The organism is Sanguibacter gelidistatuariae (assembly GCF_900096585.1).
Classification (GTDB): domain Bacteria; phylum Actinomycetota; class Actinomycetes; order Actinomycetales; family Cellulomonadaceae; genus Sanguibacter; species Sanguibacter gelidistatuariae.
Window position 1 is genome coordinate 566,772 of record NZ_FMYH01000001.1, and the last position, 227,747, is coordinate 794,518.

Consider the following 227,747-nt stretch of genomic DNA (forward strand, 5'->3'; position numbering starts at 1 on the left):
GACGAGGCGGGCGATCGCGTCGGCCGCCTCGCGGACCTTCGCCTGCCCCTCCTCCTCGGAGGACTGTGCAGCGTGCACGACGCAGTGGCTCAGGTGGTCCTCGACGAGTCCGATGCTCACGGCCTGCAAGGCCTTGGTGACCGCGGAGATCTGCGTGAGCACGTCGATGCAGTACGTGTCCTCGTCGACCATCCGGGCGATGCCGCGGACCTGCCCCTCGACGCGTCGCAGGCGCTTGAGGTAGTCCTCTTTGCTTCCGGTGTATCCGGCCATGGCGAGCCTCCCAGGGGTGTTGTCGTCTGCCTGCACAACACGATACCCCCCATGGGTATTCCTTCGAGTAGGACCTGCGCGGACGGTTGATGGCCGCGCCGCCACGGGCGTAGCGTTCGCCGAATGAAGATGATCGCTGCCTACTTCGGCCTCGCGGACGACGGCGCCCGTGTCCGCCCGGGCGCGTCCGTGGCCATCTCGCTGATCCTCTCCCTCGCGGTGAGCCTGGGGCTGCGGGTGCTCCTCCCCGGCGCGAGCTCGGTGCTGCGGCTCATCTTGTGGGTCGTCGTCATGCTGGTGATCTTCCGCTGGGCGGGCAGCAACGCGGCCAAGCAGCGCGAGAGGGCGCGCGGACGCCGCGACCGATGACGACGCTCGTCGTGCAGGATGGCCTCAGGCGCGCCAAGATCGAGGGGAATCGCCCCAGCGGCACTCTGACCAGGCTTTGACCAGGCACAGGAGCACCTCATGACCGAGCCACTCTTCCCGTCCTTCTCCTCTCTCGCCAAGCAGGTCTGGTACTGGCCGGTGATCCGCGGGGTGATCGCGGTCGTCTTCGGCGTCGTCGCCCTGGTCTCCCCGATCGGCACCGCGGTCGCGCTCGCCGTGATCATCGGGATCTTCGCAGTGGTCGACGGCGTGGTGGAGATCGTCGACGGGATCCGCTACCGCGACTACGGCGGAGCCGGGCTGCGGATCGCGATCGGCGCGATCACGTTGATCTTCGGTCTGCTGGTGCTCGTCTGGCCCGGGAAGACGTTGACGGTGCTCATCTACCTCGTGGCGATCTGGTCGATCCTCGTGGGCATCTTCCAGTTCGTCGTGAGCTTCATGCTGCGTTCGATCCCGGGCAGCGGCTGGGGCTGGGGCGTCTTCGCCGGCCTCGTATCCTTCCTCTTCGGTATCCTCGTCATCGCTCAGCCGAGCGCCGGCCTGACCACGATCATCTGGATCATCGGCATCTATGCGCTGATCATCGGCCTCGCCCTGATCGCGCTCGGCCTGCAGATCCGCAGCCTGGGCAAGCGCGCGGCCGAGCTCGCGCTCTAGCCACCCGGCATCTCACCCGCCGGATCACCCACTCAGGCACCGCACCAGGGGTGCCGACGGGGTGGCGCGGTGCCATGCTGGAGAGTGAGCCTGCCGACGCCGGCCCAGAGCCAGCGAGGTGACCATGGACCGCGATCCGACCGCCACAAACCCCGAGTTCTATCACGTCGTGTTCGAGAACGACCGGGTCCGGGTGCTTGAGTACCGGGACGCCCCGGGCGACCGGACCGACCCGCACCACCACCCCGACTCGGTCCTGTGCGCGCTGAGCGACTTCACCCGTCGGATCTCCGTGGACGGCCACGCGGTCGAGCTGGGGCTCAGCGCCGGCGAGGTGCGCTGGCTGCCGGCCCAGGTGCACACCGGGGAGAACATCGGCGAGACCCCGACGTACGTGCTCCTCGTCGAGCTCAAAGAACCCGCGGGAGCGTTGACCGGGGCGCTCGGCCCCGAACGGCAGCGCTGACGGCGGCGTTCGCCGATCGGAATTCAGCCCTGCGCCACTTGCCTGCGCACGGGATCAGGACTGCCCAATCATCGCTGCGCCGCAGCCGCCGCTTTCGCCGCCCCTGGCAGCGCCTCGAGGATCTTCCCCACGGCCGTGTCGTCGTGGGCGGACGAGACGAACCACGCCTCGAAGACCGACGGGGGGAGCGAGACCCCGGCGTCGAGCATGGCGTGGAAGAACGCCGGGTACCGGAACGTGTCCGAGGCCTGCACCTGGGCGTAGGTGTGCACTCCTGCGGCCTCGGCGAAGTCGCCGAACATGACCGAGAAGAGGTTGCCGGAGTACTGCACCCGGTGGGCGACGCCCTCGGCGTGCAGCGCGGTCGAGACGGCCGCGCCGATGACGTCGGCCACGGCGTCGACCCGGGCGTAGACGCTCGCGTCGGCGGCCTGCAGGGTCGCGAGCCCGGCGGCGACGGCGACCGGGTTCCCGGACAGGGTGCCGGCCTGGTAGACGGGGCCGAGCGGGGCGAGCTGGTCGAGCAGCACGGCCGGGCCGCCGATCGCGGCGACCGGCATGCCGCCGCCGACGACCTTGCCGAAGGTGAACAGGTCCGGGGTGTAGCTGGCACCGAGGACCGACGTCTCATACCCCCACCAGCCGCTCGCGCTCACCCGGAAGCCGGTGAGCACCTCGTCGAGGATGAGCAGCGCGCCGTGCGCGGAGGTGATCCGGCGCAGGCCCTCGTTGAAACCGGGGGCGGGCGGCACGATCCCCATGTTGGCCGGCGCCGCTTCGGTGATGACCGCGGCGATCTGCGAGCCGTGCAGGGCGAAGGCCTCTTCGACCGCGCCCAGGTCGTTGTAGGGCAGGACGAGAGTCTCGGCGGCGGTCGCCTCGGTGACCCCGGCCGAGCCGGGTAGCGCCTGCGTGGCGACCCCGGACCCCGCCTCGGCCAGCAGGGAGTCGACGTGCCCGTGGTAGCAGCCGGCGAACTTGATGATCAGGGGCCGGTCGGTGGCCCCGCGGGCGAGGCGCACCGCGGTCATGGTCGCCTCGGTCCCGGTCGAGACCAGACGCACCCGCTCAGCCGCCGGGACCCGACGCCGGATCTCCTCGGCGAGCTCCACCTCGCCCAGGGTCGGCGCGCCGAAGGACAGCCCGCGCGCGGCCGCCTCCTGGACCGCGGCGACGACGGCGGGGTGGGCATGGCCGAGGAGCGCCGGACCCCACGAGCAGACGAGGTCGACGTACTCGTTGCCGGCCACGTCCCGGATGTAGGGACCTGACGCCGACGCGATGAACCGCGGGTCGCCGCCGACCGACCGGTATGCGCGGACGGGGGAGTTCACCCCGCCGGGCAGCACGCCCTGGGCTCGCTCGAAGGCCAGGTGGTTCGCTGCGTCGTCGTGCATGTGAATCCAATCCGCGGTGGTGGGAAGAAGGAAGACGGCGAGGGCTAGCGGAGCCAGCCGGCGAGTTCGGTGGCCCAGTAGGTGAGGATGATGTCCGCGCCGGCGCGCTTGATGCCCAGGACGGACTCCTCGATCGCGGCGCGGCGGTTTATCCAGCCGTTGGCGGCCGCCGCCTCGATCATCGCGTACTCGCCGGAGACCTGATAGGCGGCGACGGGCACGTCGGACTGCGCGGCGACGTCGGCCAGAACGTCGAGGTAGCTCATGGCGGGCTTCACCATGACGATGTCAGCGCCTTCGAGCAGGTCGAGGACGGTCTCGCGGCCGCCCTCGCGGCGGTTCGCGGGATCCATCTGGTACGTGCGGCGGTCGCCGTCGAGGGTCGACTCGACCGCCTCGCGGAAGGGGCCGTAGAAGGCGGAGGCGTACTTCGCGGAGTAGGCGAGGATCGCGGTGTCCTGGAAGCCCGCGCCGTCGTTCGCGGTGGACTCGTCCAGGCCCTCGCGCACCGCGGCGACCTGGCCGTCCATCATCCCGGACAGGCCGAGGACGGTCGCGCCCGCGCTGGCCTGGGCGATCGCCATGGAGACGTAGCGCTCGAGGGTCGCGTCGTTGTCGACCCCGCCGTGGGAGTCGAGCACGCCGCAGTGGCCGTGGTCGGTGAACTCGTCGAGGCAGAGGTCGGCCATGACGACGAGGCGCCCTTCCGCGGCGGCGGCTGCGATCCGGATGCCCCGGTTGAGGATCCCGTCCGGGTCGTCCGCGCCGGTCCCGGTCGCGTCGCGCACGACCGGGACGCCGAAGAGCATGACGCCGCCGATCCCCGCCTCGGCCGCCTCGCGGACCGCAGCGGCGAGGGATGCTTCGGTGTGGTGGACGACGCCGGGCATCGAGCTGATCTCGACGGGCTCGGTCGCGCCCTCCTTGATGAACAGCGGCAGCACGAGGTCGCGCGGGTGCAGGCGGGTCTCGGAGACGAGGGCGCGCAGGGCTGGGGTGGCGCGCAGGCGGCGGGGACGGGTCATGATTCCTCCGGTGTGTGAGGGACGCCCGGGTGGCGGGGGGAGGGGTGGGTCCCCTCTTCGAGTATCGCGGGGTTGCCCGCGGCGTCCAAAAGGCCTGTCGGGGAGGCCGGTGGGTCGGGTGCTGCGGCTGGTGTGACGGACGGCGCCGACGAGTTGGTCGTCGCTGGGCCAACCGCGGCGAGCAGCGCCGCGAAGAGCGCGTCGTCGGTCGCGGCGCCCGCGACCGAAGCGATCACCTGCCCGACGCCGCTCGCAGCCTCCCGGGTCGGCTCGCCGATCGCGACGGCCAGGACGTCCGGGCGCACGCCTAGCTGGGCGGCGACCTCCCGCGCGACGCTGCCCGAGGTGAGCACGACGGCGTCGAAGCCGCCCGCGCGCCACCGCGCCACGACCTCGGGGGGAGCGGGGTGGGAGACGGTCCGGTACGCGGTGACCCGGACCGGGAGGTAGCCGAGGGTGGTCAGGCCGTGCTCGAGGGTCGGGCGCGCGAGGTCGCCGAGGGGGAGCAGGACGCGGGGGGAGGGGATCGCGCGGGTGCCGTCGGACGGGCGATCTGCGCGGGGAGCGGCGTCGGGCCAGACGGCGAGCATGCCCGTCGCGGAGTTCTGCGGGGCGACGAGGTCGGCGGTGATCCCGTGCGCGGCGAGGGCGCGCGCCGTGGCCGGTCCGACTACGGCCCACCGGGCGGCCACGGCGAGTCGGCTGAGGGGAGAGGGGGCGGGGGAGCGGTCGTCCGCGCGACATTCGCCGTCCCGTTTCGCTTCGACGCGCTGTGCGGACGCGGCGAGCTCGTCGACCGCGTTGACGCTGGTCACCGCGACCCAGGCGAAGGCACCGTCGGCGAGCTGGGCGACGGCATCGTCCAGGGCTGCGCGCCCGGCGTCGTCGATGGCCTGCCGGGAGATCAACGGAGCGACGACGGCGACGCCGCCCGCGGCCTCGACGCGGCGGGCGAGCCCATCACCCCGCCCGGGCGCCCGGGGGATGAGGACGTGCCGTCCGGCCAGCGCTGAGGGATCGGTGTCGGTCACCGGTCCAGTGTCCTCCGGTTCGCAGGGAACGAGAAGCGGTCCGGGCTGCGCAGGCTTGGCGGACTGCCCTGTCTACCGACCCCGTGAGGCGCACGGGGCTGGCAACCCCACGGCGGGTGGATCGCCGCCGGGGTGGGGGAGGTCAGCCGGAGAGGGGGTTGACGGCCTGGGCGGCGAGGAGGGCCCACGCCGTCGTGCCGGTGTGCAGGGAGGCGTACAGGCGGTCGCCGAAGCCCGAGTCGGCGTCGTCCGACGACGCGGCGGGCACCCCGTGACCGTCGGCGTGCGGACCCTGGGACTGGGCGGCCCAGACGTTGGCCAGCAGCAGGTCCGCCCGAGCGCGGTCCTCGGGCCGGGCCGCCGGGGTCTGCGCCCGGGTGAGCAGCGCCGCCGCGAGGTGCGCGGTTCCCTCCAGCCAGACGCCGTCGGCCGCCGAGCTGGCTCGCACGCCGGTGAGGCCGGTGTCCTGGGTCAGCAGCTTCTCCCACGCCCAGTCGAGCGCGCCCGCGAGCTCCGGGTCGCCGAGGGCGAGGAACGTCCAGGTCTGGGCGTCCGCGGGCACCGGCTCGACGACGGGGGTCACGCCGTCCAGGTCCGTCCCGATGAGGAGGTGCCCGGGTCTCCCGTCCCCCACATCCACCCGCCACATCGACCGCACGAACCCCCGAGCAGCCTCCGCCATCTCGCTCCACCCCGCATCCCCGGTGACCCTGGCCAAGCGGGTGAAGAACGCGACGCTGTCGGCGTTGTGCTCGGTCGACCGCCAACGCAGCGGGGACCCGTCCTCGCCGACGCCCCCGGCGAACCCGCCCGACCCGCGGGAGTCGTAGGCGACGGCGCGGACGAACTCAGCAAGTCGAACGGCTGCCGTCAGGAAGGTCCCGTCACCCGTGTCCGAGAACAGTGCAAGGAAGGCCAGGCCCGCCCAGGCTTGGTTGCCGGTCGTCGCGGCGGCGGAGTGGACCCGCGGAGCGCCCGCCTCGTCGAGGGCCCGAACGCTCGCATAGGAGTTCCGCAGCCGCCCGTCGCCGGCCGGGTCGCGCTCCTGGAGCAGGCACAGCGTCCGCCCGATCTGCTCGGCGCGGCGCCGATCAGACGGTCGACCACGGGCAAGGTAGGCGAGGACCACGAGCGCGCAGTCGTAGACGAAGGCTGAGTCGAAGCCGATCGCCTCGAGGTGGCCACCGCTGTGGCTGCGGGGCAGTGAGCACGCGTTGGGGGCGGCCGCAGGTGTCAGCCCGTCGAGGAAGACGTACCCCGCGGCGACTGCTTCCGCTGACGACGTGGCTGGAGCGGGCATGGGGCTCAGGCTAGTCTCGAAGTGGACGGGAACGGCGCCAGAGCAGAAAAAGGGCATAGCAGACGCGGAGGAGCGACTTGACGGACAGCCGCTACACCATCCTTGTCGTCGAGGACGATCCGGACGCCGCAGGCTATATGCGGACCGTCCTGGAGCGCAGCGGCATGGACCCGCACGTCGTGTCCAACCCGCAGGCAGCACTGGCCCTGCTGAACTCGAAGACCTTCGATCTCATCCTGACGGACATCGAGCTGCCGGGAATGACCGGCCTTGAGCTCACAGAGCGGGTGAAAAAGACTCGACCCGACCTTCCGATCGTCGTCATGACCGCGCACGCGACCCTCGACTACGCGGTGAACGCGCTGCGGCTGCAGGCCGACGAGTTCCTCTTCAAGCCGATCCGCAAGCCGCAGCTGGTCGAGGTCGTCACCCGCCTGGTCGAGCAGGCCCGCGCCGCCGCACGGCCGACCAACATCGTGCTGGCGATCGGAGCGCACCCCGACGACGTCGAGATCGGCGTCGGTGGCACGCTCGCCGCGCACCAGGCTGCGGGCGACCAGATCGTCATCCTCACGATGAGCCGTGGCGCGCGCGGAGGAGCGGTCGACAACCGCCAGGACGAGTCGCTCGCCGCGGCCGAGCTCATCGGCGCGCGACTGTTCCTCAACGACCTCGAGGACACCCGCATCTCTGCGGGCGACCCCACGGTCGGGATCATCGAGCAGGTCGTCGCCGAGGTGCACCCCACGATCGTCTACACCCACTCGAGCAACGACCGCCACCAGGACCACGTCGCGGTGCATCGCGCGGTGTCGGTCGCCACCCGCCGGGTCCCGATGTTCGCGTGCTACCAGAGTCCGTCCGCGACGGTCGACTTCCGCCCGAACAGGTTCGTCTCGATCGACGGGTTCACCGACACGAAGCTGGCGCTGCTGGCGTCCTTCGCCTCGCAGGCGGGAATCCGGGACTACCTGGCACCGGACTTTGTGCTCGCGACGGCGCGGTACTGGTCGCGCTACGGCGGCGGCGTGTACGCCGAGCCCCTCGAGGTGGTCCGCGACGCGACCGGGCTGCGCGCCAACGCCACCAGCCAGGCCGTCGGCCACGCAGCCACCAGCCTGACAACCCCCACAAGCACGACGAGCGAAGCAGAAGGAAGCGTGCTGGATGACTGACGTCCTGGTCACAGGAGTGGGCGGTCCCGCGGGGGTCGCCATCGTGCGTTCCCTCGCGGCGACCGACGCCCGGGTCCACGCGGCCGACATGGACGTGTACGCGAGCGCCCTCTACCTCGTCCCCGCCAACCAGCGTCACCTGGTCCGCCCGGGGCTTGCCCCCGACTTCGTCGACCACCTCCTCGCGCTCTGTGAGCGGCTCGGCATCGACGTCCTGTTCCCGACCGTCGACGTCGAGCTCGTCCCGATCGCCCGGCGCCTCGCGGAGTTCACCGCCGCCGGGGTCACGGTTGCCAGCCCGTCTCTGGCGACGCTGGAGAACACCCTCGACAAGTACCGCCTCGCCCAGGCCTGCGCCGGGCTGGGCGACGTCGTGCCGCGCACCGAGCTGCTCGGGGCCGCCTACGACTGGGACTACCCGGTGATCGTCAAGCCGCGCTCGGGCAGCGGCTCGCGGGGGGTGCACCTGGTCGAGGACGAGGCCGCCCTGCGCGCCCTGGGGACCGACGAGCAGACGATCGTCCAGGAGAACCTCCCCGGCGAGGAGTACTCGGTCGACGTCATCGCCGACCTGGCCGGGACCGTGCTGGCCGCCGTGCCGCGCTCGCGGCTGCGCGTCGACTCCGGGGTGGCCGTGGCCGGTCGGACCGTCAAGGACGCCGGCCTCGAGGAGACCGCGACCCGGGTGGCCCAGGCGATCGGGTTGACGACCGTCGCGAACGTCCAGCTGCGCCGCCGCGCGGACGGTCGACCGGCGCTGCTCGAGGTGAACCCCCGGTTCCCCGGCGCGATGCCGTTGACCATCGCGAGCGGGGTGGACATGCCCAGGCTGTGCCTGGACATGGTGCTCGGGCGCGCGCTGCCGGACCGGCTCGAGTTCCGCGAGCTGGCGAACGTGCGCTATCTCGAAGACGTCTTCCTCGACCCCTCCGACGTGCTCACCGCTCTCACGTCCGCCGCCGCGCTCGCAGAGCGCGACGACGCCCACGCCGCCGCCCCGGCCCAGCCGTGATCTCCCTCGCCCAGGACCACCACGTCCACTCCACCTACTCCGACGACGCGCGCAGCACGCTCGCGGAGAACGTCGCCGCGGCGTCGGCCCGGGGCGTGGCGGTGCTGCGCCTGGTCGATCACGTCCGGGTGAGCACGACGTGGGTGCCGGAGATGCTCTCCGCCGTGGCCGAGCTCGTGATCCCCGAAGGGCTGACGGTCGAGACCGGCGTCGAGGCCAAGATCCTCGACGCCTCGGGCGCCCTCGACCTGCCGCCCGGGCTGGCCACGCACCCGGGGCTGGGGCGCGTGCTTATCGCCGACCACCAGTTCCCCGGGCCAGCCGGCCCGCTCAGCCCGCGGGTGGTCCGTGACTCCCTCACGACGCCAGAGCGCGCGCGCGACGCCGTCGACACCCTCGTGGGGGCCACGGTCGGTGCCATGAGCCAGGTGGACCGCGGCCAGCTTGCGCACCTGTTCTCGATCCTGCCCAAGATCGGCCTGACCGAGGACGACGTCACCGACGAGCACCTCTCCGCGATCGCCGCGGCGGCGCTGGCCACCGGGACGCTCGTGGAGGTCAACGAGAAGTGGGCGTGCCCCTCGCCCCGCGCCGTCCGTGCGCTGTCCGACGCCGGTGTGCACCTCGTGGTGAGCACCGACAGCCATCACAGCGACGACGTCGGGGCGTACACCCGGGTGCCCGCGATCCTGCAGGCTGCGCGGGAGGGCTGATGGAGGTCCTGGAGTCCATCGCTACGTGGATCTGCTTGGTCTTTGTCGCAACCGGAGCCGTTACCGTCGCGGCGGGTGCCCTCCAGTTCCTCATCATCCCCTTCCACGGGGTGCGCAATCACTACGACCGCACGGCTGCCTACTTCCCGCGGGTCGCCGTCGTCATCCCCGCGTGGAATGAGGGCGCCGTCATCGCCGCCTCGATCGACCGGCTCATGCGCCTGGAGTACCCGCCCGAGTCCCTGCGGGTCTACCTGGTCGACGACGCGAGCACCGACGACACCCCCGACGTCGCTCGGGCGAAGGAGCTCGAGTACCCGGGGCGCGTGGTCCACCTGCGCCGCGAGGTCGGCGGGCAGGGCAAGTCGCACACCCTCAACCATGGCATCCGCGAGATCCTCACCGACGACTGGATGCAGGCGCTGCTCATCATGGACGCCGACGTCATCTACACCCCGGACTCCATGCGCCTGCTCACCCGCCACCTCGCCGACCCCGAGGTCGGCGCGGTCACCGCGTACATCAAGGAGGGCAGCGCGGACCCGAACTACATGACCCGGTTCATCGGCTACGAGTACATCGCGGCCCAGGCCGCCGCGCGACGTTCGCAGAACGTGCTCGGCGCGGTGGCCTGCCTGGCCGGCGGCGCCCAGCTGCACTCGCGGGAGAACCTCGAGGCCATCGGCGGGGAGATCGACATGACCTCCCTCGCGGAGGACACCTTCACGACCTTCCGGACCCAGCTCGCCGGGCGCAAGGTCGTCTTCGAGCCGCACGCGATCGTGCTGGCCGAGGAGCCGGGGACGGTCGCGGCCCTGTGGAAGCAGCGCCTGCGCTGGTCTCGCGGCAACGTCCAGATCACCAAGGAGTTCAAGCGCCTGTGGTTCCGGCCCAGCCGCGACCACAACCTCGGGGCCTTCACCTTCGGGCTGTTCTGGTTCGCGATCCTGCTGCTCCCGGTGTCGATGGTGCTGACGTCGGTGGGCCTGGTCGGGCTGTTCCTGCTCGACAGCGAATTCGCCCGGATCATCTTCGAGGCCACGTGGTTCCTCGCGGGTGCGACCTACGTCTACATCACGGCCCTGACCGTCATGATCGACGGCGGCACCGGGCGCCGTTCCTGGCGGGAGGCGCTGTTCTTCCCCGGGGCGATCTCGCTGCTCGTCATGATCACCGCCTTCGCGCCGGGCCTGGTCGAGCGGCCGCTCACCCAGCTGCTCGGCTGGGACCTCTTCGACACGGTCGGGTGGACGCTCTTCGCCTACGCGTGGATCTCGGTCTCGATGCTGGCCGCCTGGCTCATCAAGCGGGTCGAGCAGACCCGGGCGGGACGGTGGCTCGCGCCCGGGCTGGTCTACCTCGTGGGGTACGGCCCGATCCTCTGCGCGATCACCTTCGACGCGTACATCAAGGAGTTCCGCGGCGCCGCACAGGTCTGGGACAAGACGGAGAAGACGGGACGAGTGAGGACCTCATGAGCCGACGTCCACAGCCGGCCCGCGCCGACGAGGCCACGCGCCGGGCCGACGCCGAACGTCGCCGCGACAAGCGCCGCGAGCGTCTGCTCATCGTCAAGGCACTCGTCGCGCTCGCACTCGTCGCCGTGGTCGTCGTCCTGCGGGAGATCTACTTCTAGTCCCGCCCTTGCCCGACGACGCGGCCCGGGCGGCCGAGACCGCCCGGGCAGGTGGGCCTTCAGTAGGTGAAGTGCGCGACCCGGTCGCGGAGGTCGACGGACAGGCCGGCCAGCTCGTTGACGGCGGTCCCCATCTGGCCGACGATCTCCGAGGAGATCGCCGCCGCCTCGGCGACGCCGGTGATGTTGGCCGCTATCTCGGTAGACCCGGTGGCCGCCTCGGTGACCGAGCGGGACATCTCGTTGGTGGTCGCGGTCTGCTCCTCGACGGCGCTGGCGATCGTCAGCTGGTAGTCGTTAATCAGCGCGATGATCGTGGAGATACCGCTGATCGCCTCGACGGCCGAGGATGTCTGGTTCTGATTCGTAGAGATCCGCCGGGCGATGTCCTCCGCGGCGCGGGCCGACTCCTGGGCCAGCTCCTTGACTTCGCTGGCCACGACCGCGAAGCCCTTGCCCGCCTCGCCGGCCCGGGCGGCCTCGATCGTGGCATTGAGGGCGAGCAGGTTCGTCTGCTCGGCGATCGAGGTGATGACCTTGACGACGTTGCCGATCTCCTTGGAGGAGGCGCCCAGATCGGCCACCGTGGCACCTGCGGACTCGGCCTGGGAGACGGCCTGGTTGGAGGCCTTGGCCGCGTCGTTGGCGTTCTGGGCAATCTCCCGGATGGAGGCGCCCATCTCCTCGGCGCCGGCCGAGACGGTCTGCACGTTGCGGCTGACCTGCTCCGCGGCGGCGGCCACGACGCCGGCCTGCACGCTGGTCTCCTCCGAGCCGGAGGCGACCTGGAGGTTGGAGGCGGAGAGCTGTTCCGCGGCCGCGGCCACGGCCTGCGCCGTCGCCGCGACCCCGGTGAGGGTTTCCCGCAGTGAGGTCTGTGCGGTTGTCAGCGCCCGGGCCATGTCACCGATCTCGTCCCGGTTGGTGACCTCTGCGCGAACGGTCAGGTCGCCGTCGGCCATGGCCTCCAGGGAGATCTTGACCGCGTTGACGCTGCGGCGGATGGCGTTGGCGACGTACAGGCCCAGCATCACCACGAGGGCCAGGCTGATCGCGACGGTGATGACGATGATCGTCTGGTTGCTGCGCGCCGAGGTCTCGGCCTGCTCGACGACCGTGGCGACGAAGGCCTTGCTGTCGGCGTCAGCGGTGGCCAGGTCCGTGACGAATGTGTCGACGAGCGGTTGGGAGGAGGAGGCCCGGACGGTCTCGAGGAATTTCCGGTCGCCGCTCATCGCGGCCGGCAGGAGCTGGGTGTCCCGGACCATGGTCCACTCCTCCCAGCCGTCGAGGAAGGCCAGGAACGCGACGGGAGTGAAACCCTGGTCCGCCGCGTAGTCGAGCATCTCGGTCGCGGCAGCCTGGAGGTCGGCGTCGGCTGCCGGAATCTGGTTCTTCCAGTACTCGCGCTTCTCGTCGTTGTCGGCCGCGCCCACCTGAGCCACGAGCATCCGGGCGTTCGCCTGGCGTTCCTGCACGGTTGCGATCGCGGCGGTCTGGCGGGTGTTCACGGAGGCGATCGAGCGGGCGTCGTTGGCGATGGCGTTCATCCCGGTGAAGGCCAGTGCTGCGATGACGACCGTAGACAGGGCCAGGACGGCGATGACGGCGAGGATCTTCGTGCGCACGGACCTGTCCTTGACGAATGACAGGGCGCCCCGGCGTGGGGTGGGACGATTCGGCGCGGGGACCCTCACGACGTGACCTCTTCTTCCAGGCGACGTGCGCTCCGGTGCGACGTCGTGCACGTTCCCTATCGGGACCGCCGCTGACTTCATGAGGGTGCCTGGTGCCCTGGCTCGCCGTCCGCGGGCGGTCGGGCGACCGCCGCCGGATGGGCGTGCCGCTGGGGCGGTCAGATGAAGTCGGCCGCACCCAGGGCGAGGAAGTGGTCGGCGACGCCCTGCCCGAGCGTGACGGCGCGGGCAGTGTCGTTGTCGGCGACGTCGGTCGTCCCGCCGTGGCGCAGGTGCTCGGAGCCGTCGGGACGGGCCACGATCGCACGGAGCGAGAGGACGCCGTCGCTCACCGAGGCGTAGGTGCCCACCGGGGCCGCGCAGCCGGCCTCGAGGCGGGCGAGCAGGGCGCGCTCAGCCGTCACGGCGAGGTGGGTGCCGGGGTCGTCCAGGGCGGCGAAGGCGGCGGCGAGGGACTCGTCGGTCGCGAGGTCGCCCGTGCGGCACTCGACGGCGAGCGCGCCCTGGCCGGGGGCCGGGGCCATCACGTCGAGGTCGATGAGCTCGGTCACGGCCGCGCCGCGACCGAGCCGGTTGAGGCCGGCCGCCGCGAGCACGACGGCGTCCAGGTCGCCGGGGCCGGAGGCGTCGATCCGCCCGAGGCGGGTGTCGACGTTTCCGCGGATGTCCACCACGTGCAGGTCGGGGCGGGCGAGGAGGAGCTGGGCGGCGCGGCGCGGCGAACCCGTGCCCACGCTTGCGCCCTGTGGCAGGTCGGCGAGCCGCAGGTGCTCCCGCGAGCACAGGGCGTCCCGGGGGTCCTCGCGCACGGGCGTCACGTAGGTGAGGCCCTCGAATGCCGCGGTCGGCAGGTCCTTGAGGGAGTGGACCGCCACGTCGCAGCGCCCCTCGAGCAGCGCGTCCCGCAGCGCTGTGACGAACACCCCGGTGCCGCCCATCTGCGACAACGACCCGGTGAGCACGTCGCCGTCGGTCTTGATCCGGACGATCTCGACCTCACGCCCGGTGAGCCGGCGGATCTCGTCGGCGACGATGCCGGTCTGGGTGAGGGCGAGGGTGCTTGCTCGGGTGCCGATGCGCAGGGGCTGGTGAGAGGTCACCACCCTAGTCTGCTCTTCTTGGGCGAGGGAGGCGAAATTCACAATGGAAATGCTTCTTGATGGGAAGAAAAGACCTGACAGATTGTCTCTTCCGTGTCACACAGGTGACCCTTTGCTCAAATTCAAGGTATTCAGGCGACATTCAGCCGACGTGCAGAATTCTGGGCGTGGGGCACGACGGCGGCCAGTCCCGTCCCGGCCACCCAGGCCCCGGTCACGGTGAGGCCGGGCAGGCCCCGGTCGGCGAGCGCGTCGACGTCGGCCAGCAGCCGGGCCACCCGCTCGCGAGAGGCCGGAGTCGGTGGCGCGAGGGCGTCGTCCCATGCCGTGACGAGGGAAGACAGTATCTGAACGTCCATTACGCCGTACAGCTCACCGAGGTCCGCGACCGCCTGGGCGACCAGCGCGTCGTCCGCCGGGGCGGTCGCTGAGTCAGGCTGCGCAGCCCCCCCGCGTCCATAGCTGAACCGGACCACATGCACGTCCTCGCCGAAGGACTCGTCCAGCCGGCTGCGCAGCCAGGGCCACTTCGCCGAGGCGTGGGTCGACGCCTTGGCCCCCACGGAGGTCCCGGGGGCCACCAGGATGCCGGTCCCGCGCGGGACCGCACCGAGGGCGGCGGACCGGACCAGCAGCGTCACCAGGCGGATGTCTGTCCCGCGGGCAGGCTCGGCGTCCCCGATGTCGACGAGGTCGGTCAGCAGGGCCTGGGTGGCACGGGCGGAGGCGGCCAGCACGACGCGTTCGGTCCGCAGCACCTGCCCCGGGCCGGTGCGCACGAGCCACTCGTCGCCGTCGCGGCGCAGGGTGAGGGCGGACGTGGCCCGGCGGATCTCCCCGCCGCTCGCCTCGATCGAGCGCTCCAGGGCCGTGACAAGCTGGTTCATCCCGCCGGGTATGCCCCGCACGGCCGAGCCGGCCGGTGCCTGGGCCCGCAGCGCCCGGATGGCGCCGGTGAGGGACCCGGTGCGGCGGTACGCGGCGAGCAGGCCGGGGGCGACGGCGTCGACGTCTAGGAGCGCGGGGTCGGTCGAGTGCACGCCGCCGGCCACCGGGGTGACGAGGCGGGCGAGCACCCGGGTGCCCAGCCGGGACCGCACGAGGGCGGCCAGGTTCGAGGCGTCCACCCGCTCGGCCGGGAGCACGGCGTCCAGGCTCGCGCGGAGGGCTCCGAGGAGGCCGATCGCCCGCCGGGTGTCCGCCGCCCAGGGGTGGCCAGGGATGCCGAGCACCCCGGCGGCGGGCAGCGGGAAGGCGCGCGCGCGGCGTCGGCCGATCGGGGTGTAGCCCCAGGCGGACAGGGCCGCGGGGCTGACGATCTCCAGGCCGAGCATCTCCACGAGCGAGCCGACGACCCCGCTGCGCGCGGCGAAGGACTCGGCCCCCACGTCCACCCAGACCTCCGCGCCCTCGGCCGCGAGGCGGCCCTTGGCGAGGTAGCCACCGCACTGGTCGGTCGCCTCCAGGACCACGGGCAGCGCTCCACCCTCGACGAGCAGGTGCGCGGCGACGAGGCCGGCGACGCCGCCTCCGACGACGACGGCGTCGACGCGGCTCGCGGCCTCGTCGCTGAGTCCTCTGGGCTGGTTCATGACGGGTGGACCTCTCCGCGGTGCTGGCAGGGTCAGGCGGTGTGGACGGGGTCGTTCCTCACCCGATCGTCGCGCTCAGGCGGAAAGTGAGTGGACGAGCTCGACGATCTTCGTCAGCACGGCAGGATCGGTCTCCGGGGGCACCCCATGACCGAGGTTCACGACGTGGGCGGGCGCGCTGCGGCCACGCACGACGACGTCGCGGACATGGGCCTCCAGAACCGGCCACGGGGCCGCGAGCAGGGCCGGGTCGATGTTGCCCTGGAGCGGCACGGTGCCCCCCAGCAACCGGTTCGCCTTGTCGAGCGGGGTCCGGTAGTCGACGCCCATGACGTCCGCGCCGACGTCGTGCATGGCGGTGAGCAGGTGCTCGGTCCCGGTTCCGAAGTGCACGACCGACACCGGCAGGTCCTTGACGTGGGACAACGCGCGTTCGGAGGACGGCGCGACGTGCTTGATGTAGTCGGCGCGGCTCAGGCTCCCGGCCCAGGAGTCGAAGAGCTGGGTGGCGCTCGCCCCGGCGAGGACCTGCCCGCGCAGGAATGCCCCGGTCACGTCGGCGGCCCACTCGGTCAGCCGCGCCCACGACGCCGGGTCGGCGTGCATCATCGTCCGGGCCGCGAGGTGGTCGCGAGAGGGGCGACCCTCCACGAGGTAGGCGGCCAGGGTGAACGGCGCGCCGGCGAAGCCGATGAGCGGCGTCGAGCCTAGCTCGGCGACGGTGAGGGCGACGGCCTCACGGATCGGGGCCATGGCCTCGTCGGTGAGGGGCGACGAGACCAGGCGGTCCACCTGGGCGGGGGTGCGCACGGCCTCCCCGAGCACCGGCCCGACGCCGGGGACGATGTCCACGTCGACCCCGGCCAGGCGCAGCGGGATGACGATGTCGGAGAAGAAGATCCCGGCGTCGACCCCGTGCCGGCGGACCGGCTGGAGTGTGATCTCGCTCGCAAGCTCGGGGCGCAGGCAGGCGTCGAGCATGCCGATCCCCTCGCGCAGTTTGAGGTACTCCGGAAGGGAACGTCCTGCCTGGCGCATAAACCAGACCGGTGTGATTTCGGGGCGCTCACCACGGAAAGCGCGGATCAGGGGTGCATTTGTGGTGCGGCCGTCGACAAGGGGGTGCGTGCTGGGGAGGTTCACCCTTCGATTCTGCCTTTGGAAGCAACAATGTTTAAATCGAATCGCTGTGGTTCTCATGTCGTTGACCGCAAGCCACCACGAGCTTGACCTCGAGGCGCTCGAGCAGCTGTCATCCGGCGCGCACTCGATGGGCACTTCAGCCGTGCAGGCGTGCGAGATGATCACCGGTGCCGTCGTGCTCGCGACGTGCAACCGGTTCGAGCTGTACCTGGATGTCGCTGACGGGGCTGGCCGGTCCGCCACCTCGACGACCATGACCGAGCGTGACCTTGACCACGCCTCCGGCGAGGTCGCCCGCCTTGTCGCCGCTGCGTCTGGCGTGAGCGTGGACGCAGCCCGCTCCGCCTTCACCGTGCGCAGCGGGCCAGACGTCGCCGCACACCTGTTCTCGGTGGCCTCCGGTCTCGACTCGATGGTCGTGGGCGAACGAGAGATCGCCGGCCAGGTGCGTCGCGCCCTCGACGCCGCCCACGCCGCCCGCACGACGAGCGCCCGGTTGGAGCGGCTCTTCCAGGGCGCCGCACGCACCTCCAAGAAGGTTAGCCATCAGACGCACCTGGGGGCGGACGGCCGCTCAGTGGTCTCGGTCGGCCTCGACCTCGCCGAGGCGATCATCCCGCCGTGGGGCCAGACCCGAGCGGTGATCGTAGGCACCGGCGCGTATGCCGGGGCGAGCGTCGCCGCGCTCAGGGCTCGTGGCTGCGCCGACCTCTCGGTCTACTCTGCGTCGGGGCGAGCGGAGCAGTTTGCACAAGCACGTGGCATCGACGCCGTCGACGACCTCGTGGAGGCACTGGGTGACGCCGACCTCGTGGTCTCGTGCAGCGGCGCGGGAGGCGGCCGCGCACCGCGCGAGGCTGGCGGCGACGTGAGGGGAAGCGGAGTCGGGACCAGCGGTGAGGACGACTCCTCCGCGCTCGGGTACATCTTGCAGACCGCCGCGGTGGTTACTGCCCGCGAGCGGGCCGCCGAGCGCGTGGGGGAGGAGATGCCCGAGCGCCCCCTCGTGATCCTGGACCTCGCGCTGCACCACGACGTCGACCCCCAGGTCGGCGACATCGATCACGTGCTCCTCATGGACCTGGGCACCATCCGCGGGCACGCGCCCTCGACGGCCTCCGAGCCGGTCCGTGTCGCCCGGTCGATCGTCGAGGATTCTGTCGCTGACTTCCAGGACCGAGAGGCCCTGCGCGCCGCAGATCAGATCATCGTCGCGCTGCGTGAGCGCATCACCGCCGAGGTCCAGGCCGAGATCGAGCGTTCGGCTCCCGCGTTCTCCTCGCCCGCCGACGTCACCGCGCACGAGCGGTCCTTGCGCCGCCTTGCCGGAGCGCTGCTCCACCGAGGCATCATTCGCATCCGCGAGGCGGCCCGCAACGGCGAGGCGCTGGACGACGTCGCTGCGGAGACCATGACAGTGGTGTCGTTCAGCGGAGCGGTCGGTGGCGCGGCCACCGCCTCGACCAGCGGTATGGAGCGCGTGCGCACGGCGAGCTAGTGTCCCGCGCGGTAGTTCGTTGTAGAAATTGTTTGAGGGACTCGAGGAACACCTCGTGCCTGCTCGGGGTAGGCGGCCAGCGGGACGGGATCTGCCCGTGATCCACGACGCGATCGTGCGGGCTGTCCGCTGACCTGGGTCAGGGCAGTCCGAGCACCCGGCGGGCGTTGCCCGAGTACACGCGCTCGAGGAGGTCCCGCGGCAACCCCGACCCCGAGATCGTCCAGCGCCCCTGCGGTGGGATCTCCTCGGCCGAGTAGTCGAAGGACTCGTCCGTGGTCTCAAGGAAACTCACGTAGCGCCGCACCTGATCCGCGGTGAGCGGGAATGCGTCGGTCCCGAACAGGAAGCGGTCGGGGAGGTCGGCGATGAGCCGGGCGAACCGACGCGGCTGACGCCCTATCTCAGCGAGGCGCCCGCCCAGGTCGACCACGAGATTCGGCGCCCCGCGCAGCAGGCGCTCGACGTGGTCGAGGTCCTCGGCGACGCACCCGACGTGCGCGCCGACATACTGCGTGCCGGGTGTGGCCGCGAGGAGGGTCGCGAACGCGTCGAGCAGGCGGCCGAAGGTCGGGAAGCGGGCGGAGTCGGCGAAGGACCAGTCGGGGCACCCGAACAGCTCGTCGACCCGTTCGTTGCATCTGTCGAGCGGGTCAAAGAACGCCTTCGGGTCGGCCACGTGGATGAGGACGGGCATCCCGAGGGTCCCGGCGAGCCCGAGCGTACGGATGACGCGCGGGTCGTCCGGCAGCACGAGCGTGCCCGTCGCGTCACGGACCTCGAGCCCGAGGTTCTTCCACACCTTGAGCCCGCGGGCCCCGCGCGCGGCGCCATCGCGGAGCTGGTCCGCGATCGCCTCCTCGCCCCCGGGCCCGGCCAAGAGCGTCCAGTCGACCTGGCAGAACGTGAGGAAGCGGCCGGGGTGGGCGCGGTCGTAGCGGTCAAGGTTCGCCTCGAGCTCGGTCCCCCACATGCCGTCGAGATTGACGACTGCCGCTAGGCCCGTCGCGTCCATGAGCGCGAGCAGTGCGTCGACGTCCGGGGTGCACCACTCGCCGTCGGTGAGCCAGCGGCCGAGGTGGTTGTGGATGTCGATGGCCGGTACGCAGGTGCGCTCGACGGGTGTCCGCGCGGCCGTCAGCATGCTGCGGGGCGCCCAGTCGACGAGACGCAGGTCGGCGTGGACGGCGGAGGACCGGTCGTCCGATCGAGGGTCCATGCCGGCCGCGAGATCAGTGTCGGGCGCGAAGGGAGAGGTGCTCATGAGGCTCCGTCGTGGGGAAGGGCCGCTGCAAGAGCGCGGACCGAGTGGATGATCAGATTCGTGCGTGCACCGACGAGGATGCTCCTACTTGCCCCTCGCTTCGATACTATTACGCAGCATGATCAGTTTTATTGATCACTTCGTCCAGTTTCCGTGACACTCGCGCACTAGATGAGCACTATGGAGATCAGTCACCGCCAGGTGGTCGTACGCCCCGAGACTAAGGACGACAGTGAGCAGCACCACTTCACGCGAGATCGCCAGCCAGCCCGACGTCTGGGCTCGCGCCCTCACGGACGCGCACACTGCCGGGGCGGTCCTGGGCCAGCCGGGCGACCGGACCCTCATCCTCGGCTGCGGGACCAGCGCCTTCGTTGCCGAGTCTCTCGCCGCGCTGCGTGAGGCGGCCGGACAGGGGGAGACTGATGCCGCCTACGCCTCCGAGTGGCGTCCGGGCCGTCGGTACGACCGGGTGGTCGCCATTAGCCGCTCGGGGACGACGACCGAGGTGGTCGACGCGCTCCGCCTCGTCCCGGACGGTCCCGTCAGGGCGGGCATCCTGGGGGTCGCAGGCACGACTCTCGACCTCGCGTGCGATGAGTCCCTCGTCCTCGACTACGCCGACGAGTCCTCCGTCGTCCAGACCCGGTTCCCGACGACGGTCCTCGCCCTCGCACGGGCGTCGTTCGACGAGGACCTCACCGGGCTCGTCGAGGAGGGGCGCACGGCCCTCGCCGCACCGCTCCCGGTCCGGGTGCAGGACTACGACCACTTCGTCTTCCTCGGTACTTCGTGGACCTACGGTCTCGCCCAGGAGGCGGCCCTGAAGATCCGTGAGGCTGCCCAGGCGTGGTCGGAGTCGTACCCCGCCCTCGACTACCGCCACGGACCCATCGCGGTCGCCCACCCGGGCACGCTCGTCATGCTCTTTGGGGCCCTCGACCGCGCCCTTGCAGCGGACATCGAACGGACCGGCGCGCGCGTCTGGCACATCGACGCGGACCCGCTCGTCCAGCTCCTCCAGGCCCAGCGTCTCGCGGTCGAGCTTGCCGAGAGCCGGGGCCTGTCCCCCGACAGGCCCCGCCACCTCACCCGTTCTGTGGTGCTCGACTGACCCTCCAAGCACCGCCCGCCCCTCTCAGACAGACAGGACAACGATGTTCATCTCTCGATCTCGGCACCTCCGGCCGGCCACGACGGTCGCGCTCGCGACCGTCGTGGCGCTCACCACGCTCACAGCGTGCTCCTCGTCTTCACCTGGAGTGACGACCCTCGACACCTCGGCCGACGTCACCCTCACGTGGTGGACGGGTCAGGCCGACCAGGCCCAGACGATCCTCGAGGGCCTCGCCGACGAGTTCGAGGCCGCGCACCCGAACGTGACGATCAAGGTCTCCTCGGGGGCGCCGTCGACCGAGGACCTGCTCCAGAAGATGTCGGCGTCGTTCGCGGGGGGCACCTACCCCGACATCTCCTATGCGTTCGGTGCGTGGGCCAGCGAGCTCGCGCACTCCGGCCGCACGCTTGACATCACGGAGAAGGTCGTCGACCCAGACGTGCGGTGGGACGAGTTCTCCGGGGCAGCACGCGAGACCGCGCGGCCAACGGGCGAGGCGACGATCGGCTTCCCCGCGGTCGTTGACAACATCTCCCTCATCTACAACACGACAGTGTTCGACGCGGCCGATGTCGCCTACCCGACCGAGGACTGGACCTGGGAGGACTTCCGGACCGCCGCCAAGGCCCTCACAGACCCCGCGACAAACACGTACGGCTACGGCTACTCAGTCTCGGGCTCGGAAGAGACCACGTGGCAGTTCTGGCCGCACCTGTGGCAGAACGGCGGGGAGATCCTGTCCGAGGATGAGACGACAGCGGCGTTCAACTCGGCCGCGGGCGTCGAGGCGTTAACCTTCCTCCAACGGATGGCTGTCGATGACGCGTCCGTCTACCTCGACCAGACGGACACCAAGTTCACGCAACTGTTTGCGAGCGACCGCATCGCCATGATCACGTCGGGCCCGTGGGCGCTGTACGACATGGGCGTCGCTGGGACGTCCTACGGTGTGGTCCAGCTCCCTGGGACCGACGGGGACCACACGACCGTCTCGGGTCCGGACCTCTGGGTCCTGTTCGACCACAAGGATGCCAACCGCGAGCACTGGGCGTACGAGTTCACGAAATGGCTCACAGACTCCGCGCAGGACGTGCGCTGGAACGTCGCCTACGGCAACCTCCCGCTGCGAGCGAGCGAGATCGACAGCCCTGAGTTCATTGCACAGGCGGAGGCGATGCCCGGGCTCGACGTCATGGCCGCGAACGGCGCGAACGCGACCCGGTCCCGGCCGACAGTCTCCGGCTATGTCAACCTCTCGGAGGCGATGGGGACAGCGATCTCCCGTGTGCTCCAGGGGCAGGGCGACCCGCAGTCCGCGCTTGACGAGGCGGCCGACAAGGCTACCGCCGCGCTGGCGGACTAGTGGCTGCCGTCGACACCCGGCAGGCCGAGCGGGACACCGCCCGGCGCCGCACCCACCTGGGCAGCTGGGGCTTCGTCGCACCGGCGATGGTGGTCGTCCTCGGCCTCTCGGTGTTCCCGGCGGTGTGGGCGTTCGTCCTCTCCCTCCAGGAGTGGAACGGCTTCTCCGACGCCGTGCCCGTCGGGCTCGACAACTACCGGGCGATGATCGATGACGTCGACCTCGGCGCGGCCGTCGTCCACACGGTCGTCTACACGGCCCTGTTTGTGCCACTCTCGGTGTTCCTCGGGCTCGGGCTGGCGATCGCGCTCAACCGCAAGGTTGTGCTCGTGGGCATCTACCGGACGCTCATCTTTCTGCCGTTCGTCGCTTCGGCAGCCGCGACGGGCATCCTCACGACGTACCTGTTCAACCCGCAGTTCGGCCTTGTGAACAACCTCCTGCGCGTCCTTGGCATGCCGCAGCAGGGCTGGCTCGAGAACCCCAGCCAGGCGATGGTCGTCATCACGATCATGTCGTTGTGGAGCCAGGCGGCCTTCACGACGGTCATCTACCTCGCCGCTCTCCAGGACGTCCCGGCCGAGCTCGTCGAGGCGGCGCGCATCGACGGAGCGAACCGGTGGCAGGCATTCTGGCACGTGACCTTCCCGCAGGTCGCCCCCGTGACGGTCTTCGTCACCATCTGGCAGACGATCGGCGCGATCCAGCTCTTCGACCTTGTCTACACGACGACCCGTGGCGGCCCGCTCGGGTCGACCAAGACGATCGTCTACTACCTGTGGAGCAAGGCGTTCAAGGACCTCGAGTTCGGGTACGCCTCGGCCGTCGCCTACGGGTTGTTCGCCGTGACGCTGCTCATCACGATCGCCGTGACCCTCTTCTCCCGACGCAGCAAGGTGAGTGCCTTCTGATGACTCTTCTCTCCTCCAAGCCTCAGGCAGCGTCGGTCCCCGCCGTCGACGCCATACCGCGACGGCGCAGACGTCACGGGCACGGGTGGTGGCACCTGCTCATGGCGCCCGTCGCGATCATCTTCGCGACGCCGTTCATCCAGATGTTCCTCACGTCGCTCACGCCAGCGTCGCAGATCAACACGTTTCCGCCGCGCTTCTTCCCATCTGAGCTCACACTCGAGGGCTATGCCAAACTGTTTCGAGAGTCGGACATTTTACACTGGATGGGCAACACGATCCTCGTGTCGAGCGTCGCGATCGTCTCGCACCTCGTGCTGTGCTCCCTCGCGGGCTACGGCTTCGCCCGGCTGAAGTTTCCCGGGCGAACGTTCGGGTTCTTCGCGATCGTCGCGACGATCATGATCCCGACCCAGCTGCTCATGGTTCCCACCTACGTCCTGTTCTCTCGCATAGGGATCATCGACACTCTCGCGGCTGCGATGGTCCCCTGGCTCGCGTCGGCGTTCGGGATCTTTCTCATGCGCCAGTTCTTCCTCTCGCTCCCGGCCGAGCTCGAGGAGGCCGCGGTCCTCGATGGGTGCTCCCGCCTCCAGGTGTTCTGGAAGGTCGTCCTCCCACTCGCCCGACCTGCCCTGGCTACGCTCGCGATCTTCACGCTGCTCGGATCCTGGAACGACCTCGTGTGGCCACTCATCGCGATCAACGACCCAAGTGCGTTCACTCTCCAGCTCGGCATCACGAACTTCCAGGGTGCGCGCCGCACCGACTGGTCCTTGCTGATGGCGGGCAACGTCGTCTCGACGCTCCCGCTCATTCTGTTCTTCCTGTTCGCCCAGAAGCAGTTCATCGCGACGATGACCTTCTCCGGAATCAAAGGCTGACCTCGTATGACACCGCACCCCAGCGTGCCCGGATCCCTGGGCGCCCCCGCACCCGTGCTCGTCGTCGGCGACGCCAACGTCGACCTCATCCTGCGCGGGGACGTCATCCCACGCTTTGGCCAGGCCGAGCAGCTCGCCAAGTCCGGCGAGCTCGTGCTCGGCGGGTCCGCGAGCATCGTCGCCGCGGGCCTGGCCCGTCTCGCCGTGCCGACCACCATCGTCGCCCGGGTCGGGGACGATGCGTTCGGTTCCTTCACGCTCGACGCCCTGCGCGGGCACGGAGTCCACGTCGATGCGGTCGAGGTCGACCCGGTCGTCCCGACGGGGCTCTCTGTCATTCTCTCGACACCCGACGACCGCGCGATCCTGACGGTCCTGGGCACGATCCCGACGCTGACACCCGACCGCGTCCGCGCAGTCGCGCGCGGTGTCCCCGCCGGGGACGTCCGGGGCCACGTGCACGTCGCGTCGTACTTCCTCCAGCCGGGCCTCGCCCGCGGGCTCGCCTCCCTCCTGGCCGACCTGCGTGCGGACGGCCTGACCACGAGCCTCGACACCAACTGGGACCCCGCGCAGGTCTGGGCGGGCCTCGACGAGGTACTCGCGCACGTCGACGTCCTCCTGCCCAACACGGCCGAGCTGCGGGCCATCGCCGGCGCCCTTGGAGGCCCGTCCGAGGACGACGACGCGTGCGGGTCCTTCCTCGCGTCCCGCGGTCCGCGCGTCGTCGTCAAAGACGGCGCCCGGGGCGGATGGTCGATCGGCCCTGACGGCGTCTGTGCGGACGCCCCAGGGCTGAGCGTCGACGTCGTCGACACGACGGGCGCGGGGGACAGCTTCGACGCGGGCTACCTTGCGGCCTGCGCGTACGGTGTCAGCGACGAGGTGACCCGACTGCGCTGGGCGACGGCCGCGGGATCGCTGTCGACGCTTGGGACGGGCGGGACCGGGAGGCAGGCGACGCTCGACGAGCTCGCGCAGGCCGGCGTCTGGTGATCTCGGCCGTCGCGGCGAGCCCGGTGCGCGATCCCTGACCGCCCGGCCGGCCGCTGGGTGGTCAGGGATCGCGTGCGTCAGGCCTCGACGACGTGGACCTCGACCCCGGCGTCCCGGATAGCGTCGAGCGCATCGGCGTCGGCGCTCGAGTCGGTGACGAGCACGTCCACCTCGGCCAGGTCGGCGACCTTGGCGAGCGTGACGCGACCGACCTTGGACCCGTCGGCGACGACCATGACCCGCTCGGCGTGCGTGACCATCGCGTGATTGGTACGGGCCTCGGTCTCGTCGTGCGTCGTGGCGCCCCCGCGCACGCTGATCCCGTCGGTTCCGAGGACGGCGGTGCCGACGTTGATCGCGTTGAACGTGTTCTCCGCGAGCCCGCCAACGGCCTCAAGCGAGTTCGACCGGACGATCCCGCCGGTAATGATGACCTGGAGGTTGCTCCGAGAGGCGAGCTCGGTCGCGGTTGTGAGCGCGTTCGTCACGATCGCGAGGTTCGGCCGCGTGGCCAGGACCCGGGCGACGGCCGCGGCCGTCGAGCCCCCGCTGATCGCGACCGAGTAGCGGCCCTCGGGGAGCAGCTGGGCCGCGCGCTGGGCGATGAGGAGCTTGGCCTCGCGATAGTGCGAGTCGCGCAGACGTACGGGCAGCTCGTGGGCGGCGTCGAACGCGCGGACCCCGCCGTGGGTGCGCACGAGCAGGCCCTGGTCCTCCATATCGACGAGGTCGCGACGCATGGTCGCGGGGGAGACGCCGAGCATCTCGACAAGGTCCGTGAGGCGCACGATCCCGGCCTCGTTGATGATTGCCAGGGCCCGGACCATGCGCTGCGACCGCTTTGAGGAGATGGCATGAGGTGCCGCACCCGGATTGTGGGTCATGAGGACTCCTCCCAGAACGACGAGAAGTGATCATTCAAAGTGACCACCTTTCACGAATATTGATCATATTCTTGCACGTCTTGAGCGGAACCGTGGAAGATCGCTCCATGGTCAGGATCGCATTCATCGGCGCCGGGAGCGTCGTCTTCACCCGCCAGCTCGTCGCAGACCTTCTGCGCTATGACGAGCTCTCCGACGTGCACCTCGTGCTGCACGACATCGACCCCGCCCGCCTCGTGGCCGCCGAGGGGTCCGCGCGACGGATCGACGCCCAGCTCGGTACCAGTGCGACGGTCACTGCCACGCTCGACCGCCGGACTGCGCTCACCGGCGCCGACTTTGTCATCACGATGATCCAGGTCGGCGGCATCGACGCCACGATTACGGACCTCGAGATCCCCGCGCGCCACGGGTTGCGCCAGACGATCGGCGACACGACGGGTGTCGGCGGGGTGTTCCGTGCGCTGCGCACCTTTCCCGTCCTTGAGGCGATCACGGCCGACATGCGCGAGGTGTGCCCGGATGCCCTGCTGCTCAACTACACCAACCCGATGGCGATGAATGTGTGGTGGGCCTCGGTCGTCGCCCCCGACATCCAGGCCGTCGGGCTGTGCCACAGCGTGTACTGGACGGCCCACGATCTCGCCGAGGTCGTTGGTATCCCGGTCGAGGAGACCCGGTTCCGTGCCGCCGGCGTCAATCACCAGGCATGGCTGCTTGAGTGGACGCATGAGGGGCGGGACCTCTACCCGACGCTGCGCGAGCGCATCCTCGCGGATCCCGGGCTCGAGCGGCGCGCACGCGTCGAGATCTTCCGGCGCATCGGCTACTACCCGACCGAGACGAGCGAGCACTCGGCCGAGTACCTGCCCTGGTTCCTGCGGTCCGACGAGCAGATCGAGCGATTCCGAATCGAGCCACTCCAGTACATCGACATCAGCCGCGAGAACGTCGCCGACTTTGAGAGCACCCAGCGGCTGCTCTTGACCGATGCACCGGTGCCGCTCGAGGAAGGCGCGAGCGAGTACGCGCCCCAGGTGATCCACTCGATCGTCACCGGGACGCGCCGGGAGATTCACGGGAACGTCATCAACCGCGGGCTGGTCGACAACCTGCCCGAGGGTGCGGTCGTCGAGGTGCCGTGCATCGTCGACGGCGACGGGCTCGTCCCCGTCCCGATGGGCGCTCTGCCCGCGCAGTGCGCCGCGCTCAACCGTCCCTACTTATCGGTTGCCGAGCTCACCGTCGAAGCGGCGCGCACGGGCGACCCCCGGCTGCTGCGCCAAGCCGTTCTCATGGACCCGAACGCGTCGTCGACGCTTACACCTGAGCAGATCTGGATCCTGTGTGACGAGCTCGTCGTCGCACACGGCGACCTGCTGCCCGAGCCACTGCGTGCCCCCCTCCCGGCGAGCGCGCTGTGATCCTGCCCTAGCAGGCAAGGTGCCCGACGTCGCAGCCCGCTCACCGAGACCGTCGCCATCGTGGCGCGGCAGCCATGACCCTGGACCATCCCACCGAGCTGCAAGGGACATCATGATCCTCACCGTCACACCAAACCCCGCGCTCGACGTCACCTACTACGTCGACCAGATCCGCCTCGGCGAGGTGAACCGGGTCCGTACGACCACCGAGATGCCCGGAGGCAAAGGCGTCAACGTCGCCCGGGTGCTCGTCCAGCTGGGTACGGCAGCGACGTGTCTCGGTTTCCTCGGCGGCGATGCCGGTGAGACCCTGTCCCGGCTCCTTGAGCCCAGCGGGGTCGCCCAGGCTTGGCTGCGCACCGAGCGGCCCACCCGGCGCACGGTCGCTGTCGTCGACGCCGTGGAGACCACCCTCTTCAACGAGGCCGGTCCGAGCGTGGACGCCGCAGCCTGGGACGACCTCATCGCCCTGATGAGCTCGCTCGTGAGCGCTGGGGATGTCGTCGTCGTCTCCGGGTCGATGCCACCGGGAACGCCCTCGACGGCCTTGCCTGCGATGATCGCCGCCGCCCACACCCGCGGGGCCCGGACGCTCGTCGACACCTCGGGGCCGAGCCTGCTCAGTGCGGCAGAGGCAGGCGCTACCCTGCTCAAGCCAAACGATGTCGAGCTCCTCGAAGCGACCGGGGCCACCGATGTCGTCGCCGGAGCCCGTGAGCTCCTGGAACGCGGCGCGGCCTCCGTCGTGGTGTCGTGCGGGGCGCGCGGCCTGATCGCGATGACCCGTTCTGACTTGTCTGAGCATGGCTGGCAGGTGCGCCCGGCCGAGCAGCTCACCGGCAACCCGACCGGTGCGGGCGACGCTGCGGTCGCGGCACTCGCACAGGCCCTCGTCGCGCTGGCCGCCCCCGGTGCGACGCTCGCCCAGACCTTGCCCGCCCACCTGGCCGACGCCGTCGCGCTCTCGGGAGCAGCCGTGCTGTCCCCGACCGCCGGCTCGGTCGACCTGTCTGCCTACGCGCGCATGCGCGCGCTCATCACAGTGGAGAAACGTCATGACGCTTGTTGACCTCGCATCAGTGGCAGGAGAGTGCGCTCGGGAGCAGACCGGGTTGGGCGCGTTCAACGTCGTGCACATCGAGCACGCCGAGGCATTTGTCGCTGCCGCGGAGCGCGCGGGGCGTCCCGTCGTACTCCAGGTGAGCGAGAACGCGGTGGCGTTCCACGGCTCCCTCGCCCCGCTCGGTGCTGGCGTGCTCGCTGCCGCCCGCTCGGCGCGGGTGCCCGTCGTCGTGCACCTCGACCACGCCAAGGACACCGCCCTCATCGCCGAGGCGATCGCGTTGGGCTTCACCTCGGTGATGTACGACGGCTCGCACCTGCCCTACGAGCAGAACCTGGCGGCCACCGCTGCGGTCGTCGCGCACGCCCACGCCCGCGGGGTCAGTGTCGAGGCCGAGCTCGGCGAGGTGGGCGGCAAGGACGGGGTGCACCACCCCGGAGCGCGCACCGACCCGGACGAGGCAGGGCAGTTCGCCGCAGCCACCGGTATCGATCTCCTCGCCGTCGCCGTCGGTTCCTCGCATGCGATGACCACCCGCGGCGCGCGGCTGGACACCGACCTGATCACGGCGTTGGCCGCCGCGGTTCCGGTGCCACTGGTGTTGCACGGTTCCTCCGGTGTCAGCGACGAGGGTATGCGGTCGGCGATCGCTGCCGGCATCATCAAGGTCAATGTCTCCACCCACCTCAATACGATCTTCACCGCCTCCGTGCGCGACTACCTCGAGGCCAACCCGGCCGTGGTCGACACTCGGCGCTGGTTCGCCGCCGGCATCGAGCCGGTCGGCGTCGAGGTGGAGCGGCTCTTGGGCAAGATCTACGTCGGACCACGAGAGGTTCTCGGCGCGGGACGCTAGCTGGGGGAGGGGCCGCCGACGCGGTACTGGCCCTCGTCGTTGAGGACCGTGATCGGGATCGAGAGGTCTTCCCCGCCTGAGGTGAAGGTGCACTCGAACTCGGTTCCCTCGGTGGCCTCGATCCCTGCTGGGCACCAGACGTCTTCGACGTCGGTCAGGTCGAAGTTCGTGGAGAGCACCTCGGCGACGCCCTCGGCGACCGCGGCGTCGTCGAAGGTCGCTGGTCCGGTCAGAGTGCCTGTGGCCAGGAGCGTCGCGGTGACGGCGACGACGCCCGTGATGAGTGCGGTCACGATGACGGTAGGGGCCTTCCCGGTCTTGCGCGGGCGCGACGGCGGTGCCGCATACCCCGACTGCTGGAAACCGGTCTGCTGCGGGGCGCCATAGTGCTGTGGCGCGGCCGGCTGCCCCTGGTTCGGCCAGCTGGCGGCGGGGTAGCCCTGCGGGAACTGCTGACCGGGCTGCTGAGGGGTGCCATAGGGCGGCTGCGGAGCCGGTCGGTTCCACGGCGGTCCGGACGGCGGGTTGGTGCTCATGACAACTCTCCTAGAGCATCGTAGAACGCAGATATTCCGGACTCGTCGATCACGGTCACGTCCGTGGGGTCGGGCACCGCGGGGAAGTCCTTCTTCGTCGCGCTGCCGGTGATCTCGAAGCCGACCTGCACCACGAAGTCGTCGACGCCGTCCGTTCCGCGGACCGTGCCGTTCATCTCCATCTTGATGAGGTTGCCGTCGGAGTCTTGCCAGACGCTGACCGGGATGAAGGAGTCGAGCATCTCCGGGGTGAACTGGTCGGAGATGCCCGCTGGGATGTCGAGCAACGCGGCCACGGAGACCACAGCCGCGAGCGTGACCTCGGTCTCGGAGTGCACAGTGCCGTCGTCGTCGGTCTGCACGGAGCGGCGCATCTGCGCACCGAAGGTGGACTCCTGCGTCACGCGGATCGCCTCGCGGATCTCGCACATCGTCTGGAACCCCGTGATGAAGCACATGGTCCGCAGCGCGGCGGCAAACTCGTTTTCGCCCGGGGCGCCGTAGATGGTGGGGGTCTCGACCCACTCGGTCGGGGCTAGAGAGGAGTAGGAGTCGCCCAGGAGCAGGTAGTCCGAGGCTTCCCCGCCGATGTGCAGGGTGTCGAGGGTGAACCCCGCCTTGGAGTCCGTCTGCCGCACGAACACCGACGCAGGGTTGCCCCGGACGGCGACGACGGACTGCCCGCCGGCCTTGTTGTCGCCATGGATCGCGTGGGTGTAGGCCACGCCGGTGACGTCGGTACGCGCATCGGTCGTGAACGGGCTCGACTCGGCGATCCGCTCGTCGAGCAGCGTCATCTGCGCGTCGAAGTGCGCCGCAGCGCGTGCATCGACGGCGTCCCAGTCCGGGAAGGCCGCGCCGGTCACCGGTTCGCTCGAGCACCCTGCGGCCAGCGCCAGGACAAGAGCGGAGCCGAGCAGGGCGGCCGCGCGGCTGCGTCGCAGGGCGGGTGCAGCCATCACAGGCCTCCGATCTCGGTGAAGATCTGCAGGGCGCTCTCGCCGAGTGGCGCCGCGCCGATGAAGTCGTAGCCCCGGTAGGACGTCGTCGCGACGAGGTACCCAGAGCCGGAGACCGGGTCGTAGTTGGTGAACCACCCGCCCCCCGATGCCCCCTGGGTCATGTCGCAGCTGAAGGTGTAGGTGCCCCGCATCCCGGGGTCCCACTGGGAGGTGGCGCAGTAACGCTGCGAGAGGCCGTCGAAGGGGGGCGCGCTCGGGTAGCCGGTGACCAGCAGCTCCTCGGCCGGGACGCCGAAGGCGATTCCCTGCCCGCCGGTGACCTCCTGGATCTGCTGGCCCTGGTCGTTCGCTCCCATCACCAGGAACGCGAAGTCGTAGGCCCAGCCGTCGCCGACGAGGCCAAACGTCTCGTCGATCTTCGCGGTGTCCAGGAAGGTCTGAGGTGCGATGACGGACTCTGCGTTCCAGGCGCCGTAGGGCATGACGGCCGTGTTGTCGGCGTCGGCGGGCACGAACCACATGTTGGTGCCCCAGTCGTCCGCGGCGAAGTCCCATACGCAGTGCGCCGCCGTGGCCACGACCGACCCGGAGGCGGAGTTGACGACGGAGGCGGAGCACACTCCGTCCCCGTCGGAGAAGGACATGTAGAGACGGCCCTGGGTGGACGCGGCCAGGCCCGTCGCGGCGAAGAGTTCGCCGGCCGAGGAGTCGGGGACCTGGGGGCCGTCCGGGCTGACCGGTCCGGTTGTCGGGTCGATGACCACGCCCGTGGCGGCGTCGGGGGGCGCGTCGAAGGTGCCGGAGCCGTTGTCGCCGGGATCGGTCACCCGCGGCTTGGCGTTCTTGCGACGGTCCTCGGTCCAGTAGTCGTTGACGTCCTGGGCGGACTCCTCGTAGTCGTGGCGCAGCGAGACCGTGTCGGAGTCGATCGGCGGCCCGATCTGGGAGTTCTTGGCCCCGGCGACCGCCTCGCCCGAGATCACAGTGGCGCACCCCGCGGTGAGCATCGTCGCGGTCAGCAGTGCGCAGGCGAGGGCGGCCGACGCACGTGCGCGACGGGTCGAGGAGGGGGAGTGCTGCGGCATGCCCAAAATATGTCACGGATCGTCGAGGCTACCTGACCATATGGGCAGGAGTCCCCATCTGAGCGGTGACCTGCTCAATTGGATCGAAAGCCGTGAAGCGCCGAGGGTCGGCGTTCAGGCGATGGCGTCGAGCAGCCCGGACGTGATCGCCAGGTAGGCGGCGCAGGCCACGGTGATCACGGCCAGCAGCCCGACGAAGCGCCAGGCGGTGCGGCGTCGTCGGGCACCGGTCACGGCGCGGTGCAGCCGGCCGAAGCGCGATTGCAGGTCCGCGGTGTCGATCGCCGGCGCGGGAGCGCGGTGCCAGGTCCGGGGCTCGATCGCCGCGGCCCGCAGCGCCTCGAGGTCCCCGGCGGGCAGCGCGGGTCCGCGCCTGGCCTGGGCGCGCAGCGCCCGGAGCATGCCAGACGACGTGACGACGGCGACCGAGGCAGGCTTCTCCCGCACGACCATCTGCTTGGGGTCGACGACGACGATCATCGCGGACGCCGTGACCGGCCGGCCCACGGCGGCCGTCAGCAGCTTGGCGGCTCGCGCGGCCTCGTGCTCGGAGTTGCGGATGTACGGCTTCTTCTGGCCGGCGACGAGAAAAGCCTTGCCGGCTACCCAGACGCGCTGGGTCCCGTGGTTCTTCGTGTTGACCGTGACCACCCCGGCCGGCCCGACCAGCACGTGGTCGATGTCCGAGGTCCCCGCGCCGACCGGGACCGCGTGCAGCACCATCCACTCCGGCCCCAGCCGAGTAATGAGCCCCGCGACCCGGATCTCCCCGACGGCGCCCAGGTACCAGGGGCGGGCGTCCTCGGTGAGCGGGGACCGGCCGGTCAGCCGGGCCCACCAGCCGCGCTCGGGCGCGGACTCCTGCGCCCGCAGCGCCTCGACCATGACGGACTGCCCGGCAACGTTGCCGGCGAGCGTGCCCGACGACGCGCTGCCAGCCGCGCTGCCCAGTGCCGTGCCTGCGGCGCTGCGCGACGCCGAAACGCCGGCCGCGCCGTCGCCGCGCCCGGCTGCGTCGGGAGCCTCGCCGGTCGTCACAGGTAGTCGGCGACCAGCTGCTCTGCCAGGCCCACGTAGGACCCGGGGGACATGGCCGCGAGGCGCGCCGCGACGTCGTCGGGCAGGCCGAGGCCGGCGACGAAGGTGCGCAGGTCGTCGCCGTTGATCCGCTGCCCGCGGGTCAGCTCCTTGAGGCGCTCGTAGGGGTTCTCCATGCCGGCCACGCCCGCGACGGAGGCGGCGCGCATGGCGGACTGGATCGCCTCACCGAGCACCTCCCAGTTGCCGTCGAGGTCCTGGGCGAGCAGGTCGACGTTGACGGCGAGGGCCTTGAGGCCGCGGCGCACGTTGTCGATCGCGAGCAGCGAGTGGCCGAAGGCGGGGCCGATGTTGCGCTGCGTGGTGGAGTCGGTGAGGTCGCGCTGCATGCGGCTGGTGACCAGGGTCGCGGACAGGGTGTCCAGCAGCGCGCAGGAGATCTCGAGGTTCGCCTCGGCGTTCTCGAAGCGGATCGGGTTGACCTTGTGCGGCATGGTCGAGGACCCGGTCGCGCCCGGCACGGGGATCTGCTTGAAGAAGCCGAGCGAGATGTACGTCCACACGTCGGTTGCGAGGTTGTGCAGGATGCGGTTGAAGCGCGCCACGTCGGCGTAGAGCTCGGACTGCCAGTCGTGGCTCTCGATCTGCGTGGTCAGCGGGTTCCAGGTCAGGCCCAGGCCCTCGACGAACGCCTTCGACACGGCGGGCCAGTCGGTCCCGGGGACGGCCGCGACGTGCGCGCCGTAGGTGCCGGTCGCGCCGTTGAGCTTGCCGAGGTACTCCGCGTTCTCCACCCGGCGCACCTGGCGGCGCAGGCGGTGGGCGAGCACCGCGAGCTCCTTGCCGACGGTCGTCGGGGTGGCCGGCTGGCCGTGCGTGCGGCTGAGCATCGGCACGCCCGCGTGCTCGCGGGCCAGATCGGCGATCTGCTCGACGAGCGCCCGGGCTGCGGGCAGCCAGACCTGTACGACGGCGCCGTGCACCATGAGCGCGTAGGACAGGTTGTTGACGTCCTCGCTCGTGCACGCGAAGTGCACCAGCTCACCGACGCTGGGCAGCACGGTCGACTCCCCGAGGATCCCCGGGGCGGCGGCGAGGCGACGCTTGAGGAAGTACTCCACGGCCTTGACGTCGTGGACGGTCTCCCGCTCGATCTCGGCCATCTCCGCGATCCCGGCGGCGCCGAAGTCGGCGACGACGGCGCGCAGGTAGATCTTGTCGGCCTCGCTCAGCTGCGGCGCGCCGGGGACGATCGGGCCCGCGGGAGTGCCGTCCGTCAGCGCGATCAGCCACTCGACCTCGACGTGCAGCCGCTCCCGGTTGAGGGCCGCCTCGGAGAGGTGGTCCACGAGCGGCGCGACGGTCGCACGGTAGCGCCCGTCGAGGGGCCCCAGGGCGATGGGCGGGGTGACCTCCGCCAGGACGGCGCGGGCGGACTCGAAGGGCGCGGGGCGCGCAGAGCTGTTGGGCATGTCGCCATTCTTCCATGACCGGCTCGGCCGGCGGCCAGGTGTTCCGTGGCCGGGCTGTCCGCGGGGGTGCGGGGACTGCGGGCTGCGGGGGGCTGGGGGACAGCACGGCCACAGGGACGGATCTGACGGGTCCCGTCCACAGGACCCGCTCCGGCCCGGGCGGGCGCGCATCCGCTCGTCCTATCGTCCACTCCATGACCATCCCCCTCGACGTCGCGACCCTCCGGGCCCGCCTCTCCCTCATCGACACCGACCTCGCCGACGCCGACGCGGCCCTGGCCAGCGCGTCCACCGCAGACTGGGTGTCCACCTCGGCGGACCTGTTCCGCGGGGAGCTCAGCGAATCCCAGCGGTGCATCACCACGATCGGGGTGAGCGTCGACTCCGTGCGGTCGGCCCTGGACAGGGTCGTGTGATGAGCGACGACCAGTCGATCGACGACCACTCGATCACCCTCACCGTCACCGGTGGCGCCGGTGGGCAGGCGGCCAACACGGCCGACATCGCCACGGCCGCGGGTTTGATCGCCGCGGCCGCGGCGCACCTGGCGGACGCCCGTCGCCGGTGCGCGGAGGTCTCCGCGATCGTGCTGGCCGGCTACCTGCAGCACTGCTTCGACTTCTCCCCGACGCGGGACCCCGTCCGCGGCATCTACCTCAAGGGGGCCGCCGACGCCGCGCAGCTGCTCGGCTCCGCGCTGCTGGCCCAGGAGCACCGGCTGCTCAGCCTCGACCGGCGCACCCGCACCGCCGGGCAGGTGCTCGACGACGCAGAGCAGTCGGTCATGAGCGGGATGTGGAATGCCGCCCGCACGGTCGACGGCTGGGACCTGAGCCCGCTTGCCTTCGGCCGCACGGTGGTGGTTGGGGGAATGAGCGTCCCCGGCGGCTCGTTCCAGGAGCGTTTCGTCGCCGGGATCGGGGCCGGGATCGGCAAGTACAACCCGTCCCGCAACTTTCTTCGCCCGCCCGGCATCGCGGACGGAGCAGTCGTGCTGGCGCGCCATGCGTCCTTCTACTCCGGGTGGACCTGGCCCTCGACCACGCTGCACCTGCCCGGAGCGCAGCCGGAGCCGCCGCGCGACCTGCGCCCCGGGCACCTCACCGAACGCCGGGTCATGGCGGCGCCAGTGACCTCGGTGACCGGCGCGACGGCGGAGATCAACAGCCTCCCCGCGGAGACGATCGAGATCCAGAAGATCCCCCACGACGACGGATCAGTGACCTGGGGGGTGTACATCCGAGGGATGGATGACCTGACGATCGGCTCCAACAGCCCGTTCAGCCTGGAGAACAATCTGGTCCTGGCCCAAGGGGAGCGCAGCACCGGGATGGACCTGGTCGAGTCCGCGATGCAGCAGGCGGGCATCCCGGTGGGCGCGGCGGTCGGCCTCTACGGGCACAGCGAGGGCGGCACGGTCGCGGTCTCGCTGGCCGGGGACCCCACCTTCCGGCGCCGCTACGACGTGCGGAACGTGGCGACGTTCGGGTCGCCGACGGCCGGGATCACGCTCAACCCGCCGGTCCCGATGCTCAGTGTCCAGAACCAGGACGAGGTGATCTCCAGCCTGGCCGGCGCTGCCCCTCCAGACTCCCCTGAGCGCGTGACGATCGCAGCAGACCTGCCGGGCGGACCTGACCTGCCGGGTATCCCTGGACCCGAGCGCGCGCACAGTGCGCACAGCCTGACCACGCACGGCGAGGTCCTCGACCTCGCCCTCGCGCGTGGGGTGCCCGGGGTAGCCGAGGCCGTGGAGCAGCAGAGCGCGGTCCTGGGGGACGCGGGAGTCGTCGTCATGCCGGCGGGCACCCCCGAGGCTGGGCGCACGGTCGTGACCCCGCCCGCCACGGTCGAGACGATGTACTTCTCGCCCGGGCCGGTGCTCGGTACTGGGCCGGGGGCGGGCCTCGGGATGGGTGCGGCTGCCGCAAGCCCCCTCCCCTCGGTGTCGGGGGAGGTCTGCCTGCCGGGCTCAGGCTCACCGGTCGTGGGACCCACCCTGGTGACTCCCACGCCGCCGACCCTGCCGGACGGTTCGCTCGACTGGGAGGAGATGAGCCGGCGGGCCGGCGCGATCACGCAGCCGCTCTCGTGAGCGGGCTCAGCGGCGCTGCTGCTGCGGGCGAGCGCTCGGCACGATGACCGAGATGAGCATCGACAGGAAGGAGATGAGCAGCGCTGCCAGGACAGCCCACCAGAAGCCGTTGACCCGCAGGCCCCAGTCGGCGGCCTCGGTGATCCAGGCGGTCAGCATGATCATCAGGGCGTTCACCACGAGGGTGAACAGGCCCAGGGTGAGGATGTACAGCGGGAGGGACAGGAACTGCACGATCGGCTTGACGAAGGCGTTGATCACCCCGAAGATCAGTGCGACCACGACGAAGACGACGATGCGCCCACCGGTTCCCTCGCCTCCGACCACCTCGAAGTGGCTGCCGAGCAGCAGGGAGGTGAGCCAGATGGCGATGGCGTTGACAATGACTCGGATCACGAAGCTCATGGGTCGATCCTGCCATCGATGCCCGTGCGATGGCAGGTAGAGGCATCCGCTCTGGTGCGGGGTCCTGCCCTGGGCGGAGGCCCGCGCCGCCCGGCAAGATGGGAGGATGAGGTCCGTGACTCCTCGCGTCCCCCTCCGCCCCGCCATCAGCGCACTGCCCGCCTACGTCCCCGGGGCCCGCGTGCCGGTGGGCGCCGCGGCGTTCAAGCTGTCCTCCAACGAGAACCCGTACCCGCCGCTGGCCTCCGTCCAGGCCGCGATCATCGACGCGGCGTCGGACATCAACCGGTACCCGGACATGTTCGCGACCGAACTGACCGAGGCGCTCGCCGCGGACCTCACGGCCGGCCTCACGCAGGAGGCGCTCGCCGCCAAGGGACCTGTCACGGCCGAGCAGATCGTCGTGGGCAACGGGTCGGTCGCCGTCCTGGCCCACATCCTGGAGGCCGTGGTCGACGCGGGCGACGAGGTGATCTTCCCGTGGCGGTCCTTCGAGGCCTACCCGATCGTCGTCTCGGTGGCCGGGGGGACGTCCGTCCCGGTCTCGCTGCTGGCCGGGGGAGGGCTCGACCTCCCGGCGATGGCCGCCGCCGTGACCCCCCGCACCCGGGTGATCCTGGTGTGCACCCCCAACAACCCGACCGGTTCGGCTGTGACGCACGCCGCGCTCGAGGAGCTCCTCGAGCAGGTGCCCTCGGACGTGCTGGTCGTCGTCGACGAGGCCTACCTTGAGTTCGTCCGGATGGACGACCCGGTCGACGGGCTGGCCGCCCTTGCCGGGCACCCGAACGTCGTCGTGCTGCGGACGTTCTCCAAGGCCTACGGCCTCGCCGGGCTGCGCGTCGGCTACGCGGTCGCGCGGCCCCGGCTCGCGGCCGGGATCCGGTCGGCGTCCACGCCCTTCGGCGTCTCCCACATCGCGCAGCAGGCCGCGATCGCGTCGCTGCGCGCCAAGGGCGAGCTGCTCGAGCGGGTCGATTCGATCGTCGTCGAGCGGGCCCGGATGGCCGCAGCGCTGCGCGAGCAGGGCTGGGACGTGCCCGACTCCCAGGCGAACTTCCTCTGGCTGGCCCTCGGTGAGCGAACCGCGGACCGGGCCGCCGAGGCCAGTGCGGCTGGGGTCATCGTGCGCCCCTTCGCGGGCGAGGGCCTGCGGGTGAGCGTCGGCGAGCCGGAGGCGACCGACCTGTTCGTCAAGATCGCCGCCGGCTGGCGCTGAGCAGCTGGCGCTGAACGGCTGGCGCTGAGCGGCTGCACCTGACCGCTAGACCTGCCCGGGGTAGAACCCGAGCCGGGCGAGCGGCTCGACGAGCTCGATCTCCTCGTACGACAGGTGCGAGAGCAGGGTGTCGGCCAGCACGTGGACGGCCTCCTGCACGTCGGCGATCCGTGACGGGTCGCCGCCGAGGGCCACGAGCGCCTTGTCCACGCCCTCGAGCACCTCGTGGATCGTGTGGTGCTCGGCCGTGAGCCGGTCGATGACCGGCTCGAGGGCCTCGTCCGCGGTAGCCAGGTGCGGGAAGATCGATGCGTCCTCGAGGCTGTGGTGCCCGGTCACGGTGGTGCAGTACGCCGCGCAGTACGCGCCGAGCGTCCAGTTGTTCTGCCGCATGGTCATCTTGTTGATCTCCGAGCGCGCGCTGCCCACGCTGCGCACCCCCGCGACGACCTGCCCGACGACGTCCAGCAGCGTGTCGAGCTCCGCGCGCAGCGCGTCGTGCACATCGATGAGGTGCTGCCCGACGGCGCGTCCCTGGTCTGTGTAGGCCGCGTCCGGGGTGGGCGGCGTGTAGTGCGGGCGGGTGGCCTCGTCGAAGGGGCGCTGGCTGCTCAGGCGGCGGCCGTCGTCGGGCGTCGGGGACAGGCCGAGGCGGCTGGCCGACGGCTCGGCGGCGGGTGCGCTGCCCGCTGCGGCGGGTGTGACGTCGGCTCCCGAGGTGGCCCGGTTGCTCGATCCGGTGGCCTGCGCCGACGCCGGGTCCTGGGGCTGGACGGCGCGCGCGGCCTCGCGCTCGACCCGGGCCTGCCGTTCGGCGGCGACCGCCTCGCGGACCGCCGGGGCGACCTCCTTGCCGTACTGCTGGATGACGGCGGGGTCGTCGGTGCCCAGGATGAAACCGCTCATGCCCTCGGTCAGGGCCAGCTCGGTGAGCTCGGCTACCCACTGGCTGACGGGGCCCTGCAGGAGCCCGCCGGAGCGGGCGGCGAAGGTGCCGGTGATGTTGAGCAGGCGGCGCACGGCACCAGGCGGGCGGCCCGCAGCGGTGGCGGCCGCGTCGATCGCGGTGTTGCCGCGGGTGAGGTCGCCGGGCTTGAGGTAGGCGAGGGAGGGCAGCCAGCCGTCGGCCGTGCGTCCGGTGAGGGCGAGCATCTTGGGCTTGTAGGCGCCCAGCCAGATGCCGATGTCGTGCGCCGGGGCGGGGCCGCGCTTGGCGCCGTCCACGTGGTGGAAGTCGCCGGCCACGCGTAGGGGCTCGCGAACGTCGTCGGCCCAGATGCCGCGGATGATCTCGATCGCCTCGGTGAGGGCCTTCACGCCCTGCCCGGGCGTCAGGCGGGAAGCGCCCATGGCCTCGATCGCCTCCCAGAAAGCCCCCGCGCCGAGCCCGAGCTCTACCCGGCCGCCGGTCAGCAGGTCGAGGCTGGCCGCCGAGCGGGCCAGGACGGCGGGCTGGCGTAGGGGGAGGTTGGCGACGTTGAGGCTGAGCCGGATTCGCTCGGTCCGCGCCGCGACATAGGAGAGCAGGGTCCAGGAGTCCAGGAACGCCGGCTGGTAGGGGTGGTCCTGGAAGGTCGCGAGGTCGAGCCCGGCCTGCTCGGAGACCTGTGTGAGGGCCACGGCCGCCTGCGGCTGAGCCGCTGAGGGGGTGAGGAATGTGCCGAAGAGCAGGTCGTGGCCGTAGTCAGTCATGAGTGCAGTGGTCCTTGCTCGGGGCGGGCGCGGGAAGCGAATCTTCTAGTTGAACAGTTGCCATCGGTTCTTCTGTTTGAACAATCGCTATCGGTCGAATCTTCCCCCTGACCAGGGATGAGGCTGGACTGGGAGCTCCGGGGGTGAAATTTGTCAGGTGGGTGAATATTGACCCCGGACATGCCGTGCGTGCGGTACTTTATGGGCGATTCGCAAGTCACTCAGGACGGTGCACACCGGGCATCGACCACCAGGGCGCGGGAGCCACTATGTGTGCGGAGCAGTGCGGCAGTGCGGCAGAGACGTCCAGCCTCGAGTTGATGATCGCGACCATTCTTGGTCTCGCCATCCTTGCCCTTGTCCTCATCGCCTACGGGAAGATCATCACCAAGACCGGTAATCCGTGGTGGTGGACCGTCTTCGGGATCGTGCCGATCGTCAACTTCGTGCTGCTCCTCGTGGTGGCCTTCAGGCGGTGGCCGGTCCAGCGTGAGCTGGAGCTCACCCGCCGGGCGCTCGAGGCTGCGACGGGAAGCCCCTTCCCTCCCGGATCCCGTCTGATGAACTACGGCAAGTACCCGATCGGCTCCGGGCTGCAGGGCTACGGCGCTGGACAGGGTTTCGGTGCAGGCCAAGGCTACGCCGGCCAGGCCTACGCGGGGCAGGGCTTCGGAACTCCGCAGGGCTATGCCCCGCAGGGCTATGCCGGACCCAACTATGCGGATCAGTCCTCCATGGACCCGATCCAGCAGCGCGGCAACTTCCCGCAGTCGCCGTCGGGCAACCCCTACGACCCCAGGCCCTGACCCACCCCACCCCACCCCCGCTGAGTGCGGTCGTCTGGCTGGACAAAACGCCCGGCTGGCAGCCATTCGACCGCACTCAGCGGAGGGGGAGGGGTGCCTTCTGGGCGCGAGGACTTTCGACCTACGGTCGCGTAGGTTACGCTGGCGTAGCCTACGTAAACGTAGGTTGGCGGTGCCGGGCGTTTGGGCGCCGTCTCGTCTCTACGCATGGCGCCCGACCCAGCGTCGCGACCGGAGGAGAACGCGTGACTGATCTGCTGCACCAGGCCCACCTGGCCCACGAGTCGGACGCCATCGACGACGTGCCCCTCCAGCTCCTCGCACCCGACGGCAGTCGCGTCGCCGACGAGCGCAACGCGCCCTACCGCGCCCGTATCGCCGACCTTGACGCCGACGCTCTCCGCGGGCTCCTGCGGGACATGGTCCTTGTCCGCGCCTTCGACACCGAGGCCACCTCCCTGCAGCGCCAGGGTGAGCTCGCCCTCTACGCGCCGCTGCTCGGCCAGGAGGCCGCGCAGATCGGCTCCGGCCGTGCCCTGGCTCCCCAGGACATGGCCTTCCCCTCCTACCGTGAGCACGGCGTGGCGTACACCCGCGGCGTCGACCTGCCCCAGGTGCTGCAGCTCTTCCGCGGCATCGACCACGGCGGCTGGGACTCCGAGGCCCACAACTTCCACCTGTACACGCTGGTCATCGGCTCGCACGCACTGCACGCGACCGGCTACGCGATGGGCGTCCAGCGCGACGGCCTCGTCGGGACCGGCGATCCGGCCCGGGACACCGCCGTCATCGCCTACTTCGGCGACGGCGCCACCTCCCAGGGCGACGTGAGCGAGGCCCTCGGCTTCGCCGCGGTCAACAACGCGCCCGTCGTGCTCTTCTGCCAGAACAACCAGTGGGCCATCTCGGTCCCCACCTCCAAGCAGACCCGCGTGCCGATCTACCGCCGCGGCGCCGGCTTCGGGGTGCCGAGCATCCGCGTCGACGGCAACGACGTCCTCGCCGTCTACGCCGCGACCCAGGAGGCTCTCGAACGGGCCCGCACCGGGGGCGGCCCGACCTTCATCGAGGCCGTCACCTACCGGATGGGCGCGCACACCACGTCCGACGACCCCACCCGCTACCGCACCTCCGAGGAGGAGCAGCACTGGCGCGACCGCGACCCGATCGACCGGATGCGCGCGCACCTGGTCGCCGAGGGCCTGTGGGACGCGGAGCACCAGGCCGCGCTCGACGCCGAGGCTGCCGCGCTCGGTGAGCGCGTGCGGACCTACGTCAAGGGACTGGGCCGGCCTGCGGCGTCGTCCATGTTCGATCACGTCTACGCGACCGACCACTCGCTCGTCACTCGCGAGAGCGCCTGGTTCGCCGACTACGAGGCGTCCTTCGCCGAGACCCAGGGAGGCCACCGATGACCGCCGCACCCACCTCTCCAGCAGCCTCTCCAGCAGCCGGCCCGACGACGCTGCCCTTCGCCAAGGCGATCAACGCCGGGCTGCGCGCGGCCCTGGCGGCCGACCCGAAGGTCCTGCTCATGGGCGAGGACATCGGCCCGCTCGGCGGCGTCTTCCGCGTGACCGACGCGCTGCAGGCCGAGTTCGGCGAGGACCGCGTCGTGGACACCCCGCTCGCGGAGTCCGGGATCATCGGCACCGCGATCGGCCTCGCGCTGCGCGGCTACCGGCCGGTCTGCGAGATCCAGTTCGACGGCTTCATCTTCCCCGGCTTCGACCAGATCACGACCCAGCTCGCCAAGATGCACTACCGCTCCCGCGGGCGTCTCACGCTGCCGGTGGTCATCCGGGTGCCCTACGGCGGCGGGATCGGGGCGGTCGAGCACCACTCCGAGAGCCCCGAGGTGCTCTTCGCCCACACCCCCGGGCTGCGCGTCGTCTCGCCCGGGTCGCCCCAGGACGCGTTCACGATGATCCAGGAGGCCATCGCGAGCCCCGACCCGGTGCTCTTCTTTGAGCCCAAGGGCCGGTACTGGGAGAAGGGCGCGGTCGACCTGGCCGCCGGACCCTACGCCCAGGCGCAGATCACCGGCGCCGACCCGGCCGCAGACCCGAACGCCTTCGCGACCCTCAACCGGGCCGTCGTCGCGCGTCCCGGCACCGACCTCACCCTCGTGGCCTACGGGCCGACCGTGGCGACCGCGCTCAAGGTCGCCGAGGCCGCCGCCTCGGAGGGCACGAGCATCGAGGTCGTCGACCTGCGCTCGATCTCCCCGATCGACACCGACACGGTCATCAACTCGGTCCGCAAGACCCACCGCTGCGTCGTGGTCCACGAGGCCCCGACCTTCCTCGGCTCGGGCGCGGAGATCGCCGCGGCGGTCACCGAGGCCTGCTTCTACGAGCTCGAGGCGCCCGTCCTGCGGGTGGGCGGCTTCCACACCCCGTACCCGGTCGCCAAGATCGAGCACGAGTACCTGCCCGGCCTGGACCGGGTGCTCGACGCCGTGGACCGTTCGCTGGCATTCTGACCGGGCGGCGGTCCTGACCGGCCGCCGCCCGACCAGTTCGCCCGCGCCCGCGCCATACTGTCGTTTCCCCGTCGGGATCGACGACACTTGACCTATCTGCCGCGGCCCGCCGCGAGGCCTGACCCGCATCTGACCTGCCTGACCTGCACCTGACCTGCACTGCCGAAGGAGCCACATGCCCACCTTTGAGCGCTTCACCATGCCGGACGCCGGCGAAGGCCTCACCGAGGCGGACATCGTCACGTGGCACGTCGCCGTGGGCGACCCGGTCACGGTGAACCAGACGATCGTCGAGATCGAGACCGCGAAGTCCCTCGTCGAGCTGCCTTCCCCGTTCACCGGGGTGGTTGCCGAGATCCTCGCCGTGGAGGGGACGACGGTCGAGGTCGGGCAGCCGATCATCGTCATCGACACCGACCCGACCGGCGCCGCAGGACCGGTCGATGCCGGCGCCGGTGCGCAGGACCAGGACCAGGAGCCGGCCGCCGAGGCGTCGGACGTCCCGGAGGAGAGCGGGAGCGGAGCCGTGCTCGTCGGCTACGGCGTCGCCACGGCCGGGACCACCCGTCGCGCCCGTCGCGCGACCGAGCCTTCCACGCCCTCCGTGCCCGACGCCGTCGGGCAGGCCGCGGCGCCCGCGCCGGCCCCCGCTCGGACGACCACCGCATCGCCCGCCCCCGCATCGCCCGCCAATGCGCGGTCGACCTCTGCGCCGTCCGCCACCGTGCCGTCCACGCCTGCCGGGCTGACCGCTCCGGCGTCTGCGGCGGTCGCGCCGTCGGCCCGCCCCGCCTCGGTGGTCCCCGCGCTCGTGCACCCGGTCCAGTCGGTCACCCAGGTGGCGCCGCGCCCAGGGACGCTCGCGGTCCGGGCCAAGCCCCCCGTGCGCAAGTTCGCCCGGGACATGGGAGTTGACCTCTCGAGCGTGCACGCGACCGGTCCGGGAGGGATCGTGACCAGGGAAGACGTCCTCGCCTACAGCGCACAGGCGCAGCCGCGGGCCCTCGCCACCTACGTCGACGACGACGCGCCGTGGCTGGCCACTGGCCAGGTGTCCTCCGACGGGCGCCAGACCCGGGTGCCGGTCAAGAGTGTGCGCAAGCGCACCGCCGAGGCCATGGTCGCGAGCGCCTTCACGGCCCCGCACGTCACGGTCTTCCACACGGTCGACGTCACCAAGACCATGCGGCTCGTCGCGCGGCTGCGTGAGGACCGCGAGTTCACCGACGTGCGCGTCACGCCGCTGCTCATCACGGCCAAGGCGCTGCTGCTCGCGGTGAACCGGCACCCGGAGATCAACGCGAGCTGGGACGAGGTGACCCAGGAGATCGTCTACAAGCACTACATCAACCTCGGGATCGCGGCGTCGACCCCCCGCGGCCTCGTGGTGCCCAACATCAAGGACGCCCACCGCCTCGGCCTCAAGGGCCTGGCCCAGGGCCTGGCCGACCTCACCGCGACCGCGCGGGCGGGCCGGACGAGCCCGGCGGACATGTCCGACGGGACCATCACCATCACGAACGTCGGGGTGTTCGGGATCGACACCGGGACCCCGATCCTCAACCCCGGCGAGGCCGCGATCCTCGCCTTCGGCGCGATCCGCGAGCAGCCGTGGGTGCACAAGGGCAAGATCAAGAAGCGCTTCGTCACCCAGCTCGCGCTGAGCGTCGACCACCGCCTGGTCGACGGCGCGCTCGGCTCCCGCCTGCTCTCCGACGTCGCCGCCGTCCTAGAAGAACCCTCCCAAGCCCTCGTCTGGGGCTAGGGAGCCCTCCGCTCTGACCAGCCCTCGCCTCTTCGATAGGTGCGCGATTTCCGCCCCATTTTCTAGGAGAATGGGGCGGAAATCGCGCACCTACGGTTGGCTGGGCGCGCGGTGGGGGCTACCGCTCCTGGGCTGCGGTCCAGGCCGGCTGAGGGAGCCGCGGACAGGGTCAGGGGAGCTGGATCTGCTCGTGGAGGGCGAGCTGGTGGTGGGTGGCGCCCGTCCCGGGTCCGGCCGGGCCGAGAAAACGGTTCATCATGGCGTGGCCGATGTCGTTGAGCGGGGCGTCGTGCACCGAGAAGGTCTGGCACGGGCCGACCTCGCGGACCCAGTCGACGAGGCCGGTGACACTCGACCACGGCGAGTAGAGAGGCGTGAGCAGCGTGTCGATCGCCTGGCCGGGCACCGTGTACGCGTCACCGGGGTGGAACACCACGTCGTCGACGAGGAACCCGACGTTGCGCACCCGGGGGAGGTCCGGGTGGACCACCTCGTGCCACTCCCCGAACACCTTCACCTCAAATCCTCCGGCCTCGAAGGCATCGTCCTGCCCGACGGCGCGCACCCGCCCGCGGTGGGAACCGAGCGTCTCGGCGACGGCCGAGTTGGTCCAGACCTTCAGCGCGGGATCGGCCTCGAGGGCAGCCAGGAGGGTCTCGGCCTGGAAGTGGTCCAGGTGCTCGTGCGTGATGAGGATGGCCGTCGCGGCGTCCATCGCGTCGGGGGCGGTGAAGCTGCCGGGGTCGATGACCAGGCGTGATCCGTCCTTGGTCAGGACGACGCAGGCGTGCCCGTGCTTGGTCAGCTCCATGATCGTGCTCCTCTGCTCCCAACGGCGGATCGCTCTTCACCGTACGCCCGCCCCCGCCCGGGCACCCACGACGGCCGACAGACGATGGACGCAGAAGGTGAAGCCGACCGCAGATGCGTACGGTGCGTGCATTCGTCGACGGTGCGCGTATTCAAACACGCGCACCGTCGACGAATGCACGCACCGTACGGAGGGGCCGGTGATGCCGGGCCGCCGGGTGATGCCGGACCGGTCGGCGGGGGAGCGGTGGGCAGGCCCGGACCGTCGGGACTAGGCGGAGGCCACCCCAACCATCTCGGCGGCCCTCTCGACCGGACGCTCGGCGTCGAGCTTCTTGTAGGCGGCCAGGTCGGTGTAGAGCTCGTCGGTGAGCGGGTTCTTCTTGAGCTTGACGATGCGGTACACCTGGTAGACCGCCACGGCGACGTTGGCTGCGAGGGCGATCGCGCTCACCACGAACAACGCCGTGGTGTTGTGCGATGACTCCACCGAGAACTTCGAGCTGGTGACGAAGGCCGGGAAGGCCATGGTGAACATCATCCAGAAGGCGAGGGTCTGGGCGCGGTGCTGGAGCCAGGCGCCCTTGCGGAGGAAGAACGCGGGGATGGTGCACGAGACGAGCAGCGCGGCCCCGGCGTAGAAGGAGTGGTCACCGACGCAGTTGTAGACGTAGGCGAAGTTCCACAGGTCGTAGGCGATGATCCAGAACCAGAGCATGTCCGGCCAGATCATGTCCCGCTTCTTGTCCCGGGTGATGTAGATGCCCGCCCACCCGCAGATGGTCACCAGGTTGAGGATGCCGGCCACCCCGTTCATGATGTTCCACGACCCGCCGACCATCATGACGCCGTCGACCATGCCGTGCATGCTCGAGACCTGGAAGTCGCGGATGACGGCCTCGAGGATGTTGAGGGCGAGGATCGCGGCCGGGAACATCAGCGCGAACTTGTTCTTGGCCAGGCGCGGGATGTAGCGCAGGGCCATGAAGCCGAGGCAGCCCGCGAGGGCCGAGTAGACCTTGACCCAGTGGAACCAGGTCCCGGTGCTCGACCCGGCACCGGCAGTGTTTGGCCACACGAAGACCGTGAGCATGAGGGGGAGGGCGATGAACAGGCACAGGCCCGCCCACTTGCTGGCCCGGGCGATCTCGTTGGCGAGCATGAGCGCGGCGACGACGGCGACCCACATGAGCGCCGAGTACCACGGGATGGATTCGAACAGGAACATCTTTGTCTCCTAGGACAGGTCGTGCTGTGTGGTGAGCGGGTGGTGCGGTCGGTGGGCTATCGCGGATCCGATCCGGCGCCCTGGCCCAGGCGTAGGGTCTGGCGCACGATCGAGACGAGGCGGTCGTCGTCGATGGTCGGGACGGCGCGGATGAGGCCGACGAGCCCGTAGACGAGCACCGAGAAGGTCTCGTAGACGTTGTCGATCTCGATCCGGTGGCGGCGGGCGTAGGCCTCGACCGTGGTCGAGCGGAAGCAGTCCACGACAGCCTCCACGGCACGGTCGAGGAAGCGGTGGTAGAGCCGGGTGTCGTCGATCCGTGGCACTCCGCCACCGGGGCCGGCGAGGCTGCGGAAGAGCGCGATGCAGTCGGTCAGCGCCTGCTCGATGTTGCCCGTCTCCCGGGCGGCGTCCCACACCCGGATCCCGTCCACGAGCTCGGCGATGTACTCGGCGAGCACGGCGTCCACGAGGGAGTCCTTGTCGGCGACGTAGTGGTAGACGAGACCGCGGGTGACACCCACCCGCGCGGCGACGTCGGAGATGGACGTCTTGTTGATGCCCTGCTCGGCGAAGAGCTCGCGCGCGGCCGCGACGATCTCTCCGCGTCGCTCGTCGGGCGCCTTGACCGTCCGGCCAGCAGTGCCAGCCGCCGCAGTGCCAGCCGCCGCCGTGCCCGACGACGCAGCGTCCGGCGTCGAGGCGTCGCGCGGTGTCGCCATGGTGGGCTCCTTCTAGGGTGGGTGCTGCTCGTGATACCCACCCTAGAAGTCATTGACACACCGTCAATGGGACCTAGGTCTTGGCTTTGCTCAGGTGAGGTCGAGGCCGACGACCTCCCCTGAGCCGGTGAACCCGAGCCGCGCGTAGTACGCCGCCACCGTGGGGACCGCGGTCGCCCCAGGCATGGTCTCGACCCGCAGGAATCCCCGGTCCGCGAGGGCATCGCTGCGCAGGAAGACAAACTCCCCGGGCGTGAAGTCGCGGAACCGAGGGGTCACGTAGTCGAGCGCGATCTGCGCGAGCCCGTCTTCGGCGTCGTGCAGGAGGACGAGGCCGACCGTCTCGTCCTCGTGGAGGATGAGATAGCCCTGTTCGAAGGGCGTGCGATCGGCGTCGAAGTGCGGGTTGAAGGCCGCGATGTCGGCGGCGTGCACGCGCAGCAGGTAGCGCAGGTACTCCTCGCCGGGATCGGCCGCGAGCACCGTGTACTGCGCCGGCGAGTGCCGCGCGAGCAGCAGCTTGCGCAGGTGGTAGACGTTGATGACGGCGAGGCCGACGTTGAGGCCCATCATCGGCCACACCCCGGCGAGGGTGTTGAAGACGATGAGGATGATGCAGCCGACGAGGTTGATGACCCGCAGCCGCACGATGCGGGTCTGCAGCAGGGACCAGACCAGGATCGCGGAACCGACCCATCCGACGAGGTCGAGGAGGCTCATGAAGGAGTCCTTCGGATCACGGCGCCGCGCGCCGGGCTCGGCTCCGATGCCGAGAGCTCGACCTTACCGGGTGCAGGCCGATGCATTGCCGTGGTTGGCCGTCCCGGCCCCTCGGTGCGGCGGACGAACTCCTCACACCCGTCGACGGCCAGTGTGCGCAGAAGGTTACGGTCGATTAACGCGCTGACGCAGCCCCGCGAAACACGGCATCCCTAGCCTCCTGGTAGAGCCCGATCCGCGGGCCGTGATCGAAGGAGGCCGCAATGACTGTTCCGACATCGACATCGCACGACCTCGAGGCATCCGGTGCGCCCGCACAGACCGCCATACAGACCCTCGCGCCCGCCCGCACCCCCGCCGCCCCACCCACCCGCGGCGGCCGGTGGATCGACCACTGGGACCCCGAGGACCCGACGTTCTGGCGCGACGGCGGCCGCAAGGTCGCGGGCCGCAACCTGTGGATCTCGGTCCTGGCGGAGTTCCTCGGCTTCGCCGTCTGGGCGACCTGGAGCATCGTCGTCCCCCAGCTCGGCAACGCCGGCTTCGTGCTGACCGTCGACCAGCAGTTCTGGCTCATCGCCGTGCCGAGCCTGGTCGGGGCGACCCTGCGGATCCCGTACACCTTCGCCGTCCCGCTGTTCGGCGGGCGCAACTGGACGATCATCTCCGCGCTGCTCCTGCTGCTGCCCACCAGCGCGCTCGCCTGGGCCGTGCAGCGCCCGGACACCCCCTTCTCCGTCCTGCTCGTCATCGCGATGCTCGCGGGTGTCGGTGGCGGCAACTTCGCCTCCTCGATGGCCAACATCTCCTTCTTCTTCCCCGAGAAGGAGAAGGGCCGCGCGCTCGGTCTCAACGCCGCCGGCGGCAACCTCGGCACCGCTGCGGTCCAGCTCGCCGTCCCACTCGTCATCGTCTCGGGAGCAGGCATCGCCCTCGAGCGCGCCGGCCTCATGATGATCCCGTTCATCCTGCTCGCGGCGTTCCTCGCGTGGCGGTACATGGACAACCTCACGAGCGCCCGCGCCGACTACCGCTCCTTCGCGGCGGCCACCGGCAACCGGCACACGTGGATCATCTCCTTCCTCTACATCGGCACCTTCGGCTCCTTCATCGGCTACGCGGGCGTCTTCCCGACCCTGCTCAAGAACCAGTTCCCCGAGGTCACGCTGTCGATCGCGTTCCTCGGTGCGCTCGTGGGGTCCCTCGCCCGCCCGCTCGGCGGCATCCTCGCCGACAGGATCGGCGGCGCGCGCGTGACCATCACCGCGTTCCTGGTCATGTCCCTGGGGGCGTTCGGCGCGATCCAGGCCCTCGGCTCGCACAGCTTCCCCCTGTTCCTCTCCTCCTTCCTGCTGCTCTTCGTGGCGACCGGGATCGGCAACGGCGCGACGTACCGGATGATCCCGGCCGTCTTCCAGGCCGGCGTCACCCGCAGCATCACCCGCGACGAAGACCGCGCCCGGGCCCGCAAGTCCGCGGCCGGCTGCATCGGCATCGCCGGCGCGATCGGCGCCTTCGGCGGCTTCCTCATCCCGCGCGGCTTCGCCCTCTCCACCTCCCACGCGGGCAGCCTCGTCCCGGCGTTGTGGGTGTTCATCGGCGTCTACCTCGTCATGGCGCTCACCACCTGGGCCGTCTACCAGCGCCGCGGCGCGGCCATGGCCGCGTCCTCGATCTGATCCATGACCTCCACCCACTGCCCCTACTGCGCGCTCCAGTGCGCCATGTCGCTGGGCCCCGTGCCCGACGCCGTCCCCGCGCCCGCCTCCCACCTCGCCGTGGGAGGCGGGCCGGGGATGCCCGACGGCGCGGGCGAGACGGCCGCAGCTGCGATGGCGGCCAACTCGGCTGCTGCAGCCGAGGACCGTCCGCGCGGCGTCCTCGCGGAGGCGACCATCCCCGGGGGCCCGGCGCGCGTCGTCGTGCACGGGCGGGACTTCCCGACCAACAAGGGTGGGCTGTGCCAGAAGGGGTGGACCAGCGCGAGCGTGCTGGGGGCGGGGGACCGGCTCACCACGCCGCTCGTGCGCGGGGCCGACGGCGAGCTGCGCGCGGCGAGCTGGGACGACGCGCTCGACCTGATCGCCGAGCGTGCGACGACCATCGCCGCTGAGCACGGCCAGGACGCGGTCGCCGTCTTCGGCGGTGGCGGGCTGACCAACGAGAAGGCCTACGCCCTCGGCAAGTTCGCCCGGACGGTGCTGCGCACCGCGAACATCGACTACAACGGCCGGTTCTGCATGGCGAGCGCCGCGGCCGGCGCCAACCGGGCCTTCGGCCTCGACCGTGGCCTGCCGTTTCCGCTCGCCGACCTCGGCGGGGCGCAGGCGGTCATACTGCTCGGCTCCAACCTCGCCGAGACCATGCCGCCCGCGCTCCAGCACCTGGCCGGCGCGCGTGAGCGTGGTGGCCTGATCGTCGTCGACCCGCGGCGCAGCGCGACCGCGACCCTGACCGCAGACGGCGCCGGGGTGCACCTGCAGCCCGTCCCCGGCACGGACCTCGTCGTGCTGCTCGCGCTGTTGCACGTCGTGTGGGCCGAGGGTCTCAGCGACGCCGGCTATCTCGAGTCCCGCACGACCGGGGCCGACGCCGTGCGCCGCTCGGTCGCCGCGTGGTGGCCCGAGCGCGCCGAGCAGGTCTGCGGGATCGACGCCGGGGAGCTACGCCGGGTGGCCCGGCTGCTCGCCGCGGCGAGCCCGGCCGGCGGCGGCTCGGGCGCCTACATACTGACCGGCCGCGGCGTCGAGCAGTCGACCCAGGGGACCGCGACGGTGACCGCCGCGATCAACCTCGCCCTCGCCCTCGGGCTGCCCGGACGGGTCGGGTCGGGCTACGGCGCGGTGACCGGGCAGGGCAACGGGCAGGGCGGGCGCGAGCACGGGCAGAAGGCCGACCAGCTGCCCGGCTACCGCAAGATCGACGACCCGGCCGCCCGCGAGCACGTCGCCCGGGTGTGGGGGGTCGACCCGGCGTCCATCCCCGGGCCTGGCCTGCCCGCCGTCGAGCTGCTGCGCCGCCTCGCCGCACCGGCCGGGGCCGGCACCCCGGCCGGACCGCGGATGCTCTTCGTGCACGGCTCCAACCTCGTGGTCAGCGCCCCGAACTCCACCCGGGTCACCGCGAACCTGCAGGCCCTGGACTTCCTCGTGGTGTGCGACTTCGTGCCGTCGGAGACCGCGCTCCTCGCCGACGTGATCCTGCCGGTCACCCAGTGGGCCGAGGAGGAGGGCACCATGACCTCCCTCGAGGGGCGGGTCATCCGCCGGCGCAAGGCACTCGCGGCCCCACCGGGTGTGCGCTCCGAGCTCGACATCTTCGCGGACCTCGCCGCGCGCCTGGGCTCGCCCGTGCACTTCGGAACCGACCCCGCGAAGGTCTTCGACGAGCTCGCGCGGGCGAGCGCGGGCGGGCCGGCCGACTACTCCGGTCTCAGCCACGCCCGCCTGGACGCCGAGTCCGAGCCGGGGCTGTTCTGGCCGTGCCCCGCGCCACCGGCACAGCCCGCGCGACCGGACCAGGCGCTGGCGCAGGACCGGCCGGCGATCTCGGGTCAGGCGGACCAGGCAGCGCTGCACCCAGGCACCCCGCGGACCTTCCTCGACTCCTTCCCGACGCCCGACGGTCGGGCCCGGATGATCGCCGTCGACCACGTCGGCCCGAGCGACGACCTGCGCCCCGACGCCCCGCTCTACCTCATCACCGGGCGGGTGCTCCAGCACTACCAGTCCGGCGCGCAGACCCGCCGGGTGAGCGAGCTCGCCGCGGCCCAGCCCGGGCCGTTCGTCGAGATCCACCCCGTGCTCGCGCTCACCCTCGGGATCGACGAGGGCGCTCCCGTCCGGCTGGCCACCGCCCGCGGGGCCATCGTCGCGGGTGCCCGGCTGACGACGGCCGTGCGCCCGGACACCGTGTTCATGCCCTTCCACTGGTCCGGCCCGGGCAGCGTCAACCGGATCACGACCGACGCGACCGACCCGATCTCGGGCATGCCGGAGTTCAAGTTGTGCGCGGTCGACGTCAGTCTCGCCGGCGCGGTCGTGCCCGCCCGCGACGCCGATCGCATCTCGGCGCCAGCTCCCTCGACCCGCTCCGACACCCTGGAGGTTCCCCGATGAACACCACCTCGGACCGTCCACCTCGCACGCGGATCGTGGTCGTTGGCAACGGCATGGTCGGCTCCCGATTCGTCGACGACCTGCTCTCGCGCGACGGCGCTGGCCCCGGCCCGGACGCCCGCTTCGAGATCACGGTGCTGGGCGCTGAGGCCTACGAGCCCTACAACCGGGTGCTGCTCAGCGAGGTGGTCGCCGGCAAGGTCGAGGTCGCCTCGCTCGCGCTGCCCGCGCTCGTCCACCCCCGAGCGAGAGTGCACCGCGGCATGGCGGCCGTCCGCATCGACCGGGCGGCCCGCGCGGTGCACGTCGAGGACGGCGCGGCCCACGGCTACGACGTGCTTGTGCTGGCCACCGGGTCGAGCGCCCGCATCCCCGCGATCACCGGGCTGATCGTCGCCCCCGACGCGCCGGCGGCGCCCTCCCTGCCTGGCGCGTCTGCCGGGACGACCGGAACCGCTGCGCCCGTCCTGCCCGGCTGGACCGCCGCGTTGCCCCGCGGCGTGCACGCGCTGCGCACCCTCGACGACGCCCGCGAGATCGTCGCAGCCTGCGTCAACGCCCGGCGCGCCGTCGTCATCGGGGCGGGGGTGCTGGGCCTGGAGGCCGCCTGCGGGCTGGCCCGGCGCGGCCTCGAGGTCACCGTCATCCACGGCGGGCCGTCCCTCATGGACCGCCAGCTCGACGCTGACGCCGGGGCCGTCGCGGCCGCGACGCTCACCGCGTTGGGCGTCGCCCAGCGCCTCGCCGCCCGCACGACCGAGATCCTTGTCACCGACGGGTTGGTGACCGGCCTGCTCCTCACCCAGCCCGACGGCGAGCACCACCTGCCCGTCGACCTCCTTGTCCTCACCTGCGGCACCGTCCCCGAGGCCCGCATCGCCGCCGACGCCGGGCTGCCGGTGGACCGCGGGATCGTCGTCGACGACTCCCTGTGCAGCCCGGGGGACCCTCGGATCTTCGCGATCGGGGACTGCGCGCAGCCCCGCGAGGGCGGAACCGGGCTCATCGCCCAGGGCTGGGACCAGTCCCGGCGCCTCGCCGACCACCTGACAGCGAGCGCGGCCCGCGCGGCCGCCGAGTCCGGCGCCGGCCGGGTGCGCCTCGGCGGCGCGCAGCTCAACCCGGGCCGGCCGAGCATGGCGCTGCGGCTGAGCATGAACGTCATCACCCGGGCGCCGGGGGCGGCCGGCGGCGGCGCAGACCCCGGAGCGGCCGCCGACCTGGGTCCTGCGGTGGCACCCGCCCAGCAGACCCCTGCTCAGCTGCCCCCGGCCCAACCCGCGCCGGAGGCCCCGCGGGGGACCGACGTCGTGCGTCTCAAGGCGGCCGGCCTCGACGTGGTGACCATGGGGGTGTGCGGGGCGCGCCGCGTGCCGGACTCCTCGCACCGCACCGTGCGACTGTCCGACCCGGCCGCCGGGCGGCACGTCGAGGTCGTCGTGGCCGGCGGGTTTGTCATCGGCGCGACGTGCGTGGGCGCGCCGCAGATCGGTGCGGACCTCACGGCCGCGTACACCCGGCGCACCCCCGTGCCCGCGGACCCGGCCTACCTCCTGCTGCAGCCGGTCGCATCGGCGACCACGACGGCGTCGGATCCCACCCACATGCCCGACCGCACGACCGTGTGCCGCTGCAATTCCGTGACCAAGGCGGGCATCGTCGAGTCGTGGCGTGGGGGAGCGCGGTCGGTCGCGGAGGTGGCCAAGGCCACCCGGGCGACCACCGGATGCGGGGGGTGCAAGGACGTGGTGTGCGGACTCGTGGACTGGCTGGCGGCGACCGACCCCGCCCAGGAAGAGGACGCCCCCGCCGAGACGCGCGAGGTGGCGGCCGGAAACCTCACGGGCGCCCGAGGCCCCCTGTGAGCAGAAAGTAACTACAGAGAAACTCCTCACGTACCGGGCAGAAATCCGCGCCTCCTACCGTCGGTGACATGGCTCAGACACTCGCTCCCAGCAAGCACATGGTCGTCGTCGGCGGCGGTATGGTCGCGCAGCGTCTCGTGGAGGCGCTGCGCTCGCGGGACACCGCGAACACCTGGCGCGTCACGATCTTCGCCGAGGAACCACGGTCCCCCTACGACCGGGTGGCCCTCACCTCCTACTTCTCCGCACGCGACCCCGAGGACCTCTCCCTCGGTGACCCCGCCCTGTGGGACGACCCCCAGGTCACTCTGATCAAGGACTGCAAGATCGACTCGATCGACCGGGCGGCCCAGCAGGTCACCGACCGCCTCGGCCGGGTGTGGGACTACGACGAGCTCGTGCTGGCCACCGGGTCGGACGCGGCCGTGCCGCCGATCCCCGGGGCGGACCTGCCGGGCGTCTTCGTCTACCGCACGATCGACGACGTCGCCGCCCTGCGCGGCTGGGTCGAGGAACGCCGGCGCTCCGGCAAGCCCGTGCGCGGCGCAGTCATCGGCGGCGGGCTGCTCGGCCTCGAGGCCGCGGGCGCGCTCAAGGCCCTCGACGCCCAGGCCACGGTCATCCAGTTCGGCACGCACCTCATGAACGCCCAGATCGACCTCGGCGGCGGCGAGGCGCTCAAGCGCCTCATCAACGCCATGGGCATCGCGGTGCGCGTGAGTACCGGCACCAAGGAGATCCGGGCGTCCCGGCGGTCCGGCTATGTGGGCCGCCTCGACTTCACCGACGGCGGGCGCCTCGACGTCGACGTCGTTGTCCTCGCCACGGGCGTCCGCCCCCGTGACGAGCTTGCCCGTGCGGCCGAGCTGCCCGTCGGCGAGCGCGGCGGCGTGGTCGTCGACCTCTCCTGCCACACCGAGGACCCCCGCATCTGGGCGGTCGGTGAGGTCGCGTGCATCGAGGGCCAGTGCATCGGCCTCGTCGCCCCCGGCTACGCGATGGCCGAGGTCGTCGCGGACCGCCTGCTCGGCGGCGAGGCGACGTTCCCGGGCGCGGACACCGCGACCAAGCTCAAGCTGCAGGGCGTGGACGTGGCCAGCTTCGGCGACGCCTTCGCCCGCACCGAGGGCGCCATGGAGCTCGTCTACGCCGACCCGGTCGCCGGCGTCTACAAGAAGCTCGTCCTGTCCGACGACGCCCGCACCCTCCTCGGCGGCGTGTTCGTCGGCGACGCCTCGGCCTTCGCGGGGCTGCGCCCGCTCACCGGCCGCGAGCTGACCGGCGACCCGGGTGCCTACCTCCTCCCCGAGGGGTCCGCCCCGTCCCCCGGCGCCGACCTGCCCGACGACGCGAACGTCTGCTCCTGCAACAACGTCACTGCAGGCACCATCCGCAATGCGATCACCGCCCATGGCTGCACCGACCTGCCGTCGGTCAAGGCGTGCACCAAGGCCGGGACGAGCTGCGGGTCCTGCCTGCCGCTCGTGAAGAAGATCGTCACGACCGAGCTGGAGAAGTCGGGCGTCGAGGTGAGCAAGGCGCTCTGCGAGCACTTCGACCTCTCCCGCGCCCAGCTCTTCGGCGCCGTCCGGGTCACCGGGCTGCGGACCTTCTCCGAGATCATCGCCCGGCACGGGCGCGGCGGACGTGGCTGCGACATCTGCAAGCCCGTCATCGCCAACATCCTCGGCTCGACCGGCCCCGAGCATGTCCTCGCGGGGGAGATGGCTGCGCTGCAGGACACGAACGATCACGTCATGGCGAACATGCAGAAGGACGGCTCCTACTCCGTGGTCCCGCGGATCGCCGGTGGGGAGATCACCCCGGAGGGGCTCATTGCGATTGGCGCCGTCGCCAAGGAGTTCGGGCTGTACACGAAGATCACCGGCGGTCAGCGCATCGACATGTTCGGGGCGCGGATGGACCAGCTGCCGGCCATCTGGACCAAGCTGGTCGACGCCGGCTTCGAGTCCGGCCAGGCTTACGGCAAGTCGCTGCGAACGGTGAAGTCCTGCGTCGGGTCGACGTGGTGCCGCTTCGGCGTCCAGGACTCCGTCGGCCTCGCCATCGAGCTGGAGAACCGTTACCGGGGGCTGCGCTCCCCGCACAAGATCAAGCTCGGCGTCTCCGGCTGCGCCCGCGAGTGCGCAGAGGCCCGCGGCAAGGACGTCGGCGTCATCGCGACCGACAAGGGTTGGAACGTCTATGTCGGCGGCAACGGCGGCTTCACCCCGCGCCACGCCCAGCTGCTCGCCGAAGACCTGGACACCGAGGCCCTCGTCCGGACGATCGACCGCTACCTCATGTACTACGTCCGCACCGCCGACCGCCTGCAGCGCACCGCGCCGTGGATGGAGGAGGTCGAGGGCGGCCTCGAGGGCGTCCGCCAGGTCGTCATCGAGGACTCCCTCGGCATCTGCGCCGACCTCGACGCCGCGATGGCCTCCCACGTGGACACCTACCAGGACGAATGGAAGGCGACGCTCGACGACCCGGAGAAGCTGCGCCGCTTCGGCTCGTTCATCAACGCCCCCGAGGAGACCGACTCCTCCTTCGCTTACGTCTCCGAGCGCGGCCAGCCCCGCCCAGCGACCCAGGCCGAACGCGAGAGCGGCACCGTCCTCATCGCTGGAACCACTCTGGAAGTCCGTTCATGACACTCGACGCCGCACCCCACGCCCTGCCCGACGCCGATCTTCTCGCCTCCGGCGACCGCTGGCTGCCGGTGTGTGCCCTGACCGACCTCGCCCCCGAACGCGGCGCGGTCGCCCTGGTCGACGGCGTGCAGGTGGCGGTCTTCCGCCTCGCCGACGACACGGTGCACGCCGTGCAGCAGCTCGACCCGTTCAGCGGCGCCTACGTCATGGCCCGCGGGATCGTCGGGACCCGCGGCGAGGTTCCCACGGTCGCCTCGCCCATGTACAAGCAGGTCTTCGACCTGCGCACGGGCCGGTGCCTGGAGACGGTGGGCCGTGAACCGGTGAACCTGAGCACGTGGCCGGTGTGGGTCAGCGGCGGCACTGTCTACGTGGACCGCACCGGGGGAGCTGGTGGCGCTGCCGCCGGGGATACCGCCGACGTGGCGGGCGCCGCGTGAGCGTTGCGCTCGTGGCCTGCTCGCACGGCACCAACGACCTCGGCGGACGCCAGGCGATCAGCTCGATCCTCGCCGACGTCCGCGCCCACCGCCCGGATCTCGCCGTCCACGACACGTACGTCGACGTGCAGCAGCCACAGCTCGCCGAGGTGCTGGCGGCTGTCCTGGCGCGGACCTCGGCTGTGGTCGTCCCGATGCTGCTCTCGGGCGGGTACCACGTCAAGGTGGACATCGCCGAGGCGGTGACCAGCGCCTCGGCAGCGCTGGGCCCGGTCGTCGCCGGTGCACAGCCCGCTGTGGGCGCGGGCCGGTCGGCCGCGGTGGCGGCCCCGCCGCTGGGCCCCGATCCCCGGATCGTGGCGGTCCTGCGCGAGCGCCTGGCAGAGGCCGGCGTCCGCGACGACGACTGGGTCGTCCTGGCCGCCGCCGGGTCGAGCGACCCGGGAGCCGCGCGCGATGTCGCGCAGGTCGCCGCGGCGCTGCGGTCCACCCGCACCGGACCTGTCGTGTGCGGCTACGGGTCGATGGCCCGCCCGAGCGTGCGCGAGGCGGTTGACCAGGCCCGCAGCGCCCAGACGATCCCCGGCCGGGCCGTGGCTGTCGCGTCCTACCTGCTCGCGCCGGGGTTCTTCTACGACCGGGTGCTCGAGTCGGGCGCCGACGCCGTCACCGCCCCACTCGCTCCGCACCCCGCTCTTGCACGGATCGTGCTGGACCGGTACGACGCCATGCAGGGTTGAAGGCGGGGTGCCCGCGCCGACTGAGAGTGGCGGTGCGTCGTGGTGCAGCAGTCCCTCCCTTGACCTGCGGTGATGCTGCTGGACGATCCTGGGATCGAACCATTGACCTCTTCCGTGTCAGGGAGTGGAGTGGCCTCCAAACGTGTCTGGTGTCCCGACACGCCGCTAGTCTGCGTTTGCGGCTTCCTGGACCCAACTCGGGCACCAGGTGATTCCTTCGCAGTAAGTCGTGATGACGCCCTTAGAGCTACGGCACGCGGCTGCGCGCGCGGCGGATGAGTAGCCGAGCAGTGCGCTTCCTGACATCGTCTGACCGTCGGGCGCCCCGTGTGAGCGGGACGCCGCACGGGGCGCGGCATTCAGTACGTGAAGCGGGCCACCTGGCTGCGGAGGTCTGTCGCCAGGTCGGCGAGCTCGACGATCGCACCCCGGCTGTTGACAAGCGCGCGCGTCGTCGTCGCGGTGGCGTCCGAGACCCCGGTGATGCTCAAGGCGATGTCGGTGGACCCGCCGGCGGCTTCCGACACCGAGCGTGACATCTCGTTGGTCGTCGCAGTCTGCTCTTCGACGGCGGCCGCGATGGTCGTCTGGAAGTCGTCGATGCTCGCGATGATCGACGAGATCTCAGCGATGGCCGACACAGCACCGGCCGTGTCGGACGAGATGGTCGTGACGCGGCGCGAGATGTCCTCGGTGGCTCGAGCGGTCTCCTGAGCGAGCTCCTTGACCTCGCTCGCGACGACCGCAAATCCCTTGCCGGCCTCACCGGCTCGTGCCGCCTCGATCGTCGCGTTGAGCGCGAGCAGGTTCGTCTGCGCGGCGATGCTCGTGATGACCTTGACGACGTCGCCGATCTCGGCAGACGACGATCCGAGCCTGGACACCATCGACGTCGCGGCAGCGGCGGCAGCGACTGCCTCAGTGGCGACGCGGGCGGCGTCGTTGGCGTTCTTCGCGATCTCTCGGATCGACACGCCCATCTGCTCAGCCCCGGCCGCGACGGTCGCCACGTTCCCGGACACCTCACCGGCTGCCGCGGAGACCGCACCTGACCGGGCGGAGGCCGCCTCGGCGGACGTGGCGATCTGCGCAGCGGTGGTCTTGAGCTCGGTCGACGCTGCGGCTACGGCGTCCGCGGAGGCGCCTATGGCGGCGAACGCTCCACCGACGGTCTCGGCTGCTTCGTTGAGGGCGGTGGCCATCTGGCCGGTCTCGTCACGGCTGGTGGCTGGCACGCGCACACCGAAGTCGTTGAGCGCCATGCGCTGCAGCCCGTCGCGGACGCGGCGGATGCCGGTCATGATCCCGCGTGCCGTGACGACGGCGAGCGCGATGCCGAGGAGGACGGCGAGAAGAGCGACGACCAAGGTGGTGGTGCGGGTGCTGGACGAGATGCTTTCGCGTTCGGTCACGAGCTTGTCGACGCGTGCGTCGACCGAGGTGACGAGCTCGTCCATGCCGCCGGACAGCACGAAGTAGATATCCCACTTCTCGCCCGTCGAGACGGCGTCACCGGCGTCGAGCTCCTCGTCCGCCCAGAGGCCGAGAATATCCTCGTTGTACTCGGCCATCTCGGGCCACGACTCTGCGATGACCGCGAGGCTCGCACGGCCCTCGTCCGTGAGCAGGGACTGGTCGATGTCGAAGACCTTCTCGAACTCGACGACCGCGGCGCGATACGTCTTGACGTTGTCGCCGTCCGGGGCCGCAGCCACGGCGCCGCCGTCGACGCGTGACTTCCACGCGGTGATGTTCTGCCAGTTGGTCGCCCACAGGAGCTGGTACTTGGCGTCGGCGACGTCCATCTGCACGCCGACCGCGGCGGTCACCCGGTCGTCGATATCCTTGACGCGCTCCTGACCGACGAGGGCGACGCCGCTGACCAGCCCGAGCCCGAGGCCCATGAGAGCGACGGTCACGCCGATGCGGGTGGCGATGCTGCGGTCTCGCCACCAGCTGGACGGTGTGCTCGCCGTGGTCGGTGCGGAATCTGTGGTCTTCATGTGGTCGTGTCCTTCGAGTCGGCGGGGCACGACGCGGCGCTCCTGCTCCTGGCACGACCTATCGGCGACGGGGCTCCGCTGATGAGCGAACTGAGCTCGCGTGTTCGGGAGTGCTGATCCGGCCTGTGGAGCCATGCGCTCGCGCATCTGACGCCGCACGCGGCTGAGCGCAGCTCGGCGGGAGGCGTTCGACCGTACGCCTCAGGGCTGTGGCCACCGGTTTCAGGTTCGTCGCCGTTCAGCTGCTGACGCACGGTGCTTGCGCTGCTTGCGAGTGCGACGCCTAGATCACGCTGCTGCGCCTCGCTGAGAGGGTCGAAGACCAGCTCTCGCACCCGTTCGACGTGGCCGGGCGCGCTGTCGACGACCTTCTGCAGCCCAGCCTCGGTCAGCGTGTAGCGCCCGCTGCCGGGGTCGGGGCGTCGAGCGACCCACCGGCGCCGCTCGAAACCGACCATCACCTTCGACAGTCGGGGCTGGCTGCTGTTGCACTGCGCAGCCAGGTGAAGTGCAGGCCCACGGCGTCGTGCGCTCCGGCGGGGCTGAGCCACAGGCGGTCGGCAGTCATCGTGCGGATCTCGTCACCTGTGGACGCTGCGTTACGGCACAGGAGAGGGGGCGTCGCCTGTCGGCGACGCCCCCTCTAGCGCACGATCAGGTCAGGCGCGGGTGCCCAAGCGGCGACGCAGAACGACGAGCGCCGCACCGAGCGCCAGCAGGAGCGCTGCGACTCCGAGCAGCGGTGCCGCCTCGGCGCCGGTCGCGGCCAGGGCTGGCGCCGCAGCGGCCACGGTCGGCGCCTCCGCGATCGTGAGTGCGGCGGCCTGGATGGCCCCCGACTGCTGGCCGACGGCGACGAGAGTGTGCTCGCCGGCCCCGGCCGCGGCGAGCTGCTCGCCGGTCAGCTTGATCTGGGCGACACCGTTGACGACGGGGAACGTGCCGATGAAGAGCTGCTCCGAGAAGAGGTAGACGTCGACATGCCAGTCGCGGCTGTCCCCCCAGGCGAGGGGGGCGAGGCTCGGGAACAGCGCGGCTGTCGGGCCGGGTGCGGGCGCCACGAAGGGCGCGGGGAGGGCGCTACTGCCCACTGAAATACCTCCGCGGCGGAGATAGTCCATCAGCTCAGCGGTGGTGCGCGGGTCGATGGGGGCGCGCACGACGGGTGGCGGCGCCTCGACCGCAGTGGTGAGGCCGGTGGTGACGCTCGTCGTTGCGAACTGTGACAGGGTGCCGGTGACGATGACGCCGAAGCGGCGACCGAGGTCTGCGGGAGCGAGGGTGTAGATCTTGCCGGTCGCCCCCTCGACGAGGTGGCTGCTCGTGCCGTCATGCCAGAACCACTGGTAGCTGAACGCCGTGCCGACCGGCCATCCGTACGTCTCGGCCTCCAACGTGCCGTTGATGAACTGCTGCCTCACCTGCGCCACCCCGTCCATCGGCCACAGGGCGAGAGGCACGATAGGGGCGGTGAGTGCGCTGTTCACGGTCGCCGTCGTCTCATCTCCGCGAATGCCCATGACGGCAACGCCGATCTGCACGCCGATGTCGGGCGACGCGTACACCCGTTGCGTTGCTCCGGCGATGGGTTCGCTCTGGCCGTCGCGGACGGAGAACCACTGGAAGCGCAGCGAGTCCGCGTTCCAGCCCTGAGTGTCGGCAGAGAGCGGCTGGTATTGCATCGGCGTGCCGCTGATGGTGACGGTTCCCGTGACGAGAGGCGGCAGCTCCGGCGCCGGCGCACCGCCGAAGCTCGTGGCAGCCCCGTTCCAGCTCATCGTAGAGAGCGTGGTCGTGGCGCTGGCCGGGACACGGACGCCATAGGCCACAACACGTGGGTTCGACTGCGCGGTGAGCAGATCGAGCACCTCACCGAGCGTTCGGTCCGCGGAGCCGGTCTCAGCGCCGATGTCGCCGCTGAAGGTCCAGCGGTCGGCAAGTCTCACCACGGTGCTGCCCGAGACCGGGTCGACCGGGCTCAACGTCGTGACGGTCTCGTTCGCGCCGAAGGAGACCTGGACCAGGCCGAATGTCGGACCGCTGCCCGCTGCGGTGGTCCAGCCGAAGCTTGATCCGGTGATGGACGCCGAGAAGTCGGTGAGCGGCAGCGGGGACACGAGCCCGTTCAGCAGCTCTGCCTCGCCTCCGATCACGAGCGACCCGGGGGTGTCGGTGAGGGTGTGGCCCGCGTCGCTGGCACCGAGGTGCCAACCTGTTGTGGTCGCGTTCGCGCGGATGTCGGCCGCGGTGACGGCAACCGCCGACTCAGCCTGTACCGGCAGAGCCGCGGCGACGGCCGCCCCACCGACGACGGCCAGAGCGAGGACGAACGCGAGCGCACGTGACGTGTGCCGTGTGCCTGAATGGGCCGCCAGGGGCATGGGTTCCATCGCTTTCGAGAGGCTGGGAAAGGTCGAGAACCAACCTAGCCGCGGGCGCGCTCCTGGCGATGGGAATCGTGGAAACTAGCGACCTAGGTCGCTAGGGTCGGTTGCGGAGGCGCTGTCAGCGCCCCAGCACCCGGTCCAGATAGTCGTTGGCGAACACTCCGGCCGGGTCGAGCCCGTCGGCCAGCGCTGCGAACTCACCCAGCCGCGGGAAGAGCTCGGCCAGCCGTGCGGCGTCGGTCGTGAAGAGCTTGCCCCAGTGCGGGCGCGCGTCGAAGGGCGCCAGAGCGGCCTCGATGGCCGGCAGCAGCGCCTCGACCTCGGTCTGGCGCGGCAGCCAGGTGAAGTGCAGGCCCACGGTGTCGTGCTGGCCGGCGGGGCTGAGCCACAGGCCGTCCGCGGCCATCGTGCGGAATTCGATGATCTGCAGGAGCGGGACGATGCGCTCGCGCAGCGCCCGCACGGCGGCGATCGCGGCGACGGCGTGCTCGCGCGGGACGAGGTACTCGCTCTGCAGCTCGGCCCCGTTGCTCGGGGTGAACTCTCTTCTGAAGTGCGCGAGGCGCTCGTGGCCCGGCCCGGGCACGCCCAGCTGCTCGGAGCAGTTCTCCGCGGAGATCCCCGGCAGCGGGTGCAGGGCCACGGCTGCGCGCCGCGCGCCGAAGAAGTCGTCGCCGTAGCCGAGGTCGCCGGTCTCGCCGAGGGCGTCCACCCGGCTCTTGAGCCACACCTGGTCGGCGGCGTCCTCGCGCAACCGGGTGAACACGCTCACCGAGTACGCGGCGCCGGTGATCGCGTCGAAGTTCTGCTCGAGGCTGGCCCACGGCAGGTCCTGGTAGACGTCCTGGCGGACGTCGAAGGTCGGCTCTACCGCGAGGGTGATGTGGGTGATGATGCCGAGCGCGCCCAGGTGCACCACGGCCGCGTCGAAGGGCACGGGGCCCTCTTCGTCGCGGCGCAGGGTGAGGAACTCACCGGTCCCGGTGACCAGCTCGAGCCCGACGACGGCACCGCCCAGCCCCTGGTTCCCGTTCCCCGACCCGTGGGTCGCGGTCGCGATGGCCCCGGCGATCGAGATGTGCGGGAGGGAGGCGAGGTTGTGGACGGCGAGCCCGAGCGGGAACAGCGCCGCGGCGAGGTCCCCGTACCGGGTGCCCGCGCTGACCCGCACGGTCGGGATGCCCGCGGCGGTGGTCCCCAGCTGCAGGTGACCGGCCGCGACCGGCTCGAGGTCCTCGAGGCTGACCAGCAGCCCCGAGGTGTCGGCGAGGTCGTTGAAGCAGTGCCGGCTGCCCAGGGCGCGCAGCCGGGCGGTGCCCGCCGGAGCCCCCGATGCGGCGTCGGCCATCGCTGCGCCCGCGGCGAGGACGAGGTCACGGACCTCCGCGACCGTCGTCGGGCGCACCACCCCGTGTGCGGAGTAGCTGAGGTTGCCTGCCCAGTTCGTTCCTGCGAGCGTCGCTGCGTGTGTTCCTGCGGACTTCGTCGTCACGTCTGTCGTCACCACTTCTGTGTGTCTGAGCCGGAAATATCCGGAGGCGAGACCATGTCTTCGGTCTGGCGCTGCTCATTCTCGCCCGCCTTGTTGCGCTCCTCAAGCTCGGCCTGGCGCTGCTCCTCGGGGGACGGCGTCGGCTCGGCGGGCGTGGGGTCGCCCGGATCGCTGGGGTCGCCCGGATCGCTGGGATCCGACGGGTCGCTCGGGTCCTGAGGATCCTGCTCGCCCTCACCGCCGCCGTCCGGGGGAGGCGGGTTCTCGAGCGCCTCGCGCTTCTCCCGCGCGGTCGTCTCCTTCTCGACGTTGCGCTCGGCTGCCGCGGTGTCGTCCGGGCAGTCGTTCCACGTCCGGACCTCGTTGGCCTTGCGGTAGAGCGCCTCGGACTCCAGGTACGTCGTGATCGCGAGGTCCTTGTACTGGCCGGGATCGGGTGCGGTGCCGTCGGTCGGGACATCGGCGCCGAGCGCATCCAGGGCGATCTGCTCGCGCTTCATCCGCTCGACGTGGGAGTCCGCGACCGCCTGGGTCACGTCCCCCTTGAGCTCGTGGGCGATCGCGAGGTTCGTCTGGATCGCACAGATGGGGGGGACGTCGCCGTCGGGCAGGTTCGTCATGTCCTCCGGCGCGGCCGGGGCCAGGCCGTGCGCGAGGAACAACGTGGCGATCGCCGCGTCGAGATGGTCGCCCGCGAGCTGCGCGGTGCCCTCGTTGAAGTACACCTTCCACTTCTCCGCGACGTTCCACGTCTGCAGCGTGTGGAAGGAGGACTCGGCGCCGTCGAAGTCGCTCGAGGCGTACTTGTCCTGGGCGGCGCCGGCGATGATCGGGACCGACAACGCCTTCCAGATCACCACGAGGGCGACCAGGATCACCGGGGCGGACCACAGGAGCATCCGCCGACGGCGCGCCAGGCGCTTCCCGCGGACCCGAGCCACCTGGTCGAACTCGTAGATGCGGCGGCGCTCGGCGGCCTGCTGCTCGAGCTGGGCGCGGCGAGCGGAGCGCCGGTCGGCCGGTACAGGCGCCCGGGAGGACGCCTTCGACGGGAGGTCGGGGCTGTTCAGGTCAGGCATGCTCGACTCCGACCTTGCGTCCGAGGTGGGCGCCTCCGGCTACGGCCTCGGCTGCGAGCAGCACGGAGAGCAGCAGGGCGAAGGGCCACAGGAGCATCTGATAGGACGTCAACGACCGGCGGCCGTCGGCGGCGATCTGCTCGGGGTCCAGCCCGGCGATCATCTGGGTGGTCTCCCCGGCGGTCGTGCGGTGGACGAACTCGACTCCGAGCTCGTCGGCGAGGGCCGCGAGCTCGACCGGGTCGTAGATCGACAGGGCGTCGGGGCTGCCGGGGAGGGACTCGTCCTTGAGGTAGGTGCCCTCGGTGCCGTCGCCGGCAGCGGAGAGGGCGTATTCCTTCATCCGCCCGCCTTCCTCGGTGCCGTAGCCCAGGACCGCGCCGCCGTCGATGAGCGGGGCGAGGTCCGCGAAGGACCGGCGGTCGCCGTCAGCGGTGTTCTCGCCGTCGGTCATGAAGAAGACGAGGCGGATGTTGGAGGGGTGCTGCTCGGCCGAGGCGGTCAGCGCCCGGCTGAGCTCGTCGAGCGGACGGTCCACGAGGGAGCCTTGTGAGCGCGCGGTCACCTCACGGTCCATCGTCTGGGTCCAGGACTTCACCGCCCGGGCGTCGGTCGTCAGCGGGAGCTGGCGGCTCGCCTGGGAGTCGAAGGAGATGATCGAGTACCGGGCCCCGGGCACGTCGGCGACGAGGGAGTTGATATCGGCGCGGACCCCGTCCAGGCGTGGGGAGGTGCCGTCGTAGTCTTCGGCGGCCATCGACCCGGTGCGGTCCACGACGAAGAACATGTCGACCGCGGTGATGGACGTGTCCATGGTCGTCCGCGGCAGGCTCGGCCCCACGCCGATGACCGCGACGACGACCACGATCGCGAGCCTGCGCAGCCAGGACCAGGCCTGGTGGCGCCCGGCCGGGCTGTTCTGGCGGAAGCCTTGGACGGCGAGGGTGCCGGTCAGGACGAGCAGCGGGATGACGACGATCACCAGCAGCGCGACGGGCACGAGTGGTTGCAGGATCATTCGCGGAGCCTCCATTGCACCAGGACCAGCCCGACGACGGCGACCAGCACCCAGGCGAACCACGGGCCCGCCTTGTCGGTCGAGGTGACCTCGGGGGTCGCGTCGAGGTCGACCGCCTGCTGGGCCTGGACCTCCTTGACCATCTCGTCGACGGCGGTGGGGTCGTCGCTGTAGTAGTATCTGCCGCCGGCCCCCTCGATCGCGTCCTTGTACTCGCCCGCGTACTGGGCGTCCGGGCCGAAGTCGCCGGCGCCGTAGAGGCCGTTGATCGCGATGCCACGCTCCTGCGTGAAGTCCACGGCCTCCTGGAGCGTGTAGATGGGGGTCCCCATGATCTCGTTGTCGGTCGCCAGGACGATCGAGCGCGAGCGTTCGGTCTCGGACTCGTCGAACTGCATGGCGCAGTTGGCCAGCCCGTCGCCGATGAGCGAGGAGCCTTCCATGGTGCCCATCGTCCCCGCGGAGAAGAGCAGGTACTTGTCGATGAGGTCGTTGTCCTCGCTGTAGAGGACCTCGGGGTCGAGCGCTTCCTTGGCCGCCTCGAGCTCGTCACGGACGAGGGCGTAGTCATCGGTCAGCGGAAACACCGTGCGCGAGGTCGAGTTGAAGATCGACAGGGCGATCCGCTCTCCCTCGAAGCTGTCCACCAGCTCGGCGAAGACGTCGACCATCTCCATGTCGTACTCGATCATCGAACCGGACACGTCGAGGCAGAGCACGATGTCCCGGGTCGCGAGCTTGGAGTTGGAGACCGCGATGTCGACCGGACGGGCCGCGATGAACGCCGACGCGAGCGCCCCGAGGGCGATGGCGGCGATGCCAGCCCACTGCAGGCCCCGGTAGCGGCGCACCCACGAGCGGAACTCGGGGATCTGCTCGACGTAGTCGGAGTTCGCGACCCAGACGGCTTCTTCGGTGGGCTTGATCGTGGGGTTGCGGGCGAAGTACCAGGCGAGGCCGCCCGCGGCCGCGACCACCACGAGCACGACCGCGATGGCCCACGGCCACGCGATCGACGAGGTCACCTGCTCGGCGGCGAGGATGCGGCCGGCGGGGCCAGCGGGGCCAGCGGGGCCGGCCGCGAAGAGGACGGCGCCTGTTGCGGTCACCACGAGGAGATCACGGTCCTGGCGCCGTCGAGGCTCTCGGCGCCGGACTCGGCGGTGAACTTCGAGAACGCCGGCTGGTAGTACCCGGCGATGAGGTTGGCGAGCCGGCCCGCGCCGGTGAGGTGCTCGATGTCGGTCAGGGTCATCACAGACGTGTCCACTCCTCGTCGAAGTCCCGCGAACTCACGCACGATCGAGCTCAGCCGCAGGTGCAGCTCGCGGACGTCGATCTCCTGGGCGTGGAACGCCCGGTCGGCCTCGTCGACCTGGGCCAGGTACGTCAGGCGCAGGTCGACGAAGGGATCCCCGCCGGCCGCGTACGCCGCGGGAGGCGGCGCCTCCGGCAGGTCCGCCTCGGTGCGTCGGTGGCGGGTGTGGACGAAGACGAAGACCAGCCACGCGGCGATCGCGGCGATCAGGGCGATGCCGGTGACGGTCCACCACACGCTGAAGTCGACGGGCGCGACGATGTCATCGATTGGCACGACGTTGCCTCCCCAACAGCTCGATGAACTGGGTGATCGCGTGGTCGGAGCTGTCCGCGATCATCCCCTGGATCTGCTGACGGCGCAGCAGCTCGGCGACCATCCTGCGCCGGGCGAGGACCACCTGGTCCCCGGAGTGCTGGAGGTTGCGGCGCTGCTGAAGGTACGGCGGAAGCTGGAGGTCGGCGTCGACGTCGCGCACCGGCTTGTGGGTGGGGCCGCCGGTGAGGGTGAGCGCGGAGGCGTCCGCGACGGCCAGCACCATGACCTCGTGGCGCACGCGCAGCTGGCGGAGCAGCCGCTCGTGGCCGGGCTCGGGCCGAGCCTCGTCGGTGACGACAATCATGAGGGAGCGACGCTGGAAGGCGTTCATCGCCCGCTCGAGCGGCCGGTTGAGGTCACTGGGCGGGGCGTCGATGTCGTAGGCGTTCGCGATCATGTGGAGCATCACCTCGAGCTCCTGCGTGCTCGAGCGCGGGGGACGCTGGATGAGCCGCTCGGAGTCGCCGGCGACCATGGCGACCCGGTCTCCACGGTCCCGGGCCAGGTAGGCGACGAGCGAGGACATGAACAGGGCAACCTCGGACTTCTCCTGACCGCCGGCGGCCAGGGCCGCCATGTTGCGCCCGGTGTCCACGACGAGCACGAGGTTGAGGTTCGACTGCCGGGCGAAGCGCCGGATGATCGGGATGCCCGCGCGGGCGCTCGACTTCCAGTCGACGTCGCCGACGTCGTCCCCGGGGGAGTAGAGGGACAGGTCGTCGAAGTCCTGCCCGTGCCCCTTGAGCAGGGAGCGGTGGCGTCCCTCGAGCAGCCCCGCGGCGCGGCGCGCGAGGGGCAGGTCGAGGCGAGCCCGCACCTGTGCCAGCCGTGAGATGTCGTTCATGTCGGGTGCCGGTCGCCTCAGGGAGTCGGGACGGCGTCGAAGATCGCGTCGATGAGCTGCTCCGGCTGGACGTTGTTGGCGAGCGCGTCGAAGGTGCGCACCAGGCGGTGTCGCAGGACCGAGTGGCGGACGGCCTTGACGTCGTCGGGAATGACGAAGCTGCGCCCGGCCTGGATCGCGAGCGCCTGCGCGACGCGCATGAGGGCGATCGAGCCACGGGGGCTGGCCCCGACGCGGATGTGGTTGGACAGTCCCTGGATGGGGCGCGGGCCGGAGAACCGGCTCGTGTTGATGACGTCGACGATGTACCGCTTGATCGACGTGTCGACGTAGACGTCGTCGACGAGGCGCTGGAGGAAGCGGACGTCGTCGAGGGAGATCGGCTCGACCGTGATCGGGGCGCTCTGGCGACCGGAGGAGATCCGCTCGAGGATCTCGACCTCGTAGTTCGCGGCCGGGTAGGTGAGGACCTCCTTCATGAGGAAGCGGTCCATCTGCGCCTCGGGGAGCACGTAGGTGCCCTCCTCCTCGATGGGGTTCTGCGTGGCCAGCACCATGAACGGGTCGGGCAGCGGGTACTCCACGCCGCCGATCGACGTCTGGCGCTCCTGCATCGCCTCGAGCATCGCGGACTGGGTCTTCGCGCTCGACCGGTTGACCTCGTCGAGCAGCACGAGGTTCGCGTGCACCGGACCGAGCTGGGTCGTGAACGAGCCGGTCCCGTAGTTGTAGATCTGCGTGCCGACGATGTCGTTCGGCATGAGGTCCGGGGTGCACTGGATGCGGTGGAACGTGCCGCCGACGCCCGCGGCGAGGGTCTCGGCCGCCGTCGTCTTCGCGAGCCCGGGGACGCTCTCCAGCAGGATGTGCCCACGGCTGATGAGCGAGCTCACCAGCGCGGTGCGCAGCGCCTCCTGCCCGACGACGCGCTGATCGAACACCGTGGCGACACGGGCCAGGAGAACCTTGGCCTGGTCGAGGTCGGCGGGGGAGATGCTGCCTTGGCCTGAACTCATGCGGGACGCACCTTTCATCGCTGGTCATCGGGGATCGGTTCAGTATGCCAGCGCGCACCCCGCCTGAGCGGCTCGGCGCATGGACTCAGGTCCCCATCCGCGGTTATCCACCGGGTGCCGGGCAACTTACCCTGGAGGGGTGACGGCAGGCCTGAAGCATGATGTTGTGAAACCCACCCGAGCGCCCCGATCCCTGACCTGGTCGCTGCCGGGTGCCGTGGCGGCGGCTGTGGCTGCGCTCGTCGTCGGCGGGTTGTTCTCCGCGGCCTTCGCGCCTCAGCTCCTGCTCGACCCCGGGACGGTCGTGCGGTGGGGCCTGCCGATCGCCACGGTGGCCTCCGAGCTCGCGATCGCGGTGACCCTGGGTGGCTTGATGCTGGCGGCCTTCGTCGTGCGGCCAGGGGTGGTGCTCAGCCGCACCCTCACCGTCTCCGGGATCGGCGCCGGGGTGTGGGCGGTGAGCGCGCTGGCACGGGTGGTCTTCTCCGGGGCGAACACCGTGGGCCTCTCGCTCGGCAGCGAGGGCTTCGGTGACCAGCTCGGTGTCTACCTCTCCCAGATCCCCTCCGGCCGGGCGCTGCTGGCGATCGCGGTGATCGCCGCGGCGACCGCGGTCCTGGCCCTGCTCGTCTCGACCGCCACGGGTGCGTTGTGGGCGGCCGTGCCAGCCGTCGTCGCGCTTGTGCTGCAGTCCCTCATGGGCCACGCCTCCGGGTCTACCAGCCACGAGCTGGCCGTCTCGGCGATGTTCATGCACCTCGTGGGGGCGGCGGTGTGGATCGGGGGGCTCGCGGTGATCGCGGTGCTGCGCACCCGACGGGTCCTCGACGGCGACGACCTGGCCGTCACGGTCGCACGCTACTCGCCGATCGCCAGCTGGTGCTTCGTCATCGTGGCGATCTCCGGTCTGGTCAACGCCCTGGTCCGGCTCGGCGGCTGGTCCGGACTGAGCACCGACTACGGCGTGCTCATCATCGCCAAGACCGTGTTGTTCGTGGTGTTGGGCGGCTTCGGCTGGGCCCACCGGACGTGGGTCGTGGGCAAGCTGGCGGGTGGCCCCGCCCACGCGACCGCGCTGTTCTGGCGGCTGGTCGCCGCCGAGCTGATCGTCATGGGCGCGGTCAGCGGCGTGGCCGTCGCGCTCGGTGGGACGAACCCGCCCGACGACAACGCCCCGCCCGTCGACCCCACCCCCGCCTACCTCATCACCGGCTACCCGATGCCGCCCGAGCCGACGTTCTCGAGCTGGTTCACCCAGTGGCGCTGGGACGTGCTGCTCGGCTTCGCGTGCGCGGCGGGCCTCGTGGTGTACCTGCGCTGGGTGGTCCGGCTGCACCGGCGCGGCGACTCCTGGCCGTGGCTGCGCACTGCGTCCTGGGTCGTGGGAATGATCGTCATGTTCTGGGTCACCAACGGCGGGCCCGTGGTCTACGGCCGGGTGCTGTTCTCCGCCCACATGCTCCAGCACATGATCCTGGCGATGGTCGTGCCGATCTTCCTCGTCTCGGGCGCCCCGGTCACGCTGCTGCTGCGCGCGGTCCCGGTGCGCAAGGACGGCACCCGGGGCCCGCGCGAGTGGATCCTGGCGATCATCGGTTCCCGCTACGGGCGCTTCTTCTCCCACCCGCTCGTCGCCGCGATCAACTTCGCCGGCTCGATGATCGTCTTCTATTACACCCCGGCGTTTGAGTACGCGCTGTCCACGCACATCGGGCACATCCTCATGACGGTGCACTTCACGATGGCCGGGTACTTCTTCGCCAACGCCCTCATCGGCATCGACCCGGGACCCTCGCGTCCTCCGCACGCCCAGCGCCTGCTGCTGCTCCTGGCCACGATGGCCTTCCACGCCTTCTTCGGCGTGACGCTCATGTCCGGAGATATCCTGCTCGTTCCGGAGTGGTTCGGCCTGATGGGCCGCGAGTGGGGCCCGACGGCGATCGCCGACCAGCAGAAGGGCGGCGGCATCGCGTGGGGCGTGGGGGAGATACCCACCCTGCTGCTCGCGCTCATCGTCGCCGTCTCCTGGTCCAAGGACGACGAGCGCTTCGCCAAGCGCCGTGACCGCAAGGTCGACCGCGAGGGCGACCTCGAGATGGACGAGTACAACGACATGCTCAAGAAGCTCGCCGATCGGGACGGGCGGTCGTAGCCGCGGTCTGCGCGGCCTCCCGTCTCCTCGCCCTTCAGCCGTGCCGGCATCCAGCCGGCCCGGCTCCTGAGTGCGTTGACCCCGGCGAGCGTCGTACGGGGCGTGCTCTTGCATACAGAACGTGCTCTTAAAAGCACGCCCCGTAGACAAGAGCACGCCCCGTATGAGCTCGGGGTGGCGCTGGGCCGGGGGAAGCGTGCGGACTACCGGGGTTCGGCCGCCAGGAGCGCCTCAGCGCCCTGCCCGACGGCGAGCACGGCCGCCGCGGCCGTCTCACCTTCGGGGGCGGGCATCGACGTGTCGCCCAGGTACCAGGTAGCGGACAGTCCGGTCCACGCCACGATCCAGCGCAGCAACCGCCGACGGTCCAACCCCGCGGCCGCGCAGATCACCGACACCTGACGGTCCAGGCGGCCGGGCACGACGGCGATCGCATGGCTCGGGTTGCAGACGATGTTGGTGTAGTCGAAGGCGCGGTCCCCGACGAGGAACTTCGGGTCGATCGCCCGCCACTCAGCGGAGGCGTCGTCACCGAAGTCGATCACGTTCCCGTGGTGCAGGTCCCCGTGCAGCACGACGACGTCCCGCTGGTCGGCGAGCAGCTCGCGGACCGTGGCCGCGGCCCGGCCGAGGAACCCGTCGTGGCCGGCCACCCCGGTCAGCAGGTCCGCGAACCAGCGGTCGAGGGGCACGAGGCCGGCGGGTGGAGGGTCCAGCCGTGACCGCGCATCCCCGCCCTTCGTCGACGCGACCTCGGCAGAAGCGCCCTCCGCAGACGCGCCCTCCGAGGACGGCGCGCCGCCCACCGCGTGGAGCTGTTCGGCGATCTCGCACAGCACCTGCGTCGCCCGGTCGTCGCACGCAATCAGGTCGTCGCACGCAGCCAGGTCGTCGCGGGCCCCCGGGCCAGCTGCCATGGCACCGAGGCTGGCCCAGGCGGTGAGGGAGCGTGGTCCGAGCGCGCGCTCGAGGACGATCGCTGCGTCGTCGTGCAGGAGGACGCGGGCGGCGCCGCGGCCCGCCCACCAGACCATGAGGCGGGCTCCGTCGCGTTCCTCGGCGATGCGGGCGACCTTGAGCATCGCGGGCACGCCGTCGTGGCGCACGGGTAGGAGGTGGCTGCTCGGGGTTGAGAACGGCGCGCCGTCAGGGACCAGTCCCCAGCGGCGCACGTACGTCGCGGGGTCGGGCGGGGCCCATGGGTGATCGGTCACCCGGTCAACGGTAGGCGGTCCGCGCAAGGCCTGGGCCTGCGACCGGAGCTTCCGTGAGCGCTTGCTCTTGTGCACCCTCTCCCCGCGCACGTGATAGGACGGGGGGATGACCCCTGACGACGCGACACCCGCACCGTTCCATGATCTTGAGCAGTACATCGCCCTCCCGCGGCTGAGCGGGCTGGTCCTCGCCCCGGACGGCTCACGGCTCGTGACCTCCGTGGCGACCCTCGACCCGGCCCGCACCGGCTACGTCACCGCGCTGTGGGAGGTCGACCCGGAGGGCCACCGCCCGGCCCGGCGGTTGACCCGCAGCGGCAAGGGCGAGCAGAGCCCGTCCTTCACCGCCGGAGGCGACCTGCTCTTCACCTCCGCGCGGCCCGACCCGCAGGTCGCCGCGGACGACGACACGCCCGCCGCGCTGTGGCTGCTCCCGGCCGGCGGCGGCGAGGCGCGCGTCGTCGCGAGCCGCACGGCCGGGGTGAGCGCCCCGCGCGCCGCCGCCGGTGCACCCGTGGTCCTGGTCAGCTCGGGCGTGCTGCCGTCGGCGACCGACGCCGACCATGACGACGAGCTGCGCGCGGAGCGCAAGAAGAAGAAGGTCTCCGCGATCCTGCACACCGGCTACCCGGTGCGGTACTGGGACCACGACCTCGGCCCGGCCGACCCGCACCTGTTCCTGGGTGCGCTGCCCGGCGTCGGCGGCGTGCAGCTGCATGGGGAGATCCCGGGCGTCGCGGCCATCCCCGAGGAGGTCGACCCGGCGATCACGCTGCGCGACCTCACCCCCGACGCGGGCACCGCCCTGCGGGAGCAGTCCGCCACCTTGTCCGACGACGGCACGACCGTCGTAGCGACGTGGATCGTCGCCGAGTCCGGCGGCGGGCACCGCACGGTTCTCATGGCGATCGACACCGCGACCGGGGAGCGCCGGGTGCTCGTCGACGACGGCGAGTCGAGCTTCGGTTCCCCGCGGATCGCCCCGGACGGCTCGCGCGTGGCCTTCGTCCGGGAGAGCCGCAGCACGGGCGAGCGGGCACCGGCCGTGACGCTCGGCGTCGTCGACCTGCTCGGCGGGCCGACCCACCAGCTCGCGGGTGGCTGGGACCGCTGGCCGTCCTCGATCACCTGGCTGCCGGACTCGAGCGGCCTGCTCCTCACGGCCGACGACGACGGGCGCGGCCCGATCTTCCACCTCGCGCTGGGCGAGGGAGACTCCGCCGGAACCGACGGTTCCGACGTGACCCGCGTGACCAGCGACGACGCCGTGTTCACCGACGTGCAGATCTCACCTGACGGCTCGCGGGTCTACGCCCTGCGGGTCAGCTACCTGGAACCGCCGGTTCCGGTCGTCGTCGACCTGGCCGCCGCGCTGGCGACGGGCGCCCCCGTCCCGGCGACCGCGCTGCCCGGCCCGACGACGTCGCCCACCCTGCCCGGCGTGCTCACCGAGGTGGAGACCACCGCGGCCGACGGCTCCCGGGTCCGGGCGTTCCTTGCCTTGCCGCACGGCGCCGGTCCCGAGACCCCGGCGCCGCTGCTGCTGTGGATCCACGGCGGGCCGCTCAACTCCTGGAACGCGTGGAGCTGGCGCTGGAACCCGTGGCTGCTCGTCGCGCAGGGTTACGCCGTGCTGCTGCCGGACCCGGCCCTGTCGACCGGGTACGGGCAGGAGTTCATCCAGCGTGGCTGGGGTGCGTGGGGCCAGGCGCCCTACACCGACCTCATGGCGATCACCGACGCGGCCGAGGCGCTGCCGGAGATCGACGAGACACGCACGGCCGCGATGGGCGGGTCTTTCGGCGGGTACATGGCCAACTGGGTCGCCGGTCACACCGACCGGTTCAAGGCGATCGTCACGCACGCGAGCCTGTGGGCGCTGGACCAGTTCGGCCCGACGACGGACTCCGCCACGTACTGGGAGCGGGAGATGACGCCGGAGATGGCGCTCGCGAACTCCCCGCACCTCTTCGTGGAGAACATCGTCACGCCGATGCTCGTGGTGCACGGCGACAAGGACTACCGGGTGCCGATCGGGGAGGGTCTGCGCCTCTGGTACGAGCTGCTCGCCAAGTCCGGGCTGCCGGCCGACGCGAACGGGGAGACCGTGCACCGGTTCCTCTACTACCCCGACGAGAACCACTGGGTGCTCAGCCCCCAGAACGCGATCGTCTGGTACGAGGTCGTCGAGGCCTTCCTGGCCGACCACGTCCTAGGAGAGTCCCACACCCTCCCCAAAACCCTCGGCTAACCGTCGCCGCTCCGCTGAGTGTAAGAAAATGTGCGTGTCATAACGGTGTGTCGCGTACAAAATCGTGCACTCAACGGGGGCTTCGGGGGCGCCTGGAGAAGTGGGTGGGTCAGTTGGGGGCGGTGATCTTGTCGTCGGCCTGAATGTCGAACTTGGCGTGGCCGTCCTCGACAGAGGTGACGACGACATCGATACCCAGACGGGATCCCTCCGGCACGCCCTGGTCGGCGAGTCCGTCGAGGATCCGCCAGCAGCGCTGGGTCCCGTCCACCTTCGCCTTGAGGTCACCGTCGCACTCGACCGGGAATGAGTTGCCGGTCAGATCATCCATGGTCGAGGCGACCTGCGTCTCCAGATCGGACTGGTCGATGCTCCCGGAGACGCTGGCGGAGACCGAGCAGGCGCCGAGCGCAGCGGCGACGGCCAGCCCACCCAGGACGGTGAGGGCACGGTGGGTGCGGTGGGTACGTGCGGACATCGTGACTCCAGGTGATCGAGGGTTCTTCAACGTATCGGGCGCCGGAGCGGGCGTGAAGCGAGGACGATGGGGACCTGTGCCCATGCCCATCTCGCGGCTGGCCGGCGCACGGCGACCCATCCAGGCCCTGTGACCAGCAGTAACAGCCCCGAGGCGCGACCGATGCCGGACCCGGACCGTGACGGTGATTGACTGAGGTCGTGACTACTTCACCCCCCGCGACCCACCCGAACCGGCTGCCCCGGGTCCGCGCCTCCGAGCTGGTCGGGCGCGGTTGGCTCAACACCGGCGGGAAGGACGTGCGGCTCGCGGACCTGCGCGGGACGATCGTCGTGCTCGACTTCTGGACCTTCTGCTGCGTCAACTGCCTGCACGTCCTCGACGAGCTGCGCGAGCTCGAGGAGGCCCACCGCGACGAGCTCGTCATCATCGGCGTGCACTCCCCGAAGTTCGTCCACGAGGCCGACCCCGCCGCGCTCGCGGCCGCTGTCGACCGCTACGAGGTGCACCACCCCGTCCTCGACGACCCCGACCTGGTCACCTGGTCCGCGTACACGGCGCGGGCCTGGCCCACACTCGTGGTCATCGACCCCGAGGGGTACGTCGTGGCGCAGATGGCGGGGGAGGGACACGCCCACAACCTCGAGATCCTCGTCAGCGACCTCGCCGCCGAGCACCGCGCCAAGGGCACGCTGCGCCCCGCCGCGCAGGGCGCTGGTCCATACGTGCCGCTCGCGCCGACGTCGGGCACGCTGCGCTTCCCGGCCAAGGCGATCGCGCTGGCGGGAGGCAATTTCCTCGTCGCGGACGCGGGTCACCACTCGCTCGCCGAGCTCCTGCCCGACGGCGAGACGCTCGTGCGCCGCATCGGCTCGGGCGAGCGCGGGCTGGTCGACGGCGGGCCGGACGACGCCCGGTTCAGCGAGCCGAACGGCCTGTGCCTGGTGCCGCAGGAGCTGCGCGAGCGGCTCGGCTACGACGTCCTCGTCGCCGACACGGTCAACCACGCCCTGCGTGGCGTGCGGCTCGCGGACGGTCACGTGACGACGGTTGCGGGCAACGGCCAGCAGTACATGGTCGGGGCCACCGACAACGTGCTCGCCATGCCCGACGCCGGAGCGCCCGAGGGCGGCGCCGTGCGGCAGAAGCTGTCGTCGCCGTGGGACGTCGCCTGGGTCGAGGCGATGGGGGCCTTTGTCGTCGCCATGGCAGGCAACCACTCCCTGTGGGTCTTCGACGACGAGCAGGATTCGATCGCCGTGGTCGGCGGGACCATGAACGAGGGCCTGCTCGACGGGCCGCTCGCGCAGGCGTGGTTCGCCCAGCCGTCGGGCCTCGCGACCGGGCCTGACGGACGGGTGTGGGTCGCGGACTCCGAGACGTCGGCGCTGCGTGTGGTGACCCCGGTCGCGGGGTCGACGCGGGGCGAGGTGGGGACCGTCGTCGGGCAGGGCCTGTTCGACTTCGGTCACCGCGACGGCCCGGCCGACCAGGCGTTGTTGCAGCACCCGCTTGGGGTGGCGGTGCTGCCGGACGGATCTGTCGTCGTGGCCGACACCTACAACGGGGCGCTGCGTCGCTACGACCCCGTCACCGACTCCGTGACCACGGTGGCGACGGGGCTCTTGGAGCCGAGCGGCGTCGTCGTGGCCGTCGAAGGGGACCGGGTGCTGCTCGTGGTGGTCGAGTCGGCCGCCCACCGGCTCACCCGGGTGGCGCTGCCGGCCACCCTGGCCGGCCAGGTGCTCGACGCCGGTGCGCACCGCACGCGGCGCCCCGTCACCGAGGTGGGCCCCGGCGAACTCCTGCTCGACGTCGTCTTCACCCCCGCCGCCGGGCAGAAGTATGACGACCGCTACGGTCCCTCGACCCGGCTGCAGGTCTCGGCCACACCGCCCGAGCTGCTGCTCGAGGGAGCGGGCGACGGCGGTCCGCTCGAGCGGCGCCTCGTGCTGAACCCCGCGATTGGTGAGGGGGTTCTGCATGTGACCGCGCAGGCCGCGAGCTGCGATGCCGACCCGGAGATCGCCTACCCGGCCTGCCACCTGGCCCAGCAGGACTGGGGCGTCCCGGTTCGGCTGGTCGCCGGCGGGCCGGCCACGTTGACCCTGCCGCTGCACGGCTGAAGCGGGCCGCTGAGCCGGGCCGACCGCGCCGCACGGCGGCGGGAAGGGCCGCGCGCCAGCGATGAGAGGATCGGGGGATGGCCTACTCCCTTGCGCTCGTCGACCTCGACGGGACCCTCACCGATTCCGCCCCCGGCATCATCGCCTCGATCACCTACGCCTTCGACACCCTGGGCCTCCCGCGCCCGAGCGAGGAAGACCTGCGTCGCGTCGTCGGCCCCCCGATCGAGGAGAGCGCCCTGCGGCACGGGGTCCCTGGAGAACGGCTGACGGAGTTCGTCACGGCCTACCGGGCCGCGTTCACGGGCGGCGGGATGCTCAACAACTCCGTCTACCCGGGCATCCGGGAGGCGCTCACGACGCTGCTCGACGGCGGCATCCGCCTCGTCGTGGCTACCTCCAAGCCGGAAGTGTTCGCCCGCCAGATCCTCGAGCACTTTGACCTCGACCAGTTCTTCGAGGCGATCTGCGGTTCCACCCTCGACGGCACCCGCAGCACCAAGGCGGACGTCATCGAGCACGCGCTCAAGACCGTGGCGGCAACCGAGGGCGGGTTGCCGCAGGTGTCCGACATCGTCATGGTTGGCGACCGTGAGCACGACATCCTCGGGGCGCGCACCCACGGCATCGAGACGATCGCCGTCACCTGGGGCTACGCCGCCGCCGGCGAGCACGCCGCCGCCCGGCCCCGTGCGGTGGCGTCCACCCCGGACGAGCTCGCCGCCGCGGTCCTCGCCCCCTGACCCCCGATGAGCCCGACCTCGAGGTCGTCAGCCTGGCGCGAGTGCACCCGTCTGAACTGACGTACTCACGCCAGTGACTACCTCAGCCGTGCCCGCCCCGCCCCGCCCCGCTCAGCGCAGGGCGGCGCGGAAGGCTGCCCGGTTGCGGGTGATGTACTCCGACGCTGGGCCCCAGTGGTCGGCGTGGCCGTCGGCGTGGAGCGCGGCCCAGGGTTGCGCGCCGGTGCGTGCGCCGTCGATCAGGAGGTCGTACATCGCGCGGGTGTGGTCCGCGGTGAGCTGGACGAGCTCGGGCCGCAGGTGGGCGCTGACCCCGTAGCCGTCGACGAGGGCACGCAGCCGCGGCCCGTCGACCGCGGGGTCGCCTCCCGCGTGCATCGGCACGAATCCGTGGGCTACGTAGGCGAGGTCCCACAGCCGGGAACCGGGACCGGCGCCGTCCCAGTCGATGATGACCCACCTGTCCCCGTCGCGGACCAGGTTCCATGGCGCGATGTCGTGGTGGCAGATCAGGTCGTCGCGGTCCGCCGGGATGGCCACGTCCCATACCGCTCCCGGCGGCGGGACGAAGGACGCGGTGGCGTCGTGCAGGTCGCGGACGAGGGCGCCGACCCGGGCGAGCTCGGCGCCCGTCATGGCCGGCATGGCGTTGGCCATGGTGCCGGGGACGTACTCGAGCACGTGGCGGTTCTGGTCGTCGATCCCGAAGGACCGAGGTGCGCCGTCGAAGCCGACGTCGGCGAGGTGGATGAGCAGGGCATGAACCGTGGGCGTCGCGGGTGTCGCCGGCTTTCGCACGGTCGCCCCGAGCACGGGATCGGTCACGAGAACCACGCTGGCGGCAACGTTGCCGCCAGTCAGGGTCTCTTCGGAGAGGGACATGGGGCCAGTGTGCCGCACTTGTCCACGTGGTCATAGTCGCCTATGAGCACGGGTGAGAGGGGCCTCCACGCCCGCCCTTGACCTTGACGCGACGTCAACCTCTACCGTCAATGTCATGAAGGAACGCGACTGGTCTATCCAGGAGATCGCCCGAACCGCCGGGACCACGAGCCGCACGCTGCGTCACTACGACGACATCGGGCTGCTCCGGCCGAGCCGGACGGGTGGGAACGGGTACCGCTACTACGACGCGGCGACGCTCGTCCGCCTTCAACGGGTGCTCATGCTGAGGGACCTCGGCCTTGGGCTGCCCGCGATCGCGGTCGCACTCGATTCCGACGACGACGAGGCGCGTGCGCTGCGCACGCACCTGCGGTGGTTGGAGTCTGAGCACGACCGGCTCGACCATCAGATCGCCTCCGTCCGGAGCACGATCAGATCTCTTGAGAACGGTGAAGAACTCATGGCACAGAACATGTTCGACGGATTCGACCACACCCGCTACCAGGGCGAGGTCGCCGAGCGGTGGGGCGCCAAGGCCTATCAGGCTGGCGACTCCTGGTGGGCCTCTCTGCGGGAGGTGGAGCGGTCCGCCTTCCTCGACGAGCAGCGCGCGATCGCCGAGGGCTTCGCGGCCGCGAAGCAGGCGGGGCAGGCGCCGGGCGACGACGCACCGCAGGCCCTGGCCCGGCGCCAGCACGACTGGCTCGCGGCGTCCGCCCACGGCACCGGGCAGCCGGAGATCACCGCGGAGTACTTCATCGGCCTAGCCGAGATGTACGTGGACGACCCCCGGTTCACCGCCGCCTATGACTGGGCAGGCGAGGGGACGGCAGTGTTCGTCCGGGATGCCATGACGGTCTACGCCGACCGGAACCTGTGAGCTGCACCGGCCAGTTTCAGCAGTGGATGGCGCCGAGGTCGGCGAAGAGCTCCTGGTTGAGGCGGAAGGCGCCCTGCGCCTCGGTGATCGCCCGAGCCATCTCCTCCTCGGTGAAGACCAGGGCGTCCAGGCGCTCGCGGTAGACGTCCTTGAAGGGCTTCGCCTTGGGGATCTCGGCGAAGGTGTAGAACGCCAGCCCTTCCGGCCCGACGCCGTAGTGGCGCTCGAGCATGCGCTTGATGATCTGTCCGCCGGACAGGTCGCCGAGGTAGCGGGTGTAGGCGTGCGCGGCATAGCGCGGGAGCGAGGTCGCGCACGCCTCGAGGACGGCCACGTACCGTACGGTCGCGGGCAGCGGGGTGATCTGCGACTGCCAGTCCGGTCCGATGAAGAAGGCGAGGTCCTCGGCGATGGAGGGAGTGCGGAGCAGCTCGTCGAAGAGCAGCGTCTCGCCCTGGGGGAGGCCACGCACGGCGTCGTTCAGGGCCTCGAGTGCCTGGTAGACGAAGTACTGCTGCGCGGCGAGCGCTACGTACGCGGCGGTGTTGAGCTCGCCGCCCATGAGCTTGCTGATGTAGCCGGAGTGCTCGGCGTCCTCGTGCTCGGAGCGGGTGCCTTCCCGCAGTCGCAGGGACAGGGTGGGCTGTTCCGTGGCGAGTGTGGTCACCGTGGGCTCCTCGATCGGCTGGTCGACGGGCTCCCGACGGAGATGACAAGGTGTCATGACGACCTGTCAGAAACGGTACCGCATGAATTTAGGGTTGCCTATCCTAGTGGTCGAGGATTCCGATCTGCGAGACGACGCGGGCGCGACAAGGGCGCGATCGCGCCGTCTGGAGGGGGCCGGCGTCGGGCCTTGTTCAGGCGTTCACGAGGCCCGCGCCGACGGCGCGCAGCACAAACGCCTCGGTCGCCGTGATCGCGGCGTCGCGGGCGGTCTGCTCCTCGGGAAGCTGGCGACCGGACAGGCATGCGTTGACCAGAGCCACCGAGGTGGGGATGTCCTGGTTGGGGAACTCCCCACGGGCGATGCCGGCGGTGAGGATGTCGCGCAGGATCTCCTCGATCACGACGGCATGCTCGCGCAGGCGCTGCTGGGTGCCGCGGGAGAGCACGGTGCGCAGGTCCGGTCCGGGGGCGAGGTGGAAGACGCGCTTGAGCCGGGCTTGGGCTCGGACGTAGGTGCGCAGCTGCTGGAGCGGGTCTTCCACGCCCTCGAGCGAGCGCTTGAGGGTCTCGACGTAGCGCTCGGTCTCGAAGGTGATGAACCCCATGAGCAGGGCTTCTTTGTCGGAGAAGTGGTTATACACCGCGGTGCGTCCAACCCCGGCCGCCGAGGCGATGTCGGCGAAGGAGATGGCGTCGAAGCCGCGCTCGGCCATGAGCGCGGACAGGGCGGTGAAGAGTCGCTGGCGGGTCTGCTCGCGGTGCTCGTGGAGTGATCCACCAATGATCTTCGGCATTCTGACAGTCTCCCACATCGTGTCAGAACGCGCATGGAAGGGTACCCTTCCACGAACCTTCTACGGCCCAGCGAGGGCGGCCGGGCGGGCAGCGCGACGCCTGAGCGCCGCCGAAAGCGTACGCACAGCCGTTTCATACCGGAAACGTCCTGGCATTCTTCGCTGCGTAGCGTGACCAAGATGACAACAGCCTTCGGCGTCACCGGCCCCGACCCCGTAGCAGGTCCCGTGTTCGCGGTGCCGGCGAGCGCGCCGATCGAGACGCTCGCCCGGGCCTGGTACCCGGCCGCCCGCTGGCTCCGTGAGCCCGTCACCGCCGAGGCGGTGGCCGCCCGCACGGTCCCGTTGCGCGGTGCACGGTTCCGCGGCATGTCGACCGTGGCGGAGCCGGAGCCTGGTGAGCTCGAGCTCGAAGACGGCGTCGTGCTCACCGGCCCGAGCCCGCTCCCGCCGGACCGCTACCAGGGGCTCGGCCTGACGGCCCAGCGGGTTGACGTCTTCGGCGTGCGCATCGACGGGGCCGACGCGGCGTCCCGCGCGGAGCGCGAGGTCAGGGTGCTGCGGTGGATGGTCGCGGCCGCCCGGCACGCCCGGGGTGCTGTCGTCGTCGAGGGCGCAGACACGGCGATCCCCCTCGACCCCAGGCGCTCGGTCAACCGGCATCTCTTCAGCGCCCTCACGCTCGACCCCGGCCACGCCCTCGCGCTCGTGCGCACGGTCCTGGTGCAGGCCACGCTCGAGACCGTGGGCCCGGATCCGAGCGCCCCCCAGAACTTCGAGATCGTCACGCACACTCCCTACGACGGGTCTGTCGTCGTGCGCTGCGAACGGGCAGGCAGCCTTCCCCCGGCGTTGCGCACCATCCCCTGGCGGGAGTCCGGCCCCTTCGGCTACTCGGTGCGGTGGTTGTCGGGAGACGCTCACCAGGAGCGATCGGAGAGCCCGTCCCACATGTATCAGATTGCCCGCCACCGGATGGCGCCGGTCGTGGTCGACGTCGTCTCTGTCCTGCGTGACGCGGTCGCGGGCACCGTGCTCGACGACGACGGCTTCATCTGCACGGATCCGCCCGTCCGGTCCCGCTGAGCTCGGCGCGCACCACCGCCAGCACATGAACGTCCGGCGACCTCCGGGTGAACAGGCGTCCCGCGTCCCGAGTTGTCCACAGAATTTGTCCACAGGCCTGTGCGTATGTGGAGAAGTACAGTGCACAGGCTGTGGATAACACTGTGGACAACAGCCCGGGCGATCACCTCCGAACGCCTGTGCGTAGGTGTTTGTACCGGTCCCGCGAACTGCTCGACACGTCGTCCGAGCCTGCGCAATGCCACAGTGAGCCACAGTGAGCGGTGCACCGGCCGAAGGAGGCGGCTAGCCTCGACAGATGAGCAACCTCGAGACCGCGCCGCAGGAAGAGATCTGCGCGGCCGGGCACGCCGGTCCGCGCGAACGCAGCCTCGAGATCCTGGAGCCCCGCCTGGTCCCGCTCGGCGGCCCCCGCGCCATGACCGTCCGGCGCACGCTTCCCCAGCGCCAGCGCAGCATGGTGGGTGCGTGGTGCTTCCTCGACCACTACGGGCCCGACGACGTCTCGACCGGACCTGGCATGCACGTCCCGCCCCACCCGCACACCGGTCTGCAGACCGTCTCCTGGCTGTTCGCCGGCGACGTGCTCCACCAGGACTCCGTGGGATCGGTGTGCATGGTGCGCCCCGGGGAGCTCAACCTCATGACGGCAGGGCGCGGGATCTCCCACTCGGAGCAGTCGCCGGACCCGGCGGCCACCCGGGTGCCGGTCCTCCACGGCGTCCAGCTGTGGACGGCGCTCCCGGCGGCCCACCTGGATGCCTCGCCCTCCTTCGAGCACCATGGCGACCTCCCTGTCCTGCACGCACCGGGCGCCAGCGTCCGGGTGTTCCTGGGCGAGCTGCCCGCGCAGGCGCGCCTCGGCGCGCCCGACGGCCTGCGCTCGCCAGCGACGATCTTCTCCCCGCTCGTGGGCGCCCAGATCGACCTCGCCGCCGGCGCCGAGCTGACCCTTGAGCTCGACCCGACCTTCGAGCACGCCGTGCTGCTGGACACCGCCGAGCAGGTCCTCGTCGACGGCGACCCGCTGGCCCGCTCCGAGCTCGGTTTCCTCCCCGCCGGAGCACGCCAGGTCACGCTGCGCACGCCTGACGCCGCTGCCCGCCTCCTCCTCATCGGCGGCCGACCCTTCGAGGAGGAGATCGTCATGTGGTGGAACTTTGTCGGCCGCACGCACGAGGACATCGTCCAGGCACGTGCCGACTGGGAGCGTCAGCTGAGCGAGCCGAGCGCGGCGGGGATCGGTGGAGAGAAGTCACCATCGCCAGATCCCGTCGACGTGGCTAGGTTTGGCACGGTCGTCGGGTACGACGGCCCGTCGCTGCCAGCCCCGGTGCTGCCCGCCGTGCGTCTGACTCCCCGAAGGAACGCCCCCTGACGATCCAACCGACCGGCCCCGAGGCTTTGGCCGTCTCGATGCCCGCGCCGACCCCGCCGGGTTTCTCGGTCTCCGCGCCCCGGGACCGCTTCGCCGATCTGCTGCGGACTCTCGCGCTCGGTGCCGTCATCCTCGGGCACTGGACCATGGCCGCGATCGGCCGCAGCTCCGCCGGCGAGCTGACGGTCGACAACATCCTCAACATCGAGCGATGGATGTGGCCGATCACCTGGGTGCTCGTGATGATCCCGCTGTTCTTCTTCGTCGGAGGCTTCTCCAACGCGACGAGCTGGAACCGGGTGGTCGAGCGCGAGCGCACCCGCCGCGGTGACGTGCCGCCGACCTTCGGGCAGGCCTACCGGGTGTTTGTCCACCGCCGTCTCGGTGGACTGTTCACCCCGCTCATCCCGTTCGTGCTGCTCGTCGCGGTGGCCGTCGCACTCGCGCTGTGGCTGGGGGCGCCCAAGACTCTGACGCTCACCGTGGCGGTCGTGGTCGTCATGCCGCTGTGGTTCATCGCGGTCTTCGCCGCCCTGGCGCTCATCGCGCCGGTCATGCTCGTCCTCCACGAACGGTTCGGCTGGTGGGTCGTGGCGGCGTTGTCGCTGGCCGCGGTCGCCGTCGACGTGGTGCGGATCGTCACGGACAACCCGTATCCGGGGTACCTCAACTACGTGCTGGTCTGGGGCGTGGCGCAGCAGATCGGCTTCGCCTACTTCGACGGCACACTGCAGCGGATGAGCCGCACCCGAGTCGCGGCGTGGGCCGCGGTGGCCTTCGCCGCCCTGGTCGCGGCGACCGCCTCGTCGATCTGGCCGGAGTCGATGATCGGTCTCTCCGGGGAACGGTCGAACTTCAGCCCGCCCGGGACCGTGCCGTTGCTGTTGACTCTGGTGCAGATCCCGGTCGCGCTCCTGCTGCGCCCGGTCGTCGCGCCGTGGCTGGACCGCCCGCGCGTGGCCGCAGTGCTCGATACGGCGTCGAACAACTCGATGCGCGCCTTCCTGTGGCACCTGCCGGTCCTGGTCGCCGTCACCGGTCTGCTGCTGCTTGCCGGAGTCCCGTTCCCCGACCCGGGCAGCGCGGCCTGGTGGTGGAGCCGGCTGCTCTGGTTCCCCCTCCTGGCCCTCGCCCTGTGGGGCCTGCTCGCCACGACCGATGCGCTCAGGCGGCGGCGTCTTCCTCGCGCCGGGTCCAGGTGACCAGGAACCGCCGATCGAAGGTCGGGCTGCAGCGCAGGCAGGAGACCTCGGAGCGCGGGCGCCGGAACCGGTCGACCTCGTGCCCGCCGCTGCACACGCCGATCCACGGTGCGGCCGGGCGAGGAGCCTCGGGTCCGATGACACGTTTCCCCGAACAGCCCACCTGACGAGCCATGGCACGCCAGCGGGGACCGTGCCCGGCCCCGTGCCCCACGAGCGCGTGGGCGATCTCGTGCAGCAGCGTGTCCGTGACCAGGGGCTCGTCGTACAAGGCCATCAGGTGTCGGGAGACCGAGATCTTCCGGGAGGCGTAGTGGCACGCGCCGGCGCGGCGCCGGGCGTGGTCGAACGTCAGCTCCCAGGTCTGCAGGCCGTGCAGCGCCATGAGCCGCAGGCCGATCTTCCGGACCTCGCCGAGTTCCATGCCGGTCTCCTCCGGAGCCAGGGTCACCGCCGGTCGGGGACCACGCAGAGGACACTATGCGGTGGCGCCGACAGAGTCGTAGTCGCGCCTGTGTGATCGGTGGATAACCGTGGCTGACCCGCGCCCCCCGACGCGGGCCAGCCACTCTCAGCAGTGCCGAACCGTCATAGGGAGACGGTGAACGTCCCCGTCTTGGACTCGCCCGGTTCGAGCACAAAAACACCGCTACCGGCCACGCCGCGCTCGGCCAGGGCGAAGCCGCCGTTGGCGTTCGTGGCGGGTTCGACCGCGAAGTACGTGCGCGCCACTGGGACGTAGACCACCCAGTGGGAGTACACGTCGTCGGCCGTGATGCGGACCTCGACATCCGAGCCGTCGGCGCGCGCGCCCGGGTAGACGATGCGGACCGGGCCGGGAACCCGTCCGGTGAGGCAGTCGTCCACGAACTTCCCGCCGAGCGGGCGCAGGGTCGAGTAGTCGGCGCGGGCCGGCAGCGGGCCGGCCTCGTCGACTGCCATGGCCGACTCGAGCGCGTATCCGCAGGTCACGGGAATCTCGAGCTGCGGCTCGCCGCAGTCGGGCGTGATGCTCCGGACGAAGTACGGGTGGTGCCCGAACCCGGCGGGGAAGGCATCAGCGTCGACGTTGGTCACCGTCGTGGTGACCGTGAGGCCCTCATCGGTGACCGTGTACGTGAGCTCGGTTGTGAACGCCCACGGGAAGCCCATCCCGACGACGCTGCGCGAGTCCAGCCCGAGGCGCACCGAGGAGCCGGTCCGGTCGAGCACCGTGAAGCCGAAGGGCAGCACGGAGCCGTGCATCGCCGTGCCGTCGGGGGAGGTGCGCGGCAGCTGCCACGTCTGCCCCCCGAAGGTCAGCTTGGCATCGGCGATCCGGTTGGACCAGGGGATCAGCGGGAAGCTCGCGCACGACCCCGGGCTGTCCAGCTTGGTCGCCTTGGTGGGACGCAGCAGGTCCCGCCACACGCCGTCGACCAGGACCTTCGCGTAGGCGATCGCCCCAGCCGAGCAGGGCAGGATCCCGACCCGCCACGTGGCCGACTCGAGGTCGACCACGCGGGGGTCGCCACCGGCCGCCGAGAAGGCCGACGAGACGGCCTCCTCGGAGCGGGTGGCAAGGGCGAGCGTGCTCACAGGACGACGGAGACCTTCACGGTCGCCCCGGCGGGCGCGTACGGGACGTGGTTGCCCTCGACGGCGACGCCGTCGACGGTCAGCACACCGCGTGCCCCCGGGGTGCCCGAGTTCACGACGGAGATCTCGTAGGTCGCCCCGCGGGCGGTGCGGGTGACCGTGTACGCGGGGACGTCCGGGCCGATCTGGGGGTCGATGACGAGACCGTCGTAGTCGGGACGCACGCCCAGCAGGTACTGGGAGACCGCGACGAAGTTCCATGCGGCCGTGCCGGTGAGCCAGGAGTTCTTGGCCTCGCCGTGGCGCACGGCCTCCTTGCCCGCGATCATCTGGGCGTAGACGTACGGCTCGAGGCGGTGCACGTCGGAGATGTCCTCCCGGTACGCCGGCGTGATGCGCTTGTAGTAGTCGAAGGCACGCGCGCCGCGACCCAGCACGGTCTCCCCGATGATGACCCAGGGGTTGTTGTGGCAGAAGATGCCACCGTTCTCCTTGTAGCCCGGCGGGTAGGTGGTGACCTCGCCCATCTCGATCTTGTAGCTCGTGTACGCGGGGTACTGGAGCACGAGGCCGTGCTCGGTGCCCAGCATCTCGCCCACGGAGTCGAGCGCGCGCTCGGCGATGGACGGGCCGCCGTCGGCCGGCTTCTCGATGCCGATGCCGGCCATGACCGCGAAGCCCTGCGGCTCGATCCAGATCTTGCCCTCGGCGGTCTCGTCGGTGCCGATCTTGTTGCCGTAGAAGTCGTAGGCGCGCAGGAACCACTCGCCGTCCCAGCCGTGCTCGAGGACGGCCTTGTGCATGTCGGCGATGGCCTCACGGGCCTTCGCCGCGACGTCGGACAGGCCGCGGCGCTCGGCGAGGGCAACGTACTCGGGGCCGATGAAGGCGAACATCGCCGCGATGAAGACGGACTCCGCGACGCCGCCGGCCTGGTTCTCGGTGGTCTGGAAGGACTCGCCAGGCGTGGAGGAGAAGCAGTTGAGGTTGAGGCAGTCGTTCCAGTCGGCGCGCCCGATGAGCGGCAGGCCGTGCGGGCCGCGGTTGTTGACCGTGAAGTCGAAGGACCGGGTCAGGTGCTCGAACAGCGACTCGGCGAGGGACTCGTCGTTGTCGAAGGGCACCTGCTCGTCGAGGATCGAGAAGTCACCGGTTTCCTTGATGTAGCCCGCGACGCCGAGGATCAGCCACAGCGGGTCGTCGTTGAAGCCCGAGCCGACGTCGTTGTTCCCGCGCTTGGTGAGCGGCTGGTACTGGTGGTAGGCCGAGCCGTCGGGGAACTGCGTCGAGGCGATGTCGATGATGCGCTCGCGGGCGCGCTCGGGGATGAGGTGCACAAAGCCCAGGAGGTCCTGGTTGGAGTCGCGGAAGCCCATGCCGCGCCCGATCCCGGTCTCGAAGAACGAGGCGGAGCGGGACATGTTGAACGTGACCATGCACTGGTACTGGTTCCACACGTTGACCATGCGGTCGAGCTTCTCGTCGCCGGAGGTCACCGCGAAGCCGGAGAGCAGGGTGGTCCAGTGGACGCGCAGCGCCTCGAAGGCGGCGTCGGTCTGCTCGGTCGTGGCGAAGCGGCCGAGGAGGGCGTGCGCGCGGTCCTTGTTGATGACCTGCAGGGCCGCGATGCCGGCGGCCTCGTCGGCCGGGGCCCACTTCTCGTCCTCGGGGTTCTCGACGTAGCCGAGCACAAAGACGAAGGTCTTCGACTCGCCGGGCTCGAGGGTGACCTCGAGGTTGTGCGAGGCGATCGGGTACCAGCCCGAGGCGACGGAGTTGGTGGACTCGCCGGCGAAGGGCACGGCCGCCTCGCCGAGGGAGTTGTACGCGCCGACAAAGCTGTCGCGGTCGGTGTCGAAGCCCGCCGCGGTCGCGTTGACGCCGTAGACGGCGTAGTGGTTGCGACGCTCGCGGTACTCGGTCTTGTGGTAGATCGCGGTGCCGTGGGGGCCGGACTCCTCGACCTCGACCTCGCCGATGTTGAGGTTGCGCTGGTAGTTCGTCTGGTCGTCCTGGGCGTTCCACAGGCAGAACTCGGCGAAGCTGAAGAGCTTGACGGACTTCGCGGCGTCGGACGTGTTGGTCAGCGTGACCTTCTGGATCTCCGCGGTCTCCCCGAGCGGGACGAAGAAGAGTGTCTTGACGGACAGGCCGCCGCGCTCGCCGGTGATCTGCGTGTATCCCATGCCGTGGCGGGTCTCGAAGTGGTCGAGCTCCGCCTTGATGGGCATCCAGGACGGGGTCCAGACGTCGCCGCCGTCGTTGATGTAGAAGTAGCGGCCGCCGGCGTCGCCCGGGATGTTGTTGTAGCGGTAGCGCGTGAGGCGGCGCATCTTGGCGTCACGGTAGAACGAGTAGCCGCCGGCCTGGTGGGAGATCAGCGAGAAGAACTCTTCGGAACCGAGGTAGTTGATCCACGGGTACGGGGTGTGGGGGGTGGTGATGACGTACTCGCGGGCCTCGTCGTCGAAGTGTCCGTAACGCATGGGAGTGCCTCTCAGCAGGTGATGGGGGAGGCGGTCTCTCGTCCGAGTGGGAGCGCTTCCACGATGGTGTGTCACGATCATAACGTTCCGTGCCCACAATGCGAAGCGTTAGGTCCCATGTTCGCGCGAGCGGGCGCCTGCGGCCCGGTTTCCCGTGGATCCGCGGCACGAGGTCGTCTATCCAGACAGACGACCCGTGCACAATGGACGACCTTGTGGGTCGATAGGGCCCGCCCGCCGTCGCTCTGCCGCCGCGTTTCCTCGCCGAGGTCGTCACTTTGGCTCCAGTACTGCGGTTCAGACCGAAGTCCTCGACCCAAAGTGACGACCTCGGCCCCCGCGCGGGGCGCTACGATTCGGGCGGATCTGGTTGGACCGGGCGATGTGAGCGGGCGGAGTGCCCGCGCGGGCTCGAGACGTTCGGGGGAACACATGATCGTCGGTACGTCCCAGGGGATGATCCCCGCGTCGATGTCGTCGCGGTACCGGCAGGGCTACGCGGTCGTCGACGTCGAGACGTCCGGCCTCTCGCCCGCCTCCCACCGCGTGCTGCAGGTGGCGATCTCGCAGATCGCACCGGATGGTTCGTCCGAGCGGACATGGTCGACACTGCTCGACCCGGGCTGCAACCCTGGACCCGTCCACATCCATGGCCTCACGCGCGAGCGCCTGGCCGGATCGCCGCAGTACGCCGACGTCGCCGCGGAGGTCGCGGACCTGGTCGACGGCAGGATCCTCGTCGCCCACAACGCCCAGTTCGACTGGAACTTCCTGGCGGCCGAGGCGAATCGGGGCAACGCCCCGTTGACGGTCGACTCCCGCCTCTGCACCATGGCGCTGACCCGCCGACTGGACCTTCCCCTGCCGAACCTCAAGCTCGAGTCGGTCGCCGCCTACTGGGGTGTGCCCCAGCTCGCCGCACACGACGCCGTCGATGACACCCGGGTCCTCGTCGAGGTGCTCCGCCACTCCCTGGTCGCCGCCGACCGACTTGGCCTCGCGCTTCCGCTGACACCCTGCGACGGACCGCCACCGGTCGTGTATCCGGCCGCGCCCGCGAGGCCGCCGTGCCGGTGGGTCTACGCGGGCCGCTGGACGCCGTCCACCCCGCTCGTCCAGGGGATGAAGGTCGTGTTCACCGGCGAGACCCGGATCCCGCGCGAGACCCTGACCGCCCGGGCCGCGGCGGCCGGTCTGGACGTCATGAGCTCGGCGAGCTCCCGGACGTCGGTCGTCGTCTGCCCCGACCCCGGATACCGAACGCGCAAGCTCGAGGCCGCGCGCAGCCACGGGACCCCGGTCGTCTCGGAGGAGGAGTTCCTGCGGCTCCTTGCCCAGGTCGCTCCCGGGACGGACAAGTCGGCTGCGTCGTCGCGCGCGACCATCTCCCGGTGCCCGACGCCGGCCGACACGGTTTCGCAGGTGCCCTCACCCCAGGAGGGGGTGCCATCTCTAGTTGCGCCGTCCCGGGTCGCGTCGCCGCACGTCGCACCACCCTCGGCCGCGCCAGTGCGGCGTGGTCCGTTGACCGGCCATCGGGTGCTCGTCCTGGGCGGACCGCACACGGATGCCGCCGCGCTCCGGACCCGAGTTGGGCTCGCGGGCGGTCAGGCCGCAGCGAACTTCACCTCGTCGGTGACTGACATCGTCGCTCTGGACGGGGCCGACGCCGATCCCCGGTGGCACCGTGGACGTGCCGTCGGACTGCAGTTCCTCGTACCTGAGACGCTGCTGCCTGTGCCGAGTCCCGCTCAGGCGGCCGGTGCGACGGGTCTCGGTGAGGCCGAGTCGTGGCCTGCCGAAGGCGCCTTGGGCACGGCGCGGGCCGGCATCGCAGCGGCCGTTCCTGAACCCGTGGTCCTGCCGCGAGGCGGCGTGGTGGATCTCCCGTCCGGTGACAGCTGGTCGCTGGGCGTGTGCTGGGCTGACGGCGCCGCGACCTACCCCGACGACGTCGCTGAGGTCGACGTCGTCGCCTTCGTGACTGACGACGGCGAGGAGGTCGGCGGAGACGACGACTTCGTCTTCTTCAATGCACCGACCCACCGCTCGGGCGCGGTTGCCCTCGAGCTGGACCTGCCCGGCGAAGTGCTCGTGACCATCCGCCCGGAGGCACTGCCGGCGGCCACCCGACGCGTCATCGTCGCGGCGACCGTCGCCGACGGGAAGGCATTCGGCGACATCGGGCCGATCGAGCTGACACTGCGCGACGACGACGGCGCCACGCTCGCCCGAGCCACCCTGGACGCCGCGACCGAGGAGCAGAGCCTGATCATCGCCACGCTCTACCAGCGAGGTGACAGGTGGCGCTTCCGCGCGGTCGGGCAGGGCTACGCCTCGGGTCTCGCCTCGTTGGCCGTCCGGCACGGCGTGGACATCGACGAGGACTGAGCCCAAAGAGCTCCCAGCCTCGCCGCCTCGCCGCCTCGCCGAACTCGTGAACCAGCCGCCGAACTCGTGAGCCACGGGGGTTCCCACCCGGGAAACGGGCCAGGCTCACGAGTTCGGCGAGCGGCTCACGAGTTCGGCGCCTTGGATGCGGGAACGCAAAAGGCCAGGTCCGAGTGAACTTCTCGGGCCTGGCCTGGCAATCTGGAGCGGATGACGGGAATCGAACCCGCGCTACGACCTTGGGAAGGTCGAGTTCTACCATTGAACTACATCCGCATGTCACAGGTACTGCGTAACCTGTGTGCGTAGATGATCATACCCATAGGACGGGAGCGTGCGAAGTGAGTACGACGCCAGGCTACGGAGAGACCCCACAGGGCTCCGATCCCGAACAGCCCGAGTGGTTGCGCAAGGCCTTCGACGGGCAGCCGTCCGGCAGCTCTCCCTATGGTGCTCCGCAGTACGGCCAGACTGACGACTCACCGTCGAGCCAGAACGGTTACCCCGGCGGCGGCCAGGGCCAGCACGCGGGCTTCCAGGGCCAGAACGCGGGTGGCCAGGGATACGCGGACCCCAACGCCTACCCGCCATCCGGCGGCTACCCCGCTCAGAACGGCTACCCCGCTCAGAACGGCTACCCCGCGCAGGGCGCGTACCCGCCGCCTGGTGGCTACCCCGCCCAGAACGGTTACCCCGCCCCCGGTGGCTACCCGCCTCCCGGCTCACCGTGGGCCCCCGTCGACCCGTACGCGAAGTCTCGCCTGGCCGCGGGCCTGCTCGGGATCTTCCTCGGGGCGTTCGGCATCCACCGCTTCTACCTCGGGTACACCGGCGTCGGCGTGGCGATGCTGCTCATGACCGTGCTGTCCCTCGGGATCTTGTCGATCGTCACGTCGATCTGGGGCCTGGTCGAGGGGATCCTCTACCTCACGGACAAGACCGGCAACTACTCCCGCGATGCGACCGGCCGCCCCCTCCGCGACTGACCGCGTGTCGCCGCCACCCCGCACCGCCACCCGGGACGACCCGCCCACCCCGCACCGCCCACGATCGGCTACCGTGGGCAGGTGCTGCTCTCCGACCGCGACATCCGCGAAGAACTCAACCTCGGCCGTGTTCGTCTCGAGCCTTACGAGCCGGAGATGATCCAGCCGTCGAGCATCGACGTCCGGCTGGACAAGTTCTTCCGGCTGTTCGACAACCACAAGTACCCCTTCATCGACCCGGCCGCCGAGCAGCCCGACCTCACCCGCAGCGTCGAGGCCGAGCCGGGCGACCCGTTCATCCTGCACCCGGGGGAGTTTGTGCTCGGCTCGACCTTCGAGGCCATCACCCTGCCCGACGACGTTGCCGCGCGTCTGGAGGGGAAGTCGTCCCTGGGTCGCCTCGGCCTGCTCACCCACTCCACGGCCGGGTTCATCGACCCCGGTTTCTCCGGGCACGTGACCCTCGAGCTGAGCAACGTGGCGACGCTGCCGATCCTGCTGTGGCCCGGGATGAAGATCGGACAGCTGTGCTTCTTCCGGCTGTCCTCCCCGGCCGAGCACCCCTACGGCTCCGAGCGGTACGGCTCGCGGTACCAGGGCCAGCGCGGCCCGACGGCGTCGCGCTCGTGGCAGAACTTCCATCGCACCGATATCTGAGCGCATGCCCACCGTCCCCGACGCCCTCGAGCTGACCCCGCTGCCGAGCGTGTCCGCGCTGCCGATCGCCGACCTCTACGCCCGCCACCTGCTGGGGGTGAGCGACGACGTCGAGCCGTCCGAGGTGGAGACGCTCGCGCTCGCCCGGTTCGCGGCCGCCGCATGGGAGGTCCCCCCGGTCGAAGAACGGACGGCCACCGGCGGGCGTCTGCTCCCCGGGATGCTGCGGATCTCACGCCACATCCTCCTCTCCGGCCCCTACGCCCCACTCGACGAGCACGGCTCCTCGCTCGGCTTCACCCCCGACGTCGAGATGGTGTATGACGTCGTGTGCCCGCGCGAGCGCGGCGCGGCGCCCCACCCGGGCGGAGACCAAGACGGCCTCGGCCGTGTCTTCGCCGACGCGCTGCCCGTCCGTGGGGAGTGGAGGGTCGCCTCGTGGCTGGTCGCGGTCGGACGCCGGCTCGGCGGGTCGCTGTTCTTCGAGGTGACACCTGGCGTGCGGTCCATGATGTCCCCGGACCCGGCGGTCTCGGTCGATCTGACCGTCTACTCCGACGTGTGGCTGGACCCGGCCGCGGCCGAGCGCGTGTGCCAGGACGCCCACGCCGGTGCCCGGTTGGCCAGCTCCGGGGAACCGTGGGGCGGACCGCCCCCCTCGACAGGGCTCGTCCCAGCGATCGAGAACTCGGATCTGACCCCCGACCAGCTGTATGCGCTCCACGCGCGCGCCGACGCCTTCGACATCGAGGCGCTGAGCACCCCGCAGACCCTGAGCAGCTACGGGGTCCAGGTGGACCTCGGCAAGGACGGCATCGTCTCGGTCGAGGTCGGCGGGATCGAGAAGCCCCCCGTCGTGCTGCGCGGGCTGGACTGGGCGGAACACGGCGCAGTGACCTACGAGGTGCGCTGGACCCCCGTCGATCTCGTCGACTGGCAGCGGGAGATCCCGTCCTTCGACCACCGCCTCGCCCGGACCCGTGCGACCGGGGTCGTGGCCCAGCTGGCCCGGGCGATCTTCGCCGCGGTCGGCGGCGAGGTCGCCGACCAGGACGACTTCCTGGTCGACCCCGAGGACGTCTAGCCCCGCTGCGGCCCGCCCGTCCCGGGGGGATCATGAATTCCATGTCGTGACCGGCCCTTGGCTGTTGATAAACTGCTGATCACACAACTTCACACGCTCGTCAGCCCTGCGTGTGCACCCATAGGTGCCGCCCTGGCCAGAACTGACCGACCACCGCCCCCAAACAGGACGGAGCGGACGTGCTTCTTTTGCTCGTTGCCCACGCTGTCTTGGCACTAGCCGCGCCCGCACTGGTCTCCTGGATGGGCCGCCGCGCGTTCCTGGTCATGGCCATCGCGCCGGCCTCCGCAGCGATCTATGCGCTCAGCTGGACCGGCCGCGTGATGAACGGTGAGCACCCGACCCAGGTGGTCGAGTGGATCCCCACGATCGGGCTCAGCCTCTCCTTCCGCATGGATACCCTGACGTGGCTCATGCTGCTGCTGGTCGGCGGCGTCGGCGCGCTCGTCCTCGTCTACTGCTCGGCCTACTTCGCGGCGTCCGCATCCGGGCTGCGCAAGTTCGGCGGCGTGCTCACCGCCTTCGCCGGCGCGATGGTCGGCCTGGTCACCGCGGACGACATGCTCTTGATGTTCATGTTCTGGGAGCTGACGACTGTCTTCTCCTACCTGCTCATCGGCCACTATCACGAGCGCAAGGCGAGCCGCCGGGCGGCCATGCAGGCGATCATCGTCACCACGGCGGGCGGCCTGGCGATGCTCGTCGGAGTCGTCATCCTCGGCCAGACCTCCACAACCGGCTACAGCCTCTCCGGCCTGCTCGCGAACCCACCGGAGGGCACCGCCGTCACCGCCGCGGTCGTCTGCCTGCTCGTGGGCGCGGCGTCGAAGGCCGCGCTCATCCCGACCCACTTCTGGCTGCCCGCGGCGATGGCCGCCCCGACCCCGGTCAGCGCGTACCTGCACGCCGCCGCGATGGTCAAGGCCGGCGTGTACCTCGTCGCCCGCTTCGCCCCCGCCTACTCCCACCTGTCCGTGTGGGTCACGATCGTCGTCGCGGCCGGATGCGGGACGCTGCTGCTCGGGGGATACCGCGCGCTTCGCCAGAACGACCTCAAACTCATCCTCGCCTACGGGACCGTGTCCCAGCTCGGCCTGATCGTGCTCCTGGTTGGCCTCGGTTCGCAGGCCGCGGCCCTCGCCGGGCTTGCGATGATCGGCGCGCACGCGATGTTCAAGGCGGCGCTCTTCCTCACGGTCGGCATCGTCGACGCCGCGACCGGCACGCGTGACCTGCGCCGCCTCACCGGGGTGGGCCGGGCCATGCCGCTGACCGCGGTCGCGGGCGTGCTCGCGACCGCGTCCATGATCGGCTTTCCCCCGCTTGCCGGATACGTCGCCAAGGAGGCAGCCCTCGAGGCGCTCGTGCACGACGGCGTCCCGGTCGGCCCGTCCTGGTTGGGCACCCTGGTCGTCGCGGCGGTCGCGGTCGGTTCTCTGCTCACGGTCGCCTATGGGCTCCGGTTCGTCTGGGGTGCCTTTGCCACCAAGAAGCTCCCGCCAGCCATCCCGATCGCGCCGTACACCGCGGAGGGGCACGTGGTCGAGACGACGATGATCGACCCGGCGCACATCAAGAGGCAGTCCCCGCTGCTCATCGGTCCCGCCCTGACCCTCGCCGTGCTCGGCCTGGTCACGGCCGCCGCCCCGAGCCTGGGGGAGAAGCTGCTCGCTCCGCACGCCGCGAGCTACGGCGTGGGCGAGCCGGGTCACCTGACACTGTGGGGCGGCGTCGGACCGGCGCTGCTGCTGACCGTCGCGATCCTCGGCCTGGGCGGGGTGCTGTTCTGGCAACGCCGCACGGTCGAGCGCTTCCAGGCCTCGCTGCCGCACCCGGTCGAGGCGGACCGCGTCTACCGCCGGTCCATGCGCCTGCTCGACGACTTTGCGGCCGACGTCACCGCCGTAACCCAGCGTGGCTCCCTTCCCTTCTACCTCGGCGCGATCCTCATCGTCCTGGTGATCGGGCCCGGCGGGGTCCTTCTCGCCCAGACGTCCCTACCGGAGAAGGTCCGGCTCTGGGACAACGCCGCGCAGGTGGCCCCGGTCATCATCATCGTCGTGGCCTCGATCCTCGCCGCGCGCTCCCGACGGCGGCTCAAGGCCGTCCTGATCATGGGCTTCGCCGGATACTCGGTCGCCTTCCTCTTCCTCCTGCACGGCGCCCCGGACCTCGCGCTGACCCAGGTGCTCGTGGAGACCGTGACCCTTGTGGTCATGGTCCTCGTGCTGCGTCGCCTCCCGCCGTACTTCTCCGACCGCCCCCTGGCGATGAGCCGGTGGGTCCGGCTCGGCATCGCGGTCGCGGTCGGCATCGTGGTCATGGGGCTTGCGCTGATCATCCCGGGCGCGCGGATGCACGAGGCAGTCTCGGCGAACTTCCCGGAGGAGGCCTACAAGTTCGGCGGCGGCAAGAACATCGTCAACGTCACGCTTGTCGACATCCGCGCCTGGGACACGATGGGGGAGATCTCGGTCCTGCTCGTCGCGGCGACCGGCGTCGCCTCCCTCGTCTTCCTCAGCCGCCGCGGCGGGGAGATCTTCCGTGCGCAGAACGTCATCGACGACACGTCGAAGACGTACCGCGTGTGGGCCGCCCAGACCGAGGCCGACGCCCCGGCCGGGGTCCCCGCCTTCTACAAAGAGCGTTTCACCGCCCGTGCGGCCACGGCCGGACTGTCCACCGCAGCGGAGATATCAGCCGCCGCGGTCGCGGCAGCCTCGGCCGAGAAGCAGGCCGCACCCCAGCGCCAGCGGGTGTGGCTGCCCGCCGGCAAGACCCTCGCGCCGCTGCGCCGCTCGGTGATCTTCGAGGTGGTCACCCGGCTGCTCTTCCACTCGATGATCATCTTCGCTGTGTTCCTGCTCTTCTCCGGGCACAACGCACCCGGAGGCGGCTTCGCGGCCGGGATCGTCGTCGGCATCGCGCTGATCGTCCGCTACCTCGCGGGCGGGCGGTACGAGCTCGGCGAGGCGCTCCCGGTGCAGCCGGGTGTCCTGCTCGGGACGGGACTCTTCCTCTCCGCCGGGGTCGGGCTCGGTGCGCTGATCCTCGGGGGTGAGGTGCTGCAGAGCGTCATCGTGCAGTTCGACCTGCCGGCCTTCGGCCAGGTCAAGCTGGTCACCTCGCTGTTCTTCGACCTCGGGGTGTTCCTCGTGGTCATCGGGCTGATCCTGGACATCCTGCGTTCGCTCGGCGCCGAGATCGACCGGCAGATCGACATTGCGCTCCCGGAGAGCTCGCTCTTCGCCGCGGTCACGAAGGGCGGCGGCACGACGGCGCCTGCCACGGCCATGCCGACCAGCACGACGCCGGCCGCTCCCACGACACCCGGCGCCGGCGAAGGGAGCCAACCGTGATCGACATGAGCCCCAACATCGTCCTCGTGGTCGCCATCGGCGCCCTGTTCATCACCGGCGTGTATCTGCTCCTCGAGCGCAGCCTGACGCGGGTGCTGATCGGGTTCATCCTCATCGGCAACGGGGCGAACCTGCTCTTCCTCGTCGCCGGTGGACGGGCCGGTGGCCCGCCGATCATCGGGCAGACGCCCGTGGAGGACATGAGCGATCCGCTGCCGCAGGCGATGGTGCTCACCGCGATCGTCATCACGCTCGCCCTGACCGCCTTCATCCTCGCCATGGCCTACCGCTCGTGGCAGCTGCACGGCCACGACGAGGTCCAGGACGACCTCGAAGACCGCCGCATCGTGCGCCTCGCGGCAAAGAACGCCCCGACGTACAACGACACCGACTCGATCGAGGACTCAGAGACCATTGACGAACAGGCAGCCGAGGCTCGTGACGAGACCGGGAACGGTGTCGCGTGAGTGAGTTCACCTGGCTCGTGCCGCTGCCCGTCGTCATGCCCCTGTTCGCCGCGGGGCTGACCCTTGCCCTGTACCGGCACCCGCGCGCCCAGCGGATCATCTCCGTCGTCGCGCTGTCCCTCATGGTGGTGGCCGGCGTCGGCCTGCTGGTCCTGGCGGACTCAGGCCCGGTCATCGTCGACATCGGTGGCTGGGCGGCCCCGGTGGGCATCGACCTGGTCGCCGATCGACTCTCCTCGCTCATGCTCACCGTGTCCAGCACGGTCCTGCTCTGCGTGCTCCTGTACTCCCTCGGCCAGGGCGTGACCGACGGCGACGAGGCCGCGCCGGTCTCGATCTACCACCCGACGTACCTCGTGCTGGCGGCCGGTGTCTCGAACGCCTTCCTCGCCGGTGACCTCTTCAACCTCTACGTCGGCTTCGAGATCCTGCTCGCGGCGAGCTACGTGCTGCTCACCCTGGGCGGGACGGGGGAGCGGATCCGTGCCGGGTCCATCTACGTCGTGGTCGCGCTGCTGTCGTCACTGATCTTCCTCGTGGCGATCGCGATGATCTACGCGGCCACCGGCACCGTGAACCTGGCCCAGCTCGCCCAACGCCTGCCCGAGATCGACCCGGGCGTGAGGCTGGTGCTCCAGCTGCTCCTGCTGCTGGCCTTCGGGATCAAGGCCGCCATCTTCCCGCTCTCGGCGTGGCTGCCGGACTCCTACCCGACCGCGCCAGCCCCCGTCACGGCCGTGTTCGCGGGCCTGCTGACCAAGGTCGGCGTGTACGCGATCATGCGGACGCAGACGTTGCTGTTCACCGACGGGCGGCTGGACACCCTGCTCATGTGGCTCGCGCTGGCCACGATGGTGATCGGGATCCTGGGTGCGGTCGCGCAGAACGACATCAAACGTCTGCTCTCCTTCACCCTGGTCAGCCACATCGGCTACATGATCTTCGGCATCGCCCTGGCCTCCAAGGCCGGGCTGGGCGCCTCGATCTTCTACGTCGCCCACCACATCACCGTCCAGACGACGTTGTTCCTCGTCGTCGGGCTCATCGAGCGCAGAGGCGGCACGACGTCGCTCGAACGCCTGGGCGGGCTGGCCAAGCTCGCGCCCGGGCTGGCGATCTTGTTCTTCATCCCGGCGATGAACCTCGCCGGCATCCCACCGCTGTCCGGCTTCCTCGGCAAGGTCGGCCTGCTCGAGGCGGGGGTCGCCCAGGGCACGCCGCTCGCCTACACCCTGGTCATCGGCAGCGTCGTCACCTCGTTGCTCACCCTGTATGCGATCGTCAAGGCCTGGAACAAGGCGTTCTGGCAGACGCCGCCCGAGGCGCTCCCCGAGGCACTCCTGCCCGGGACGATGGTCGGCCCGACGGCGGCCCTGGTCGGCCTGGGCCTGCTGCTCACCGCGGTCTCCGGCCCGCTCTACGCCTATGCCGACCGGGCGGCCGGGACGATGATGGAACCTTCGAACTACATCGACGCGGTGCTCGACTCGACCGGCCGGGGGCAGGGCGACTCGACGCTGACCACGGACGGCACCTCGCCCGCCGACGATCCCACGTCCACCGACGACGCGACCCAGGGAGGCGACTCATGACGTTCCACCGCCGACGGGCCAAGCTCGCCGCGCAGTGGCCCACGATCCTGTGGCTCGCCGTCGTGTGGGTGCTGCTCTGGGGCGACATGAGCTGGGGCAACATCGTGGCCGGCATCATCATCGCGGTGATTGTCACCGTCGTGATGCCGCTGCCGCCCATCGCCTTCCACGGCCGGGTCCGCCCGCTCGGCGTCCTGGCGCTGTTCGTGCGTTTCGCGGCCGACCTGGTGGTCGCCTCGATCCAGGTGAGCATGCAGGCGTTCAACTTCGGCCACACCCCGCGCGGCGCGGTCGTGGGTGTCCGCCTACGCAGCTCCTCCGACCTGTACCTGACACTCGTGGCCGAGCTCAGCACGTTGGTCCCGGGGTCTCTGGTGATCGAGGCGCACCGGCTCACCGGGATGCTCTACCTCCACGTCCTCGACCTGGAGAGCTACGGCGGCGTCGACAAGGTCCGTGACGACGTCCACGCCCTGGAGGCGCGGGTGCTGCGTGCACTGGCCTCGGACGAGGAGCTCGCGCTGGCCGGGGTGGCACGGACGCGACGCGGACAGGCTGCCCTCGACGCTCAGCGGGCGCTCGAGGCCCATGGCGCACTCGACGTACACGACCGCACGACGAAGGAGCCGTCATGATCTTCGTCGCGATCGTCTGCGCTGCCCTGCTGATGGGTGCGGCCGTCCTGGCCCTCATCCGTGCCGAACGTGGGCCGAGCATGCTCGACCGCACGGTCGCGCTCGACGTGTTCGTCACGGCCCTGGTGGGTGGGGTGGTCCTGGAGTCTGCGATGACGGGGCGGACGGACACGTTGCCCCTCCTCGTGGTGCTGTCCCTGGTCGGCTTCGTCGGATCGGTCACGATCGCTCGCTTCGCCTCGGCAGAGCCCAAGGGCGAGGGCCGGGTGCGCAGCGCCGAGGAGATCGCCCTCGAGGAGGCCATCCGGGAGGGCAGGGAGGTCGACACGTCCATAGTGGCCCCTGCGGCGCGGGACTTCCATGAACCCAAGTACCCCAGCGGTCCGCGCACCGGCGTGGACCAGGACCCGCAGGAGAAGGCAGGGGAGCGATGAGCTGGACGACGGTTGCTGATGTGGCCGCGGGGATCTGCCTCGTGTCCGGTGCGTTCCTCGCCTTCGCGGCCGGCGTCGGCGTGCTCCGGTTCCCGGACCTACTGGCCCGCATGCACGCCGGCACCAAGCCGCAGGTGCTGGGGCTCATCTTGCTGCTCACGGGTGAGGCGCTGCGGGTGCGCAACATGCAGGTCGTCGGCATGCTCGTGCTCATCGCGATCTTCCAGCTGCTCACTGCTCCGGTGGCCGCGCACATGGTCGGCAGGGCCGGTTACCGCACGGGCAAGGTTCGCAGCGACTTGCTCGTCGTCGACGAGCTCACCGCCGACCACTTCCAGTCCGCGGTCCCCACCCCGCGCCCCGAGGCCGACCACGGCCTCGACAACCCCGCCCCCCGCAAAGACTGATGCCCAGCCCCTCCGCCCCGTCCGCTCCCGCCCCGTCCGCCGAACTCGTAAACGGTTCGCCGAGCTCGTGAACTAGGCCGGTTTCCCCGCCAGCTCGGCCTGTGGCTCACGAGTTCGGCGACTGATTCACGAGCTCGGCCGGGGGACGGACCGGGCGGGAGTCGGACCGGTCGGGAGTCGGACCGGGCGGGGGCGGACCAGGGCGCTCCCGACTTTGCCCGGCGCAGGATCCCGATCCGATCCACATGTTTCGGCCGGTGACCCGCGATGCGCGCACGTGTGGCCCGTCGCCTGAGCGACGGGCCACACGTGTCTACGGGGTGTTCTCTGGGTCAGAGCGTCACGGCTGCTGGCCCCATTGTGGGGGCTGCTGGTCGCCGGACTGCGCGGGCGGTCCCCAGGCCTGTCCGGGCTGAGCGGCCTGACCGGGCTGGCCCGCCTGACCTGGCTGCTGACCGGGCTGGCCCGCTTGGCCGGGCTGCTGCCCATACTGCTGACCAGGCTGTTGTCCGTACTGGCTGGGTGCCTGGCCATACTGCTGACCGGGCTGACCGGGCTGACCGGGCTGACCGGGCTGGCCGTACTGCTGGCCCCACGGCTGCTGCGCGCCGGGCTGGCCCGGACCCTGCTGGTAGGAGTCCCACGCCTGTGGCGCACCGGGAGCTCCGGGGCCACCCTGACCGCCGTTGTTGCGGCCCCGGAGCGCGAGCCAGACGACCAGTCCGATGATCACGAGGGCGCCGACGCCGATGCCGCTCCACAGGATCCAGTTCACGCCGTCGGAGTCGTCGGCCGTGTCAGCGTCGGCCTTGTCGGTGGCCGCATCTGTGGCGCTGTCCGTCGCGTCGTCCGCTGCATCTGTCGTCGCGTCGTCGCTGGGAGCGGACCCGCCGGACCCGCTCGCCTCGCCGCGGGCGTCGAGGGTGAGGAGCTCGCCGTAGGTCGCGACCCACGTCACGGTGTTGCCGCTGACCTCGCCGTTGGACTCGAGGACCTCACCGGGGAAGGTGACGCTGAACTGGATGTCCATCGAGTCCGCGATGTCGGCCCCGCCCATGCCCGAGCTGTCGAGCTCGTCCTCGGTGAGGTCCAGCTCGCCAGAGACGACGAACTCGTCGCCTTCGCGCGTGATCGTCATCCCGGATCCGGAGGTCTCGCTCAGCGGAGTGTTGTCGAAGACGAACTCTTGACCGGTGTAGCCGTCCTGCTTGTAGGGGAGGGTCGTGACCTCGGATGGCATGTCCGTGGCGAGGGAGTCCGCCGCCTGGCCCCACAGCTCGTCGGCGGTCATCCCGGCCGCCTCGGCGGCCTCGTCCGAGATCGCCATGATCATCGAGCCGTCGATCGTGTCGTCCTCGTTGATGACGAACGCCGTGTGCATCCGCATGCAGCCGCTCAGCGTGAGGGCCAGCACCGCACCCGCCGCGATCGCTGTGGCTCTTTTCATCGTTCCGCGCGTTCGTCCCACTGTGTAAGCCTTTCGTCCCCGGGGCCCGCTGGCCTCTCCGGCAGGTCCTTCTACCGAACCCTCGCACGGTGGGACCAGGGAAGTCTCGCACCAGAGCGGGTGAGGGTACTTCTCCCCACCTGGCTGACCCGCAGCCCGCGGGCAGTCTCTGTCTGTCAGTCGGTCGCGACGTGCTCCGCGAGCCAGCCGAAGACCTCGGCAAAGAAGGCCGACCGGGCAGGCTCGGGTGAGAGCGTGAGGTCGTGGGCGCCACCAGGGATCACTGCGACGGTCACGTCGTTGCCCAAGCCCGGTGCGCGGGCCTGGATCTGGGCGACGTCGAGCACGCTGTCCGTCGTGGTGATGGCGTCGTGCCAGTTCTTCGCGTCGCCGGAGGCGTCGGAGGTGAGCACGAGGACGGGGCAGCGGATCGAGAGGCCGTGGGCGATCCGGGCGTGGCCGCGGCGGATGGCCCGGAACCAGCCGGCCCGGACCGGGAAACCCTCGTGCGGCTTGAGGGCGAGGTCGTAGTCCCACTCCCCGCCGGTCGCCGAGTGCAGCGCCCGGCCGTAGTGAGGGGCGAGCGAGCCGACCTGCACACGCGGCGCCAACGGGCCGAGGATGTCGATGATCGGTGTGACGACGGTGCGCGTGAACCAGGGCTCGTTGAGGTCGAACCAGGGGCTGTTGAGCACGAGGGCATCGATCACCGGGTCGGCGCCGGGCTGGGTCCGGGCGTCGGCCCACAGGCTCGCGACCAGCCCACCCGTGGAGTGCCCGACGACGATGAGCTCGTCGTGATGCTCCTCGGCGCGGATGATCCGGGCGGCCTTGTCGAGCTCTTCTGCGTAGGCGGACAACCGGGTGACGTAGTTCGGGGTGTGGTGAGGTCGCAGGGACCGACCGTACTTGCGCAGATCGATCGCATAGAAGTCGTAGCCGTGCGCCTCGAAGGCGTCAGCCATGTGGGTCTGGAAGAAGTAGTCCACGAAGCCGTGGACATAGAGGACGGCCTTCCGGGTGGACGGGCGGCCGGAGCGTCGCACGAGGGTCGCGACCACCTCGCCCTCCTCATCGGGTGCCAGGTGGAGGATGCGGGCCACCCAGTCGTTGCCGAGGATGTCAGGCTCCCAGGCGATCTCGGGTGCAGACGGGTGGTGAGCATCCATGGGGGTGGCTCCAGACGGCGTAGCTGCAAGCACGCGGGAAGCGTGCGAATCCAGTGTGCCGGGTCCGGCCGACACCGTGCCACCTGGTTGGGGCTCGGGGCCGCCCAGCAGGGTTACGACAAGTGGCCCGTCGCATGCGACGGGCCACTCGGCTTGCGGTCACAGGCCCCTATGGGCCGCGCTTTGGCTGGGACTACTGGGGCTGGCCCCACTGAGGAGGCTCAGGCGGCTGGGGCTGACCGGGCTGGGGGGCCTGCGGCTGCCCCCACTGCTGACCCGGCTGGGGTGCCTGGCCTGGCTGCTGGGGCTGACCCCACTGCTGTGTCTGGTCCGGCTGGCCCCACGGCTGCTGCCCCTGCTGCGGTGCCTGCTGACCGGGCTGACCCGGCTGGCCCCACGGCTGCTGCCCCTGCTGCGGCGCGCCCGGTGCCTGCTGGCCCGGCTGTCCGGGCTGGCCCGGCTGCCCTGGGTATCCCCAGGGCTGGGATGCGCCGTAGGCGCCGGGGGCGCCCGGCCCGCCGTTGTTGCGGTTGCGCAGGATGAGCCAGACGACCACACCGATGATCACGAGCGCGCCGACCCCGAGGCCGACCCACAGGATCCAGCCAGCGCCGCCGTCGTCCTTCGCGGCCTTGGTGGAGGCCTTCGGCGTCGGCTTGTCGGTTGCCTTGTCCGTCGCCTTGTCGCTGGCTCCGTCCGTCGCCTCGTCCGTTGCCTCGTCGGTGGGCAGCGTTGATCCGCCCGAGAGGCCAGAGGAGGCGGTGTAGTCGAGGTCGGAGGAGCCGTTGCCCGTCCACTCCACGGTGTAGTCGTTGACCAGCGTCCCGTTGTAGTCGGTCACCGGGTCGGGGAAGGTCACCGTCGTGGTGAGCACGATGGCATCGGTCTGCTCAGGCGTGAAGCTCGAGGTCACCAGCGTGATGGGGTACTGAAGGTCGAAGTGCAGGCCGTCGGAGTCCGTGCTGACGACCCCGCGTCCGAACATCCCGACGTCGTCCCCGGGGATGTCGTAGCCGGTGATCTCGACCCCGGCGAAGCCGTCCTCCCGGTAGTCGGTGACCATGAAGTCTTCGATGCCGGGCTGCTCCGCGAACTGATCGGTCATGAGGGCGATGAACGAGTCGGCGGTCTGACCGGCCGTCGCCAGGTCGGTCTCCGATGCCGCCATGACGAGGTTCATGTCGTAGGTGCCGTCGTCGTACACGGCGATGTCCGTGGTGACCTTGCCGCAGCCGGCGAGCGCCATCACGAACAGGGCTGCCCCCGCAATCCAGGCCAGTGGTTTCCTACGCATTCGTGTCTCCTCAGTGTGCCGGGCGTGAGCCCGGTGGTGTAGATCTTCCGCCAGCACTGTTTCACAGTCGATCCACTAAAGTCCTGCCGCTAAGGGGGGAAGGGGAGTTCTCCCCACCCGTTCCCGCGCGTCACTGAAGCCGCCTGTGCGCCGCAGATCGACTGCTCGGATCTCAGGTTGGCCGTCGGGCGAGGCGACGGCCAGGCGACGGCCAGGCGACGGCCAGGACCCGCGGGACCTAAGACCTATCTCCGTCCGAGCCACCATATGTAGTGTTGCAGTCCCGATATAAGCACTACATATGCCAGTCGGGCGTCCGTGGCGACGATCTGGCACACCATCGTCTTCGGCACACCATCGTCCTCAAGGAGCCATGCACTTGTGAAGAACACGTCTTCCACCACGTCTTCCACCACGCCGACCCCAGGCGCAGCGCTCGCCGGGATGATGGTCGCCAAGCGTGACGGCCGTCGGCTCGAGTTCGACGACTCGAGGATCTACGCGGCGCTGGCCAAGGCATTCGTCGACGTGCACGGCGACCTCGACCCGCTCACGCACCGAGCCCTGGCCGGACTCGTGGCGCGGATCAGCAAAGAGATCGGCGAACGCTTCACGGTCGACGTAAAGATCTACGAGATCCAGAACGTCGTCGAGCACGTGCTGCTGGACAGCAAGGAGTACGACGTCGCCGAGGCCTACATCAGCTACCGGACCCAGCGGGACTTCGCCCGGAGCAAGGCCACCGATATCGACCACTCCATCCTCAAGCTCATCGGCAAGGACCAGGCGGTCGTCAACGAGAACGCCAACAAAGACAGCGACGTCTTCAACACCCAGCGGGACCTCACGGCCGGCGCCGTGGGCAAGGCCATCGGCCTGAAGATGCTCCCCTCCCACGTGGCGAACGCGCACCAGAAGGGCGACATCCACTATCACGATCTGGACTATCACCCCTATGCGCCGATGACGAACTGCTGCCTGATCGACTTCCAGACGATGCTCAGCCAGGGCTTCCGGATCGGCAACGCCGAGGTCGAACCCCCGCGCTCGATCCAGACCGCGACCGCACAGATCGCCCAGATCATTGCCAACGTCGCCTCGAGCCAGTACGGCGGGTGCTCGGCCAACCGCATCGACGAGCTTCTGGCGCCCTACGCGCGCAAGAACTTCGACAAGCACCTCGTCGACGCCCGGCGGTGGATCTCTGAGGAGTCCGCGCACCGCGAGTACGCCGAGGAGAAGACCCGCAAAGACATATACGACGCGATGCAGAGCCTCGAGTACGAGATCAACACCCTCTTCACCTCCAACGGCCAGACGCCGTTCACGTCGCTGGGCTTCGGCCTGGGCACCGACTGGTTCGAGCGTGAGGTCCAGAAGGCGATCCTCGCCATCCGCATCGGCGGTCTCGGCAGCGAGAAGCGGACGGCGATCTTCCCCAAGCTCATCTTCACGCTGCGGCGGGGGCTCAACCTCGACCCGACCGACCCGAACTACGACATCAAGGAGCTCGCGCTCGAGTGCGCGACCAAGCGGATGTACCCCGACGTCCTCAACTACGACAAGCTCGTCGAGCTCACGGGCAGCTTCAAGGTCCCGATGGGCTGCCGCTCCTTCCTGCAGGGATGGCAGGACGCCGACGGCAACGACGTCTCCGAGGGTCGGATGAACCTTGGTGTGGTGACCCTCAACCTGCCACGGATCGCGCTCGAGGCGGCGGGAAGCAAGGAGAAGTTCTGGACCATCCTCGACGAACGGCTGAGCACGACGCGTGACGCGCTGCTCTACCGGATCGAGCGCTGCGCGGAGGCGACCGCGGCGAACGCGCCGATCCTCTATATCTTCGGTGCCTTCGGGCAACGTCTGGCCCTCACCGACCCCGTGACCACCCTCTTCAAGGACGGGCGCGCCACGGTCTCGCTCGGCTACATCGGTCTCTATGAGGCGGCGGCCGCCTTCTACGGCGGAGCCTGGGAGGGTGACCCCGAGGCCAAGGAGTTCACGCTCGAGATCCTCCGCGAGCTCCAGCGCAGCGCGGCGGCCTGGACCCGTGAGCACAGCTACCAGTTCTCGGTCTACGCGACGCCGAGCGAGTCCCTCACGGATCGCTTCTGCCGGCTGGACAAAGCGAAGTTCGGGTCGGTCGCCGACATCACCGACAAGGACTACTACACGAACTCCTTCCACTACGACGTGCGCAAGAACCCCACGCCCTTCGAGAAGCTCGACTTCGAGATGGACTACCCCCAGTACTCCTCGGGCGGATTCATCCACTACTGCGAGTACCCGATCCTCCAGCAGAACCCGGCCGCCCTCGGTGCGGTGTGGGACTACGCATACGACCGGGTCGGCTACCTGGGCACCAACACCCCGATCGACCGGTGCTACGAATGCGGGTACACGGGCGACTTCGACGCCACCGCCCGCGGCTTCGAGTGCCCCGAGTGCGGCAACGCCAACCCCGCGACCTGCGACGTCGTCAAGCGGACCTGTGGGTACCTGGGCAATCCCCAGGCGCGCCCGATGGTGCACGGACGCCACAGTGAGATTGCCTCCCGGGTCAAGCACATGCCCGGTGCCGTGGGCAGTCCCGCAGGCAGCAATGCTGTGCCCGACGCCGGCAGCGCGGCCGGGAGCGCCGGCGTCGGGCAGGCCGGGCGTGCCTGACCCGCGTCCGGGACAGTGGCTCTCGGAGAAGCTCAGCCAGCATCGCGTCGCCGACTACAAGCCCGACGTCTTCGTCGACGGCGAGGGAGTGCGGTGCAGCCTCTACGTGAGCGGCTGCCCCTTCGCCTGTGTGGGCTGCTTCAACGAGGCAGTCTGGAGCTTTCGCTACGGCCAGCCCTACACCCGTGAGCTCGAAGACCGGATCGTGGCGGACCTGTCCAAGGACTACGTCCAGGGGCTCACGCTGCTCGGTGGTGAGCCGTTCCTCAACACCGAGGTCTGCTTGTCCCTGGTCGCCCGGGTCCGCGCCGAGCTCGGCGACAGCAAGGACGTGTGGTCGTGGACCGGGTACACCTTCGAGGAGCTCCTGCTCGAAAGCCCGGACAAGCTCGCGCTGCTCGACGAGGTCGACATCCTCGTCGACGGCCGCTTCGAGCTGACCTTGCGGGACCCGGGCCTGCAGTTCCGGGGCAGCCGCAACCAGCGGGTGCTGGACGTCAAACGGTCCTTGAACGCCGGTGAGGCGGTCGTATGGGCGAAGAGCCGCGACAGCGAGCAGTCCTACGAGCAGATCGAGAGGCGCGCGCTGATCTAGAACCGGGCGAGGTCCAGGGGAGGGTGCAGCGCCCCGGGTTGCGTAGAAAGTACGGTGGCGAGACAGAGTTGAGTGGAATACGCTCAAGTTTGAGCATGTTGGCGACAGTAGACATCGGCTCGAACGTCACACGGAGGACCCATGGATCTGAACCTCACCACCCTCGCCCAGGAAGCGCTCGCCGGGGCCGTCCAGGGCGCGACCGCCGCTGGCAACCCCCAGGTGGAGCCCGTCCACCTGCTCGACACCCTGCTCGCCCAGCAGTCCGGCACCACGCCCGGCCTGCTCAAGGAGGCCGGCGTCGACGCCCAGGCGATCGGCGCCGCGACCCGCCGCGCCCTCGTGGCGCTGCCCGCGGTCTCCGGCTCCGCCGTCGTGAAACCCACCCTGTCGCCCGCGATGTCCGCAGTCCTGCAGCGCGCCCGCAAGGAGCAGTCGGACCTCGAGGACGACTTCATCTCGACCGAGCACCTGCTGCTCGGCCTGGCTGCCGCGCCGTCCCCGGCCGCCGACATCCTCAAGAACGCTGGCGCGACCCGCGACGTGCTCGCCGTAGCGGTCCCCGTCGTGCGTGGGGGCAAGCGCGTGACCAGCGCCAACCCGGAGGGCACCTACGAGGCGCTGGGCAAGTACGGCGTCGACCTCACGGAGGCGGCTCGCGAGGGCAAGCTCGACCCGGTCATCGGGCGCGACGCCGAGATCCGCCGGGTGGTCCAGGTGCTCAGCCGCCGGACGAAGAACAACCCCGTGCTCATCGGTGACCCCGGCGTCGGCAAGACTGCCGTCGTGGAGGGCCTCGCCCAGCGGATCGTCGCCGGCGACGTGCCCGACTCGCTCAAGGGCAAGCGGCTGATCTCCCTCGACCTGGCGGCCATGGTCGCCGGCGCGAAGTACCGCGGCGAGTTCGAGGAGCGCTTCAAGGCGGTCCTGGAGGAGATCAAGGGGTCCGAGGGCGAGGTCGTCACCTTCATCGACGAGCTGCACACGGTCGTGGGTGCCGGCGCCGGCGGCGAGGGCGCGATGGACGCGGGCAACATGCTCAAGCCCATGCTCGCGCGCGGCGAGCTGCGCCTGGTCGGGGCGACCACCCTCGACGAGTACCGCGAGTACATCGAGAAGGACCCCGCGCTCGAGCGCCGCTTCCAGCAAGTATTTGTGGGCGAACCGTCGGTCGAGGACACCGTCGCGATCCTGCGCGGGCTGAAGTCCCGCTATGAGGCGCACCACCGGGTGACCATCTCCGACGCCGCGCTCGTCGCGGCCGCCTCCCTCTCCGACCGCTACATCACCGGCCGCAAGCTGCCCGACAAGGCCATCGACCTGATCGACGAGGCCGCCTCCCGGCTCCGGATGGAGATGGACTCCTCACCGACCGAGATCGACGAGCTCCAGCGCGCGGTCACGCGCCTGGAGATGGAGGAGCTCGCCCTGGAGAAGTCCGACGACGAGGCCACGCGCGCGCGCCTCGGTGTGCTGCGGGCCAACCTTGCCGACCGCAAGGAGGAGCTCGCCGCGCTCAACGCCCGCTGGGCCGCCGAGAAGGGCGGCTTCAACCGGGTCGGTGAGTTGCGCGAGCAGCTCGCCGACCTCGACGCACGCGCCGCCCGCGCCGAGCGGGACGCGGACCTGGAGACGGCGTCGCGCATCCGCTACGGGGAGATCCCGGCCCTGGAGCGCGAGCTGGCAGATGCCGAGCGCGCGGAGAGCTCCGAGAACGCCGCCGACGCTGGCGACCGACCCGCACCGCTCGTGGGGGACAAGGTCGACGCGGACGAGATCGCCGAGGTCGTCTCGGCCTGGACGGGGATCCCGGCCGGCCGGATGCTCCAGGGCGAGAGCGAGAAGCTGCTGTCCATGGAGAAGGTCATCGGTGAGCGGCTGATCGGGCAGAAGGCCGCCGTGGCGACCGTGGCCGACGCCGTCCGGCGCGCCCGGGCCGGGGTCTCCGACCCCAACCGGCCCACCGGCTCGTTCCTCTTCCTCGGCCCGACCGGGGTTGGCAAGACCGAGCTCGCCAAGGCGCTCGCGGACTTCCTGTTCGACGACGAGCGCGCCATGGTGCGCATCGACATGTCCGAGTACGCCGAGAAGCACTCGGTGGCCCGCCTCGTCGGCGCGCCCCCGGGCTACGTCGGCTACGAAGAGGGCGGCCAGCTCACCGAGGCCGTGCGTCGTCGGCCGTATTCGGTTGTGCTCTTCGACGAGGTCGAGAAGGCCCACCCGGAGGTCTTCGACATCCTGCTCCAGGTGCTCGACGACGGCCGCCTCACCGACGGCCAGGGTCGTACAGTCGACTTCCGCAACGTCATCCTCGTGCTGACGTCGAACCTCGGGTCGCAGTTCCTCGTCGACCCGCTGCTCGACGCGGGGGCCAAGCGCGCCGCGGTCATGCAGGCCGTGCGGGAGGCGTTCAAGCCGGAGTTCCTCAACCGGCTCGACGACGTGGTTCTCTTCGACCCGCTCGACCTCGACGAGCTCGGCTACATCGTCGACATCCAGGTGACCGAGCTCGGTCAGCGGCTGGCCGACCGCCGGCTGGTCCTGGAGGTCACGGACGCGGCCCGGGAGTGGCTGGCGATCGAAGGCTTCGACCCGGCGTACGGCGCGCGTCCGCTGCGCCGCCTGGTCCAGCGCGAGATCGGCGACCGGCTCGCCCGCAAGATCCTCGCGGGGGAGATCGCCGACGGCGACCACGTCGTGGTCGACCGTCCGCTCGACGAGGCCGACGGCGCGGTCCCGGCCCAGGGGCTCACGCTCGAGGTTCGCGCCTGACCCCATGACAGCAGGGCCCACCGCCTCGGCGGTGGGCCCTGTTTTGTCGCGGGGCGCAGGCCCGGCGGTGCGGTGGTCACGGCGCGGAGGGGGGGAACCGCGCCGTGACCAGTTCTGGGGGCTCTCGGAGCCGTGGGGCTAGTAGGTGAACGCGGCCATGCGCATGCGCAGGTCGCCGGAGAGGCGAGCCAGCTCCTCGACCGAGGTGCTCATCTGCCCGACCACCTCGGAGGCCGTGCCGGCTGCCAATGCGACGCCGGTGATGTTGCTCGCGATCTCGCCCGAGCCGGTCGCGGCCTCGGTCACCGAGCGGGACATCTCGTTCGTGGTTGCGGTCTGCTCCTCCACAGCCGAGGCGATCGTCATCTGGTAGTCGTTGATCGAGGCGATGATGTCGGAGATCTCAGCGATCGCATCGACCGCCCCGGACGTCTCCTGCTGGATCGCCTCGACCCGGCGGGCGATGTCCTCGGTCGCCTTCGCGGTCTCCTGGGCCAGCTCCTTGACCTCGCCGGCGACGACGGCGAAGCCCTTGCCAGCCTCGCCGGCCCGGGCGGCTTCGATCGTGGCGTTGAGGGCGAGCAGGTTGGTCTGCTCGGCGATGTTCGTGATGACCTTGACGACGTTGCCGATCTCCTGGCTCGAGGCACCGAGCTTGGTGACGGTCTCGTTGGTCGAGGCAGCCATGACCGTGGCGCGGGCCGCGACCTTCGCGGCGTCGTTGGCGTTCTGGGCGATCTCACGGATCGAGGCGCCCATCTCCTCCGCGCCGGCGGCGACGGTCTGCACGTTGCGTGAGACCTGCTCGGCGGCGGCGGCGACCACGCCGGCCTGCGCGCTGGTCTCCTCGGACCCGGCGGCGACCTGGGTGTTCGCGGCGGCGAGCTCCTCGGCTGCTGCTGCGACGGTTCCGGCGGTCTCTGTCACCCCGGCCAGGGTTTCGGTGAGGTTGATCTGCGCGGAGGTCAGGGCGTGCGCCATCTGACCGATCTCGTCCCCGTTGGTGTTGTCGACGCGGACGGTGAGGTCCCCGGAAGCCAGGGCGTCCAGGGCGGCCCTCACGGCGTTGACCTGGCGACGCATGATGTTCGCGATCGCCACGCCGACGACGACCGCGAGCACGACGCCGGCCGCGGCGAGGGCGATGAGCAGGATGGTGGCGTTCCTCGCGCGGGAGTCGGCGTCGGAGGAGACCTTCTCCAGCAGCGCCGTCACGTCGTCGGAGACGGCTCTGAGGCCGCCGATCATCGCGTCACCGGCGACGGCCCCCTCTTTGACACGGACCTCTTGGAAGAGGTCGAAGTCGCCTGCCAGTGCAGCGGGAATGAGCTTGGTGCGCTGGAGGTCGACGTACTTCTCCCATCCAGTCCCCAGCGCCTCCCAGGACTCGGGCATCTCCCCGGCGGCAGCCAGATACACGGCGCCGAACGAGTCGGAAACCTTGTCCACCAGCGCCAGCGCCTCCTCGACCTTCGCGGCCTGACCGGGGCGGTCCGCCTCGTCGAAGGTGGCACCCATCTGGGTAGCGGCGTTGCGCGCCACCCAGACGGTGTCCTTGAGGTCTGAGAGCGCACCGCTGACTTCGGTCTGCGTCTTTGCCATCTCGGTCGTGGCGGCGTTGAGGGTGGTCATCGACCCGGCGCCCATAGCTGTCAGGCCCACCGAGACTAGAGCGCCGAGAGCGACGATTGCGAGGACCTTGGTCCTGATGGACCAGTCGGCGAAGCGAACTCTCGACCGCCGACCTTGTCGATCGGTTCCTCGGCCAGCTGACGGTAGTGCACTCATGCGAACTTCTCCCTCAAGAAATCGTGATGTCGACCCCCTATCGAACGGTCGCGGTCCGCCGTGACGCTTTCTGACAAAGTTCACCCGCCGTGCGGGTCAAGTCGGTCATAGCGCCGGGTCGGCTTGCACGTCCCGGGCGCTCTCGGGAGCCACGCGGACACACGAACGGGGCCGGGCGCGGCTCGATGCACGCGTCTGGCCCCGTCCAGGGCTCGATCAGATCAGCCGAGGAGGCTTCCGGTCAGCTTGCCGTCCGGGCTTGCGGCGATGCACAGGCCCTTGCGGTCGCCTTCGCCCCAGGAGTCCTCGCTCGGGGTCCACACGAGGAAGTCGAGGGCCTCCGGCGCGGTGTCGGAGGTGATCGACTTCCCGGGGCAGATCGCCGTGGTCTGCTCGATGACCTTGGCATCACCGGGGAACTTCTCACCGGAAAACTTCTTGGCCGCGACCACCTGGGCGTCGTGGGCGTCTGCGCACGGGACGACGGTCACTTCGGCGATCGATTCGCCCGTTGGCAGTGACAGCAGGCAGTTGCCCACGGTGAGCTCACGTGAGTGCGCGGTGGTCTTGGCGTCGACGTCCTTGGGCAGCGACTCGACGTCAGAGGACGACAGCAGGAAGTACGCCGCGACGGCGAGACTGACGACAACGACGGCGGCGATCACGGAGACGACGATGATCACGGTCTTGTTCCGGGAGCCTGCCGCAGGCGGCTGCGCGCCCCATGGGCCGGGCTGACCGGGCTGGGCGTACTGACCGGGCTGGCCCTGATGCGGGTACTGACCTGGCTGACCCGGCTGGGCGTACTGACCGGGCTGGCCCTGCTGGGCGTACTGATTTGGCTGACCCGGCTGGGCATACTGGCCCGGCTGCCCCTGCTGGGGATATTGACCGGGCTGGCCTGGCTGCTGGGACCGCCCCCACTGCTGACCGGGCTGGCTGGGCGGGGCGTACTGTCCGGGCTGCGCGTACTGCCCCTGCTGTCCCTGCTGTCCCGGCTGTCCCTGCTGAGGAGCTGCCCACGGCTGCGCCGACGCGGGCTGGCCGTACTGACCAGGGGCTGCGGGCTGTGCGCCCCACTGAGCAGGCGGACCGGGAACCGCTCGTGGCTGACCGGGCTGGCCAGGCTGAGCGTACTGTCCGGGCTGCTGCGGCTGTCCAGGGTTCTCCGGGTCGACAGGGCCGGGCGGAGGAGGAGGGACTGAGGTCACGGGGCGCTACCGCCTTCGATCTGCGTCCGGAGAGTGGACGGGTGGATTGTCGTGTCTGAAGACTAGCGCCGCTTCTGTGTGCGGGGGCTCCTCGCTCAGTGCGCTGGGGCGACTGTGTCGTCGCCTGAGCTGCCGGTCACCTTGCCGTACTTGGACTCGGCGAAGCACCACGTCTCGGTGTAGCCCTCGTCCCACAGGTCCTCGGGCGGGACGAGAGGGACCGGGCGCAGATAGGAGAGGGCAGAGTCGGGGAGGGTGTCGAAGTACTTTGTGCAGGCCGCGGTGCCCTCCTGGAAGCTGGACCCCGAACCGGGGTACACGCCGTCGGGCCCGCTCTGCACGGGCACCATGGTGAGCAACTCCCAGTTGTGCGGCTGATCGCACGGCACAACCGTGACCCTGCCCGCGCCGAAGTGCCCGAAGTTCGCGCAGTGGCCCGGGTTGAGGGAGGTGAAGTAGATCTCGGCCGGCTCGGTGACCTGCGCCGGATCTGCGAAGCGATCGCTGCGGTCGCTCAGCTGCACCGCCCACACGACGAACCACACGGCCGCGGCCCACAGCGCCGTCACCAGGACGCCGACGACGATGCCCGCGACGGCCTGGCCCGTGCCGCGCTGGCGCACTCCCGCACGGGCGGCCCGCGAGATCTGCACCAGCGCCGCGACCCCGAGGACTGCGCCGAGGGGCGCGGTAAGCCCGAACATCGCGAAGGGAGTCGCCAGGGCTGCGACGGCGAGCCCGTTGCGCGGGCGGGACGCAGGCGTGCCCGCCTCGCCCGGCCGTGCCGTCATCTCAGCGACCATCGCCCCAGCCGTGCCGTCAGTTCAGCACTGCGTCGCCGACGACGAACGAGCCCGTCATCGTGGCATCGTCCGACGATGCCGCACACAGGTATCGAGTCAACAGCTTGTCGTCCGGGTCAGCCGGGATGATCGGGAGGACGTAGGTGGTCAGGCGCCCGGCGTCCCGACCGGCGATCGCGGTCACCTGCTCGGCGCATTCCAGACCGAGTGCCGTCGTGTCGCCCCACGAGGCCTGCGCATCCTTGCCCAGATCCGCGATGATCTCGATGTCATGGGCGTCGCTGCACGGCACAACCGGGACGCGTTCGCCGGCGCCGTCGACATCCGCGAAGTTCGCGCAGTGCCCCGGCTCGAGCTTGTCAGCGGCGATGGAACGCCCCTCGGAGATGTTCGACGGACTCGTATTGAAGGCGCCCGTCGCGACGAAGACCACGAGGACTGCCGCGGAGACGAGCGAGATCGCGCCCAGCACGATCCCGGTGATCGCCAGACCGCGACCTTTGGCTCCCGAACGACGGATCCTCGCCAGCGCCACGATTCCCAGGATGAGCCCCACGGGCCCGACGACCAGCCCGCAGACCAGCGCGGCGATGGCCGTGCCGTCTGTGGGCGGCGGCATGCCGGGCGGGTAGTACGGCCCGCCGTAGCCGGCTTGGGGAGCGGACGGGTAAGGGACGTTGCCCACCGGAGTTGCGTACGGATCCTGGGGTCCGCCGGCGTAGGGGTTTTGTGGTCCGCCGGAGTACGGCGGTTGCGGTGTGCCGGAGTGCGGCTGGGCGGGGTACGGCTGCGCCGGTGTCGACTGCCCCGGGAAGGGGTGGCCCGGAGCAGGCTGGCCAGACGGCGGCTTGTCGAAGGATGGCTGACCGGGCGGGCCGGAAGGAGCATGTTCGGGAGGCTGGGTCACGGACCCACAGTAACGAATGCCTCTTCGCCCCTGCGGCGGGGACCGCCACGCGGACCTCTCAGTCGGCGATGTCCAGGATCACCGGGACGTGGTCGGAGGCGCCCTTGCCCTTGCGCTCGTTGCGGTCGATCTCCACGGCTGTGACGGCCGTGGTCAGCGCGGGTGACGTGTACGCGAAGTCGATGCGCATGCCCTCGTTCTTAGGGAAGCGCAGCTGCTGATAGTCCCAGTAGGTGTACTTGCGGTCCTCGGGGATGAACTGGCGGCTGATCTCCGTGAAGCCCGCGTTCTCGAAGGCGGCGAAAGCGTCCCGCTCGGGCTGGCTCACGTGGGTCTGCCCCTCGAAGACGGCCATGTCCCACACGTCGGTGTCCCGCGGGGCGACGTTCCAGTCGCCGACCAGGGCGAGCTTGGCAGCCGGGTCCGCCTCGACCCAGCCGCGAGCGTTCTCCTCCAGCGTCCGGAGCCACTCGAGCTTGTAGGGGTAGTGCGGGTTGTCCAGCGTGCGCCCGTTCGGGATGTACAGGCTCCATACCCGCACCCCGCCGCAGGTCGCACCGATCGCGCGGGCCTCCAGAGCCGGCTCCTCTCCAAAGTGCGGCTGCCCCGGGAAGCCGAGCTCGACGTCGTCCAGGCCGACCCGGCTGATGATCGCGACGCCGTTCCACTGGGACAGGCCGAAGTGCGCCACCTGGTAGCCCGCGGCCTCGAAGGCCTCGGTGGGGAACTGGGCGTCCTTGCACTTGGTCTCCTGCAGGGCCAGCACGTCCGTGCCGCTGCGGTCGAGGAAGGCGACCGCGCGGTCGACGCGGGCACGGATCGAGTTGATGTTCCAGGTGGCAAGGCGCATGGGTACCAGGCTAGCGCCGGACCGTGTTCGGCGACGCCGTTCGCCCCTCTCCGCCCCACCACCCGACCGCTCCCTCCATTCGGGGCGTGCTCTTGACTACGGGGCGTGCGTTCAACCGCACGTCCCGTAGTCAAGAGCACGCCCCGTACATCCCCAGGCGCCGGTGACTGTGGCGGGACCGCCCCGTCGGTAGGCTGGCGGCATGGCAACAGCACTCATCACCGGCGCGAGCGCCGGCCTCGGGCTCGAGTTCGCATGGCAGCTCGCCGCCGCCCAGCACGACCTCGTGATCGTCGCGCGCGACACCGAGCGGCTGGACCGGCTGGCCGACCACCTGCGCGCCGCGGCGGGGATCCAGGTCGAGGTGCTCCCGGCCGACCTGGCTGACCGCGAGCAGACCGAACACGTCGCCGAGCGCCTGCGCGCCCTGGACAACCCGGTGAGCCTGCTGGTCAACAACGCCGGCTACGCCGTCGACGAGCCGTTCCTGGGCGGAGACCTGGCCAAGCAGGAAGCCTCCCTCGACGTCATGGTCCGCGCCGTCATGGTGCTCTCGCACGCCGCCGCCGGCCAGATGATCACGCGTGAGCGCGGCGCCATCCTCAACGTGTCCTCGATCGCCGCGCTGACGGCGTCGGGCACCTATTCCGCCAGCAAGGCCTGGGTCCGTGCGTTCACGGAAGGCCTCTCGGTCGAGCTCCGCGACACCGGGGTTACGGCGACGGCGCTGTGCCCAGGTCTGGTGCGCACGGAGTTCCACGAGCGCGCGGGTCTCGACTACGCCCACCTGCCGGAGATTGTCTGGCTCAACGCGGCCGACGTGGTGAGCGCGGCGCTCGCGGACGTGCGCCGCGGCGTCGTGATCTCCACGCCGAGCCTGCGCTACCGGGCGGCCTCGGGGCTGCTCCGGATGCTCCCGCGGTCCGCCATCCGGGCGATCCAAGGGGCGGGCAGCGTGAGCGGTACGGCACGTCCCCGCTAGCCTTTGATCGTGACCACGAACTCGAACGCCGACACCGTCCTGTCCCCGACGCCGCGCGAGCAGCTCCGCGACCTCATCGCCGAGCTCGCCATCGTGCACGGAAAGGTGACGCTGTCCTCGGGCAAAGAAGCCGACTACTACGTCGACCTGCGGCGCGTGACTCTGCACCACCGCGCGGCGCCGCTGATTGGGCACGTGCTGCTCGACGCGCTCGAAGAAGCCGGCCTGGGCACAGCCGAGGTCGACGCCGTCGGCGGCCTGACGCTCGGAGCCGACCCGATCGCGACGGCGCTGCTGCACGCGGCGGCTTCGCGCGGGCAGGACCTCGACGCCTTCGTCGTGCGCAAGGCCGCCAAGGCGCACGGCATGCAGCGCCAGATCGAGGGGCCGGACATCGCGGGGCGCCGCGTCGTCGTCGTGGAGGACACCACGACGACCGGCGGGTCGCCGATCGCGGCCATCGAGGCCGCGCGCGCGGCCGGCGCGGAGGTCGTCGGCGTCGCCACGATCGTGGACCGCGCGACCGGCGCGCAGGAGAAGATCGAGGCCCTCGGGGTTCCCTACCTCTCCCTCTTCGGTCTCGAGGACCTCGGCCTCGCCTGAGGCGGAGCTCCCGATGGACAACTTCCCTTGGATCTTTGTCGTCTTCCTCGTGGTGGCCGTGGTCATCATCGTCTTCGGCGTGATCGGCCAGCGACGACGCCGGGAGGCGAACGCCGCGTGGGCGGCGGCGCGGGGGTGGGCCGTCCTGGAAAACGACACCGCGCTCGCCCGCCGGTGGAGTGGCGCGCCGTTCGGGACCGGGAGCTCGCGCAAGGCGACGGAGATCCTCGCCGGACCGGCCGCGGGCCGGCAGGCGCTGTCCTTCCGGTACACGTACACCACGACGAGCGGGTCGGGGGAGAACAAGTCGTCGACCGATCACGTCCACCACGTGGTCGTGGTCTTCCTGCCGGCGCCCCTTCCGGCCCTGACCATCGCTCCCGAGACGTTTGGCGCCAAGATCGTCAAGGCCTTCGGGGGCCAGGACATCCAGTTCGAGTCGGAGCAGTTCAACTCGCGCTGGCGGGTGACCTCACCGGATCTGCGCTTCGCTCACGACGTGGTGCACCCCCGGACGATGGAGCGGCTGCTGCGCCCAGACGTGGCCGGGCGCACGTTCGGGTTCGTCGGCGACGCCGTCCTCACCTGGTCGGTCGGGGCGCCGCAGCTCGACGTGATCGACGCCAGGGTCGCCGTGCTCAACGAGATGATCGACGCGATCCCGGACTACGTGTGGCAGGACCGGGCCCACCCTCCGAGGTAGACCCGCCGACCGGCGTCGTCCCCTCCGTGGTGAGGCCCCGGTAGGGTTCAGGTCGTATCACCCGATCATGGACCCATGGAGGAGACGGCAGATGAACTTCGCCACCGTTGTTGCGCTCGTAGTTGTCGTCGTGGTGCTCGTGGTGCTGATCTGGGTGGTCAGCGCCTACAACACGTTCGTCCGCCTGCGGAACCTCATTCAAGAGGCGTGGCGCCAGATCGACGTCGAGCTGCACCGTCGCCATGACCTCATCCCCAACCTCATCGAGACGGTCAAGGGGTATGCCGCGCACGAGAGCGGTGTGTTCGAGGCAGTCTCGCAGGCGCGCGCCGCCGCGATTCAGCCCGGCTCCACGCCGGCGCAGCAGGCCGCTCAGGAGAACAACCTGACGCAGGCCCTCGGTCGGCTCTTCGCGGTCGCCGAGGCGTACCCGCAGCTGCGTGCGACGGAGAACTTCGTGGCGCTCCAGCACGAGCTCACCAACACCGAGGACCGGATCGCTGCAGGACGCCGGTTCTACAACGCCAACGTCCGTGAGCTCAACACCAAGGTCGAGACATTCCCGGCCAACATCGTCGCAGGGATGTTCCACTTCTCGCGCGCGGAGTATTTCGAGGTCACCGACCCTGCGGTGCGCGCGGCACCGGTGGTCGACTTCGGTCAGGGCAACGCCTGAGGGTTGTTTTTCCGATGGGGAGTTCTCCCCATCGCCTTCCCCGAGGCGCGCTCGTAGTCTGCGGTGCATGACCATCCACGCCGACCAGTCTTCGCGACGTTTGGCGCCCGCATCCTTCGGGGGACCGGGGCGAGCCGTAGGCACCTCGCACTACACCCTGGCGGCGAACTTCTTCGAGTCAGTCCGTTCGGTCCAGGTCCAGGAAACCCCCGGCAACGACGCCGTGATCGGAGCTCCGAGGACCAGCCTGCAGCACGCGCTGCACACCCCCGTGTCGTACTCGATGGCGCTGGGGACCGTGGCGGCAATGGTCTGCGCGATCGCCGTGGCCGTCGCCACCTTCGGCGCCTGACCGTTCACGTCTCCCTCATCTAGCCCGACCTCCGCACTGGTCAGTGCGGACCTCTGGGCACCGGAGCCCAAGCGCATGTGATCTGCGCCACACGACGCGGCCCCTCATCCCCGACATCGCCCCGATCTGACGATCTTGAGCAGACTGTCACGTACCGAAGGCTGAGCCCTAGGTGGACCTAATCTTGCTTTGGTAAGGCATGCCTTATAAGGTGCGGATCACGAGTGGGTTCTCTGTCGATGGTGAGCGCCCACAGCCCGCGCTGACCAGCGCCGACCTTCAGGAGTCCACCCGGTGTTCACATTCCTCGAGGAGCGCACTCGGCGCTTGCTCGCCACGCTCACGGCTGTAGCGCTGCTCGCCGGGCTGTCCGTGATCGGGATACTTGCGCCGGCGCAGGCGGCCGTCCCGACCAACACCGTTGCTGGCGGCAAGCTCACGTGGGGCGTCATCCAGGACTACCGCACTGTATTCCCGGCGTCGGCGTTCATGCGCAGCGCCACGGACGGGGCGACGTTCGTCAACGACAACGCCGTGTTCCCGGCGTCGACCACCTCAACCTGGGACGGCGTCAGCGGCTCGCTCGCATTCACCGGCTCGGCTCGGATCGGCTACGTGTCCGACACCTCCGGCACCTCCGGCAACTACATCTCCATCGCCTCGCCGACGATCGCGATCAACGGGACGAGCGGCACGCTGTCCGCGAACTCAGTGAGCAAGTCCCACGGGCAAGGCCCGGAGGCCCCCGCTGCGGTTCGCCAGCTGGCCACCCTCGACCTGAAGGACGCAGTCAAGACCGACACTGCGACCACCGTCTCCTGGACGGGCGTCAAGGTGGTCCTCGTCGAAGGCGCGATCGCGGTGTTCCCCAAGATCGTGCTGCCTGACAGCTACGACGCGCGTGAGGCTGGAGACCGCCTCGACGATCTGTCGATAACGCTGGAGAAGTCGACCACGACGACCACGGTCCGCGCGTCGGCGATCTCGAGCGCGGTTGGCTCGGACGTAACCTTCACCGCGACCGTCGAGCCCGCTGCAACGGGGACCGTGACCTTCTCCGGTGGCGGGATTTCCGCCACTGTGGTCACTGTCGTTGACGGATCTGCGAGCTTGAGCACCTCAGGCCTCGTCGAAGGGTCGGCCACCATCACTGCCACCTACAGCGGTAGCCCATCCGCAGCCCCCTCCGACGGATCCGTGACGCACACAGTCACTGCCACGCCCACCCCCGTGTCAGCGGCCTTCCCGACGATCTCCGCGCCCACCACGTCGCTCGGGTCTGTCACCTGGAAGGTGTCATCGCGCACCTGGACCTACTACAACGAGAAGAGCGTCACCGGAGGCGTGACCGTATCCGACGCGAGCGGCTTCACGCTCCCCGTCACCGAGGTCGTCACCTCGGGCACCACCTCTGACCTGAAGCTCTCGGGTGCATTCCGCTTCACCTGGCACAACACCCACGTGACTGGCGACCCGGTCTACTACTGGCTCCAGTTCGAAGACCTCTCGATGACCGTCGACGCTGCGGGCAACGGCACTCTCAAGGGCGCCGTCTCCTGGGACAGTCTCGCCGACGAGATCTCTTCCTCGTCGAAGCAGATCGTCTCGATCGCAACCTTCACCGTGGACCCCGCGACGCTCGTCGGTGACGGGATCGCAAGGACCTCGCTGACTCAGGTATTCACGTCAGAGTTCACCACCTACCTCGTTGCGACCGGTCAGGAAGGACACTTCGTGGCGAGTGGCCCGACGGATGCCAAGGCCGAGGCGAAGAAGGCGGCCCCGCTCGCGCTGGTGCTGAACGGGACCGACGTGCCGGAAACCGGAACCCCCGGTACGGGTACGCCTGGCGCCGAGACCCCCGGTACGGGTACGCCTGGCACAGAGACGCCTGGTGCCGGCACTCCGGTCCCGAGCGCGAAAGGTCAGCTGATCTGGGGTGTCAAGGCATCCTTCACCACCTACATCACCAAGGGCGCAGCCGGTGCGATCACAGTCTCGGGTGGCGCGGCGACGTCCGGCGCGGTCTTCACCTTCAACCAGACCTCGAAGGACTTCAACGGTTCGACCGGCACGGTCGGCTACGCAGGCACGGTCCACTTCACCGGCCACGCCGGCGTGCTCGACCTGCAGCTCATCAACCCGCGGATCAAGATCACTGGGCCCACCACGGCCATCCTCATCGTCGATGTCGTCGGCAAGGCACTTGACGGCGCTTCGGTCACCAACTCCGGCGTCGAGTTCGCCACGCTGACGCTGGACACCCCGACGACCGACGGCGGTGTCACGACGTGGACCAACGCAGCGGCGACCATCACGGCTGCTGGTTCCGAGGCCTTCTCCGGATTCATCCAGGCCGGCACCGCGCTCGACCCCGTCTCCTTCACCATCGGAGCGGACACCGTTGCGGGCGAGACCCCGGTCACACCCCCGGCCACCACCGTCGCCCCGCTCGCCGCCGGCACCTACCCGAACGCCACGGCCAACGTGCCCACCGCCCTCCCGGGTGGTGAGGTCACCGTCACAGGGACCGGTTTCGGCGCGAACACCACGGGCATCGAGCTCGCGGTCTACTCCGTCCGCCAGGTCCTCGCGACCGGCCTCACGGCCGACGCAAACGGCACGGTCACGGCCACGGTCACGCTCCCCAAGAACCTCGCGGCCGGCGTGCACACGCTCTCCTTCGAGGCCAACGGCGTGAAGTCGCAGGTCACCATCACGGTCGAGGCGCCGGCCCCGGCAGCCAAGCAGTGCGTGGCGAACGCGGTCTCGGGCGCGACTCTGAGCTGGGGCGTCAAGAGCTCCTTCCGCAACTACATCACGAGCCCCACGGCCAACGGGTCGATCACCACAAGCGGCGTGAGCGACTCCGGCTCGGCCTTCCGCTGGACGGCTGGGACGGGCAAGTTCAACACCGAGGTGAACCAGGGTCGGGTAGCCTACGCGGGTTCCGTGCACTTCTCGGGGCACGGCGGCCTGCTCGACCTCACCATCTCCAACGTCCGCATCCAGGTGAACAGCGCATCGACCGCGTCGCTCATCGCCGACGTGTCGAGCACCAGCATCGACGGCGTCAAGTCCAACCAGTCCGGCATCGCGCTGGCCTCGCTGAGCCTGTCCGGCACGAAGTCGACGTCAGGCAGCACGGTCACCTGGACCAACGCCGCTGCGTCTCTCACGGCCGCGGGCGCCAAGGCGTTCTCCGGCTTCTACGAGGCCGGTGACGCGCTCGACCCCGTCACGTTCTCCTTCCCGCTGGGAGCGACGGTCGAGTGCGACGCAAGCTCGGGCGCCCTGGCAGCCACCGGGGCCGATGGCCTGGCCGACGCCGCGCTCCTCGCGCTGGCAGCCATGGCCTTCGGTCTGAGCCTCGTCATGGTGGCCCGTCGTCGTCGGCCCCGCGTGAAGATCGGCTGATCTACGCGTAGCTGAACGACGAAGCGCTCCTGTCCGGATAACCCGGGCAGGAGCGCTTCGTCAATCCGCACCGCAGTTAGTTCAAGGAGAGCGACGGGATCCACCATTAACTGCCTTCTCGGGCACGAGGTGCATGCTTGACTTTCGCTACAAAGGGTGCCAAGATCGGCGTGCGCAAAGATGCGCAAGAAGTTCGACTCTGCATTGGAGGCAGAATGGCCCGCAATAATACGCGAAGGACATTGCGGCTCTTTCTGATGCTCACCTGTGTGGGGATTGCGGTGTCTGGCTGCGCAGATAAGGTGACATTCTCTGATGGGGTTGCCAGCAGCCCGTATCACGAGATCTTCGAGCGGGAGCTCAGCGGTCCCCTCAGCGAGTTTCAGAAAGAAATTCTGGCCGACGGCGTGGTGACCGATAGCGAGGTGACGGAAGCTCAAGGCAGATTTAAGTCGTGCTTCGAGGATCTGGGGTATAGCGTCGGCATCGACCCGAACGACGGCAGCTACACCTGGAGCGGCAAGGTAGGAGATGACCAGGCCGTCGTCGAGGCGGCCTACGATGAATGCAAAGAGAAGTTCGTGAGCGCAGTCGGGCCGATGTACTACGATATGAAGAAGAATCCGAAGAACGAGGTCTTCGAAGATCTGATCGTCGAGTGCCTTAAGCGCAATGGCTATATCGATCCCGGCTTCGCAACGAAGATGACCGGAGAAACCATCATCACGCTGCTCACTGACGAAAACTCCGCGTGCTTCCAGAACCCCATGGAATCATGAACCGTGCGGCAGCGATGAAGCGGTTGTCCGCAGGAGTGAAGACCCCGGGAATCATCGGCTCGGTCGCGCTGGGGGCACTGGTGCTTGCCGCCGCCGCTCTGGGCACAGGAATGGTGCTGGCCCCAGAACGCACGCCCGCCATCGCGGCCCAGGCCGCGCCGTTCTCGGCGATCCCCACAGCGAGCGAGACCTTCGACGACGCCCGCCAGGTGCAGGTTCGCGCCGAGATCGCCCCGGAACTGACGCTGACCCTCGCCGCCGCCGGGCGGATCACCCGCTCCACCTGCATCCCCGGGGCGACGATCGGCTCCGGATCGAGTCCGGTCACCGTGGACGACCGTCCCACCTTTGCCCTGGCGACGTCGGTCCCGCTCTGGCGTGACCTTTCTTCCGGGACCAAGGGCGAAGACGTCCGCTCGCTGCAGGAGGAGCTCACCCGGCTCGGCTACGAGGTCACGGCCGACGGGGTCTACGGCAAGGGCACCACGACGGCGATAGCTGCGCTCTCCAAGCAGCTTGGCGTCGCCAAGCCGGCCGGCGCCCTGGCGGTCGCGTCTGTGCTGTGGCTGCCTGCGCCGTCGGTCGCGATCAAGACGTGCCCGCTGGCTGTCGGGTCCGCCTCTCCGGGAGACGTCCCCTTCGCCACGACCGATGGGGGGCTCCTGTCCTTGCATCTCAAGGATGCCCCCACGGGCATCACCCCCGGTGAGCGCGTGGCCAGTTACGCGGGCGTCAGCGCTCCCATCGCGGAGGACGGCTCGATCACCGATCCTGCGCTCCTTGACGCGGTCCGCCGCTCACCCGCATTCATCATGTCGCAGATGCCAGACGCACCGGAGGGCGGTGGTGGGCTCCAGGTGTCCTTCGCCCTGGCCGAGCCGGTCACGGTGACCGTCGTGCCGCCCGGCGCGCTCTTTGCGCTGAGCGCGGGCCGCGGGTGTGTGCGGTCGGCTGGCGCCAAGCTCCCGGTGACCGTTGTGGCTTCTTCCTTGGGCAGGACGTTCGTCACCTTCGAGGAGGGCCAGACGCCGCCCCCCTCGGTCGACCCCGCCCCGGTCGACCCCGGAGCGACGTGCGGATGAGAGCGGTGCTCGGTCACGATCTTGGGCATTCCTTCCCGGGCACGGGCGAGCTGTTCACCGGGCTCGACCTCGAGATCGTGCCGGGTGAGGTGGTGGCTCTGGTCGGTCCCTCGGGCAGTGGCAAGTCGACCTTGTTGAGCATCATCGCCGGCTGGGAGCAGCCGAGGGCGGGGCGCGTCGAACGGCGCGGCATCGTCACGACCGGGTGGGTGTTCCAGAACCCGCACGGCGTTGCGCGGCGCACGGCGCTCGACCACGTGGTCCTGGCGTTGTTGGCGCAGGGAGGCAGACGTCGACTGAGCGAGGAACGCGCACGGCGCATCATGGCCAGCTTCAACCTCGAGAGCGTCGCGCAACGCCCCTTCCGGGCGTTGTCGGGCGGTGAGGCACAGCGCCTCATGCTCGCCCGGGCCGTGGCTCTCGCTCCCGACCTGCTGCTAGTCGACGAGCCGACGGCGCAGCTCGACATGCACACGGCGGCGACCGTCAACGAGGTGCTGGCCAAGATTGCACAGGACAACTCGATCGTGGTGGTCGCCACCCACGATCCGCACACCCGCGACGCGTGCTCACGGGTGATCGACCTGGCCAGCTATCAGGCCACGGGTGTGGAAGGTGCGCTCGCATGACCGGGATGCGGCTGCGTTCGGTCGTCTCCGAGGCGTGGCGCAACACCCGCTCCGGGACCGCGCGCCCGTTGCTGTTCACGGTGCTGTTCCTCATCTCGGTCGGAGCGCTGGCGGGCGTGGACCAGCGCGCCGTGGTCGGGGTCATCCGCGGCGCGCAGGACTTTCGGGACGCGGGAGCGAGCACGCAGATCGTCGAGATGGTCGGGGGCGTCGACGGCGCGCACTGCGCCGCCCTGGCCGAGGTCGAGGGCGTGAATGCGGCGGGTGCGCTGCGCAACGGCGAGCCGGTGCGCGCTCTCTCCCTGCCTTCGACCGACCTGCCGGTCTACGAGGTCACCCCCGGATTCCTGAGCGTGCTGGGCCAGCCCGCACTGCGGGAAGCCACCGGGTTGATGCTGTCCATGGACACGGCCGAGATCTTCGGTGCGCAGGTGCGTTCGACGTTCGCGACCCGGACAGGCTCGGCGACGGTCGCGGCCGTCTTCCCCTACCCCGACGATGGCCGGGGCGGGGGTCTGTCCTACGCCGGCTTGGCCACGGTGCCGGCGACGGGGATGTTTGACCAGTGCTGGGTCGAGGTGTGGCCGCTCACGGACGAGATCGGTCCGCTGCTGCGGCTGGTCGTGTCAACCGCGCCCGACGCCGGCCAGGTCGTCCAGAAGCAGCTCAACTCCCGCCTCGGGACGGACTACGACGCACGTGCGCTGCTCGGTGAACGGCCCACCAGGTTCGCGACCGTCGGTGGGGTGGCCGTCGGTCTGGCGCTGGGTTTCGCCGCAATCCGGCTGCGCCGCCTCGAGCTGGCCGCGGCCTTGCACACCCGGGTCAGCCGCACCGCGCTCACCTGGCAGGTTGTGCTCGAGACCCTCGTGTGGGTCGTCTCGGCCTCGATCATCGCGGTACCGGTCCTGGCGCATCTCGCGGCCTGGGGCAATCCCGAGCCCGCCGGGCCGGTCTGGGTCATCGGGATGCGCGTCGTCCTCGCCGCGGGCGCGGCCGCGGTGGTCGGCGCGGTGACCGCAACCATGGCCACCCGCGAGAGACACCTGTTCCGGTACTTCAAGGACCGATAGTCCTTGCTGGCGACGCTCAGACGCGCTCGATGAGGTTCGCGATCGAGTCGACGACCGTGCTCGGGCGGAAGGGGTACTTGTCCACGTCCTTGAGCTTGGTCGAGCCGGTGAGCACGAGGAAGGTGTGCAGACCGGCCTCGATGCCTGCGACGACGTCGGTGTCCATCCGGTCGCCGATCATCGCGGTCGACTCCGAGTGCGCGTCGATCCGGTTGAGCGCCGACCGGAACATCATCGGGTTCGGCTTGCCGACGAAGTAGGGCTCGCGCCCGGTCGCCCGCGTGATCATCGCGGCCACGGCGCCCGTGGCGGGTAGTGGCCCCTCGGCGGACGGTCCGGTCGCGTCGGGGTTGGTGCAGATGAACCGCGCGCCACCGAGGATCAGGCGAACCGCCTTGGTGATCGCCTCGAAGGAGTATGTGCGCGTCTCGCCGAGCACCACGTAGTCCGGGTCGGACTCGGTGAGGGTGTAGCCCGCCTCGTAGAGCGCCGTCGTCAGGCCGGCCTCACCGATCGCGTAGGCGCTTCCGTTGGGGATCTGGTCGGACAGGAACTGCGAGGTGGCCAGCGCGGACGTCCAGATGGACTCCTCGGGCACGTCGATGCCGGAGGAGTAGAGACGGGCCCGCAGGTCCCGCGCGGTGAAGATCGAGTTGTTCGTGAGGATGAGGAAGGGACGTTCCTTGTCGCGCAGCGTCTTGATGAACTCGGGGGCCCCTGGGATCGCGTTGCCCTCGTGCACGAGGACGCCGTCCATGTCCGTGAGCCAGGACTCGATGATGCGGGTCATCAGGGGATCTCCTTCGGGTCGGTCGATGCCGGGGCTGCAGGAGCCTTGCCGGCCTTGCGCTTGGCGAGCCATCCGCGGCCCACCTCGATGATGATCGGCAGCACCGAGACGAACACGATGAGGACGAGGATGGCCTCGATGTTGTCGTGCACAAAGGTGATCTGACCGAGGAAGTACCCGAGCACCGTGATCCCCACGCCCCACAGGAACGCCCCGATGACGTTGTACGTCACGAAGTGGCGGTAGGGCATCTTCCCGACGCCGGCCGCGACCGGCGCGTAGGTACGCACGAAGGGCGCGAAGCGCGCCAGGATGATCGACCGGCCGCCGTACTTGTCGAAGAACGCGTTCGTCTGGTCGATGTAGGACTGCTTGAAGAACCGCGAGTCCGGCTTGTTGAAGATCTTCGGTCCGGCCTTGCGGCCGAAGAAGTACGCCACCTGGTCACCGGCGAAGGCTGCGAAGAACAGCAGCAGGCAGAGCAGCCACAGAGGGAAGTTGAGCTGATCCTGGGCGACGAGCATCCCGGCCGTGAACAGCAACGAGTCCCCAGGCAGGAAAGGGAACAGCAGCCCGGTCTCGATGAACACCACGAGCACGATCCCGATCAGCGCGTACGTGCCGAAGGACTCGATCAGGGAGTCGGCATTGAGCCAGCTGGGGCCGAGGGCGACGATCTGGTCGCTTGCGGAGAGGAGGGCTGTGGTGATCACGGGCTCAGCCTACGGGGTCACGACCGCGCTCCCCGGTCTGTCAGCGCGGCGTCGGGCAGCCGACACACGATGCCCACACCGCGCCCGCGGTCGCGCCACAATAGAGGCATGACCAGCCCCGCCCCTCGCCTCCCGTTCTCGCGCCCGCCCGCCTTCGTCGCCCCCGGCCGCGACGGCGCGCCGCGCGTCCTGCTGCTCGGCTCCGGCGAGCTGGGCAAGGAGGTCGCGATCGAGCTGGCGCGCCTCGGCGTCGAGGTGGTGGCCGCCGACCGCTACGCCGGCGCCCCCGCGATGCAGGTCGCCCACGCCTCCCGCGTCCTCGACATGGGTGACCCCGTCGCGCTGCGCGCGCTCATCGACGAGGTAGCCCCCGACGTCGTGGTCCCCGAGATCGAGGCGATCGCCACGCAGGTGCTGGTCGACGTCGAGGCGACCGGTCGGGTGATAGTCGTCCCGACGGCACGCGCGACGGCGCTGACCATGGACCGCGAGGGCATCCGGCGCCTCGCCGCGGAGACCCTCGGGCTGGCGACCTCGCCCTATCGCTTCGTGGACACCCTCGCCGGTCTGCGCGCCGCGACGGCCGCCGTCGGCCTGCCCTGCGTGATCAAGCCCGTCATGAGCTCCTCCGGCAAGGGCCAGTCCGTCATCCGTACGCCCGACGACGTCGCGGCGGCCTGGGAGTACGCCCAGACCGGCGGCCGGGTCGCCGCGAGCTGCCCGGGCGGTTCGGGTGGCCCGGACGAGACCGGTGTGCGCGTCATCGTCGAGGGTTTCATCAGCTTCGACTACGAGCTCACCCTGCTCACAGTGCGTCACACGGGCGGCACGACCTTCCTCGACCCGATCGGCCACACCCAGGTGGACGGCGACTACCGCGAGTCCTGGCAGGGCCAGGACGTGCCCGACGTCGTCGTGCGCCGCGCGCAGGAGATCGCGACGGCGGTCACCGATGACCTGGGCGGCTACGGGGTGTTCGGCGTCGAGGTGTTCGTCGTGGGTGAGGAGGTCATCTTCTCCGAGGTGTCCCCGCGCCCGCACGACACCGGGCTGGTGACGCTCGTGTCCCAGGACCTCAGCGAGTTCGCGCTGCACGCGCGGGCGATCCTCGGCCTGCCCGCCGGGGACGTGACGCGGATCGGCGGCCCGGGCCAGGAGGCCGCGGCGTCGTGCGCGGTCCTCGCCGAGGGGGAGGGGGTGCCGGTCGTGACCGGCGTCGAGCTCGCCCTCGCGGTCCCGACCGCGCAGGTGCGGATCTTCGGTAAGCCCTCCGTCTCCGGACGCCGCCGGGTCGCGGTCGCGCTCGCCCGCGGGGCGGACGTCGCCGAGGCCCGCGCGCGGGCCCGCGCCGCAGCCGCCGCCCTGCGGATCGAGCTGGTCTAGATGGCCGCCGAGGGCGCTGCCCCCGTCCCCGTCCCCGTCCCCGTCTCCGCTGACGACGCCGAGCCCCAGCTCGAGGTGGGCGTCGGGCCGTGGCCTGGCGGCGAGGCGGCCTGGCCGCGCACCCAGACGGGGGATCTGGACCCGCGATACGACGCGGAGCTGCTCGCGGCGGGGGACCGGCGCAACGTCGTCGACCAGTTCCGCTACCTGTCGATGGAGGCGATCGTCGCCGAGCTCGACACCCGGCGCCACCCGCTGCACGTCGCGATCGAGAACTGGGGGCACGACCTCAACATCGGGTCGGTCGTGCGCACCGCGAACGCCTTCGCCGCGAGCGAGATCCACATCGTCGGTCGGCGCCGGTGGAACCGTCGGGGTGCGATGGTCACCGACCGCTACCAGCACGTGCGCTACCACGCCGACGTCGCCGCGTTCCTGGACTGGGCGCACGAGGCGGGCGTTCCGGTGATCGGGATCGACAACGTCCCCGGGTCCATCCCGATCGAAGGCTATGCGTTTCCCCGCGAGTGCGCGCTGCTCTTCGGTCAGGAGAGCACCGGGCTGACCGAGGAGGCGCGACTGGCCAGCCGGGACATCCTGCACATCACCCAGTTCGGCTCGACCCGGTCGATCAACGCGGGGGCCGCCGCCGCGATCGCCATGCACGCCTGGGTGGTCCAGCACGCCCAGAACTGAGGGGCCGTTCTGCCCACGGGCCGAACGGCCTAGGCCGGCCGCCCCGGTTTCATGACAAACTTGGTGGGAAAACGTTCAGGTCCCTCTTTCACAGGAGTCTTTCGATGGCTATCGCAACCCCAGAGGTCTACGTCGAGATGATCGACCGCGCGAAGGCAGGCAAGTTTGCCTACCCGGCCGTGAACATCACCTCCTCCTCTTCCATCACCGCAGCCCTCCAGGGCTTCGCCGAGGCGGAGAGCGACGGCATCATCCAGGTGTCGGTCGGTGGCGCGGAGTACGCCTCCGGCGCAACCATCAAGGACCGTGTCACCGGCTCGCTCGCGCTCGCCGCGTACGCGACCGAGGTCGCCAAGAACTACGGCATCACCGTCGCGATCCACACGGACCACTGCGCCAAGCAGAACCTCGACTCCTGGGTCCGCCCGCTGCTCGCCCTCGAGGCCGAGCAGGTCAAGGCCGGCAAGCTCCCCACGTTCCAGTCGCACATGTGGGACGGGTCGACCGTGCCGCTCGAGGAGAACCTCATCATCGCCGAGGAGCTCCTTGAGCTCTCGGTCGCCGCTCGCACCATCCTCGAGATCGAGGTTGGCGTCGTCGGTGGCGAGGAAGACGGCCACGAGGCCGAGATCAACGAGAAGCTCTACACGACCATCGCTGACGGCCTCGCGACCATCAAGGCGCTCGGCACCGGCGAGAAGGGTCGCTACCTCACGGCGCTGACCTTCGGCAACGTGCACGGCGTCTACAAGCCCGGTGCGGTCAAGCTGCGCCCGGCCCTCCTCAAGGAGATCCAGGAGGGTGTTGGCTCGGTCATCGGCAAGGAGAACCCCTTCGACCTCGTCTTCCACGGTGGGTCCGGCTCCACGGCCGCGGAGATCTCCGAGGCCGTCGACAACGGTGTCATCAAGATGAACGTCGACACCGACACTCAGTACGCCTACTCGCGTCCGGTGGCTGACCACTTCTTCCGCAACTACGACGGCGTCCTCAAGGTCGACGGCGAAGTTGGCAACAAGAAGGCCTACGACCCGCGCGCCTGGGGCAAGGCTGCCGAGGCTGGCATGGCTGCCCGCATCGTCGAGGCTGCTCAGCAGCTGCGTTCAGCCGGCCAGAAGCTCGGCTGAACCTGATCACTCCTGATCACGCATGAACGTAGGAAGGCCCCGGTGGAATCCACCGGGGCCTTCCTACGTCGCGGGTGTGGTCAGTCGGTGAGGCGCACGTCCCCGACGGGCTCCCGGAGAGAAGCTGCCTGCGGAGCGGAGAAGTTGTCATCGGTGGGACTGCCTTCGACGATCTCGAGCATGCTCCCGATGCTTGTCACCTCGAGCAGGAACCGCACGGTCGGTGGCGTGTTGAAGATCCGCACCGGCCCCGAGGTCACGGCGGTCAGCCGAGCCAGGAAGGCCACCCCGGTCGAGTCCATGAACGTCACGTGGTGAGCGTCGATCTCGACGGCGAGCATGGACTTCTGGACGTCACGGGTGGCCTGGTTGAGGTCCGCGGCGAGATCCGCGTCGATCTCGCCCGACAGCACGACCCTGGCGTGCGTGGTCCCGACGATCACATGCACGCTTCCTGGCTCGACATCGCTGCTGTTCGCCGCGCCGGTCGTCGCGCGTGACGGTGGACGCGCGGACTGGAGAGGCTGACCAGTGTCAGGGGTGTTAACGTCGCCCACAAATGCTCCCTTCGGCAGATGACCATTGTGTCCGGTGGGAGGGTTATTGGCTAGTACCCAGACGGACGGAAGGAGGCGGGGTGGAATCTCCGACGTGGAGCGCCCAGGCGCCGACCGCCCACGGTCACGGCTCGCGCGACGGTGCGTTCGACCTCGCTGGTGTACGCGACCGAGCCCTCCAGGCCGCCGGGATCGCGACGCTCATCCTCGACCCTGGCCCTGACGTCCCCACGATCGTCTGGGCGAACGAGTCGTTCGCCCAGCTGACCGGGTATCCAGCCGGTGACGTCGTCGGGCTGCCGCTGACCCTCTTGGAGGCGCCCGGACGTGCCGGGTTCGACTTCACGTCCATCCGCGACGAACTGATCCGCGACGACGAGGCACCGCTCACCTGGCGGATGCTCAACGCGCGTGCCGACGGCGGGCTGGCCTGGTGCGAATACTGCGTGGCCCAGGTCCGCGATGACGACGACGTTGCGCGGCATTGGGTAGCCATGGTCACGGACGTGTCCCAGCAGGTGGTCGAGCACGACGAACAGGAGCGGTCGATCGAGGTCGAGCGCGCCGCCCGCACCACCCTCGACCTCGTCTCCCTCGTCTCGGACCTGCTCACGGACCTGGACTACCCCTATGTGCTGCGTGAGGTGGCCCAGCACCTGCAGCACGGCGTGGTCGGGTGGGCCGGCTTCTACCTCAACGACAACGGGCTCGTCTTCTCCGAGGGGATCAACGTCTCGGTGACCTCCTCGGTCGCCTCGAACCGGCTGGCCCGCGAGGCCGGTGTGAGCGTGGACGCGCTCGGCGACTCCCGTACGCCCGGCGACAGCACCGGCCTCACGCAGGTGATCGCCCCCGTCGTCGATCCCCTGCAGGACCTCCTCGAAGGGCTGGTCTCCGGCCCGATCGGCTTTGCCTTGCGCACCGACTACCCGGAGGCGACGGCAGCCCGGGTGCTCGCCACCGAGCTCCGGGTGCGGATGGGTGTCTCCCGCGCCGGCGGTGAGGACGGGTGGCCGGTCGTGGTCGTCCACGCGGTCCCCGGCCGACGCCGCGTGCTCGGGCTGCTCGTGACGACCCCGAACGACCCAGTGTTCGACGGGATCGCCGACGTCGACGCGACGACCATGACTCTGCTGCACGTGGTCGCGCGGCGGGTGGGCATGGCGATCGACAACGTGCGCCTGTATGCGCGCGAGCACCAGCTCGCCGAGACGCTGCAGCGCGCCATGCTCCCCGAGCAGGTCGACATCGCCGGCCTGGACGTGTGGACCTACTACGCGCCGACCTCCGACCACGCCCAGGTGGGCGGCGACTGGTACGACGTGCTGCAGATCGACGACGAGGTCGCCGGGCTGGTCATCGGGGACGTCGTCGGCCACGACATCGAGGCTGCCGCGACCATGGGCCAGCTGCGCTCGGTCGTGCGGTCCTACGCCTTCGAGCTGACGACGCCCGGCCTGGTCCTGGAGCGGGTCGACCAGCTTGTGGTGGGGATGCGGATTCCCCGCTCGGCGAGCCTGGTCTACGGCACGCTGCGGCGGGTAGTGCCCGTTGATCCGGGAGTGCCCGAAGAGTCCGGACGGTGGCGGCTGGAGTACTCCCGCGCCGGTCACCTGCCTCCGCTGCTGGTCCGGGCAGGGAAGGCGTCCCAGCTGAGCGGTGCCGGGGGAGCGCTGATCGGTTTCGGCACCCGCGCCCGAGGGACCGCTGCGGAGATCCTCGAGCCCGGTGACGCGCTGATCTTCTACACGGACGGTCTGATCGAGCGTCGCGACCGGGCGCTGCGAGCCGGCCTCGCAGCGCTGATCGACGCCGCCGAGCACTCGACCGCGACCGACGCAGCCGGGATCGGGGAGGAGCTCCTCGCTCGCCTGGCCGACGCGCCCGAGGACGACGTCGCCGTCGTCGTCGTACGCGTGCCGAATCCGGTGGCCGACGGCGCGCCGCCAGCCATGAGCCCCCGGTCGCGGCGGTGGCTGCTGCCGAGCGAGCCGGCGTCCATCGGGCGGGCCCGGCACGCTGTCCTGCGCACCTGCCAGGCCTGGGATCTAGCCGACGTCGCGAACGCCGAGCTGGTGGTGTCCGAGCTCGTGGCTAACGCGGTCCTGCACGGATGGGGTCACATCGCGCTGCGGCTCTTCGACACCGGGGACGGGCTGCGCATCGAGGTCGAGGACTCCAACCCGGCCCCGCCCGTCACAACCGACGGGCACGCCAACCGGCTGGGTGGCTACGGGATGCAGATCGTCGAGCGGCTCGCCGACTGGGGCTGGCGCCCGAGCGGCACGGGCAAGCTCGTCTGGGCGAAGATCCGCACCTCGCAGGGGTAGCGGACCCACGGCCTCAGGGAGCGGACGGGGGCCGCAACCGCGGCGACCGGGGGGGGAGCGTGCGGGCTACGCGCGGCGCTCGGGCCCGGAGACCGCCGGGACGCCCGACGCCGGGGTCAACGGGGTGCAGCTGTGGTCGGGGTCGATCCGGAACAGCTCGAGCGCCCCGCACACCTCGAGCACAAACATGTCGCGGTCGTCACAGCCGCGCAGCACGGTCGCGCCGCCACGCTTGCGGCCGGAGTCGGCCAGGGAGATCAGGAAGGCGGCACCGGTCGAGTCCATGAAGGTGACCCGGCACATGTCGATCACCAGCAGCTGGCGACGCAGCCCGACGACGCGGGCGGCGAGCTCGGGGAACTGGTCCCGCTGGGCGAGGTCGAGATCGCCTGTGATCACCAGTGTGGTGGTTGCCGGGGAGGTTGCGATCTGGATCATGCCTACAGACTCTAGTCACGGCGATGGGCCCATGCACCTCAGATGACAACGTCTTCACGCGCGACCGCGCGCCCAGCGCGACGCACCAGGCACAATGGCACCCATGAGCCACGCCCCGCACTCCTCCGCTCCCGTCCCCACGAATCCGCCGGTCGGCGGCGCCAATCTGCCCGGCGGTAGTGCCAACTTGCTCGGTGGCATCGCCCCGACCCGCCTGGGCGCCGACCACCCCGACGTCGCCGCGCGCGCCGACGTCGCCGGCGGCCGGGCCGTGGCCGACGTCGCGCGCGACTACCCGTCGTCGTCGTACGTGTGGGCGGTGCTCGCCGAGGGCGCCCTGGACCGCGGCGACGAGGTAACGGCCTACGCCTTCGCCCGGACCGGCTACCACCGCGGTCTCGACTCCCTGCGCAAGGCCGGATGGCGTGGCCAGGGGCCGATCCCCGTCGATCACGAGGCAAACCAGGGCTTCCTGCGGGCCCTGCTCGCGCTCGCCGAGGCCGCCGAGATCATCGGCGAGGAAGACGAGGCAGCCCGCTGCCAGACCTTCTTGCGGGACTCCGGCGTAGCCCCCGACGACGTCGCAGCGCTGCGATAGGGATAGATGGACGGTCGTCGCGAGCTAGCCGATCGCTTCCCTGAGCTCAGGTTCGCACTCGCGTGGGAAGCGGCCGATGTCGACCGTCCACTCTCCCTGGTCGGTGATCGACCAGTACCCGTGATCGAGCGCCCAGGTCCACCCCTCCACCCGACGCGCGAGTGAGATCGGGGTGGACTCGCTGATGCCCGAGAAGGATGTGTATACCGCCGTGGGAGCTCTCTCACCCTCCAGGGCGCTGCAGTCCATGACCACGGGTAGCTGATGCGCGAGGATGAGCAACCACCGGGGCTGCCGGATGTATGGGGCGTCGTAGTCTTCCCCCGGCATGGGAGCAGTAGCAGACTGCCATTCGCGAGTCAGCCTGAGCGCTGTCCGAAGGTCCGGGAACAGCATGAACGGAACGATCCCCTTGCCCACGGCACCGCCGTCTCCGTCGTGCCACGTCCAGAGCGTGCGCGCGTCCTCGGGGAAGGGGAAGCCGAGTTCCGCGGCGATCTCGTCGATCTCAGGGTCCGAGAGGCCTCGGGGGAGGCTCGATGTGACTGTTGCCCTCATGCTTCTCAGCCTGGCTTCATACTCAGCGAGGGCGGACGCCAAGGGTGTTTTCATCTGGAAAGCCCCTTGTGTCGGTGGGCCTCTGGATCGAGTGGGTTGCGATGAACGCTAGCGGAGGTGCGGTATAGATGCCGCAGTTCATACAAATTTCACCCGTCCTGGCGGACCTGGCACGCTCGAGGACGCCTCGTCAGATCGCGGGTTGTTTGCATTGTGAGGCGACGGGCACCAGCGTTGACCAGATGAAACGGTCCCCGCCTGCCAGTGGTGGTGCGGCCAGCCCCGAAGCGTTCTACCGGTTCATCTACTCCACCAGCCACCAGCCACCAGCCACCAGCCACCAGCCACCAGCCACCAGCCACCAGCCACCAGCCCTACCTCGGGCGCCATCGCCGAAGAGCTCAACGAACGCCCCCGAGCAGCCCTCGACTTCTGCACACCACGCGAAGCCTTCGAACAACTCCTCAACGACGACGTTGCTTCCACGCCTTGACACCAAGGAGGATGCAGGCGAAGTGGAAGCACCGGCGCTGCACCAAGGGCAAACGAACGGTAAACTCATCGGGGAAATCGGGTCACTGCCGCCCGGCCCGGTGCACCAGCGCGATGTTGACGCGCGGCGGCGCCCACACACAGGCAGGTTGAAAGTGGGGAATCCATGCCAGCCGTGGTAGTCGTCGGCGCCCAATGGGGAGACGAAGGTAAGGGCAAGGCAACCGATCAGCTCGGTTCTCGGGTCGACTACGTCGTGAAGTTCAACGGCGGGAACAACGCCGGGCACACGGTCGTCGTCGGGGGTGAGAAGTACGCGCTGCACCTGCTGCCGTCCGGCATCCTCTCGCCCGGGGTCACACCCGTGATCGGCAACGGTGTGGTCATCGACATCGAGGTCCTCTACGAGGAGCTCGACGCGCTGATCGTCCGCGGGGTGGACGTCTCCCGCCTGCTCGTCTCCGGTAGCGCGCACGTCATCGCGCCGTACAACCGGACGATGGACAAGATCACCGAGCGGTTCCTCGGCAAGCGCCGGATCGGCACGACCGGGCGCGGCATCGGCCCGACGTACTCCGACAAGATCAACCGCGTGGGCATCCGCGTGTGGGACCTCTTCGACGAGAAGATCCTGCGGGCCAAGGTCGAGGGCGCACTCGAGCAGAAGAACCAGCTGCTCGTGAAGGTCTTCAACCGCCGGGCGATCACGGTCGACGAGACCGTCGAGGAGCTGCTGCAGTACACCGAGCGGCTGCGCTCGATGGTCGCCGACACCTCGCTCGTGCTGAACAAGGCGCTCGACGAGGGCAAGACCGTGCTGTTCGAGGGTGGCCAGGCCACGATGCTCGACGTCGACCACGGCACCTACCCCTTCGTAACCTCGTCAAACGCGACCGCGGGCGGAGTCTGCACGGGATCCGGCATCGGCCCGACGCGCATCGACCGCGTGGTCGGCGTGATCAAGGCGTACACGACCCGCGTCGGCGAGGGCCCCTTCCCGACCGAGCTCTTCGACGAGTGGGGCGCGTTCCTGAGCGCGACCGGTCACGAGTTCGGCGTCACGACCGGCCGTGCCCGCCGCTGCGGCTGGTACGACGCCGTCATCGCGCGGTACTCCTCCCGCATCAACGGCCTGACCGACTTCGTGCTGACCAAGCTCGACGTGCTCACCGGGATCGAAAAGATCCCCGTGTGCGTGGCCTACGACGTCGACGGCGTGCGCTACGACGAGATGCCGCTCGACCAGAGCGCGTACCACCACGCCAAGCCGATCTACCAGGAGTTCGACGGCTGGACCGAGGACATCACAGGCGTCCGGACCTTCGACGACCTGCCCGAGAACGCGAAGAAGTACGTCCTCGCGCTCGAGGAGATGTCCGGCACCCGGATGTCGTCGATCGGGGTCGGGCCGGACCGTGAGGCTACGATCCAGCGCTTCGACCTGATCGACTGACCCCCCTCACGCCCCTCCCTCGCGAACTCGTGAGGGACTCTGCGAGCTCGTGAGCCAGGACCCTTCCCCGCCCGGGAACCGTCCTGGCTCACGAGTTCGCGGGCGGGTTCACGAGTTGGCGGGACGCGGCTTTGGGGCTCGAGTTGGGCGCCTGGGTGGACGTTCGGGGGGCGTCTAGACGTTCGCCGCTAGACTCGGCGGCGTGAAGATTCTTGTCATCGGTTCCGGTGCCCGCGAGCACGCCATCGTTCATTCCCTCGCGCAGGAGGCGCCCGCATCGGGCCCGCACGAGCTGCACGCGGCTCCCGGGAACCCAGGCATCGCCGAGCTCGCCACCCTGCACGCGGTGGACACGCTCGACGGCGCCGCGGTGACCGCGCTGGCCCGGTCCCTCGGTGCCAAGCTTGTGATCGTCGGACCCGAGGCGCCGCTCGTCGCGGGCGTTGCCGACGCGGTCAAGCAGGCCGGGATCGCGGTCTTCGGGCCGAGCGCCGACGCCGCCCGCCTGGAAGGTTCCAAGGCCTTCGCCAAGGAGGTCATGGCTGCGGCCGAGGTTCCGACCGCGATGGCGCACGTCTGCTCGACCGTCGACCAGGTCGCCGACGCGCTCGACGCCTTCGGCCCGCCCTACGTCGTCAAGGACGACGGGCTCGCGGCCGGCAAGGGGGTCGTCGTGACGAACGACCGCCTTGAGGCGCTCGACCACGCCCGTGCCTGCTTCGCGAACCCTGACCGCGGCGGCGACCCGCGCGTGGTCATCGAGGAGTTCCTCGACGGCCCCGAGGTGTCGCTGTTCTGCATCAGCGACGGTGAGACCGTCGTCCCGCTCGCCCCCGCCCAGGACTTCAAGCGCGCCTTCGACGCCGACGCCGGCCCCAACACCGGCGGGATGGGCGCCTACAGCCCCCTGCCCTGGGCGCCCGCCGGCCTCGTCGACCAGGTCGTCGCACGGGTCGCGCAGCCGACCATCGACGAGATGAAGGCCCGCGGCATCCCCTTCGCCGGGGTGCTCTACGTCGGCCTCGCGCTGACCAGCCGCGGCACCCGGGTCATCGAGTTCAATGCGCGCTTCGGCGACCCGGAGACGCAGGTCGTGCTGTCCCGGCTGCAGACCCCGTTGTCGGCGCTGCTGCTCGCCGCGGCCACCGGTGTGCTGGCCGATCTCCCCAAGCTGCGCTGGGCCGACTCGGCCGCCGTGACGGTCGTGGTCGCCGCGAACGGCTACCCGGCGAACGTGAAGTACGGCGACCCGGTCACCGGGATCACCGAGGCCGACCGGGTTGACGGCGCGCACGTGCTGCACGCGGGCACCGCGATCAACGACGACGGTGAGCTGGTGAGCGCGGGCGGCCGGGTGCTCTCGGTCGTGGGTGTGGGGGAGGACCTAGCCGAGGCGCGGCGTCGGGCATATGCCGGGGTCGACCTGATCGTGCTTCCCGGATCGCACCACCGCACGGACATCGCTCGGGCGGCCGCCGCGAGCCAGTCCGCGGGACCTGTGCGATGAGCGCGGGCTTCGACTCCGACACCCCCGAGCTTGAGGGCTGGCGGCACACCTACTCCGGCAAGGTCCGTGACCTCTACGAGCCGGACCTCGCCCACTACGGCGGCGTGCACCCGCTCGGCGACGTCGTGCTCGTCGTCGCCTCGGACCGCGTGAGCGCCTTCGACCACGTGCTCTCGCCCGGGATCCCCGACAAGGGCACGATCCTCACCCAGCTGAGCCTGTGGTGGTTCGACCAGTTCTCCGACATCGTCGACAACCACGTCGTGAGCACCGAGATCTCGACCATGGTCGGCGACGGGCTGGTGCCGGTCGAGGTCGCGGGCCGCTCGATGATCTGTCGCCGCCTCGAGATGTTCCCGGTCGAGTGCGTGGCGCGCGGGTATCTCACCGGCTCCGGGCTCCTGGAGTACCGCGAGAGCCAGTCGGTGTGCGGCGTGCCGCTGCCCGCCGGACTCGTCGACGGGTCCCGGCTGCCCGAGCCGATCTTCACCCCGGCCACCAAGGCCGAGGTCGGCGAGCACGACGAGAACGTCAGCTTCGAGGTGGTCGCCGCCAAGATCGGCGAGGCCGCCGCCACGCGTCTGCGTTCGCTGACGCTGTCGGTCTACGCCCGGGCCGAGGAGATCGCTCGCTCGCGTGGGGTCATCCTCGCGGACACGAAGTTCGAGTTCGGGACCGACCCTGTGACTGGCGAGATCGTGCTGGGCGACGAGGTGCTGACCCCCGACTCCTCCCGCTTCTGGGCGCTCGACGGCTGGGCCCCGGGGCGGTCGCAGCCGAGCTTCGACAAGCAGCCGATCCGCGACTGGCTCGCCTCGCCCGCCTCGGGCTGGGACCGCACGGGCAACGACGCGCCGCCGGAGCTGTCCGACGCCGTCGTGCAGGCGACCCGGGCCCGGTACCTGGACGCCTACGAGCGACTGACGGGCGAGTCTCTGTTCTGAGCGGGCTGGTACGGGCCTGACCCGACGTCCTCCATACGGGGCGTGCTCTTGACTACAGGGCGTGCGTTTGAATGCACGTTCCGTAGTCAAGAGCACGCCCCGTACTTGGTTGTGGGCGGGGTAGGCAGCGTCGGCCGGATGGGCAGGGCCTGCCGGGCGGGCAGGGCGGCGGCGACGTACGGGGGCAAGGGGTTGCGCTATGGGTCGGTGGGCGATATATATCTACTATGACAAATCCATTCCGGATGACTCGCCAGGGTTATCTCATCCTGCTCTCGCTCGTGGGGGAGCGGCGGCATGGCTACGCCGTGATCCAGTCCGTCGTCGAGCTGTCCGCGGGTGAGGTCACGCTCGCGGCGGGGACCCTCTACGGCAATCTTGATCGACTGCTTGCGGCCGGTCTCGTCGAGAGCGCCGGCGACGAGGTGGTCGACGGTCGTCAGCGCCGCTACTACCGGGCGACCGACGCCGGAGCGCAGGCCGCGCAGGCCGAGACGCTGCGTCTCGCACAGCTCGCCGCCCGCGCCCAGCAGGTGCTCGACGCCGGGGCGCGCGGGCTCGGCCGGCGCCCGGCCCTGGGCGGTGCGTGAGGATGGCGACGTCTTCCGCGGGCCGTCTGGATCTCTTCGATCTGTCGGCGCGCCTCTGGATGCGCGCCTACCCGCGCCGGTGGCGCGCCACCTACGGCACGGACCTGCTCGGCATGCTGGCCGACGTCGCGCCCGAGCGGGCGCGGACGGTTCCGGTCCGTGAGGGGCTCGCCGTCCTGCGGGCCGGCTGGGCGCTGCGTTGGCGTGAGCACCCACGGTTCTGGCTGTGGCTGGGCTACCGGTTGCTCAACCGACGCCTGCCGGGTCGCTACCGATACTGGGTGATCGACGATCTGCTCGGGCCGCTCTATGACGCGCGGACCTTTCTGGCCGCCTTCCCGATCTTTTTCGTCCCGATGTTCATGCCCGACTGGTTCCCCGGGGAGTCGAGCGTGCCGCCGGACGGGGTTCTGGGGTTCGTCGTCGTCTGGTGCATCTTCGTGGTGCTCGTGTCCATGGCGTTCAAGTTCTACGCGCGCCAGGTGTGGAACAAGCACATCGGCGGCCCCTACCCAACGGCACTCCTCCCGCTCTGGCACCGCGTCGCAGTGCGCCGGACGGCTCGTGCGGCGTCCCGACAGGTGTGACGCAGCACGCATTTGCCAGGTTAGGGGTCCCATACCAAAGGAAGGTTAGGCATGCCATACTCGAGGCATGTCGTCGACCGCGCAGACCCAGACCATGGAACGCACCGAGCCGGCCTACCGCGTCTTCGCGGTGAGGGTGGCGCGGGTGCAGCGTCTCTCACCGTCCTTCGTCAGGATCACGTTCACCGGACCTGACCTGCACGTCTTCGGGACGGACGGGCTCGACCAGCGGATCAAGGTGGTCCTGCCCACGTCGGCCGGACGCGCTCCGCTGCCCGCCGACTTCGCCGGCGACTCCTGGTACCAGGCCTGGCGAGACCTCCCCGAGGACGAACGGTGCCCCCTGCGCACCTACACCGTGCGGGCCGTGCGCCCCGACGCGGGACTCGGTGAGGTCGACATCGACTTCGTGCTGCACGGCGACGGCGACGGTGAGCACGACGGGCCTGCCTCCCGCTGGGTCGCAGCCGTCCGCCCCGGCGCCGAGAGCGTCCTGATCGGCCCGAACGGCCGCTATGACGGCCCGCCGTCGGGCATCGAATGGGCGCCCCCCGCCGAGGCGACCAGGCTCGTCCTCGCGGGCGACGAGGCCGCCGCGCCGGCCATCACCGCGATCCTCGAGTCGCTCGCCCCCGGCACCCGCGCGCACGCCTTCATCGAGGTCCCCCACGAGGACGACGCCCTCCCCGTCTCTCTGCCCGACGGCGTCCGGCTCACCTGGCTGCCCCGGCACGGCCAGAGCGTGGGGTCCTTCGCCCACGAGCACGGCGTGCTGCTGGACCGCGCGGTCCGCGAGCACATGCGCGGCTGCGCCGAGCCGTCTGCCGCGCCTGCTGTCGAGCTGGAAGACGTCGACATCGACACCGGGATCCTCTGGGAGGTACCAGTCGCCGGCGCGGTCGACGCCGCGGCGAGTGCCACCGAGCTCGCGCTCCGGGGCTGCTACGCCTGGATCGCGGGGGAGGCCGGTGTCATCAAGGACCTGCGCCGCCACCTCGTGCGCGACCTCGGCATCGATCGCCGGTCGGTCGCCTTCATGGGCTACTGGCGTCTGGGCAAGGCCGAGTGCTGACGCTCCCACCTGCGCTGGGACCTGGGGACGTCTCAGGGGCGGGACGAGTCCACCCCCGCGGACGCGGGGACGATAAACTAACCCGCAGCGCCTCATCTGTGCCATGCGATCCACTGCGGACGCTGGTCGGCGCCCTCGCCCGTCACGTGATCAGAACCAAGCACTAGGAGCCCCCGTGGGACGCGTAGTCGTCGACGTCATGCCCAAGCCTGAGATCCTCGACCCCCAGGGGAAGGCCGTTGCCGGCGCGTTGCCGCGCCTCGGCTTCACCGGCTTCCTCAGCGTCCGCCAGGGGAAGCGCTTCGAGCTCGAGGTGGACGGCGACGTCACCCCCGAGGTCCTCGCCGCTGCTCGTGAGGCCGCAGAGCGAGTCCTGTCCAACCCGATCATCGAGGACGTCGTGAGCGTCGTCGACGCCGCCTCGCTCGACACGGTCGCCTCGGCATGAGCGAGGTCCTCGGCGGTGCCCGGATCGGCGTCATCACCTTCCCCGGCACCCTGGACGACCGCGACGCAGCGCGCGCGGTGCGCCTCGCCGGCGGCCAGGCCGTGTCTTTGTGGCACGGCGATGCCGACCTGAAGAACGTCGACGCGGTCGTCCTGCCGGGTGGGTTCTCCTACGGCGACTACCTGCGGGCCGGGGCCATCTCCCGTTTCGCGCCGGTCATGGACGTCCTCATCGACGCCGCCAACGGGGGGCTGCCGGTGCTGGGAATCTGCAACGGTTTCCAGGTTCTCACTGAGTCCCACCTGCTGCCGGGCTCGATGATCAAGAACGAGGGCCTCGCGTTCCTCTGCAAGGAGCAGGCGCTCATCGTGGAGAACGCGGACACCGCGTGGACCCGCAACTTCACGGCCGGCCAGCAGATCACCATCCCGTTGAAGAACCAGGACGGGCAGTTCGTCGCCGATGAGAAGACCCTCGACATGCTCGAGGCCGAAGGTCGCGTCGTGTTCCGCTACGCAGGCGAGAACCCCAACGGTTCACGCCGCGGGATCGCTGGCATCTCCAACGCGGCCGGGAACGTCGTCGGGCTGATGCCGCACCCTGAGCACGCCGTCGAGGCGGGCTTCGGAACGGCCGCTGCTGCCGGACCGCGCGCGGGCACTGACGGCCTGGCATTCTTCACGTCCGTCCTCGGAGCACTCGTCAACGCCTGATCACGCAGCTTGTGCAGGACCTGTACCCCTGGTGGACCTCGGTCGACCAGGGGTACATCTGTCTGCGGGCCACCACGAGCGCCGGATCGTCGGCCCGGACGGCTAGAGCCCAGCGATGAGGTTGATGGTCGCGGCCAGGATGACCGACCCGAACAGATACGACAACAACGCGTGGCCAAGCACCGTCTTGCGGATATCTGAGCTCTGGACGTCTGTGTCTGAGATCGCGAAGCTCATGCCGACGGTGAACGCGATGTAGGCGAAGTCGACGTACCTGGGTGGCTCTTCCTGGTGGAAGTCGAAGCCGCCATCTGTCCCGGTGTAGTACCTGCGGGCGTATCCCAGCGCGAAGAGGCTGTGCAGCGCCATCCAGGACACCGCGACGCTGAACAGTGCGATGGATGCGGTGAGCACCTTGTCGCTGTGGCTGCCACCAGAGGCAAAGAGCATGAACCCCACTCCGACGAGGCTGGCGATGGCCGCCCCGAGCATGAGGAGGTGCGCAACCGCGCGGCTGGGTTCTTCGCGGGTGGCGTGCGCTGCCGTCTGTGTAGCGTCCATGTTGCCGACGCTGAACCAGGTCCATGCGGTGAAGGTGAGGGCGGCCGCCGCCCAGCCGAGGAGTATCGCGAAGCGGTGGTACCCCAGTGTGGCAGCCAGGACGGCGACGGCGACCCCGACGACGGCGGCCACGGAGAGCCGGATGCCAGCGACTGCTGTGTCCGGGGCGGGGGTCTGGCCTGGGGGGAGGTCCTGATCTGCGTGGGTCACGAGGTCAGTCAATCACTGGGCCGCCGGCTGTGCCTGAGACTACCCGGAATGGTCCGGACCAATAATATTGACTCTCTTGCATCACGCGCGCTTTACTCACTACAGTGAACGCCAATGGTCCGGACCACTTTCGATGATCATGCACAGTTGATAGGAGCTGCAGGCGACCCGTGGATGGCAACTACGAGCTCAAGTACGAGGCGATGCGCGCCCAGATAGCCGCCGACATCAGCTCCGGCCTCAAGCCGCACGAACCGCTCCCGTCCGAGCGCAAGCTCATGGCTACCTATGGCGTCTCGCGCATGACCGTGCGCCGAGCTCTCGCGCTCCTGGTCGACGACGGACTGGTCTACAGTCGGCGCGGTTCGGGGACCTACGTCGCCGACCCCGCGATGATCAGCAAGTCCCTCTCGCTGACATCCTTCAGCGAGGACGTGCGCGAGCGCGGCATGACGCCGGGAGCCCGGTCCCAGCAGGTCCGGCGCCTTCCGGCCGAGGCGGATGTGGCGGCGGACCTCGCACTCTCGCCCGGCGCCCCCGTCGTCCACCTCGAACGGGTGCGCACCGCGGACGGGCTCCCGCTCTGCATCGAGGAGGTGTGGCTCCCAGCGGACCTCGTGCCGGCGAACTTCGCCGAGGGGGCCGTCACGTCCCTCTACGACACTCTGAGCGACCTCGGCATCGAGCCGGAGATGGCCTCCCAGACCATCCGGGCCACCGTCGTCAACGTCGAGCAGGCGACCCAGCTCGACGTCGCACCGCACTCCGCGGCGTTCAGCGTCTCGCGGACCACCTACGCCGCGAACGCCCGGCCGATCGAACGCGCCCACAGCCTCTACCGGGCAGACCGCTACGACTTCACGTTCTCGATCCACCGCGGGGCGCGCTCATGACCGCCGTGCGCCGCATCGGCCTCGACATCGGCGGGACCAAGATGCTCGCCCTCCTCGCCGACGAGACCGGCCAGATCCTCGCCAGGAGCGAGACGGCGACGCCGTCCCGCAGCGGACCCCGGGCGATCCTGGATGCCGCCGCACGCATCGTCCGGGAGGTCGCCGGCCCGGGCCTGATCGCCCGCGTCGGAGTTGGGACGGCCGGCATCGTCGATCACCGCACCGGGACCATCCTCTCCGCGACCGATGCCCTGCCCGGATGGGCCGGGACGGAGGTCGCGCTCGAGCTTTCCGCGCTGCTCGATGGGGCACTGGTGAGCGTCGTCAACGACGTCGTCGCATTCTCGATCGGTGAAGGCCGCTTCGGCGCGGCTGCCGGGTACGACAGCTTCGTCGCGGTCACCGTGGGCACGGGGGTGGGCGGTGCGGTCGTCGTCGACGGGACCCCTCTCGTGGGCGCGCACCACCTCGCCGGTCACGTGGGCCACATGGCCGTGCCGCAGGCCGGCGACCGCGCCTGTCCGTGCGGGCGGAAGGGGCACGTCGAGTCCATCGCCTCGGGCACCGCGATGGTCGAGACCTACCGGCTCGCCGGCGGCCACGCGGACACCCTCGTAGACGTCGCGGCGGCCCTGCGCGCGGGCGACGAGCGCGCGGCCGACGCCGTCCGGCTCGCCGGTCAGGGGCTCGGTACGGCGCTGGCCTCGCTGGCCAACGCCGTCGACCCGCGGGTGATCGTCGTGGGCGGTGGTGCGCTCAACGTGGGGGAGCTGCTCCTCGCCCAGACCCGGACCGCCTTCGCCCAGACCGCCCTGGAACCGCTGGTCGGCGTCGAGATCCGCCCGGCGCTGCTCCCTGGCCACGCGGTGGCGCTCGGCGCAACGCTGCTCGGCGAGGCGCGCGCGCCGGGTATTCCCGCGCTCCCGCGGCGCCCGTCCCGCACCGACCGCCTCACCCCCGACCCGAACCACAGCTCACGAGGAGACTCATGATCACGCTCACCTTCATCCCGCTCGACGACCGGCCCGCCACCCGGGCGATCCCGCAGGAGGTCGCCGCGATTGCGGGGGTGAGGGTCGAGACTCCGCCCGTCGAGCTCCGTCCGAACTGCCGGGTGGCACCGGATGCCGAGGCCGTCTCGGCCTGGTTCCGCGCCTCTCGAGCCCGCACGGACGCGGCCGTGGTCAGCCTCGACGCCCTCGGCTTCGGCGGTCTCATCGGCTCTCGGATCGGCCACGAGGACCTCGACGAGGTGCTCGCGAACTGGCGTCCGCTCAAGGAAGCCGGCGGACCGGTGCACGCCGCGATCGTCGTGCCCCGTACCCCGAACAGCCTGGACGCGATGGAAGAGCCCGAGTACTGGAGCATCCACGGTCCGGCCCTGCACGCGCTGTCCGCCCAGCTCGCCTCGACCGAGGACGACCTCGCTGCGGCCCGCCTAGCAGTCGCCCCCGCCGTGCCCGACGACGTCGTGACGGACTGGACGGGCCGTCGCCTGCGCCAGCACACGCTCGCCCTCGCGGCGCTGGGCCTGGCCCAGCGCGGCACCCTCGCCTCGCTCGTGATCGGCGTGGACGACGCCGCGCACCGCTCGCTCTCCGCCCGCGCCCAAGGGGACCTGGCGCGCTGGTCGCAGATCGTGGGGACGACCGACCGGGTGATCGTGCACCCCGGCGCCGACGAGACCGGCGCGGTGCTCGTCGCCCGGGCGATCGGTCAGCACATGGGCACGGGCGGCCCGAAGGTCGCCCTCCGGTGCGCTGACGCCGACGGCCTCGACCGCCCGGCCCCCTATGAGACCGGACCGGTGCGCCTCACCGTCGTGCGCCAGCTCGAGGCGGCCGGCGCCCGCGTGGTCGAGGACGTGGCCGACGCCGACGTCGTCCTCGTCGTACACCCGCCGTACTGCCCCGAGTGCGGGCCGAGCGCCGGCTGCGCCGTCGACCATGCGAGCTGGGCCGGTACAGACCCCACGACCTGGGACTGGGACGGTGCAGCACGCACCGCGGCCGAGATCGACACGCTGCTCGCCGCCGGCCACCGGGTGGCCTTGGCCGACGTCGCTCAGCCCAACGGCGCCGACCCGGCTCTGGTCGAGACGCTGCTGCCCGTCCTGGACTGGTCCCGGCTCGACGGCTACGGCGCCTGGAACACCGCCGGGAACACGCTGGGCAGCGTCGCGGCCCAGCTGGTCGTGACCTACCTCGGCCGGATCGGCGGGACCTTCGACGCCTCTGCACACCGTGTCTCGATCGCCCGTCGAGTGGTCGAGGACTACGGCTGGATGAGCCTCGTGCGGCACAAGGCCCGCATCGAGCTCGGCTCCGACCCCGCCCGCCACGACGCGGTGAGCGGCGAGCACCCGGCCGCTCCCGCGTGGGAGCGGGAGCTCGGCGCGGTCCTGACCGGCAGCGCCGGCCTGGAGGGCCTGGTCGTGGTCCCGGGGAGCCTGAGCTTCCCCTGGGACCGCACCTTCGAGATCGACCTTGTCATCGTCGACCGGACCCAGACCCAGACCCAGACCCAGACCCAGACCCAGACCCAGACCCAGACCGGAGCTGGCCGATGAGCGACGACGCGCTCGACGCGGTGCGCGGGCAGCTCATCGTCTCGTGCCAGGCTGCCGAGGGGGAGCCGCTGCGCGGTCCCGTACACATGTCCGCGATGGCGCTCACCGTCCTTGCCGGTGGGGCGAGCGGGCTGCGCCTGGAAGGTCCCGACGACGTCGCGGCCGTCCGCGCGCTGACCACCGCACCGATCATCGGGCTGTGGAAGATCACCGGGGCGCCGGTCTACATCACCCCGACGCTCGCGGCGGTGCGCGCGGTCGCCGAGGCCGGCGCGGACATCGTCGCGGTCGACGGCACCGGGCGGGAGCGGCCCGACGGCAGCACCTTCGCCGACGTGGTCGACGTCGTGCACCGCGAGTATGGACGCTTGGTCATGGCCGACGTCGCGACCCTCGAAGAGGGCGTGGCGGCCGCCGCAGCCGGGGCCGACGTCATCAGCACGACCCTGTCGGGGTACACCGGCGGGCCGGTGCCCGCCGGACCCGACCTCGACCTCGTCTCGCAGCTCGCGGCCGCGCTTGAGGTTCCGGTCGTCGCCGAGGGGCGGATCGGCTCGCCCGAGGAGGTCGCCGAGGCGTTGCGCCGTGGGGCCTGGGCGGTCGTCGTCGGCGGGGCGATCACCCGACCGGCGCAGATCACCGCGTCATTCGTGGCGGGCACGCGGTAGCTCATCGCGACGACGCGTGCCCGGCCGAGGCCGGGCACGCGTCGTCGGGCATCCGTGCGAGGGCTCAGTCGCGCGGACTCAGGCGCGGAGCGCGATCTCCACGTCCTCGATGAGGTCGAGCGGGTCTTCGAGGCCGATGCTCAGGCGCACGGTCGTCTCCGCGATGCCGACGGCGGCGCGGCCCTCGGGGCCGAGCTTGCGGTGCGTCGTCGTCGCCGGGTGCGTGATGAGCGACTTCGCGTCACCGAGGTTGTTGGAGATGTCGATGACCTCGAGCGCGTCGAGGAAGGCGAAGGTGCGCTTCTTGGCGGTCTCGGGATCCGTGCCCTCGGGGACCGCCAGGTCGAAGGTGACCACGGTCCCGCCGCCGGTCTGCTGCTTGCGGGCGAGATCGTACTGGGGGTGCGAGGGCAGGAAGGGGTAGCGCACCCGGGAGATCCCGGGCAGCGTCTCCAGGTGCTCGGCGACCCTGAGCGCGGCTGCGGTCTGGGCGTGCACCCGCAGCGGGAGCGTCTCCAGGCCCTTGAGCAGCACCCACGCGTTGAAGGGGCTCAGCGACGGCCCGGTGTTGCGGATGAATTTCTGGACGGGTCCGTCGATGTACTCCTTCGACCCGAGGATCGCCCCGCCGAGCACCCGGCCCTGGCCGTCGATGTGCTTGGTCGCGGAGTAGACGACGACGTCCGCGCCGAGGGAGAAGGGCTGCTGCAAGATCGGGGTGGCAAAGACGTTGTCGAGCACGACGACGGCGCCGGCCGCGTGCGCGAGCTCGCAGACCGCCACGACGTCGACGATGTCTTGCATGGGGTTGGACGGCGTCTCGAAGAACACGACGTCGGCCGGGGTGGCCAGGGCGGCCTCCCACTGGTCCAGCTCGTGGCCGTCGACGTAGTCGACCGTGATGCCCCAGTCGGCGAAGATCTCGTCGAAGATCACCACGGTCGAGCCGAAGAGCGCGCGGGCGGAGACGATCCGGCTGCCCGACTTCACGAGGGCGGCGAGGGAGGTGAAGACCGCGGACATGCCGGTCGCGGTCGCGTAGCAGGCCTCCGCGCCGTCGAGCAGGCGCAGGCGCTCCTCGAACATGTGCACGGTGGGGTTGCCGTAGCGGGAGTAGATGAAGCGGTCGACCTCGCCCTTGAAGGCGGACTCCGCTTCGCCGGCGCTCGAGTAGACGTACCCCTGGGTGAGGTAGATCGGCTCGGAGGTCTCCTGGAAGTTCGAGCGGACCTGACCGCCGCGGACCGAGACGGTCGCGGGGCGCAGCGCGCGGGCCGTGGTGGTCTCGTCGGTGGGACAGTCGGCGCCGGGCTCGGGCGTGGTCACGGTCGTCACTCCCCGGCGGTGTAGGTCGTGGCAGGCAGGCCGCGCAGGCGCCAGCCGTTGACCGTGCGGCGACCGGCGGCGTCGGTGTCTCCCTCGAAGCCCTCGAGGATGTTGTAGGCCGGGCCGAAACCGGCTGCGGTCGCGTCGGTCGCGGCGCCGATCGACCGGTTGCCGGAGCGGCACAGGAAGACGATGGGGCGCTCGTCGCCGGGGGTGAGGCCAGCGGCCGCGAGCTCGGCGATGAAGTTCTCGTTCGGGCCGAAGGGCGTGGCCCACTCGATGAAGGCTTCGCGATTGCCGCCGGCGTCGGTGGAACCGAGCGCAGAGGTGTCCGGGACGCCGATCTGGCGCCATTCGCCCTCGGTGCGCACGTCCACGAGGATCGCGCCCGGGTTGGTCTCGAGCAGGTCCCAGGCCTGCTGGGGGGTGAGGTCGCCTGCGTAGCTCATGTGTTGCCTCCGTGTCGTCCATCGGTTCCGGCGGTAGCACCCTCGCCCTGCGTCAGCCACATTCGGGCTGCTCAGGGGGGTTGCTGCGGCGTCGTCGTGCCAGATCACTCAGCCGCTCTGGATGGTGTGTCCCACTGAGCATCACCCCGGACGCCGAATCTGAGACGGTCGGTCCATCATGCGAGACGGTGGGTGGTCGCGGATTGACACCCCTTGAATCGTCGCGAATGCTGAACACAGGTCATGAGTGCCAGCGCAAAACCCCGGTTTGCTGGCCGGCAACCCTCCACCGCGGTGGGGTGCCCCGGGTGAAGACCTGGCCGGAGCCGAGAATGGCGTCCGGCAAGCGCGGGGTCGGCTGCTCCTTGTCGGAGCGGCATGGCGATCCCCACAACTGCACGGAGGATCCTCATGTCTGTCCTGACCCCCATCGAAGCCCGTTCCTGCCTGCCCGTCGTCGGCTCCGACACCCTCGTCCCGCTCGTCGACGGACGCACCGTCCCCTACGCCAACCTCGACTGCGCGGCCAGCGCCCCGGCCCTGCTCGCCGTGGCCGAGCGCGTCACCGCGACCCTGCCGCTCTACGCGAGCGTGCACCGCGGCGCCGGCTACCTCTCCCAGGTCTCCACCGCCCTCTACGAGGCCAGCCGGCAGACCATCGGCGCCTTCGTCGGAGCGCGCACCGACGACGTCACGGTCGTCACCCGCAACACGACCGACGCGCTCAACCTCCTTGCCGGCTGCGTGCCGGCCGACGCCGACGGCCGCGCAGGCCGCGTGCTCGTGCTCGACGTCGAGCACCACGCGAACCTGCTGCCCTGGCAGCGCAGCGCGGGCGGGGCCACCGTCCTGATCGGCGCGGACTCCGTCGCGCACACCCTCGACGCGCTGCGCGCCGAGCTCGCTCGCGCGCCCTACGCGCTCCTCGCGCTGACCGGCGCGTCCAACGTCACGGGGGAGTACCTCCCGGTGGCCGACGTCGTCGCGCTCGCCCACGAGGCCGGCGCGCGGGTCGTGCTCGACGGCGCCCAGCTCGTCCCGCACCGCCGCTTCTCCCTCGCCGCGACCGGCGTCGACTACATCGCCTACTCCGGTCACAAGACCTACGCGCCCTTCGGCGCCGGCGCGCTCGTGGGACGCCGCGACTGGCTCGACGCGGGCACCCCGTACCTGGCCGGCGGCGGCGCCGTGCGCCAGGTCGACCTCGACTCCGTCTCCTGGGGGACCGCCCCGGCGCGCCACGAGGCCGGCTCGCCGAACGTGATCGGCGCGGTCGCGCTCGCCGCGGCCTGCGACGCGCTCGCGGCCCTGCCTGCCGGCACCCTCGAGGCGCACGAAGCATTCCTGCGCGAACGCCTGGTCTCCGGCCTGGAGTCGATCGACGGTATCGAGGTCGTCCGGGCTTGGGCCGACGCCGTCGACCCGGTCGGCGTGGTGACCTTCTCCGTCGTCGGGCACGACCCCGGCCTCGTCGCGGCCTACCTGTCGGCCGAGCACGGCATCGGCGTGCGCGACGGGCGCTTCTGCGCCCACCCGCTGCTCGCGCGCCTGGGCTACTCCGCGGGAGCCGTCCGGGCCAGCGTCGGCGTGGGTACCACGCACGACGAGGTCGACCGGCTGATCAGCGCCCTCGAGATCTACCTGAGCGAGGGCCCGAGCGCCGCGTACGAGATCGTCGACGTGTGCTGGACCGTGACCGGCGACCCGCGCCCGCTCCCCGAAGGCAGCGGCCTGTCCGGTCTGATCGCCACAGCCGCAGCCGGCTTCATCGCCGCCGCCGCAGGCTGCGGCCCGGCCGAGCAGTAACCGGGCAGCCTAAGCCGGCCCGTTCAGGCCGGCCCGTTCAAGCCGGCCCGCTCAGGCAGGCCGGGCAGGCTGGCCGGGCCGCCTCGAGCCGTCGTCGGATCGAGGCCCCGCCTCCCGCTGAGTGCGGCCAAATGGCTGGCTCGTGTCCGGTATGTGCAGCCATTTGGCTGCACTCAGCGGTGGGGTCAGGCGGTGGGGTCAGTCGCGGATCAAGATGCCCAGGTGGGCGGCGAGCGCGGGCGCGAGGTCCTGGAACTGGTCGGAGCTGATCGTGGCGCCCTTGAGGCCGGTGAGCCCGGTGAGGTGTCCGAGCTCGGCCCCGCGCAGGTCGACGTTCTTGAGCTGAGACCGGCTCAGTGTCAGGTGCGCGACCCGGGTCGAGGTGAAGGTCACCGCGGTCGCTTTAACCCCAGACAGGTCGAGTTCGCCGATCACGCAGTCGGTGAAGGTCAGCCCGGCGATGCGGGTGTCGCGCATGTTGAGGTAGTCGATCTTGGTCCCGTGGAAGGCCACGCGCGACCAGTTCGACCCGAAGGCCTGAACCCCGCCGAGGCGGCTCGCCTTCACTGTCACGTCCTGCCAGTCGCCGTCGGAGGCATCGAGGGTGTCCGCGTTGACCGCGGTGAAGGTCGTCTCCATGATCCGGGCGGACTGCAGGTCGGCCCCGGAGAGCTGGGTGCCCTCGAAGGTGCACTCGATCAGGCGCGATCCGGAGGCGTCGACGCCGCTGAGGTCTTCACTCCCGAAGGTGACCCTCTCGATGTAGGCCTCGGGTTCGAGGCGGTCTGAGTCGGGGTCATAGGGGCTGGGAGGAACCATGGGACGACTCTACCCACGGTCCTCCGGCAGAAGTTCATGGCGTCGTCGCCGACTGTTCTCCACAGCGTCACCGATGCTCTTGTCCCGTCTCCGTCCGCTGTGATCTCCTGTGGCTGTGGAGCACAACGTCGCCCTGGAAGGCTACGGATTCCGGCTGGAACCGTTGGCCTTGGCGCATGTCGGAGCGCTGGCTGCTGCCGTCGACGAGGAGATGTGGTCGGGCATGTCCACGCCCACCCCGCACGGCGAGGTCGGCATGATGAACTACATCGAGGACACGCTTGCGCTGACCGACTGCCTGGCCTTCACCGTGATCGACCAGGTCAGCGGTGAGGTCCGGGGGAGCACCGCGTTCTGCGGGCTCTCCCACGAGCAGGGGCGGACCGAGATCGGGCGGACCTTCTACGACCGGCAGGTCTGGGGACGGGTCATCAACCCGGCGTGCAAGTTCCTGCTGCTCGAGCACGCCTTCACCACCTGGGGCCTGTTCCGGGTGGCGCTGCGCGCCGACTCCCGCAACGCGCGGTCGATCGCCGCGATCACCCGGCTCGGCGCGACATACGAGGGGACCCTGCGCGGCTTCCGGCTGGCCCCCGACGGCTCCCGGGCCGACAGCCTGTCCTTCTCGATCCTCGAGCCCGAGTGGCACGGGGTGCGCGCGGGTCTGCTCTCCCGGATCGATCCGTTGCGCCAGATCGTCGGGGCTGAGGACGGACGCGCCGCTGGGTGAGCGTGCGGGCGACCTGTCGTCGCCCAGATTGTTGCACCCGCGCGCCGTCCGTCCACGCGTCCGTCCGCGCGTCCGTCCGCACACCCGGTCACGCTGCTCGAGATCGTCGCCAGCTCCACTGAGATCCACTCGACCCGCGCGGACGGCGCTCTGGCACAGTTGGCCCATGGACCACACGATCACCCTCGAAGGCTTCGGCGTCCGCCTCGTCCCGCTCGCAGCCGCGCACGCCCCAAACCTGGCGGCGATGGTCGACGCCGAGCTGTGGTCCGGCATGTCGGTCGCCGTCCCCGACACCACCGAGGCCATGACCGCGTACACCGCCTCGGCGATCGCGACTCCGGGCCGGGCCGCCTTCGTCGTCCTGGGAGCCGACGACGGCGTCGTCCGCGGTTCGACGTCGCTCTACGACTGGGTGCCGGCACAGGAACGGGTCGAGCTCGGGTCCACGTTCTACGCCCGCCAGTTCTGGGGCGGGGCGACCAACCCGGCCTGCAAGCTCCTGCTCATGCGCTACGCCTTCGAGGAGGCGGGGATCAACCGCCTCGCGTTGCGGGCCGACGCCCGCAACGCCCGGTCGCTCGCGGCGATCACCCGCCTGGGCGCGGTCCACGAGGGCGTGCTCCGCGAGCACCGGATCGCCCCCGACGGGTCGCGGGGAGACACCGTCTACTTCTCGATCCTCGCCCGCGAGTGGCCCGACGTCCGAGACCGCCTCCTCGCCCGGCTGGCGGAGGAGGCCTGAGCTCGCCCGACACCCTCCCCGGCGGACGCCCGACCGTCCAGCGCGTACGGGGCGTGCTCTTGACGACAGGGCGTGCTTTCAAACGCACGTTTCGTAGTCAAGAGCACGCCCGTACGCGCAAGGGCAGGCGCGAGCTCGGACTTGGCTCTGGTTGGGCGGAACCGGGGAATAGGGCTGTGGTGGTGGAGGTTGGGCACTAGTAGTTGAACTGTCAATAAAAACGGGGTGGGTCGTGCTCGACGTCGTCGTGATCGGAGCGGGGCAGGCTGGGCTGTCTGCTGCCTACCACCTGCGTCGGCGGGGGCTCGTGCCCGGTACGGACTTCGTCGTGCTGGATTCCAACGACGGCCCCGGGGGAGCCTGGCGCCATCGCTGGCCCTCCCTCACCCTCGGCGCAGCCCATGGCATCCACGACCTTCCCGGCCTGGCGCTGGGCACCCCGGACCCCACCGAGCCGGCCTCGTCCGTGGTGGCCCGCTACTACGGCACCTACGAAGACACCTTCGATCTGCAGGTCCGCCGCCCCGTGACCGTGCGCGAGGTCCGCGACGCGCGGCCCGAGGAGTACGACGGCCTCGCCGATGTGGCCGAGCCAGGGCCGCGCGGCACCCCAGGGGTCGGCGCCCCGGCACTTCCGGACGCCGCCGAGCAGCCTCCGCTCGTCGTCGTGGGCGACGACGAGGTGTGGGTGACCCGGACCATCATCAATGCGACCGGCACCTGGACCCGCCCCTACTGGCCGCACTACCCCGGCCGCGAGCTGTTCCGCGGCCGCCAGCTGCACACCCACGACTTCTGGTCGGTCGAGGAGTTCCGCGGCCAGCACGTCGTCGTGGTCGGCGGGGGAGCCTCCGCCGTGCAGTTCCTCCTGCCGCTCGCCGAGGTCGCCACGACCACGTGGGCCACCCGGCGCCCGCCCGTCTTCGGCGAGCGCGACTTCGACCGTGAGTGGGGAATCGACGTCGAACGCCGGGTCAAGGAGCGTACGAGCGCCGGGCTGCCGACGCTCAGCGTCGTCGAGGCGACCGGGCTACCCCTCACCCCCGAATACCAGCGCGGGATCGACGACGGCGTGCTTGTCTCGCGCGGCATGTTCACCGGCATCACCGCCGACGGCGTCGTCTTCCCGGCTGCAGGGACACCCGGGACCGCAGGCGAGCCAGCCCAGGAGACCGAGATCAAGGCCGACGCCATCCTCTGGGCCACCGGCTTCCGTCCCGCGGTCGACCACCTCTCGCCGCTGCGCCTGCGCGAGCACGGAGGCGCGATCGCGACCGACGGCGTACACGTCCCGCGCGACCCACGGGTCTACCTCGCCGGCTACGGCTCGGGTGCCTCCACGATCGGAGCCACACGATCCGGCCGAGCAGCAGCAGTCGCGGCCGCCCGAGCGGTCGGCGACCGGACTGCTGCCCCGACGTCCTGACCTCGAGGATCCGACTGGCGCGCAGCTGGCCGCCCACGCCGGCCGCGGTCGGGCTCCCGCGAGTACGTGGACGAACCTGGAGCCCACTGCGCATGCGTCAGGTCGGTGTGACCGTCCCGCTGAAGTGCTCCTTGCCGCTGCGCGCGTTCCAGCCGGAGTACACGAACCCGCCCGCGTCGTCTCCCGTGATCGAGACGGCGACCGTGCCCGGCAGCAGCACCGGCTTCGCGAAGACGACCGTCCATTCGAATGCGCCGCCGCGTCCCGCGCCGCTCTCGGCGAGGGCTCGTGCGGCGGTGTACATCCCGTGTGCGATCGCGCGGGGGAAGCCGAAGGCCTTGGCCGTGAGGGCCGACAGGTGGATCGGGTTGCGGTCGCCGGAGACGGCCGCATAGCGCCGACCGGTCCCGGCGTCGAGGGTCCATCGGGCCGTGGGCATCGGCGGCGTGAAGACCGCCGGGGCGTCGGCCACCGGCGCACCGACAGCCACGGGGTCAGCGTCCACGGGGTCAGCGTCCACAGGGTCGGCGGTCACCCCGCTTCGCTCAACCCCCTTCGCGAGATAGGTCGACACCCCGCGCCACACAACCTCCATGGCGTCCCCGGCCCCGTACCGCGCGGACACCTCTGTCACGAGCTCGACCTGCGTCCCGCGGGGATGCAGTGCCAGACGGCGCGCCCAGGCGTGCACCTCGAGCCGCTCGTCCGCGCGGATCACCCGCGACATGGTCACCGCGTTGGCCAGGTGCACCATCCCGGCGAGTGGCAGCGGGAAGTCGGGGTGAATCATCAGTGCCATGGCCACCGGGAAGGCGAGGACGTGCACAAAGCCGGCGGGCAGCGCGTCGTCGGCCGGTTCGCCGAGCAGACGCTGGTAGCGCAGCAGCTGCTCGGGGTCGGCGACGACGTCGGCCACCCGGTACGTCACGTCCGGCAGGGAAGCGTGGTCCGGCGAGGCGCCCGAGCTCCGCCCGGGCAGCCGCGGCCAGCCGGGCAGCACGGCGCGGGCGTAGAGCCCGCCGAGCTCTGGTACCCCGGGCAGGGTCTTGACCGCCGACGGCCGGCCCACCATGTCCGGGCCCATCACGCCCCCACGAGGTTCTGACCGCAGACCCGCAGCACCTCGCCGTTGATCCCACCGGCCGCCGGCCCGGCCAGGAACGCGACGGCCTCGGCGACGTCGACCGGCAGACCGGCCTGCTGGAGAGAGTTGAGGCGGCGGGCCACCTCGCGGGTCGCGAAGGGGATCCGCGAGGTCATCTCGGTCTCGATGAACCCGGGGGCGACGGCGTTGGCCGTGCCGCCGACGCCGGCGAGCAGCGGCCCGGTGGCCCGGACCATGCCGATCACGCCGCCCTTGGACGCGGCGTAGTTGGTCTGCCCGCGGTTGCCGGCGATCCCGGAGGTCGAGGCGAGCGAGACGATCCGCGGTGACCGGGTGAAGGCGGGCGAGGCGAGCAGCGCCTCATTGATCGTGAGCTGGGCGCCGATGTTCACTGCCAGGACGGAGTCCCACTGCTCGGGGGACATGTTCGCGAGCAGCTTGTCCCGGGTGATCCCGGCGTTGTGCACCACGATGTCCAGCCCGCCGTGGCGCGAGACCGCGTGGTCGATGATCCGTTCCCCGGCGTCCGGGGCGGTGATGTCGAGCTGCAGCGCGGTCCCGCGGACCTCGTTCGCGAGCGCCGCGAGGGCCTCCCCGGCCGCGGGCACGTCGACCACGACGACACGGGCGCCGTCGCGCGCCAGGACCCGGGCGATGGCCGCGCCGATGCCGCGGGCGGCTCCGGTCACGACGGCGACCCGACCCTCGAGCGGGCGGTCCCAGCTGCCCGGGGCCTCACCTGCGACCGAGGACACCGTGAGGAGCTGACCGTCGACGAAGGCCGACCGAGGGGACAGGAAGAAGCGCAGCGCGGCGCCTACGGACGCGGCCGTGAGGTCCACGCCGCCCGCAAGCACGATGCCGTTGCCGGTCGCGCCCGCGCGCAGCTCCTTCGCGAGCGACCGCAGCGCGCCGTCCACCCCCTGGCGGGCGGCGGCTACGGAAGGGGTGTCCGACGACGTCGCCTCGCGTGAGATGGTCACCACGCGCCCGCCCGGGGCGAGCGCGCGCAGCGCCCCGGACAGATCGAGCATGGGCGCGGCGAGGTCGCGCGGGTGCTCGACGTCGCTGAGCACGACGACGACGGCGCCCCACCGGGCGCTCGCCCCGGCAGCCGCCCGGCGGATGTCGAGGTCAGCCCCGCCGTCGCTGGTCAGGATCAGCTGGGCGACAGCGTCGGCGTCGGCGCTCGCAGGGGAGCCGAGCACGAGGACCGGGCCGGGTGCGAACGGTGCGTCCGGGGTCTGACGGCGCAGGACGCCCGGGCGGGGGAGCCCAAGCTTCTTGGCGACGGTCCCGCCGAGGCCGCCGTTGACCAGGGAGACGTAGGAGTCGCTCACAGGGCACCGCCCGTCGTGGCGGCGTCGGCCCCGGGAACGGATGCAGCCGACTCGATGATCGCGGCGACGCCCAGCCCTCCGGCTGCGCAGATCGACACGAGCGCCCGAGAGACCTTCCCTGTCTCGGCGGCGCGGTTGGCCACGAGCTTGGCCGCGGTAGCCACGATCCGGGCGCCGGTCGCGGCGAAGGGGTGGCCGGCGGCGAGCGAGGAGCCGGTGACGTTGAGACGGGACCGGTCGATCGAGCCGAAGGGCCCGTCCAGGCCGAGCTCCGTGCGGCAGTAGTCGGCGTCCTCCCACGCGGCGAGCGTGGTCAGGACGGTCGAGGCGAAGGCCTCGTGGATCTCGAAGAAGTCGAAGTCGTCCAAGGTCAGGGCATTGCGGGCGAGCAGCCGGGGGACAGCGTGAGCGGGGGCCATGAGCAACCCGTCGTGGCCGTGCACGTAGTCCACGGCGGCGGACTCGCCGTCGACCACCCGGGCCAGGACAGGCAGGTCGTGGTCGCGGGCCCAGGCGCGCGAGGCGACCAGGACGACCGACGCGCCGTCGGACAGCGGGGTCGAGTTCCCGGCGGTCATCGTGGCCGGGACCGCAAGGGAGGTGCCGAAGACCGGTGAGAGCTTCGCGAGCTTCTCGACTGAGCTGTCGGGGCGCAGGTTCGCGTCTCGCACGAGGCCCTTGTACGGCGTGACAAGGTCGTCGAAGAACCCGGCGTCGTAGGCGGCGGCGAGGTTCTGGTGGCTCGCGGCGGCGAGGGCGTCCTGCTCCTCGCGGCCGATGCTCCAGGTCGCGGTCGTGATGGCCTGGTGCTCGCCCATCGACAGGCCGGTCCGCGGTTCGTCGGTGCGCGGGGTGGCGGGGGCGAGGTCGGCAGGACGGACGGAGGCGAAGGCCTTGATCCGGGCGCTCAGGCTCTTGGCGTGGGAGGCCTTGAGCAGGGCGCGACGCAGCCCCTCGCTGACCGCGATCGGGGCATCGGAGATGGTGTCGGCGCCACCGGCGATCGCGGACTCGATCTGGCCGAGGCGGATCTTGTTGCTCACCCCGATGACGGCCTCGAGCCCCGTGGCGCAGGCCTGCTGCAGGTCGTAGGCGGGGGTCTGGGGGGAGAGTGAGGAGCCCAGCACGCACTCGCGGGCGAGGTTGAAGTCGCGCGAGTGCTTGAGCACCGAGCCGGCGACGACCTCGCCGATCCGCTCGCCCTGCAGTCCGAAGCGCGCGACGAGCCCGTCGAGCGCCGCGGTGAGCATGTCCTGGTTGCTTGCGTTCGCGTAGGCACCGCCTGCCCGGGCGAAGGGGATGCGGTTGCCGCCGACGATCACGGCCTCGCGGCCGGCGTCGTGCGCGGGCGTGCCGGCGGGAGTGGTGGGTATGGTCGTCGGTGTCTGCGGCCTGCGCGGCACGGTGTCTCCTCGCGTCGTTGCTCGGGTGGTGGTGCGGGTGCGCCAGCTGCTGGGCTCGCGCGACATCTGCGCGGTGTGGCAACGTCGCCGGTGCACCACAACCACGGTACCTGATACTCAGAGTTTCGTATGACGTGCGTATGACGTGCGCGCCGTGCGCACGCCAGCGACGACCTACGCTGGCTCCTGCCCGATCCAAGGAGAGATCATGACCCGTAGCCCCGTCTTGGAGCTTGCCGTGCAGAGCCTCGCGGGCGTACGCGTCGCCGCCGAGGTCGGTGCCGCGCGCGTCGAGCTCTGCGTCGCGCTGGGTGCCACCGGCGGGCTCACCCCGAGCATCGGCCTGCTGGGAGCGGTGGTCGAGACGGCCGCCGCCGTGGCGCGCGAGAGCGGCGCGGCGCACGCCGTCGAGGTCCATCCCCTCATCCGGCCGCGCGCCGGCGGGTTCGTCTACGACGCCGCCGAGATCGACATCCAGGTGCGCGACGTGCGGGCTGCCGTCGAGGCCGGGGCCCGCGGGGTAGTCGTGGGGGCGCTCACCGCCAGCGGTACGGTTGACGCGTCCGCGATCGAGGCCCTGGTAGCCGCCGCCGACGGGCGCGAGGTGACGTTTCACCGAGCGATCGATGCCGTGGCGGACCCCTTGCTGGCCTTGGACGTCCTCTGCGAGCTGGGGGTCACGCGCGTGCTGACCTCGGGCGGCGCGCAGCGCAGCATCGACGGGATCGATCGACTGCGGGCGATGGTCGCGCGCGTCGACGGGCGCCTGCAGGTGATGGCAGGCGGAGGGGTGCGCCCGGTCGACGTCGCCGCCCTCCTGGGTGCAGGGATCGATGCCGTGCATCTTTCTGCGAAGAGGTTTGTCACCGACGCCGCTGGCGTGGGCGGCGGCTCGGACGCCGGTTACGAGGTCACGGACCCCTCGGTCGCCCGGGAGGCCTCTGACGCCCTGTCAGCCGCAGGATCATGCGGCTGACAGGGCGCCAGGCCGTTTGAGGCAGGGCAACGTTCAGATACCAATTCGGTAACGGAGCCCAAGAATTATTTGGATTCGGCACTTCGTTCGTTAGGTTGCCGTACTAAAGCCACATCGAATCAGTGGCTGAAGCGGCGTCGCGGCGTCGCTCGACGAAAGGACCAACGATGATCCGAACTGTGGGCCTCAGGCGAATGCTCCCAGCAGTCGCAGTTGCCTCGTCCATCGCCCTCCTGGCTGCTGGTTGCTCCAGCAGCGACGAGGGCTCAGCCACCGGCGGGGGCGGCGACGAAGGCCGCGTGCTCAACGTCTGGGCTGGAAGCCAGACCCCGATCGTGGCGAACTTCAACCCGTTCATGCCGAACGCCCTTCTGCACGCGACCCAGGGTCCGATCCTCGAGCCGCTGTTCTACTTCAACAAGGTTGCCGACGCTGCCCCCACGCCGCTCCTGGGTAAGTCCTTCGAGTGGAACGCCGACGGCACCGAGCTGACCATCAAGGTGCGCGAGGGCGTCAAGTGGAACGATGGTGAGGCCTTCACGGCCAAGGACGTCGCGTTCACCCTCAACTACCCGATCGCGAAGCCCACGTACGTCGACAACGCCGAGGCGACCGACGACACGACGGTCAAGGTCACGTTCAACGCCCCGTCGTTCACCAACGAGGCCTCGCTGCTGTCGATGTTCATCGTCCCGGAGCACATCTGGAAGGACGTCGCCGACCCCGCCACCGAGACGAACGCGAAGCCAGTCGGCACCGGTCCCTACACGGTCGAGTCGGTCTCTGACGCTGCGTACACGATCGTCGCGAACCCGAACTACTGGCAGGAGGGGAAGCCGGCCGTCAAGAAGGTCCGGTACCTCGCCCTCAACTCCAACCAGACCTCGAGCGACCTGCTCACGACCGGCAAGCTCGACTGGGCCGGCATGTTCTCGCCCGACCCGAGCAAGGTCACCGCGAGCGGAGCGCTGTCGGTCATCAACACCCCGGTCGACCCGACCGTGCTCTACACCTGCTCCAACGCCGAGCTCGGCTGTGAAGGCCCGCAGACCGACGTGGCCGTGCGTCAGGCGATCAACCTCGCCATCGACCGCACCGTGCTCAACGACAAGGCGTGGGCCGGCCAGGCCAAGACGATCTCCCCGACCTTCGCGCTCCTCGGACGCGACGACAAGTGGATCGCCCCCGGCATCGAGCCGGAGAGCCCGCAGACCGCCGACGCCACCGCGGCAGCGGCAGTTCTCGAGGCAGCCGGCTACGCCAAGGGCGCGGACGGCGTCTACGCCAAGGACGGCAAGGCGGTCGAGATGACGCTCTCCTCGGTCGACGGCTGGACCGACTACAACGACGCAGCCAAGCTCATCGCCGAGCAGGCAGCGGCGGCCGGCATCAAGATCACCCCGATGCAGGTGACCTGGGACGAGTTCGCCGACGGACGTTCCTCCGGCAACTACCAGTTGATCATGGGTGGCCTCATCGGAACCGCAACCGCGGACCCATACTCCCTGTACCACGACTGGCTCACGACCGACACGACCACCCCGGTGGGCACGCCGATCGAGTCGGGCGACTGGAACTTCGCCCGGTACTCCAACCCGGACGTCGACGCGGCCATCCTCACCGCTGCCGGCACCCTGGACGTCGACGCCAAGATGGCCGCGTACGCGACCGTCCAGGAGAACATCGTCCGCGACCTTCCGTACATCCCGATCGTGGTCAACGCGACGCAGACCTTCATGAACACGAAGGACTACACCGGGTGGCCCTCCGAGGGCGACCTCTACGCCTTCCCGCCGTCATGGGCTTCTGGGGCAGCCGGTATCGTTCTGGCAAACCTGAAGCCGGCCAACTGACGTGACTCCGTGGAGGAGATTGACGATGAAGGGACATGTTGAACAGTGAAGTACTACGTTCGACGGATCACGTTCTACCTGATCACAGTCTGGGCCGCGATCACGCTCAACTTCGTGCTGCCACGCCTGACTCCCGGCGATCCCGCGGAGATCATGCTGGCGAAGCTCGCACGCAGCGGAGTGCAGATCACGGACCAGCTCGTCAGGAGCGTCAATCTCCTCCTTGGAGGTGCCACCGAGGGGTCTCTGTGGGACCAGTACGTCAACTACCTCGGCAAGATCTTCACCGGTGACCTGGGTGTCTCGATCACGAGCTACCCGGCCCCGGTCGTGGATCTCATCGCGAAGGCCCTGCCGTGGACCATCGGCCTGGTGGGCATCGCAACGATCATCGCGTTCATCCTCGGCGTCGGTCTCGGCGCCTGGGCCGGCTGGAAGCGTGGCACCTGGGCCGACAACCTCGTCCCGGCGACCACCCTCATCCAGTCCATCCCGTACTTCTGGATCGCGCTGCTCCTGCTCTACATCTTCTCGGTGAAGCTGCAGTGGCTGCCGATCTTCGGCGGCTACGACGTGTATTCCTTCGCCAATCCTGAGCTCAGCTGGGCGTTCATCTCCAGCGTGGTGTACTACGGCTTCCTCCCGGCGTTGACGATCGTGCTCAGCTCGGTCGGCGGCTGGCTGCTCGGCATGCGCAACATGATGGTCACCACCCTGGCGGAGGACTACATCACGACCGCCGAGGCCAAGGGGCTGCGCCCGCGTCGGATCTTCACCGCCTACGCGGCACGCAACGCCGGGCTGCCGTCCATCGCTGGTTTCGCGATCTCCCTGGCCTTCGTGGTCTCCGGCTCGATCGTGATGGAGCAGGTGTTCAGCTACCCCGGCATCGGGATGCTCCTGATCCGCGCGGTCCAGGGCAAGGACTACGCGCTCATGCAGGGAATCTTCCTCGTGATCACCCTGACGGTGCTCGCTGCGAACTTCCTCATGGACATCTTCTATGGATTCATCGACCCGAGGGCGCGGCAGAATGGCTGACGAGGACATCCGTGAATCGCTGATCGCAGTTCAAGCGACCGGCGCCGGCACGGCAGACGCAGTAGCAATCGACGAGAGCACCGCGGTGACGGCCCCCGACCGCGCCAGCCGGTTCATCCGCGCCGTACGGTTCGTCCGTCGCTCCCCGAAGTTCGCGCTCGGGGCCGGCATCGTCCTGGCGATCGTCCTGTTCGCGATCTTCGGGCCGATGCTCACCCAGAACCCAAAGTTCTCGGGCAACGAGGCGCTCCAGCCTCCCTCGACCGATCACTGGCTGGGCACGACGGGCCTCGGCTACGACATGCTCGCCCAGCTCGCCTACGGTGCCCGCGGCTCGCTGATCATCGGTGTGGTCGTCGCGGCGATCGCTGTCTCGCTCTCGGTGCTCTTCGGCGTCGTCGGCGGGTACCTGGGTGGCTGGACCGATGAGATCCTCTCGCTCATCACCAACATCATGCTCGTCATCCCGGGTCTGCCGCTGATTATCGTGATCTCTGGGTACATGGACGGACGTACCGTCTGGTTCGTCGCCTTCGTGCTCGGGCTCACCGCCTGGGCGGGATCCGCGGTCGTGCTGCGGCTTCAGGCTCGCTCGCTGCGAAACCGTGACTACGTGGCCGCAGCCCGGGTCTCGGGGGAGAAGGCCTTCCGGATCGTCTTCGTCGAGATCATGCCGAACCTGCTGCCGCTGTTCGCGGCGCAGTTCCTCTTCGCCATGGTCTTCGCGATCCTCGGCGAGGCTGGCCTGTCCTACCTCGGCCTCGGCGCGACCGGATCGATCACCTGGGGCACGATCCTCAACGACGCTCAGGTCGGCATGGCGCTGACCCGCGACGCCTGGTGGTGGTTCGTTCCGCCCGGCGTGCTGATCGCGCTGGTCGGTGGTGGGCTCTCGCTCATCAACTTCAGCATCGACGAGATCATCAACCCCAAGCTGCGCGCCGCCCCGGCTGCGGTCAAGAGCGTGCGCAAGGCGCGCAAGACGGTGCTCAAGGACGACCACGCCGGCACCGCCGGCACGACCGTGAAGGTGGACGCATGAACGCCCCGCTCGACCTGGCGACCACGCCGGGCATCGCCGGCAACTTCGGCGTCGTGGCCGGACAGGAGCCGGTCCTCACCGCTCGCAACGTGTCGATCACCTACGAGGTCGAGCCTCCCGTGCACGCGGTGCGGAACGTCTCGTTGACCTTGCACCGCGGTGAGATCCTCGGGCTCGCCGGGGAGAGCGGCTGTGGAAAGTCGACGCTCGCATACGGCGTCAACCAGCTGCTCAAGCCGCCGGCGCTGATGCGCTCGGGAGACGTGATCTTCCACGACCAGAGCGGCAAGGACATCGACGTCGTCGGCCTCAAGGGGGACGCGCTGCGTGCCTTCCGCTGGGACAAGATCTCCATGGTGTTCCAGGGAGCGATGAACTCGCTCAACCCGGTCATCACCGTCCGGTCCCAGCTCTTCGACGTGTTCACCACGCACCGGCCGGGCATGTCCAAGAAGGAGAAGGAGGAGCGCAGCTCGGAGCTGCTCCGTCAGGTGGGCGTCGACCCGTCCCGGCTGGACAGCTTCGCCCACCAGCTCTCCGGCGGCATGCGTCAGCGCGTCATGATCGCCATGGCCCTCGCGCTCAACCCGCAGGTCATGATCATGGATGAGCCGACGACTGCGCTCGACGTCGTCGTCCAGCGCGGGATCCTGCGCGAGCTCATGCGCCTGCGAGAGACCTTCGGCTTCGCGGTCATCTTCATCACCCACGACCTCCCGCTGCTGCTGGAGATCAGCGACCGCATCGCGGTCATGCTCCGCGGCGAGATCGTCGAGCTCAACACGGCCGCGAACATCTACGCGAACCCGCAGCACGAGTACACGCAACGGTTGCTCGGTTCCTTCCCGAGCCTGACCGGTGACCGCGGGGCATTCATCCGCACAGGCGAGGCGATCTGACATGAAGAACCTTGAAGTCAAGCACGTGGTCAAGGACTTCCGCCTCGCCGGAGGTCGCGGAAAGAAGTTCCGCGCCGTCGACGACGTCTCCTTCACCCTCGAGCCGGGCAAGACCATCGCCCTGGTCGGGGAGAGCGGCTCGGGCAAGTCGACCGTCGCCCGCATGATCGCCAAGCTGGAGGTCCCCACGTCGGGTGACATCATGCTCGACGGCAAGGCGAGCGCGACCCGCGGGCGGGCCTTGGACAGCTACCGGCACGACGTACAGATGGTGTTCCAGGACCCCTTCGCCTCGCTCAACCCCTTCCACACGATCCGCCACCACCTCGAGCGTCCGCTCCGCCTGCACGGCAAGGCCAAGACGACTGCGGAGGTCGACGAGCAGGTCGCCCACCTGCTCGAGCGTGTGAACCTCACGCCGGCGTCTACGGTCGCACTGCGTCGCCCGCACGAGTTGTCCGGTGGCCAGCGTCAGCGCGTGGCGATCGCCCGCGCCCTGGCGCCGGGTGCCCGCTTCCTCATCGCTGACGAGCCGGTCTCGATGCTCGACGTGTCGATCCGGCTCAGCGTGCTCAACCTGCTGGCCCGCCTGCAGCGCGAGGACAACCTCGGTGTCCTCTACATCACGCATGACCTCGCGACCGCGCGTCACTTCTCGGACGAGATCATGGTGATGTTCAAGGGCAAGGTCGTCGAGCGCGGCCCGTCCGACGAGGTCATCATGAACCCGCAGCACGAGTACACCAAGCTCCTGCTCTCGGCCGCACCGAACCCCGAGAACCAGGGGAAGCTGCGCGCCGAGGTGCTTGCCGAGATGAACCTCGGTGAGCAGGCCTCCGACCGCGACCGCTTCGGCACCCGCGGGATGTAGTCCCGGCCGGAGCCGAGGCTCCGACCAGACGCAGGACCGGTAGGACTCAGGCGCGACGGGCAACCGTCGCGCCTGAGTTGCTTGTGGCTCGACGCTCCGCTCAGCATGTCCGAGACCGGCAGTACCTGATACCCTGAGTTTCGTGAGCCCAGCCGCGTCTGGTCCGGCAGCGAAGCCGACCATCAAGCCATCCCCCTCCCCGTCCCCGCACCCCGCCGCGCCAGGGCGGCAGGCTGCCGCGGCAGACCCCGCCCCCGACGGGCGCTCGACCCGATGGGACGACCACCGCGCCGCCCGCCGGGTGGCCCTCGTGCACGCCGCCCGCAAGGCTGTGCACCGCGGTGGCCCGGAGATCTCGATGGACGAGATCGCGACGCAGGCGAAGACGTCCAAGTCCATCATCTACCGCTACTTCACCGACAAGCCGGGCCTCCAGCTCGCGGTCGGCGAGGCCGTCGTCGGGCAGATGCGCGACGCCCTGCGCGAGGCCGCGCACACGGCCACCACCCCGCGTGACTCCCTGCGCTCGATGGTCGCCGTCTACCTCGAGATGATCGAGCACTCGCCCAACGTCTACTACTTCGTCACCCGCACCGCCCCCGGGCTGCCCTTCCTCGACTCGATGAACGAGATCGTCGCGGTCCCCTTCGCCCAGGAGATGAACGCCTCACCGGCCGACGCCGCAGCCTGGGGAGCAGGCGCCGTGGGCTTCGTCCGTGGCTCGGGGGAGTGGTGGCTGGAGAGCCGCAACACCCCCGGCGGACCCACCCGGGAAGAGCTCACCGCGCGCGTCACCGCGTGGCTGTGGGCAGGCCCCGTGGGCGTCCTGGCCAAGGAGGGCCGCAGCCCCAAATGACCTGAACGTTGACCGCCCCCGTGACCCAACAGTCGTCCTTGCCTGCACAAAGGAGTTCAGCATGACCACCGTCTCGGACCGCCCCACCTCAGTCCCCACTGCAGCCCCCGCCGCCGGAGTGTCCGCCCTGGCCTCCGAGGCGGATGCGGAGGTCGACGTCGCCTACCTCACCGACCACCTGCTGGGCCGATGGTCCGAGCTGCGCCAGGTCGCCCGCGGGATCGCAGGCGATCCGCGCTTCGCCAAGATCGAGGGCCAGACCATGGCCGAGAGCCGGGCCCGGGTGCTCAACCAGCTCAAGCTCCTCGTCGAGGAGGCGCAGGTGCTGCGAGCCTTCCCCGAACGACTCGGCGGAAAGAACGACGCCGGCGGGAACATCGCCGGCTTCGAGGAGCTTCTCGCCGCGGACCCGTCGCTGCAGATCAAGGCGGGCGTGCAGTGGGGTTTGTTTGGTGCGGCGATCCTGCACCTGGGCACCCCCGACCAGCACGACCGTCTGCTGCCAGGCGCGATGAGCGTCGCGGTCCCGGGCGCCTTCGCGATGACCGAGACCGGCCACGGCTCCGACGTCGCGAGCATCGCCACGACCGCAACCTACGACGAGCAGGCCGGTGAGTTCGTCATCCACACGCCTTTCCGCGCGGCCTGGAAGGACTATCTCGGCAACGCCGGGGAGCACGGCACGGCCGCCGTCGTCTTCGCCCAGCTCATCACGGGCGGGGTGAACCACGGCGTGCACGCCTTCTACGTCACGATCCGCGAGACCCTGCCCGACGGCGCCGCGGGCGCCTTTGTGCCCGGCGTTGGTGGGGAGGACGACGGGCTCAAGGGCGGGCTGAACGGGATCGACAACGGCCGCCTGTACTTCGACCAGGTCCGCGTCCCCCGCGAGGACCTGCTCGCCCGCTACGGGCAGGTCGCCGCGGACGGCACGTACACCTCGCCGATCGGGAGCCCGGGGCGGCGGTTCTTCACCATGCTCGGCTCCCTCGTCCAGGGACGGGTGTCCCTCGATGGGGCCGCGGGGGTCGCGAGCAAGATCGCGCTGGCCACGGCCATCCGCTACGGCAACGAGCGGCGTCAGTTCACCGGGGCCTCTGAGACAGAGGAGACGGTCCTGCTCGACTACGCCGAGCACCAGCGCCGCCTCATCCCGCTGATCGCCGAGGCGTACGCCGGGCACTTCGCCCACGACCGACTGCTCGACCTCTTCCACGCGGTGTTCTCCGGGGAGATGGACACCCCCGAGTCCCGCGAGGACCTGGAGACGATGGCTGCCGCGCTCAAGCCGATCTCCACCTGGCGGGCGCTGGAGACCCTGCAGACGGCCCGCGAGGCCTGCGGCGGGGCGGGGTTCCTCACCGAGAACAGGCTTGTCTCTCTCCGCGCGGACTTCGACGTCTACGCGACCTTCGAGGGTGACAACACCGTCCTGCTGCAGCTCGTGGGTAAGCGGCTGCTCGCGGACTACGCGGCCGACTTCAAGGCGATCGACGGCATCGGGATGGCGCGGTTCGTCGTCGAGCGTGCGGCGGACACGGTGCTCTACAAGACGCCGCTCGTGCGGGCCACCCAGACGATCGTGGACACCGGCTCGGTCCGCCGCGCCGCGGGGCACCTGCGCGGGGAGACCGCACAGCGAGAGCTGCTCACCGACCGGGTCGAGGCGATGGTCGCGGACCTGGCCACCGCGCTGCGCCCGGCATCCAAGCTCGACCGGGGCAAGGCCGCCGCGCTGTTCAACGCCCACCAGCACGAGCTCATCGAGGCCGCGCGTGCGCACTCCGACCTGCTGCAGTGGGAGGCGTTCACCAAGGCTCTGGCCGACGTGCGCGACCCCGGCACGGTGCAGGTCCTCACCTGGGTGCGTGACCTCTACGGGCTCACGGTGATCGAGAAGAACCTCGCCTGGTACCTGATCAACGGCCGGCTCTCCGGTCAGCGGGCTCGGACCGTCACGTCGTACATCGACCGCTTGGTGGCCCGCCTGCGACCGCACGCGCAGTCCCTCGTGGACTCCTTCGGCTACGGACCCGAGCACATCCGCGCGGCGATCGCCACGGGGGCCGAGCAGGTGCGCCAGGACGAGGCGCGCGAGTACTACCGCCAGCAGCGGGCGTCGGGCGATGCGCCCACGCACGAGAAGACGATCAAGAAGGCGGCGCGCTGACGCGAGCTGCGCTCCAACGGGGTGGGCCTAGGGTGACGACGTGCGTCGTATCCCAGCCCCGGTCCTGTTCGTCGTCTCAGGGGTGACCCAGTACGTCGGGGCGGGCTTCGCGGTCGGTCTCTTCGACGTCGCGCCGGCGACGTCTGTGGCCTGGGCGCGGATCTTCGTGGCCGCGCTCGTCCTGGTCGCCTGGGCGCGGCCCTGGCGGGTGCGCTGGGACCGTCGCCGGCTGCTCGCGGCGATCACCTTCGGCACCGTGCTCGCGGCCATGAACGTGACGTTCTACGCCTCGCTCGAACACCTCCCGCTGGGCACCGCGGTCGCGATCGAGTTCATCGGCCCGGTGCTCGTCGCCGCGCTCACCGGGCGCGGCGCGCGCGAGCGGACGGCCATCGCCCTGGCGCTCGTCGGCGTCGTGCTGCTGGCGGGGGTCACCCTCACCTCCAAGTCGCCCGACGCCGCGCTCGGCCTGGTCCTCATCCTCGCCGCGGCCGCGTGCTGGGCCGGGTACATCCTGCTCGGGCGGCGGGTCTCGGCCCAGGGCACCGGGCTCGCGCCGCTGGCCGTCGGGATGGCGGCCGGTGCGATCGTCTTCGCCCCGTTCACGGCCGCCGCGGCGGCGCCGCTGGTCACCGACTGGGCGTTCCTGGGGGCGCTCGTCGCGATCGCGCTCGCCTCGTCCGTGGTGCCCTACGCGATCGACCAGGTGGTGCTGCGGCGGTTGACCGCCTCGCAGTTCGCGATCCTGCTCGCCATCTGGCCGGCGACCGCGGTCGGGGTCGGGGCGGTCGTGCTTCGGCAGGTGCCGAGCGGGTGGGAGATCGTTGGCCTGGTCTTCGTCTCGGTCGCGATCGCACTCACGAGCAGGCCTGCGTCGACGGTTGAGGTCGCCCGTTCCGCCGACCCGACGTGATGGCCCCATCCAGCGTCCGGTCCCCACCTCGGGTTGAGGCCCGAGCGTACGGTGCGTGCTCTTGACTACGGGGCGTGCGTTCAAATCGCACGCCCCGTAGTCAAGAGCACGCACCGTAGTCGTGGCGGGTGGCGGGTGGCGGGTGGCGGGTGGCGGGTGGCGGGTGGGTCAGGTCGGGTTGCAGCGGGCGACGAGGTAGTCGAGGTAGCTGACGTCGGGGCGCCAGGGTTCGAGGTTCCACGTGGCCTTGTCCGGGGCGCCGAGCTGGTGGCAGCGGAACTGCATCTCCATGACGGACGTGTCCGCGGCGGGCTCGCGGCCCACGACGTCGGCCCATCCGAAGGTCTCACCGGTCTGCCCGGACACGCGCCCCCACGCGGACGGGGTCACGACGAGGGACTCGCCGCCCTCGCGGTTCCCCCATTCCGCCCCGGCGACGACCGTGGTCCCCAGGTGGACGGTCACGGTGAGCGGGTAGGCGGCGGCAGGTGGGTCGGTGACGAGGTCGACGGCGAGGCCAAGTTGGTCGCCGTCGTCGTCGGACGTGCCCGTGTCGGGGACTCGCCAGGATGCGGGCAACGTGGTTCCGGCGGCGTCAGCCACGACCGGAGCGGTGAACCCCACCGTGAGGTCGCCGGAGGGGGAGGCGACCGCGCCGGTGCCGTCGGCGGCGAGGGCCACGGAGCTCCCGGCCTCCACGTCGAAGGCCAGTTGCAGGAGGGGAGCCTCCGCGTCGGCGGGCGCGGCGGCCAGGGTCGTCTCCGCGATCAGCCCGGTGTCGCCGTCCGAGGAGGTCGTCGTGCCAGCCGCGGAACCCGCCGTGGCCTCGGTGGTGGGGTCGCTCCCGGGAGGAGCCTGACCTCCGGCTGCCGGGGTCGAGGTAACCGTGAGGACCGAGTCCTCGCTTGTAGAGGCCCCGTCCGTGCCGGCCGCGACGGAGATCTGGACGGTCGTCGGGGCGCTCGCGGGCGTCTGGGGACCGGTCGTCGAGTCTGCCCCCGCGGTCGCCGACACGCCCGGGCCGACGCTCGGGGTCTGGACAGCGGGTGAAGTTGTGGGTGAACATGCACCTAGAGACAACGCGGCGACGAGCGACACGGCGGCCCATCGACGGGCGGCATGGTGGCCGTCACCACCGCCGTCAGAGTGGCCGTCGGGGAGGTCACCTCGACGGGCGCGTTGGGCCCACGTCAAGCCATCGAGCCGCGTGTGCGATCGAGTCAACCGGGTTCTCCTCGCCGCGTGAGTCGTCGAAAGGTGATGTCGAGTGATCACGGAGACCGATGTGAGCGTGTCTTGGGGCGTGGCGCTCGACGGACCTGAACTCTATGCCGCCGCACGGCTGCTCGACGAGGGGGAACGGCGTCGGGCAGCGGCGCTGCGCGACGACCAGGCGCAACGGCGGTTCGTCTCGGCCCACGCGATGCTACGGATCCTCGTCGGTCAGCGGCTGGACCTCGACCCCCACCTGCTGGCCTTCGCCCCTCGGGGGGCCTACGGCAAGCCCGAGCTTGTCCACCACGCGTTCCGGCTGCACGTGAACATCGCCTCCGCCGGGGACAGGGTGGTCTGTGGGGTCACGGAGTCGGGACCGATCGGGGTGGATGTGGAGTCGCACTCGGTCATCGCCGACGCCAACCGCTTCGGCGAGCTCGATCGGATCCTGCTCACCCCGGCCGAGCGCCGGGTGCTCGGCGAGCTCGAGGACCGGGTGGGTGCACTGACCCGGTGGTGGGTCCGCAAGGAGGCGGTCCTCAAGGCCAGCGGCGAAGGCCTGACCATCGAGCCGACCACGCTGCAGATGAGCGCGCCGGACGAGGCGCCCCAGCTGCTCGGTTGGCAGGGGCGCCCCGTCCCGGCTCTGTGGATGTCCGACCTCGACGTCGGGGACGGCTATGAGGCCGCGGTCGTCGTCGTGACCTGAGGAGCGAGCCCGAGGAACGTGCGAACGCTCTCGACCCCGTGGAGGGTGACCTCGGGGCGCAGCGACTCCGCGCGCCGGTCCCACGCGGTCCGATCGAGCACGTACCGCTGGGAGACGGCGGGGGACCCCTCGCGCGCGACGGCGTCGCGTCCGTTCGGCAGGTAGCCGATCTTGCGGGTCACCCCGTTCGAGCCGGGGTTGTCCTCGAAGGCCGACGTGGTCGCGACCTGCGCCCCCAGTCCCTCGAAGGCGAGGTGCAGGATCATCAGCCGCATGCGGGTGCCGACGCCGGCACCCTGGTGACGCAGGCCCAGCCACGACCCCGTCTCGAGGGCGCCCGCCACAGTGAAGTCCTTCGCCATGACGCTCTGGACACCGAGCACCCGCCCGTCGCGGACGACCGCCAGCTCGAGGGTCCAGTCCTGTGGGGACAGGCGCGACCGAACGCCCCACTGGTAGGCCAGCACGCTGCGCGCGACCTCCTGCGGGGTGCCTCGCGTCCACGGGAAGGTAAAGGGCATGGCATCGGGGGAGTGGACCCCCGCAGCGGCAAGCTCGGCGAGCTCGAAGAGCAGCGCATCGTCGAGATAGCGCAGCTCCAAGTCACCGGAGATGACCCGCACGTCGGTCAGCGGCCACAGGGCGTGCGGCGCTGGCGTGGGGTCTGGGTCTGTCGTGGACGTCATGCTCGAACCTATCCAGGCGCGATTGTCCTGGTCAATCGATATTCGCTGCGGTGGTGAGACGTAGGTCCGGTGCCCGGCACCCCCCGGCTAAACTGGGCTCGTCTCGGCCAGCCGTGCTCCGCCCACGGGCACATACCGATGAGGGATCTGATGACCGCCCCCAGCAAGCCCACTCTTGACACCGTCGAGCACGCATCCGCGACCCCGGACGAGAGCCAGCCGTTCGCCGCGCTCGGCCTCAAGCCCGAGGAGTACCAGCGCATCCGCGACATCCTCGGCCGCCGCCCCACGGCCGCCGAGCTCGCCATGTACTCGGTCATGTGGTCGGAGCACTGCTCCTACAAGTCCTCCAAGGTGCACCTGTCGAAGTTCGGCGCCAAGACGACCGAGGAGATGAAGAAGCACCTGCTCGTCGGGATCGGCGAGAACGCCGGCGTGGTCGACATCGGCGACGGCTGGGCGGTCACCTTCAAGGTCGAGTCCCACAACCACCCCAGCTACGTCGAGCCCTACCAGGGTGCGGCGACCGGCGTCGGCGGCATCGTCCGCGACATCATCTCGATGGGCGCGCGCCCCGTCGCGATCATGGACCAGCTGCGCTTCGGCGCGGTGGACCACCCCGACACCGCCCGCGTGGTGCACGGCGTCGTGGCCGGCGTCGGCGGCTACGGCAACTCCCTCGGCCTGCCCAACATCGGTGGTGAGCTCGTCTTCGACAGCTCCTACCAGGGCAACCCGCTCGTCAACGCGCTGTGCGTGGGCGTGCTGCGCCACGAGGACATCCACCTCGCCAACGCCTCGGGCGTGGGCAACAAGGTGGTCCTCTTCGGCGCGCGCACCGGCGGTGACGGCATCGGCGGGGCCTCGATCCTGGCGTCGGAGACCTTCGAGGACGGCGTGCCGGCCAAGCGCCCCAGCGTCCAGGTGGGCGACCCGTTCATGGAGAAGGTGCTCATCGAGTGCTGCCTCGAGCTCTACGCAGCCAAGGTCGTCGAGGGCATCCAGGACCTCGGCGCGGCCGGGATCTCCTGCGCCACCTCCGAGCTCGCCTCCAACGGCGAGGGCGGCATGCACGTCTGGCTCGACGACGTGCTGCTGCGCGACCCGTCGCTCAACGCCGGCGAGATCCTCATGTCGGAGTCGCAGGAACGCATGATGGCCGTGGTCACCCCGGCCAAGCTCGACGCCTTCTTGGCGATCACCGGTAAGTGGGACGTCGAGACCGCCGTCGTCGGCGAGGTCAACAGCTCCGGCCGCCTGACCATCGACCACCACGGCCAGCGGATCGTCGACGTCGACCCGCGGACCGTCGCGCACGAGGGCCCGGTCTACAACCGGCCCTACGCCCGCCCGGCCTGGCAGGACGCCCTCAACGCGGACACCGTCGTGGCCGCGGCGCTGGCTCGCCCGGAGACCGCCGAGGAGCTGCGCGCGACCGCGCTGCGCCTGCTCGGCTCCCCGAACCTTGCCTCCAAGGCCTGGGTCACCAACCAGTACGACCGCTTCGTCCAGGGCAACACCGCCCTCGCCCAGCCCGACGACGGCGGCGTGATCCGCGTCGACGAGACGACCGGCCTCGGGGTGGCCCTGGCCACCGACGCCAACGGCCGCTACGCCAAGCTCGACCCGCGCACCGGCGCCCAGCTCGCCCTCGCCGAGGCGTACCGCAACGTCGCCACGACCGGCGCGCGCCCGCTCGCGATCACCGACTGCCTGAACTTCGGCTCGCCCGAGGACCCCGACTCCATGTGGCAGCTCGTCGAGGCCATCGAGGGTCTGGCCGACGGGTGCCAGATCCTCGGCGTGCCGGTGACCGGCGGAAACGTCTCCCTGTACAACGGCACCGGTGAGCCCGGGCAGATCAACTCCTCGATCCACCCGACCCCCGTCGTCGGCGTCCTCGGCGTGCTCGACGACGTCTCCCGCGCGACCGGCTCCGGCTGGCGGACCGCGGGGGAGACGCTCTTCCTGCTCGGCACCACGCGCGCCGAGCTCGATGGCTCGGCGTGGGCCGACGTCGTGCACAGCCACCTGGGCGGGCTGCCGCCCAAGCTGGACCTGGCCGCGGAGCGCTCGCTCGCCGAGGTGCTCATCAACGCGACCCGCGACGAGCTCGTCGACGCCGCGCACGACCTCTCCGAGGGCGGGCTCGTACAGGGCCTCATCGAGGCGTGCCTGCGCTTCGGGGTCGGCGCCCGCGTGTCGATCGACGCCCTGGTCGCCCGCGACGGCGTGACGCCCTTCGAGGCGCTGTTCTCGGAGTCCGCCGCCCGCGCGCTGGTCTCCGTGCCGCGTGGGGAAGAGGTGCGCTTCGTCGATGCCTGCGTCGCCCGCGGTGTTCCCTACCTCAAGCTTGGCGAGGCCGGGCACGACATCGACGGCGTCGAGGCGCTCGAGATCACCGGCCTGTTCACGCTTCCGCTCGACGAGGCGCGCGAGGTCCACACGGCCACGCTGCCGGGGATCTTCGGCTGAGCTTGATTTTCTGAAAGCGCGCCAGTTGCGCGTGTCTGCCGAACGGCGGGTCCTCACCGGGCCCGCCGTTCGTGTGTGCCGAGGCGGGACGCAGGCTCAGCCACGCGCTTGTGACGGACAGTCGGCTCGGGCGGTTGCGCGATCTCCTCAGGGACATCGCGCGAGGGGCCGGGCAGGACACCCCGCACGAGGGGATCGGTAAGCCGGAAGCGCTCAAGCAGGGTCTGCACGGATATTGGTCCCGGCGAATCACGGACGAACACCGGCTGATCTACAAGGTCGTCGGAGAGGAAATCCGCATCGCAGCATGCCGGTTCCACTACAGCGGATGAGCTGAGGCGTCGCCCGTACCTCGACCCGCCGTCGGGCGCTAGCGCTGCCCGGTGGCGGCCGCCACGACCGCGCCGACCAGCCCCAGGGCGACGACGATCGCCATCAGGCCCAGGAACAGCACGGTGACGACCTGCCCGGGAACTCCACGGGTGCGGGTCGTGCCCAGGGGGCCCATCTCGCCCTTGCACCCGCCGAAGGCGGGGGCGGAGTACTCCACGGCGCGCTGGTGCCCCGGTGGGATGGACCGGGCGACCTTCCCGATCGTCGTGACGAACGAGCGGGGGTTGGTGTCCGGCACGTAGACCTCGATCTCGACCGGGGCGTCGTCGGGGATGGGCAGGTAGGTGTCGCCCCAGGGGAGCCGCTGGGTGTACCCGTTGATGGTCACGACCGGGCGCAGGCCCGCGCCCACGAGGAACGACCAGGGGTGCTTGCGCAGCCTCACGAACATGATGCCTCCCAGAGATGGCCGTGAATTATCACCCTAGGTGGCCGGGAGACCGGGCCGAGCCAATCGGGGAGTGCTCCCCATCCGGCGACGAGCACCGGCCGTCACGGGGCGAAGCGCACCAGGACCATCTCGTGCGGGGCGAGCTCCCAGGAATGGTCCCCGCCGCCGCGCAGCTCGCGTCCGGTCCAGACGTCGACGACGCAGCCTGAGCCGGGGACCTGCTCGACCGCAGCGTCCGTGCCGAGGCTGAGCGCGGCGTCGTGCAGGCGGAGGGTGGTGGGGCAGGAGCCGCGGTTGAGGACGCCGACGACCCAGCCGTCGACGAGGTCGCGGCGCCACACGTCGACCTTTCCGTGGCGGGTCGTGCGGGCGCCCTGGCGGCCGAGCGGGTCCTGGGAGACGGCGAGCAGGCCCGGGTGGGTGAGCAGCGCGCGGGTCTCCTCGGTCATGGTGCGCACGTCGTTGCCGGCCATGAGCGGCGCGGCGAGCATCGCCCAGAGCATGAGGTGGCTGCGGGCCTCGAGGTCGGACAGGCCCGGATTGCCGACCTCGAGCATGTCGGGGTCGTTCCAGCCGCCCGGACCGGCGTACGCGGCGAGGCCGTGCTGCTTGTCGGCCAGGCGCATGACCGACCGCCAGGTCGGCGCGATGTCCGACGTCGTGCGCCACAGGTGCCCGAGCTCCCCGGCCCACTCCCACGGCCGGGAGCGGCCGTATTCGGAGATGGAGTAGACGATCGGCCGGCCGGTCGCCGCGATCGCGTGGGCCATCCGCTCGAAGGCGCCGGCGTAGGTGAGGCCGGTGCCGCCTTTGTTGGCCCGGCACCAGTCGTACTTGAGGTAGTCCACGCCCCACTCCGCGAGCGTCGCGGCGTCGAGCTCCTCGTGGCCGAAGGACCCGATCTCGCGCGCGGGGTAGCGGTCGTAGATCATCGCGCACGTCTTGCGGCCGGGCGCCAGGTACAGCCCGAACCGCAGGCCCCTGGCGTGGATCTCCTCGCCGAGGGCGGCCATGCCGGACGGAAAGCGGCGCGGGTGGGAGCACAGGCGACCAGCAGGGTCCCGGGCGACGTCCTGCCAGCAGTCGTCGATGACCAGGGTGGTGTAGCCGGCGTTGCGCATGCCGGAGGTGACCAGCGCGTCGGCGACGCCGAGGACGACGGTCTCGGTGAGGTCGTAGCAGCGGAACGTGTTCCAGCTGTTCCAGCCCATCGGGGGAGTGGGCACGAGCGTGGCGTCCTTGACGAACGTCGTCTCATCCATGGGGCCTCGTCGTTGAGAGATGGACTCTGACCTCACATGATGGCAGGCAGGCCGGCGCGGGTGGGTTGGCGGGTGAGAGCGCGCGGCGGCCCTTGACGAGCCCAGGGTCCTTCGCCACGATGAGCGGAAGGGGCCCCGCCCCGCCGACTCTCGCAACGACGCGTGAAAGGTCACCATGGCGCACCCCGCATTCCCCTCGATCCCCTCCGACTTCCTCTGGGGCGTCTCGACCGCCGCCTATCAGATCGAGGGCGCCGTCACCGCCGGCGGGCGCGGCCCGACCAGCTGGGACGCCTTCACCGCGCAGCCGGGTCGGATCGTCGACGCCAGCACAGGGGACGTGGCCTGCGACCACTACCACCGCTACCCGCAGGACGTGGCGCTCATGGCGGACCTCGGGGTGGACGCCTACCGCTTCTCCTTCGCGTGGTCGCGGATCCAGCCGACCGGGACCGGGCCGGTCAACCCGGAGGGCCTGGCCTTCTACGACCGGCTCGTCGACTCGCTGCTCGAGGCGGGGATCACGCCCGCTCCCACGCTCTTCCACTGGGACACCCCGCTCGCCCTCGAGGAGCAGGGCGGATGGCTCAACCGCGACATCACCGAGAAGTTCGCCGACTACGCCCACCTCATGGGCACGCACTTCGCGGACCGCATCCCACGATGGATCACCATCAACGAGCCGGTTGTGCTGACGATGCTCGGCTACGGCGCAGGGATCCAGGCGCCGGGCCTGCAGCTCGGTTTCGGGGCGCTGCCCGCGGCTCACCACCAGCTGCTCGCGCACGGGCGGGCTGTGACGGCGCTGCGCGCGGCGGGTGCGACGAACATCGGGATCGCCAACAACCACGCGCCGACCTGGCCGGCGTCGGACGCGGTCGAGGACCAGCAGGCTGCCGGCCTCTACGACGCGATCGCGAACTGGGTCTTCGCCGACCCGGTCCTCGCCGGGCGCTACCCGGACGAGCTCGCGCCGATGCTCCCCGAGGGGGCGCAGGACGATCTCGCGGAGATCTCCGTCCCGCTCGACTGGTACGGCATCAACTACTACAACCCCACCCGGGTCTCCGCCCCGGATCCCACCGGCGCGGGCGCTCTCATCGACGGGCACGAGCTCGACGCCGACCTGCCCTTCGCGCTGCGGGACATCGAGGGATACCCGCTGACCGACTTCGGCTGGCCCGTGGTCCCGGCGGCCTTCACCGACCTGCTCGTCTCCTTCAAGGACAGGTACGGCTCGGCCCTGCCGCCGGTCTACATCACCGAGAACGGCTGCGCGATCAACGACGGCCCGGACGAGGACGGCGCCGTCCACGACTCCCGGCGGATCGACTACACGCGGGCGCACCTGGGCGCGATCTCCGACGCGATCGACGCCGGCGTCGACGTCCGCGGGTACTTCCACTGGTCGCTGCTGGACAACTTCGAGTGGGCGGTCGGGTACACCCAACGGTTCGGGCTCGTCTACACCGACTACGCGACGCAGGAGCGGATCCCCAAGGACTCCTTCCGCTGGTACCGAGACGCCATCGCGGCCAGCCGGTGACCCTGACCCCGGAGCCGGTGGGCGCGGCAGCCGCCGCGCCGCCCGGCGAAGCGGATCTAGCTTCCGGCCCGACGCCGACCACCCGCGCCTCCCGCGCCTGGGTCACCAAGTTCACGCTCGCCTACCTCGGCATCAACATTGTCTGGGCTGGTCCGGCCCAGGTGCTCATGTCGCCCCAGGTCGAGAGGCTCACCACGGCCGCACCCTGGGGGTTCTTCAGCGACACCAAGGAGACCAACCTCGCCCTCATCGGCTTCATCACCGGCGTCTTCGCGATGATCTCGACGCCGCTGTGGGGCGCGCTGTCGGACCGGACGAGCACCCGCTGGGGCCGGCGGACGCCGTGGATGGCGGTCGGCCTGGTCATCGTGACGATCGCGATGATCGGGGCGGGCCTGTCCCAGACCCTGCCCGCGCTGCTCCTCAGCTGGGTCGCCTTCCAGGTCGCGATCAACGCCGTCATCTCGCCGCTGTCCGCGACGGTCCCCGACCACGTCCCGACCGAGCAGCGCGGCCTGGTCTCGGGCTGGTACGGCTTCGCGTACACCTTCGCCGTGGTGACCGGGACGGCGCTCGGCACGATCGCGACGGCGGTCTGGGCCGGGGCGCTCGGGATCACTATGGGCTACGTCATCTGCGCCCTCGCCTGCGTCGTCGCGATGACGCCGTTCCTACTCGACCGGTGGGAGCGCCGCGGAGACGCGCCCGCGCGACCCACGCTGGCTCCCTTCCGCTGGGCGGACCTGCGTGCGTGCTACTGGGTTGATGTGCGCCGCTACCCGGACTTCGGCTGGGCCTGGCTCACCCGCTTCATCGTCACGCTGAGCAGCGCAACCGCGCTGTTCTACCTCTACTACTACCTCCAGGACGGCGTCGGCCTCGTGCGCGACGACGCGGCGTCAGGCGCGCAGGGCGGGCTGCGGGTGAGTGACGGCGTGCTTGTGCTCACCGCGGTCTACGCGCTGTCGGTGTTCCTCACCGTCGTCGTGGCGGGCATCGTCTCCGACAAGCTCGGGCGGCGCCGGGTGTTCGTGGCGTCCTCCGCGGTGTTCGTCTCCACGGCGACGCTCCTCATGGCCTTCGTCCCGACGTTCTCGGTCACGGTCGTCGCCGCGATCATCCTCGGGCTGGGCACGGGGGTGTTCACGTCGGTGGACTTCGCGCTGGTCACCGAGGTGCTGCCGGCCGCGGAGAGCAACGGCAAGGACATCGGGATCATCAACCTCGCGATCGCCCTGCCCAACGTCCTGTCCCCGGTCGTGGCGGCGTTCATGGTCAACAGCTTCGGCGGGTACACGGGGCTGTACCTGCTCTCGGGGGCGCTGTCGATCCTCGGTGGGGTGCTGGTGTATCGAATCAAGGGGGTGCGGTGATCCCGGCTGGATGAAGGCCGCAGCCCCGCAGGACCCCCACATCCGGCGCGCCGACGGTACCGTGAAGGGATCAGTTGATCACGGCCGTCCGCACTGGCAGGAGCCGGGCGCGGACCTTGCAAAGGAGACCCACGATGGCACGTCTGCTACGCCGACTTCCCCTCCGACTCGCTGCGGGTGCGTTCGTCCTGAACTCGGGCATCGGCAAGGTGTCCCTCGACGCGGACAGCGCCAAGGGACTCCAGAGCATGGGCGCAAATATCCTCCCGCAGCTGAGAGAGCTCGACCCGGAGGCCTTCGGCAAGCTCCTCTCGCGAGGCGAGATCGCCGTGGGAGCCGCACTGCTGGCTCCGTTCGTGCCGACTGCGGTCGCGGGCATCGCGCTGACGGGATTCGCGGGCGCCCTGGTGGGCATGTACCTCCGGACCCCCGGTATGACCCAGCCCGACGGCGTCCGGCCCACCCAGCAAGGCATCGCGCTCGCCAAGGACGTGTGGCTGCTCGCGATCGGGCTGTCGCTCACGATCGACGGGCTGACCAGCAGGAAGCGCTGAGCATCACGATGCCGCCTGGCGGCGATTGATCGATCGGAGCTGCGAGCCCGACAGCAGCTACTCCATACGGACGGCCGTGCCACGGACTGTGGCACGGCCGTCCGTCGTCGTGCCAGTGGCCTATTTTTGCCGGTAAGTAATCGATGTCCGCTAAGGCTCCGCGGTTGCGGAGTGAAATGCGAGGTGAAGTCCAGGGTGAAATCCGGGGATCGGGCATTTGGCCAGTTCAGCGCTCGTACTGTTCAGCTGCGACGGTGTCGGACGACCCGCCTTGGGGTGGCTTCTGATGGCCGTTGCCGCGCTCGTCTGTGCCTTGTCGAGAGCGTCGATTATCACGACCACTCTGGAGGAGATATGACCGTGCGGCAACCGCTCGCGGCCGGCTTGTCAGGCCGCTCGTACCACTCACCACTGCTGAGGTCGCGTGTGACCCGCAGCGGGGTGACAGCGCTTGCCTCACTGAGTCTCGCGCTCGCCGGGGGGCTTGCCCTGCCCTCGATCGCCACGGCTGCCCCGGCGCCGTCGACACCGACGTCGAGCTTCCTACTTGGCCAGACCGTAGCCGGACTCGTTCCAGCGGGCACCTGTTCGGTGACTGCGACCGTCATCGGTGGTGCTGGTGGTCGATCTGCAGCCGGCGCCAACGGCAAGGGCGCCAACGGTGCCGGTGCCGAGATCACGGCGACCTTTGCAGTCACTCCTGGAACACCCTTCAGCGGGATGGTCGGCGGCGGCGGAAAGATGAATGCGGATACCGGGGGTGCGGGTGGCGCAGGCGGCGCCAACGGCGGTGGCGCAGGCGGTACCGCTGTAGAGCAGCACGGCGGGGCCGGGGGTGGCGGCTACAGCACCCTGTTCCTCGGCGGCAGCGGTTCTGACCACCTCGCGATCCAGGCTGGTGGTGGTGGCGGCAGTGGCGGCGGGCACTCCATCACGGACCGCGGGTTCGGCGGAGACGCCGGCCTTCCCTCTGTGCCTGGACAGACCGCGGGCGGAGCGGCGGGCACGGACGGGTACGAGGGCGGTTCAGTCGGCGTTGGCGGAGGTGCTGGAGGCGGAGTCACCAGCCCAGGCGCCGGCGGCATCCACTCGACCAACACAAGCTTGAACGGGTTGCCGGGAGTAGGTTCGACAGGCGGCGCAGGCGCCCCTGACCCCAACTATGACGCAGGTGGCGGTGGTGGTGGCGGCCTCTTCGGTGGTGGCGGCGGAGCGTCCACGGTTATCAGGAATACTGACAATAATGTCAACACTGTCGCAGGTGGCGGTGGTGGTGGCGGCTCGAGCTTCGTGGCCAGCGTGGCCGAGGTTCTCGCTTCCACGTCGTACGGTCGTCAGACCGGCACCGGTGCCGGGAAGGATGGCTCCATCACGCTCGTCTGGGTGCCCTGTGCCTATGACCTCGGCGTCACCAAGTCGTTCGTGGTCGCAGGTGCACCCGACGGGTCGCCCGAGCTCGCCCCGATCGGTTCGACGGTCACCTGGACTGTCACGGTGCGCAACCACGGTCCTGAGGCAATGACTCAGGGTGACCTGGTCACGCTCACGGACACGCTTCCCGGTGACGGCGCAAAGAAACTGACAGCCGTCAGCGTCACGGGTGGGGCGAACACACAGTTCCAGCGTGGAGCGGTGACCTGCGATGTGGCAGTCGGCTTGCCCATGCCAGCGGCACTCGTCTGCGGCCGCGACTTCGCGCTCACCGGCGGGTCCGTCAACGGTCGTCGCGGCCTGGACGTGGACGAGACGCTGACGGTGAAGTACACCCAGAACGTCACAGACGCCGCCGCTACGGTCCTGGAAAACACCGCCACGGTCACGGACCGCAGCAACCCTGACAACAACACCGCTACTGCGACCGTCACAGTGATCGGCCCGCCGGTCGCAGGAGACGACTCCGATCGGGGCAACACCATCGGCGACCCAGTAACGGTCGAGGTCCTCGCCAACGACAGCGCAGTGAGCGGCGAGTTCAACCTCTCCACCCTCGTGCTGTGGGACGCGGTCAACAAGACGTCGCTCGGCAACGAGCTCGATGTACCCGGTGAAGGCACGTGGACCGTGGACAACGTCACGGGTCGCCTGACGTTCACGCCCGTCGAGGGATTCTTGGTGGACCCGACGCCGGTCAGCTACCGGGTTGCGAACGAGCACGGACTCACCGCTGTCGCGGTCGTGACCGTCGAGTACGTGCCCCAGGCCGTCAACGACTCCAACCTCGGCAACACCATCGGTGACGCTGTGTCGGTCGACGTCCTGAGCAATGACGTGGGTGACTTCGACCCGAGCACGGTCGTCCTGGTGGGCGGCAGCGACCAGGGCAAGTCTCTCGTCGTGGTTGGTGAGGGATCGTGGACCGTGGATCTGGTGACCGGGTTCGTGACGTTCACCCCGGAGCCCGGCTTCCAGGTCGACCCCACCCCGGTGACCTATCAGGTGACGGACGTGACGGGGGACACCGTCGGGGCGACGATCACGGTCGGCTACGTTCCTGACGCCGTCGACGACTTCGACCTGCGAAACGCCATCGGTGACGCTGTGTCGGTCGACGTCCTGAGCAACGACGCGGGTGACTTCGACCCGAGCACGGTCGTCCTTGTGGGCGGCAGCGACCAGGGCAAGTCTCTCGTCGTGGTTGGTGAGGGAACGTGGACCGTGGATCTGGTCACCGGGTACGTGACGTTCACCCCGGAGCCCGGCTTCCAGCTGAACCCGACTCCGGTGGACTACGAGGCGACGGACACGACGGGTAAAACCGCATCGGCGACGATCACCATCACCTACCTGCCGCTCTCCGAGAACGACGTGAGCCGTGGCAACACCCTCGGAGAGCCGGTCGTCGTCGACGTCCTGCCCAACGACACCGGAGACTTCGACAGCTCGACTCTGCGCCTCATCGATCCGCAGACCGGCGACCGGGTCAGGACGCTGACTGTTCGGGGCCAAGGCATATGGACCGTCGACGAGGCCGCAGGAACCGTCACCTTCACCCCGGAGACGGGCTACGACGGCAACCCCACGCCCGTGACGTACGAGGTGTTCAACAACGCCGGTGACCCGGTGACCGCTGACGTGATCATCACCTTCCGTCCCAGTGCACAGGATGACGTGGATGAGAACAACGTCAGTGGCAGCTCGGTCACGGTCGACGTTGTCGCCAATGACCGAGGCGCCCTCGACCCGACATCAGTCCGTCTGGTCAGCCCCGGCAGCGGAACCCTCGTGAGCTCGCTCGTCGTCGCCGGCGAAGGCACGTGGTCCGTCAACCCCGTCTCCGGTGCGATCACCTTCGTCCCGCTCGCCAGTTTCGACGGGGATCCCACGCCGGTCACCTACCAGGTGAGCGACGTCGAGGGGAACACCACGACGGCGCAGGTCCGGATCACGTATCGCGACCCGGCGGCCCCTCCCGTGGTGCTGCCGAACACGGGTGGGGGAGCTGTCGTTCCCGCCCCGTTGCCCATCACGGGTGGGGGAACTGTGGTTCCCGCCCCGCTGGCCATCACCGGTGGGGGAATGGAGCTCCCCGCCGCGCTCGCAGTTCTGCTGATCCTGGCCGGTGCAGCGACGATCGTCGGCCGGCGGTGGCTGAGCCGGGGATGAACCGGGTAGCACCCTGAGAGCGCGGTAGCGCTGGACGGGCGAGCCAGGCTCGCCCGTCCAGCGCTACCGCGCTCTTGGCGTCGTGCGTCACCAGTCGTCGGGGTGCGGGGCGGCTCAGTGCAGGCGGGTGGGTATCAGCCCCAGAGGGCCTGCAGTTGAGCCGAGCCGTCCGGGGAGCAGTCCCCGTCAGCTGTAGTCCGCGGTGACCGTGTGCGCCTGACCGTCGAGGTGGATCGTCCCGCCGTAGGGCACGATCCACTGCGGACGGGTGTGGCCGAACGGGACGCCGACGCAGACCACGGCCTGGTCGTTGTACCGGCTCATCTCGTTGATGACCACATCGCATTGAGCAGAGCGAAGCCGGGCGCGCTCGTCCGCGGGCGGCATCACCTCGTGGCTGCTCACAGGTGGCCGTGCGACAACGACTCCCTCGACGGCTGCAAGGATGCCCCGTTCACCGAGCGCTCGAACCCATCTCTTGACCCACGATGCTGGCGGCATCTCCTCGCTGGACTCGAGGATCAAGATCGTGCCTTCGAGGGCGTCCGGTGACGGCAGCCGGTCGGCCATCGCGAGTTGGTCGATGACCTCGAAGCACCCGCCCCACGTGCGGCCGGTCACCTCGCGTTCGGGTCCGGCCCAGGTCCACGGCTCGGTGCGTTCCCGTTCACCGAACTCGACAAGAGCTTGGGGAGTCAGCCAGTCTGGCCCGAAGTCCTCCGACTCGCCTGGGTCCATGAGCTCCAGCTCTCCGCCAGTGAACAAGGCTGCTCTCAACGACGCGAGATGGACCTCGTCGATCTGAGGGCCGGGTCCCAGGTGCACCTGGGTCGAGCCGCCGTAGTATCCGGCTATGCCGAGTGACCAGAGCCAGTTCAGGAGGTTGGTGTTGTCGCTGTAGCCCATGAAGATCTTCGGGTCTGCGGCGGCAAGATCCGCATCCAGATGAGGGATGACGGTGATCTGGTCATTGCCGCCGATAGTCGCGAGGATCGCACGGATTGTCGGGTCACCGAAGGCCGCATTGAGATCGGCGGCGCGATCCTCTGCGGACGCGCCCAGCCTGCGGGTCGTCGGGTACTCCACGGGCACAAGACCCGTCTCGGCGATGAGACGACGCATCGCCTGCTCGTGCACGGCAGGCGCGAACCCGGGGGCGGCAAACGACGGGGACAGGATCGCGACCCGGTCGCCTGCCTTGAGCTTGGTCGCGGACGCGAGGACATGGCCCTGTGGCATCTACGCATCCAACCACGGAGGTTCCGAGAAACGCGGGATCGGGCTCTGCTCCCTGTCCCAGGGAGTCGACACCACAACCCTGGGCGGGCGGGCCTGTAGCGTCGGGGGATGACCACAACATCTGCCCCCGCCCTCCCGCCGTCCGTGACGATGACCGACGGCGAGGGCGGCCTGCCGGTCGTGCGCGTCTCGACCGCCGTCGCCTCAGGCGAGGTGTACCTGCACGGCGCGCACGTCACGTCTTGGCAGCCTGCCGGGGCCGAGCCGGTGATCTGGCTGAGCGCCGAGTCGGAGTTCCGCCCCGGCGCGCCCATCCGCGGCGGCGTACCCATCTGCTTCCCCTGGTTCGGGGCAGGGCGCACCCCGAGTCTCGCGCCGGCGCACGGCTTCGCGCGCATCGCGCCGTGGCGACTGACCGGCGCCAGCGACGACGACGGCACGGTCACCCTCACATTCGCGCTGACCCACGACGACGCGTCCGGCGCCCCGGGCGCGGACCGCTGGCCCTTCCGCTTCACGGCCGGCTACACCGTGACCTTTGGCGCAGAGCTCACCCTCGCGCTCACCGTGCGCAACGCCGGTGACGAGGCATTTTCCTTCGAGGAAGCGCTGCACACCTATCTGGCCGTCGCCGACGCCCGGACGGCCACCGTCGACGGGCTGGACGGTGCCCGGTATCTGGACAAGACGTCGAGCGGCGAGCCCCGACAGGTGCTGCAGAGCGGACCCGTGACGTTCACGAGCGAGACGGACCGGGTGTACCTGCAAGGGGCGCCTACGACCCTTCTCGACCCCGGCTCCCGCGCGATCACGATCACCCCGGAGAACGGTGCGGACACCGTGGTCTGGAACCCGTGGGTGGCCAAGGCCGCGGCGATGGCCGACTTCGGCGACGACGAGTGGCCCGCGATGGTGTGCGTCGAGACGGCGAATGCTCTCGGCGACGCCGTTACCCTCGGCCCGGGAGAGTCGCACACCCTGCGCGTCACGTACGCGGTGCGGTGACATGGCGTTCTTCGGACTCTTCAAGGGACCAGACCCGCACTCCTGGACCGAGCTGTGGGAGTTGGTCGACAACCTCAGCGGGCGCGTGTCCGCGCAGTACCTCGGGTACATGCGGACGACCGCGGAGGGCATGTCGCTCGAGACGCTGCTTCGCGCGGAGGAGCAGTACGGGAAGGCGATGCTGCTCCTGGACACCGAGTGGCACGCGAAGCACCTCACCCGCGACCCATGGGTCGACGCAGACCAGACCTTCGGACGCCGGCGCTTCGTCCGGGCCATGCACTCGGTGATCGCCGCCGGTCCCGACGCCGTGGTGACGGTGAGCGCGGACCCTGCGGCCCTGAGTCGCTACGACTCGGGGAGCGTCCCGGACCTGGTCGCGCGGCTCGTCGCCGACGAACCGGTCGACCTGCGGACGAGAGTCGACGGGCTGCTGCTCAACACCGTCCTGCATGACGTGCTCACGGAGAAGGGGGCGGCGAACCAGGCGCGGTGGCGTCGGTGGAGCCCGTCGGCGTGCCGGTCAGACGTGCACCCGAAGTCCATGACGAACTGGCCGAACGTGCGCGCCTCCAACCAGATCGCGGGGCGAGCGAGCTATCCCTTCGCCCGCTTCGACCCGGACGCGTCGTGGTTGCACGTCTGGACGGACTTCACACCCGAGGGCCTCGAGACGCAGAACCGCACGCCCGCAGAGGACGAGTGGATGCTGCACCGGCTGGAAGCCGTCGCCCGAGTCATGGAAGCGCTCGGACCGGAGAACCCGCCACGCATCGGGACGGCGCCGATCTTCGACGTCGAGGTGGAGCTGTACGGATACGACCCCGCAGAGGGCGCCCCCGAGGACGCCGAAGACTCCGACCACAATCTGGATGACGGCGTGCTGGCCGTCGAATACGTCATCGACTTCGCCGTGCTGGCCGCGACCGCGCCCGAAGCGCGCGCGGACCTGCTCACGCAGCAGATCGCGCGGGCGATCATGCAGGGCAAGGAGGGGCTGACGGCGGAGGCGACGTCCGCGCTCAAGGAGCTGGCGCACGCGGCCGTCTGAACCGCCGACGGAGCGTCTGGTCTCGACCCACCGGGAAGGCATGCTCGCGGCATGCCGCAGCGGATCTATGTCGAGGCCCGGATCCGCGCCTCCATGCGCGCGCTCTGGGAAGCCACCCAGGACCCGATGGCGCACGCCTCCTGGGACCTGCGATTCACCGGCGTCGGCATCTCGCTCGGGGAACGCCACTGCCCCGACGGTTCGTGCGAGCGGCGGGGCGGGTGCTCGCGTCGTTGCCGCTAGGACTAGTCGTCGTGGAGGTGGGCACGGTGGGCGTCCTGGGTCATCATCGTGAGCACCTCGACCGGTCCGCCGTGCGCGCCGATGGCGTGCGGGATCATCGTCGAGAACTCGGCGGCGTTCCCGGCCTCGACAAGGATGAGGCGGTCGCCGAGGCGGAGCTCGGCGGTTCCGGACAGCACCGTGAACCAGTCGCGGCCCGGGTGCACCCCGAGCCCTTCCAGGGAAGGGGCCGGGGTCGTGATCCGCATCTTGGCGACGGTCATATCGTGGGGATTACGCTCCCGGGCGAGGGTCCAGACGGTCATGCCGCGCCGTTCGTCGCGCTCGGGGCGGATGACCACGTCGTCGTCGTTCGGGGAACCCACGAGCTGGTCGAGGGTCGTGCCGAGCGCGCGGGCGAGCGGGACCAGCTGGTCGAGTGCGATCCGTCGGCCGCCGGTCTCGATGCGGCTGAGGTTGGACGGGCTGAGGAAGCTCCGCGCCGCGAGGTTGTCCAGGGACCAGCCGCGGGCGAGCCGGAGCGCGCGGATCCGTTGGCGAACGAGGGTGTCGACATCTCCATCCATTTCTTGCGTCATACGCAAGAGTCTATGCCTTGACGACACGGTCGGGTTAGGTTGAGACATGCCCTCACGCCACGACGTCCACACCCACGATGCTCACGCTACCGACGCTCACGCTCACGCTCACGCTCACGGAGCGAGAGCCCACGGTGAACACGCTCACGGCGGGCATGCTCATGCCCACGACGAGGGTCTTGCACGGATGCTCGAGCTCGACGCCCTGGTCCACAAGGGCTACCTGACGGACGTGACGACCTGGCTCCAGGGCCTCGCCGCCGACGCTGGAGTGCAGCGGGTCCTGGACGTCGGTGCAGGTGCCGGGTCCGGAACCATCGCGCTGGCGCAGCGTTTCCCCGAAGCGAACGTTGTCGCGACCGACCTGTCCGAGGGCATGCTCGAGCGCGTGCGCAGCCTCGCCGACGCGAGCGGCCTGGCGGGCCGGGTGTCGACCGAGCTGGCCGACATCGGCGCGGATGTAGCGCGCCTGGGAACCTTCGACCTTGCCTGGGCATCGGCCTCGCTGCATGAGGTCGGTGACCCGGACCGGGCCTTCCGGAATCTCCGCGACGCACTCCGCCCCGGTGGACTCCTGGCTGTGGTCGAGATGGATAGCCCTCCGCGGATGCTGCCGCTCGATCTCGCGGACTTCGAGGACCGGTTGTACGCCGCCTTCGCTCACGCCAGCCAGGGCAACGCCTACCACCCTGACTGGACCGACCCCCTGTACCGCAGCGGCTTCGAGCTCGAGGTCCGCCGCACATTCATGATCGATGAGCCCGCGGACGGCCGGGGCCGGGCCGGGGAGTACGCCACCCTCTACCTGAGCAGGATCGCGCAGGCATCCACGGCCAACCTCGACGACGCCGACCGAGCCCTCCTGACGACGCTCCTCGGCGACGGCCCTGACGGGCTTCGCCAGCGCGCCGACCTGCGGCTCCGCGGCTCCCGCACCGCGTGGATCGCCCGCCGACCCTGACGCCCCTCGACTCGCGCCCAATCAGACGCCCCAGCCGTATCCATAGGTGGACAATTCTGTCCACATTCTGAACTCTTTCCGGAGTTGGTTGACTTCCCGCTCCCTGGTGCATACGTTCCGGGCACTGAAGTCCTCGGGGACCACCCGCGGACACCGCCTCCAGGCGGACCTGAAGGAGACACATGATGACCGGACGAGCGATGGGCACGGCGACGCCGAACTCCCGGCTGTCCGCGAGCTGTCTTCCCCATACCGGTGCCGCGCTCACCCGCCAGCTCTGTCGTAGCTGACCTGATCGCCACCGCGCGAGCTTCCTCGCGCCGACGTCGGTAGCCACCCCGACGTCCCGCCGGCCACAGCCGGTTCCCCACCCCGAGCACGACCCTCTGCGCCATTGCGCGCGTGTGCGCCTGCGTGCACCCGCGCAGCCGAGCGGTCGCCCGCCCGAATCCCGCCGAGCTCCTCCCGAGCCCGGCGCCCCCATCGCCTGAGACGCCTGTGACATCACGCGCGTCCCTTCTGTCATCCCTGCTCAAGGGGGACAAAGGTCCCGGTCCGCCGATTTCGGCAGCCAGAACCCGAGTTGTCCCTGACGAACCCGTGAAGGAACCCCGCATGTCCAGCAGCCTCGACTTCCCCATCACCGGCGCCCCGCGCCAGCTCCACCTCGCTGTCGACCTGTCCGACGCCGGAGCCCACCCGGGCGCCTGGCGCACCCAGGGCTCCCAGGCGCAGCAGCTCTTCGACGCCAACCGGCTCCAAGACCTCGTCTCGACCGCCCAGCGCGGCGCCCTCGACTTCGTCGTGCTCGACGACGCGTTCTCCCTCCAGCCTGGCCGCCCCGGAGCCCACGGACTCCAGGGCCGCCTCGACGCGGCGCTCGTCGCCTCCCGGCTGGCCCCGCGGTCCGCCGGCATCGGCCTCGTGCCGACCGTGACGACCACCCACACCGAGCCCTTCCACGTGTCCAAGGCACTCGCCACGATCGACCACGTGAGCCACGGCCGGGCCGGCTGGCAGGTCGCCGTCTCCACGACCGAGCAGGAGGCCGCCCACTTCGGCCGCAAGCCGGCGCCCACCCTCGAGGACGCCTGGGCCGAGGCCGCCGAGGCGATCGACGTGGTCACTCGGCTGTGGGACAGCTGGGAGGACGACGCGGAGATCCGCGATGCCTCGACCGGACGCTTCATCGACCGGGACAAGGTCCACTACGTCGACTACGACGGCGTGCACTTCGCGGTCAAGGGCCCCTCGATCACCCCGCGCCCCCCGCAGGGCCGACCCGTCGTCGTCGTGCGGGCGGACGACCCGCCCTCCCTCGCGGTGGCCGCGCTGCGTGCCGACGTCGCGCGGATCCGGGCGACCGACGTCGAGCAGGCCCGCGAGCTGCGGGACCAGCTGCGGGCCGCGGCGGCCGGGCACGGCCGCGACCCCGACGAGCTCACGGTCCTGGTGGACCTGTATGCGGTGATCGGGCTGGACCGGGCGAGCGCCCAGGCGCGCCTGGACCTGCTCACCGACCTCGCCGGGGCGAGCTGGGACAACGACTCCCTCACTCACGTGGGCACCGCCCGCGACCTCGCGGTGACCGCGGAGGAGTGGTTCGCGGCGGGCGCTGCCGACGGCTTCACCGTCCGGCCGTCCTCCCTGCAGACCGACCTCGCCGCGCTCGTCGACGCGGTCGTGCCGCTGCTCGTGAGCCAGGGGATCTTCCGCAGCGAGTACCCCGGCACGACCCTGCGGGACAGCCTCGGGCTGACCCGCCCCGCCAACCGCTACGCAGCGATCGCCTGAGAGGCCCGGACATGACACTCGCCTCCCGTCCCGACGGACGCCCCCGCAAGCAGATCCACCTCGGCGCGCACTTTCCCGGCGTCAACAACACGACCGTGTGGACCGACCCCCGCTCGCTCAGCCAGATCGACTTCAGCTCCTTCGAGTACCTGGCCCGGCGCGCCGAGGCCGCCAAGTTCGACTTCTTCTTCCTCGCCGAGGGCCTGCGGCTGCGCGAGCACAAGGGACGCATCCACGACCTCGATGTCGTCGGGCGGCCCGACACTCTCCCGGTGCTCGCCGCGCTCGCCGCGGTGACCGACCGCCTCGGCCTGGCCGGGACGCTCAACACCACCTTCAACGAGCCCTACGAGGTGGCCCGCCAGTTCGCCACCCTCGACCTGCTCTCGGGCGGGCGGGCCGCGTGGAATCTCGTGACCAGCTCGGACGCCTTCACCGGGGAGAACTTCCGCCGTGGCGGCTTCCTCGACCACGCCCACCGCTACGAACGGGCCGCCGAGCTCGTTGCGGCGAGCCGTGAGCTCTGGGACTCTTGGGAGGACGGCGCCGTCGTCGCCGACACCGCGACCGGGACGTTCGTGCGGCCCGGCTCTGCCCGGCCCTTCGACTTCCGCGGTGAGCACTTCGACATCGCCGGGGAGTTCACCACTCCGCGCAGCCCGCAGGGCCACCCCGTGCTCTTCCAGGCCGGGGACTCCGACGAAGGCCGGGAGTTCGCGGCGGCGACCGCCGACGTTGTCTTCTCCGCCCACGGCTCCTTCGACGACGGCCGCGCGTTCTACGCCGACGTCAAGGGTCGACTCGGCGCGTACGGGCGGACCGAGGAGTCCCTCAAGATCCTCCCCGCGACCGCCGTCGTGCTCGGCGCGACCGAGGCCGACGCGCAGGAGAAGGCCCGCGAGATCCGGCTGCAGCAGGTCTCCGGGCCGACCGCGATCGCCTTCCTCGAGCAGGTCTGGGGACGCGACCTCACCGCCTACGACCCCGAGGGCCCGCTGCCCGACGTCGAGCCGGACACGGCCAACGCAGACGTGACTCGGGGGAAGGTCCGCCATATCAAGGACCCGGCCCCCGTCGTCGCGGCGTGGCGGGAGAAGGCCGCCGCCCGCGGCTGGTCGATCCGCGACCTCGTCATCGAGGTGACCGGCCGCGGACAGTTCGTGGGCACCGCGGCCCAGGTAGCCGACGACCTGGACCGCCACGTCCAGGAGGACGCCTCCGACGGCTTCATCCTCGTCCCGCACCTGACGCCCTCCGGCCTGGACGACGTCTTCGACGAGGTCGTCCCGCTGCTCCAGGAACGCGGTTCCTTCCGGACCGAGTACACCGGCACCACGCTCCGTGACCACCTTGGGCTCGGCGCCCCGCGCCCGGCCCAGCCCGCGTCGTCGGGCACCGCATCTTCCGACGCCGGCCGCGTGCTCGTCGGCTGACTCACCCTCCTGCTCACGCCCTTTCCTCACCTCTCCTCCAAGGACCTCCTCATGTCGCTCCTCCCTCGTTCCTCGCGTCCGCCGCGTCGCCGACTCACCCTCCTGACCGTCACCGCGCTCGCCGGCGCGCTCACCCTGAGCGCGTGCGCCGGAGGCAGCTCCGCGAGCTCCGGAACCGCAGGAGCCACGACCGCCGCGCCGACGTCGGCACCGACCCCCGGTGGAGACCTGCGGTTCGCGCTCGGCGCCTCGCCGCAGGGCGTCGACCCGCAGCAGGTCGGCTCGAACGTGAGCATCTACATCGCCCGCCAGCTCGCCGACTCCCTCACCGACCAGGACCCCAAGACCGGGGAGATCGTGCCCTGGCTCGCCTCGAGCTGGGAGGTCAGCCCCGACCTCACCCAGTTCACCTTCCACCTGCGCGACGACGTGACGTTCTCCGACGGCACGGCGCTGACGGCCGAGACGGTCAAGAAGAACTTCGATTCACTCACGACCGACCTCGCCGGCGTCGCTACCCTCGCCGGCTCCTACCTCGCGGGATACACCGGAACGACGGTCGTGGACGAGCACACGGTCACGGTCGCCTTCGCCGAGCCGAACGCGCAGTTCCTCCAGGCCACCTCGACCGTCTCCCTCGCGATCGTCTCCGACGCGACCACCACCGTGCCCGCCCCCGAGCGGTTGCAGGGGAAGGTCATCGGATCGGGACCCTTCACGCTGGGCAGCTACACCCAGGATCAGGGCGCCGCGATCGTCAAGCGGGCCGGGTACAACTGGGCCTCGGATGCCTTCGACCACCAGGGCGAGGCCTACCTCGACTCGGTGACCTTCTCGATCGTCCCCGAGTCCGGCGTGCGGGCCGGCGGCCTGGCCTCCGACCAGTTCGACGCGGTCGGTGACGTGCTGCCCCAGGACGTGCCGCTCGTAGAGTCCGGTGGCGGGGCGATCCTCAACCGCTCCAACCCAGGCATCACGTTCATCCTGCACGTCAACACGTCTAAGGCCCCGCTCGACGACGCGGCCGTGCGCCAGGCGGTCCAGGTCGCGATCAACCGCCAGGAGCTCGTCGACACGGTGCTCTCGGACAAGTTCCTGCCGGCCACGAGCGTGCTCGCGGCGAACACCCCCGGCTACAAGGACCTCTCCGACAAGCTCGCCTTCGAACCTGACAAGGCCGCAAAGATCCTCGACGAAGACGGTTGGGTTCTCGCCGCGGACGGGATCCGGGAGAAGGACGGCCAGAAGCTGACCTTCGACGTCGTCTACGCCCCGCTGTTCACCGGCTCCCAGGCTGTGCTCGAGCTCACGCAGCAGCAGCTGCGCGCCGTCGGCATCGACCTCGAGCTGCGTCAGCAGACCCCGGCCGAGCAGAGCACCACCCAGAAGAACGGCGACTACGACACCTACTACTACAACTCCACCCGCGCAGAGGGCGACATCCTGCGCACCGGCTTCTCCTCGAAGTTCAACAACCTCAACCGCCGCGCGGCCGACACGGTCCTGGACCCGCTCCTGGAGTCCGAGCTCAGCGAGCCCGACGCGGCCAAGCGGGCCGACCTCCTCGGCCAGGCGCAGGACATCATCGTCGACGAGGGCTACGCCATCCCGATCTTCGAGCTCGCCCAGTCCATCGGCGTGGGCAAGGACGTCCAGGGCCTCGGCTTCGAAGCCTCCTCGCGTCTGAAGTTCTATGACGCGTGGATCCAGCAGTGAGGCCGGCGCGGTCATGACCGGATACATCGCGCGCCGCCTGCTCCAGGCGGCGGGGGTGCTGTGGGCGGCGTTCACCGTCTCCTTCCTCATCCTCTTCCTGCTCCCCAGCGACCCGGTGAGCATCATGCTCGACGCGGCCTCCGGGAACGGGTACGTCGATCCGGCCAAGGCCGCCGAGCTCCGCGCGTCCTACGGCTTCGACCAGGGACCGCTCGAGCAGTACCTACGGATGCTCGGGCGGGCCCTGACCGGGGACCTGGGGACGTCGATCAGTTCGGGGGCCAAGGTCACCACGCTCATCGCGCAGTCCTTCCCCGAGACGCTCAAGCTCGCCGCGCTCGCCCTGGCGCTCTCGCTCGTACTCGGCGCGGGGATCGCGACCGCCTCGGTGTGGACCCGGTCCGGGCGGCTGCGTCAGCTCCTGCTGTCGCTGCCCCCGGTCGGGGTGGCGGTCCCGACGTTCTGGATTGGGCTCATCCTGCTGCAGCTCTTCTCTTTTCGGTTCTTCCTGTTCCCGGCCGTGGGCAACGAGGGGTTCGCGAGCCTCGTGCTGCCGGCCGTGACGCTGGCCATCCCGCTCTCGGCCGTCGTCGCGCAGGTGCTCGCGGAGAGCATGCAGACCGCATGGCGCACGCAGTACGTGGAGACGGCGCTGGCCAAGGGGGCTTCCCGCGGCCGGGTGATCACCCGGCACGTGGGCCGTAACGCGGCCATCCCGGCGCTGACCATCCTCGGGGTGCTCGTGGGGAACCTGCTCGCCGGGTCCGTGGTCGTGGAGACGGTGTTCTCCCGGGCCGGCTTCGGCCGGCTCATCCAGACCTCGGTCCAGGCCCAGGACATCCCTGTGGTCCAGGGGCTCGTCGTGGTCGCGGCCCTCGTGTTCGTGCTCGTCAACCTCGCGGTCGACCTCGCCTACCCGGTGCTCGACCCGCGCATCACCCGAACCGCTCGCACGACCACCTGAGAGGAGATGACATGACTGTGCTCAAGGCGGCTGCCACTCCGGTAGCCGACGCAGACGCAGCGCGCGACGCCGTACTCGCTGCGCCCGACGAGGCGACGTCCGACGACGCGTCCGACACCCTGCCCGACGACGCGCCGCGCGCGGACGGGCGGCTCGACCGAGCCTGGAACGTCCCGCGGATCGGCGCCAGCCGGGGCTGGGCGCGCGCCCGGACGCTCCTGCGCCCCGGCGTGGTGGTGCCGCTCCTCGTCGTGCTGGTCGTCCTGGCGTGGGGTGTCGTCCCGTCGCTGTTCACGTCCTACGACCCGATCACCGGTGTGCCGGCGGACAAGCTCCTGGGCCCCAGCTCGGCGCACTGGTTCGGGACCGATCACCTCGGCCGGGACCTGTTCTCCCGGACGGTGCACGGCACCGGGCTCTCGCTCAAGGCCGCGTTCATCGCGCTCGCGATCTCCCTCGTGGTGGGGGCGGCCATCGGTCTGTTCGCCGGGTTCCTCGGCGGCTGGGTCGACGACGCGCTCATGCGCCTGGTCGATGTCCTGCTGGCTATCCCCGGCCTCCTGCTCTCCCTCGCGATCGTCACGGCCCTCGGCTTCGGGACGGTCAAGGTCGCGATCGCCGTCGGCGTCGCGGGCGTGGCGACCTTCGCCCGTGTCATGCGGGCCCAGGTGCTGCGCGTCCGGAACGCGACCTTCGTCGAGGCCGCCGGCCTGGCCGGGGCCTCGCGGCTGTCGATCATCGGCCGGCACGTGCTGCCCAACGCCGCCGGGCCGGTCCTCGCGCTCGCGGCCGTCGAGCTCGGCGCGGTCATCCTCGCCGTCTCCGCCCTGAGCTTTCTCGGCTACGGGGCTGTCCCGCCCACCCCCGAGTGGGGTTCGCTCATCTCCGAGGGTCGCAACTACCTCGCGGTCGCGTGGTGGTACTCGACCATGCCGGGCCTCGTCATCATCGTCTTTGTCGTGGCGGTCAACCGCCTAGGACGATCCCTGCACCCCGCGGAAGGACACCACTGATGGTTGCTCCAGCGCTCACCGTGACCGACCTGCGCGTGGCCTACGGGTCGCGTGCCCGCGGCACCGACCCGGCCACCGACGTCGTGCACGGCGTGTCCTTCTCCGTCCTGCCCGGTGAGGTCGTCGCCCTCGTGGGCGAGTCCGGCTCGGGCAAGAGCACGACGGCGCACGCCGCGGTCGGGCTGCTGCCCGGCAGCGGGCACGTGACCGGCGGGCAGATCCTGCTCGGCGGCGATGCGCTCGACCTCACGACCCTGCCGCCGCGCGCCTGGCAACGGGTGCGCGGCGCGCGCATCGGGCTTGTCCCGCAGGATCCGGCGGTCGCCCTCAACCCGGTCGCGCGGATCGGTGACCAGGTTGCCGAGGTGCTGCGGATCCATCGCTGGGCCACCCGGTCCCAGGCGAAGGCGCGCGCGGTCGAGATCCTCGAGTCCGTCGGGCTGGACAACCCGGCCGCCCGCGCCCGCCAGTACCCGCACGAGCTCTCCGGCGGCATGCGCCAGCGCGTGCTCATCGGCATCGCGCTCGCCTGTGAGCCCGAGCTGGTCATCGCCGACGAACCGACGAGCGCCCTCGACGTGACCGTCCAGCGCACCGTGCTCGACCTGCTGGGCGAGCTCACCTCACGGATCGGCACCGCGGTCCTGCTCATCACGCACGACCTCGCCGTGGCGGCCGACCGCGCGGACCGGGTCGTGGTGCTCAAGGACGGGCTGATCGTCGAGCAGGGGGTGACTGCGGACGTGCTGGGCAACCCCCAGCACGCCTACACCCGCGAGCTGCTGGCCGCGGCGCCGAGCCTGAGCGACGTGCGGCGCCGGCCGGTAGCTGGTCCGGTGGCTGCCGCTGCGGCACCGGAAAGTGGCGTGCTCGCGGCTGCCGTGCCACGAGTTCCGGTGCTGGCCGTCTCCGGGCTGACGAAGGTCTTCCGGCTACCCGGCGGGCGCGGGCAGGACGCGTCGATCACCGCGGTCGACGACGTGAGCTTCGAGGTCCACCGCGGTCGCACCCTCGCCCTTGTGGGGGAGTCCGGCTCGGGCAAGTCGACGACGGCTCGCCTCGTGCTGGGGCTCACCTCCGCGGCCGCCGGCACCGTGCGCTTCGACGGGACCGACGTCACCGTGAGTGGCGGGGGCCGCGGACGGGGTGGACGGGTCGACGCGGCCGCGCTCAAGGAGCTGCGCCGCCGGACGGCGCTCGTCTACCAGAACCCCTACGCCTCCCTCGAACCGCGGTTCAGCGTCGGGCAGATCATCGACGAGCCGCTGCGCGCCCACCAGATCGGTTCCTCGGCCGAGCGCCGCGACCGGGTGGCCGAGCTCATCGATCTGGTACGGCTGCCCGCCGGCTATATCGAGCGTCGACCGGAGGAGCTTTCGGGGGGCCAGCGTCAGCGCGTGGCCATCGCCCGGGCGCTCGCCCTCGACCCCGAGCTCGTGGTCCTCGACGAACCGACCAGCGCCCTCGACGTCTCCGTCCAGGCGCAGATCCTCGACCTGCTGGCCGGCCTGCAGGACTCCCACGGCCTCACCTACCTGTTCATCTCCCACGACCTCGCGGTCGTGCGGCAGGTGGCCGACGACGTCGCGGTCATGCGTGGCGGTCGCGTCGTCGAGCTCGGTCCGACGCAACAGATCTTCGACCACCCGGTCGAGGAGTACACCCGGTCGCTGCTCGCGGCGATCCCGGGGAGCCACCGCCCGACCCGCACCCTCGAAGGAGTCATCGCATGACGATCACCGACCCCACCCCAGCCGCCCCGACCACCGCCGCTCCGTCCGCTGACGCCGCCGACTGGCAGGCCTGGCGCGCTTCCCGCGAGGAGGGCCTGACCGGCGAGCACGGCTGGCTCACGCTCACCGCGCTGCACCACCTGCCCGCGACCCCGCAGGCGCTGCCGGGCCTGCCCGGGCAGTGGTGGGCCGATGCCGACGGCGCCCACGTGCGGGCCGCCGCCGACGAGGCGATCCGCGCCCTTGACACCCGGATCGGGCTGGAGGCCACCGACCAGCCCCTCGACGGCGTGCACACGGTCGTGGTCCCCGAGGCTGCCAGCACCGTGGCCGCGATCGCCGGTGACAACCGGGCCGTCGAGGTGGCGCTGCGCACCGGCGGGTACATCGCCCGGGTCCGCGACCCCGAGGCTCCCGCCCGGGCCTCCTTCTCCGGGGTGCCGACCTACGCCTATGACCCTTCCTGGGTGCTCGAGGCGCCGGTGCGCTGGTACGACGAGCCGGTTGCCGCCGTCGTCGGCGCCGCGCAGCTGGGCCTGCGCCACGACGTAGTTGTCATCGGCGAGCTCGACCTGACCCGCGACGGCCTGACCGCCACCCTGAAGATCACCGGCAAGGGCCCAGACACCGCGACCGTGCTGTTCTCCGAGGAGAACGACGCAACGGCCGAGTGGCGGATCCTCTTCCTCGACAGCGCCGCCGGGGCGAGCGCCGCCGGCGAGGCGCCCGTGACGGTCCGCCTCGACCTCAACCGCACGCTCAACCTGCCCTACGCCTTCTCCGACTTCGGCACGTGCCCGCGGCCGGTCGAGGGCAACCACGTGCCCTTCGCGGTCACGGCCGGCGAGCAGGTACCGACGGTGCACACACCCGCAGTGCACACACCCGCAGTGCAGGCACCGGCTGCGACGACGCCGGGGACGAGGCTTCCGCAATGACGCTCTCGACCCGGCGGAACCGGGCCAGCGCCCCGGGTGGGGAGCTCCTCGATGTGCGCTCGGTGCACCTCGACGACCCGCTCGTGCGGCCGCTGCTGGAGGACCTGGCCGCAGAGTACGCGACGCGCTACTCCGACGTGCTCACCGCCGACGACCTGCTCCACGAGATGGAGGAGTACCCGGCCGCGGACTTCGCCGCCCCCGACGGCGACCTCATCCTCGTGCTCCTCGGGCCGGCGCCCGTCGCCGGTGGCGCCTTCCGCCGCCGGACCGAGCCCGAGCTCGGTGACGTGCGGCTCAGCGCCTACCCGAGCCGCGCCCGGGCCGAGGACGGCACGCCCGCGGTGCCCACCGCCGAGCTCAAGCGCATCTGGACCCACGGCGCGCACCGCCGGCGCGGGCTGGCCCGGGTCGTGCTGACCGAGCTCGAACGCCGCGCCGCCGCGAGCGGCTACGAACGCATCTACCTCACGACCGGCCCCCGCCAGCCCGAGGCGGCCGCCCTCTACGTCGCCACCGGGTACACCCCCCTGTTCGACCCCGCCGCGCCCGCCGAGGAATTCGGCCCGCTGGCCTTCGAGAAGTGGCTCTGTCCGGCCTGACCTTGTGCGCCCCGGCGGTCGACGCAGCCGCCCCCGCATCACCCGGACCCACCCCTCCCGAGGAACCCCATGAGCTCGACACTAGCCACAGGTACGCCCACTTCCGGCTCGACCGACACGCCCGCCCCCGCCGCTGACGCGGCACTGACCGCCCCGACCGCCCCGTCCACTCCGACCGCCCCGTCCACGACCCGGACGGAGCTCGAGTCGCTGCGCATCGTCGCTGCCCGCCACCCCGGCCGGTGGGTCGCGGTGGCCGCGGTCGCCGTCGTGCTCGCCATGATCGTCAGCTCGCTGGCTACCAACCAGCGCTGGGAATGGTCGATCATCGTGCAGTACCTCACCTGGCCCTCCGTGCTGCAGGGGCTGTGGGCCACGCTCCGCCTCACCGCGGTCGCCGCGGTCCTCGGCTTCGGCCTGGGGACAGTCCTCGCGCTCATGCGCCTGTCCCGCTCACCGCACCTGCAGTGGGTCTCCTGGGCCTACACCTGGGTCTTCCGGTCCGTGCCGCTGATCCTGCAGCTGCTGCTCTGGTACAACCTCGCCTACCTCTACCCGACCCTGTCGCTCGGCATCCCCTTCGGCCCCGAGTTCACGGAGTTCAGCACGCTCTCCGTGATCAACAAGTTCGGCGCCGCGGTGCTCGGCCTGGGCCTGTCCCAGGCGGCCTACTCCGCCGAGATCATCCGGGCCGGCATCCTCAGCGTCGACCAGGGCCAGCACGAGGCCGCCGCCGCGCTGGGCATCCCGCGCTCGCGGCAGTCCCTGCGCATCGTCCTGCCGCAGGCCATGCGGACCATCGTGCCGACATCGGTCAACGAGATCATCGGCCTCGTCAAGGGCACCTCGGTCGTCTACGTCCTCGCCTACGGCGAGCTCTTCTACACGATCGGGGTCATCTACGGCCGCAACCTCAAGGTCGTCCCGCTGCTCATGGTCGCGGCCATCTGGTACCTCATCATCACGACCGTCATCACGATCGTGCAGTTCTACGTCGAGCGTCACTACGCCAAGGGGGCCGTGCGGACCCTGCCACCCACCCCGCTGCAGGTGCTGCGCTGGAACGCGCTCGTCGTCTGGGCGCGTCTGACCAAGGGCGAGGCCCACCCAAGCCTGCCGCCCGCCTATGCCGCTCGCGCCGCGATCCGCGGAGGCCTGACCTGGTCGCCGGGGCACCTCACCCGGACCAGCAAGACCGCCGCGGACGTCGTCGGGCAGTCCACCCCCCGCCCCAGCCACCGCGAAGGAGCTTGACATGACCACCGGACTCCTCGAAGTGCACGGCGTGCACAAGAGCTACGGCACCCTCGAGGTGCTCAGCGGCGTCGACCTCACCGTCAAGCCGGGCGAGGTCACCGTGATCCTCGGTCCCTCCGGATCGGGCAAGTCCACGCTGCTGCGCGTCATCAACCACCTCGAGAAGGTGGACCGCGGCTTCGTGGCCCTGGACGGGGACCTCATCGGGTACGCCCGCAAGGGCGACACCCTGCGCGAGCTCAAGGAGAAGGACATCCTCAAGCAGCGCACCCAGATCGGCTTCGTCTTCCAGAACTTCAACCTCTTCCCGCACCTGACTGCCCTCGAGAACGTCGTCGAGGCACCGGTCAGCGCGCAGGGGCGGCCACGCGCGGAGGTCGAGGTCGAGGCCCGCGCGCTGCTCGAGCGGGTGGGCTTGGCCGACAAGGCCGACGCCCGCCCGCGCCAGCTCTCCGGCGGGCAGCAGCAACGCGTCGCGATCGCCCGGGCGCTGGCCACCAAGCCACGGCTGCTGCTCTTCGACGAGCCGACGTCGGCCCTGGACCCCGAGCTCGTCGGCGAGGTGCTCGACGTCATCAAGGGCCTCGCCCACGAGGGGACCACCCTCGTGGTGGTCACCCACGAGATCGGCTTCGCCCGCGAGGTGGCCGACACGGTCGTCTTCATGGACGCCGGCGTCGTCGTCGAGCAGGGGCCGCCGGCCCAGGTGATCGACGCGCCCCTGCACGAGCGCACCCGCGCCTTCCTCGACAAGGTCCTGTGACCCTGGCCGCCGCGGCGGCCCATCCCGACTTTTCCATCCCTCTGCTGTACCCGACCGCCGACCGCGCACCCGCGCCGTCGACCACCTGAAAGGCACTCCGATGACCCGAACGACCACTCGCCGAACGCCTGGCCGCACCCAGGCGGGTGCGCCTGCGGGCCGTGCGCCTGGCCGCACCCGCCTGGGGGCGGCGCTCGCCATCCTCCCGCTCGTCGTCGCGCTCGCCGCCTGCTCGTCGAGCAACGCCGAAGAGCCCGGTGGGAGCAAGCTCGCCGCCGACGCCAAGGCGGCCGGGCTGACCGTGAACACGACCGCAGACCAGGACCGGATCACCACGACGGAGTCCGCCGAGGCGATCGCCCTGCTCCCCGACGCCTACAAGGACAAGGACACGCTCGTCTTCTCGGTGAGCGCCTACGTCGCCCCGCTGACCTTTCTGGCCGACGACGACAAGACCCCGATCGGCTCCGAGACGGACATCGCCCACCTCATCGGCGACGCCCTCGGCAAGGAGGTCCAGATCGAGGTCAAGGCGTGGGCCGACTGGCCCCTCGCCCTGCAGTCCGGTGCCGTCGACTCCACGACCTCCAACGTCACGGTGACCGAGGAGCGCAAGGAGCTCTACGACTTCTCCTCCTACCGGGTCGACCAGCTCGGCTGGCTCGTCAAGGCCGACAACACCAAGATCACCAAGATCACCGAAGCTAAGGACATCGCCGGTCTCACCGTCGCCGTCGGCTCGGGCACCAACCAGGAGAAGATCCTCATCGCCTGGGACGAGGAGAACAAGGCCGCCGGCCTGGAGCCGGTCGCCATCGAGTACTTCGAGAACGACGGCGACACCATCCTCGCGCTGCAGTCCGGGCGGATCGACACGTCCTTCGGCCCCAACGCGACCGCCGCCTACAAGGCGGTCGTGGCCCCCGACGAGTTCAAGGTCGTGGGCACCGTCAACGGCGGCTGGCCGGCCACCGCACAGATCGCGGCGGCGACGCTCAAGGGCAATGGACTCGCGCCGGCCTTTACCGCGGCGATCAACCACGCGATCGAGGACGGGTCCTACACCAAGGTCCTCGGGCGCTGGGGCCTGACCGCGGAAGCGATCACCACGTCCGAGACGAACCCGCCGGGACTGCCCAAGTCCTGATTCGTGAGTCGGCCGTGCGGCGCCCCCGGATGGGGGCACCGCACGGCCGCGCAGCTCGGCACCGCAGCACCGTAGCAACCCGGAAAAGCAACAAGCAGGAAGCAGGAACGACGTGACACGCACAACGCACACGGTGGACACCGTCGTCGTCGGCGGGGGAGTGATGGGGTCGGCCGCGGCCTGGCACCTCGCACGCAGGGGGCGTGAGGTGCTGCTGCTCGAACGCTTCACCCCCGGTCACGTCCGGGGAGCCTCGCACGGGGCGTCCCGGATCTACCGCACCACCTACGCCGAGCCCGAGTACCTCGACCTGGCCCAGGAGGCGCTCGGGCAGTGGCGTGCGCTCGAGGCGGAGTCCGGCCTCGACGTGCTCTCCCTCACCGGCGGGATCAGCTCGGGCGCCGTCCGCCGCGACGACATCGCGACGGCCTTCTCCGCCCGGGGCGTCCCGCACGAGTGGCTCACCGCCCAGCAGGCGGGCGAGCGGTGGCCCGGGCTGCGCTTCGACCACGACGTGCTGCACGAGCCGGAGACGGCCGGACGGATCAACGCCGACCGCGCCGTCGAGGCCTTCCAGGCCGCAGCCCGGTCGCACGGCGCCACCGTCCTGCACGAGAGCCCGGTCCGCCACCTCGAGCTCACACCCACCGGGGTGCGGGTGATCACCGAGACCGGGGAGCACCACGCCCGCCGGGTCGTGGTCGCGGTGGGTGCGTGGAGCGCGGGGCTCGTCGGGCAGGTGCTGGGTACACCGGACCGTCCGGACCCGCTGCCGCTCGTCGTCACGCAGGAGCAGCCCGCGCACTTCGCGCTGCGCGCCGGGGCGCCCGGCGAGGCCGACTGGCCCAGCTTCACCCACGACCCCGGTCCCGAGCTCACCGGTCCCGGCCGGCGGTGGCCGAGCGGCGTCTACGGTCTGGCGACCCCGGGGGAGGGGATCAAGGTCGGCTTCCACGGCGTCGGCCCGGTCACCGACCCCGACCACCGGACCTTCCGGCCCGAGCCCGATCAGCTCGCCCAGCTGCAGGACTACGTCGCCCAGTGGGTGCCGGGGGTCGACCCGACGGCGCTCAAGCCCATCTCCTGCACGTACACGACCACCCCCGACCACGACTTCGTGCTCGACCGCGCGGGCCGGCTGGTCGTGGCCGCGGGGTTCTCCGGGCATGGCTTCAAGTTCGCCCCGGCGATCGGCCGGGTACTCGCGGACCTTGCCGAAGAAGGCGCCGAGGACCCGGTCGGGGCCGCCGCGTCGAGGTTCCACCTCGCCCGGTTCGCGCGGGCGGCGGCCGGCTCCCGGCCCTGACCACCGCGCCCCGCTTCGCCTTCCCCGCCCTTGTCACCCCACCGCCGCTGCCACCCGCACCGCGCCCTCGCCCCACCTTTCACCTCAGGAGACCTGCCATGACCCGCGTCCCCCTCTCCATCCTCGATCTGGCTCCCGTGAGCGCGGGCGCGACCGGTGCGCAGTCCCTGCGCGACGCCGTCGCGCTCGCCGAGCGGGCCGACACCCTCGGGTACACCCGCTACTGGTTTGCCGAGCACCACCTCTCCGCCGGGGTCGCCTCGTCCGCGCCGGCCGTGCTCACCGCGATCGTCGCGGCCCGCACCCAGCACCTGCGCGTCGGCTCGGGCGCCGTGCTCTTCAGCACGACCAGCCCGCTGCTGGCCGCCGAGCAGTTCGCCACGGTCGCGGCGCTGCACCCCGGGCGGATCGACCTCGGCGTCGGGCGCGCCTTCACCCCGCCGCCGACGCCGGGCGTCCCGGCCTCCGGCGAGGCGGCGACCACCCCGTCGAGCGGCGCGCCCTCCGCCCCGCCCTCCGCCCCGGTGGTGCCCGTCCGCGGCCCGAGCCCGTCCTCGGTCGAGCGCACAGTCGGGGGCGTGACCTTCCCGGCCGCCCCGCCGATCGACTTCACGGACTCCGCCCTGCGCGAGCGGATCCTCGCCCAGAGCCGGGTGATCTCCGTCAACCGCACACCCAGGGACTTCCGCTCCGAGGTCGAGCTCATCCTCGGACTGCGCGCGGGCACGTACACCGATGCCGAGGGCACCCGCTACGCGAGCGCCGCGGTCGAGGGGACCGACGCCGAGCTGTGGGTGCTCGCCTCGAGCGGCGGGGAGAGCGCTCGCGTCGCCGGTGAGCTCGGGCTGCCGCTCGTGGCGAACTTCCACGTGAGCCCCGCGACGGTGCTCGACACGATCGCCAGCTACCGGGAGGCCTTCGTCCCCGGTGTGCTCGCCGAGCCCTACGTCGTCGTCTCCGCGGACGTGCTCGTCGCCGAGACCGACGCCGAGGCCGAGCGCATCGGCGCGCCCTACGCGCAGTGGGTGCTCTCGATCCGGTCCGGGCCCTCGGGGGCGATCACCTACCCGAGCCCGGACGCGGTCACCGCGCTGAACGAGGAGGAGCTCGCCGTCGTCGCGGACCGCCTCAGCACCCGGCTCGTCGGCTCGCCCGAGACGGTCGTCGCCCGGCTGGCCGCACTGCAGCGCGCGACCGGCGCCGACGAGATCATCACGACGACGATCGCCCACGACCCCGCCGACCGACTGCGCTCGGCCGAGCTGCTCGCCCACGCGTGGGGACTGCGGGCGCCGGGTGCCGCCCCGGCGGCAGCCGAGCAGGCCACCGACGCGCCCAGCGTAGACACCAAAGCACAGGCCACCGACGCGGACAGCTTCTCCTCCGGGGTGACCGCGCTCGTCGGGACGGGTGCGCACTCGTGAGCGTCGTCATCCGCCTGGTCGAGCCCGCCGAGCACGCCGCCGTCGCTGACCTGCTGCTGGACGCCTACGGCAGCGACTACATCCTCTCCGAGGACTACCGCGCCTCCCTCGTGGAGGTCGCCGAGCGCGCGGCCGAGCACGAGGTCTGGGTCGCGGTGGACGGCGCGGTGGTCGACGGCACTGCGGCGCCAAAACCGGGCCCCGGCGTCGGGCAGCGCGGCGCGCGCGAGGTGACGCCCGGCGCGCTGCTGGGCACCGTCGTCACGCCGCGGCCCGGGCGGCTCATCTCCGAGCTGGCTCAACCCGGCGAGGTCGACTTCCGGCTGCTCGGCGTCGCGCCGGCCGCGCGCGGACGCGGCGTCGGCGAGCAGCTCACCCGCTTCGTGCTCGACCTCGCGCGGGCGCGCGGGGCGGAGCGCGTCGTCATGAACTCCGGGCCGCAGATGACTACCGCGCACCGGCTCTACCACCGGCTCGGCTTCGAGCGGCTCCCCGCCCGCGAGACGCGCGTGCTCGACGACGGCACCCGGCTCTTCGCCTTCGGCTACGACCTCGTCCCCTCCCACAACACCCACCTCCTGACAGCAAAGGCCTGACCATGCCCGTCGAGTTCCTCGGCATCGCGACCACGTCCGACGCCTCCGAGACCACCGCCCCCACGACCAAGCCCTTCGACACCGACTACCTGCTGCGCATCGTGCGCGCCCACGAGGACAACGGCTGGACCCGGGTGCTCTTCGCCTACGGGCCCTCCGGCCCCGAGCCGTCGGTCCTCGCGTCCTACGTCGCGAGCAAGCTGGACACCGTCGAGCTGCTGCTCGCGCACCGCCCCAACGTGTCCTACCCGACCTTCGCCGCGAAGTCTTTCGCGACCCTCGACCAGCTCTCCCAGGGGCGACTGTCGGTCCACTTCATCACCGGCGGCAACGACCACGAGCAGCAGCGCGAGGGCGACACCCTCACCAAGGACGAGCGCTACGCCCGCACCCAGGAGTACATCCAGATCGTCAAGAAGGCATGGACCAGCGCCGAGCCCTTCGACCACGAGGGCGAGCACTACCAGTTCCGCGACTTCGTCTCCACGATCAAGCCCTACGACGGCCGGGTGCCGACCATCTCCTTCGGCGGGTCCTCCGACGCCGCATTCAAGGTGGGCGCCGCCGAGGCGGACATCTACGCCGTCTGGGGTGAGCCGCTGGCCAGCACCGCCGAGCAGATCGCCCGCGTGCACGACGCCGCAGCGCTCGCCGGGCGGGTGACCCCGCCTCGTATCCACGCGGCCTTCCGCCCGATCATCGCCCCGACCGAGGAGCTCGCCTGGGCCAAGGCCGAGCAGGTCCTCGGCCGGATCGAGGCCCGCAAGGCTGCCCAGGGCGGGGTGCTCAGCGCCCGCCACCCGATCACCAACCCGGAGAACGCCGGCTCCCAGCGGCTGCTCGCGATCGCCGCCCAGGGCGACCGCCACGACACCGCGCTGTGGACCGCGACCGCCAAGGCCACCGGCGGCGCGGGCAACTCCAACGCGCTCGTCGGGACTCCCGAGCAGGTCGCGCAGGCGCTGCTGGCCTACTACGACCTCGGCGTGCGGATCATCTCCGCCCGCGGCTACGACCTGCTCGACGACGCGATCGACTTCGGTCGGTACGTCATCCCGCTCGTCAAGGAGGGGGTGGCGGCGCGCGACGCGGAGGCGGCGCGGACGGCCCAGCTCGTGACCCAGGGGGCGGTGGCCTGATGCGCTTCCAGGTCCTCGACATCGTCTTCAACCCCCCGCACCCCGTCACCGGGGAGGCCATCGCCCCGGCGGACCGGCTCAACCGGGTCGTGGAGACTGCCGTGCTCGCCGAGCAGCTCGGCTTCGACTCCTTCTCGGTCGGTGAGCGGCACGCGGGGGAGGTGCTCTCGTCGGCGCCCACGGTGATCCTCGGCGCGATCGCTGCGCGTACCTCCCGGATCCTGCTGAGCACCGGCGTCACGGTGCTATCCCTGCTCGACCCGATCCGGGTCGCCGAGGACTTCGCGACGATTGACCAGCTGAGCCGGGGGCGGCTCGAGGTCGCGATCGGCAAGGGCAACGAGGTGGCGCAGTACCCGCTGCTCGGCCTGGACATCACCAAGCAGTACGAGTACCTAGAGGAGAACTACGAGCTGCTGCGCCGGCTCCTCTCCGAGGAGGAGGTCACCTGGGAAGGGCGCCACCACTTCCCGGTCGACGGCGTCACGACGTTGCCGCGGCCCTTCGCCGGACCGTTCCGGATCTGGCACGGCTCGGCGACGTCGGCCTTCGCGGTCGACCTCGCCGCGAAATGGGGCGACCCGATCATCAGCGCCAACGCCCTGCAGCCGCGGGAGAACTACAAGGTGCTCATCGACCGGTACCGCGAGCAGTACGCCGCCCACGGGCACGACCCGGCCAAGGCGTTTGTCGGCTCGGGCTCGGGCGGGCTGTTCCTCGCGGACACGACCGAGCAGGCCATCGAGCAGTACCGGCCGTTCTACGAGGGCGCGGTCGCCCGGCAGGACCTGCGCGCCCACGACCCGGCCGCCGTCGGGAAGGTGACGTCTTTCCGCACGATCGAGGAGGCCGTCGACCGCGGACCCGCGCTCGTGGGGTCCCCGGAGCGGGTGGTGGAGAAGATCCTCGACTACCACGCAAGCTTCGGCCACGACCTGCAGTCGGTGTCCATCAACCACCTGCTCGCCCCCGAGCACCAGGACGACGTGCTGCGCCGCTTCGCCGAGGAGGTCATCCCCGCGGTGAAGGCCGAGGTCAAGACGGACCTGTGGAGCGCGGCGGACGCGGGGCGGGCGGCGGGGTTCACCGCGGCCTGAGCGCTCCGTACGGTCCCCGGACCACTCGGGGCGGCGGGACGGTCACGGGATAGGCTCGATGGGTCGGCAGGGAGCGGCGCGCGCCGCGTGCCCCGCGCTGAGACCACCGAGGAGTTCCCGTGACCGAGCCCGCGCGCGACCAGCGCGATCACGACACCGCTGCGCTCGTCGACGAGCTGGTCGACTACTTCCAGAAAGAGGCAGGTGGGCTGCCCGGCGGCGTCTCGCTGCCCGACGGCGCCGGCCCGGCGCAGCGCCGCGAGGTACTTGCCGCGCTGCTCACCGTCCGACCGCCTTCGGCTATCCCCGGGCCGATCCAGGCGACGCTCGACACGCTCCTCGACGCAGAGGCCGCCGTTCGCCCGGTGGTCGAGGCGACCACCCTGACCACCCTCGCGGCGTCGGGCATCACCGGCCCGCTCGGGCAGGTTGTGCTGTGGCAGGGGGACATCACGACGCTGCGGGTCGACGCGATCGTCAACGCCGCGAACTCCCAGATGCTCGGTTGCTTCGTGCCGGGCCACCGGTGCATCGACAACGCCATCCACGCCGCCGCCGGGCCCGGCCTGCGGGAGGAGTGCAACGAGCTGGTGATCGCCCAGGGGCACCTGGAGCCGACCGGCAGCGCCCAGCTCGCCGGCGGCTACCACCTGCCGGCCACGCACGTCATTCACACCGTCGGCCCGATCGTCGCCGACCACGAGCCCACCCCCGAGCACGCGGCCCTGCTGGCGTCTTGCTACCAGGCGTGCCTCGAGGTTGCCCGCCGGGCCGGGGACCGGTCGATCGCGTTCTGCTCGATCTCCACCGGGGTGTTCGGGTATCCGATCCTCGACGCCGCGCGGGTGGCGCTCACCGCGATTGAGGGGTGGCTGGTGGCCAACCCCGACGTCGGGATGCTGGTTGTCATCGACACGTTCAGCGATCGGGACACAGCCGCCTACCGGCAGGCGTTCGTGGAGCATTCCGGCGCGTGAGGGGCGACGTCTGAGGATTCCGCTGGAGCACTGTGTAGGCGGCGCTAGGGTCACGAACGACAAGCAGGGGGCTCGGTGACCGAGAATGACACCCCACATGGCGAGTTCTTCAAGAGACGGATGGTCCGGTGAACGGTCTGACGATCGACCTGAACATGGTTCGCGAATCGATAGACCAGCTGATCGCAGAGGTCATTCGCCAACGTGGGCCGAATCTGGAAGTCTCCTTCGACTACTTCTGGGCTATCCAGGACCCGAGGATGGGGGACCCGCTGGAGGGCCCTGACGTCACGATCGGCCAGCTCTCGGAGACGCTGCACATGCTCGGTAGAGAAGAAGTAGAACCATGGGAAGGGATGTCCCTGGCGCTCGCTGGCACCCCACTCCGGTGGCTCTCTGATGTCCTCGCTGGTGTCGCGGTGCAACTCGAACGTGGTGAGAGGTGACGCGAGCCAGCTCTCGTCACCTCTCACCACGTCCGTCCGGCATTGTTACATCGGGCCAATAGGCACGTTGGCGCCGAGTGGCAGGGGGAGCGGGGCCGAGGACGGCAGCACGCCGGGTCCGTCTTCGGGGGTGCTCGTGTCCTTGGGCCAGCGGCCTTCGCCCTCCCAGGTCGCGGCGACGTCAGAGAGGCTCGTGCGTCGTCGGGCCGGGGGCTGGGCGGCTTGGATCAGGCTCGCCCCGGGGACTGCCCACGTCGAGCCGATACGGGTGGCGGGCAGCGACCCGGAGTCGATGCGTTGCAGCACGGCCTGGCGGCTGACCCCTAGCTGGGCGGCGGCCTCGGAGACGGACAGCAACGGCGGGACGGGCGCGAGGCCGGCGCGCTTGGTCGACTCCTCCGCTGGCAGCGCCTCGACGGCGAGCACGTCCGCGCCGGTCGCCTGGGCGACGACGGCGACGGCCGTCTGGACCGCCTGGACGACGCTGTCGGCCGGCAGCGTGATCGCGACGACGACGTGGCCGCGGGGACCGCGACTGAGGGTCGGGTGGTAGGCGGACAGCGCGGTGGAGAGCTGGGTGCCGATGTCGTCGCGGGTGTTGAGCTCGACGCGGACTGTGTGGTGAGCGGTCATGATGATCCCTCCTGGGCGCCTGACGTCGGCGTCAGGTCAACAAGATCATCATGACCGGTTGGTTGTCAGATAGCAAGGTTGGCTGCAGCTTCGTGCGTCGCGAGCCTCAGCCGCCGGTGAAAACGTGGTAAGTCAGTTCGGCGTCCACTGCCAGGCAAGGCTCGGCGAGGGTGGCAAGGGCGTTGCCCCAGGCGTCCGATCCGATGCCAAGGGGCTCGGCTCCCGTCCCGGGAGTGAGTGGAGGGGCTGTCTCCTTCAGGTCGGCGACCCCCTGGCTGACGGCGTCGTCGCCCGTTGAGGGGATGCGGTCGAGTACGCGTGTCGCGACGTCGTACCACCCCCGCTGTTCCTGGGCGGCCATGCGACCCTCGCTCAGGGCGATGTCTGCGTTGTCCGCGATCGTCATGACGTCGGAGACGGCTTTGCACGCGGCGACGTCCCGTGCGGTGTCCTCTTCGGTCGTGTCAGCTTGGGTCGCTTCTCCCGTGGGCTCAGGCTCGGCGCTAGCGCTGCCGCAGCCAGCCACCATGAGAGCCGCCAACACCAGGGCTGAAGCTCCGGCCGCTTGCTTTCCTCGCATGAACGCACCCTCCGTCTTGACCGCGTGTGTCCTGAGACTACACAATCCGTCCGATTTGATTCGTGCAGGATTGGCGGGAGTCACCGACACCCGTGGTCGCCCTCGTGGGGGACGGCTCCTGAGGTCAGCGGCGAGTTCGTCAGACCAGAGCCTTGCGCATGACCTCCATGCGCAGGTCGGGCACCCGCGGGGTACCGAAACGCTCGTCGCCGTAGGAGAGATGCTTGTGCTCTCCGGTCCGGACGAACCCGCGCCGCTCGTAGAAGGCGACCAGCTCGTCGCGGATGTCGATGACCGTCAGCTCCAGCTCGCTCACGGCCCACTCCTGGCGGGCCACTCGCTCGGCCTCGGCGAGCACCTGCTTGCCGAGTCCGCCGCCCTGCAGGCCGGGGCGCACCGCGAACAGACCGACGTTGGCCGTGCCGGGCCGCGCGGAGGAGACGTGCGTGCAAGCCACGAGCTCGTCGTCGCGCATCCCGAGGAGGACGAGGCTGTCGGGACGCTCGATCTCGGGGCGGAGCATGTCCGCGTCGATGCGCTGACCGTCGATGAGATTCGCCTCGGTGGTCCACCCCACCTTGCTCGCCTCGCCCCGGTAGGCCGAGGTCACCAGCGCCACGACGGCGGGGATGTCAGAGATGGTCGCGGGGCGGAAGGAGAGCGGATTCACCTGTGGATCGTACGGGGCACGCACCTCGACAGCCGTGGTCGAGACGGCGTGATCTCGGTCTCGCGGGCCGTTACTTCGTTCGTATCCTCTGGGTGATACGAACGCAGCATCAGACGGGGGCATGGCAGCCGTCCATCGGGCTGACCCGACGTCGTCACTCCCCGCCGCGAGGACAGTTCAGTCGAGGTCCTTGCGCAGGACGACGAGCTGGAGCCCGTCGTGCAGCACGACGATGCCGTCGGCCCCCGGCGGCGGGAACGGCTTGAGGTCCCCGGTCGGCTGGAAGCCGCGGCGCCCGTAATAGGCCAGCAGCTCGGAGCGGACGTCGAGGACCGTCATCTCGAGGGTCGCCAGCTGCCATTCCTCACGGGCGACGCGCTCCGCCTCGGCGAGGAGCCGGCGTCCCACGCCGGTGCCCTGATCGCTCGGTCGGACGGCGAAGAGCCCGAAGTACGCGGCGGTCGTCGAGACCTGGGTGACGTGCGCGCAGCCGACGAGTGCCTCGGCCCGCTCAGCGAGGAGGATCTGGCTCCCGGCACGCTCGATGTCCTTGGCCAGCATTGCCGCGTCGGCGCGCGGACCGCCGACGAGGTGCGCCTCCGTGGTCCACCCGTCACGGCTCTCGTCCGAGCGGTAGGCGACGTTCACGAGAGCAACGAGGTCAGGGAGGTCGGCGGGTGTCGCGGGGCGGAAGGCGAGCGCGCGGGGGCCGGAAGGCAGGTGGTCGTCGTGGGGCACGCATCGAGGCTAGCGCGCCGCCGGGTTTCATTGCCGCACCCTCCATCGGCCGCGATGTGGGCGTCAGGCGCCGACGACGATGACGGGCGCTACGGTCGACGAGGCGCCACGGTCGGACCGGGGCAGAGAGCAGGCAGCGGTGAGCGAGGGTCAGGTGCAGCGGGTCGACGTGGTCGTCGTCGGAGGTGGAGTCATGGGCTCGGCCGCAGCGTGGGAGCTCGCGCGCCGAGGGCGCGACGTCGTCCTCCTCGAACGCTTTGGACCGGGGCACGCCAACGGGGCCTCGCACGGTGCATCGCGGATCTACCGCACGACGTACGGGCAGCCCGAGTACCTCGACCTCGCCCAGGAAGCGCTGGGCCTGTGGCGCGAGCTCGAGTCGGAGTCTGGCCTCGACATCCTCACCCTCACGGGCGGCGTGAGCCACGGATCGCCGCGGCGAGACGACATCGCTGCGGCCTTCGCGGCCCGGAGAGTGCCCTATGAGTGGCTGCACCCCGACGCCGCAGCAGAACGATGGCCAGGTCTGCGCTTCGAGGGCTCCGTCCTCCACGAGCCCAGCACCGCCGGTCGTGTCCACGCGGACCGCGCCGTCGAGGCGTTCCAGGCGGTCGCGGGCGCCCGCGGCGCGCAGGTCCGTCACGACGCGCCTGTCCATAGCATCGTCCCCGTGCCTGGCGGCGTCCGCGTGAGCAGCGATGCCGGTGAGTTTCTCGCGCAGCACGTCGTGCTCGCGGTCGGGGGATGGGTCAACCGGTTCCTCGGTGCGGCTCTGGGTGGAGCGGCAGGGCAGGGCCCCGGCTTCGAGCTGCCCGTCGTCGTCACGCAGGAACAGCCCGCGCACTTCCAGCTGCGCGCCGGCGCGCCCGGAGAGGACGAGTGGCCGAGCTTCACGCACAGCCCGTCGCCTGACCTCCTCGGCCCCGGCCGCACGTGGCCCGCGGAGGCCTACGGCATGGCGACGCCCGGTGAGGGCATCAAGGTCGGGCTGCACGGCGTCGGCGTCGTCACCGATCCGGACCGGCGCACGTTCCTGGCCGAGCCCGACCGGCTAGCCGTGCTCCAGCGGTACGTCGAGCAGTGGGTCCCTGGTGTGGACCCGGACGACCTCGTCCCGGTCTCGTGCACCTATACGACGACGCCGGACGAGGACTTCGTGCTCGACCGCGTGGGGAGGGTCGTCGTCGCGGCCGGGTTCTCGGGGCACGGGTTCAAGTTCGGGCCCGCCATCGGGCGGGTGCTCGCGGACCTGGCGGGCGAAGAGCCGGACGCGCCGGTCGGCGGGGCCGGGCCTCGATTTGCGCTGCGGAGGCTCGCGGGCTGACCGCCTGGTCGGCTGCGACGCCCGTACGTGGCACAATCCAGCCCGTGACCGCTCCCGTGACCGCTCCCGTGACCGACGTGCTCCCGGACGAGTACGAGCCCGCGCGCATCGATCCCGCATGGCTGGCCGCCCTCACCGACAGCACCGCGTGGCACGCCCCGTCGAACGCCGTCCCCACACCAGTACCGTTCCCACGCCTGGCAACCGGGCCGCTGGGCGACACAGGGACCGCGCCCTTGTTCGACCTCGAGCACGCGCCGACCGCGTGGTTCTACAACATCGGGCACCAGGTCAGCGATGCCCACGTGAACCCCGCCGGCATGACCCGTGAGCAGCACGACTGGTTCAATGTCGACCGCGCGGTGCTGTTCACCCGTGAGAAGCGCGCGATCGCGCACCGCGGCAACCTGCTGCGCCTGTGGCCCGCGCACTCGGACGTGACCGGGGAGTACGCCCTGGTCTGTCCGCCGACCGTGACAGGCCCGTACTCCACGTCCACCGTTGACGGGCTCATGGTGGATCTGAGCGCCACCGACCTGCCTGCCGCGGTCCGCGACGCGATCGTCGCCTCTGCCCGCATGAACACCACGGTCCTGCTGGCCAGGACCATTGACCGGATGTACTCGTGAGCTGGCCGACGTACGACCCTGCACAGCTGGAGTTCCCCGCTGTGACCTGGTGGCAGGGAAAGAGGACCCCGGCGCTCGTGAGCCAGGAATACGAGCCGTTCCCCGGTCGGGTCCTCGCCCCGATCCCCGCAGTGTTCCCCGTGCTCGACCTCCTCGGGGTCGTGACCCCGTCGGCGGCGCTGCTCGATGTGACGCACACGCAGACGGCACTGTTCTACGTCAGCGGGCACGCGATCAGCGACGCGGTCCTCGACGGCGAGGTGCGCGACCAGGACCTCCTCGACCTTGAGGAAGCCCACCGGTCCGGGCCGGTGACCGCCTACGACAAGCGGGCGGTCGTCGCGCGCGGTCGGGTCCAGCAGTACTGGCCCCGCGCGCGCGGGTCCGGTGAGTTCTTGACATTCTTCGTCCCGCCCACTGTGCACGGCGGTGACGCACTGCGGTTCACCGTGCCCGGGGACCCACGGTGGCAGATACCGGCCGCGGTCGTGCTCAGCGCACGGATGTGCACACCCGTCCTGGTCGGGTCCCAGGTCGTGGCGCCGCAGACCACGTAGCCGCGCCGCGCCCCGACGGCGCCACGCGGATACGAGGTTGCGGCCGCCCGAGCACGCTCACTCGGTCACGACGTACGACACGCCCTCGAGGAGACCGGACCTTACAGCGCTCGCTAGAAGCCCGATGCCGAGATCCACCGGACGAACGCCGCGAACCAGTCGTCCGACGGCGCCCCCTGTGGACGCGCACCGAAACCGTGCCCGCCGCGGGAGTAGGCGTGCGCCTCGACCGGTGCCCCGGCGTGGCGCCAGGCGTCGTAGAGGCGCATCGCGGAGTCGATGATCGTGTCGCCGAGCCCGTCGTCGGTGGCCCACGCGAGGAACATCGGGGGAGCAGGGGCAGGGACCACAACCTCGCCCCACCACGCCGGGTACACGGGTGCGACGAAGGACGGACGGTCCCCGTCGGCCCCGTCGAGCGTCGTGGCGAGGGCGACAAAGCCCCCGGCCGAGAAGCCGACCATGCCGACCTTGTCCGGGTCGAGGCCCCACGCGCCGGCGTTCTCGCGCACGGTCGCCAGCGCCGCGGCGCCGTCGTCGCGGGCTGGCTTGCGGCGTCCCTCCGAGATCTCCGCGAGGATGGCGTGGTCGGAGAATATGTGGCTCATCAGCTTCTCGACTGCGCTCTCATCCACGGGCGTGGGGACGAGTCGGTACTGAAGCACAAAGGCTGCGATCCCCTGCTCGGCAAGGCGCTGCGCCACGTTCACGCCCTCGTTGTCCACGGCGAGGAAGTGCAGAGCGCCGCCGGGCACGACGACCACGCTGACCCCGGTCCGGGTCGCAGGGTCGGGGAGGAAGGGGGTGAGAGTGGGGATGGTGACGTTGCGCAGCATCCGATCCTGGCCGGCCGGATCCCCCTCGTCGGCGCGCATGATCGCGGCATCGGTGAGGTCGGGGAAGTCCAGGACGATGGGGTCAAGACGCTGCACTGATGCTCCTTGTGATCGGTCGGGTTCGTGCCTCTCCGCAGTGCTAGCGTCAGTCGCTGAGACGACGCGCCAAACGGAAGAGGCACCAACATGCTGGTCGGGCTGCACACGGACTACCTCACGGAGGACCTGGCCGACGACGGCCACCCGCTCTCCTTCTCCCTCGACTGCCCGCCCGGTTTCAACTTCGCCTATGACGTCGTCGACCGTCTCGGAACCGAGACTCCGGACCGCCGGGCCCTGCGCTGGTGCAACGACGACGGCGAACGCCACGACTACACCTTCGGAGACATCCAGCGCCTGAGCGACCAGGCCGCCTCGTACTTCCTCTCCCAAGGCATCCGCAAGGGCGACCGCGTCCTGCTCATCCTCAAGCGGCACGCGCAGTTCTGGTGGGCCATCACCGCGCTGCACAAGATCGGCGCGGTCGCGGTCCCGGCGACCAACCAGCTGCTGCGCTACGACCTCGTCTTCCGGCTCAACGAGGCGAACGTGACCGCGGTCGTGTCCACCCTCGAGGGCGACGTCGCGGCGGAGGTCGACGCGGCGCAGGAGGAGACGGGCCGGACTCTCGTGAAGATCGGCGTGCGCGGCGCCCGCGACGGCTGGGAAGATCTCGACGCCGGGATGGCCGCGGCGGCGCCCTTCGTCCGCCCCACCGATGAAGACCTGCCCACGGTCGACGACGCCATGCTGCTGTACTTCACCTCGGGCACGACCGCCCAGCCGAAGATGGTCGTCCACGACTACTCCTACCCGATCGCGCACATCGCCACGGCGAAGTATTGGCACAAGGTCGATCCCGAGGGGCTGCACCTGACGCTGTCGGAGACCGGCTGGGCCAAGTCCGTGTGGGGCAAGCTGTACGGCCAGTGGTTCATGGAGACGTGCGTCGACGTCTACGACTTCGACCGCTTCGACGCCACCCGCCTGCTCGAGCACCTGCAGGATGCCAAGGTCACCTCGTTCTGCGCGGCCCCGACCGTCTACCGGTTCCTCATCACCCAGGACCTCTCCAGCTACGACCTCTCCGCCCTGCAGCACTGCACGATCGCGGGCGAGGCGATGAACCCGGTCGTCTACGAGACGTTCCGGGAGAAGACCGGGCTCGAGCTCAAGGAGGGCTACGGGCAGACGGAGATGACCCTCGCCGTCGTGACCAACTACTGGGAGCCGACCAAGGCCGGCTCGATGGGTACGCCGTCGCCGGGCTACGACGTCGTCCTGCTCACCGAGGATGGCACCGAGGCGGGCATCGACGAGGATGGCGAGATCTGCATCCGCATCTCCGGTGCCAAGCCGATCGGGTTGTTCACCGGCTACGACGGCGACCCGGCCACGACCGCCGCGGTGTGGCACGACGGGATCTATCACACGCACGACCTGGCCCGTCGGGACGCCGATGGCTACTTCTGGTACGTCGGTCGCAACGACGACATGATCAAGACCTCCGGCTACCGGGTGGGCCCCTTCGAGGTGGAGAGTGTCGTCATGGCCCACCCGGCCGTCATGGAGTGCGCGATCACAGGTGCCCCCGACGAGGTCCGCGGCACCGTCATCAAGGCGACCATCGTCCTTGCGGCCGGCTACGAGCCCTCCGCCGAGCTGGTCAAGGACATCCAGGACTTCGTCAAGCACCGCACGGCACCCTACAAGTACCCGCGCCAGATCGAGTTCGTCGACGCGATGCCGACGACGATCTCCGGGAAGATCCGCCGCGTCGTCATCCGCGAGCGGTCGAAGGGCGACGCCGGGGAGCGGTAGTCAGAGCCTGCAGCGCAAGAGGCCTATGCAAAGATTTCTTTGCATAGATACCGTGGCGATCATGACCGACACCACGCCGCAGCAGGACGTCCCGACCGCAGCCGAGGAGCGCCGCCGCGCAGACCGCGTGCTCGACACCGGCGCGCTCCGGGCGCTCGCCCACCCGCTGCGCGTGAAGATCTACGACATCCTCAGCCAGTACGGTCCGCAGACGGCGAGCTCGCTCGCTGCGCAGCTGGGCGAGTCGAGCGGCGCGACGAGCTATCACCTGCGTGCGCTCGCCAAGCACGCGCTCATCGAGGAGTGCCCCGATCGCGGCACCGGCCGCGAGCGGTGGTGGCAGCGTCCGGTCGGCGGCGTGACCTTCGCGAATGAGGAGGCGCTCAAGACGCCGGCGGGCCGGTCGGTCACTCAGATCGTCATGAACGAGTTCTTCCGCAACCGCCACGACCAGCTCATGGCGTACATCGACTCCGGGATCGTCAACCACGGCGGGCCGTGGGACGACGCCGCGCTGATCTCCACCGCAAGCGCGCGCCTCACCCCCGAGCAGAGCAAAGAGCTCTCGCTCAAGATCATGACGCTGATCGACGACGCCGTGGCGACCTACCGCGACCAGACCGGCGACGACGTGCGGCCCGTGACCATCCGGGCGGACATCTTCCCGCTCCCCGACCTGGGCGGACCCTCGTGAACGCCGTCTCCGAGGCGGTCGGGGTCTCAAAGCGGCTCAAGCGCCCGCCCCTGGGTCGTGACTTCGGGAGGCTCTGGACTGCCGCCGCCTTCAGCAACCTCGCCGACGGCCTCGGCCGCACCGCGGTGCCGCTGATCGCCACGACCCTGACCCGTGACCCGCTCGCGATCGCCGCGCTCGGCGCCATCGCCTACGTGCCCTGGCTCGTCTTCGGGCTGCCCGCAGGCATGATCGTCGACCGCTTCGACAGGCGCTGGATCATGGCAGGTGCCAACGCGCTGCGCGGCGGGACGGCCCTCGTGCTCGCCATGATGACGGTGACCGGCTCCCTCACGATCTGGAGCCTCCTCGCGGGGGCGCTCGTCTTCGGCCTGGGGGAGACCCTCTTCGACAACGCCACGAATGCGGTGGTCCCCGCGCTCGTGGAGAGCCGCTCCCTCGACCGCGCGAACGGCTTCATGCAGGCCGCGCAGGTCACGATCGACAGCTTCGTCGCGCAGCCGATCGCAGGGGTGCTCTTCGCGGTGTCGATGGCCCTGCCGCTGTGGGTCGGCGCCGCCGGCTACGTGATCCCCGTCATCCTCGCGATCTTCCTCCCGCTCTCCGCCGCCCGCCCGCTCCGCCGGACGTCCGCCGCAGCCCCGCCCGCACCCGACGCGCCGGTCACGACCGATGCCCGACGACGCAAGCCCGGGTCCGCCCGCGAGGCCACCTCCTACCTCTGGCACCACGAGTACCTGCGCGCGATGGTCATCTTCACCTCGGTTCTGGGCTGCGCCTTCTCCTTTGCCCAGGCACCGACGATCCTGTACTTCCTCGACGAGATGCACGTGAAGCCCGTGGCCATCGGACTGGTCACGGCGGGGATCGGCCTCGGTGCGCTTGCGGGTTCGCTGGTTGCGCCCACCCTGGTCGCTCGCTTCGGCCGCGGCCCGGTCATGCTCGGCGCCAACATCGCGGCGGGACTGTTCCTCGTCGGAGTCGGGCTTGCGCCCGAGGTGATCACCGCGGTCGTCGCCTACGCGGGCATGGCCTGCGCCGTCTCGATCTGGAACGTCCCGTGGGGCGCGCTGCGGCAGGCGATCGTGCCGAACGAGCTCTTCGGCCGGGTGCTCGGCATCATCCGGTCCTTCACGTGGGGACTGTTCCCCTTCGCGACGCTGCTCGGCGGCCTCGTCGCCCGCCACGACCTCCGGCTGCCCTACCTGATCGCTGCGGTCGTGACGCTCACCTCGACCGCGGTGTCCGTGCGGCTCTTGCTGAGAGCCTCGACGGGTGCGGGCGGTGCGGGCGGTGCGGGCGGTGCGGAGGTCGCGGGCGCAGCCAACAGCGGCCAGGCGACGTAGACCGGGATGTAGCGCCACATCACCGCAGCGCCGAGGACGGTTGCGGCTCCGACGGTGACCGCCGCGACGGACAGCGGCGCGAGCACTGCGATCCCGGCGACGGTCAGGGGGCCGACGAACATCCCGCCGTCGTGCATGAGGCGCCACGCGCTGAAGAAGGCCGCGCGCGTGGCCGCGGGCGCGACGTCGGCTCCCAACGTCATGATGACCCCGTTGCTCAGTCCGTTGCCGACCCCGAGGATGAGGGCCACCACCCCGAGCGTGGGAGTTGACGTGGCGAGGGTGAGCAGGAGGTATCCGGCAGCCAGGATGAGTAGGGACGGGACCGCGATCGCACGCCGCCCCAGGCGGTCCATGAGCAGGCCCGCCGGGTAGGAGACGGCCACGTCGACGGCCGCGCTGACGCCGAAGATCAGGCTGATCGTCACCGGGTCGACGCCGAGGTGGTCGGCCCACAGCGGGAGGACCGCCATGCGCGACGCCCGTGCCAGCCCCATGAGCAGCACCCCGACGCCCAGCGTCGCGAGCAGCCTGCGGTGGGTGACGATCACGTCGCCGAGGGTGACCCGGCGCGAGGACCCGGCCGCGGCGGAGCGGCTGGCGGGGCCGGAGCCGGGGAGGTCGGGCAGGCGTGCCATGAGGACCGCCGCGAGCAGCACGGCGCCGAGCTGGACGGCGAAGCCGCCCCTTGCGCCCATGGCGTGGATGGCGAGGGCGCCGAGAAACGGCCCGACGAAGAAGCCGAGCCGCATCATCCCGGCGAGCGTCGACATCGCCCGGGCTCGCCTGGCGAAGGGGATGACCTCGGTGAGGTAGCTCTGGCGCGCCAGCCCCCACACCGCGTTGGCCAGCCCGGTGATCACGACGCCGGCCCCCAGCAGCCACAGCGTGTCCGCGAACAGGCACAGGGCCACCCCGACGACGCCGATCGCGCTGCCGAGGAGGATCGCCCCGCGCTCGCCCAGGCGGACGACGAGCCGCCCCGCGGGGAGGTCACCGATGATGGTGCCCAACCCCGCGAGGGCGACGACGAGCCCCGCCACTCCGAGGGACGCGCCCAGGCCACGCGCGGTGAGCGCGATGACCGGGGCGGCTGCCCCCTGCCCGAGGCCGAACATCGCGGCCGGGAGGTAGACGGTGGCGAAGAGCGACCGCTGCGACGGTGCGCTCACGCGAGGGGCGACAGCGCTTCCTGCGGCGGGACGACCTCGCCCTGGCCAGCGTCCGTCCCCGCGCACGGGGTCCGCGGGTCGCTCAGCCCGAGGTGTCCGCGCAGCGTCGTAGCTGAGTACTCGGTCCGGTACGCCCCGCGCTCCTGGAGCTCGGGGACCAGCTGGTCGACGACGTCGTCCAGGCCGCTGGGCACGATCCACGGGGTGATGTTGAAGCCGTCTGAGGCGCCCGTGCGCACCCAGCGCACCAGCTCGTCGGCGACGGCCGAGGGCGTCCCGACGAAGCCGCGCTGGCGCTCCTGGGCGATGATGAGCTCGCGGATGGAGAGGTTCTCGGCCTCCGCCCGGGCCCGCAAGGCGCGGGCGATCTCGTGCGGTGACCGCCCGTGCTGGGCGGAGCCGCGGGTGCCGTCGATCTCGGCGATGGCCGGGTCGTGGGCGGGCAGCGGGCCGTCCGGGTCGTAGCCGGAGAGGTCCTCTCCCCACACCTGACCGAGCAGAGACAGCGCGGTTGCGGGAGTGACCTGCTGCTCCTTGACCCACCGCGCCTTCTCGAGGGCCTCGGCCGGGGTGTCCCCGAGCACGAACTGCGTGCCGGGCAGGATCTTGACCGCGTCGGGGTCGCGCCCGATCGCGCGGGAGCGGGCGCGGATGTCCTCGGCGAAGGCGAGTGCGTCGTCGTAGTCGGAGCCGTGCGCGGAGAAGATCACCTCGGCGTGACTCACGGCGAAGTCCCGACCGTCGGGGGAGTCCCCGGCCTGGAAGAGCACCGGGTGCCCCTGCGGGCTGCGCGGGAGGGTGGGGACCGTGGTGAGGTCCACGGTCGTCCCGGTGAAGGTGACCGGCTGCTGGGTGAGCGCGGCGTCGTCCCAGCCGTTCCAGATCGCCTGGGCCGCGCGGACGAACTCCCCGGCGCGCGCGTAGCGCTGGGAGTGCTCGAGCCAGCCGCCGCGGCGGAAGTTCTCGCCGGTCCAGGCGTTGTCTGTGGTGACGATGTTCCACGCGGCCCGCCCGCCGGAGAGCACGTCGAGGCTGGCCAGACGGCGGGCGAGGTCGGCCGGGTCGTTGTAGGTGACGTTCTGGGTGGCCACCAGCCCGATGTGGGTCGTGATCGCGGCGAGGGCCGCGAGCTGGGTGATCGCGTCGGGGCGCCCGACGACGTCGAGGTCGTGCAGCTGGCCGCGCTGCTCGCGCAGGCGCAGGCCCTCGCCGAGGAAGAACGCGTCGAAGAGCCCCCGCTCGGCGGTCGTGATGATGCGCCGGAAGGTGGCGAAGTCGATCTGGGAGCCGCTGGCCGGGTCGGACCAGATGGTCGAGTGGTTGACGCCCTGGAAGAAGACGCCGAGGTGCACGTGCGCGTGCGGTCGCAGCAGGTCGGTGCGGGTCATGGTGATCTCCTCAGGCGTTCGCGGGGACGGGGGCGGTGGCGAACGTGGTCGCGGGATCCGTCGCGAAACGGTTCGCGGGGTGCGCGAGCCCAAGCGTCTGGCGCAGGGTCGCTCCGGGTTGCGGGGTGGGGGTGAGACGGGCGACCCGCAGGGCGGGCAGCACCTCGCGGACGAGGACGGGAAGGTCTTCGTCGAGCTCGGAGGTGAGCAGGCGGACGCCGTCGACGACCGCGGCCAGCTCGGTCAGCAGCGCGACCAGCCCGGCGGCGTCACCCACCCACCGCAGTCCCGGGCGAGCCTCGGCTGCCGCATTGAAAGCTGCCGCATCAAAGGCCACCGCATCGAATACCACCGCGTCGAGGGCGGCGGCACGCTGGGCGCCGGTCGCCGCCGACGTGCTCAGCGTGACCGTGACGTTCGCGAAGACGAGCGGGGTGCCCGCGGCGCGCGCGGCCTCGGCGGCCACCGCCACCGAGGCGACGTCCTCGCCGTCGACGAGCGCGACGTCGGTCAGGTCGGCGGGCACTGTCCCGACGCGGGCGACGACGACGCCCTGGCCCTGCGGGGAGCGCGGGACGATGAGCGGCCCCTTGACGGTGAACGGTGCCCGCGCGCCGTCGGGCAGCGCACGCGAGGCGGGGGAGGCCGGCTCGCCGGTCCCGGCGCTCGTGAAGTCCACGTAGTGCAGGCGCTCGCGGTCGATGTAGCGCCCGGTCGCGGTGTCGCGGATGACGGCGTCGTCCTCCCAGGAGTCCCACAGCGCGCGCACCACCTGCACGACGTCGGCGATCTCGCCTGCGAGGGCCGCTCCCTCGGGGACCGGACGGTCGAGGGCGGCGCGTGCGCCGGGGACCGGGCCCGCGCCGACGAGCCAGCCGGCCCGGCCCGCGCTCGCGTGGTCGAGGGCGCTGAGCTGGCTCGCGGCGTGGAAGGGCTCGACGAGGGCCGGGTGGACCAGCGGTACGAGGCCGATCCGCGAGGTGAGCGGGGCGACGAAGGCCGCGCGGGTGACGGCGTCGATGCGCGCTGCGCCGTGGGGGCCGGGCAGGAGGGAGTCCTCGAAGGTGACGAAGGTGATGCCGGCGTTCTCCGCGGCGGCGACGAGGTCGCGCACGCGCTGGGGGGAGGCGGCGTCCTGGGCGGAGCTGGCGGCGAGGTGCGCGCCCGGCCCGTCGAGCTCGAGGGCGAGGTGCAGGGTGGGTGGGACCGGTGGGACAGGTGGGGCGGGGCGGTGGGTCACGTGGACTCCTTGATCATGACGACGACGAACGCTTGCTGCCGCGGTGCGGCAGCCGGGTCTCTTTCTCGGGGCACCCAGTCGTTGTCGTCGGGGTTGCCGTGACACCAGCCGAGCCTTCGCGTGTCATCTCTTGACCGTGCGGGAACGTATCGCCTGGTTCCGCGCTCGACCAGTCATCCCTCGGAAATCTCATGATGTGAACGCGAATCGTTCGACTGGTGAGTTGCGGGGTCTCAGCCCGCGGTATTCTGCGCCCGCCGATTGACTCCGCAGCGGCGGGTCCCTAGGTTCGGCGCTCACCACCACCCCGACCGTGCCCGGCGCCAGCTGGTGCGTGCCGGACGCTGGTTCAGCCGCACCGAGGAGCCCACGATGGCCGCAGTGACCGTTCGCGAGAGGCCGGCGCGCCTCCCCGTGCGCACGACGGCGGGCGAGCGGCGCCTGCTGATCATCTGCCTGGCGGTGGGTTTCACCACCCTGCTCGACCAGTCGATCCTCACCGTCGCCGTGCCCTCGCTGCGCGCCTCCTTGGGGGCCGGCACCGCCGACATCCAGTGGATGCTCGCCGGCTACTCCCTCGCCTTCGCGGTCGCGCTCGTCCCGGCCGGGCGGCTCGGTGACGCTTACGGACGCAAGGGGTTCCTCATCGGCGGGGTGGCTGCCTTCTCCCTGCTCAGCGTGGTGGCCGCCACGGCCACCTCGCCCACGGTGCTCGTCACGGCGCGGTTGCTCCAGGGGGCCGCCGCGGGCACGGCCAACCCCCAGGTCATCGGCCTCGTCCAGGACCACTTCTCCGGCTGGCAGCGCACCCGGGCGCTCGGGGCCTACGCGACGGTCGCCTCGTTCTCGGGGATCATCGCGCCGCTCATCGGCGGGGCGATCCTCACCGTCGGGGGTCACGACGGGGCCTGGCGGATGGTTGTCGCCCTCAACATCCCCTTCGGTCTCGTCACGGCTGCGCTCGCCATGCGGTGGGTGCCTGGGCGGTCCGCGTCGCCAGCCGGGCCTGCGCCTGGGGTTGGAGAGCCTGGAGCGTCCCGGGCGCATCAAGCGTCCGTCCGGCGCGGTGCGCGAGTGCGCCTGGACGGCGTCGGGCTCATCCTCTTCGCCCTGGCCACTGTCAGCCTGCTCGTCCCGGTCATCGCGCTCTCGGGGTCGCAGTCCTGGGTGATGACGACGTCGACGTGGCTGTGGTCGATCGCCGCGCTCGCGAGCGCGCTCGCCTTCGTCGTATGGGAACGGGCCTACCACCGTCGTGGGGGCACCCCGATCCTGCTCCCCGGTCTCGCGCGCTCGCCCGGGTTCGCACTCGGCACCCTCGTGGCGACCTTCTGGTTCGGGGCCACCCTCGGGCTCTCCCTCGTCCTCATGCTCTTCCTCCAGGAGGGGGTCGGTCTCAGCGCCTTCGAGGCGGGCTTCGTCACGACCCCCGGAGCCGTGGCCTCAGGGATCTGCTCGGCGCTGAGCTGGCGCCTGGTGGCCCGGTTCGGCCGGCGCGGCGTCACGGTCGGGCTCTGGGTCATCGTCATCAGTCTGCTCGCGACCACGGCCGTGGTGACCTGGGTGCCGGTCGCGGTCGTCGCCGTGGCGCTGGCCGCCGCGCAGGTGCTCACCGGCGTCGCCGGCGGGCTCGTGCACGCCCCCAACCAATACCTCACCCTCGAGCACGCGCCGGCCGGGGCCAACGGGCTCGCGGCAGCGTTCCTGCAGGTGACCCAGCGGGTATCGGCGACGATCTGCTTCGCGGCCCTCGGCGGCATCTTCCTCGCCTCGGCCGTCCCCGGGGACCTCGGGACCTACCGCGGGGCCGCGGCGGTCGGGATCGCGGTGACGGCTGCGCTCGTCGCGGCGGCCGCCCTGAGCTCGATGCTCGCCGACCGGTTCGGCGAGGTGACCCGATGACCCTCGTGACCAGCGCCGTCGGGTGGACGCACCCCGACGCCGAGACGCTGCGCACCCAGATGACGGCGGAGCTCGGCCCCCGCTACGCGTCGCTGCGGCACTCTCGCCCCGCCCGGATCGACGTCGACCCGGCGACGGTCCTCGTCACCCTCGTGGTGCACGACGGCGCCCTGCCCGTGGCGACCGCCTCGTTGCGCCACGTGGGTGGCGCCCATGAGGTCAAGCGGGTGTTCGTGGGCCAGGACTATCGTCGTCGAGGGCTCGCTGGGCAGCTGCTCGGCGCCCTCGAGGACCACGCGCGCGAACTCGGCGTCCGGCGCCTCGTGCTCCAGACGGGAGTGCGACAGCCGGAGGCCGTCGAGCTCTACGAGCGCCTCGGCTGGCAGCCCGTCGAGCCCTTCGGTGAGTACACCGGTGACCAGTACAGCCTCTGCTACGCCAAGGAGATCTCATGACCGACCATGCCGCCGCAACCGATGACACGCCCCGCGTCCCCGGGGCATCCTTGCCCCGTCGCGTGCTCGGTTCGCCCGAGCACGGCACCGCGCTCGAGGTGAGCGCCGTCGGCCTGGGTGGGATGTCTCTCACCGGTGCCTACGGGCTCACCGACCCGGGAGAGGCGGAGGCCACCGTGCGGCGTGCCCTCGACCTCGGCGTGACGTTCTTCGACACCGCCGACGTCTACGGAGCAGGGGAGAACGAGCGGTTGCTGGGCAGGGTGCTGCGCTCCCGCCGCGACGACGTCGTGCTCGCCACGAAGTTCGGGTTCGTCCACCGGGACGGACGCGAGGTCGACGGCCGTCCCGACTACGTCCGGCAGGCCATCGACGCGAGCCTGGGCCGGCTGGGGCTCGACCACGTCGACCTCTTCTATCTGCACCGCGTCGATCCCCAGACACCTGTCGAAGAGACCGTCGGTGCGCTCGCCGAGCTCGTGGAAGCGGGCAAGATCCTCAGGATCGGCCTGTCCGAGGCCTCGGCTTCGACGATCCGCCGCGCGCACGCGGTCCATCCGATCGCCGCGGTCCAGAGCGAGTACTCCCTCTTCCACCGTGGGGTCGAGCGTGAGGTGCTGCCGGCCCTGCGGGAGCTGGGGATCGGCTTCGTGCCGTTCTCCCCGCTCGGGCGAGGCATCCTCACGGGGACCGTCGTCTCGAATGCCTTCGACGCCGGCGACGCCCGCGCCGGTCACGAGCGCTATCGCGGGGCCGCCTTTGAGTCCAACCGCCTCCTGGCCGACCGTCTCGCCGTCCTCGCGGCCCGGCGCGGGGTGAGCCCAGCTCAGCTGGCCCTGGCTTGGGTCCTCGCCCAGGGCCAGGACGTGGTGCCGATCCCCGGCACCCGACGCGCCGCCCACGTCGAGGCGAACGTCGGTGCCGCGGCGATCGACCTCACGGCGCAGGAGGTCGAGGAGATCTCCCGGGTCGTCCCGTCGAGCGAGGTCGCCGGGGCCCGTCACCCCCAGGCGCACCTGCTCGAGGAGTAGTCGAGGAGTACGCGACAGGGCTGGCACCTCCCCCGAGGTCCCAGCCCTGTCCCGTCCGCCGCCGTCGACCGGCGCCTCAGATCGCCGTGTGGTCGCCGATGCGGTGGTAGGTGCGGTCGTGGAAGACCAGCGGCTGGGTGTCGGCACGAGTCGCTGACTGCGAGGCCAGCACCGAGACGAGATAGCTGTCCCCGATCGGGGTGCGCTGGACGACGCGTCCGCGCAGCCACGTGAGGGCGCCGTCGATCACGACCTCACCGGTGGGCAGCGCGGTCCAGCCGCCCGCGGCGAAGCGGTCGATGCCCGACGTCGCGAACCGCGCCGATACGTCGTCCTGGTCGTCGGCGAGGAAGCTCACCGCGACGCTCGCGGCCTGGGCCAGGGCGGGCCAGGAGGATGACCCGGAGGCGATCGAGAAGGCGAGCAGTGGCGGCTCGGCCGAGACCGAGATGACCGAC

204 protein-coding genes, 1 tRNA gene, 2 pseudogenes and 3 riboswitches (2 of these 210 cut by a window edge) are annotated in these 227,747 nt (G+C 70.6%); of the genes and pseudogenes, 131 read left to right on the plus strand and 76 right to left on the minus strand.

Annotated features, from left to right (window positions below; all coding sequences use genetic code 11):
• Positions 1-273, minus strand: the 5' portion of a protein-coding gene (locus BLQ50_RS02555) for a metal-sensitive transcriptional regulator (RefSeq protein WP_093181643.1). The gene continues 9 nt to the left of window position 1, outside the view; the window shows 273 of its 282 coding nt (coding positions 1-273); the start codon lies at positions 271-273; the stop codon falls past the left edge of the window.
• A gap of 123 nt (positions 274-396) precedes the next feature.
• On the opposite strand from BLQ50_RS02555, the gene BLQ50_RS02560 reads away from it, so the two are divergent.
• The 3 genes from BLQ50_RS02560 to BLQ50_RS02570 all read left to right on the plus strand — a co-directional run bounded on the left by BLQ50_RS02560 (position 397) and on the right by BLQ50_RS02570 (position 1,789).
• Positions 397-642 carry a hypothetical protein gene (locus tag BLQ50_RS02560; protein ID WP_093180968.1) on the plus strand — a complete coding sequence of 82 codons (246 nt, stop codon included), beginning with the start codon at positions 397-399 and terminating at the stop codon, positions 640-642.
• A gap of 99 nt (positions 643-741) precedes the next feature.
• A complete protein-coding gene (locus BLQ50_RS02565) occupies positions 742-1,323 on the plus strand; it encodes an HdeD family acid-resistance protein (protein WP_093180969.1) in 582 nt (193 codons plus the stop codon).
• 124 nt (positions 1,324-1,447) lie between these two features.
• Positions 1,448-1,789: a cupin domain-containing protein gene (locus BLQ50_RS02570; RefSeq protein ID WP_093180971.1), complete on the plus strand. Its 342-nt coding sequence runs from the start codon at positions 1,448-1,450 to the stop codon at positions 1,787-1,789.
• Between the two features lie 68 nt (positions 1,790-1,857).
• Here the strand turns inward: BLQ50_RS02570 and hemL are convergent, their stop codons facing one another.
• From hemL to BLQ50_RS02590, 4 genes are all read right to left on the minus strand, one after another.
• Complete coding sequence (gene hemL / locus BLQ50_RS02575; protein WP_093180973.1) at positions 1,858-3,186, minus strand: glutamate-1-semialdehyde 2,1-aminomutase; 1,329 nt, start codon at positions 3,184-3,186, stop codon at positions 1,858-1,860.
• Between the two features lie 44 nt (positions 3,187-3,230).
• Positions 3,231-4,211, minus strand: coding sequence for a porphobilinogen synthase (gene hemB / locus BLQ50_RS02580; RefSeq protein WP_093180975.1), 981 nt, complete (start codon positions 4,209-4,211; stop codon positions 3,231-3,233).
• The gene (locus tag BLQ50_RS02585; protein ID WP_093180977.1) at positions 4,208-5,242 is read right to left on the minus strand and encodes a uroporphyrinogen-III synthase; all 1,035 of its coding nucleotides are present in this window, start codon (positions 5,240-5,242) and stop codon (positions 4,208-4,210) included. The genes hemB and BLQ50_RS02585 overlap by 4 nt, the downstream gene beginning before the upstream one ends.
• A gap of 142 nt (positions 5,243-5,384) precedes the next feature.
• Complete coding sequence (locus BLQ50_RS02590; RefSeq protein ID WP_093180980.1) at positions 5,385-6,542, minus strand: YyaL domain-containing protein; 1,158 nt, start codon at positions 6,540-6,542, stop codon at positions 5,385-5,387.
• A 77-nt stretch (positions 6,543-6,619) separates the two neighbouring features.
• On the opposite strand from BLQ50_RS02590, the gene BLQ50_RS02595 reads away from it, so the two are divergent.
• Genes BLQ50_RS02595 through BLQ50_RS18510 form a run of 5 tightly spaced genes read left to right on the plus strand, consistent with a single transcriptional unit; the run spans position 6,620 to position 11,078 of the window.
• The gene (locus BLQ50_RS02595) at positions 6,620-7,717 is read left to right on the plus strand and encodes a response regulator (protein WP_093180982.1); all 1,098 of its coding nucleotides are present in this window, start codon (positions 6,620-6,622) and stop codon (positions 7,715-7,717) included.
• A complete protein-coding gene (locus BLQ50_RS02600; protein WP_093180984.1) occupies positions 7,710-8,729 on the plus strand; it encodes an ATP-grasp domain-containing protein in 1,020 nt (339 codons plus the stop codon). The genes BLQ50_RS02595 and BLQ50_RS02600 overlap by 8 nt, the downstream gene beginning before the upstream one ends.
• Positions 8,726-9,442, plus strand: coding sequence for a PHP domain-containing protein (locus BLQ50_RS02605; protein WP_093180985.1), 717 nt, complete (start codon positions 8,726-8,728; stop codon positions 9,440-9,442). Before BLQ50_RS02600 ends, BLQ50_RS02605 begins: the two co-directional genes overlap by 4 nt.
• A complete protein-coding gene (locus tag BLQ50_RS02610) occupies positions 9,442-10,920 on the plus strand; it encodes a glycosyltransferase family 2 protein (RefSeq protein WP_093180987.1) in 1,479 nt (492 codons plus the stop codon). Before BLQ50_RS02605 ends, BLQ50_RS02610 begins: the two co-directional genes overlap by 1 nt.
• Positions 10,917-11,078, plus strand: a complete 162-nt coding sequence (locus tag BLQ50_RS18510) for a hypothetical protein (protein WP_175558986.1) — start codon at positions 10,917-10,919, stop codon at positions 11,076-11,078. Before BLQ50_RS02610 ends, BLQ50_RS18510 begins: the two co-directional genes overlap by 4 nt.
• 59 nt (positions 11,079-11,137) lie before the next feature.
• On the opposite strand, the gene BLQ50_RS02615 is transcribed toward BLQ50_RS18510, so the two are convergent.
• The 4 genes from BLQ50_RS02615 to hemE all read right to left on the minus strand — a co-directional run bounded on the left by BLQ50_RS02615 (position 11,138) and on the right by hemE (position 16,610).
• Positions 11,138-12,706 carry a methyl-accepting chemotaxis protein gene (locus BLQ50_RS02615; protein ID WP_245700839.1) on the minus strand — a complete coding sequence of 523 codons (1,569 nt, stop codon included), beginning with the start codon at positions 12,704-12,706 and terminating at the stop codon, positions 11,138-11,140.
• 227 nt (positions 12,707-12,933) lie between these two features.
• Positions 12,934-13,875, minus strand: coding sequence for a hydroxymethylbilane synthase (gene hemC / locus BLQ50_RS02620; protein WP_093181645.1), 942 nt, complete (start codon positions 13,873-13,875; stop codon positions 12,934-12,936).
• A gap of 131 nt (positions 13,876-14,006) precedes the next feature.
• On the minus strand, positions 14,007-15,467 hold the full coding sequence (locus BLQ50_RS02625) for a protoporphyrinogen/coproporphyrinogen oxidase (protein WP_093180991.1): 1,461 nt from the start codon (positions 15,465-15,467) through the stop codon (positions 14,007-14,009).
• 75 nt (positions 15,468-15,542) lie between these two features.
• Positions 15,543-16,610 carry a uroporphyrinogen decarboxylase gene (hemE, locus tag BLQ50_RS02630; RefSeq protein WP_245700840.1) on the minus strand — a complete coding sequence of 356 codons (1,068 nt, stop codon included), beginning with the start codon at positions 16,608-16,610 and terminating at the stop codon, positions 15,543-15,545.
• 55 nt (positions 16,611-16,665) lie between these two features.
• Between hemE and BLQ50_RS02635 the strand changes: the two genes are divergently transcribed.
• Positions 16,666-18,108: a glutamyl-tRNA reductase gene (locus BLQ50_RS02635; protein WP_093180995.1), complete on the plus strand. Its 1,443-nt coding sequence runs from the start codon at positions 16,666-16,668 to the stop codon at positions 18,106-18,108.
• A 139-nt stretch (positions 18,109-18,247) separates the two neighbouring features.
• On the opposite strand, the gene BLQ50_RS02640 is transcribed toward BLQ50_RS02635, so the two are convergent.
• Positions 18,248-19,372: an amidohydrolase family protein gene (locus tag BLQ50_RS02640; RefSeq protein WP_245700841.1), complete on the minus strand. Its 1,125-nt coding sequence runs from the start codon at positions 19,370-19,372 to the stop codon at positions 18,248-18,250.
• A 232-nt stretch (positions 19,373-19,604) separates the two neighbouring features.
• On the opposite strand from BLQ50_RS02640, the gene BLQ50_RS02645 reads away from it, so the two are divergent.
• From BLQ50_RS02645 to BLQ50_RS02665, 5 genes are read left to right on the plus strand one after another with little or no spacing between them, the layout of a single operon-like run.
• Positions 19,605-20,486 (plus strand): SIS domain-containing protein, encoded by an 882-nt coding sequence (locus tag BLQ50_RS02645; RefSeq protein WP_093180997.1) that lies wholly within the window; start codon positions 19,605-19,607, stop codon positions 20,484-20,486.
• A gap of 43 nt (positions 20,487-20,529) precedes the next feature.
• Complete coding sequence (locus tag BLQ50_RS02650) at positions 20,530-21,852, plus strand: ABC transporter substrate-binding protein (RefSeq protein WP_093180999.1); 1,323 nt, start codon at positions 20,530-20,532, stop codon at positions 21,850-21,852.
• Entirely contained in the window at positions 21,852-22,763 is a 912-nt protein-coding gene (locus BLQ50_RS02655; protein ID WP_245700842.1) for a carbohydrate ABC transporter permease, read from the plus strand. Before BLQ50_RS02650 ends, BLQ50_RS02655 begins: the two co-directional genes overlap by 1 nt.
• Positions 22,763-23,647: a carbohydrate ABC transporter permease gene (locus tag BLQ50_RS02660; RefSeq protein WP_093181001.1), complete on the plus strand. Its 885-nt coding sequence runs from the start codon at positions 22,763-22,765 to the stop codon at positions 23,645-23,647. The genes BLQ50_RS02655 and BLQ50_RS02660 overlap by 1 nt, the downstream gene beginning before the upstream one ends.
• 6 nt (positions 23,648-23,653) lie before the next feature.
• On the plus strand, positions 23,654-24,643 hold the full coding sequence (locus tag BLQ50_RS02665) for a carbohydrate kinase family protein (protein WP_093181002.1): 990 nt from the start codon (positions 23,654-23,656) through the stop codon (positions 24,641-24,643).
• 77 nt (positions 24,644-24,720) lie between these two features.
• On the opposite strand, the gene BLQ50_RS02670 is transcribed toward BLQ50_RS02665, so the two are convergent.
• Complete coding sequence (locus BLQ50_RS02670) at positions 24,721-25,527, minus strand: DeoR/GlpR family DNA-binding transcription regulator (protein WP_093181004.1); 807 nt, start codon at positions 25,525-25,527, stop codon at positions 24,721-24,723.
• A gap of 107 nt (positions 25,528-25,634) precedes the next feature.
• Here BLQ50_RS02670 and melA point away from each other — a divergent pair, with 107 nt between their 5' ends.
• From melA to BLQ50_RS02685, 3 genes are all read left to right on the plus strand, one after another.
• The gene (gene melA, locus BLQ50_RS02675; protein WP_093181005.1) at positions 25,635-26,951 is read left to right on the plus strand and encodes an alpha-glucosidase/alpha-galactosidase; all 1,317 of its coding nucleotides are present in this window, start codon (positions 25,635-25,637) and stop codon (positions 26,949-26,951) included.
• Between the two features lie 112 nt (positions 26,952-27,063).
• Positions 27,064-28,020 carry a 1-phosphofructokinase family hexose kinase gene (locus BLQ50_RS02680; RefSeq protein WP_093181007.1) on the plus strand — a complete coding sequence of 319 codons (957 nt, stop codon included), beginning with the start codon at positions 27,064-27,066 and terminating at the stop codon, positions 28,018-28,020.
• Entirely contained in the window at positions 28,007-28,870 is an 864-nt protein-coding gene (locus BLQ50_RS02685) for a class II fructose-bisphosphate aldolase (protein ID WP_093181009.1), read from the plus strand. The genes BLQ50_RS02680 and BLQ50_RS02685 overlap by 14 nt, the downstream gene beginning before the upstream one ends.
• On the opposite strand, the gene BLQ50_RS02690 is transcribed toward BLQ50_RS02685, so the two are convergent.
• The 5 genes from BLQ50_RS02690 to purB form a co-directional block, all read right to left on the minus strand.
• Positions 28,867-29,406, minus strand: a complete 540-nt coding sequence (locus BLQ50_RS02690; RefSeq protein WP_093181010.1) for a DUF4333 domain-containing protein — start codon at positions 29,404-29,406, stop codon at positions 28,867-28,869. The two genes, BLQ50_RS02685 and BLQ50_RS02690, sit on opposite strands and share 4 nt — an antisense overlap.
• A complete protein-coding gene (locus BLQ50_RS02695) occupies positions 29,403-30,365 on the minus strand; it encodes a hypothetical protein (RefSeq protein ID WP_093181012.1) in 963 nt (320 codons plus the stop codon). The genes BLQ50_RS02690 and BLQ50_RS02695 overlap by 4 nt, the downstream gene beginning before the upstream one ends.
• Entirely contained in the window at positions 30,365-31,453 is a 1,089-nt protein-coding gene (locus BLQ50_RS02700; protein ID WP_093181013.1) for a trypsin-like serine peptidase, read from the minus strand. Before BLQ50_RS02700 ends, BLQ50_RS02695 begins: the two co-directional genes overlap by 1 nt.
• A gap of 114 nt (positions 31,454-31,567) precedes the next feature.
• The gene (locus tag BLQ50_RS02705; RefSeq protein ID WP_245700843.1) at positions 31,568-32,491 is read right to left on the minus strand and encodes a nuclease-related domain-containing protein; all 924 of its coding nucleotides are present in this window, start codon (positions 32,489-32,491) and stop codon (positions 31,568-31,570) included.
• A complete protein-coding gene (gene purB, locus BLQ50_RS02710) occupies positions 32,488-33,963 on the minus strand; it encodes an adenylosuccinate lyase (protein WP_093181015.1) in 1,476 nt (491 codons plus the stop codon). The genes BLQ50_RS02705 and purB overlap by 4 nt, the downstream gene beginning before the upstream one ends.
• A gap of 194 nt (positions 33,964-34,157) precedes the next feature.
• Between purB and BLQ50_RS02715 the strand changes: the two genes are divergently transcribed.
• The gene (locus BLQ50_RS02715; protein WP_093181017.1) at positions 34,158-34,379 is read left to right on the plus strand and encodes a hypothetical protein; all 222 of its coding nucleotides are present in this window, start codon (positions 34,158-34,160) and stop codon (positions 34,377-34,379) included.
• Positions 34,379-36,058 (plus strand): hypothetical protein, encoded by a 1,680-nt coding sequence (locus BLQ50_RS02720; protein ID WP_093181018.1) that lies wholly within the window; start codon positions 34,379-34,381, stop codon positions 36,056-36,058. The genes BLQ50_RS02715 and BLQ50_RS02720 overlap by 1 nt, the downstream gene beginning before the upstream one ends.
• A gap of 6 nt (positions 36,059-36,064) precedes the next feature.
• Here the strand turns inward: BLQ50_RS02720 and BLQ50_RS02725 are convergent, their stop codons facing one another.
• Positions 36,065-36,463: a phage holin family protein gene (locus BLQ50_RS02725; RefSeq protein WP_093181020.1), complete on the minus strand. Its 399-nt coding sequence runs from the start codon at positions 36,461-36,463 to the stop codon at positions 36,065-36,067.
• A 106-nt stretch (positions 36,464-36,569) separates the two neighbouring features.
• Between BLQ50_RS02725 and hisC the strand changes: the two genes are divergently transcribed.
• Complete coding sequence (gene hisC / locus BLQ50_RS02730; protein ID WP_093181021.1) at positions 36,570-37,682, plus strand: histidinol-phosphate transaminase; 1,113 nt, start codon at positions 36,570-36,572, stop codon at positions 37,680-37,682.
• A gap of 45 nt (positions 37,683-37,727) precedes the next feature.
• Here hisC and BLQ50_RS02735 read toward each other — a convergent pair whose 3' ends face one another.
• Complete coding sequence (locus tag BLQ50_RS02735; RefSeq protein ID WP_093181023.1) at positions 37,728-39,374, minus strand: LLM class flavin-dependent oxidoreductase; 1,647 nt, start codon at positions 39,372-39,374, stop codon at positions 37,728-37,730.
• A 320-nt stretch (positions 39,375-39,694) separates the two neighbouring features.
• Between BLQ50_RS02735 and BLQ50_RS02740 the strand changes: the two genes are divergently transcribed.
• From BLQ50_RS02740 to BLQ50_RS02755, 4 genes are all read left to right on the plus strand, one after another.
• Positions 39,695-40,180: a hypothetical protein gene (locus BLQ50_RS02740; protein WP_093181024.1), complete on the plus strand. Its 486-nt coding sequence runs from the start codon at positions 39,695-39,697 to the stop codon at positions 40,178-40,180.
• 245 nt (positions 40,181-40,425) lie between these two features.
• Positions 40,426-41,595 carry a pyruvate dehydrogenase (acetyl-transferring) E1 component subunit alpha gene (gene pdhA / locus BLQ50_RS02745; protein ID WP_093181026.1) on the plus strand — a complete coding sequence of 390 codons (1,170 nt, stop codon included), beginning with the start codon at positions 40,426-40,428 and terminating at the stop codon, positions 41,593-41,595.
• Positions 41,592-42,665: an alpha-ketoacid dehydrogenase subunit beta gene (locus BLQ50_RS02750; protein WP_093181028.1), complete on the plus strand. Its 1,074-nt coding sequence runs from the start codon at positions 41,592-41,594 to the stop codon at positions 42,663-42,665. Before pdhA ends, BLQ50_RS02750 begins: the two co-directional genes overlap by 4 nt.
• Before the next feature lie 175 nt (positions 42,666-42,840).
• The gene (locus tag BLQ50_RS02755) at positions 42,841-44,430 is read left to right on the plus strand and encodes a dihydrolipoamide acetyltransferase family protein (protein WP_093181029.1); all 1,590 of its coding nucleotides are present in this window, start codon (positions 42,841-42,843) and stop codon (positions 44,428-44,430) included.
• 169 nt (positions 44,431-44,599) lie between these two features.
• Here BLQ50_RS02755 and BLQ50_RS02760 read toward each other — a convergent pair whose 3' ends face one another.
• The 4 genes from BLQ50_RS02760 to BLQ50_RS02775 form a co-directional block, all read right to left on the minus strand.
• On the minus strand, positions 44,600-45,241 hold the full coding sequence (locus BLQ50_RS02760; RefSeq protein WP_093181031.1) for an MBL fold metallo-hydrolase: 642 nt from the start codon (positions 45,239-45,241) through the stop codon (positions 44,600-44,602).
• A 270-nt stretch (positions 45,242-45,511) separates the two neighbouring features.
• Complete coding sequence (locus BLQ50_RS02765) at positions 45,512-46,468, minus strand: DUF5692 family protein (protein ID WP_093181032.1); 957 nt, start codon at positions 46,466-46,468, stop codon at positions 45,512-45,514.
• Between the two features lie 56 nt (positions 46,469-46,524).
• The gene (locus BLQ50_RS02770; RefSeq protein ID WP_093181033.1) at positions 46,525-47,190 is read right to left on the minus strand and encodes a TetR/AcrR family transcriptional regulator; all 666 of its coding nucleotides are present in this window, start codon (positions 47,188-47,190) and stop codon (positions 46,525-46,527) included.
• 90 nt (positions 47,191-47,280) lie between these two features.
• Positions 47,281-47,910 carry a hypothetical protein gene (locus tag BLQ50_RS02775; protein ID WP_093181035.1) on the minus strand — a complete coding sequence of 210 codons (630 nt, stop codon included), beginning with the start codon at positions 47,908-47,910 and terminating at the stop codon, positions 47,281-47,283.
• 263 nt (positions 47,911-48,173) lie between these two features.
• Between BLQ50_RS02775 and BLQ50_RS02780 the strand changes: the two genes are divergently transcribed.
• From BLQ50_RS02780 to BLQ50_RS02805, 6 genes are all read left to right on the plus strand, one after another.
• Positions 48,174-49,589: an MFS transporter gene (locus BLQ50_RS02780; RefSeq protein ID WP_093181036.1), complete on the plus strand. Its 1,416-nt coding sequence runs from the start codon at positions 48,174-48,176 to the stop codon at positions 49,587-49,589.
• A 3-nt stretch (positions 49,590-49,592) separates the two neighbouring features.
• Positions 49,593-52,028, plus strand: a complete 2,436-nt coding sequence (locus BLQ50_RS02785) for a molybdopterin oxidoreductase family protein (RefSeq protein WP_217629079.1) — start codon at positions 49,593-49,595, stop codon at positions 52,026-52,028.
• Positions 52,025-53,893 (plus strand): FAD-dependent oxidoreductase, encoded by a 1,869-nt coding sequence (locus BLQ50_RS02790; RefSeq protein ID WP_093181037.1) that lies wholly within the window; start codon positions 52,025-52,027, stop codon positions 53,891-53,893. Before BLQ50_RS02785 ends, BLQ50_RS02790 begins: the two co-directional genes overlap by 4 nt.
• A gap of 68 nt (positions 53,894-53,961) precedes the next feature.
• The gene (gene nirB / locus BLQ50_RS02795; RefSeq protein WP_093181039.1) at positions 53,962-56,550 is read left to right on the plus strand and encodes a nitrite reductase large subunit NirB; all 2,589 of its coding nucleotides are present in this window, start codon (positions 53,962-53,964) and stop codon (positions 56,548-56,550) included.
• The gene (nirD, locus tag BLQ50_RS02800) at positions 56,547-56,990 is read left to right on the plus strand and encodes a nitrite reductase small subunit NirD (protein ID WP_093181040.1); all 444 of its coding nucleotides are present in this window, start codon (positions 56,547-56,549) and stop codon (positions 56,988-56,990) included. The genes nirB and nirD overlap by 4 nt, the downstream gene beginning before the upstream one ends.
• On the plus strand, positions 56,987-57,730 hold the full coding sequence (locus BLQ50_RS02805; protein WP_093181042.1) for a sirohydrochlorin chelatase: 744 nt from the start codon (positions 56,987-56,989) through the stop codon (positions 57,728-57,730). Before nirD ends, BLQ50_RS02805 begins: the two co-directional genes overlap by 4 nt.
• A 359-nt stretch (positions 57,731-58,089) precedes the next feature.
• Here the strand turns inward: BLQ50_RS02805 and BLQ50_RS02810 are convergent, their stop codons facing one another.
• The 9 genes from BLQ50_RS02810 to BLQ50_RS02855 all read right to left on the minus strand — a co-directional run bounded on the left by BLQ50_RS02810 (position 58,090) and on the right by BLQ50_RS02855 (position 69,205).
• Positions 58,090-59,733, minus strand: coding sequence for a methyl-accepting chemotaxis protein (locus tag BLQ50_RS02810; protein ID WP_245700844.1), 1,644 nt, complete (start codon positions 59,731-59,733; stop codon positions 58,090-58,092).
• A 659-nt stretch (positions 59,734-60,392) separates the two neighbouring features.
• Positions 60,393-62,123 (minus strand): hypothetical protein, encoded by a 1,731-nt coding sequence (locus tag BLQ50_RS02820; RefSeq protein ID WP_139185695.1) that lies wholly within the window; start codon positions 62,121-62,123, stop codon positions 60,393-60,395.
• Positions 62,124-62,238: 115 nt separating this feature from the next.
• Positions 62,239-63,624, minus strand: a complete 1,386-nt coding sequence (locus tag BLQ50_RS02825; protein WP_245700845.1) for a D-arabinono-1,4-lactone oxidase — start codon at positions 63,622-63,624, stop codon at positions 62,239-62,241.
• Entirely contained in the window at positions 63,621-64,691 is a 1,071-nt protein-coding gene (locus BLQ50_RS02830) for a hypothetical protein (protein WP_093181045.1), read from the minus strand. Before BLQ50_RS02830 ends, BLQ50_RS02825 begins: the two co-directional genes overlap by 4 nt.
• Complete coding sequence (locus BLQ50_RS02835) at positions 64,684-65,709, minus strand: vWA domain-containing protein (RefSeq protein WP_175558988.1); 1,026 nt, start codon at positions 65,707-65,709, stop codon at positions 64,684-64,686. The genes BLQ50_RS02830 and BLQ50_RS02835 overlap by 8 nt, the downstream gene beginning before the upstream one ends.
• Positions 65,706-66,821, minus strand: coding sequence for a VWA domain-containing protein (locus BLQ50_RS02840; RefSeq protein ID WP_093181049.1), 1,116 nt, complete (start codon positions 66,819-66,821; stop codon positions 65,706-65,708). The genes BLQ50_RS02835 and BLQ50_RS02840 overlap by 4 nt, the downstream gene beginning before the upstream one ends.
• The gene (locus tag BLQ50_RS02845) at positions 66,815-67,303 is read right to left on the minus strand and encodes a hypothetical protein (protein WP_093181051.1); all 489 of its coding nucleotides are present in this window, start codon (positions 67,301-67,303) and stop codon (positions 66,815-66,817) included. The genes BLQ50_RS02840 and BLQ50_RS02845 overlap by 7 nt, the downstream gene beginning before the upstream one ends.
• Entirely contained in the window at positions 67,290-68,189 is a 900-nt protein-coding gene (locus BLQ50_RS02850) for a DUF58 domain-containing protein (RefSeq protein ID WP_093181053.1), read from the minus strand. The genes BLQ50_RS02845 and BLQ50_RS02850 overlap by 14 nt, the downstream gene beginning before the upstream one ends.
• 17 nt (positions 68,190-68,206) lie before the next feature.
• Positions 68,207-69,205, minus strand: coding sequence for an AAA family ATPase (locus tag BLQ50_RS02855; protein ID WP_093181055.1), 999 nt, complete (start codon positions 69,203-69,205; stop codon positions 68,207-68,209).
• A 79-nt stretch (positions 69,206-69,284) separates the two neighbouring features.
• Here BLQ50_RS02855 and BLQ50_RS02860 point away from each other — a divergent pair, with 79 nt between their 5' ends.
• Positions 69,285-71,357 carry a bifunctional copper resistance protein CopD/cytochrome c oxidase assembly protein gene (locus BLQ50_RS02860; RefSeq protein ID WP_093181056.1) on the plus strand — a complete coding sequence of 691 codons (2,073 nt, stop codon included), beginning with the start codon at positions 69,285-69,287 and terminating at the stop codon, positions 71,355-71,357.
• Between the two features lie 203 nt (positions 71,358-71,560).
• Here the strand turns inward: BLQ50_RS02860 and BLQ50_RS02865 are convergent, their stop codons facing one another.
• Complete coding sequence (locus tag BLQ50_RS02865) at positions 71,561-72,571, minus strand: aminoglycoside phosphotransferase family protein (protein WP_217629080.1); 1,011 nt, start codon at positions 72,569-72,571, stop codon at positions 71,561-71,563.
• A gap of 106 nt (positions 72,572-72,677) precedes the next feature.
• Here BLQ50_RS02865 and BLQ50_RS02870 point away from each other — a divergent pair, with 106 nt between their 5' ends.
• The gene (locus tag BLQ50_RS02870) at positions 72,678-74,822 is read left to right on the plus strand and encodes a S9 family peptidase (protein ID WP_093181058.1); all 2,145 of its coding nucleotides are present in this window, start codon (positions 72,678-72,680) and stop codon (positions 74,820-74,822) included.
• Between the two features lie 109 nt (positions 74,823-74,931).
• On the opposite strand, the gene BLQ50_RS02875 is transcribed toward BLQ50_RS02870, so the two are convergent.
• Positions 74,932-75,300, minus strand: coding sequence for a DUF4333 domain-containing protein (locus tag BLQ50_RS02875; RefSeq protein WP_093181059.1), 369 nt, complete (start codon positions 75,298-75,300; stop codon positions 74,932-74,934).
• 200 nt (positions 75,301-75,500) lie between these two features.
• Here BLQ50_RS02875 and BLQ50_RS02880 point away from each other — a divergent pair, with 200 nt between their 5' ends.
• Both BLQ50_RS02880 and BLQ50_RS02885 read left to right on the plus strand, forming a co-directional pair.
• Positions 75,501-77,426, plus strand: coding sequence for an NHL domain-containing thioredoxin family protein (locus BLQ50_RS02880; protein WP_093181060.1), 1,926 nt, complete (start codon positions 75,501-75,503; stop codon positions 77,424-77,426).
• 77 nt (positions 77,427-77,503) lie between these two features.
• Entirely contained in the window at positions 77,504-78,169 is a 666-nt protein-coding gene (locus tag BLQ50_RS02885) for an HAD hydrolase-like protein (protein ID WP_093181062.1), read from the plus strand.
• 111 nt (positions 78,170-78,280) lie between these two features.
• Here the strand turns inward: BLQ50_RS02885 and BLQ50_RS02890 are convergent, their stop codons facing one another.
• Positions 78,281-79,051 (minus strand): phosphotransferase, encoded by a 771-nt coding sequence (locus BLQ50_RS02890; RefSeq protein ID WP_093181063.1) that lies wholly within the window; start codon positions 79,049-79,051, stop codon positions 78,281-78,283.
• A gap of 115 nt (positions 79,052-79,166) precedes the next feature.
• Here BLQ50_RS02890 and BLQ50_RS02895 point away from each other — a divergent pair, with 115 nt between their 5' ends.
• Positions 79,167-79,934: a MerR family transcriptional regulator gene (locus BLQ50_RS02895; protein WP_093181065.1), complete on the plus strand. Its 768-nt coding sequence runs from the start codon at positions 79,167-79,169 to the stop codon at positions 79,932-79,934.
• Between the two features lie 16 nt (positions 79,935-79,950).
• Here the strand turns inward: BLQ50_RS02895 and BLQ50_RS02900 are convergent, their stop codons facing one another.
• Complete coding sequence (locus tag BLQ50_RS02900) at positions 79,951-80,601, minus strand: biliverdin-producing heme oxygenase (protein ID WP_093181066.1); 651 nt, start codon at positions 80,599-80,601, stop codon at positions 79,951-79,953.
• Positions 80,602-80,794: 193 nt separating this feature from the next.
• Complete coding sequence (locus BLQ50_RS02905; RefSeq protein WP_093181067.1) at positions 80,795-81,397, minus strand: TetR/AcrR family transcriptional regulator; 603 nt, start codon at positions 81,395-81,397, stop codon at positions 80,795-80,797.
• Between the two features lie 171 nt (positions 81,398-81,568).
• Here BLQ50_RS02905 and BLQ50_RS02910 point away from each other — a divergent pair, with 171 nt between their 5' ends.
• The 3 genes from BLQ50_RS02910 (at position 81,569) to BLQ50_RS02920 (ending at position 85,063) form a co-directional block, all read left to right on the plus strand.
• Positions 81,569-82,483, plus strand: a complete 915-nt coding sequence (locus tag BLQ50_RS02910; protein ID WP_093181069.1) for a hypothetical protein — start codon at positions 81,569-81,571, stop codon at positions 82,481-82,483.
• 298 nt (positions 82,484-82,781) lie between these two features.
• Positions 82,782-83,861: a pirin family protein gene (locus tag BLQ50_RS02915; protein WP_093181070.1), complete on the plus strand. Its 1,080-nt coding sequence runs from the start codon at positions 82,782-82,784 to the stop codon at positions 83,859-83,861.
• Positions 83,862-83,899: 38 nt separating this feature from the next.
• Complete coding sequence (locus BLQ50_RS02920) at positions 83,900-85,063, plus strand: acyltransferase family protein (RefSeq protein WP_139185699.1); 1,164 nt, start codon at positions 83,900-83,902, stop codon at positions 85,061-85,063.
• On the opposite strand, the gene BLQ50_RS02925 is transcribed toward BLQ50_RS02920, so the two are convergent.
• From BLQ50_RS02925 to BLQ50_RS02935, 3 genes are all read right to left on the minus strand, one after another.
• Positions 85,026-85,487 (minus strand): SprT-like domain-containing protein, encoded by a 462-nt coding sequence (locus BLQ50_RS02925; RefSeq protein WP_093181073.1) that lies wholly within the window; start codon positions 85,485-85,487, stop codon positions 85,026-85,028. The genes BLQ50_RS02920 and BLQ50_RS02925 overlap by 38 nt on opposite strands.
• A gap of 164 nt (positions 85,488-85,651) precedes the next feature.
• The gene (locus BLQ50_RS02930) at positions 85,652-86,641 is read right to left on the minus strand and encodes an aldose epimerase family protein (RefSeq protein WP_093181075.1); all 990 of its coding nucleotides are present in this window, start codon (positions 86,639-86,641) and stop codon (positions 85,652-85,654) included.
• On the minus strand, positions 86,638-89,127 hold the full coding sequence (locus tag BLQ50_RS02935) for a glycoside hydrolase family 94 protein (RefSeq protein ID WP_093181076.1): 2,490 nt from the start codon (positions 89,125-89,127) through the stop codon (positions 86,638-86,640). Before BLQ50_RS02935 ends, BLQ50_RS02930 begins: the two co-directional genes overlap by 4 nt.
• A gap of 432 nt (positions 89,128-89,559) precedes the next feature.
• Here BLQ50_RS02935 and BLQ50_RS02940 point away from each other — a divergent pair, with 432 nt between their 5' ends.
• Complete coding sequence (locus tag BLQ50_RS02940) at positions 89,560-91,518, plus strand: TerD family protein (protein WP_217629081.1); 1,959 nt, start codon at positions 89,560-89,562, stop codon at positions 91,516-91,518.
• 202 nt (positions 91,519-91,720) lie between these two features.
• Here BLQ50_RS02940 and BLQ50_RS02945 read toward each other — a convergent pair.
• Positions 91,721-91,794 (minus strand) — tRNA-Gly (locus BLQ50_RS02945).
• Between the two features lie 65 nt (positions 91,795-91,859).
• On the opposite strand from BLQ50_RS02945, the gene BLQ50_RS18935 reads away from it, so the two are divergent.
• From BLQ50_RS18935 to mnhG, 9 genes are all read left to right on the plus strand, one after another.
• Complete coding sequence (locus BLQ50_RS18935) at positions 91,860-92,504, plus strand: TM2 domain-containing protein (RefSeq protein WP_139185701.1); 645 nt, start codon at positions 91,860-91,862, stop codon at positions 92,502-92,504.
• Positions 92,505-92,585: 81 nt separating this feature from the next.
• Positions 92,586-93,161: a dCTP deaminase gene (dcd, locus tag BLQ50_RS02955; protein WP_093181079.1), complete on the plus strand. Its 576-nt coding sequence runs from the start codon at positions 92,586-92,588 to the stop codon at positions 93,159-93,161.
• Between the two features lie 4 nt (positions 93,162-93,165).
• Positions 93,166-94,245: a hypothetical protein gene (locus tag BLQ50_RS02960; RefSeq protein WP_245700847.1), complete on the plus strand. Its 1,080-nt coding sequence runs from the start codon at positions 93,166-93,168 to the stop codon at positions 94,243-94,245.
• Between the two features lie 179 nt (positions 94,246-94,424).
• The gene (locus BLQ50_RS02965) at positions 94,425-97,604 is read left to right on the plus strand and encodes a Na+/H+ antiporter subunit A (RefSeq protein WP_093181081.1); all 3,180 of its coding nucleotides are present in this window, start codon (positions 94,425-94,427) and stop codon (positions 97,602-97,604) included.
• Between the two features lie 5 nt (positions 97,605-97,609).
• Positions 97,610-98,071, plus strand: a complete 462-nt coding sequence (locus tag BLQ50_RS02970) for a Na(+)/H(+) antiporter subunit C (RefSeq protein WP_093181661.1) — start codon at positions 97,610-97,612, stop codon at positions 98,069-98,071.
• A complete protein-coding gene (locus BLQ50_RS02975) occupies positions 98,068-99,663 on the plus strand; it encodes a Na+/H+ antiporter subunit D (protein ID WP_245700848.1) in 1,596 nt (531 codons plus the stop codon). The genes BLQ50_RS02970 and BLQ50_RS02975 overlap by 4 nt, the downstream gene beginning before the upstream one ends.
• Positions 99,660-100,298 (plus strand): Na+/H+ antiporter subunit E, encoded by a 639-nt coding sequence (locus BLQ50_RS02980; protein ID WP_093181083.1) that lies wholly within the window; start codon positions 99,660-99,662, stop codon positions 100,296-100,298. The genes BLQ50_RS02975 and BLQ50_RS02980 overlap by 4 nt, the downstream gene beginning before the upstream one ends.
• Complete coding sequence (locus tag BLQ50_RS02985; RefSeq protein WP_093181084.1) at positions 100,295-100,732, plus strand: MrpF/PhaF family protein; 438 nt, start codon at positions 100,295-100,297, stop codon at positions 100,730-100,732. The genes BLQ50_RS02980 and BLQ50_RS02985 overlap by 4 nt, the downstream gene beginning before the upstream one ends.
• A complete protein-coding gene (gene mnhG, locus BLQ50_RS02990) occupies positions 100,729-101,139 on the plus strand; it encodes a monovalent cation/H(+) antiporter subunit G (RefSeq protein WP_093181085.1) in 411 nt (136 codons plus the stop codon). The genes BLQ50_RS02985 and mnhG overlap by 4 nt, the downstream gene beginning before the upstream one ends.
• 340 nt (positions 101,140-101,479) lie before the next feature.
• On the opposite strand, the gene BLQ50_RS18515 is transcribed toward mnhG, so the two are convergent.
• From BLQ50_RS18515 to BLQ50_RS18520, 3 genes are all read right to left on the minus strand, one after another.
• Complete coding sequence (locus BLQ50_RS18515) at positions 101,480-102,586, minus strand: LppM family (lipo)protein (RefSeq protein ID WP_175558990.1); 1,107 nt, start codon at positions 102,584-102,586, stop codon at positions 101,480-101,482.
• A gap of 176 nt (positions 102,587-102,762) precedes the next feature.
• Entirely contained in the window at positions 102,763-103,755 is a 993-nt protein-coding gene (locus BLQ50_RS03000; RefSeq protein ID WP_093181087.1) for an alpha/beta hydrolase, read from the minus strand.
• Between the two features lie 193 nt (positions 103,756-103,948).
• A complete protein-coding gene (locus BLQ50_RS18520) occupies positions 103,949-105,049 on the minus strand; it encodes an LppM family (lipo)protein (protein WP_175558991.1) in 1,101 nt (366 codons plus the stop codon).
• A gap of 381 nt (positions 105,050-105,430) precedes the next feature.
• On the opposite strand from BLQ50_RS18520, the gene nrdD reads away from it, so the two are divergent.
• The 3 genes from nrdD to clpB all read left to right on the plus strand — a co-directional run bounded on the left by nrdD (position 105,431) and on the right by clpB (position 111,083).
• Positions 105,431-107,716: an anaerobic ribonucleoside-triphosphate reductase gene (nrdD, locus tag BLQ50_RS03010; protein WP_245700849.1), complete on the plus strand. Its 2,286-nt coding sequence runs from the start codon at positions 105,431-105,433 to the stop codon at positions 107,714-107,716.
• Positions 107,709-108,311 (plus strand): anaerobic ribonucleoside-triphosphate reductase activating protein, encoded by a 603-nt coding sequence (gene nrdG / locus BLQ50_RS03015; protein ID WP_093181088.1) that lies wholly within the window; start codon positions 107,709-107,711, stop codon positions 108,309-108,311. Before nrdD ends, nrdG begins: the two co-directional genes overlap by 8 nt.
• A gap of 141 nt (positions 108,312-108,452) precedes the next feature.
• Positions 108,453-111,083 (plus strand): ATP-dependent chaperone ClpB, encoded by a 2,631-nt coding sequence (clpB, locus tag BLQ50_RS03020; protein ID WP_093181090.1) that lies wholly within the window; start codon positions 108,453-108,455, stop codon positions 111,081-111,083.
• Positions 111,084-111,221: 138 nt separating this feature from the next.
• On the opposite strand, the gene BLQ50_RS03025 is transcribed toward clpB, so the two are convergent.
• Positions 111,222-112,871: a methyl-accepting chemotaxis protein gene (locus tag BLQ50_RS03025; protein ID WP_093181091.1), complete on the minus strand. Its 1,650-nt coding sequence runs from the start codon at positions 112,869-112,871 to the stop codon at positions 111,222-111,224.
• Between the two features lie 221 nt (positions 112,872-113,092).
• A complete protein-coding gene (locus tag BLQ50_RS18525) occupies positions 113,093-113,554 on the minus strand; it encodes a septum formation family protein (protein ID WP_175558992.1) in 462 nt (153 codons plus the stop codon).
• 87 nt (positions 113,555-113,641) lie between these two features.
• Here BLQ50_RS18525 and BLQ50_RS18530 point away from each other — a divergent pair, with 87 nt between their 5' ends.
• Positions 113,642-114,076, plus strand: coding sequence for a hypothetical protein (locus BLQ50_RS18530; protein WP_175558993.1), 435 nt, complete (start codon positions 113,642-113,644; stop codon positions 114,074-114,076).
• Between the two features lie 101 nt (positions 114,077-114,177).
• Here the strand turns inward: BLQ50_RS18530 and BLQ50_RS03035 are convergent, their stop codons facing one another.
• From BLQ50_RS03035 to BLQ50_RS03045, 3 genes are read right to left on the minus strand one after another with little or no spacing between them, the layout of a single operon-like run.
• Positions 114,178-114,873: a DUF4190 domain-containing protein gene (locus BLQ50_RS03035; protein WP_175558994.1), complete on the minus strand. Its 696-nt coding sequence runs from the start codon at positions 114,871-114,873 to the stop codon at positions 114,178-114,180.
• A gap of 28 nt (positions 114,874-114,901) precedes the next feature.
• A complete protein-coding gene (locus tag BLQ50_RS03040; protein WP_217629083.1) occupies positions 114,902-115,792 on the minus strand; it encodes a DUF4190 domain-containing protein in 891 nt (296 codons plus the stop codon).
• 58 nt (positions 115,793-115,850) lie between these two features.
• Positions 115,851-116,642 (minus strand): exodeoxyribonuclease III, encoded by a 792-nt coding sequence (locus BLQ50_RS03045; protein WP_093181094.1) that lies wholly within the window; start codon positions 116,640-116,642, stop codon positions 115,851-115,853.
• Positions 116,643-116,844: 202 nt separating this feature from the next.
• Between BLQ50_RS03045 and BLQ50_RS03050 the strand changes: the two genes are divergently transcribed.
• From BLQ50_RS03050 to BLQ50_RS03095, 10 genes are all read left to right on the plus strand, one after another.
• Complete coding sequence (locus BLQ50_RS03050) at positions 116,845-117,624, plus strand: SDR family NAD(P)-dependent oxidoreductase (RefSeq protein ID WP_093181096.1); 780 nt, start codon at positions 116,845-116,847, stop codon at positions 117,622-117,624.
• Between the two features lie 9 nt (positions 117,625-117,633).
• Complete coding sequence (pyrE, locus tag BLQ50_RS03055; protein ID WP_175558995.1) at positions 117,634-118,227, plus strand: orotate phosphoribosyltransferase; 594 nt, start codon at positions 117,634-117,636, stop codon at positions 118,225-118,227.
• A 13-nt stretch (positions 118,228-118,240) separates the two neighbouring features.
• Positions 118,241-118,930, plus strand: coding sequence for a hypothetical protein (locus BLQ50_RS03060; protein WP_093181097.1), 690 nt, complete (start codon positions 118,241-118,243; stop codon positions 118,928-118,930).
• A gap of 91 nt (positions 118,931-119,021) precedes the next feature.
• Positions 119,022-119,606 (plus strand): LemA family protein, encoded by a 585-nt coding sequence (locus BLQ50_RS03065; RefSeq protein ID WP_093181099.1) that lies wholly within the window; start codon positions 119,022-119,024, stop codon positions 119,604-119,606.
• Between the two features lie 67 nt (positions 119,607-119,673).
• Positions 119,674-119,958, plus strand: a complete 285-nt coding sequence (locus BLQ50_RS03070; protein WP_139185705.1) for a hypothetical protein — start codon at positions 119,674-119,676, stop codon at positions 119,956-119,958.
• Between the two features lie 294 nt (positions 119,959-120,252).
• On the plus strand, positions 120,253-123,375 hold the full coding sequence (locus BLQ50_RS03075) for an HtaA domain-containing protein (RefSeq protein WP_093181102.1): 3,123 nt from the start codon (positions 120,253-120,255) through the stop codon (positions 123,373-123,375).
• A gap of 137 nt (positions 123,376-123,512) precedes the next feature.
• Positions 123,513-124,154, plus strand: a complete 642-nt coding sequence (locus tag BLQ50_RS03080; protein ID WP_139185707.1) for a hypothetical protein — start codon at positions 123,513-123,515, stop codon at positions 124,152-124,154.
• Positions 124,151-125,236 carry a peptidoglycan-binding domain-containing protein gene (locus BLQ50_RS03085; RefSeq protein ID WP_093181105.1) on the plus strand — a complete coding sequence of 362 codons (1,086 nt, stop codon included), beginning with the start codon at positions 124,151-124,153 and terminating at the stop codon, positions 125,234-125,236. Before BLQ50_RS03080 ends, BLQ50_RS03085 begins: the two co-directional genes overlap by 4 nt.
• Positions 125,233-125,865, plus strand: coding sequence for an ABC transporter ATP-binding protein (locus BLQ50_RS03090; protein WP_093181106.1), 633 nt, complete (start codon positions 125,233-125,235; stop codon positions 125,863-125,865). The genes BLQ50_RS03085 and BLQ50_RS03090 overlap by 4 nt, the downstream gene beginning before the upstream one ends.
• Entirely contained in the window at positions 125,862-126,938 is a 1,077-nt protein-coding gene (locus BLQ50_RS03095; RefSeq protein ID WP_093181108.1) for a hypothetical protein, read from the plus strand. Before BLQ50_RS03090 ends, BLQ50_RS03095 begins: the two co-directional genes overlap by 4 nt.
• 16 nt (positions 126,939-126,954) lie before the next feature.
• Here the strand turns inward: BLQ50_RS03095 and BLQ50_RS03100 are convergent, their stop codons facing one another.
• Together BLQ50_RS03100 and BLQ50_RS03105 are read right to left on the minus strand one after the other, a co-directional pair.
• Entirely contained in the window at positions 126,955-127,728 is a 774-nt protein-coding gene (locus BLQ50_RS03100; protein WP_093181109.1) for an HAD-IIA family hydrolase, read from the minus strand.
• Positions 127,728-128,441 (minus strand): VTT domain-containing protein, encoded by a 714-nt coding sequence (locus BLQ50_RS03105; RefSeq protein WP_093181111.1) that lies wholly within the window; start codon positions 128,439-128,441, stop codon positions 127,728-127,730. The genes BLQ50_RS03100 and BLQ50_RS03105 overlap by 1 nt, the downstream gene beginning before the upstream one ends.
• 108 nt (positions 128,442-128,549) lie before the next feature.
• On the opposite strand from BLQ50_RS03105, the gene purT reads away from it, so the two are divergent.
• From purT to fbaA, 3 genes are all read left to right on the plus strand, one after another.
• Entirely contained in the window at positions 128,550-129,824 is a 1,275-nt protein-coding gene (gene purT / locus BLQ50_RS03110; protein WP_093181112.1) for a formate-dependent phosphoribosylglycinamide formyltransferase, read from the plus strand.
• Complete coding sequence (locus BLQ50_RS03115; protein WP_093181113.1) at positions 129,825-130,520, plus strand: TrmH family RNA methyltransferase; 696 nt, start codon at positions 129,825-129,827, stop codon at positions 130,518-130,520.
• Positions 130,521-130,624: 104 nt separating this feature from the next.
• Positions 130,625-131,647 (plus strand): class II fructose-bisphosphate aldolase, encoded by a 1,023-nt coding sequence (fbaA, locus tag BLQ50_RS03120; RefSeq protein ID WP_093181115.1) that lies wholly within the window; start codon positions 130,625-130,627, stop codon positions 131,645-131,647.
• An 80-nt stretch (positions 131,648-131,727) separates the two neighbouring features.
• On the opposite strand, the gene BLQ50_RS03125 is transcribed toward fbaA, so the two are convergent.
• A complete protein-coding gene (locus tag BLQ50_RS03125) occupies positions 131,728-132,096 on the minus strand; it encodes an STAS domain-containing protein (RefSeq protein ID WP_093181116.1) in 369 nt (122 codons plus the stop codon).
• A 188-nt stretch (positions 132,097-132,284) separates the two neighbouring features.
• Here BLQ50_RS03125 and BLQ50_RS03130 point away from each other — a divergent pair, with 188 nt between their 5' ends.
• Positions 132,285-134,534 carry a SpoIIE family protein phosphatase gene (locus BLQ50_RS03130; protein ID WP_245700850.1) on the plus strand — a complete coding sequence of 750 codons (2,250 nt, stop codon included), beginning with the start codon at positions 132,285-132,287 and terminating at the stop codon, positions 134,532-134,534.
• Between the two features lie 66 nt (positions 134,535-134,600).
• Here the strand turns inward: BLQ50_RS03130 and BLQ50_RS03135 are convergent, their stop codons facing one another.
• Complete coding sequence (locus BLQ50_RS03135) at positions 134,601-134,972, minus strand: STAS domain-containing protein (RefSeq protein WP_093181119.1); 372 nt, start codon at positions 134,970-134,972, stop codon at positions 134,601-134,603.
• Positions 134,973-135,075: 103 nt separating this feature from the next.
• Between BLQ50_RS03135 and BLQ50_RS03140 the strand changes: the two genes are divergently transcribed.
• Complete coding sequence (locus tag BLQ50_RS03140) at positions 135,076-135,570, plus strand: DUF3151 domain-containing protein (protein WP_093181121.1); 495 nt, start codon at positions 135,076-135,078, stop codon at positions 135,568-135,570.
• Between the two features lie 24 nt (positions 135,571-135,594).
• Here BLQ50_RS03140 and BLQ50_RS03145 read toward each other — a convergent pair whose 3' ends face one another.
• On the minus strand, positions 135,595-136,182 hold the full coding sequence (locus BLQ50_RS03145; protein ID WP_139185709.1) for an SMI1/KNR4 family protein: 588 nt from the start codon (positions 136,180-136,182) through the stop codon (positions 135,595-135,597).
• Positions 136,183-136,477: 295 nt separating this feature from the next.
• On the opposite strand from BLQ50_RS03145, the pseudogene BLQ50_RS19325 reads away from it, so the two are divergent.
• The 9 genes and pseudogenes from BLQ50_RS19325 to purQ form a co-directional block, all read left to right on the plus strand.
• Positions 136,478-136,621: pseudogene (locus BLQ50_RS19325) on the plus strand (IS30 family transposase); the annotation flags it as partial.
• Positions 136,622-136,786: 165 nt separating this feature from the next.
• Positions 136,787-138,073: an adenylosuccinate synthase gene (locus tag BLQ50_RS03155; RefSeq protein WP_093181125.1), complete on the plus strand. Its 1,287-nt coding sequence runs from the start codon at positions 136,787-136,789 to the stop codon at positions 138,071-138,073.
• A gap of 202 nt (positions 138,074-138,275) precedes the next feature.
• Complete coding sequence (purD, locus tag BLQ50_RS03160; protein ID WP_093181126.1) at positions 138,276-139,580, plus strand: phosphoribosylamine--glycine ligase; 1,305 nt, start codon at positions 138,276-138,278, stop codon at positions 139,578-139,580.
• On the plus strand, positions 139,577-140,524 hold the full coding sequence (locus BLQ50_RS03165) for a phosphoribosylaminoimidazolesuccinocarboxamide synthase (protein ID WP_093181128.1): 948 nt from the start codon (positions 139,577-139,579) through the stop codon (positions 140,522-140,524). Before purD ends, BLQ50_RS03165 begins: the two co-directional genes overlap by 4 nt.
• 245 nt (positions 140,525-140,769) lie before the next feature.
• Positions 140,770-141,114 carry a PadR family transcriptional regulator gene (locus tag BLQ50_RS03170; protein ID WP_245700851.1) on the plus strand — a complete coding sequence of 115 codons (345 nt, stop codon included), beginning with the start codon at positions 140,770-140,772 and terminating at the stop codon, positions 141,112-141,114.
• Positions 141,115-141,116: 2 nt separating this feature from the next.
• A complete protein-coding gene (locus BLQ50_RS03175; RefSeq protein ID WP_093181131.1) occupies positions 141,117-141,701 on the plus strand; it encodes a hypothetical protein in 585 nt (194 codons plus the stop codon).
• 67 nt (positions 141,702-141,768) lie between these two features.
• A complete protein-coding gene (locus BLQ50_RS03180) occupies positions 141,769-142,773 on the plus strand; it encodes a siderophore-interacting protein (protein ID WP_093181132.1) in 1,005 nt (334 codons plus the stop codon).
• Between the two features lie 175 nt (positions 142,774-142,948).
• Positions 142,949-143,221 (plus strand): phosphoribosylformylglycinamidine synthase subunit PurS, encoded by a 273-nt coding sequence (gene purS, locus BLQ50_RS03185; protein ID WP_093181133.1) that lies wholly within the window; start codon positions 142,949-142,951, stop codon positions 143,219-143,221.
• The gene (gene purQ, locus BLQ50_RS03190) at positions 143,218-143,934 is read left to right on the plus strand and encodes a phosphoribosylformylglycinamidine synthase subunit PurQ (protein ID WP_093181135.1); all 717 of its coding nucleotides are present in this window, start codon (positions 143,218-143,220) and stop codon (positions 143,932-143,934) included. Before purS ends, purQ begins: the two co-directional genes overlap by 4 nt.
• A gap of 102 nt (positions 143,935-144,036) precedes the next feature.
• On the opposite strand, the gene BLQ50_RS03195 is transcribed toward purQ, so the two are convergent.
• Positions 144,037-144,705 carry a DUF1345 domain-containing protein gene (locus tag BLQ50_RS03195; protein WP_093181136.1) on the minus strand — a complete coding sequence of 223 codons (669 nt, stop codon included), beginning with the start codon at positions 144,703-144,705 and terminating at the stop codon, positions 144,037-144,039.
• A 170-nt stretch (positions 144,706-144,875) separates the two neighbouring features.
• On the opposite strand from BLQ50_RS03195, the gene BLQ50_RS19170 reads away from it, so the two are divergent.
• From BLQ50_RS19170 to BLQ50_RS03215, 4 genes are read left to right on the plus strand one after another with little or no spacing between them, the layout of a single operon-like run.
• Positions 144,876-145,598, plus strand: a complete 723-nt coding sequence (locus BLQ50_RS19170; RefSeq protein WP_093181138.1) for a GntR family transcriptional regulator — start codon at positions 144,876-144,878, stop codon at positions 145,596-145,598.
• Positions 145,595-146,590 carry an ROK family protein gene (locus BLQ50_RS03205; protein WP_093181139.1) on the plus strand — a complete coding sequence of 332 codons (996 nt, stop codon included), beginning with the start codon at positions 145,595-145,597 and terminating at the stop codon, positions 146,588-146,590. Before BLQ50_RS19170 ends, BLQ50_RS03205 begins: the two co-directional genes overlap by 4 nt.
• A complete protein-coding gene (locus BLQ50_RS03210) occupies positions 146,587-148,167 on the plus strand; it encodes a DUF4127 family protein (protein ID WP_093181140.1) in 1,581 nt (526 codons plus the stop codon). The genes BLQ50_RS03205 and BLQ50_RS03210 overlap by 4 nt, the downstream gene beginning before the upstream one ends.
• A complete protein-coding gene (locus BLQ50_RS03215; protein ID WP_093181142.1) occupies positions 148,164-148,835 on the plus strand; it encodes an N-acetylmannosamine-6-phosphate 2-epimerase in 672 nt (223 codons plus the stop codon). The genes BLQ50_RS03210 and BLQ50_RS03215 overlap by 4 nt, the downstream gene beginning before the upstream one ends.
• Positions 148,836-148,913: 78 nt before the next feature.
• Here BLQ50_RS03215 and BLQ50_RS03220 read toward each other — a convergent pair whose 3' ends face one another.
• Positions 148,914-150,161, minus strand: a complete 1,248-nt coding sequence (locus BLQ50_RS03220; protein WP_093181669.1) for an O-succinylhomoserine sulfhydrylase — start codon at positions 150,159-150,161, stop codon at positions 148,914-148,916.
• A 5-nt stretch (positions 150,162-150,166) separates the two neighbouring features.
• A complete protein-coding gene (locus BLQ50_RS03225) occupies positions 150,167-150,610 on the minus strand; it encodes a rhodanese-like domain-containing protein (RefSeq protein WP_093181143.1) in 444 nt (147 codons plus the stop codon).
• A 15-nt stretch (positions 150,611-150,625) separates the two neighbouring features.
• Positions 150,626-150,738, minus strand: a riboswitch (SAM riboswitch).
• Between the two features lie 111 nt (positions 150,739-150,849).
• A riboswitch (SAM riboswitch) is annotated at positions 150,850-150,965 on the plus strand.
• A gap of 56 nt (positions 150,966-151,021) precedes the next feature.
• Here BLQ50_RS03225 and BLQ50_RS03230 point away from each other — a divergent pair.
• Entirely contained in the window at positions 151,022-152,416 is a 1,395-nt protein-coding gene (locus BLQ50_RS03230) for an aminotransferase class V-fold PLP-dependent enzyme (protein WP_245700852.1), read from the plus strand.
• A gap of 198 nt (positions 152,417-152,614) precedes the next feature.
• On the opposite strand, the gene BLQ50_RS03235 is transcribed toward BLQ50_RS03230, so the two are convergent.
• A complete protein-coding gene (locus BLQ50_RS03235) occupies positions 152,615-153,235 on the minus strand; it encodes a pentapeptide repeat-containing protein (RefSeq protein WP_093181146.1) in 621 nt (206 codons plus the stop codon).
• Positions 153,236-153,350: 115 nt separating this feature from the next.
• On the opposite strand from BLQ50_RS03235, the gene BLQ50_RS03240 reads away from it, so the two are divergent.
• From BLQ50_RS03240 to BLQ50_RS03250, 3 genes are all read left to right on the plus strand, one after another.
• Positions 153,351-153,965, plus strand: a complete 615-nt coding sequence (locus BLQ50_RS03240; protein ID WP_093181670.1) for a GNAT family N-acetyltransferase — start codon at positions 153,351-153,353, stop codon at positions 153,963-153,965.
• Between the two features lie 166 nt (positions 153,966-154,131).
• Positions 154,132-154,710, plus strand: coding sequence for a GNAT family N-acetyltransferase (locus tag BLQ50_RS03245; protein ID WP_093181148.1), 579 nt, complete (start codon positions 154,132-154,134; stop codon positions 154,708-154,710).
• Between the two features lie 232 nt (positions 154,711-154,942).
• Positions 154,943-156,136 carry an FAD-dependent oxidoreductase gene (locus tag BLQ50_RS03250; RefSeq protein WP_093181149.1) on the plus strand — a complete coding sequence of 398 codons (1,194 nt, stop codon included), beginning with the start codon at positions 154,943-154,945 and terminating at the stop codon, positions 156,134-156,136.
• Between the two features lie 97 nt (positions 156,137-156,233).
• On the opposite strand, the gene BLQ50_RS03255 is transcribed toward BLQ50_RS03250, so the two are convergent.
• Genes BLQ50_RS03255 through BLQ50_RS03265 form a run of 3 tightly spaced genes read right to left on the minus strand, consistent with a single transcriptional unit; the run spans position 156,234 to position 159,984 of the window.
• The gene (locus BLQ50_RS03255; protein ID WP_245700896.1) at positions 156,234-157,220 is read right to left on the minus strand and encodes a MaoC family dehydratase; all 987 of its coding nucleotides are present in this window, start codon (positions 157,218-157,220) and stop codon (positions 156,234-156,236) included.
• Entirely contained in the window at positions 157,220-158,581 is a 1,362-nt protein-coding gene (locus BLQ50_RS03260; RefSeq protein ID WP_093181151.1) for a 3-oxoacyl-ACP reductase, read from the minus strand. The genes BLQ50_RS03255 and BLQ50_RS03260 overlap by 1 nt, the downstream gene beginning before the upstream one ends.
• Entirely contained in the window at positions 158,578-159,984 is a 1,407-nt protein-coding gene (locus BLQ50_RS03265) for an acetyl-CoA C-acetyltransferase (protein ID WP_425424072.1), read from the minus strand. Before BLQ50_RS03265 ends, BLQ50_RS03260 begins: the two co-directional genes overlap by 4 nt.
• A gap of 208 nt (positions 159,985-160,192) precedes the next feature.
• Between BLQ50_RS03265 and BLQ50_RS03270 the strand changes: the two genes are divergently transcribed.
• From BLQ50_RS03270 to BLQ50_RS03310, 9 genes are all read left to right on the plus strand, one after another.
• Positions 160,193-160,960 (plus strand): copper homeostasis protein CutC, encoded by a 768-nt coding sequence (locus BLQ50_RS03270; protein WP_093181153.1) that lies wholly within the window; start codon positions 160,193-160,195, stop codon positions 160,958-160,960.
• Positions 160,961-161,127: 167 nt separating this feature from the next.
• Positions 161,128-162,813, plus strand: a complete 1,686-nt coding sequence (locus tag BLQ50_RS03275) for an ABC transporter substrate-binding protein (protein ID WP_093181154.1) — start codon at positions 161,128-161,130, stop codon at positions 162,811-162,813.
• Positions 162,814-162,858: 45 nt separating this feature from the next.
• Entirely contained in the window at positions 162,859-163,854 is a 996-nt protein-coding gene (locus BLQ50_RS03280; protein WP_093181155.1) for an ABC transporter permease, read from the plus strand.
• Positions 163,847-164,896, plus strand: a complete 1,050-nt coding sequence (locus tag BLQ50_RS03285; protein ID WP_093181156.1) for an ABC transporter permease — start codon at positions 163,847-163,849, stop codon at positions 164,894-164,896. The genes BLQ50_RS03280 and BLQ50_RS03285 overlap by 8 nt, the downstream gene beginning before the upstream one ends.
• Entirely contained in the window at positions 164,893-165,795 is a 903-nt protein-coding gene (locus BLQ50_RS03290; RefSeq protein WP_093181158.1) for an ABC transporter ATP-binding protein, read from the plus strand. The genes BLQ50_RS03285 and BLQ50_RS03290 overlap by 4 nt, the downstream gene beginning before the upstream one ends.
• A gap of 1 nt (position 165,796) precedes the next feature.
• Positions 165,797-166,666, plus strand: coding sequence for an ABC transporter ATP-binding protein (locus tag BLQ50_RS03295; protein WP_093181159.1), 870 nt, complete (start codon positions 165,797-165,799; stop codon positions 166,664-166,666).
• Positions 166,667-166,967: 301 nt separating this feature from the next.
• Positions 166,968-167,522 (plus strand): TetR/AcrR family transcriptional regulator, encoded by a 555-nt coding sequence (locus BLQ50_RS03300; protein ID WP_245700898.1) that lies wholly within the window; start codon positions 166,968-166,970, stop codon positions 167,520-167,522.
• Positions 167,523-167,583: 61 nt separating this feature from the next.
• On the plus strand, positions 167,584-169,692 hold the full coding sequence (locus BLQ50_RS03305) for an acyl-CoA dehydrogenase family protein (protein ID WP_093181161.1): 2,109 nt from the start codon (positions 167,584-167,586) through the stop codon (positions 169,690-169,692).
• A gap of 40 nt (positions 169,693-169,732) precedes the next feature.
• Entirely contained in the window at positions 169,733-170,605 is an 873-nt protein-coding gene (locus tag BLQ50_RS03310) for an EamA family transporter (RefSeq protein ID WP_342672042.1), read from the plus strand.
• Between the two features lie 168 nt (positions 170,606-170,773).
• On the opposite strand, the gene BLQ50_RS03315 is transcribed toward BLQ50_RS03310, so the two are convergent.
• Positions 170,774-171,619 carry a DUF2599 domain-containing protein gene (locus BLQ50_RS03315; protein WP_139185711.1) on the minus strand — a complete coding sequence of 282 codons (846 nt, stop codon included), beginning with the start codon at positions 171,617-171,619 and terminating at the stop codon, positions 170,774-170,776.
• Positions 171,620-171,890: 271 nt separating this feature from the next.
• On the opposite strand from BLQ50_RS03315, the gene BLQ50_RS03320 reads away from it, so the two are divergent.
• Entirely contained in the window at positions 171,891-172,529 is a 639-nt protein-coding gene (locus tag BLQ50_RS03320) for a 4'-phosphopantetheinyl transferase family protein (RefSeq protein WP_139185713.1), read from the plus strand.
• Here BLQ50_RS03320 and BLQ50_RS03325 read toward each other — a convergent pair.
• The gene (locus BLQ50_RS03325) at positions 172,499-173,215 is read right to left on the minus strand and encodes a GNAT family N-acetyltransferase (RefSeq protein WP_093181165.1); all 717 of its coding nucleotides are present in this window, start codon (positions 173,213-173,215) and stop codon (positions 172,499-172,501) included. The genes BLQ50_RS03320 and BLQ50_RS03325 overlap by 31 nt on opposite strands.
• 150 nt (positions 173,216-173,365) lie before the next feature.
• Between BLQ50_RS03325 and purL the strand changes: the two genes are divergently transcribed.
• The gene (gene purL, locus BLQ50_RS03330; protein ID WP_093181167.1) at positions 173,366-175,690 is read left to right on the plus strand and encodes a phosphoribosylformylglycinamidine synthase subunit PurL; all 2,325 of its coding nucleotides are present in this window, start codon (positions 173,366-173,368) and stop codon (positions 175,688-175,690) included.
• A 110-nt stretch (positions 175,691-175,800) separates the two neighbouring features.
• Entirely contained in the window at positions 175,801-176,022 is a 222-nt protein-coding gene (locus BLQ50_RS03335) for a Txe/YoeB family addiction module toxin (RefSeq protein ID WP_425424073.1), read from the plus strand.
• A 38-nt stretch (positions 176,023-176,060) separates the two neighbouring features.
• On the opposite strand, the gene BLQ50_RS03340 is transcribed toward BLQ50_RS03335, so the two are convergent.
• Positions 176,061-176,474: a hypothetical protein gene (locus BLQ50_RS03340; protein ID WP_093181169.1), complete on the minus strand. Its 414-nt coding sequence runs from the start codon at positions 176,472-176,474 to the stop codon at positions 176,061-176,063.
• A 101-nt stretch (positions 176,475-176,575) separates the two neighbouring features.
• Positions 176,576-177,736: a glycoside hydrolase family 27 protein gene (locus tag BLQ50_RS03345; protein ID WP_175558997.1), complete on the minus strand. Its 1,161-nt coding sequence runs from the start codon at positions 177,734-177,736 to the stop codon at positions 176,576-176,578.
• A 175-nt stretch (positions 177,737-177,911) separates the two neighbouring features.
• Here BLQ50_RS03345 and BLQ50_RS03350 point away from each other — a divergent pair, with 175 nt between their 5' ends.
• From BLQ50_RS03350 to BLQ50_RS03360, 3 genes are all read left to right on the plus strand, one after another.
• Entirely contained in the window at positions 177,912-179,282 is a 1,371-nt protein-coding gene (locus BLQ50_RS03350; protein ID WP_093181172.1) for a GH1 family beta-glucosidase, read from the plus strand.
• Positions 179,279-180,655 carry an MFS transporter gene (locus tag BLQ50_RS03355; RefSeq protein ID WP_093181173.1) on the plus strand — a complete coding sequence of 459 codons (1,377 nt, stop codon included), beginning with the start codon at positions 179,279-179,281 and terminating at the stop codon, positions 180,653-180,655. Before BLQ50_RS03350 ends, BLQ50_RS03355 begins: the two co-directional genes overlap by 4 nt.
• Before the next feature lie 134 nt (positions 180,656-180,789).
• Complete coding sequence (locus tag BLQ50_RS03360; protein ID WP_093181174.1) at positions 180,790-181,209, plus strand: hypothetical protein; 420 nt, start codon at positions 180,790-180,792, stop codon at positions 181,207-181,209.
• A 543-nt stretch (positions 181,210-181,752) separates the two neighbouring features.
• On the opposite strand, the gene BLQ50_RS18540 is transcribed toward BLQ50_RS03360, so the two are convergent.
• Entirely contained in the window at positions 181,753-182,136 is a 384-nt protein-coding gene (locus tag BLQ50_RS18540; RefSeq protein ID WP_175558998.1) for a hypothetical protein, read from the minus strand.
• 456 nt (positions 182,137-182,592) lie between these two features.
• Here BLQ50_RS18540 and BLQ50_RS03365 point away from each other — a divergent pair, with 456 nt between their 5' ends.
• A complete protein-coding gene (locus BLQ50_RS03365) occupies positions 182,593-184,812 on the plus strand; it encodes an Ig-like domain-containing protein (protein WP_175558999.1) in 2,220 nt (739 codons plus the stop codon).
• Positions 184,813-184,998: 186 nt separating this feature from the next.
• Here the strand turns inward: BLQ50_RS03365 and BLQ50_RS03370 are convergent, their stop codons facing one another.
• Entirely contained in the window at positions 184,999-186,051 is a 1,053-nt protein-coding gene (locus BLQ50_RS03370) for a S66 family peptidase (RefSeq protein ID WP_093181176.1), read from the minus strand.
• Positions 186,052-186,159: 108 nt separating this feature from the next.
• On the opposite strand from BLQ50_RS03370, the gene BLQ50_RS03375 reads away from it, so the two are divergent.
• From BLQ50_RS03375 to BLQ50_RS03385, 3 genes are read left to right on the plus strand one after another with little or no spacing between them, the layout of a single operon-like run.
• Entirely contained in the window at positions 186,160-187,056 is an 897-nt protein-coding gene (locus tag BLQ50_RS03375; protein WP_093181178.1) for a D-hexose-6-phosphate mutarotase, read from the plus strand.
• Between the two features lies 1 nt (position 187,057).
• The gene (locus BLQ50_RS03380; protein WP_093181179.1) at positions 187,058-188,107 is read left to right on the plus strand and encodes a hypothetical protein; all 1,050 of its coding nucleotides are present in this window, start codon (positions 187,058-187,060) and stop codon (positions 188,105-188,107) included.
• Positions 188,108-188,158: 51 nt separating this feature from the next.
• On the plus strand, positions 188,159-188,350 hold the full coding sequence (locus BLQ50_RS03385) for a hypothetical protein (RefSeq protein WP_093181181.1): 192 nt from the start codon (positions 188,159-188,161) through the stop codon (positions 188,348-188,350).
• A 2-nt stretch (positions 188,351-188,352) separates the two neighbouring features.
• On the opposite strand, the gene BLQ50_RS03390 is transcribed toward BLQ50_RS03385, so the two are convergent.
• Positions 188,353-188,928 carry a helix-turn-helix domain-containing protein gene (locus BLQ50_RS03390; protein WP_093181182.1) on the minus strand — a complete coding sequence of 192 codons (576 nt, stop codon included), beginning with the start codon at positions 188,926-188,928 and terminating at the stop codon, positions 188,353-188,355.
• Between the two features lie 187 nt (positions 188,929-189,115).
• Between BLQ50_RS03390 and BLQ50_RS03395 the strand changes: the two genes are divergently transcribed.
• The 19 genes from BLQ50_RS03395 to BLQ50_RS03485 all read left to right on the plus strand — a co-directional run bounded on the left by BLQ50_RS03395 (position 189,116) and on the right by BLQ50_RS03485 (position 210,234).
• Entirely contained in the window at positions 189,116-189,889 is a 774-nt protein-coding gene (locus tag BLQ50_RS03395; protein ID WP_217629084.1) for a class I SAM-dependent methyltransferase, read from the plus strand.
• A 615-nt stretch (positions 189,890-190,504) separates the two neighbouring features.
• Positions 190,505-191,683, plus strand: a complete 1,179-nt coding sequence (locus BLQ50_RS03400) for an LLM class flavin-dependent oxidoreductase (RefSeq protein ID WP_093181185.1) — start codon at positions 190,505-190,507, stop codon at positions 191,681-191,683.
• 11 nt (positions 191,684-191,694) lie between these two features.
• Entirely contained in the window at positions 191,695-193,116 is a 1,422-nt protein-coding gene (locus tag BLQ50_RS03405) for an NtaA/DmoA family FMN-dependent monooxygenase (protein ID WP_093181186.1), read from the plus strand.
• A gap of 51 nt (positions 193,117-193,167) precedes the next feature.
• Positions 193,168-194,832 (plus strand): ABC transporter substrate-binding protein, encoded by a 1,665-nt coding sequence (locus BLQ50_RS03410; RefSeq protein WP_093181188.1) that lies wholly within the window; start codon positions 193,168-193,170, stop codon positions 194,830-194,832.
• A 13-nt stretch (positions 194,833-194,845) separates the two neighbouring features.
• Positions 194,846-195,796, plus strand: a complete 951-nt coding sequence (locus BLQ50_RS03415; RefSeq protein ID WP_093181189.1) for an ABC transporter permease — start codon at positions 194,846-194,848, stop codon at positions 195,794-195,796.
• A gap of 11 nt (positions 195,797-195,807) precedes the next feature.
• A complete protein-coding gene (locus BLQ50_RS03420; protein ID WP_093181191.1) occupies positions 195,808-196,809 on the plus strand; it encodes an ABC transporter permease in 1,002 nt (333 codons plus the stop codon).
• Complete coding sequence (locus BLQ50_RS03425; protein ID WP_093181192.1) at positions 196,809-198,542, plus strand: dipeptide ABC transporter ATP-binding protein; 1,734 nt, start codon at positions 196,809-196,811, stop codon at positions 198,540-198,542. Before BLQ50_RS03420 ends, BLQ50_RS03425 begins: the two co-directional genes overlap by 1 nt.
• Positions 198,539-199,480 carry a DUF1684 domain-containing protein gene (locus BLQ50_RS03430; RefSeq protein WP_093181194.1) on the plus strand — a complete coding sequence of 314 codons (942 nt, stop codon included), beginning with the start codon at positions 198,539-198,541 and terminating at the stop codon, positions 199,478-199,480. The genes BLQ50_RS03425 and BLQ50_RS03430 overlap by 4 nt, the downstream gene beginning before the upstream one ends.
• Positions 199,477-200,082 carry a GNAT family N-acetyltransferase gene (locus tag BLQ50_RS03435; RefSeq protein ID WP_093181195.1) on the plus strand — a complete coding sequence of 202 codons (606 nt, stop codon included), beginning with the start codon at positions 199,477-199,479 and terminating at the stop codon, positions 200,080-200,082. Before BLQ50_RS03430 ends, BLQ50_RS03435 begins: the two co-directional genes overlap by 4 nt.
• A 69-nt stretch (positions 200,083-200,151) precedes the next feature.
• Positions 200,152-201,336 carry an amino acid ABC transporter permease gene (locus tag BLQ50_RS03440; RefSeq protein WP_093181197.1) on the plus strand — a complete coding sequence of 395 codons (1,185 nt, stop codon included), beginning with the start codon at positions 200,152-200,154 and terminating at the stop codon, positions 201,334-201,336.
• A 1-nt stretch (position 201,337) separates the two neighbouring features.
• Positions 201,338-202,102, plus strand: coding sequence for an amino acid ABC transporter ATP-binding protein (locus BLQ50_RS03445; protein ID WP_093181198.1), 765 nt, complete (start codon positions 201,338-201,340; stop codon positions 202,100-202,102).
• Between the two features lie 100 nt (positions 202,103-202,202).
• Entirely contained in the window at positions 202,203-203,249 is a 1,047-nt protein-coding gene (locus BLQ50_RS03450; protein ID WP_093181200.1) for an ABC transporter substrate-binding protein, read from the plus strand.
• A gap of 112 nt (positions 203,250-203,361) precedes the next feature.
• On the plus strand, positions 203,362-204,555 hold the full coding sequence (locus BLQ50_RS03455) for an FAD-dependent oxidoreductase (protein WP_093181201.1): 1,194 nt from the start codon (positions 203,362-203,364) through the stop codon (positions 204,553-204,555).
• A gap of 98 nt (positions 204,556-204,653) precedes the next feature.
• Entirely contained in the window at positions 204,654-205,979 is a 1,326-nt protein-coding gene (locus BLQ50_RS03460) for an LLM class flavin-dependent oxidoreductase (RefSeq protein WP_093181203.1), read from the plus strand.
• Entirely contained in the window at positions 205,976-206,575 is a 600-nt protein-coding gene (locus BLQ50_RS03465; protein WP_093181204.1) for a GNAT family N-acetyltransferase, read from the plus strand. Before BLQ50_RS03460 ends, BLQ50_RS03465 begins: the two co-directional genes overlap by 4 nt.
• A 2-nt stretch (positions 206,576-206,577) precedes the next feature.
• Positions 206,578-207,714, plus strand: a complete 1,137-nt coding sequence (locus tag BLQ50_RS03470) for an LLM class flavin-dependent oxidoreductase (protein ID WP_093181206.1) — start codon at positions 206,578-206,580, stop codon at positions 207,712-207,714.
• Entirely contained in the window at positions 207,714-208,811 is a 1,098-nt protein-coding gene (locus tag BLQ50_RS03475) for an LLM class flavin-dependent oxidoreductase (protein WP_093181207.1), read from the plus strand. Before BLQ50_RS03470 ends, BLQ50_RS03475 begins: the two co-directional genes overlap by 1 nt.
• A gap of 119 nt (positions 208,812-208,930) precedes the next feature.
• On the plus strand, positions 208,931-209,788 hold the full coding sequence (locus BLQ50_RS03480) for a protein-ADP-ribose hydrolase (RefSeq protein WP_093181209.1): 858 nt from the start codon (positions 208,931-208,933) through the stop codon (positions 209,786-209,788).
• Positions 209,789-209,916: 128 nt separating this feature from the next.
• A complete protein-coding gene (locus tag BLQ50_RS03485) occupies positions 209,917-210,234 on the plus strand; it encodes a hypothetical protein (protein ID WP_093181210.1) in 318 nt (105 codons plus the stop codon).
• A 45-nt stretch (positions 210,235-210,279) separates the two neighbouring features.
• Here BLQ50_RS03485 and BLQ50_RS18545 read toward each other — a convergent pair whose 3' ends face one another.
• From BLQ50_RS18545 to BLQ50_RS03505, 4 genes are all read right to left on the minus strand, one after another.
• Positions 210,280-210,867, minus strand: a complete 588-nt coding sequence (locus tag BLQ50_RS18545; protein WP_093181212.1) for a helix-turn-helix domain-containing protein — start codon at positions 210,865-210,867, stop codon at positions 210,280-210,282.
• Between the two features lie 106 nt (positions 210,868-210,973).
• The gene (locus tag BLQ50_RS03495) at positions 210,974-211,447 is read right to left on the minus strand and encodes a hypothetical protein (RefSeq protein WP_139185717.1); all 474 of its coding nucleotides are present in this window, start codon (positions 211,445-211,447) and stop codon (positions 210,974-210,976) included.
• A 139-nt stretch (positions 211,448-211,586) separates the two neighbouring features.
• On the minus strand, positions 211,587-212,117 hold the full coding sequence (locus tag BLQ50_RS03500) for a GNAT family N-acetyltransferase (RefSeq protein ID WP_093181215.1): 531 nt from the start codon (positions 212,115-212,117) through the stop codon (positions 211,587-211,589).
• Positions 212,118-212,294: 177 nt separating this feature from the next.
• Positions 212,295-212,855, minus strand: coding sequence for a GNAT family N-acetyltransferase (locus tag BLQ50_RS03505; protein ID WP_217629085.1), 561 nt, complete (start codon positions 212,853-212,855; stop codon positions 212,295-212,297).
• Positions 212,856-212,994: 139 nt separating this feature from the next.
• Between BLQ50_RS03505 and BLQ50_RS03510 the strand changes: the two genes are divergently transcribed.
• From BLQ50_RS03510 to BLQ50_RS03520, 3 genes are read left to right on the plus strand one after another with little or no spacing between them, the layout of a single operon-like run.
• The gene (locus BLQ50_RS03510) at positions 212,995-214,179 is read left to right on the plus strand and encodes an FAD-dependent oxidoreductase (RefSeq protein WP_281181292.1); all 1,185 of its coding nucleotides are present in this window, start codon (positions 212,995-212,997) and stop codon (positions 214,177-214,179) included.
• Positions 214,180-214,223: 44 nt separating this feature from the next.
• The gene (locus tag BLQ50_RS03515) at positions 214,224-214,808 is read left to right on the plus strand and encodes a hypothetical protein (protein ID WP_093181218.1); all 585 of its coding nucleotides are present in this window, start codon (positions 214,224-214,226) and stop codon (positions 214,806-214,808) included.
• Positions 214,805-215,365, plus strand: a complete 561-nt coding sequence (locus BLQ50_RS03520) for a hypothetical protein (protein ID WP_093181219.1) — start codon at positions 214,805-214,807, stop codon at positions 215,363-215,365. The genes BLQ50_RS03515 and BLQ50_RS03520 overlap by 4 nt, the downstream gene beginning before the upstream one ends.
• A gap of 113 nt (positions 215,366-215,478) precedes the next feature.
• Here the strand turns inward: BLQ50_RS03520 and BLQ50_RS19175 are convergent, their stop codons facing one another.
• Positions 215,479-216,297 (minus strand): alpha/beta hydrolase, encoded by an 819-nt coding sequence (locus BLQ50_RS19175; protein WP_093181220.1) that lies wholly within the window; start codon positions 216,295-216,297, stop codon positions 215,479-215,481.
• Positions 216,298-216,387: 90 nt separating this feature from the next.
• Between BLQ50_RS19175 and BLQ50_RS03530 the strand changes: the two genes are divergently transcribed.
• The 3 genes from BLQ50_RS03530 (at position 216,388) to BLQ50_RS18960 (ending at position 220,101) form a co-directional block, all read left to right on the plus strand.
• Positions 216,388-218,061 carry an AMP-binding protein gene (locus BLQ50_RS03530; RefSeq protein ID WP_093181222.1) on the plus strand — a complete coding sequence of 558 codons (1,674 nt, stop codon included), beginning with the start codon at positions 216,388-216,390 and terminating at the stop codon, positions 218,059-218,061.
• Positions 218,062-218,122: 61 nt separating this feature from the next.
• Positions 218,123-218,755 (plus strand): winged helix-turn-helix domain-containing protein, encoded by a 633-nt coding sequence (locus tag BLQ50_RS03535; protein WP_093181679.1) that lies wholly within the window; start codon positions 218,123-218,125, stop codon positions 218,753-218,755.
• Positions 218,752-220,101 carry an MFS transporter gene (locus BLQ50_RS18960; protein ID WP_093181223.1) on the plus strand — a complete coding sequence of 450 codons (1,350 nt, stop codon included), beginning with the start codon at positions 218,752-218,754 and terminating at the stop codon, positions 220,099-220,101. Before BLQ50_RS03535 ends, BLQ50_RS18960 begins: the two co-directional genes overlap by 4 nt.
• 5 nt (positions 220,102-220,106) lie before the next feature.
• Here BLQ50_RS18960 and BLQ50_RS18785 read toward each other — a convergent pair.
• The 3 genes and pseudogenes from BLQ50_RS18785 to BLQ50_RS03555 form a co-directional block, all read right to left on the minus strand.
• Positions 220,107-221,219 (minus strand): annotated as a pseudogene (locus BLQ50_RS18785) (MFS transporter); the annotation flags it as partial.
• A 50-nt stretch (positions 221,220-221,269) separates the two neighbouring features.
• On the minus strand, positions 221,270-222,661 hold the full coding sequence (locus BLQ50_RS03550; RefSeq protein WP_093181225.1) for an NtaA/DmoA family FMN-dependent monooxygenase: 1,392 nt from the start codon (positions 222,659-222,661) through the stop codon (positions 221,270-221,272).
• Between the two features lie 10 nt (positions 222,662-222,671).
• On the minus strand, positions 222,672-223,901 hold the full coding sequence (locus tag BLQ50_RS03555) for an LLM class flavin-dependent oxidoreductase (protein ID WP_093181227.1): 1,230 nt from the start codon (positions 223,899-223,901) through the stop codon (positions 222,672-222,674).
• 23 nt (positions 223,902-223,924) lie between these two features.
• A riboswitch (SAM riboswitch) is annotated at positions 223,925-224,037 on the minus strand.
• Positions 224,038-224,273: 236 nt separating this feature from the next.
• Here BLQ50_RS03555 and BLQ50_RS03560 point away from each other — a divergent pair.
• The 3 genes from BLQ50_RS03560 to BLQ50_RS03570 are packed head-to-tail and all read left to right on the plus strand — an operon-like array spanning position 224,274 to position 227,289.
• Positions 224,274-225,803: an MFS transporter gene (locus BLQ50_RS03560; protein WP_093181228.1), complete on the plus strand. Its 1,530-nt coding sequence runs from the start codon at positions 224,274-224,276 to the stop codon at positions 225,801-225,803.
• Positions 225,800-226,258, plus strand: a complete 459-nt coding sequence (locus tag BLQ50_RS03565; protein ID WP_093181230.1) for a GNAT family N-acetyltransferase — start codon at positions 225,800-225,802, stop codon at positions 226,256-226,258. The genes BLQ50_RS03560 and BLQ50_RS03565 overlap by 4 nt, the downstream gene beginning before the upstream one ends.
• A complete protein-coding gene (locus BLQ50_RS03570) occupies positions 226,255-227,289 on the plus strand; it encodes an aldo/keto reductase (protein ID WP_093181231.1) in 1,035 nt (344 codons plus the stop codon). The genes BLQ50_RS03565 and BLQ50_RS03570 overlap by 4 nt, the downstream gene beginning before the upstream one ends.
• A gap of 76 nt (positions 227,290-227,365) precedes the next feature.
• On the opposite strand, the gene BLQ50_RS03575 is transcribed toward BLQ50_RS03570, so the two are convergent.
• Positions 227,366-227,747, minus strand: partial view of a flavin reductase family protein gene (locus tag BLQ50_RS03575; RefSeq protein WP_093181233.1) — the 3' portion only. It continues 158 nt past the right edge of the window; only the last 382 of its 540 coding nucleotides appear in the window; its start codon lies beyond the right edge, outside the window; it ends in the stop codon at positions 227,366-227,368.

Bases quoted from the DNA above. Each gene is read 5' to 3' on its own strand.
- BLQ50_RS02560 (WP_093180968.1), top strand. From the start codon at position 397: ATGAAGATGATCGCTGCCTACTTCGGCCTCGCGGACGACGGCGCCCGT.
- BLQ50_RS02565 (WP_093180969.1), top strand. From the start codon at position 742: ATGACCGAGCCACTCTTCCCGTCCTTCTCCTCTCTCGCCAAGCAGGTC.
- BLQ50_RS02570 (WP_093180971.1), top strand. From the start codon at position 1,448: ATGGACCGCGATCCGACCGCCACAAACCCCGAGTTCTATCACGTCGTG.
- hemL (WP_093180973.1), bottom strand. From the start codon at position 3,186: ATGCACGACGACGCAGCGAACCACCTGGCCTTCGAGCGAGCCCAGGGC.
- hemB (WP_093180975.1), bottom strand. From the start codon at position 4,211: ATGACCCGTCCCCGCCGCCTGCGCGCCACCCCAGCCCTGCGCGCCCTC.
- BLQ50_RS02590 (WP_093180980.1), bottom strand. From the start codon at position 6,542: ATGCCCGCTCCAGCCACGTCGTCAGCGGAAGCAGTCGCCGCGGGGTAC.
- BLQ50_RS02600 (WP_093180984.1), top strand. From the start codon at position 7,710: ATGACTGACGTCCTGGTCACAGGAGTGGGCGGTCCCGCGGGGGTCGCC.
- BLQ50_RS02610 (WP_093180987.1), top strand. From the start codon at position 9,442: ATGGAGGTCCTGGAGTCCATCGCTACGTGGATCTGCTTGGTCTTTGTC.
- BLQ50_RS18510 (WP_175558986.1), top strand. From the start codon at position 10,917: ATGAGCCGACGTCCACAGCCGGCCCGCGCCGACGAGGCCACGCGCCGG.
- BLQ50_RS02625 (WP_093180991.1), bottom strand. From the start codon at position 15,467: ATGAACCAGCCCAGAGGACTCAGCGACGAGGCCGCGAGCCGCGTCGAC.
- BLQ50_RS02635 (WP_093180995.1), top strand. From the start codon at position 16,666: ATGTCGTTGACCGCAAGCCACCACGAGCTTGACCTCGAGGCGCTCGAG.
- BLQ50_RS02640 (WP_245700841.1), bottom strand. From the start codon at position 19,372: ATGAGCACCTCTCCCTTCGCGCCCGACACTGATCTCGCGGCCGGCATG.
- BLQ50_RS02650 (WP_093180999.1), top strand. From the start codon at position 20,530: ATGTTCATCTCTCGATCTCGGCACCTCCGGCCGGCCACGACGGTCGCG.
- BLQ50_RS02660 (WP_093181001.1), top strand. From the start codon at position 22,763: ATGACTCTTCTCTCCTCCAAGCCTCAGGCAGCGTCGGTCCCCGCCGTC.
- BLQ50_RS02665 (WP_093181002.1), top strand. From the start codon at position 23,654: ATGACACCGCACCCCAGCGTGCCCGGATCCCTGGGCGCCCCCGCACCC.
- BLQ50_RS02670 (WP_093181004.1), bottom strand. From the start codon at position 25,527: ATGACCCACAATCCGGGTGCGGCACCTCATGCCATCTCCTCAAAGCGG.
- melA (WP_093181005.1), top strand. From the start codon at position 25,635: ATGGTCAGGATCGCATTCATCGGCGCCGGGAGCGTCGTCTTCACCCGC.
- BLQ50_RS02680 (WP_093181007.1), top strand. From the start codon at position 27,064: ATGATCCTCACCGTCACACCAAACCCCGCGCTCGACGTCACCTACTAC.
- BLQ50_RS02685 (WP_093181009.1), top strand. From the start codon at position 28,007: ATGACGCTTGTTGACCTCGCATCAGTGGCAGGAGAGTGCGCTCGGGAG.
- BLQ50_RS02690 (WP_093181010.1), bottom strand. From the start codon at position 29,406: ATGAGCACCAACCCGCCGTCCGGACCGCCGTGGAACCGACCGGCTCCG.
- BLQ50_RS02695 (WP_093181012.1), bottom strand. From the start codon at position 30,365: ATGGCTGCACCCGCCCTGCGACGCAGCCGCGCGGCCGCCCTGCTCGGC.
- BLQ50_RS02700 (WP_093181013.1), bottom strand. From the start codon at position 31,453: ATGCCGCAGCACTCCCCCTCCTCGACCCGTCGCGCACGTGCGTCGGCC.
- purB (WP_093181015.1), bottom strand. From the start codon at position 33,963: ATGCCCAACAGCTCTGCGCGCCCCGCGCCCTTCGAGTCCGCCCGCGCC.
- BLQ50_RS02715 (WP_093181017.1), top strand. From the start codon at position 34,158: ATGACCATCCCCCTCGACGTCGCGACCCTCCGGGCCCGCCTCTCCCTC.
- BLQ50_RS02720 (WP_093181018.1), top strand. From the start codon at position 34,379: ATGAGCGACGACCAGTCGATCGACGACCACTCGATCACCCTCACCGTC.
- BLQ50_RS02725 (WP_093181020.1), bottom strand. From the start codon at position 36,463: ATGAGCTTCGTGATCCGAGTCATTGTCAACGCCATCGCCATCTGGCTC.
- hisC (WP_093181021.1), top strand. From the start codon at position 36,570: ATGAGGTCCGTGACTCCTCGCGTCCCCCTCCGCCCCGCCATCAGCGCA.
- BLQ50_RS02735 (WP_093181023.1), bottom strand. From the start codon at position 39,374: ATGACTGACTACGGCCACGACCTGCTCTTCGGCACATTCCTCACCCCC.
- BLQ50_RS02740 (WP_093181024.1), top strand. From the start codon at position 39,695: ATGATCGCGACCATTCTTGGTCTCGCCATCCTTGCCCTTGTCCTCATC.
- BLQ50_RS02750 (WP_093181028.1), top strand. From the start codon at position 41,592: ATGACCGCCGCACCCACCTCTCCAGCAGCCTCTCCAGCAGCCGGCCCG.
- BLQ50_RS02755 (WP_093181029.1), top strand. From the start codon at position 42,841: ATGCCCACCTTTGAGCGCTTCACCATGCCGGACGCCGGCGAAGGCCTC.
- BLQ50_RS02760 (WP_093181031.1), bottom strand. From the start codon at position 45,241: ATGGAGCTGACCAAGCACGGGCACGCCTGCGTCGTCCTGACCAAGGAC.
- BLQ50_RS02765 (WP_093181032.1), bottom strand. From the start codon at position 46,468: ATGTTCCTGTTCGAATCCATCCCGTGGTACTCGGCGCTCATGTGGGTC.
- BLQ50_RS02770 (WP_093181033.1), bottom strand. From the start codon at position 47,190: ATGGCGACACCGCGCGACGCCTCGACGCCGGACGCTGCGTCGTCGGGC.
- BLQ50_RS02775 (WP_093181035.1), bottom strand. From the start codon at position 47,910: ATGAGCCTCCTCGACCTCGTCGGATGGGTCGGTTCCGCGATCCTGGTC.
- BLQ50_RS02780 (WP_093181036.1), top strand. From the start codon at position 48,174: ATGACTGTTCCGACATCGACATCGCACGACCTCGAGGCATCCGGTGCG.
- BLQ50_RS02785 (WP_217629079.1), top strand. From the start codon at position 49,593: ATGACCTCCACCCACTGCCCCTACTGCGCGCTCCAGTGCGCCATGTCG.
- BLQ50_RS02790 (WP_093181037.1), top strand. From the start codon at position 52,025: ATGAACACCACCTCGGACCGTCCACCTCGCACGCGGATCGTGGTCGTT.
- nirB (WP_093181039.1), top strand. From the start codon at position 53,962: ATGGCTCAGACACTCGCTCCCAGCAAGCACATGGTCGTCGTCGGCGGC.
- nirD (WP_093181040.1), top strand. From the start codon at position 56,547: ATGACACTCGACGCCGCACCCCACGCCCTGCCCGACGCCGATCTTCTC.
- BLQ50_RS02810 (WP_245700844.1), bottom strand. From the start codon at position 59,733: ATGAAGACCACAGATTCCGCACCGACCACGGCGAGCACACCGTCCAGC.
- BLQ50_RS02820 (WP_139185695.1), bottom strand. From the start codon at position 62,123: ATGGAACCCATGCCCCTGGCGGCCCATTCAGGCACACGGCACACGTCA.
- BLQ50_RS02830 (WP_093181045.1), bottom strand. From the start codon at position 64,691: ATGCCTGACCTGAACAGCCCCGACCTCCCGTCGAAGGCGTCCTCCCGG.
- BLQ50_RS02835 (WP_175558988.1), bottom strand. From the start codon at position 65,709: ATGATCCTGCAACCACTCGTGCCCGTCGCGCTGCTGGTGATCGTCGTC.
- BLQ50_RS02850 (WP_093181053.1), bottom strand. From the start codon at position 68,189: ATGAACGACATCTCACGGCTGGCACAGGTGCGGGCTCGCCTCGACCTG.
- BLQ50_RS02855 (WP_093181055.1), bottom strand. From the start codon at position 69,205: ATGAGTTCAGGCCAAGGCAGCATCTCCCCCGCCGACCTCGACCAGGCC.
- BLQ50_RS02860 (WP_093181056.1), top strand. From the start codon at position 69,285: ATGGACTCAGGTCCCCATCCGCGGTTATCCACCGGGTGCCGGGCAACT.
- BLQ50_RS02870 (WP_093181058.1), top strand. From the start codon at position 72,678: ATGACCCCTGACGACGCGACACCCGCACCGTTCCATGATCTTGAGCAG.
- BLQ50_RS02875 (WP_093181059.1), bottom strand. From the start codon at position 75,300: ATGTCCGCACGTACCCACCGCACCCACCGTGCCCTCACCGTCCTGGGT.
- BLQ50_RS02885 (WP_093181062.1), top strand. From the start codon at position 77,504: ATGGCCTACTCCCTTGCGCTCGTCGACCTCGACGGGACCCTCACCGAT.
- BLQ50_RS02890 (WP_093181063.1), bottom strand. From the start codon at position 79,051: ATGTCCCTCTCCGAAGAGACCCTGACTGGCGGCAACGTTGCCGCCAGC.
- BLQ50_RS02895 (WP_093181065.1), top strand. From the start codon at position 79,167: ATGAAGGAACGCGACTGGTCTATCCAGGAGATCGCCCGAACCGCCGGG.
- BLQ50_RS02905 (WP_093181067.1), bottom strand. From the start codon at position 81,397: ATGCCGAAGATCATTGGTGGATCACTCCACGAGCACCGCGAGCAGACC.
- BLQ50_RS02915 (WP_093181070.1), top strand. From the start codon at position 82,782: ATGAGCAACCTCGAGACCGCGCCGCAGGAAGAGATCTGCGCGGCCGGG.
- BLQ50_RS02920 (WP_139185699.1), top strand. From the start codon at position 83,900: ATGCCCGCGCCGACCCCGCCGGGTTTCTCGGTCTCCGCGCCCCGGGAC.
- BLQ50_RS02925 (WP_093181073.1), bottom strand. From the start codon at position 85,487: ATGGAACTCGGCGAGGTCCGGAAGATCGGCCTGCGGCTCATGGCGCTG.
- BLQ50_RS02935 (WP_093181076.1), bottom strand. From the start codon at position 89,127: ATGCGTTACGGACACTTCGACGACGAGGCCCGCGAGTACGTCATCACC.
- BLQ50_RS02940 (WP_217629081.1), top strand. From the start codon at position 89,560: ATGATCGTCGGTACGTCCCAGGGGATGATCCCCGCGTCGATGTCGTCG.
- BLQ50_RS02960 (WP_245700847.1), top strand. From the start codon at position 93,166: ATGCCCACCGTCCCCGACGCCCTCGAGCTGACCCCGCTGCCGAGCGTG.
- BLQ50_RS02970 (WP_093181661.1), top strand. From the start codon at position 97,610: ATGAGCCCCAACATCGTCCTCGTGGTCGCCATCGGCGCCCTGTTCATC.
- BLQ50_RS02980 (WP_093181083.1), top strand. From the start codon at position 99,660: ATGACGTTCCACCGCCGACGGGCCAAGCTCGCCGCGCAGTGGCCCACG.
- BLQ50_RS02985 (WP_093181084.1), top strand. From the start codon at position 100,295: ATGATCTTCGTCGCGATCGTCTGCGCTGCCCTGCTGATGGGTGCGGCC.
- mnhG (WP_093181085.1), top strand. From the start codon at position 100,729: ATGAGCTGGACGACGGTTGCTGATGTGGCCGCGGGGATCTGCCTCGTG.
- BLQ50_RS18515 (WP_175558990.1), bottom strand. From the start codon at position 102,586: ATGAAAAGAGCCACAGCGATCGCGGCGGGTGCGGTGCTGGCCCTCACG.
- BLQ50_RS03000 (WP_093181087.1), bottom strand. From the start codon at position 103,755: ATGGATGCTCACCACCCGTCTGCACCCGAGATCGCCTGGGAGCCTGAC.
- BLQ50_RS18520 (WP_175558991.1), bottom strand. From the start codon at position 105,049: ATGCGTAGGAAACCACTGGCCTGGATTGCGGGGGCAGCCCTGTTCGTG.
- clpB (WP_093181090.1), top strand. From the start codon at position 108,453: ATGGATCTGAACCTCACCACCCTCGCCCAGGAAGCGCTCGCCGGGGCC.
- BLQ50_RS03025 (WP_093181091.1), bottom strand. From the start codon at position 112,871: ATGAGTGCACTACCGTCAGCTGGCCGAGGAACCGATCGACAAGGTCGG.
- BLQ50_RS18530 (WP_175558993.1), top strand. From the start codon at position 113,642: ATGCGGGTACTGACCTGGCTGACCCGGCTGGGCGTACTGACCGGGCTG.
- BLQ50_RS03035 (WP_175558994.1), bottom strand. From the start codon at position 114,873: ATGACGGCACGGCCGGGCGAGGCGGGCACGCCTGCGTCCCGCCCGCGC.
- BLQ50_RS03045 (WP_093181094.1), bottom strand. From the start codon at position 116,642: ATGCGCCTTGCCACCTGGAACATCAACTCGATCCGTGCCCGCGTCGAC.
- BLQ50_RS03050 (WP_093181096.1), top strand. From the start codon at position 116,845: ATGGCAACAGCACTCATCACCGGCGCGAGCGCCGGCCTCGGGCTCGAG.
- BLQ50_RS03060 (WP_093181097.1), top strand. From the start codon at position 118,241: ATGGACAACTTCCCTTGGATCTTTGTCGTCTTCCTCGTGGTGGCCGTG.
- BLQ50_RS03065 (WP_093181099.1), top strand. From the start codon at position 119,022: ATGAACTTCGCCACCGTTGTTGCGCTCGTAGTTGTCGTCGTGGTGCTC.
- BLQ50_RS03070 (WP_139185705.1), top strand. From the start codon at position 119,674: ATGACCATCCACGCCGACCAGTCTTCGCGACGTTTGGCGCCCGCATCC.
- BLQ50_RS03085 (WP_093181105.1), top strand. From the start codon at position 124,151: ATGAACCGTGCGGCAGCGATGAAGCGGTTGTCCGCAGGAGTGAAGACC.
- BLQ50_RS03090 (WP_093181106.1), top strand. From the start codon at position 125,233: ATGAGAGCGGTGCTCGGTCACGATCTTGGGCATTCCTTCCCGGGCACG.
- BLQ50_RS03095 (WP_093181108.1), top strand. From the start codon at position 125,862: ATGACCGGGATGCGGCTGCGTTCGGTCGTCTCCGAGGCGTGGCGCAAC.
- BLQ50_RS03100 (WP_093181109.1), bottom strand. From the start codon at position 127,728: ATGACCCGCATCATCGAGTCCTGGCTCACGGACATGGACGGCGTCCTC.
- purT (WP_093181112.1), top strand. From the start codon at position 128,550: ATGACCAGCCCCGCCCCTCGCCTCCCGTTCTCGCGCCCGCCCGCCTTC.
- BLQ50_RS03115 (WP_093181113.1), top strand. From the start codon at position 129,825: ATGGCCGCCGAGGGCGCTGCCCCCGTCCCCGTCCCCGTCCCCGTCTCC.
- fbaA (WP_093181115.1), top strand. From the start codon at position 130,625: ATGGCTATCGCAACCCCAGAGGTCTACGTCGAGATGATCGACCGCGCG.
- BLQ50_RS03135 (WP_093181119.1), bottom strand. From the start codon at position 134,972: ATGATCCAGATCGCAACCTCCCCGGCAACCACCACACTGGTGATCACA.
- BLQ50_RS03140 (WP_093181121.1), top strand. From the start codon at position 135,076: ATGAGCCACGCCCCGCACTCCTCCGCTCCCGTCCCCACGAATCCGCCG.
- BLQ50_RS03145 (WP_139185709.1), bottom strand. From the start codon at position 136,182: ATGAAAACACCCTTGGCGTCCGCCCTCGCTGAGTATGAAGCCAGGCTG.
- BLQ50_RS03155 (WP_093181125.1), top strand. From the start codon at position 136,787: ATGCCAGCCGTGGTAGTCGTCGGCGCCCAATGGGGAGACGAAGGTAAG.
- BLQ50_RS03165 (WP_093181128.1), top strand. From the start codon at position 139,577: ATGAGCGCGGGCTTCGACTCCGACACCCCCGAGCTTGAGGGCTGGCGG.
- BLQ50_RS03170 (WP_245700851.1), top strand. From the start codon at position 140,770: ATGACTCGCCAGGGTTATCTCATCCTGCTCTCGCTCGTGGGGGAGCGG.
- BLQ50_RS03175 (WP_093181131.1), top strand. From the start codon at position 141,117: ATGGCGACGTCTTCCGCGGGCCGTCTGGATCTCTTCGATCTGTCGGCG.
- BLQ50_RS03180 (WP_093181132.1), top strand. From the start codon at position 141,769: ATGTCGTCGACCGCGCAGACCCAGACCATGGAACGCACCGAGCCGGCC.
- purQ (WP_093181135.1), top strand. From the start codon at position 143,218: ATGAGCGAGGTCCTCGGCGGTGCCCGGATCGGCGTCATCACCTTCCCC.
- BLQ50_RS03205 (WP_093181139.1), top strand. From the start codon at position 145,595: ATGACCGCCGTGCGCCGCATCGGCCTCGACATCGGCGGGACCAAGATG.
- BLQ50_RS03210 (WP_093181140.1), top strand. From the start codon at position 146,587: ATGATCACGCTCACCTTCATCCCGCTCGACGACCGGCCCGCCACCCGG.
- BLQ50_RS03215 (WP_093181142.1), top strand. From the start codon at position 148,164: ATGAGCGACGACGCGCTCGACGCGGTGCGCGGGCAGCTCATCGTCTCG.
- BLQ50_RS03225 (WP_093181143.1), bottom strand. From the start codon at position 150,610: ATGAGCTACGCAGGCGACCTCACCCCCCAGCAGGCCTGGGACCTGCTC.
- BLQ50_RS03230 (WP_245700852.1), top strand. From the start codon at position 151,022: ATGTCTGTCCTGACCCCCATCGAAGCCCGTTCCTGCCTGCCCGTCGTC.
- BLQ50_RS03235 (WP_093181146.1), bottom strand. From the start codon at position 153,235: ATGGTTCCTCCCAGCCCCTATGACCCCGACTCAGACCGCCTCGAACCC.
- BLQ50_RS03245 (WP_093181148.1), top strand. From the start codon at position 154,132: ATGGACCACACGATCACCCTCGAAGGCTTCGGCGTCCGCCTCGTCCCG.
- BLQ50_RS03255 (WP_245700896.1), bottom strand. From the start codon at position 157,220: ATGGGCCCGGACATGGTGGGCCGGCCGTCGGCGGTCAAGACCCTGCCC.
- BLQ50_RS03270 (WP_093181153.1), top strand. From the start codon at position 160,193: ATGACCCGTAGCCCCGTCTTGGAGCTTGCCGTGCAGAGCCTCGCGGGC.
- BLQ50_RS03275 (WP_093181154.1), top strand. From the start codon at position 161,128: ATGATCCGAACTGTGGGCCTCAGGCGAATGCTCCCAGCAGTCGCAGTT.
- BLQ50_RS03285 (WP_093181156.1), top strand. From the start codon at position 163,847: ATGGCTGACGAGGACATCCGTGAATCGCTGATCGCAGTTCAAGCGACC.
- BLQ50_RS03290 (WP_093181158.1), top strand. From the start codon at position 164,893: ATGAACGCCCCGCTCGACCTGGCGACCACGCCGGGCATCGCCGGCAAC.
- BLQ50_RS03295 (WP_093181159.1), top strand. From the start codon at position 165,797: ATGAAGAACCTTGAAGTCAAGCACGTGGTCAAGGACTTCCGCCTCGCC.
- BLQ50_RS03305 (WP_093181161.1), top strand. From the start codon at position 167,584: ATGACCACCGTCTCGGACCGCCCCACCTCAGTCCCCACTGCAGCCCCC.
- BLQ50_RS03325 (WP_093181165.1), bottom strand. From the start codon at position 173,215: ATGACGTCCACGACAGACCCAGACCCCACGCCAGCGCCGCACGCCCTG.
- purL (WP_093181167.1), top strand. From the start codon at position 173,366: ATGACCGCCCCCAGCAAGCCCACTCTTGACACCGTCGAGCACGCATCC.
- BLQ50_RS03340 (WP_093181169.1), bottom strand. From the start codon at position 176,474: ATGTTCGTGAGGCTGCGCAAGCACCCCTGGTCGTTCCTCGTGGGCGCG.
- BLQ50_RS03345 (WP_175558997.1), bottom strand. From the start codon at position 177,736: ATGGATGAGACGACGTTCGTCAAGGACGCCACGCTCGTGCCCACTCCC.
- BLQ50_RS03350 (WP_093181172.1), top strand. From the start codon at position 177,912: ATGGCGCACCCCGCATTCCCCTCGATCCCCTCCGACTTCCTCTGGGGC.
- BLQ50_RS03360 (WP_093181174.1), top strand. From the start codon at position 180,790: ATGGCACGTCTGCTACGCCGACTTCCCCTCCGACTCGCTGCGGGTGCG.
- BLQ50_RS03370 (WP_093181176.1), bottom strand. From the start codon at position 186,051: ATGCCACAGGGCCATGTCCTCGCGTCCGCGACCAAGCTCAAGGCAGGC.
- BLQ50_RS03375 (WP_093181178.1), top strand. From the start codon at position 186,160: ATGACCACAACATCTGCCCCCGCCCTCCCGCCGTCCGTGACGATGACC.
- BLQ50_RS03380 (WP_093181179.1), top strand. From the start codon at position 187,058: ATGGCGTTCTTCGGACTCTTCAAGGGACCAGACCCGCACTCCTGGACC.
- BLQ50_RS03385 (WP_093181181.1), top strand. From the start codon at position 188,159: ATGCCGCAGCGGATCTATGTCGAGGCCCGGATCCGCGCCTCCATGCGC.
- BLQ50_RS03390 (WP_093181182.1), bottom strand. From the start codon at position 188,928: ATGACGCAAGAAATGGATGGAGATGTCGACACCCTCGTTCGCCAACGG.
- BLQ50_RS03395 (WP_217629084.1), top strand. From the start codon at position 189,116: ATGCTCGAGCTCGACGCCCTGGTCCACAAGGGCTACCTGACGGACGTG.
- BLQ50_RS03400 (WP_093181185.1), top strand. From the start codon at position 190,505: ATGTCCAGCAGCCTCGACTTCCCCATCACCGGCGCCCCGCGCCAGCTC.
- BLQ50_RS03405 (WP_093181186.1), top strand. From the start codon at position 191,695: ATGACACTCGCCTCCCGTCCCGACGGACGCCCCCGCAAGCAGATCCAC.
- BLQ50_RS03410 (WP_093181188.1), top strand. From the start codon at position 193,168: ATGTCGCTCCTCCCTCGTTCCTCGCGTCCGCCGCGTCGCCGACTCACC.
- BLQ50_RS03415 (WP_093181189.1), top strand. From the start codon at position 194,846: ATGACCGGATACATCGCGCGCCGCCTGCTCCAGGCGGCGGGGGTGCTG.
- BLQ50_RS03420 (WP_093181191.1), top strand. From the start codon at position 195,808: ATGACTGTGCTCAAGGCGGCTGCCACTCCGGTAGCCGACGCAGACGCA.
- BLQ50_RS03425 (WP_093181192.1), top strand. From the start codon at position 196,809: ATGGTTGCTCCAGCGCTCACCGTGACCGACCTGCGCGTGGCCTACGGG.
- BLQ50_RS03430 (WP_093181194.1), top strand. From the start codon at position 198,539: ATGACGATCACCGACCCCACCCCAGCCGCCCCGACCACCGCCGCTCCG.
- BLQ50_RS03435 (WP_093181195.1), top strand. From the start codon at position 199,477: ATGACGCTCTCGACCCGGCGGAACCGGGCCAGCGCCCCGGGTGGGGAG.
- BLQ50_RS03440 (WP_093181197.1), top strand. From the start codon at position 200,152: ATGAGCTCGACACTAGCCACAGGTACGCCCACTTCCGGCTCGACCGAC.
- BLQ50_RS03445 (WP_093181198.1), top strand. From the start codon at position 201,338: ATGACCACCGGACTCCTCGAAGTGCACGGCGTGCACAAGAGCTACGGC.
- BLQ50_RS03450 (WP_093181200.1), top strand. From the start codon at position 202,203: ATGACCCGAACGACCACTCGCCGAACGCCTGGCCGCACCCAGGCGGGT.
- BLQ50_RS03460 (WP_093181203.1), top strand. From the start codon at position 204,654: ATGACCCGCGTCCCCCTCTCCATCCTCGATCTGGCTCCCGTGAGCGCG.
- BLQ50_RS03470 (WP_093181206.1), top strand. From the start codon at position 206,578: ATGCCCGTCGAGTTCCTCGGCATCGCGACCACGTCCGACGCCTCCGAG.
- BLQ50_RS03475 (WP_093181207.1), top strand. From the start codon at position 207,714: ATGCGCTTCCAGGTCCTCGACATCGTCTTCAACCCCCCGCACCCCGTC.
- BLQ50_RS18545 (WP_093181212.1), bottom strand. From the start codon at position 210,867: ATGACCGCTCACCACACAGTCCGCGTCGAGCTCAACACCCGCGACGAC.
- BLQ50_RS03495 (WP_139185717.1), bottom strand. From the start codon at position 211,447: ATGCGAGGAAAGCAAGCGGCCGGAGCTTCAGCCCTGGTGTTGGCGGCT.
- BLQ50_RS03530 (WP_093181222.1), top strand. From the start codon at position 216,388: ATGCTGGTCGGGCTGCACACGGACTACCTCACGGAGGACCTGGCCGAC.
- BLQ50_RS03535 (WP_093181679.1), top strand. From the start codon at position 218,123: ATGACCGACACCACGCCGCAGCAGGACGTCCCGACCGCAGCCGAGGAG.
- BLQ50_RS03550 (WP_093181225.1), bottom strand. From the start codon at position 222,661: ATGACCCGCACCGACCTGCTGCGACCGCACGCGCACGTGCACCTCGGC.
- BLQ50_RS03560 (WP_093181228.1), top strand. From the start codon at position 224,274: ATGGCCGCAGTGACCGTTCGCGAGAGGCCGGCGCGCCTCCCCGTGCGC.
- BLQ50_RS03565 (WP_093181230.1), top strand. From the start codon at position 225,800: ATGACCCTCGTGACCAGCGCCGTCGGGTGGACGCACCCCGACGCCGAG.
- BLQ50_RS03570 (WP_093181231.1), top strand. From the start codon at position 226,255: ATGACCGACCATGCCGCCGCAACCGATGACACGCCCCGCGTCCCCGGG.